The organism is Viridibacterium curvum (genome assembly GCF_039544165.1).
Classification (GTDB): domain Bacteria; phylum Pseudomonadota; class Gammaproteobacteria; order Burkholderiales; family Rhodocyclaceae; genus Viridibacterium; species Viridibacterium curvum.
In genome coordinates this window covers 1-230,686 of record NZ_BAABLD010000007.1, presented here as the reverse complement: position 1 = coordinate 230,686, position 230,686 = coordinate 1, and the positions used below count along the sequence as shown (strand labels likewise).

Sequence of the window (230,686 nt, the reverse complement as noted above, 5' to 3'; positions counted from 1 at the left end):
GTTAGCATGTCCGGGCAGTTTTCGCTGACCGAACGCAGACTGAATAAATCCAGGGAGAATCGCCATGAACCAGCAACCCAGCAATCCTTACGCACCACCCGTAGCGCATGTGGATGACGCCCATGCAGGCGGTGGCACACCCGGCGTCCTGATTCCCGGCGGACGCAGCGTACCGGCAGGCAACGCCACCAGCTGGCTCGGCGGCGGTTGGGAGATGTTCAAGCAGTCCCCGGGCGCCTGGATCGGCATCTTCCTGATTTTCACGGTCATCTACTTTGTCCTGTCGATGATCCCCCTGATCAATTTCTTCGTTCTGCTGATCTTCCCCCTGCTCGCGGGGGGCGTAATGATCGCCTGTGAGGGGCAGCGCCAGACTGGCAACCTGCAGGTTGGCGACCTCTTTGCGGGATTCCAGAAGAACGCTGGCCAACTGGTCCTGCTGGGTCTCATCACCCTCGGGTTCAGCATGGTGATGATGCTCATCGCCGTCGTCCTGGGCGGCTTCGGCTTGATCAGCGCCTTCATGGCCGGCCAGAATGCCGCCGCCGCCATGGCGGGTCTCGGCATCGGCGCCCTCGCCATGTTCGCCGTGGTTGTCCTGATCGGCTCTCTCCTGCTCTACGCCGCCTGCTGGTTTGCACCGGCCCTGATCGTGCACAACGGCCTGTCTGCCATCGACGCGATGAAGAACAGCTTCTCCGGCTGCATGCGCAACATTGGTGGTGGCTTCATCTACTTCATCCTGCTGTTCATCCTCGGCATCGTCGCCAGCATTCCGCTGCTGCTCGGCTGGCTGGTGCTGGGCCCGGTGCTGTGGGCTTCCGTTTTCACGGGCTACCGCGACATCTTCCTCGAGGACTGATTGGCCGTCCTCACCCGCAAGACCCCCGCTGCAGGCGCAGCACCGTCGGCACTCGACACGCTGCGCCCGGTCACGACGCCCGAACTCATCGAGCTGCAACTGCGCCCGGCAGGCCTCCTGCCGCGTGCGTTGGCTTTCCTGCTCGACTTCGGCCTGCGCACCGGCGTGCTCGTCTTCGCCAGCACAGCACTGACCTCACTGGAAGGCTTTGGCCAGGGCATCGCCCTGCTGCTCTGGTTCGTCCTCGAGTGGTTCTATCCCGTACTCTTCGAAGTACTCGGCAAAGGCGCCACTCCGGGCAAGCGCGCGCTGGGGCTCAAGGTGCTGCATGACGATGGGACACCTGTTGCCTGGGGCCCGTCACTGACGCGCAACCTTCTGCGGGCCGCGGACTTCCTGCCCTTCATGTACCTGTTCGGAGCCCTCAGCTGCCTGCTGCACAGCGAGTTCCGCCGCCTTGGCGACATCGTGGCCGGCACCGTCGTCGTGTATGCCGAAAAGAACACCGGCTTGCCGCGCATCCCCGAGGTCGAACCCATCGCGCCAGCCGCGCCACTCGATCGCGCCACACAGCGTGCCCTCATCGGCTTTGCCGAACGCGCGAACACACTCACCGAAGCACGCCGTGAAGAACTGGCCGAGCTGCTGCCCCACCTCGGCAATACCTACGGCACGCAGCCAGCGAATCGCCTCCTCGGCCTGGCCAACTACCTGATCGGGCGCCGCGCATGAAGCAGGAACAATTCGAGGCCCTGCACGCAGCCGACTGGCAGCTCTTCGAAGACTGGCTGGCCGACCGCCAGCTCAGCCGCAAGAACCGCAAAGAGCCACCATTCCCCCTGCACGAAGCCGCCCTGCGCTATCGCCGCATCTGCCAGCAACTCGCGCTGGCACGGGATCGCGACTACGCCCTGGCCACGCTGGACCGTCTGCACAACCTCGCCCGCCGCGGTCACGACGAGCTGTATGGCGCGCGTCGCAGCTTCGGTCGCCGCACCTGGGACTACGTCACCGCCGGTTTCGCCATCGACGTGCGCGCGCAATGGCGGTGGGTGCTGGCCTCGTTCCTGCTGCTGTTCGGACCGATGCTGATTGCATTCATCGTCGTGCAGATCTGGCCCGACGTCGCCTATCTCGTCATGAGTCCCCACGACGTAGCAGGCATGGAAGCCATGTACAGCGATGCGAACCAGCACCTCGGGCGCACGCGTGATGCCGGCACCGACTTCGGCATGTTCGGCCACTACATCTTCAACAACATCAGCATTGCCTTCCGTTGTTTTGCCGGAGGCATGACAGCCGGCATCCTCACGGTGTTCAGCCTGCTATTCAACGGTCTGTTCATCGGCATCGCACACAGTCGCGTCGTACTCGCCGGCTTCGGCGACAACTTCCACTCCTTCGTCGTCGGCCACGGCACCTTCGAGCTTGGCGCCATCGTGCTCGCCGGTGCGACCGGCATGCAGCTCGGTGCCGCCCTGCTGGCACCCGGCCTGCTGTCGCGCGCCGCCGCCTTGCGCACAACGGCTCGCCGGCTGATCGGTACCGTCTGCGGCATGGCAGTGATGCTGTTCATCGCGGCCCTGCTCGAAGCCTTCTGGTCTCCCCTGCGACTGCCTCTGCCCTGGAAGCTGGGCTTCGGCACCTGCATGCTGATCATCGTAATGACGTACTTCATTTTCGCTGGACGCCGCCGTGGATCTTGAGCGTCTGTCCATCACCCTGCGCCCACGCAACGGCTGGGAAGCCGCAGATCTCGGCATCCGCCTCGCCGTCCGCGAAGCGCGCAGCATCTATCCGGCATGGCTGCTGTTCATCACGGCGCTGTGCGTGCTGCTGTTCGGTGGCGCGTTCCTGCTCGACATCGAGATGTTCTGGGCCTTCCTGCTGCTGTGGTGGCTACGCCCCCTGTCTGACCGCGTAATCCTGCACCGTGTCAGCCATCTCATCTTTGGCGAAACCCCCAGCCTTCGCGACACCCTGCGTGCCCTGCCAGGCATGCTCTGGCGCAGCGCCCTGATCGGCGATCTGCTGTGGCGGCGCATCGACCTGCGCCGCAGCCTGCGCATGCCGGTCGCGGTGCTCGAAGGTCTGCGCGGCAAGCCCGCACGTCAACGTCGCGCACTGATTGCCCGCCGGGTCTCCGGCACCGGCATCTGGCTGACACTGGGGCTTTCATGGCTGGAGACCGTGATCTGCTTCGGTAGCCTGGCACTCCTTTTTCTGCTTCTGCCCGAGTCGCTCCGCAACGACCTCAATTTCCGTAGCCTGATGGTCGGCGAGTGGCGCTGGCTGGATATCGTCATCTCGGCGTTCTACATCGCGGCCCACGTCTTCATCGAACCGCTCTACGTCGCCGCCGGTTTCATGCTTTACATCAAGCGCCGCAACGACCTCGAAGCCTGGGACATCGAGTTACAGTTCCGCCGCCTGCAACAGGCGCATGAGGCACGTGCCTCAGGCCCCGTCAGCACTGGCATCAGCGCCGCCATTGGCGGCCTGCTGCTGTGCGCCGCACTCGCCTGCAGCGGCGGCCTGAATGAAGCGCATGCCGCACCCATCGTCACTGATGCCGCGCGCGAAGCGCGCATCGCTGAAGCCCCGGAGGCCGCAAGCCAGGTCATGGCCGACCCGGTGTTCGGCACCGAAGAAACGCGCCGCGAATGGAAGTGGAAGCCCTTCGAATTCAAGAACCCGGACATCAACTCGCCCAACTGGCTCAAGGAATGGGGCAAATCCTTTGCCCGCTTCGTCTCCGCCTTTGCCGAATTCCTCGCCACGGCTGGCCGCGGTCTCGGCTGGGCCGTACTGGCGATCATCATCGTGGCGTTGATCATCGTGCTGGCGCGCGAAATGCGCCGCCGCCAAGGCAAGGCGCGCAGCTTTACGCCACTGGCCGAACTGGCGGGCTTCGACATCCGCCCCGAGTCACTGCCCGATGACGTGGCTGCCGCAGCACGACAACTGATGCAGACCGGCAAGCCGCGCGAAGCGCTCAGTCTGCTGTTCCGCGGCGCCCTGTCCGCGCTGGCCTGGCGCGATCACGTACCGTTCGCACCCGGCGATACCGAGGGCGACTGTCTCGACCGCGTGCACCAGCACGCGCCAGCCTGCTTCTCGCCGCTGGCGCGCTTGCTGTCCAGCTGGCAGACCCTGGCCTGGGCGCATCGCGACCTCGACGCCGGCACACTGGAACAGCTCTGCCGCGAATGGCCGCAGCACTTCAGCCGTCACAAAGCGGCCAGGGGCGCGGCATGAAACAGCACCGTCTGGTCATCCTGCTCGTCACCCTGATCGTGGTTTGCGTCGCCGCCATCGTCCTGCCGCGACTCGAATGGGTAGAGACCAAGCATCGCGTCGGCATCAAACCGGAAGCGCGCGAGAACGACTTCCTCGCCGCACAGCGACTGATGGCAGCACAAGGCGACAAGACCGACACCGTGCGCGACGCCCTGACCCTGCGCGACCTGCCGGCCAACGCCACCCTGCTCGTCGGCAACGCCTGGGACGTGCAGGACGCCGAGCAACGCAAGCGCCTTGTCGCCTGGGTCCGTCGCGGCGGCCACCTCATGCTGGCCCTCACCGACGGCGCCAGTGGCGCCGACATCCTCGAAGAGCTGGGCATCGTGCCCGTTGGCTCGGTGCACGAAGATGTCACCCAACTGTTGCCCATCGATGTTGAAGGCCACACCGTCAAAGCCCAACTCGACTACGCCGTACTCTTCAAGCTGCGCCTGCCCGGTAACGCGCAAGAGGCATGGAATGCGCCCATCGAAATGGCCGTGAAACCCCCTTCGCCCGATGAAGAAAACGACGAAGAGACCAGCGAAGAAGAAGAGCAGAACAGCGACAGCGCAAGCGCGTCTTCAGCCAGCTCACCCCCCGTGCAGATGACGCCGATTCCGCAATCAGCGCCACACGCCTCCCCCTTGCTGACCGAGGACAACAGCCCGGCTGAGGGCGACGACACGTCCGGTCCGGCAGGCGCGTCAGAGCCCTCCGCGTCAACGATCAGCGAATGCGTCGCCCCCGATCTCTCCAATCGCAAGTTCGTCCTCCCTGCCAACGCAGGCCCTGACGCCGAAATCGAAACCCAGCCCGTGTTCGCACGCTGGCAACTCGGCAAAGGCTGGGTCACCGTGGGGAACCTGCATATCGGCGCCAACAACGGGCTGCTTATTGGCGAGCATGCAAAACTGTTCGTGCGTCTTGCGACGATCCCGGGCGAGCGTCGCAGCTTCCATGTGCTACTGGAAGCGCCTTACCCCAGTCTCGCCAGCTGGCTGTGGAAGAACGCCGCCTTCGCCATGCTGGCAATGTGCGTGCTGATCGCAGCCTTCCTGTGGCGTTACATGCCGCGCTTCGGTGCCCTTGTGCCAGAGCCGCTGCCAGCGCGGCCAGGTCTGCGCGAACACCTTGGTGCCATCGGCGACTTCCTGCTGCGCGAAAAGCAGTACGAAGCGCTCATCGCGCCGCTGCGCGAGGACGTGGTGAGCAGTCTGCAATCCCTGCGTGGTCGCCATCCCGAACTCGATGACCTTGCTGAACTCGGCGCCCGCGTCAGTGGCATGGACGTACGCGAAGTCCGCGCAGCCCTGACCCCGCTGCCCACCGATGCCCACGAGCTGCGCCTGCGCAGCCGCAGCCTCGCCCAGCTGCAACGCGCCTGTCGCGCGCTGCGTGCCACATCCACCTCGTCGTCTCCCGTCATTCCCCGTCCGGAAGGAACCTCGTCATGACCAACGCCCTGCCCAACACCCCCGCCGAGGCCTGCGCACTGGCGCGCCAGCTGCAGGACAGCGTGGCACGCGTCTTCGTCGGCCAGCACAACGTCGTCGAGTTCGCCCTGTGCGCCCTGCTTGCAGGCGGCCACGTGCTGCTCGAAGGCGTCCCCGGTCTCGGCAAGACCCTGCTCGTCAAGGCGCTCGCCCGCACCTTCAACGGCCAGTTCTCGCGCATCCAGTTCACGCCCGACCTGATGCCCGCCGACGTCACCGGCCACACGCTCTACGACACGCGCAGCGGCCAGTTCGTCATGCGCCGAGGCCCGGTGTTCACCAACCTGCTCCTGGCCGACGAAATCAACCGCGCACCTGCCAAGACACAAGCGGCCCTGCTCGAGGTCATGCAGGAAGGCCAGGTCTCCATCGAAGGCCAGACCCTGCCCCTGCCACCGCCCTTCCTTGTGTTGGCCACACAGAACCCCATCGAACAGGAAGGCACCTACTCGCTGCCCGAGGCCCAGCTCGACCGATTCCTCGTCAAGCTGCTCATCGACTACCCCGCGCTCGACGATGAACGCGCCCTGGTGCAAGCCTCCTGCGCCGGCCGCACGGGCGACAAGCTCGACGTGTCGACCATCGAAGCGATTGCCACACCCGAACAACTCGTGGCCATGCAAGGCATCGCCGCGGGGCTGGCCATCGACAACGCCGTGCTCGACTACGCCGTCCGCATCGCCCGCGCCACGCGCGACTGGCCCGGCATCGCCGTCGGCGCCGGCCCGCGTGGCGCCATCGCCCTGGTGCGTACGGCACGCGCACTCGCCCTGCTGGGCGGCCGCGATTTCGTCACGCCCACCGACATCAAACGCGTCGCCATTCCCTGCCTGCGTCACCGCATCAGCCTGATCCCTGAAGCCGAGATTGAAGGCCTCAGCATCGACGGCGTGCTCGACACCCTGCTCGCCCGCACCGAGGCCCCGCGCACATGATCCTGCCTGCGCGCGCGCAGCTCGTTGCCCTCAGCCTTTGGGCTGCGGGGGCGATTGCCATCGCTGTCGAGCCCGGCCTCACCACAGCCTGGTGGGGGCTGACTGCGGCGCTGCTGCTGTGGCTGGTGCTCGATGCCATCTGGGTGTGGGCCGATACCCTGCCCGAGGCCGACCGTCAGCTGCACAAGAGCCTCGCCCTGGGCGAATGGGCGCTGGTCGAGCTGCGCCTGCGCTGGGCACGTGCACGCCACCGTCGCGTCATCCTGCAGGACCATATGCCACCCGGCTTTGAATACCAGGGCCTGCCGGTGGCCATACGCTATCGCGACGGCGTGCTGGTCCAGACCTATCGCGTGCGCCCGCTGTCACGCGGCAATCATCTGTTCGATGGTCTCTCGCTGCGCCTGCGCTCACCGCTCGCCGCCTGGCACCGCCAGATCACCCTGCCACTGCAACGCGAGGTGCGCGTCTATCCCAACTTCGGCCCGCTGACCCGCCACGCGCTGCACGCCGTCGATGACCTGAATGCGCGCATGGGCCTGCAGGTGCGCCGTCGTCGCGGGCAGGGCATGGACTTCGCCCAGCTGCGCGAGTACCGCGAAGGCGATTCGTTGCGCCAGATCGACTGGAAGGCCAGCACACGCCTTGGCAAGATGATCTCGCGCGAGTACCAGGACGAACGCGACCAGCGCGTCATCCTGATGATCGACTGCGGGCGCCGCATGGGCGCACGCGACGACGCGCTATCGCACTTCGACCACGCCCTCGATGCCAGCCTCATGCTCGCCTGGGTCGCCCTGCGCCACGGCGACCGTGTCGGACTCATGACCCTCGGCGGGCCCGAACGCTTCATGCCCGTGCAGCATCACAGCGGCACGGTCAGCACCCTGCTCGACATGGTCTACGACCTGCAGCCGAGCATGCAGAGCAGCGACTTCGAGCGGGCCGCACAACAGCTTCTGGCGCGCGAGCGCAAGCGCGCACTGGTCATCCTGCTCACCAACCTGCGTGACGAAGACGACGCCAACCTGCTGGCCGCTACACGCCTGCTACGCAAGCGTCACCTCGTCATGGTCGCCAGCCTGCGCGAGTCCGCCCTCGACGACGTGCTCGACACCGCCGTCACCCACGTCGGCGAAGCCGCCCTGCTCGGCGCTGCCACCGATTATCGCCGCCACCGCAACGCAGCTTTTCGCCGCCTGCGTGCCGAGGGCGTGCTGAGCATCGACGTACCCCCCGAGAAGCTGGCCATCGAAACCATCAACCGCTACCTCGCGGTGAAGGCGGCACGGCAGCTGTAGGGCAGAACGCCGAAGGCGGTTCCGCCGCAACACAGCCCCCTCCGCAGCGACGGGAACAACCCCGCATTCCCTACACAAATCCGCGCCGGGCGTGCTGCCAAGCTGCGTTACACTCGCCCGGTTTCCGCAGCCCCCACCCGCCCGCCGATGTCCTCTCTCGAGCAACTCCACCACGACGACATGCAGCACACCCTGCGCGATGTGCAGGCTCTGCTCGCCCGTCAGAAGCTCGAAGAGGACCTGATCCACCGACAGGACCTGCACAGGCACGAAGACCGCCGCGAACTCGTCGAGAACCTCGCGCACAAACAGAACGTCGCGCGCATCACCGACAAGCTGACCGGCCTGCACCCGGCCGACATCGCCTTCATTCTCGAAGCGCTGCCGGTCGACGACCGTCTGTTCGTGTGGGACCTCGTGCGCAGCGCAGAGACCGACATCAACGACGGCGAGGTGCTGCTCGAAGTCTCCGACGCCGTCCGCGAATCGCTGATCGAAGCGATGGCGCCCGCCGAGCTGGTGGCGGCCGCAGAGAACCTCGACACCGACGAGCTCGCCGACCTTGCGCCCGACCTGCCCAAGCAGGTCATGGACGACATCTACCTGGGCCTCGACACCGAGGAGCGCGAGCGCCTGCGCGCCGCCATGTCCTACGAGGAAGACGCCGTCGGCGCGCTGATGGACTTCGAGATGGTGTCGGTGCGCGAAGACGTCACGCTGGAGGTTGTACTGCGCTACCTGCGCCTGTTCGACGAACTGCCCGACCACACCGACCAGCTCTTCGTTGTTGACCGCGAAGAACGCCTGCTCGGCGTGCTGCCCCTGCAGCGCCTGCTGGTCAACGATCCCGACAGTAACGTCGGCGAGCTCATGCTCACCGACACACTGACCCTGCACCCGGGCGACAAGGCCGATGACGCAGCCAAGGCCTTTGAACGTTACGACCTCGTCTCGGCGCCCGTCACCAGTCGCGACCGCAAGCTGATCGGCCGCATGACGGTTGCTGCGGTGGTCGACTTCATCCGCGACAAGTCTGAAGCCGAACTGCTCGGTCAGGCCGGCCTGAAGGAAGAGGAAGACATCTTCGCCCCGGTGTGGGACTCGGTGAAGAACCGCTGGTCCTGGCTGGCCGTCAATCTCGTCACGGCCTTCGTCGCCTCGCGCGTCATCGGCGCGTTTGAAGACAGCATCGAGAAGCTCGTCGCACTCGCCGCGCTGATGCCCATCGTCGCCGGCATCGGTGGCAACTCGGGCAATCAGACCATCACCATGATCGTGCGCGCGATTGCCACCGGCCAGATGCCACCCGACGTGCTGCGCCGCCTGCTGCACAAGGAAATGTCAGTGGCCCTGTTCAACGGCGTGTTCTGGGGCGGCCTGCTGGGCCTGCTCGCCTTTGCGCTCTACCGCAGCTGGTCGCTGGGACTGGTGATGACCCTGGCCATGACGCTCAACCTGCTGCTCGCCGCCTTCATGGGCGTGGTGATTCCGCTCACCATGCAACGCCTGGGGCGCGACCCGGCAGTCGGCTCGTCCGTGCTGATCACCGCCTGCACCGACTCGGGCGGTTTCTTCATCTTTCTCGGGCTGGCGACGCTGCTCCTGATCTGAGCCTCGATCGCGACAGCCTCGTAGGGTGCGCACTGCGCACCATTGCACGTGGCAAGCGGTGCGCGATGCGCACCCTGCTTTCTGCCCCCGAGCAATCTAATCGCCCATCGCCACGCCTTCGCGGCGCGGATCCGCCCCACCGAACCAGCCCTTGTCTGTCCGCTGTATCGCCTGCAAGCCACTCGTCTGCACGATGCTGCGCACCTCATGGCCGCGCGCCTGCAAAGCCGCGATCAACTCCGGCGACACCCGCCCCTGCTCCAGCTCGGTGGGCCCGTTGCGCGAGCCGAAGTTCGGCAGGGCCACAGCCTGCTGCGCATTGAGCCCCCAGTCCGTCATGCCGACGAGGGTCTTGGCGACGTAGTTGATGATGGCCGAGCCCCCTGGCGAACCCATGGTCATGGCGAGACGCCCGCTGTCACGCTCGAACACCAGCAGGGGTGACATTGACGAGCGCGGCCGCTTGCCGGCCTCCACGCGGTTCGCCACGGGCTTGCCGTTCTCGCTGGGTACGAACGAGAAGTCGGTGAGCTGGTTGTTGAGCAGGAAGCCTGCCGCCATGATCTGCGCACCGAAGGCATTCTCGATGGTCGTCGTCATCGACACGGCATGGCCCTGCGCATCCACCACCGAGATATGCGAAGTCGATGGCAGCTCGGGACTGCGGTCATCAGCCAAGGCGGCACGCGCAGCAAGCGGATCACCCGGCTCGGCGCGCCCCATGCTGCGTTCGCCAATGCGCGCGGCGCGTGCACGCAGGTAATCCGGCGCCAGCAAGGCCGCTGCGCTGCCACCGGGCAGCGGCACAAAGTCCGGGTCAGCCACGTAGCGCCCACGGTCGGCATAGGCGAGTCGCCCGGCCTCGCTGACGAGATGCACGGCCTCGGCTGAAGGCTCCAGCCCGAACTCGCGCGGCACGGGTGGATACGCAGCCAGATCGCGCTGCGCGAGCATACCCAGCATCTGCGCAATGGCAAGCGGGCCGGAAGATGGCGGCGGCATGCCACACACGCGCCAGCGCTTGTAGTCGAAGCACAGCGGCTCGCGCACTTTCGCCTGATAGCTCGCCATGTCGGCAAGGTTCAGGCCGCCCGCATTGGTGTGCCCGCGCACCCGCGCCACCACGGCCTCGGCAATCGGCCCCGTGTGCAGCGCCGCACTGCCACCCGCTGCAATCGCGCGCAGGCTGGCGGCATAGGCCGGGTTGCGCAGTCGCGTTCCCGCCGCGAGCGGCTTGCCCTCCGCATCGAAGAACAGCGCACGCGCCTGCGGATCTTCCAGCAAGCGTCGCGCATCGGGTGTCTGCAACAGGCTGGCCAGACGCGGGCTGACGAGGAAGCCCTCTTCCGCGAGGCGAATCGCCGGCGCGAACAGGCTGGCCCAGGGCAAGCGCCCGTGCTGGCGATGCGCCAGCTCCAGCATGCGCACCGCACCTGGTGTGCCGACCGAGCGACCGCCGACCACGCCCTCCATGAAAGGCATGGGCTTGCCGTCCTTCATGAACAGTTCCGGCGTCGCCGCCGCCGGCGCCGTTTCGCGCCCATCGAAGGCCTGCACGCGCTGGCCGTCGTAATGCATCAAAAATGCCCCGCCGCCTATGCCGGATGACTGCGGCTCCACCAGCCCCAGCACCATCTGCACCGCGATCGCTGCGTCCAGCGCCGAGCCGCCCGCCTTGAGCACCTGGTAGCCCGCATCGGTCGCCAGCGGATTAGCCGCCGCCACCATGAAACGGGAGGACTGCCACCCCGGCTTGACGACGAAACCACTGGCTGCCTCGGGTGCCTGCAGGCTTTCGGCAGGGGGGCGGTACTGGAAGCGGGTGCTGGTCGAACAGGCGACCAGCAGGAGGACAACGGTGAAACCTGCGAAACGATGGAACATCGCGAACTCCTTTAGCTGTCCTTCAAATCCGTCCACTCACGCGCATGCCTTCCAGGCGCAGCGCAATCGCCTGCTCCAGTTCAGACAACTTCTGCTGCAATACCTGACGCGCCTGCACATCCGTCTCGGCCTCGACCTGCGCACGCAAGGCAGCGCGCTTGTGGAACATCTCCACTTCAGGCGGCGGCATGCCCGCATTCTTGAGAATCCTGAACGGCAGGCGGAACTCCAGCGGCGTCTCGGCATAGCCCTCGGGCTCGACGAAGGGCTTGCCGAAACTCTCGGCCGTCTGCAGTTCGCCCGAGCGCAAGGACTGCGCCAGGTGTTCTGCGATCAGCTCGTCCTGCGTGCGCAACGCTGCGTCACGCTTGCGCCGAAACTCGGAGTCGGTGGCGTGCGACATGCCGGAGGACTCAGGGCAGTTTGACGAGCTCGACGCGACGGTTCTTGGCGCGGCCCTCTTCCGTCCGGTTGTCCGCCACCGGCCGCTCCTGCCCATAGCCCGCGCTCTTCAGGCGTGAGGCTTCGATGCCCGATTTCACGAGGGCCTCCATTACGGCACGTGCGCGATTTTCGGACAGCGTCTTGTTCGCGGCGGCGGCACCGGCATTGTCGGTGTGGCCCTCTACCGACAGGCGCAGGCGCGGCTGGCTGCGCAGCAATTCGGTGATCTCCTTGATGGTGGGCTGCGCATCGGGCTTGATGTCCCACTTGGCGGTGTCGAAGTTGATGTAGAGCGTGATGAACCCGTCCTTGTCGAGCGCTTCGAGCATCTTGCGCGCCGACACCACCTGTGCGCCGCTGTCGACCTGCACCGTGATCAGCTTGTAGCTGACCCAGTTGCCGCCCACCACCGCCTGCTCGCTGAACAGCCGCACCCAGACCTCCTTGCCATCGACATTGACGCGCGCCGTGAGCCGGTCGCCCAGCGTGGTCTTCGCCGGGTCTTCGAGCAGCACGCCGCCGATCTTCGTGATTGCATTGGCATAGTTGGCCGCAACGTACTTGGGTGTCGCGCCCTGCGCAGGCGCCGGTACGCGGTACACCACTTCGGAACGCAGCCCCATCACCTGCTGCTGCCCGCCCGGCCAGCGCAGCTGCTCGGTGTCGTTGCCGCGCTTGCACGAGGCGATGACGTAATTGGGAATGCGCGTCGGAAACATCGCCGGGTCACTGCAGTCCTTGGCGTCACTTTGAGCGTGGGCAAGCGTCATCGTAATGAGGCCGGTCAGCGCCACCAGCATGCGCACGAGGAGAGAGCGGGAGAGGCATGAAGCGTTACGGAAAGGCATTAAGCGAACTCCTGTCAGAACAAAGTATTCAGGGGCAGATCCGGCTGTGAGCGAGTGTGGCAAAAGAGTAATCCGACAGGCAGCTTTCGCGAAGTGCCGCAGATGTAAAGATGAGCCGCCTCACCACGGCGGCCACGCCCAGGCGGGCTTGTCGAGATTGCCCTGCCCGGCGATGCGCGTCTGGCCGAATTCCTTTTCGAGTTGCAGGGTGTTGCAGTCGCCGTCGTGCTCCAGCGCTGCAACGAGTCGGGCGGCGTGCGACACGACTACGGTCTGCGTGTGACGAGCGGCCTGCACGATGAGTCGCCCCAGCGCGGGCAGCAGGTCAGGATGCAGGCTGGTCTCAGGTTCGTTGAGCACCAGCAGGCCGGGCGGGCGCGGGCTCAGCAGTGCGGCGACAAGCAGCAGATAGCGCAGCGTGCCATCCGACAACTCGGCCGCGCGCAGCGGGCGCAGCAGACCGTGCTGGTGCATGGCGATCTCGAAGCGACCGTCACTGACCAGAATCTCGACACGCGAGCCGGGGAAGGCATCGTTGATCGCGGCATCAAGGCCGCGCGTGTCGCCGATCTCGCGGATAGTCTGCAGGGCCGCTGCGAGATCGGCGCCGTCGTGGCCCAGCACCGGCGTATGCGTGCCGATCTGCGGCCGGCGCGCGGGGGCATCGGCGTCAGAGCGGAAGTGGTCGTAGAAGCGCCAGGAGCGAATCTGCTCGCGCAGCGTCAGCACCTCGGGCGCCGCCTGCGGGTCGGCACAGCGCGCCAGCATGCTGTCGAAGGTCGGCACGCCTTGCGAAATGACGCGCCAGTCGCGCCCTTCGCGGGCGGAAACGATGGCGCCACGTCGCTCGAACAGAGCGGCGGCTGGGCGGTAGCGCGAACCTGTCCAGATGGCTTCGCGCTTGATGTGAGGGTCGAGCGAGAAGGCTGTGTTGCCATCGGAGGGCAACCCCAGCTCAACGGTATAGCTGAAATCTTCGCCGGCGAACCCCAGTTGGAGCGCCACCGGACCATTCCGCGAAGTGGGCTCGACCTCGTGCTCGCCCCGCAACACCGCGCGCGAAAAATTCTCCGGCCCCGCCCACAGCGTGGAGGGCAAACCACCCTCCCGCGCCAGCGATGCAATCAGTCCGCCCTGCCCGGCTTCGGCGAGCAAGCGCAGGGCACGGTAGACGCTGGATTTGCCACTGCCATTGGCGCCCACAATGAGGTTGAGCCCTTGCAGGGGCAGCACCAGATCGCGCAGCGAGCGGTAACCCGAAATGGCCAGTGTGTGCAGCATGGTCACAGGACTCAGCATGTAGAGCTGGCAGTATGCCGCAGGGCTGCGCCGCCATGATGACGCCTGCCCGTTCCGCGCCTGGCGGCTGTCCTGCAGAAGGGCCGTCCGCCTGCCGTAGACTCCTCTGCGCCCCCACCCAAGGACTCTCCATGCATCGTCGCGATTTCCTGAGCCTGCTCCCACTGCTCGCCGCCTGCGCCAGTGCCCCCACGGTCAAGACGACTGGCGGGGCGAAGCGTCGCGTGCCGCGCCTGCTGGCGACCGACGCCGACTTTCAGGCGCTGGCCACCCGCCGCAAGCTGGACGCCGACCTCGACCGTTTTGTGATGCTGCTGCTCGAACGCGCCAACAGCGACCTGCGCCTGTCGCTGCTGGAGCGCAAGCTGCAGGGCAAGCGCCTGCTGGATGTGTCACGCGAATTCATTCGCCGCAGCCTGCTATGGGCCTTTGCCTGGCGCGTGACGGGCAACGAGGTGTGGCTGGACCGCGCGCGCCGCGAGATGCTCAACGTGGCCAGCTTCAGCGACTGGAACCCGAGCCATTATCTCGACGTCGCAGAGATGACGGCCGGCCTCGCAATCAGCTATGACTGGCTCTACAGCGCACTCAGCGAAGAAGATCGCCGCACCGTTCGCCGCGCCATTGTCGACAAGGGCATCGCCCAGGCGCGTCACGGTCACAAGACATTCGACATGACGAACAACTGGGGGCAGGTGTGCATTGGCGGCATGGTGCTGGGCGCCCTGGCTGTCGAAGACGACGAGCCGGAGCTTGCCGCCGACCTGCTCGCCGCGGCACGCACGAAGGCCTTCCTCGCACTGGACGCTTACAGGCCTGATGGCGTCTATCCCGAAGGCCCCGGCTACTGGACCTATGGCACGAGCTACGAGGTGCTGCTGATCGCCGCCCTGCGTGGGCTGCGCAACACAGACTGGGGCCTGCTGCAGGCACCCGGACTGCTACGCAGCGCCGAGTTCTACGCGCATGCCGTCGGCCCCACGGGCAAGCATTTCAATTTCTCCGATAGCGGTGAAGGCCAGGAGCTGGCAACGCCCTTCTTCTACCTCGCCCGAGAGTTGAAGCAGCCGGGTCTGCTCGCGCCCAAACGCACGATGATTCGCAACAAGCAGGGACTCAGCGAGCGCTTTGCGCCCCTCGCAGCCCTGTGGTGGCCCACGGCGGGCAACGACGCCCCGCCCCCTCTTCACTTTGCTGGCCAGGGCCATCAACCGGTCGCCATCTGGCGCTCGTCGTGGACGGACCCGAATGCGCTTTACTTCGCGATCAAGGCCGGTGGGGCCGCACACAACCATGCGCACATGGACGCCGGCAGCTTTGTGCTCGACTTCGATGGGGTGCGCTGGGCACGGGACCTGGGCATGCAGGATTACAACAGCCTCGAAAGCCGTGGCGTAGATCTGTGGAACATGAAACAGGATTCGCCGCGCTGGAAAGTGTTTCGCCTCGGCAACGCGGCACACAGCACGCTGATGGTGGACCTTCAACTGCACAACGCCACCGGCATGGCCACGCTGGCCATGCCCGGCGAGAACGAAGCCCTCATCGACCTCACCCCAGTATTCCTGCCCGGTCAACTCAAACGCGCGACACGCCAGGCGCGCTTCGAATCGAATGCCGTCTCACTGCAGGACGAAATCGCCGGCGCCAAACCCGGCAGCAGCGTGCGCTGGGCGATGACCACCGAAGCCGCGATACGCATCGAGGGACAGACCGCCGTGCTGAGCATCGCCAACAAGAGCTTGCGCGTGCGCTTCACCGGCAGTGCCGCGCAGCTGAGCGTGCAGGACATTTCACGCCCGGCCAATCCGCTTGATGTGGCAAATCCGAATGTGCGTCAGCTGGTGGTCAGCGGGACGGCCGACGCGGCAGGGAACTGGCAGTTGGGGACGCGGTTTTCGCGGGAGTGATGTAAGGCGGAGGTCCGTCGTGTGTAGCCCGCAAGTCGGGTAGCGGCTATACCTCAACGAGCTATCGCGACAGCCAACGCGCAACGACTAGCCGAAGCGCTTGGCGAGCTTCGGGTAGAGATGATCCAGATCCTCTTCTACCCATTCCTCACCGTCTGGCCCATTCATCTGAGCAGCGGCCGGAATTGTTGGGAATACGGAGTACGGAAGCCCCGTCCTCCTGCACCAAACGTCTATACCAACCGACTGCCAGCCCTCCACCTGACAGTACAGGTCTTCGTCCCCTTCTTTGATAAACGCGCCCAATTTATCAGGGTCGGCGAGCGCTGTACTGAAGGCCTTCTCTCCCCGGGAAATCAGCCATCCACGAAAGTAATCGAATCCGTCATCCGAGCAACCCCCACCAATCACATATGCAGCCCCCCAAAGCGGCCACGTATATGACGAGCGGAAAAGTGAGTCAAAAATGTGCTGAAACTCGACGACGTCCTCTGTCGACAAATCATCAAGAAGAGCCTTCATCTCCTCGACCTGCTGCTCTGGATCGCCGTCCGAGGCACGACGTGATTTATCAATTAGTTTCCAGAACGACATGACGTCCATCAAACACCTCCAGCAAACAGTTAAGACAGCTCGCTTATGGCCAGCTAAATATCCACCGGCGGACGCAGCGCACCCTGATCCACAAAGCGCCAGCGCCCCACATAGATCGCGAACATCGCCGCGATGATGGTCCAGGGCAGCACGGCCTGCACCGGCGTCATCCAGTCTCCTTCAAAGGCACCGAACATGCTGGCCTTGAGCGCCTTGATGACCCAGGTCAGCGGCAGCCAGGGGCTGATGTCCATGAAAAGCCGACCCGACAACTCCACAGGCATGATGCCGCCCGAAGACGAGAGCTGAACTGCCAGCAACACCATTGCGATGCCCTTGCCTGCATCGCCGCCGGCACGCGCCAGCGCGAAGGTGATCAGCAGGAAGGTCATGGCACTAAGTATCAGGATGAGTGTGAATGCCAGGGGGTGCTGGATCTGGATGCGCAACACCCAGCTGACGAGGGCGAGAATGGCCAGCACCTGCAGGACGACGACGCCGGTTGGTATCGTCAGCTTGCCGAGCAGGCGTGCCACAGGTGGCATGAGGCGCGCCTGTTGCGGCAACACGCGAACGTGCAGCAGGAACACCGCGACACCCGCGCCCAGCCATAACGCGGCCGAGATGATGTTTGGGGCAAATCCGCTACCGCTGTTCTCGACCGGCGCTTCGACTTCAAGGTGAGGCTCGACTGAGTGTGCAAGGCCCTGCGGACTGCCGTCAGGCTTGGCCACCGAGACGGGCAAGGCCTGATGCAGCTGCGCAAGGCCCAGTGACAATTGCTTGGCACCACCAGCGACGTCGCGGGTTGCGCGCGTCACCTTGTCGGCGCCCTGCTCTACCTCTTCGGCGCCATGCGAGAGAGCGTCGTACTGCGACGCCGGCGGCAGCTTGGTATTGATCTCGTGGATCGCGTCGCCCAGCGTACGCACCCCTGTCAGCAGCCGGTTCGTACCCGTACGCACCTGGCGTGCGCCGTCGGATAGCTTGTTGTTCGCTTCGACCGCAGCTTGCGCGCCACCATCGAGCTTGGTTGAGCCCTCGAGCAGATCACGCGTTCCGTCGGTCAGCGCGGTGGGCGCCCACATCGACTGGCTGACCTCGTAATGCAGGGTCTCCAGACCGACGTGCAGTTGCTGGGTGCCATTGCGCAGCTCCACGAGTCCGTTACCGAGCGCCTCATGGCCACGCACCAGGGCATCGGTACCGTTGCGCAGGCGGTTGAGATCCTGCTGTGGCGGACGCTGTGCGTCGATGCTGGCCAGGGCGGCGCCGATTTGTTGCGCGCCGTCGATGAGCTTGCGCGTGTTGTCGGCCAGCTGGTGTGTGCCGGCCGCGAGTTTCTGCGAGCCCGCAGCGGTTTGCGATGCGCCGTCAGCGAGCGCGCGTCCGCCCTGGTCGAGCTCGGCCACACTCTTGCGCAGCACGTCGACACTACGCTGTGAGCCGAGTGCGTTTGAAAACACCACGCCCCAGCGCTGCTCGTTGAGGTTCTCGTTGATGTCCTGGTCCAGCCGCTGCGCAAAGCGGCGCGCGATGCCGGCACTCTCGATGTTATTGCCCTCTGACAGGACGACGATGGGCTTGCCGGCACCGGCCGAGTTGCCGGGAATGGCGTTGGCGCTGAAGTCGCGTGGCAGGATCAGGGCGAAGGCCAGGTCGCCCCGGCGGACCTGACGACGTGCCTCGTCTTCATCGATCAGCTCGCGGAAACCGAAACGTCCCTGTGCCTTGAGTGTGCGCTGGACATCCAAGCCGATATTGAAAACGTGATCACGATACTGCAGGCCCTCATCCAGATTGACGATGCCGACCGGCAACGCGGTGCTATGGGCCTCCGGGTCCCATACGCTGGACAGGTAGATCAGCGAGTACAGCGCTGGCACGAAGGCCACGATCACCACCGCGAGGGCTAGCTTGCGGTGCTGGAAAAAATACTGCATCTCCAGACCCGCGACGGTCAGGATATTGCGGATGAGTTTCATGGGCGAGGCAGCTCTGGACTCAAGTGCAGGTTGTAATTGTTGTCATGCTTGAAGCGTGAAGCGCCCATCATACGCAGCCAAGGCCCCCCATGGGAGGCAACGACAAACCTTGCGGAAACTTGACCGGCTACACCCGGTAACAAAGCCCTTTCCTGCAAAAGAAAAATCCCGGCATCCGCTTCAGGGCCCGAAGACCCACAACGGCGTAGCCGGGACAAACAGGCCCCGCGCTCAGCACGGGAACCTGGTCAGGATGACAAACAGCGGCCCCTCGCGGGGCTGCCTCACTGCATCACTGGCAAGCCACAGCGGTCACGCCCGTGGCAGACAGGTAGTCGATGTCAGCAAACTCGGACGAAGCACCGGCTTCGACGCGAATCTTGTTGGCCCCGGCGGCAAGCGTCACGGAGAAGCTCAGCGTGCTCCAGGTGGACTTGGAGGCCGTCTTGGGGAACAAAGTGCTGCTGTTCAGCACCGTAGCGCCATTAACCAGCAACTTGCCAGAGGTCGTCGCGCTGGAGCCGCCGTTCGAGTAACGGAAGCTGACGGTATAGGTGCCTGCTGTCGGAGCGTTGATCGACCAGGTCACTCCCGAGCCGGCGCTGTTGGCCAGGTTGGCATAGCCGGTCCCGGTGTAGCCACTGTTGCTGGTCGAGATGGCACCGTCGATGCTGCAGAAGCCGGTCGTGCTCTCCTGGATCGTGATGGCAGTAGCGGTCGACGAAGACGACGACGATGCAGCCGAAGACGAGCCGGAGCTGGCGACGCTGGACGAGGAGCTGGAGGCAACGCTCGACGAAGAGCTCGATGCAACGCTGGAGCTGGAGCTCGCTGCGCTGGACGACGAAGACGATGTCGTGCCACAGGCCGAAGCTACCAGCGTAGCGCCGTTCTTGCCGACACCGGCGTAACTGGGCAGCTTGTCCTTGACGCACTGGGCCGTCACCGGCTCATACGTATAGGTCAGCGTCTTCGGGAACGTCGCCGTGGTGGTCCAGGCCGAAGCGCTGGTGTCACCGCTGGCGGGCGTAGTCCAGGTGATGTTGTAGGTCGCGAAGTCAGCGGTGCTGGTGATGTTGTTATTGCGCAGATCCCAGAAGCCGCAGTTGCTGCCGCTGTCGTAGAAGCACACGACCGGGTTGACCGCGTTCTGGAAGAAGTTGCGTTCAATCAGCGCGTAGCCTGCCTGACGGGTGTTGATGCCCGAGCTGGTGATGCCGTCGTAGAGGTTGTTGTAGACATGGATCCAGCCACCGCGTTGTAGCGGCAGACGGGCATTCACGTTCTTGTAGTAGTTGTGGTGGTAAGTGATCTCGCGGCCACCATCGATGTCGCTCGACGACGAACCATCCAAGCCGACCTTCTTGCTGTCGTGGATGTAGTTGTACGAGACGGTGATGTTGTGCGAAGCCTTCTTGATGTCGATGGCCGACTCGAAGGTCAGGTCGCCGTCAGGCGAACCGTTGCACTCGTTATTCACGGCGAACAGCTCGTTGTGATCGATCCAGACATTCGAACCGCTGTCGATGCGGATCATGTCTGCATCGTTGTTGGCGCCGCCGAGCGCACCGATCTTCATGTTCTTGACGACGACGTTGCTCGAACCGCCGTTGATCACGATACCCCAGTTGGCGGAGGAGCCATTGGCACCTTCGATGGTCACGCCAGCGGTGTAGTTCTTGATCTCGATGTAGCGGTATGCGTCGTTCCAGTGGGCGACCGGGCAGTTGCCGGAAGAATCCTTGGTGTGATCCTTGACGATTTGCGCAATCAGCGCGTCTTCGTTGCCGGTGTACGTGATGTGCAGCGGGTAAGCGCCGGTCGACACCTTGGTGCCCGCGTCGTTGTAACGCGCGTTGGCGATGATGGTGTTGATTTCGGTGTAGGTGGCGGCGGTGAACTTGCGCGCCGTCGAGACGTTGCCGTCAGCGGTTGAAAAGCCGCCGGTAGAGCTGGCGGCGAAAGAAGCGCCGCTGGCAAGCAGCGCGGCAATCGCTGCGATAGGTTTGATACGCATGTCTTTGTGTCTCCATTTTTGGTTGCTATCAACTTCTACGACGCCTCTGCGGACGCGGCCCCCTCCCAGGCGAGCTACGTCACCCTCTTAGGCGCGCTGAGTATATTTGCATTTTTTACCAAAAATAACGGTTTTGTATTTATTTACATGCTGCAAAGCAGAATATTGTTGAATTTATCGAATGAATTGTTTTATTTGGTGCGCCTGTTTCGCGCCATGCGGCGCAGCATTCCCGATCGAGTCCACCAAACCACGCAAGGCGCGGGGGCAGATTGCTTGTAAGTCACTTCTCCCGGGTATGCCATATGGCAGCGGTAACATAGAAAGCGGACCACAGGTGCGCTCGAAAAGCATCAAGCGCGACAGAAGGCTGGCTGCTATCCGGCTTGCGACAGCACTTCAAAAATACTGCGGTCGGGTATTGCTGCGCTTTGCAAGCCCCCGTGGAAACTGCAATCCGGCGGAGATAGCAGACCTAAAAACAAACCGGGCGGTACATCTCGCAGCGCACTGCGAAACATACCGCCCGGTATTTATTCCGGCCCCTCCCCACTCAAGAGTAAGGAGGTTCCGTCATGCGTGTATCAGTTCTGGAACGAGCACTTGTTGGGTGCGCCGCCGGGGTCAGAACCGAAGGCAGCAACCGTACAAGCGATGCTCTTGCCCACGCCGACGTACTTGGTCACCCACTTGCCCTTGCGGCCGAACGCCACCCAGCCCGTGCCACGCGACGGGGTGCAGGTTGCACCTTCGTCAGAGCACTTGCTGAAGTTGTTCGGGTAATCACCCGTGCCGCTCAGCACCGGAGCGCTGCTGGCCGAGCTGCTCGACGAGCTGGCAACCGAAGACGACGAGCTGGACTTGCTCGACGACGAGCTCGACGCGACGCTCGACGAAGAGCTGGAGGCGACGCTGGAAGACGAGCTCGAAGCAACGCTCGACGAGGACGACGAAGTCGTCGTGCCGCAGGCAGCAGCCGTCAGTTGTGCGCCGTTCTTACCCACACCAGCATACTGAGCCAGCTTATCCTTGACGCACTGTGCCGACACCGCTTCATAGGTGTAGGTCAGGGTCTTCGGGAAAGCTGCCGTGGTCGTCCAGGTGTCGGCGTTGGCGCCGCCGCCCGAATCCGTCCAGCTGATGTTGTAAGTGGCGTTGTCAGCTGCCTTCGTGGCGTTGTTGTTGCGCAGATCCCATTTGCCGCAGTTGACCACGTCGTAACGGCAGGTCACCGGGTTGATGGCGTTCTGGAACCAGTTCTTTTCGATCAAGGAGTAACCGCCAGTGCGGACGTTGATGCCCGACTCGGTGATCTTGTCGTAGAAGTTGTTGTAGATGTGGGTCCAGCCACCACGTTGCAGCGGCAAACGGCCGTTCACGTTGTAGTAGTAGTTGTGGTGGAAGGTGATCTCGCGGCCACCGGCGATGTCGCTGGCGGAGGAACCATCCAGGCCGACCTTCTTGCTGTCGTGGATGTAGTTGTACGAGACGGTGATGTTGTGCGAGTCCTTCTTGATGTCGATGGCCGACTCGAAGGTCAGGTCGCCGTCCGGCGAGCCGTTACATTCGTTGTTCACAGCGAAGAGTTCGTTGTGGTCGATCCACACGTTGGACGAACCGTCGATGCGGATCATGTCGGCGTCGTTGTTGGCACCGCCAAGCGCGCCAATCTTCATGTTCTTGATGACGACGTTGTTCGAGCCGCTCTTGATCGTGATACCGAAGTTGGCCGACGAACCGTTAGCACCCTGAATGGTGATGCCCTTGGTGAATTCCTTGATCTCGACTTCACGATAGGTATCGTTCCAGTGGGGCTTCGGGCAGTTACCGGAAGCATCCTTGGTGTGATCCTTGACGATCTGGGCGATCAGCGCGTCTTCGTTACCGGTATAGGTAATGATGACGGGGTAAGCACCGCCAGTGACTTTTTTGCCATTTGCGTCAAGACGCGCCGCTGCGATCGCGTCGATGATGCCTTGCATGGTGCTGACCGTGACCGACTTGGAGCCGGTCTGATTGCCGCCGTCAGCCGTCGAAAAGCCTCCAGTATTAGCGGCGAATGCCGAGCCACCAAAAGCAAGCGCGGCAATGGCTGCCGTAGCCTTGAGAGTGAAACGCATATCTGTCTCCTGTGTTTTATGTACTGCTAGGAACCGCGATCTCTCAGCCTGACAACCTGCTCGGGGACCGTGGACGGGGCGGAGTATATTTGGTTTTTTGGGTAAACCAAAATTTTCCTGATCCACCCATTCAAAAAAGTTGCGTACCGCAATGCGGCAAAACCCTTAAGAATTTGTCTGACAAAACGCTCGGTCACTCACCTGACCTGTCGATCCCGTGTCCGGGCTCATCTTTGGCCCCAGCGTCCGGCGTAGAGAGCGCCGTCAAGCCCCCTCGACAAAGCCGCACAGCCTCGATGTTCGAGGCTTGTTGCCAACGCCAGAAATAAAAAATCCGTGCTCCCTGAACGGAAAACACGGATCGCAGCGTTCCGCGCAAAAAACACCGCGCAGACCGGGGAGACGGTGAATCGCGTCTGACTCACCTCCAGGACAGCCCTGTGAAAGATGCTTGGCTGCCTGGTACCCAGAACATCGTGCTCAGGACTTTCGCCCGAGCTTCCTCGCCCCGAAGGGCGAGGAGAATTAGAGCTCTTTCAAACGCCGGTACTTACTTCGTGGAGCACTTGTTCGGGTTGCCGGCAGGGTCGGAACCGAAGGCAGCCACGGTACAAGCGATGGTCTTGCCGGAACCAACGTACTTGGTCACCCAGTTGCCCTTGCGACCGAAGGCCACCCAGCCCGTTGAGCTGGCCGTGCAGGTACCGCCCAGATCAGCGCACTTGCTCCAGCCGCTCGGGTAGTCACCCGTGCCGCTCAGCACCGGGGCGGTGACCGAAGAACTCGACGCGCTGCTTGCTGCCGAGCTTGCTGCGCTGGAGGCAACGCTGGACGAAGCCGCACTGGAGCTGGCCTTGCTCGACGACGAGCTGGAGGCAACGCTTGAGCTGGCAGCGCTGGACGACGAAGTGGAGGTGCCGCAGGCTGCAGCCGTCAGGGTCGCCCCGTTCTTGCCCACACCTGCATACTGCGCCAGCTTGTCCTTCACGCACTGAGCTGAAACTGGCTCGTATGTGTAGGTCAGGGAAGGCTTGGCCGTGAGGGTCGATGTCCAGGTGTCCGCATTGATACCACCCGAACCAGCGTCATCCCAGGTGATGCCATATGTAGCGTTGCTGGCCGAACTGGTCGTGTTGTTGCTATCCAGATACCAGGTGCCACAACCCACAGTGTCGTAACGGCAGGTCAGCGGATTCAGGGAGTTCTCGAAGTAGTTGCGTTCGACAATCGCCTTGCCGCCAGCGCGCACGTTGATGCCGGAGCTGGTGATCTTGGAGTACAGATTGTTGTACGCATGCACCAAGCCACCGCGCTGCAGCGGCAAACGGGCGTTCACGTTGTAGTACACGTTGTGGTGGTAGGTGATGTTGCGCTGGTAATCGGTCGTACCGTTACTCTGCGTGTGACCGTCCAGACCGACCTTCTTGCTGTCATGGATGTAGTTGTAGGAGACCGTCACGTTGGTGGCGTTCTTCTTGATGTCGATGGCCGACTCGAAGGTCAGGTCGCCGTCCGGCGAGCCGTTACATTCGTTGTTCACCGCGAAGAGTTCGTTGTGGTCGATCCACACGTTCGGGGAATTGTCGATGCGGATCATGTCGGCATCATTGTTCGCGCCAGCCAGCGCACCGATCTTCATGTTCTTGATGACGACATTGCCGCCATTGACGATGGTGATGCCGAAGTTGGCAGACGAACCGTTTGCGCCCTGGATGGTGATGCCCTTGGTGAAGTCCTTCAGGGACACTTCGCGATAGGCGTCATTCCAGTGCGGATTCGGACAATTACCGCTCGCATCCTTGGTGTGATCCTTGACGATCTGGGCGATCTTGGCGTCTTCGTTGCCGGTGTAGGTAATCACCAGCGGGTAGGCACCCGAAGTCACCTTCGCGCCCGTGGTGGGATCAATGCGTGCCGCGGCCACAGCAGCAATGATGTCTTCCATGGTGGCCGCAGTCACGAACTTGGCCCCGGTGACGTTACCGCCGTCGGTAGTCGCGAAACCGCCCGTGTTGGCTGCAAAAGCGGAGGTGCCGCACGCGAGGGCAGCAAGCGCAGCGGTGGCTTTGAGTGTGAAACGCATACCTGTCTCCTGATCTAATTGGAATACTGCTTATCAACTACCAATCACCGGACCGATTCAGGAACGCGCCCGATTCGGTCTCGGATGAGCCAAGTATATTTGGCAGAAACAAAAACAAAAAACAAAATTAATGGATTCATCAAAAAAATCACACAAAGCAATGCAGAGATGTCCTTAAGGTTTTTTCTGACAGAACAACTCGTCTCCGCCTTATATCAAAATTCGCCAAAATTGCCACAAACAACGAATTTGAATCGCTTTCTTGCCGACTCTGACAAGGTGGCCTGGCAAAGATGTGTCTGTCTGCGTTCTGTGAAGGCGCCGTCCAAGGAATACGGTCGCGAAAAAAAGCCCACGGCAGGCCGTGGGCTTTTTCCCTACAAATCGCACTTCTATTCCTTGATCGCCTCGACCGCGATCACCAGGGTCACTTCATCCGACACATAGGGTGCGTACTTGCCCATGTTGAAGTCGGTGCGCTTCACCTTGGCCACCGCATTGGCGCCAATGGCGTCCTTCTTCAGCATCGGGTGCGGAGCGAAGGTGTAGTTGGTCACCGTCAAGGTCACCGGCTTGGTGACGCCCTTGATGGTCAGGTTGCCGTCGATGGAGACGGGCTTGTCGCCGTCGAACTTCACGCCGGTCGACTTGAAGGTAATGCTGCCGAACTTGGCGGTGTCGAAGAAATCCTCACCCTGCAGATGGCCGTTGAACACGTCATAGCCGGTGTTCACCGACTTGGCATCGATCACCACTTCAACCGAACCCGTCTTGGCCGCGCGGTCCAGCACGATCTTGCCGCTGGTCTTGTCGAAGCGGTGTTGCTGGTTGCTGTAACCGAAGTGGTTGTACTCGAATCGCGGCGCGGTATGCGTCGGGTCGATGGCGAAGGTTTCGGGTGCAGCAAAGCTGGCGGCGGCAAACGAGGACAGCAGGGCTGCCAGGGTGATCTTCTTCATTGATGGACTCCTGTTTGGGGTGGGATATTTGCTTGGGGTTTACTTGCCGGCAGCAGCCAGCAGACGGAACTTGATCTGGACTTCGTTGGCAACAGTGCCGAAGTCGGCCCACACGCCTTCGCCGATGCCATAGTCGGCGCGCTTCAGAACGAAAGTGCCTTCGAACACGCCGTTGGCGCCGTCCTGGCGGTAGGTGGCAGGGGTGGTCACATCCAGCGTGCGGCCCTTGATGCTCATTTTGCCGCTCACTTCGAAGCGGTTATTGCCCAGCGGCTTGATGGCACTCGACACGAACTTCGCAGTCGGGAAGGCCTTGGTGTTGAACCACAGCTTGCCCGCCACCTCTTCGTTGCCTTCAGGTGAGCCGGTGTCGATGCTGGCAACATCAATCTCGAACTGCGCGCTGCCTGCGGCGGGCTTGGCCGGGTCGAAAACAAGCTGACTCTTGAAGCGCTTGAAGCTGCCCTCCATGGGCACATTCATCTGCTTATAGACGAAGCCCAGCGTGCTCTTGTCGCTGAGTATCTGCTTGTACTCGACGGCTTGCGCCGCAACGAGGCTCAGCAGTGCGGCGGCGCCGACGAGTGCGCGGCGGAAGGTGATCTGCATGGTGATTTCTCCGAAGAAGATGGGTTGGGCTCAGCGCTGACGCAGCAGCGGCAGCATGCGCACGAGCACCGTGTCGCGTTCGATGAGATGGTGTTTGAGCGCAGCCCCGACATGGGCGAGCACCAGAGCAGCGAGCGTGTAGTTGAGCGCGGCATGCACGCTGGCAAGTTGCTTGCCCAGCTCCACATCGCGCACTAGCAAGTCGGGCAAGGGCAGTACGCCGAACCAGACGGTGGGCACGCCTTTGGCCGAGCTCATGAGCCAGCCACTGAAGGGGATCGCCAGCATCAACACGTACAGGAGGTTGTGCGTCACTTCGGCCACAGCGCGCTGCCAGCGTGGCATGTGATCCGGCGGCTCTGGCGGGCGATGCGTCAGGCGCCAGACAATGCGGATCAGGGCCAGCGCGAAGATGCTGACGCCGGCCCACTTGTGCCAGGAGTAGATCTGCAGCTTCTGCGGCGAGAACGGCAAATCGACCATATAAAGACCCACGCAGAATGCGCCGATGATGGCCAGCGCCATCAACCAGTGCAGGCTGATGGCAATACGGGTGTAAGACGCTACTGAACTGCTGCTCATGGAAATGCCCGAAGACAGATGATTCGTGCCGCGCACTCTATGCAGCACAGGGATTGAGAGAAAGGTGCCCACCGGCAAATGTTTGTTGCAACTTCTGCACGAATGAACGCCTCCGACTCGGCCTGCTGAAAATTGGTTCCAGCCCAGCCCTGCTTGCCCTGTTCTTGCTTGACGAACGGCGGACAAATTCCTTTCGTCGATTAGTATTCGAGCTGCAGCCTGTCGTCCCCTCACCCTTTTGCCCCGGAGCACCTGATGGCCCACCCCCTCGCTGGCAAACCCGTCCCTGCCGAACTTCTGATGAATGTCGACGCCCTGCTCGTCGCCTATCTGGAGCAGCCCGACGTCAGTATCGCCACGCAACGCGTGGCCTTCGGCACCAGCGGCCATCGCGGCAGCGCCTTCAACAAGAGCTTCAACGAGGCGCACATCCTCGCCATCACCCAGGCGGTGTGCGAGTACCGCGCGGCCCAAGGCATCAACGGCCCGCTGTTCATCGGCAAGGACACGCACGCGCTGTCGGCCCCCGCGCAGCGCAGCGCCATCGAGGTGCTGGCCGCCAACGGCGTGACCACGGTGCTGCAGTCGGACGACGGCTACACGCCCACGCCGGTGATCTCGCGCGCCATCCTCGTGCATAACGCGGGCAAGACCACAGGCCTTACCGATGGCCTGATCATCACCCCTTCGCACAACCCGCCGCAGGACGGCGGTTTCAAGTACAACCCGCCCCACGGCGGCCCAGCCGATACCGATGTCACCGGCTGGATAGAGAACCGCGCCAATGCCCTGCTCGCCTCCGGCAACACCGGCGTCAAGCGCCTGCCCTACGCACAGGCCATCGCCGCGCCCCAAGTCTCGCAATACGACTTCGCCGCCGACTACATCGCTGACCTCGGCGCGGTCATCGACATGGAGGCGATCCGCAAGTCAGGCCTCAGGATCGGCGTCGACCCCATGGGCGGCGCGGCGGTCGCCTACTGGGATCGCATCGCCAAACAGTACGGCCTCAACATCGAAGTCGTGAACCCCAAGGTCGATCCCACCTTCGGCTTCATGACCCTGGACCACGACGGCAAGATCCGCATGGACTGCTCCAGCCCCTACGCCATGGCCAGCCTCGTCGGCCTCAAGGATCGCTTCGACATCGCCTGGGGCAACGACGCCGACGTCGACCGCCACGGCATCGTCACGCCCTCGGTAGGCCTGATGAATCCCAACCACTATCTGGCCGTTGCCATCCAGTACCTGCTCGGCCACCGCCCGCATTGGACCAATGCCGCCGTCGGCAAGACCCTCGTGTCGAGCAGCATGATCGACCGCGTCGTCGCCGGCCTCGGCCGAACCATGCTCGAAGTGCCCGTCGGCTTCAAATGGTTCTCACCCGGCCTCGCCGATGGCAGCCTGTGCTTTGGCGGTGAAGAAAGCGCCGGCGCCAGCTTCCTGCGCCGCGACAGCAGCGTGTGGACCACCGACAAGGACGGCATCATCCTCGGCCTGCTCGCCGCCGAAATCACCGCCGTCACCGGCAAGGACCCCGGCCAGCACTACCAGGAACTCACCGCGCAGTACGGTACGCCTTACTACACCCGCATCGACGCTGCAGCGACGCCCGAGCAGAAGAAGGCCTTCAAGCAACTCACGCCCGAGAAGGTGCAGGCCGCCGAGCTCGCCGGCGAAGCCATCACCGCCAAGCTCACCAAAGCCCCCGGCAACGGCGCCGGCATAGGCGGCCTCAAGGTCACCACGGCCAACGGCTGGTTCGCCGCGCGACCTTCAGGCACCGAAGACATCTACAAGATCTACGCAGAGAGTTTTGTGTCGGCAGAACATCTGCAGCAGATCGTGCGGGAGGCGCAGGAGATAGTTACGGCAGCATTGGGATGACTTTGGTGTAGGGCGGTTTCGGAGCGAAGCGACAACCCACCGTCATCTGCCGCATGCAAATGGTGGGTCGCTGCGCGAACGCACCCTACGCGCTATCGTCATCTCCGCTTCTGCATTGAAGAAGAAAACTAATGTCGATACCAACTGATATCAAAGCACTCACAGAGCTGTTCCGGGAGCTTGGCGCACAAAGCCCGGAGAGCTGGGCTTCATCGCAAGTGAATGAAGGCTTCAATCAACTGCATCGCTTCTTGTTCCTCCGGCAAGCTTGGTCGCGCGTGATATCCGAGAACGATGACACGTGGATTGAGGACAACATAGCGACTGCAACGACACATCCGGATCAGCCATTCGCAGGGATAGGCCATGCCCTTGGCCGGATGCTGTCCGCGGGAGTCGCTCGCGAAGACATCGTCGATCTCGCCAGGGGCATGCAAGGACAACTCCTCTTTGATATTTGCTACCTGCTCGGAGATCCATCACTCCCGGATTCAAGCGTCGATGAAGTCGGCTGGACACTTGTTGAAACCGATGAAGACTATGCGCCCACGTTGAACGCAATTGAAGGCCTGCATGAGTCGGTACTCGATACAGATCCTACGGGACGAGAAATGCGCCCACGCACCGCTGCTGCCTGAGGCAGGTAGGGTGGGCACGGTGTGCCCACGCGGGAATGTCGAGCGATGAAACTCTGAACGCGTGAGCTAACCGAGCCCACCCTACGCCTCCGCATTCGGACGCCAAACGCCAGCTACCTGCCCAACCAATCAGGCTTTCCATGAATCGCAGAAAATTCCTTGTCGCCCCGTTAGCTGCGCTGCTTCTCCCCGGCTGCTCGCAGGAAGTCTCCCAGAACAGTCTTTTCGCGCAGTACCTCACTGACGTGGTCAAGGAAGATCCGCCGCCCAAGAAAGCGATCGTGGTCGTGCATCCAGGAACCAAGCCGCTGGACGCATTTTTTCGCTGGCGGGAGCCGGCGCAGCTTCAAGAGGATCTGCCGGAAATCCAGCTGTCCACGGCAGCCGCGTTGCTGAAAGCCGGTGCTGCCGATGCTCAACCCATCCTGCTTTCAAGAGCCCAATTGCCTGACCTGGTAGAGATTATTCACGCAACGGAAAGCCAGCTGAACAAGCTGGACAGTGAAGACTCCACGCCCGGTTTCTGGAACCTGTTCTATCGGACATTCCCGGATTCAACAGGCCTGATGGGTTTCTCGAACGTCGGCTTCAATGCATCAAAGGATCAGGCAGCCTTCGTTGTCAGTCACGCTTGTGGCGGCCTCTGCGGTTCGGGTCGTCTCGTACTCATGTCCCGTCGAGGATCGCTCTGGCATACAGAAAAAACAAAGCGCTTATGGAGTAGCTGAGCCTTCGGAATGGCTCGCTGACCGCACACTTCAAACGGAAGACCGGAATTCATGATCGACCTGCAAGCCGCAAACCACACCAATCGGGAACTCGAACTCATGCTGGCGGGCAAGAAGCCGCTGGCCATCTTTTGTGACGATCTGTCGGTTTTTCCAAACGATGTGATCTTCCCCGAGAGCCAGTTCCTGCCGCACGTCATCAGTGGTCGCTTCGTACAGGACTCGATTGTCATCGAGGGCGACTACATCGCCAGCCTGGGGCGCAAAGCTCAGTTGAAATGTCTGTTCTATGCGCTGGCCGGGCAGGCATGGCGCATTCCGGCGATGATCCAGCTGATCGAAATACGAAACCGTACGCCGGCCATGTGGCAATCGGAAGGTCTGGAGCGCTACGAGAGTACCTTGCTCGGTTACACGGACGAGGAAGTGGACGCCTGGTGTGATCACAGATTCCGCAAGCCGCCAGCTTCCGCGTGATCCCTCCCGGAAAGAACGTGACCCCGCCCCCATACCTTCGCTTTTGGAAAGGCTGACGACTGTGATGAAACTGACGGCTATCGCACTGCTGGCAACACTGCTCGCGAGCTGCGGCGTATTCGACACCATGAAAGAAGGGTTCAAGCACAGCGAAGATGTCGCCGCCGAGCTGGAAAAATCGGTGGGCTCGAAGCCGTTCGTAGGCTTCAACTGGAACAACGGCATCCTGACGAACATCAACATCAGCTTCGAGGGCATTCCCGCCGACAAGACGACCGCAGAAATTGCTGCGCTGGCCCGCACCTCGATCAGCCAGCATTTCAAGCAGACACCCAAGTCCCTGATCGTCAGCTTCTCGCTGCCGGGCACCGCGGACGAGGGTCGCAAGGCGGAGTAATAACGCCAGGCGTTGCACGCTCCTCGCCGTTCGCGCGCTTCACACCTCCTGCAGGCGCGCCTTGATTTGATCTGGATGAAAGCCCCCATCGACGCCTTGCTGCAGGATGCGCAAGGTGGCGGCGCTCCGCGCTGACCGCCTCTTCCTGCGGGCCCCGTGTGCCCGCCTTGCGCATCGAACAAGGAGTTTTCTGATGGCTGATCACGCCCGGGGCGCCGCGCCCTCTGCCAATCCCGCACCGCTGGGCCTGCTGGGTTTCGGCATGACGACCGTGCTGCTGAACCTGCACAACGCCGGTATTTTCGAGCTGAGTGCGATGGTGCTGGCGATGGGTCTGTTCTACGGCGGCATCGCCCAATTGATCGCAGGCCTGCTGGAATGGTGTGCCGGCAATACTTTCGGCACGGTGGCGTTCACGTCCTATGGCTGCTTCTGGCTGACGCTTGTGGCCCTGATCGTGTTGCCGAAGACGGGGCTTGCCGAAACGAGCTCGACGGGCGCGATGACGGCTTTTCTGCTGATGTGGGGTCTGCTCACGGCGATCCTGTTCGTAGGCACGCTGCGCATCAACCGCGCACTGCAGGTGGTGTTTGCCTCGCTGACCGTGCTGTTCGGGCTACTGGCACTGGCTGACGCGAGCGGCAGCCATGCGCTCAAGGTAGTGGCCGGTTGGGAAGGCCTGTTCTGCGGATTCGCCGCCATCTACGTGGCCGCTGCGCATGTGCTGAACGAGGTGTATGGCCGCATCGTGCTGCCGCTGGGTGCCTTGCGCGCGGCGGTGGTGCCGATGCTCGCACGCAAAGCGGCTTGACGTCGCTGGGTGCGTACGCAAATGCCGGCAATGGGCACCTGAACGCGTGGGCTCACCGAGCCTGCCTTACGCCTGACACCGGCTGACGTCAGCCGGTTACATTCATCAGCAAATAGCCCGGGTACAGCGGAGCGGAATCCGGGGCCACAGGCTCAACGGCAGGCAGATACCCCCGGACTCCCGGCCTGCGGCCTTCGCCCAGGCAACGTGACTGCTGTGAATCGGCAACCAATCCGCCACCTCCACCACTTCCGCGCCACTCGGCGCGGTCCCAGTGACCACAGCGTCCTGCGCGATGACCGTAGCATCCCGCGCCTCGATGCATAAGCCCTTCACCTCACTCTCACCCGCTGCGGACACGCGGTAGGCCAGACGCTCTGCGCCGAGCGCCTTGTGTCAGCCAAGCACCTGCAGCGGACCTCGATAGCAGCCCTGGGCCGATGGCAAACCGCGCGAAAAATCCGGTGGCCGGAAAGAATCCGGTAAGTCTTCTGGCCACACCATGCGGGCTCCTTATCTCTGGAGCCTCGCATGACACATCGACACACCCGGCGCCTGCTGCGTACAGGCCTCATCGCAACCGCCCTGCTGAGCCACGGCGCCAGCTACGCTCAGCAAGAAAGTGCCGGTGGCGGCCAGCCGCCGGAGGGCTGGGGCCTGGGCGTGGTGGCCTCGGCTTCGCAGAAGCCTTATCGCGACGTGGATGGCAAGGCCGAAGTCTGGCCGATGCTGACATATGAGAACCGCTGGATCCGCTTGTTCGGACCGGGGCTGGACGTAAAGCTGGGCAAGACCGGCCCGGTGTCTTACGCGCTGACGGCGGGCATGAGTCGGGAGGGCTACCGGGCCAGCGATTCGTCGTATCTGGATGGCATGGACGAGCGCAAGGGTGGCATCTGGCTGGGCGGCCGGGTGATGTGGGAGGCGGGCTTTGCCAAGCTGTCGGCCGCCTGGCAGGCGGATGCCTCCAGCCATAGCGATGGGCAGAAAGTAACGCTGGGCGTGGAGCGCCGATTTGCGGTCGACAATCTGGGCTTTACACCGCGCGTGAAGGCGATCTGGCTGGACCGCAAGTACGTCGATTACTACTACGGCGTGTCGGCATCGGAAGCACGAAGCAACCGGCCGCAGTATGCTGGCTCTTCCACCGTCAATTCGGAACTGGGTTTGCGCGTGGACTACCGGCTGACGCCGGCCCAGACGGTGTTTCTGGACGCAGGTGTGACCATGCTGGGTAGCGCCATCAAGGACAGCCCGCTGGTCGGACGCAGCACGGTGGGCGAAGCGCGCCTGGGTTATCTCTACCGGTTCTGATCCAGCAGGAGTGTGACCCCATGCAGCGTGTGCTGTTGCTCGAAGACCATCCGCGACTCGCCGCCCTTATCCGGCAGGCGATCAGCCAGGCGGGGATTGCCTGTGACTGGGTCGAGCGTGTCGAGCACGCCTGGACCGCGTTACAGGGGCAGGACTACTCGGCCGTGCTGATCGACCGGGGTCTGCCGGATGGCGACGGGCTGAGCCTGGTGACCCGCCTGCGCAAGGCGGGCCAGCATGTGCCCTGCCTGTTGCTGACCGCACGTGATGCGCTGCACGACCGGGTGGAGGGGCTGGAATCCGGGGCCGACGACTACCTGTGCAAGCCCTTTTCGATGGAAGAGCTGGTGGCGCGCACGCGCGCGCTGCTGCGCAGGCCGCCCGCGCAAGCAGCGCTGGTGCCGGAGTTCGGCGATGTGTCCCTGCATCCGGAGCAATCGCTGATGATATGTGCATCACGCTCGGCCACCCTGCCGCGCACCGAGCTGCAGATCATGCTGAGCCTGATCAAGGCCAAGGGCGCAGCGGTGCGGCGGCAAACGCTGGAAGCGGCCGCCTGGGGCCAGCAGGAGGCGGTAACACCCAATGCACTGGACGTGGCGGTGCATCGGCTGCGCCGGCGGCTGGAGGCGCTGGGCTCGGCCGTACGCATCGTCAACCAGAGGGCCGTGGGCTATGCCGTCACGTATTAGACGCTGGGGCTGCAGCCTGAGCGGGCGCCTGCTGCTCGCCTACATCGGCGCCTGGCTCATTACGGCCGTGCTACTGGGGACGCTTGGCAGCTGGCTGATGCGCAACGACAGCAACCTGGCGGCAAGAACCGCAGAGCGTGTGCTGCACTATCTGACGCAGCAACTGCATTTCGACGCCCAGGGTCGCCCGCAGATACCGCCGCTACGCGAAGAGGTGCAATGGATCTTCGACACGCTGCCGCTTGATGCAGGGTATCGCGTGATTGACGCGCAAGGCAGGACGCTGCTGTGGTCGACCGACGCAACGCGCAAGGTCTGGGAAGGCTCTCCGCTGACGCAGATGCCCCCAGCCTCGCCGCTGACTCTGTCTGTTCAGGGCGTAACGCTGCATCTGGCTACGCAAGCGGTCAGCGCGCCGGACGGTCGCCCACTTCACCTCCAGGTCGCCATCAGCGAGCGACTGACAGCGCTACGGCACGGCGATCTGGGCAACACCTTCGGCGCCAGCTTCCTGCTGGTGTCGCTGATTTCCATCGTGCTGCTCGGGCTGGTGCTGTGGGCGGTGCTGCGACGCGTGATGGCGCCCGTGCAACGCATCTCGCAGGAGGCGGAGCGCATCGAGCCGCGCGGCCCATGGCGCCGGCTTGGCGAAGACGGCCTGCCCAGCGAGATCGCGCCGCTCGTGCGCTCGTTCAACCAGGCGCTGAATCGGCTCGAAGAGGGCTTCGAGCGGCAGCAGCGCTTCCTTGCCGATGCAGCGCACGAACTCAAGACGCCACTGGCGCTGATCCGGGCCCATGTCGAATTGGGTGGTGGCGGCGAGGAGCGCGCGACCGCGCTGCAGGACATCGACCACATGTCGCGCCAGATCCAGCAGCTGTTGATGCTGGCCGAGGTCAGCGAACCGCGCAGCTACCAGCGCGACAGCATCGACGTAGCCGCCGTGATGCGTGAAGTCACGGCCTTTCTCGCGCCGCTGGCAACGCAGCACGGCGTGAAGCTGGATGTCCGTGCAGACCAGATCGGCACGGTGGATGGAGACCGCAGCGCGCTGTTCGTGCTGCTCAAGAATCTCGTCGAGAATGCCATTCACGTATCACCCGCCGGTGCATCGGTGCATCTCGCGCTCAGCGACAACACGCTCACGGTGCGCGACCGGGGACCCGGTATTGCCGAGGCGCACCTGCCACACCTGTTCGAGCGCTTCTGGCGCGTGCCCGGCAGCGCGGAGGGCGGCGCCGGTCTGGGGCTGGCCATCTGTCAGGCTGTGGCGCAGGCCCACGACTGGCGGCTGAGCGCGCACAACTCAAACCCGGGCGCCGAATTCCGGCTTGCCTTTACACCGCCCACCCTTGCCAAGGAGCCCGCCACGTCATGACACGCCGACTTGTTGCAATGACCCTGCTCGTATCCTTCATCGCCATGGCCAGCTCGGGCCTGCTGATGCTGGTGGTGGATCAGCCCTCGTTCAGCCTGCGCATGCACCCGGTGCACAAGCTGTTCGGCATCCTCATGGTCGTTGCCGCTTCGATCCACCTTGTGCTCAACCAGGCTGCCTTGCGCGCCCACCTGCGCCAACGCGCCGCCGCCCTGTGGGCAAGTGCCCTAGCGCTGATACTCGTCGGCGTCTATGCAATTGCCATCATGAACCCCGTCGATGCCGAGGTAGCCAGTCGTCTGGACGCCGCTGCGCGCGAGGCCGAAGCCCACGAGTAGCAACACCCCGCAGGCACATCACTTCGCGACACCGCCCCGCTCCAGCAAGGCATCGACGAGGTGACGCGCTGCCGGGCCGGGCACGCCCCTTTTGAGACGGATGACGAAGCTCGAAAAGCTGGGCATGCGGTCGCGGCCCTCCCAGCTCTCCATGTCGAGCAGGCACAGGCGGCCGGCCGCCAGATCCTCCTGCACCATGTGAGCGGGCATGCTGCCCCAACCGACGCCGGCGCGCAGCATTTGCAGCTTGGCGTTGAGATCGGTGATGTGCCAGGCGTCGAGTGCGTGCACGCCGAGATCGGCGCTGTCGGTCACGGTGGTATTACGCGTCCACACGATCTGCATTTGCCCACGCAACTGCCCCAGGCCGATGGGGCCGCGAATGGCGGCCAGTGGATGGCCAGGCGCGGCTACCGCCACTAGGGAGTGATCGACCAGCTGACGGGCTTCGAATTCGTTGCCCAGCGACGCAATGGCGGCCACCACGCCCAGTGTGGCCTGGCCGCTACGCACCATCTCAATGTCTTCACCGAAGGGCTTGAGGGCGATGCGTACGCGCACCGAGGGATAGGCTCGGCGAAGGCTGTCGAGGGCGCCGATGAGCGGCGCCTGGTCGACGAACTCATTGATCACGACAGAGATCGCCGCCTCAACACCGTGGGCAAAGCCCTCGGCATGGCGGTGAAAGTCGTCGAGATCCTCCACCAGCAGGCGCGCGCGCGGCAGCAGGGCGCGCCCCGCATCGGTCAGGCGGGGCCGGTAGTGCGCGCGATCGAACAGCACGAGGCCGGTCTGCTCTTCCAGCGCTCGGATGGCGTAGGTAATGGCCGACTGCGCACGCCCGAGCTTGCGGGCCGCTGCAGCGAAGCCGCCGCAATCGACAACAGCGATGAAGACCAGGAACTGGTCCAGGGAATAGGCGCCCACTCTATCTACCAATCCGATCAACTAGATCTGAATTGTAAGGTTTTCATTCGTCTTTGTAGATGAAAAGATGCACTCACCTCAACCTCTAAAGGAGTCACACCATGGCATCAAACATCCAACCCACCGCCTCCAAAGGCATGCGCTTCGGCCTCTGGTTTTCGCAGGTACTGCTGGCACTCGTCTATGTGCCCGCCGGCTTCATGAAGCTGCTCTCGCCGGTCGCGCAAGTGGCCACCCAGATACCCTGGGCTGCTGATGTGCCGGAGCTGTTCCTGCGCTTCATCGGTCTGGTCGACCTGTCTGCCGGCCTCGGCCTGCTGCTGCCCGCACTGACCCGCATTGCGCCGCGCCTGACGGTGTTCGCCGCCTATGGCTCGGTTGCGCTGCAGGTGTGCGCCTTCTTCTTCCACATCAGCCGTGGTGAGTACTTCGTTCTGCCGATGAACCTGGTGCTGATTGCCCTCGCCTTGTTCGTGGCCTGGGGTCGCACGAAGAAGGCGCCGATTGCCCCTCGCGGTGCCATGGCCGTTGCGGCCTCCTGAGTCTCGGCGGCACCTCCAATCCTGCAGCGGAGCCCATCATGCTCAACAACGTCATCCCTGTCCGGAGCAGTCATCGCGCCGACACGCGCATGCCGGTGTATTACCTCTCACATGGCGGCGGCCCCTGGCCCTTCATGGAAGGGCCATTCCGGGCGATGTTTGCGCAGCTTGAGCGCTCCCTGCAGGACATTCCCCGGCAACTGCCCGCCGAGCCGCGCGCACTGCTGGTCATCACCGGCCACTGGGAAGCGGCGCAATTCACGGTCTCGACCGGGCCACAGCCGGGCATGATCTACGACTACTTCGGTTTTCCGGAGTCGATGTACCAGATTCACTACCCGGCCCCCGGTTCGCCTGAACTGGCAGCACAGGTTGCAGCGCTGCTGGAGAAATCGGGCTGGCACGTCGGCACCGATCCGCAGCGCGGCTTCGATCATGGCACCTACAGCCTGCTCAAGCCCCTCTATCCCGAGGCCAACATCCCGGTCGTGCAGCTCTCGCTGCGTACGCCGCTCGATCCGGCCGAGCACATCAGCGTGGGGCGCGCGCTCGCGCCGCTGCGCGACCAGGGCGTGCTGATCCTCGGCAGCGGACAGAGTTTTCACAACATGCACATCCGCGGCACGCAGGCCCGGCATGCCTCGGAGACGTTCGACGCATGGCTAAGGCACAGCGTGCTGGCCGAGCCGGATGCCCGCGCGGCGGCGCTCATGGAGTGGGAGTACGCCCCGAATGCGCGCATCGCGCACCCGCATGCTGATCACCTGATCCCGTTGCATGTCGCGGCGGGCGCGGCAGAGGACGATCTGGCGAGCTGCGTGTTCGGTGATTACATCGCCGATCTGGCTACTTCGGCCTACCGGTTCGACGGCCGCTTCCGGGAATCCGCTTTCGACGCACTTCGCCTGCATGAAAGACATCTGCACCGCTAGTCGGCAGCAAGCCATCAACCGGAGGTTTCCTCATGAGCTCATGCAAACAGGCGCCTGGCGCATTCATCCCCGTCATTGATCGCAACCGTTGCGAAGGCAAGGGGCCCTGCATCGACGTGTGTCCCTACAACGTGTTCGAGATGTTCACGCTGCCGGCAGAGGAGCGGGCGGCACTGAGCCTGAAGGGCAAGATCAAGGGCTTCGTGCACCGCTGGCAGCAGGCCGACGTGGTGCTGCCCGAGCGCTGCATGGCCTGCGGGCTGTGCGTATCTGCCTGCCCCGAGCAAGCCATCACGCTGGCCCGCAATCCGGCCTACAGCGACTGATCCGCTATGCGCTGGCGATGACGCGCCAAAGAAAACGCCCGCAATTGCGGGCGTTTTCTTTCAGGCATTGTGCTGCGTACTGTAAATCACTTGAGTTCAAACGGGCCCAGATCCGGCGCGGAACCCTTGTATGCGATACCGACATCCACGCCCTTGTTGACCATCTTGCTGCTCGACGAAAGGCGGAACAGGTTGGTCGTGGGCAGTGTGCCATCCGCATTGCGCGCAGCCGTCGCCAGCGATAGGTCAAGGCTGGCGAAGTCTGAGCTGCTGGCTGCCAGGCCACTGTTCCACGTGTTGTTGGCCGAGTCGGCGTTCTTGATGCTGTCAGCCTGGGTGCCGGAGAGGGAGATGTTATTGCGGAACTTGTGCTTCTCGCCCGCCGTGACGTCCTGACCGAAACCGAAGTTGATCTTGTTCTTGTAGCCGATGTTGTTGTAGAGCGTGTTGCCACCGACATTGCTGTTCTGGTCGAAGCCCTTGAGCGTGTTGCCGAAGGCGACCGACTGCTTGACGATGTTGCGCTCCAGTGCGGGCTTGTCCGTGGCAGGGTCCAGGCCGCCGAGCTTGAAGCCGTTGCCGTTACCTGCAAACGCGCTGTCACTCCAGAGGTTCTTGCCGTTGTTGAAGGCCCAGCTCTGCTCGATGGTGATGGGTTCCTTGCTGCCGAAGGTGTCCCAACCGTCATCCGAGTTTTCCCAGGCACGGCAACCGTAGAAGACGTTGCCTGCACCTTGCTCCTGCTTGGACGCAAAGCCGTCAGCCATGCCACCGTGCTTCTTGGGGTCGTAGTTGCGATAGGAGTCGACGTTGAGCACGGTGGTGTAGGAGCCACCCTTGTTGATCTCGAGCCCGGTATTGCGGTTGTCGTAGAAAGCGCAGTTCTCGAAGGTGTTGTGCGCACCGGTCACGTAAGCGCCGTGGTAGCCCGCACGCGTGACCTCGACGCCCTTGAAGTACCAGTAGCTGCCGGTCAGGTAGAAGCCGAAGGAGTCCTGCACCCAGGTGCCGCTCGGGAACTGGAAATCAATCTTGGCCTTGCCGCAGTTGGCCGCCACCATGTAAATGTTGGCGCTGGAAGTGCCAGACTTGGACAGGTTGATGGTGTTCTTGGCGCCTGCCGTGTACTTGATGCTGTAGGTGCCCGGTTGCAGCAGGATCATCTGCCCTGCCGAGACCTTGGAGAGCGCTGCGCTGAAGCTCATCGGTGCGCTGAAGCTGGAGCCGGCACCGCTGTCGGAGCCGGTCGGCGTGACGTAATAGACCTTCGAAGCCGTCAGGTTGCTGGTTTCAGTGCCGCAGCCGGTCACTTTCGGCGCAGCCTGTGCGGCCGACACCAAGGTCAGGGCGATGAATCCGCCCAGAATGAGTTGCTGTTTCATTTTGTCTCCGTTCTTGTCTTCGTTGAGCGCCCATAACTTCGCGCCTCGTTTTCCATGCTTGCCCGCCTTGTCATGACGGCCAACGGTCCTCGACCGCCGAAAGTCTTATTAGTTAATAAGACTTACAAACTTTATTGTAGCCCCAGCTGCTCTTTCGAGAGGCGACGAATTGCACGATCTGACACTCACGGCGAAATCTTGATTCAGCCCCGGAACTCAGTCGTCTGTCGATTCTGAGATGCGGAAGCTGGAACGCGCGGAAATACGGAGGGAGCAGCGTCGCCCCCTCCTGCACACTTAGCTGACATCGACCATGACAACTTCGGCATCGCTGAGTGCGGTCAAGGTAACGATGGCCTCCTCAGCGATCACCGCGCCATCTCGCGCTTCGATACGCTGACCATTCACTTCCACATCGCCAACCGCCGGCACGAGGTAGGCCAGACGATCCGTGCCAAGCGGGTAACTGACCGTCTCGCCCTTCTTCAAGGTCACACCCAGTACGCGGCTCCTGGCGCGGATGCGCAACGCGCCCTCGTCTTCAGGCAAGCCGCTAGCGAGCACCGCAAACTGGCCGCTACGATCCCCCTTGGGGAAGGGCTGCGTACCCCACGTCGGCTCCCCGCCGTTCTTGTCGGGGAAGATCCAGATCTGGAAGATCTTTGTCGGCACAGGTTCGAGGTTGTACTCGGCGTGGCGGATGCCGGTGCCGGCGCTCATCACCTGCACGTCACCCGCAACGGTACGACCCTTGTTGCCGAGGCTGTCCTGGTGGGTGATGGCGCCTTCACGCACGTAGGTAATGATCTCCATGTTGGCGTGCGGGTGCGGCGGAAAACCCGTGTTGGGAGCTATCACGTCGTCATTCCAGACGCGCAGCGCGCCGACGTGGATGCGTTCCTCGTCATGGTATTCCGCGAACGAGAAGTGATGCTTCGCCTTGAGCCAGCCGTGGTCAGCGCCGCCAAGGGTGTCGAAGGGTCTGCGTTCGATCATGATGCTTCTCCGGTGTGCCGGAGCTTGCTGACCCTCGCCATCGTGGAAGGTTGCTGTCCGGCACTGCGATGGATGCAGTGTACGCAGGGACAGCACGCGGGATAAGACGGGGCGGATGCGACTGACTGTTGCAGCCGCGGAACAATTGTTTTTCAGGACTGAGGACTGGGTGTTGAGTGCTGAGTGACACTGGTCGCCCCTGCGCGGGGGTTCTACTCAATACTCAGTCCCCCGTCCTCAGCACTTCTCTCAAAACCCTACGCTCAACCCCACGTTAATGACCGGATACCAGCGATAGCGACGCAGCTCGTTCTCGACCTGCCCCTGCTCCGCTGCGGCATCGGCTCGCAGCTGATCGCACTGCGAGGCACTGAGCGCGGCACCACAGGTGATATCGAGCTTGGTCGTGGCCTTGCCCTGGTACATGGCGCCAATGTCGGCGTAAAAACCGATCCCGGCGTTGCTGACACGCCCCCAGCCGAGGCCGAGATACGGCGCGACGCCGTTGCCGAACTTGATGCGCCCCTTGAGGCTGGCCACGTCACTTGAGTTGTAGGTCGTGCCGTTGATGTTGTAGGTGTTGTTCGACGGCTTGCCGGTGAGGTCAACCTTGTTGTCGTGGAACACCACGCCACCCGAGACGCGGAAGCCGAGGCCGATGTTGAGATCGGCCAGTGCACGCACGCCGGCAATCTTGAGCTTGCCGTCGTAATCAACGCCAGACTCGCTGAAGCTGCGCTTGTAGGTGTAGGTGGCGAAGCCGAGGCGCGCATCGACACGCGGGATAAGGTTGTAAGCAATGTCGCCGCCATAGCCTTGGGTGCCGACCATGGCGCCAATGCCCACATCCGCCGAGGCCATGCCGGAAGCCAGCAAGAAGCCGGCGCAAATCAATATGCGGTTGCGCATCAAAATCCTTTCGTGCGCCGCTGGCGCGGCTGGGAGTCGCATGGTGGCACCGCCCGGCACCACCATCAATCAATCGACAGGATGGGCGTTGGTAAAAGTCGGTTAAGCGGCGGTCCGCATGTCGCCGTACATCTTCAGGTAGTCACGCGCAGCCACATCCCACGAGAACTCCTGCGCCATCGCACGGCGCTGCATCTGCTGCCAGAGCGCCGGCTGGGCATACAGCGAAAAGACGTGGTCCAGCGCCATCGAGAGGGATTGCGGCGTGGCGTCCTGAAACGAGAAGCCGGTCGCCGTATCGGCCTTGAGCGCCGCCTCGGTCGCATCGACGACGGTATCGGCGAGCCCGCCGACACGCCGCACGACCGGCAGGCTGCCGTAACGCAAGGCGTACAGCTGGGTCAGGCCACAGGGTTCGAATCGCGAGGGCACCAGCAAGGCATCGCACCCCGCAATGACGCGATGCGCCAGCGCCTCGTCATAGGCGGTACGCACGGCAACCTGGCCCGGGTAGGTTTTGGCAGCGGCGAGGAAAGCCTCCTGCAGTGCGTGATCGCCACTGCCCTGTACGACCAGCTGACCACCCAGCTGCAGCAGGTGCGGCAAGGCGCCGAGCACCAGGTCCAGCCCCTTCTGCGCCGTCAATCGGCTGACGACGCCGAAGACTAGCGCATCGGGCCGCACTTCCAGCGCAAACTCCTTCTGCAAGGCGATGCGGCATTCGCGCTTGCCGCCCAGTGACGTCGCACCATAGCGCGCGGCAATGCCGGCGTCCCTCTCCGGATTCCAGACGCTGTAGTCAACGCCGTTGAGAATGCCTGACACATCGGCACCGCGACTGCGGATGACGCCGTCGAGGCCGCAGCCGAACTCCGGCGTGGCGATCTCGCGCGCGTAGCTGCCGCTCACCGTCGTGACGCGATCGGCGAACTTGAGGCCCGCCTTCATGAAGGACATCTGGCCGTGAAATTCGAGTGCCGACGGCGCCGTGAAGCGCGCAGGCAGACCCAGCAGATGGAAGTCGTCTCGTGCGAACAGACCCTGATAGGCCAGGTTGTGCACGGTATAGACCGTCTTGGCCTGTGTCGGCGGATGCTGGGCCACGTAGGCGCAGGACATGGCGGCGTGCCAGTCGTGCGCATGCATCACCTCTGGCTGCCAGGCCAGGTCCAGCTCGCCTGCGGCGAGGTGGGCGGCGACCCAGCCGAGCAGGGCGAAACGCTGCGTGTTGTCGGGCCATTCGTTGCCGTCGCTGTCCTGGTAGGGGCTACCGCCACGACGATAAAGGTACGGCGCATCCACGACATACACCGGCACCTTGCTGTACGGCATCGTTGCCAGCACCAGGCGCACACGGGCTGCACCAAACGCCGCGCCGATCTCGCACACCACCTTGGGTGAAAGCACGGCATCGAGAATCGCCGGCAAGCCCGGCAACAACAGGCGCACGTCAGCGCCCTGTCCAATCAGTGCCTGCGGCAGGGCACCCACGACATCCGCCAGGCCGCCGGTCTTCACCAGGGGGAAGACCTCGGCCGCTACATGCAGGATTTTCATTCTTGTAATCAGGTCTGCAGGGCTGCGAGCATGTCTCGCGTCACAAGGGTGATGCCGTTCTCTGAACGGTAGAAGCGCTTGCTGTCGAGCTCGGCATCCTCGCCAATGACCATGCCGTCAGGGATGACGCAATCACGGTCGATCACTGCCCGATGCACGCGCGCACCGCGCCCGATCTGCACGCCGGGCAGCACCACCGACCAGCTGACATGGGAATGCGAATGCACACGCACATTGTTGAACAGCAGAGTGCGCTCGACGTGCCCCGAGACGATGCAACCGCCCGACACAACGGATTCGATTGCCATGCCGCGACGGTCAGCCTCGTTATGCACGAACTTGGCGGGCGGCAGCTGGGCCTGGTAAGTCCAGATCGGCCAGCGCGTGTCGTACAGATCGAGATGCGGCACGGTCGCCGTCAGGTCGATGTTGGCGTCCCAATAGGCATCGATGGTACCCACATCGCGCCAGTAGGGCTCTTCGCTGGAACGGTTGCGCACGCAGCTCAGCGAGAACGGGTGCGCCGCCGCCTGTGCGTTCTTGACCGCGCGCGGAATGATGTCCTTGCCGAAGTCATGACTGGAATTCGGATCGGCGAGATCGCGCTCCAGCTCCTTGTAGAGATAGCGGGCGTTGAACACGTAGATACCCATCGAGGCGAGCGACATGTCGGGGTTGTCCGGCATGGCGGGCGGGTCGGCGGGCTTCTCGACAAAGTCGGTGATGTTGTTCTTCTCATCCACTGCCATCACGCCGAAGGCGCTCGCCTCACTGCGCGGCACGGCAATGCAGCCCACCGTGCATTCGCGGCCCTTGGCCACATGGTCAGCAATCATCAGCGCGTAGTTCTGCTTGTAGATGTGGTCACCGGCCAGCACCAGCACGTAGTCGGCGCGGTAGCTCGCGATGATGTCCTGGTTCTGGTAGACGGCATCAGCCGTGCCGCGGTACCAGCTCTCCTCATCGGTACGCTGCTGCGCGGGCAGCAGGTCGATGAACTCGTTCATCTCCGGCTTGAGGATCGCCCAGCCGCGCTGGAGGTGGCGCAGCAGGCTGTGCGACTTGTACTGCGTGATGACGCCGATACGGCGGATGCCGGAGTTGAGGCAGTTGGACAGCGCGAAATCAATGATGCGGAATTTGCCGCCGAAATAGACAGCGGGTTTGGCTCGACGGTCCGTCAGGTTCTTGAGCCGGCTGCCGCGCCCGCCCGCGAGGACGAGAGCAACCGTACGCTTGGGAAGATCCAGGCTATTCGCCAGATCGATTTGAGCCATTTTTTGTCATCCTCTGGAATAAGAGTCGGAATTGCCTGCCCTCTTCAGCAGTTAGTGTGCCAGACAGGGATCGCTTACGCTCTATGGCAGTGCAGACGACCTGATTTTATGTGACAAGACGGCGCACGGCAGTGCGGAGATGCCCTCAAGCGGCACACGGCCCGCTCCTTGCATGTAGAAGGTCCGCTGTCACGGCACAATGCGCGCAGGATGCAGGAGTGCCGTAAGCGGATACAGCGCACAGCGTGCCCGGAATCTGCCGCAGCAGCGGAAGCACAAGAACTTGACGACAAGGAGCCCCAAAGGTGAGCCAGGAAACCTCGACACTTCCCAAGCTTGGTGCAGCAATCGACGAGCACCTGTTGAAAACCGTGGGCGTGCCTGCTAACGAAGCGAGCAGCACTGATCTGATGCAGGCGGTAGCCCTCGTGGCACGCGAGCAACTCGCCGAACGCTGGGTCGAAACCCAGAAAGCCAACCGGGCCGACAAGGCACGCCGCGTCTATTACCTGTCGATGGAGTTCCTCATCGGCCGCAGCATGTCCAACGCGCTGGCCGCGCTGGGCATCACCGATGCCGCGGCAGCGGGCGTCTCCGAACACGCACACAAGCTGGAGCAGATCACAGATCGCGAGCCCGATGCCGCGCTCGGCAACGGCGGTCTTGGCCGCCTCGCCGCCTGTTTCCTCGACTCCATGGCTACGCTGGGTCTGCCCTCGTTCGGCTACGGCATCCGCTACGAGTACGGCATGTTCGCGCAGGACATCATGGGCGGCTGTCAGATCGAATACCCCGACCCCTGGCTGGCCGACGGCACGCCTTGGGAGTTCCCGCGCCCCGACATCAGCACCTCGGTGCGCTTCGGTGGCTGGGTCGAGCATGTCGGCGAGAAAGCCGTGTGGCGCCCGGCCGGCGAAGTGGTCGCCAAGGCTTATGACATGGTGATCCCCGGCCACGGTACCAAGAAGGTCAGCACACTGCGGCTCTGGAAAGCCGTCGCACCGGCCCACCTCGACCTCGCCGCCTTCAACACCGGCGACTACGGTCGTGCAGCGGCTGTGAAGAACGAGTTCGAGAACATCAGCTGGGTGCTCTACCCCAATGACAGCACGCCGGCCGGTCGCGAGCTGCGCCTGCGCCAGGAGTACTTCTTCGTAGCCGCCTCGATCTACGACATCATCCAGCGCCACCTGGCCGAGCACGGCACGCTGGACAACCTGTCGGACAAGGTGGTCATTCACCTCAACGATACGCACCCTGCGATCTCGGTCGCCGAGCTCATGCGTGTGCTGTGCGACGAGCACGGCCTGCCCTGGGCCAAGGCCTGGGCGCTGTGCAAGCAGACTTTCTCCTACACCAACCACACGCTGATGCCCGAGGCGCTGGAAACCTGGCCCGTCGGCCTGATGCAGCATGTGCTGCCGCGCCACCTGGAGATCATCTTCCGCATCAATGCCGAGTTCCTCGCCGAAGCCGAGAAGTTCCGCCCGGGCGATCCCGGCTTCCTGTCGCGTCTCTCGCTCATCGACGAGGCCGGCGAGCGTCGCGTGCGCATGGCCAACCTGTCCATCGTCGGCAGCCACAAGGTCAATGGCGTCTCGGCCCTGCACTCCAACCTGCTGGTCGAAACCATCTTCTCGGACTTCGCCGCGCTGTGGCCCGACCGCTTCACCAACATGACCAATGGCGTGACGCCGCGCCGCTGGCTATCCACCGCCAACCCCGGCCTCGCAAACCTGCTCGACAAGCACATCGGCAGTGGCTGGCGCATCAATCTCGACGAGCTCAAGAAGATCGAACCGCTGCGTGAAGATGCCGCCTTCCGCGCGTCGTTCACCGCCGTAAAGCGCGAGAACAAGGCGCGCCTCGCCGCGCTCATCGAGAAGACCACGGGCGTCAAGGTCAACCCGGCGAGCCTGTTCGACGTGCAGGTCAAACGCATTCACGAATACAAGCGCCAGCTGCTCAACGTGCTGCAGGTCGTGCGCCGTTACCAGGCCATCCTCGCCAACCCGCATGCCGAATGGGTGCCGCGCGTCACCATCTTCGCCGGCAAGGCCGCATCGAGCTACGTCACGGCCAAGTCCATCATTCGCCTCATCCACGACATCGGCGCCGTCATCAACAACGACCCGCGCATCGGCGACAAGCTAAAGCTGGTCTTCATCCCCAACTACAGTGTCTCGGTGGCCGAAGTCATCATGCCCGGCGCCGACCTCTCCGAGCAGGTGTCGACCGCCGGCACCGAAGCCTCGGGCACCGGCAACATGAAGCTGGCCCTCAACGGCGCGCTGACCATCGGCACCGACGACGGCGCCAACATCGAGATCCGCGAGAACGTCGGCGACGACAACATCTTCATCTTTGGCCTGCGCACGCCCGAAGTGCAGGCACTCAAGCGCGGCGGCTATCAACCGATGCGCTACTACGAGAGCAACCCCAGCCTCAAGGCCGTGCTTGACGCGATCTCTGGCGGCCAGTTCTCGCCCAGCGAGCCGGGTCGTTACCGCCCCCTCATCGATTCCTTGCTGTGGGGCGGCGACCACTACATGCTGCTGGCCGACTACCAGTCCTACATCGAGGCGCACGACAAGGTGGACACCCTGTTCCTGCAGCCGGACGAGTGGGCCAAAAAGGCCATCACCAACGTCGCCAACATGGGCGTGTTCTCGTCTGACCGCACCATCGCGCAGTACGCCGATGAGATATGGGGGATTCCGGTCTCCCGCTGAGAGGCACCCCTGATACGTAGCATCTCACCTCTCCCGGCCTGACGGCCACCCGCTTCGCGGACCACGGCTGGCACTGCATTGCCAGCCGGCTGCGCAAGCGGGCGGCAAGCCGCCCGAAACCCCTCCTCGCCCCCTCAAGGGGAGGAAACTGCTACCGATACGCGATATGCATCTCCTCGACCACGACAGCCTGCCATTCCCTTTCCCCGGGGAGAGGGTGGCCCGTCAGGGCCGGGAGAGGGGAAATCGCACAACAGAGACGGCTCCCTCATGAGCAAGCCCAATGACTTCGCAACCGTATCTGAGTTACCGTGCGGCATGCTCTCCAATGACGAACTGAATCAGATTCTCGAAGCCCGCCACGGCGACCCCTTCCACGCCCTGGGCATGCACACTGCCGCAGATGGCGCTTTATGGGTGCGCTGCTTCCTGCCCGGTGCGCAAAGCGTCGAGGTCATCAACGGTACCGACAAGCGCCTGCGCGGCAAGCTCGGCAAGCGACACGAAGCCGGTTTCTTCGAAGGCCCGCTGAAGGCCACCGATCGCTTCCACTACCGCCTGCGCGTCACCTGGCACGATGGTCAGCAGGCCATCATCGAAGACCCCTACCGCTTCCCGCCCGTGCTGGGCGAGAAGGACGTCTGGTGGCTCGCAGAGGGCACTCACCTGCGGCCCTACGAAATCCTCGGTGCGCGTGTGCGCGAGCTCGACGGGGTGATCGGCACCAGCTTTGCCGTATGGGCGCCCAACGCTTCGCGCGTGGCGGTGCTCGGCGACTTCAATTTCTGGGACAACCGTCGTCACCCCATGCGACTGCGGCGCGAATGTGGCGTGTGGGAACTGTTCCTGCCCGAAGTGCCCGAAGGCGCGCGCTACAAGTTCGAAGTCCGCGCCGCCAATGGCCATGTGCTGCCGCTGAAGGCCGATCCGTACGCGCTGCAGAGCGAGTTGCGGCCTTCGACCGCGAGCGTGGTCTCGCACCTGCCCGATTACGTGCCCGCCACCGAAGAACGCCGCCGCGCCAATGCGCACGACGCACCGGTGAGTATCTACGAAGTCCACCTCGGCTCCTGGCGCCGCAAGAACGGCCACGAGTGGCTGAACTGGGACGAACTCGCTGAGAGCCTGATTCCCTACGCGCAGGACATGGGCTTCACCCACATCGAACTGCTGCCGGTCAGCGAGCATCCCTTTGACGGCTCCTGGGGCTACCAGACCATCGGTCTCTTCGCGCCCACCGCGCGCTTTGGCGACCCGGCCGGCTTCACGCGCTTTGTCGAACGCTGCCACATCGCCGGCCTGGGACTGATCCTCGACTGGGTGCCCGCACACTTCCCCACCGATGCGCACGGCCTCGCCAATTTCGACGGTACGCATCTCTACGAATACGCCGATCCGCGCGAAGGTTTCCACCAGGACTGGAACACGCTGATCTACAACTTCGGCCGCACCGAAGTGCGTAACTTCCTCGTCGGCAACGCGCTGTACTGGCTGGAGCGTTATGGCGTTGACGGCCTGCGCGTCGACGCCGTGGCTTCGATGCTCTACCGCGACTACTCGCGCAAGGACGGTGAATGGGTGCCGAACCAGTATGGCGGGCGTGAGAACCTCGAAGCGATTGCCTTCCTCAAGCGCATGAACGAAGTGGTCGGCGCGGAGCGCCCGCAAGCCATCACGGCAGCCGAAGAATCAACCTCCTACCCCGCCGTGTCGCGCCCCACCTTCGACGGGGGGCTCGGCTTCCACTACAAGTGGAACATGGGCTGGATGAACGACACGCTGCGCTACATGGCGCGCGACCCCATCCACCGCAAGTACCACCACAACGAATTGTCCTTCGGCCTCATGTACGCCTTCAGCGAACATTTCGTGCTGCCGATCTCGCACGACGAAGTGGTGCACGGCAAGGGCTCGATGCTCAAGAAGATGCCCGGCGACCGCTGGCAGCAATTTGCCAACCTGCGCGCCTACTACGGCTTCATGTGGGGCCACCCCGGCAAGAAGCTGCTGTTCATGGGCTGCGAGTTTGCGCAGAACGATGAATGGAATGCCGACCGCAGCCTCGACTGGCACCTGCTTGAACACGGGCCGGAAGCCGACATGCATCGTGGCGTTCAACGCCTCGTGCGTGACCTCAACCACTTCATGCGCCACCCGGCCCTGCACCAGCGCGATTTCGACGGCAATGGCTTCGAGTGGATCGAGCATTCGAATGCCGAGAACTCGATTGCCAGCTTCATCCGCCACGGCGCCGACGGCAGCATGGTCGTCGTGGTCTGCAACTTCACCCCCACCCCGCACAACGGCATGCGCATCGGCGTGCCACGTCTCGGTCGCTACGTCGAACGCATCAACACCGACTCGGCGTACTACGGCGGCAGCAACGTCGGCACGCCGTTTTCGGCGACCTATGCCGAGCACAATGGCGTGAGTGGCAAGGCGCACTCCATCGTGGTCAATGTGCCGCCGCTGGCGACGGTGATGTTTGAGTGGCAGGGGTGAGGTTACTAGAGCAAGGCCCCCTCTCCCGGCCCTTGCGGGCCACCCTCTCCCAAGCTTGGGAGAGGGGATCGCGTACCCCTCTCCCGCTTGCGGGAGAGGGTGGCCGTCAGGCCGGGAGAGGGCAAGACACCCGCAACAAGTAGCACCACACACAACAACAATGAACACCCGCAGCGCCACCCTCCTCCCCGGCCGCCCCTGGCCCCTCGGCAGCACGCCCGACGGCGGCGGCGTCAACTTCGCCGTCTACTCCGCCAACGCCACACGCATCGAGCTCTGTCTGTTCGACACCACCGGCACACAGGAAGTCTCGCGCCTTCCCCTCATCGGGCGCACTGACGACATCTTCCATGGCTACCTGCCCGAAGCCGTGCCCGGCACGGTCTACGGCTTCCGTGCCTATGGTCCCTGGGCGCCGCAGGACGGCCATTACTTCAACCCGCACAAGGTCCTGCTCGACCCCTACGCGCGCGACATCGTCGGCAAGTTCGAATGGCGCGACGAACAGTTCGCCTGCGACAAAGGCCAGGGCAACCGGCAGGATCTGCAACCTTCCACTCTCAACAACGCCGCCGTTGCGCTGAAAGCGCGTGTCACGCCCTGCGACGACTTTGACTGGGCGGGTGACGAACACCCATACACCCCGCTGGCCGACACCGTCATCTACGAAGTGCATGTCAAAGGCTTCTCGCAGCGCAACCCGGCAATTCCAGAGGCCTTGCGTGGCAGCTACGCCGGTCTCGCACACAAGGCCTCGGTGGCCCATCTCAAGCGTTTGGGGGTCACGGCACTGTCGGTGCTGCCGGTGCATTACCACGTCGACGAACAGCGTCTCGTGCAGATGGGCCTCGTCAATTACTGGGGTTACAACAGCATCAACTTCTTCAGCCCCGACCCGCGCTACGCATCGGGCTGCGACGGCATGTCGGTGCGCGACGAATTCCGATACATGGTGCGCCAGTTGCACGCCGCCGGCATCGAAGTGCTGCTGGACGTGGTCTACAACCACACCGGTGAAGGCGACGCCAGCGGCCCCTGCATCAGCTTCCGCGGCCTCGACAACGCCAGCTACTACCGCCTCGGCAGCGAGAACAAGCGTCACTTCATCAACGACACCGGCTGCGGCAACACCATGGACATCCGCCAGCCGGCGATGCTGCGCCTGGTGCTCGACAGCCTGCGCTATTGGGTCGAAGCGATGCACGTCGACGGCTTCCGCTTCGATCTCGCGCCCATCCTCGGCCGCACCGATACCGGCTTCGACAACCGCAGCGCCTTCTTCACCGCCATTGCGCAAGACCCCGTGCTGTCGCGCGTCAAGATGATTGCCGAGCCCTGGGACGTCGGCCCCGGCGGCTACCAGGTCGGCAACTTTCCGCGTGGCTGGTGCGAGTGGAACGACCACTTCCGCGACGCCATTCGCGGCTACTGGCTGCGTGAGCAAGGCACACGCGGCGACCTCGCCATGCGCCTGTGCGGCTCAAGCGATCTGTTCCAGTCACGTCGCCGCGAACCTGTTTCGTCGATCAATTACGTCATCTCGCACGACGGCTTCACCCTGCGCGACCTGGTGAGCTACAACGACCGCCATAACGAAGCCAACGGCGAGCACAACCGCGACGGCCACGGTCACAACCTCAGCAACAACTGCGGCATCGAAGGCCCTACGCAAGATCCCGCCATCCTGCGCCTGCGCGGCCGCCTGCAACGCGCCCTGCTGGCCACCACGCTGTTCTCGCAGGGCGTTCCCATGCTGGCCGCTGGCGACGAGCTGGGTCACAGCCAGCAAGGCAACAACAACCCCTATTGCCAGGACAACGCCATCACCTGGATCGACTGGTCGCGCGCCGACGAAGACCTTATCGCCTTCACCACGCGGGTGCTCGAACTGCGCCGTCAGGCCCTGCTCTTCGACAGCGAGTGGTACAGCGGGCTCACCGATCCGCTGGGCCTGCACGACCTCATCTGGCTCAACAGCAACGGCGACATCGTGCATGGGCAGGCCTGGCGCGACGGCAGCGAGCGCGTGCTGGGCTGCCTCATCGGCAAGCCCGGCCGTGCTGGCGCCCCGCTGCTGCTGCTCATCAACGGCAGTCACGAAGACCGCCCCTTCATGCTGCCCGCTGGCGTGTGGCAAGCCTGGCTCGACAGCAGCCACCCACGCGGCGAAGTGAGCTGGTACGAACAAGGCGAAGTCCCTTTCCCGCTCGCTGCGCACAGTGTCGTGTTGCTGGCCGCAGCGGGTGCGCAGATCAAGTTGTTCGCGCAATGAAACCGCCACGCGTTCACCACATCGGTAGGGTGCGCACCGCGCACCTGCATCCCCCCGAATGGTGCGCAGTGCGCACCCTACTTGCTCCCCCCCGGAACCAGCAATGAGACTCCCTCGCGCCAGCGGCATCCTGCTGCATCCCACCTCCCTGCCCGGCCCCTTCGGCTCCGGCGACTTCGGCCCTGACGCCTACCGCTTCGTTGACTGGCTCGCCGCCGCAGGGCAGAAGCTCTGGCAGATCCTCCCGCTCGGCGGCATCGGCCCCGGCAACTCGCCCTACATGAGCAGCTCGGCGTTTGCCGGCAACGTGCTGCTCATAGACCTCATCGACCTGCAGGCGCACGGCTGGCTGTCCGCCGACGACCTCGAACCGGACGCCGGCTTCGACGCCAGTTCGCTCAACTTTGCTGCCGTTCACCCCTGGCGCATGGAGCGCCTGCGCCGCGCGGCCGAGAACTTCCTCATCAGTGCCAGCGCAGAACAGCGGCAGGACTACATCAACTTCTGCATCAAGCAAGGCGGCTGGCTCAACGACTACGCGCTCTTCATGTCGCTGGCCGACCACCACGGCTGGCAGGACTGGTGCGACTGGCCATCAGGCCTCGCCCGCCGCCAGCAATCCGCACTCGAAACCGCCGCGCAGCAGCACGCACCGCGCGTCGCCTTCTGGAAGTTCTGCCAGTGGAACTTCTTCCGCCAGTGGAAGAAGCTGCGCACCTACGCCAACGAGCGCGGCATCCAGATCGTCGGCGACGCTCCCATCTTCATCGCCGCCCAGAGCGCCGAAGTGTGGGCACGACAAGACCTCTTCGAACTCGACAGCAACGGCCGCCCGCACGTGGTCGCAGGTGTGCCGCCCGACGCATTTTCGGAAACAGGCCAGCGCTGGGGCAACCCGCTCTATCGCTGGAGCGCACACGCCAAGGAGAACTACCACTGGTGGATCCAGCGTATCCGCCGCAGCTTCGAACTTGTCGACATCCTGCGCATCGACCACTTCCGTGGCTTCGCGGCGCACTGGGAGATTCCGGGGAGCGATGAGCACGCCATGAACGGCCGCTGGGTCACCGGCCCCGGCGCAGCGCTGTTCAAGGCCATCGCGCAGGCACTTGGCCCCATGCCCATCATTGCCGAAGACCTCGGCGTCATCACCCCCGACGTCGAGGCCCTGCGCGTGCAGTTCGAATTCCCCGGCATGCGCATCCTGCACTTCGCCTTCGGCAGTGGCGATGAGAGCCGAAATGCGAACGCCTACCTGCCGCACAACTACACGCAAGACGCCGTCGTCTACACCGGCACGCACGACAACGACACCACGCAAGGCTGGTGGGCCACGATCTCTGAAGCCGAACGTCAGCACGTGCGCGACTACCTCGCCTGCAGCGGCGACGACATCCACTGGACCCTCATCCGCGCCGCCTGCGCCAGCGTCGCCGACACGGCCATCCACCCCATGCAGGACATCCTCGGGCTCGGGTCAGAGGCGCGCATGAACTTCCCGGGCAAGGCTGAGGGCTATTGGCAGTGGCGCTTTGAGTGGGCGCAGCTGGAAGCGCGCCATGCGGAGCTGCTGGCGAGTCTGTGTCGGTTGTATCGGCGCTAACCCGCTGCCGCAAAACCCGAAACGGCTTCCGGAGGGCCGTAGGGCGCAATAACCGAAGGGCATTGCGCCGGATGTTGAATACGCGCCATACGGTGCAATGCGCTGCGCTTATTGCACCCAACCCGTCTACACATCTGACTCACCCAGCAGTGACCGCCCTTAGCGCTTCTTCGCACCCGGCTTGAAGTCCATCACCGCGGCAACCAGCTTGAGCTTGCCCATGAGGTTCAACTCAGGCGACATGGAACGCGCGGGCCAGGCCTTGCACATCTCGGTACGCTGCGCCTTGGTGGCGCGCTTGAGCTGTTGCAGCACATCGGTCTCGGCGAGACGCAATGTCGCGGTGAGGTTGTAGCGCTGCTCTTCGCTGAGCTCGGTCTGCAGGATGCTGCGCGCCTTGCCGATGAGCGCGGAGTGCTGTGCGCCCCACTTCTCACGCGCCTGCGACACGGCCTGCGCGACGTCGGGTTCCTCGCGCAGGCAGAACTGGTGGAAGGATTCGACGGTCTGGTCAATGGCGTGCACCATCACAGCGGCCTTGAGCGGATCGGACTCGTCGGTCAGCGGTGCGCCCTTGATGTTCATGGGCGTCACTTCCTTGGCGGCTTCTGGCGGCTTGTCGCTGTAGATCACCTTGCCGTCAGGGCCGATGCTTTTGTAGACCTGCGCCGACACCGCCGATGCCCACAGCATCGCCACCACCACGAACCACTTCGACATGCTCGCTCCCCCGGAATGTGTGAGCAGATTATCGGCGAAAAGCGACTCCCTGTTTGCCGCAAGAGCTGAGGTAAATCCGCCCTGATTCGCGTCAGGCCCCGGTCTGAGGCCGGCGCAGCATGACCACGTTGCCGAGCACGGCGCAGGCGATGCCCGCCACGGTCCAGCCGGTCCAGCGCAAGCCTTCGAAAAGGCCCGACATGATCAGCGCGAGGATGGGCACGGCCACGGCCATGTAGCCCGCACGCCCGGCGCCGATGCGTCCGATGAGGGTGAAGTAGGCAAGGAAGGCCAGCACCGAGCCAAACAACGAGAGATACAGCAGGGAAAGCACGTAAGGGGCGCGGAAATCGAAACCCAGCGGCTGCCCGGTCAGCAGGGCCAGGACAAGCGCACTGGCGCCGCCCAGCACCATTGCGCAGCCCGTGCCCGGCAGCAACGGTTGGGCGGCTTGCCGGTTGCGTTGCGCCACGAGGTTGCCGCACGAAGCGATCAACGCAGCAGCCAGCCCGTAGGCGACGCCACGCCAGCTGCCTGTTGCGTGGTCAGCCAGCACTTCGGGCCAGAACACCAGCGCAATACCGGCGGTCCCCAGGGCTGCTCCGATAGCGCTTTGCGCATCAATACGCTTGTCGAATGCGAGGCGCATGCCAATCAGGTTGAACAACAGCATGGACGAATTGAGCACGGCCATCAGGCCGGAGGCGATCCACCGCTCTGCTTCGTAAACGCAGACGTAACTGACGCCGAATAGCAGGATGCCCTGCCACAGGCACCACCCGTATTCACGCCACGGCAGGCGCAGCGATTCACCGCGCAAACGACTCCACGCCAGCAACACACAACCGGCCATCAGGAATCGCCAGCCCACCGACACAGCCGGCGGCACCTCGCCGAGCTGCCAGGTGATCGCCAGCCAGGTCGAACCCCATATGAGCGTGGCGATGAGGTAAAGCGCGGTATTTGGCAGGGCGGCGAACATGGGGCCGCAGTGTACGCCGCCCTGCCACGGACGCCGGCCCGGTGTGATTACCGGTACAGTCCGGTCATGGAAGACGTCTGGCAAATCTTCTGCGACGGCAGTGCCCTGCCCAATCCGGGTCGCATGGCGGCGGGGGTACTGATCCTCGCGCCGGATGGCCGCGAGACGCGTATTTCGCAATTGCTGCCCGGTCATGGCAGCAATAACGAAGCCGAGCTACGCGCCCTGCTGCTGGCGTTGCAAACGGCACTCTCCCTTGGTGCCGACTGCATTGCCCTGCACAGTGACAGCCGCGTTGTCATCGACGAGCTCAGCGGCACGGCAGCACGCCCCTACCCGGGCCTGCCCACTGTCTTCGCACTGGTCAATGAAACCCTCGCCCGCTTCGACAGCGCCACCTTGCGCTGGGTGCCGGCACACCGCAATCTGATCGCCGATAATCTCGCCCGCAGCGCACTGGGCCTGCCCGCACGTCCAGCGTGAAATCTGGCCGCCCCTGATCAACCGGCACTGTGGCAGCGTGCTATCTTGCATCGAGTCCTTAAGGAAGGCGACGAATGAACCGCTTGCGTGGAATCACCCTCCTCCTACTGCCCGCAGTGCTGGCCGCCTGTGCTGCACCGAAACGCCCAGTCATCGTTCCATACGTCGCGCCCGCCAGTGGCAAGGTCGCCAAGATCCAGCTGCGCTCTGCGGCACTGTTTGGCACGGGCGCCATTTTCTCATTTGCCGATTCGGCCAATTGCAGCACCCCGCGCCTGGTTACCTCCACTTCAAAACCGGGTGAGGCATTGCTAAGCGGCACGACGATACCGGCGGATGTCCCGCAAACGTTCCTTTTCACACACCGGATTCAAGCGGGAAAAGTGTGCGGCGTCCTGGTGACGTTCAAACCTGCCGCGGAGAAAAACTACGCGCTGTTCATGACAACGGCGACAGTGGATACGTGCAGCGTGAACATTCTCGACATAACGGATCCCGTTGCAGCCAAAACCGAGCAGCATTCCTTTCAGCGTCGCCCAAGTGCCAACGGGGTAGAAACCGGCAACTACTGTTTGTCAGCCGACATTGATGCCGAGCTCGCCAAAACGCGCAAACTGAACCGCAGTGGCATGCAGATGAGTGACCTGAAAAGTCTGCTGCCCCCCGCCCCAGCCGAAACGGGAGCCAAGCCGTGAAACTACCCGCATTGATGCTGTCGTGTTTGTTTCTGGCCGCACCCACGGCGAACGCCATGGAACCCGACCAGCTGTTCAAACAGATTGCCCCCAGCGTCTGGCTGGTGCGCACCTTTGACAGCGGCAGCGTTCCCACGGGCTCGGGGTCTGCCGTGGTTGTAGAGCCACGCCGCCTCATTACCAACTGCCACGTCCTGAGCAAGGCGGCCAGCTTCGTCCTGGTCAAGGACAAGCTCAGTTTCAAAGGCAAGCTTGAGTACGTCGACCTGGAACGCGATCTGTGCATGGTGTCGGTGACAGATGAAAAATTCGATGCCCCACCGGTCAAGCGCATCAATGCGCAATCGCTCGTTGTCGGGCAGCGCGTTGTCACGCTGGGCAATCCGCGCGCGCTGGAAATGACCCTTTCTGACGGGCTCATCTCGCGCCTGCAGTACGACGACGATCAGAAGATCGAGGCTATCCAGACCTCAGCCCCTTTCTCGCCAGGCTCCAGCGGCGGAGGTCTGTTTGATCTGGAGGGCCGGCTGCTGGGCATCACACAGCGCGTTGCAGTGGGCACCGGTATGCAGAACCTCAACTTCGCACTGCCGGCAGAATGGCTCGACGATCTGCCGGCACGGAGCAAAGAACAACTCGACGCCTGGTATGCGAGCCAGCGCAAACCGTCACGCTGAGAGGCCGACAGGCAAAGAAAAAGGGCCGCAGTTGCGGCCCTTTGTTTTTGCGCTGGCTTGTCAGGCCCCCAGTTCGGCGGCCGCGCGGAAGCTGCCCTGCGCGAGCTCGTGCTTGCCGAGCGACTCAGCAAGCTTTGCCAGTTCGAGGTGCGCCGCACGCGTCGGCGTGATCGATAGCGAGGCTTCGAGGTAACTCTGCGCCTTGCCCCACAGCTGGCCGCGCAGGCACAAGCGTGCGAGGGTCAGCAGCAAGCCGGCGTCGTCAGGATGCTGCTTGAGCCAGCCTTCGGCGGTGACCAGCTGGCGGTGCAGGTCGAGCGTGCGGCAGCGGCCGTAGAGCACGGCAAGCTCGGGCTCCCACTCCTGCTCCAGGGCGTCCTCGATGGCTTGCGGGCCGAGCACGAGGTCGCCTGAAGCGACGAGGTAGGGCACCACGCGCAGCAGCAGGCCGACATCGCGTTTCTCTTCGGTGGTGATGTTGTTCCAGATGCGTTGCATCTGCTCCAGCTCACCTTCGGCTTCGCGCATCTGTTCAATGTGGGCACGGCGCACCAGCGGTGCGGCTTGCTCGGCACTCAGCGCTTTGACCTTGCGCAGCTGCCGTGCGATGCGCGCTACCTCGTGCCAACGGCCGCGCGCCTGCTCGGCCTGCAGCGCGAGACGCAGCACGGCGATGTGGCGGTGACCGGCATTGCGCAGTTCGTCGAGGCGCGCGGCGGCATCATCGAAGCGGCGCTCGGCAATCGCGAATTCGGCTTCGAGCATGAGGCGCGACATGCGCACTTCCTTGTCATGGTCGCGCGCGATGGTCAACCAGTGGTCGCGGCGTTCCTGCTCGCGCATGGCGTGTGCGGCACGCGCGGCGATCAGGGCGCTGAGGCCTTGGGGTGCGCCGTTCTCGTAGGCGCTTTCGGCATGCTTGAAGGCCTGCCCGGCACGCCCTTCGAGATACAGACGCTGCGCATCGGTGAGGTAGCGATAGGCAGCCTCTGCCTGACGACGCTTGCGCCAGGCTTGCACTTCAACGGGCAGCGTCAGTGCCTGGGAAACGAGACGCGTGAGGAAGTACAGCAGCGCGAAACCGGCCAGGCTCAGCACGATGAGCAGGTTGGCCGAGATCTGTATGCGCCAGGGCGGCCACACCAGCAAGGCATAGGCCTGGTTGTAACGCGACAACAGGGTGATGGCGACAGCCGCCGTGAACAGGGCGACGAGCCAGAACAATGCGCGCACCATGTCAGCGCACCTGACGCAGACGACGCAGGGCCGCCTCGCTCTCACTGAGCGCCGGCAGGTCGACGATCAGTCGGGCCGATGCCATCTGGCGCAACTCTTCGGCCGTACCGGCGACGGCGGGGGCCTTGATGTCGAAATACTTCTCCAGCATGCCGCGCGCCTGGTTGAGGTCTTCGGCGAACATACGGCCATCACGCTGCAAGAGAGCCAGTCGCGCCGACAGCAGACGCAGGCGGATGTTCTCGCGCAGGTAGCTGGCCTGTTGCGGCGACAGCAGATTGACGTCGTCGGAGTCCAGGCGCTCGATGCGCAGCAGGCCCTTGAAGTCGCCCCACAGATCACCGGCCAACGTCACCCAGCCCGGCGCGCTGGTGTCTTCGGCCTGCGGCGCCGAGGGCGCGGCGGCAGGTGTGGCAGCCCCCTTGCGTGGCGCCGGTGCGGCAGGCTTGCGCGGGGCAGCCACAGGTGCGGCGGCCGGCTTTGCGGGCGGCATGCGCTCGAAGGCAAACGGCAGGGTATCGATGCGCGCGAGCAGGGCCTCCAGCTCCAGCGACATGCCGGTCACGTCAACCAGTGGCAAGGCACGCAGCCGTTCGATGTCTTGCGCGATGGCGCGGCGCAAGGGCAACAGCCGCGTCTGTGCGCTGCTGGCGAGGCGTGCATCGGCAAGCTGCAGTGCGGACAAAGCCACCGGCACATTGCCGGCGAGCTGCAGTTGCTGGCTGGCCAGCGACACGGCCTGTTCGGCTTCCTGCAGCAGACGGTCATCGCGGTTGCGCGACAGGTCCTGATAAATGCGCTCCAGCGCGGCCTGCTGCGTTTCGCTGTCGCCGACGCGATCTTCCAGCGTGCTCACGCGGCCCTGCAGGGCGGCTGCGCTCTCCTGACCATTGCGCGCCAGCTGGCGTGCATTGCTCAGTTCTGCAGACTCGGCGCCAGCGCGGCGTGCGATGTCCTCGCGCAGGCTGCGCAGTTCGTTGCGCGTGTCGAGCAGCTGCCAGCCGAGGAAGACCAGCACGACGACCGCGATCGTCATCTGGGCTCGCGGGGTCAGCAAGGTGCTGCCCGTGACAGGGTTGCCCGAGGTGCTGCGTGCGTTGCCGGCAGGGCTGGTGTCAGCCCGCGCCACGGGCGGCGCCTCGGGCGTTGTGGCTTGTTCGGTTTGCTGTTCGCTCATGACGGAATTCTACCCAAAGCTATGCAAAGTGTTCCTGCAGGGCGGCCACCAGGCCGACATCACCTGCTTCTGTCAGACGGATGGAGCGCGCGCCGAGTCCGCGCAGTTGCTGTGCGATGCGTTCGTGCGGCACGAAACAGGCGCAACTCGCCAGCAGGGCGGCAGCCTCTTCGCCCAGCAGGCTGGCGAAATTGCGTGCGCCCTCGCTGCTGGTGAAACTCAAGGCATCGATGCCGCCATGACGCCACGCTTCGCGCAGCGCTGTGGCATCGGTCTGCGCAGGCATGCGTCGATAGCAAGGCTGTACCTGCACGATGGCGCCGCGCTGCTGCAGCACTTCGGCCAACAGTTCGCGACCACCGTCACCGCGCAGGATCAGCACGCGCTTGCCGGCGATCTTCGCCGCCGAAAAAACTTCCAGTGCGAGCACGCCTTCGCTGTCGAACTGCGTGGCCGGTACCAGCACATCGGCGAAGCCCGCCGCGCGCAGATCTGCCGCACTGCCCGGGCCGACGGTAGAAATGGCAACGCTGTCAGGCCAGCGCTCGCGCGGCAGCACGGCCAGCGTCTGCGCAACGGCATTGCGGCTGACGAAGAAAGCCGCGTCGATCTGCGCGAGCTGATCAGCCAGCGCGGCGAGCGGCGCGGTGTCGGCCAGCGGCAGGATGTCGATGACAGGGAAGAAGATTGGCTCGGCCCCCACCGTCTGCAGCAGACGGATGAGCCCGTCGGCCTGCGGCGCGGGTCGCGTGATGACGACCCTGCGACCGGTGAGGCGGCGCGCTTCAGGCATGACCACCCAGACTGGCGAGGATGCGATCTGCACCGCCCGCGAGCAACTCATCGGCCAGACGCTCACCCAGCGCACGCGCGGCATCGGCCGACGCCATGCCTTCGGCACGCACGATTTGTTGACCATCGGCCGACGCCACCAGCGCACGCAGGTGCAGTTGCTGACCCACGGGCTCGCAGAAGGCGCCGATGGGCACCTCACAACTGCCGCCAAGACGGCGCGTCAGCGCGCGTTCAGCGGCGACGCAGGCCGTCGTCAGCGGGTCGACCAGCGGCGCGAGCCAGGCGGCCACATCGGCACGGTCAGCGCGCGCCTCGATGCCCAGCGCGCCCTGCCCTGCAGCCGGCAGGCAGACATCGGCAGGGAGCACGCTACGGATACGTTCCGACAAGCCCAGACGTTGCAGACCAGCGGCGGCAAGGATGATGGCGTCGTACTTGCCCTCGTCAAGCTTGCGCAGACGCGTGTCGAGGTTGCCACGCAGGGGCTCGACACCCAGAAAGGGGTATAGCGCGTGCAGCTGGGCTTCACGGCGCAGGCTGGAGGTGCCGATCACGGCCCCGGGCGGCATGTCATCGAGGCTTGCGTACCTGTTTGACACGAAAGCATCGAACGGACGTTCGCGCTCCAGTGTGGCAATCAGGGCGAAGCCCTCGGGCATCTCGGCCGGCACGTCCTTCATGGAATGCACGGCGAGGTCGGCGCGACCATCAAGCAACGCCTCTTCGAGCTCCTTGACGAACAGGCCCTTGCCGCCGACCTTCGACAGCGTGCGATCGAGGATCTGGTCGCCGCGCGTGGTCATGCCCAGCAAGGTGACTTCACAACCGGGCCAGGCTGCTTCAAGGCGAGCCTTGACGTGTTCTGCCTGCCACATTGCCAGGCGGCTTTCGCGCGTGGCGATGCGCAGTTTTTCGGGGGGATTGAACGACATGCGGGCTCTCGGTCAGCGTTCCGTCTGGACGGCACGCTTGTTGCGTCTTGAGTGATCGGCATCTTAGCACGCAGGTTTTGGCCTGATTCTGGTGCATACCCCGCCGACGCCTCGCTTGCTGCGATGCGCCGTAATGGGGCATCCGGCTGATAAACTTGCGGTTTTCCCCAACGTGGCCATCCAACGATGGCGTGCCGCCGAAGGCGGATACACGAACAAGACAGACACCCATGAGCAATCTGAACGAGCAAGGCAAGGACATCCCCCTGCGGGAAGACACGCGGCTGCTGGGCCGCATCCTCGGCGACACCGTGCGGTCCCAGGAGGGCGACTCTGTTTTCGAGCTGATCGAAAAGATCCGCCAGACGTCGATCCGCTTCCACCGCGACGAGGACTTCGCCGCCCGCAAGGAGCTCGAAGCCCTGCTCGACAGCCTGTCGCGCGAGGACACGATCCATGTCGTGCGCGCCTTCAGCTACTTCTCGCACCTCTCCAACATCGCTGAAGACCAGCACCACATCCGCCGCTCGCGCATGCACCTGCGCGCCGGCTCGCTGCCGCGTGAAGGCAGCGTGGCGCATGCGCTGGACCTCGCCGACCAGGCCAAGCTGCCGCGCGAGAAGGTCAGCGACTTCTTCAAGAACGCCCTCATCAGCCCCGTGCTGACGGCCCACCCGACCGAAGTGCAACGCAAGAGCATCCTGACCTGCCAGCTGCGCATTGCCGAACTGCTCGACCAGCGTGACCGTATCGAGATGACGCCGGACGAAGTGGCGCAGAACGACGCCGAGCTGCGCCGCTGCGTGCTGGTGCTGTGGGAGACGCGCATGCTGCGTCCCGCCAAGCTGTCGGTGCTCGACGAAGTCGCCAATGGTCTGTCGTTCTACGACTACACCTTCCTGCGCGAGGTGCCGCGCCTGTATGCCCGCCTCGAAGACACCCTGGCCAAGCATGACGAAGCCTGGGCAGGCACCGAGCTGCCCGGCATCCTGCGCATGGGCAGCTGGATCGGCGGCGACCGCGACGGCAACCCCTTCGTCACCGCCGACGTGCTGCGTGAAGCCCTGCGCATGCAGAGCGAAGTCGTACTCGGCTTCTACCTCGACGAGATCTATCGCCTCAGCGCCGGTCTGTCGCTCTCCAGCGCGCTGGTCACCGTGTCGCCGGAAGTCATCGCCATGGGCGACCGCGCGCCGACGCGCAACGGCCACGGCGAGGACGAGCCTTATCGCCGCGCCCTGCGCAGCGTGTATGCGCGCCTGCAAGCCACGGCAGTGGCCCTGCTCGGAAAGACGCTGGGCCGCCCTTCGCACAGCGAGCCGGCCTACGCCTCGGTGCAGGAATTGCTCGACGAGCTCGAAGTCATCCATCACTCGCTCAAGGAGCACGGCACCGGCGAACTGGCCCGTGGCCGCCTGCGCGGCCTGCGTCGCGCCGTGCGCACCTTCGGCTTCCACCTCGCTGCGCTGGACGTGCGCCAGAACTCCGACGTACATGAGCGCACCGTGGCCGAACTGCTGTCCTACAGCCGCCCGGGCACCGAGTACCTCAAACTCGACGAAGAAGGGCGCATCGCGCTGCTGCTCGAAGAACTCGCCACACCGCGCGTGCTCGCTTCGCCGGGCGTCAGCTACTCGGAAGAGACCCGCGGCGAAATGGCCATCTTCCAGGCCGTTGCCGACGCGCATCGCGTCTACGGCCCGAACTGCGTGCCCAACGCGATCATCTCGAAGACCGATGGCGTCTCCGACATGCTCGAACTTGCCGTGCTGCTGAAAGAAGTCGGCCTGCTCAAGCCGCACGCCAAGACACTGGACGTCAACATCATCCCGCTGTTCGAGACCATCGGCGACCTGCAGATTTCTGCTGGCGTGATGGATCGCCTGCTGTCCGTGCCGCTCTATCGCGAGCTCGTGAAGTCGCGTCTCGATACGCAAGAGGTCATGCTCGGCTACTCCGACTCCAACAAGGACGGCGGCTTCCTGACCTCGGGCTGGGAGCTCTACAAGGCCGAGATCCAGCTCATCGAATCGTTCAAGAAGCACGGCGTGCGCATGCGTCTGTTCCACGGCCGTGGCGGCTCGGTGGGCCGCGGCGGCGGTCCCAGCTACCAGGCCATCCTGGCGCAGCCGGGCGGTGCAGTGCAGGCGCAGATCCGTCTCACCGAGCAGGGTGAAGTCATCGCCTCGAAGTACTCGAACCCGGAAGTCGGCCGTCGCAATCTCGAAGTGCTGGTTGCCGCCACCATGGAAGCGACCCTGCTCGCCCACCCGGAAGCCGCGCCGCGCCCTGAATACCTGCAGGCCATGGACGAGCTGTCGGACCACGCCTTCAAGACCTACCGTGGCCTCGTCTACGAGACCGAAGGCTTCGAGCAGTATTTCTGGGAATCCACCGTGATCTCGGAGATCGCCAACCTCAACATCGGCTCGCGCCCGGCGTCGCGCAAGAAGAGCACGGCCATCGAAGACCTGCGCGCGATTCCCTGGGTGTTCTCGTGGGCACAGGCGCGCGTGATGCTGCCGGGCTGGTTCGGCTTCGGCTCGGCGGTCAATGACTACGTCAAGCGCCACGGTCCCAAGGGCCTGGAGCTGCTGCAAGCGATGTACAAGGAGTGGAGCTTCTTCGCTACACAACTCTCCAACATGGACATGGTGCTGGCCAAGAGCGACATGGCCATCGCCTCGCGCTACGCCGCGCTGGTCAAGGACGAAGCCCTGCGCAACAAGATCTTCCCGCGCATCAAGGGCGAGTGGGAGGACACGGTTTCTGCACTGCTGACCATATCGGGCAATGCCGAGCTGCTTGACGGCAACCCGCTGCTCAAGCGCTCGATCAAGAACCGCTTCCCCTACCTCGATCCGCTCAACCATGTGCAGGTCGAACTGCTGCATCGCTTCCGCGATGGCGAGGCCGATGACCGCGTTCGCCGTGGTGTGCTGCTCTCCATCAACGGCATTGCCGGCGGCCTGCGCAACAGCGGCTGATTTTTACGAAACAGCGAACCGGACGGGGTGCCTGCGGGCACCCCGTTCTCTTTTGGAGCGCCGCTGATCGAAATGTAGATTCCGGCGATATTCGGAAATATGTCAAATCCATTCTGCGGCCCGCGCAGCCCCAGGAAAAGAAAAGTGACGCGTGGTATTGGGCATGTCTTTGTGCTGATGGCACACTGCGCGGTCTCGCACACGCGCCATCCCCATCCGATTCCAGACAGGCTTTCTCATGAGTACCCGTCCGCTTCCCTCCGTTGACACCCTGCTTGCTCCCGTCTCCTCCGATCAGCCTTGTGGCGAGGACATGAGCTTCTCGGGCGAGTTCGACACCATCCAGGAAGCGCGGCGCGAGGATGATGCCTCGCTGGACCAGGGCGAATGGGTCGCCCAGATCAAGGAAGCCGACTGGCCACGCGTGCTCGATATCGCCGAGACGCTGTTCACCTCACGCACCAAGGATCTGCGTCTGGCGATCTGGTACACCGAAGCCGCCAGCAAACTGCACGGCGTGGCGGGCCTTGCTGATGGCTTCACGCTGATGGGCGGGCTGTTCGAGCGCTACTGGGATACGGTGCACCCGCTGCCCGAGGACAATGACTTCGAACAGCGCATCGGCAACCTCAGCCTGTTCATCAAGCGCGCACTGGAACTGATCCGCACACTACCGCTGGTGCGCGGCAAGGGACAGGCCTGGGGCCTGCTCGTGCTCGACGGCGCGCGCGCGCTGCAACCATTGCTCGACCGGGGTGACGAAGCAGCACAAGGCGCCAACCGCGTCTCCCTGCAGCAGTTTCGTGATGCCCAGCGTGCCACACCACGCAGCTTCTACCAGCAAGCCACGCCAGAGTGCGTGCGCTGCACCGACGCACTCGATGCCCTGTCTCGCGTCGCCGATGAACGCCTTGGCATGGATGGCCCGTCTTTCACCGCACTCAAGAGCGCACTTGAAGAATACGTCTCCACCATCGCTCGCCTGACGCGCGAGAACGGCGTCGTCGATAGCAGCGCGCTGGGCGACAACAGCACAGACAGCGACGAAGCCGGCACGCAGATCAGCCCCGACACCACCGACGCCGCCACACCGGCAGGCCCGCACGCCAGCGGCCCGATCCGCAACCGCGAGCAGGCCCTGCAGCAGCTGCGCATCGTTGCCGAATTCTTCCGCCGCACCGAACCGCACAGCCCTGTCGCCTACCTCGCCGACAAGGCTGCCCGCTGGGGCGAGATGCCCCTGCACGTATGGCTCAAAGCCGTGCTCAAGGAAGACGGCGCGCTCGCCCGCTTCGAAGACCTGCTGGGCATGGACGAACAGCCTGAACAAGACTGATCTCTCCACAGATCGGAACGCTCGCTGACTGAGGCTCCTGCGCCACTCGCCCGCGCGCCGCTAGTAAAGCGTTTTCGCTGCTGAGGCGCTCATGTGCACCAACGCGGCTGTGCAGATTGCGTACGCCTCACGCCGTAGCGTCACGTTCACACAGGCAGCACACTCTCAAACCACTCATCCTCATTGAGCGTCCGCTCAGCGCGATCAAGTCCGATGCACCGCAAGTTGCCCGGGCGTACGGTTGCCTCGCGAGCCCGCTGTCTGCACCATCCCGCGTTCGATCCGGAATGCGTCATGCGGCAAGCATTTCCGTAACACAAAAACAAAACCCCGGCGCCTCTGGAAGCGTTTTTGACACATCTGTCGAAATAGCCAGAAAGCCAGTAAATACGCCCGTCTGCGGCTGACGGGTGGCGGTCGAACGGAGTCTGAATGGCCGTTATACTTTTGACGCTATATGCTACTGCGATAATTCTTTTATGCGTATTTATTGTTTTTCCTGCATTTCGGCAAAAACAACTTTCCGCACTAACAAGAACAGCAAATAAAACAAATTCGTCGGTCGGGTTTTTCTGGAGAGTTATCCGTCAATGGGGTCGGTCAAGTACGGCGGAGTTGCGTGTGGGCGCAGAAACAGCCATGTCTACCACCCGGCGTTATCGCTGGTGGTTGCTGGCTGCATTCCTCATTGTCAGCCTGCCCGTCGTGCTGATCATCGCGCTACGCGACGAGATCTCGCTGCAGGGTTACTCGGAGACCGCGCGCCAGCAGGACAGCGTGGTCAGCACCTTGCTCGCCGGCGAACAACTGGTACCACCACCGACGCTTCCGCCCGAAGTCTTCAGCACACGCGAGGTATTGGCCGAGCGCCCTTCTTTGGCCAGCGCCAGCCGCGACTGGAAGCTGCTCGATCAGGATTTCGAGCAGCGTCTGCTAAGGGTGTTCCAGCGCATGCGTGAACAAGGTTATGAAATGGCGTTGCTCGAAGGCTACCGTAGCCCCGAACGCCAGAACCAGCTCGCCAGCCAGGGCTCGCACGTCACCAATGCGCGTGCCTTCCAGAGCTACCACCAGTTCGGCCTCGCGGCGGACTGCGCCTTCCTGCGCGACGGCAAGCTCGTCATTTCCGAGCGCGACCCGTGGGCCATGCGCGGCTACGAGCTGTATGGCCAGGCGGCCGAGGCCTTTGGTCTGACCTGGGGCGGACGCTGGAAGATGATGGACCTCGGTCACGTCGAACTGCGTCGCGCCAAAGGCATCACCGCTCCCACCAATTGATCAGCCGAGAATCCCCATGGCAAGACCCATCATCCTCGTTGGCGACAAAACCGATCACGGCGGAACCGTCATCGAAGGCGCGCCTGAAAGCGACATCAACGGCAAGCGCATCGCCCGCGTTGGCGACAAGGTGACCTGCCCGAAGAAGGGCTGCCATAGCCCTACCACCATCGTCACCGGCGACCCCACTTGCCTGATTGACGGCAAGCCCGTTGCTCGTCATGGCGACAAGACCGCATGCGGTGCGACGCTGATCTCGACGCAGAGCACGACGACCGATCTTTGAGCAGCCACATCGTTTCATCATGATCCGTCGTCTTCTCGGAATCCTCGCCCTGCCAGCACTCATCGTCGGCCTCGTCTGGCTGGCAGCCGTGATCTATTTCCAGCAGAGCAACCGGGAAATAGATGCCGATGGCATCGTTCTGTGGTTCGTAGTGCTGCCACTGGTCGCCGTGTCCCTTTTTCTCATCGTCAAATGGGGCTGGAAGCGACTGCGCCGACCCGCAGCTATCGCCGCCGCCCCTGCTGCAACCGCTACCGCACCCGTCGTTGCTGCCGAAGGCCCCGCCCTCAAGCTGCAACTGGCGATTCTCGCTGCAGAGCTGCATACGCCGGCTGGCGAAGCCGCCGATGCACTACTGCCCGACCTGCAGGCCGGCAAGTTGCAACCCGGGCTCAGCGACACCTTGATGGATCAGCATGGCCTGCCGGTGCGTGCATCGTGCTGCGCCGGGCTCGACACGGCCGAGGCGCTGGAGTGGGTCACGCGCCACCTCGCCAGCCATCCGGGGCAAGGAGAAGGGCAGAACCCGGCCGATGCCGCGCGCCTGCTGACCCTGCTCGCCGGCCCCCTGTCGCGCGCATTCGACGTATTGGCAGCCCTGCCACCACTACCCGCGCCTCAGACGCAACCTGGTGGTTCGCCACGCAATGAACCGCCACCACGACGGCCCTTGGTCACAAAGATCTTCGCCCCACCCCCCTGGGTCGAACTGGTGACATCCTGGGCACGCGAGCAAGCCGCCGCGCTGCCCGGTTTCGCTTTTGGCGTGGTGCGTGCCGACGCTGAACGCCCAGAGCTTCAACGCGACGCCCTGCGCGTCGCTGATGCTTTCTGCGCGGGCAGCAAGGGGGCACACGCACACGCCGTGCTGCTGGTCATTGCCTGCGATACCCATGTCTCCGAAGAGCATGTGGCCGCCATCGAAGCACGCGACCTGCTCTTCGCAGCCCACAACCAGCAAGGCCTGATGCCCGGCGAGGGTGCTGCGGTGATTGCCGCCATGCCGGCCGACCCCGCGCACGTCGAACCTGCTCCGCTGGCACGACTGCATCGTGTCGCAGCAGGCACCCGCCAGAAGCCGGTCAATGCCGCTGGCCGCATCGAAGCCGACACACTCGGCACGCTCACCGCACTCAGTCTGCAACACGCAGACAAGCAGGCCGCCGACATCTGCGCGCTCGTCTCCGATTGCGACCACCGTAGCCCCTGGGTTACCGAGAGCGCGATGCTCATCGGCAGCAGCCTGCCCGATCTCGACCCTGTCGAACACCACCTCGCCGTCGGCAAGGCACTGGGCCATCTCGGCCAGGCCCAGTCGGCCATCACCCTCGCACTGGCTGCCGCACACGTGCAAGCCGAAACCCGTCCTGTCCTGCTGGCCTGCCTGGCCGATGCGCAAGCGCGCAGCGTCGCCACGCTCAGCCCCTGGCAAGCCAGCGCAACCTGAACCCAATACAAGCCACTGTCATGCAACGCTTCATCGACTTCATCACCCGCCCACGCACACTGGCCGTCCTCGGCCTGTTGGCCTTCGCCATATTCGTGCTGATGGCCACAGCCCTGCTGGACATCAGCTTCCTGTGGGCATGGCTGCTCATCGGCTTGTTTGCTGTAGCCCTGCTGGGCCTGTGGTTCTGGCGTCGTCGTCAGGCCGAGGCTGCCGGCGAGGCGATCTCGAACATGATGCAGAGCGAATCGGGCCCGGCAGCCAAGGCAGCATCGACCGACAAGCGACCCGAAGTCGAAGCGCTGCGCACCCGCATGCAGGACGCGATCAAGACGATCAAGACCTCCAAGCTCGGCGAACTCAGCGGCAAGGCTGCGCTGTACGAGCTGCCCTGGTACCTCGTGATCGGCAACCCGGCGGCCGGCAAGAGCTCGGCCATCGTCAACTCGGGCCTGCAGTTCCCCTTCTCCGACAATGCCGGCAGCGTGATCCACGGACTGGGGGGGACGCGCAACTGCGACTGGTTCTTCACCTCCGAGGGCATCCTGCTCGACACGGCAGGCCGCTACTCCGCCTACGAGGCGGACCGCGGCGAGTGGCTATCCTTCCTCGGCCTGCTCAAGAAGTTCCGCAGCAAGGCGCCCATCAACGGCATCATCATCGCGATGAGCATTGCCGAGCTCAGCCAGAACCGGCCTGAGTACGCGATCAACACGGCCAAGATGCTGCGCCTGCGCGTGCAGGAACTGTCTGCAGAGCTGGGCGTGTTCGCGCCGGTGTACCTGATGTTCACCAAGGTCGACCTCATCGCCGGCTTTGCCGAGTTCTTCGAAGACTCCGATGCGCAAGAGCGCTCGCGCGTATGGGGCGCCACACTGCCCTATGACGGCGAAGGCAAGACGGATGCCGTCAGCGCGTTCGACAAGCACTACGAAGAACTGCTCGAAGGTCTGCACGAGCTGTCCGTCACGCGCATGGCCATGGCACGTGACGGACAGGTCGGTGCCGGCGTGCTCAGCTTCCCGCTGGAGTTCGAAGCCACGCGCGCCTCGCTGCGCGCTTTCATCGCCACGCTGTTCGAAGAGAACCCCTTCCAGTACAAACCGGTCTTCCGCGGCTTCTACTTCACCAGTGCAGTGCGTGAAGGCGCGCCCATCAACACCTCGGACCGCCGCCTCACCGAAGCCTTCGCGCTGCGTCCGATCGAGAACAGTCGCCCGCCAGTGGCCATCTACGAAGGCAAGGGCTTCTTCCTCTCCGACCTGTTCTCCAAGGTCATCTTTGCCGACAAGAACCTCGTCAAACAGTTCGCCTCGCGCAGCATGCAGCGCACGCGCCTCGTTGGCTTCATCGCCGCAGCAGTCGCGCTGTCTGTCGCGTTGTCGCTGTGGGCCTGGTCGTACGTATCGAACGAGAAGCTGCTCGCCAACGTGCGTGCCGACCTCGACCGCGTCGTCGCCCTGCAGCGCGAGCAACAGGACATCGGCAGCCGCATGGAGGCGCTGGAAATCCTGCAGGACAGGCTCAACCAGCTGCAGTCCTTCCGCGATGACAAACCCCTCTCGCTGGGCCTTGGCCTCTACCAGGGCAACAGCATCGAAGCACACCTGCGCAAGGAGTACTTCGAAGGCATGCGCGCACTGCTGCTGACACCTGTCACCGAAGGCATCGAGGCCTACCTCACCGACGTCAACGCGAATGCGGACAAGCTCGCACCGCAAACAGCGGCCGCGACGCCGGCTGCGCAGAGCGCCCCCGCTGCCGAGCCGGTACAAGCCAGCGCAATGACGCTGTACAAGGAGATCTCGCCCACCAATGTCGAAGACGCCTACAACGCGCTGAAGACCTACCTCATGCTCGCCAACCGCGAGCGTCTCGAGAACGGCCACCTCAACGACCAGCTCACGCGCTTCTGGCGTGTCTGGCTCGACGCCCATCGCGGCAACATGCCGCGCGAAAAGATGGTGCGCAGCGCCGAGCGCCTCATGGGCTTTTACCTTGCCCAGATCGGCACGCCCGACTTCCCGCTCATCGACAACAAGCTGGCCCTCGTCGACCAGGCGCGTGACAACCTGCGCCGCGTCGTCAAGGGCATGCCGGCGCGCGAACGCGTGTATGCCGAGATCAAGGCACGCGCCTCGACGCGCTTTGCGCCGCTCACCGTTGCACGCATCGTGGGTGACGAAGACAGCCGCCTTGTCGCCGGCAGCTACGCCATATCCGGCACCTTCACGCGCGACGCCTGGGAAAAGTACGTCGAGCCCGCCATCAAGGACGCCGCCAACAAGGAACTGCAGACCACCGACTGGGTGCTCAAGTCGACGACGCGCGACGACCTCACGCTGCAAGGCAGCCCCGAGCAGATCCAGAAAGCGCTCACCGAGATGTACAAGCGCGACTACATCGTCGAGTGGAAGAAGTTCCTGCAGGGCGTGTCAATCACCGGCTTCGCCAGCTTCGATGCTGCCGTCGGCGGCCTCAACCGCATGGGGGACCCCATCAGCTCGCCACTCAGGAAGCTCATGGAGTCGCTCTACCGCGAAACCTCGTGGGACAACCCCAGCCTTGCCGACAAGGAACTCGCCAACGCCAAACGCGGCATCGTGCAGTGGTTCAAGGAAGTGATCCTGCGCCGCACGCCGCAACCCGTGACTCTGCAGGTCAATACCGGCAACCTCACATCCGACCCCGGCCTCGGCCCCGTCGGGCGAGAGTTCGCCGGCATCGCCGCACTGATGATGCAGCGTGGCGACGCCAATGCCGCATTGTTTGACGGCTACCTCGCGCACCTCTCCAAACTGCGCACACGCTTCAACCAGATGAAGACCGCCGGTGACCCCGGCCCTGCCGCGCGCGGCCTGATGCAGCAAACCCTTGACGCTCAGGGCTCCGAACTGGCCGACGCTTTGCGTTACGTCGATGAATCCATGATGGTCGGCCTCACCGACACGGCGCGCGCCACGGTGCGCCCGCTGCTGGTACGCCCGCTGATGGAATCCTTCAGCGTCATCGTCCGCCCGGCCGAGGCCGAGCTCAACAAGATCTGGTCCGCCCAGGTATTCGAGCCCTTCAACCGCACGCTGGCCACCAAGTACCCGTTCGCAGCCGATTCACGCATCGAGGCAACCCCCGCTGAAATGGCACAGTACTTCGGCCCCGATGGGGCGATTGCCAAGTTCGTCGGCACCTCGCTGGGCAACCTCGTTGTGCGTCGTGGCGAAACTTTCAGCGCCCGCACCTGGGCCGACATCGGCATCACGCTCAACCCCGAGTTCGCCAACAACTTCCCCCGCTACGTCGCCCAGCCCGGCGGCCCCGTGGGCAGCAGCGGAGGCGGTGGTGCCGGTGGTGAGGCGCAAACGGTATTCCAGATCCTGCCGAGTCCCTCGCCCGGCCTGCTCGAATACAACATCGAGATCGACGGCCAGAACATGCGTTACCGCAACGCCGCCCCCGAGTGGAACCGCTTCCGCTGGCCCGGTGGTGGCACACCCGGCGCACGTGTGACGGCAGTCACCTACGACGGCCGCACCGTTGAGCTCGCCAACATCCCCGGCCGCTTCGGACTCGAAAAACTGCTCGGCGCCGCGCAACGCAAGCGTCGCGACAACGGCGACTTCGACCTGACCTGGAGCAACGGCGCACAGTCCGTCACCGTCACCCTGCGCATCATCAGTCAACAAGCCGCGGCAGAAGCCGAGGCCAACAACCCGGCCCCGGCGCAAAGCCTCAAGGGTCTGAAGCTGCCGGCCACGATCGCCGGCTCGCCAGAGCGGCTCGTGCCTGCGGGCAGCACCGGTACGCCGGTCGCTGTCCAGGTCACGCCACAAGTCGTTACCCCGGCACGCTGAAAAAGAGCGAGACATGAACAGCCCACACCACCCCACAACCGTGCAGGAAGCGCTGATCTACTTCGGCAAGCTGCCCTCGCGCGGCGACTTCGTGCGCAGCACCAGCGGCGCCGCCATCATCCAGCCGCTTGACCGCTGGATGACCGTCAGCCTCGAACAGCTCGCCACCGCGCCGGACTGGAAGCAGCAGTTCGACGCCATGGTGCCCGTCGAATTCGCCTTCGTCGGCAGCCGCTCGGCCAGCGTCCTGGCGGGTCGCATGGTCGGCAGTCGCGATTCGGTCGGCCGGCGCTTCCCCTTCCTCATCGCCGGCAACCTGGGCACCAGTGCGCCGCTCGACCTGCTGCGCGTGCTGCCGATGGCCCTGCTACCGGCCTGGACTGACTTCAGTGAGCTGGCCAACAATGCACTGGCGGCGACCGAGATCGAAACCGCGCTGGAACGCATCGATCTTGCCCACTTGCAAGCCGACACCGACCTCGACGGCCTGCGCGTGCGCCTCGCCAACTACCTGGAAACCGCCACCCTGTCCAACCTGCAACGCATGCTGGTCGGCTCTGGCAATCCTGTCGACGTGCGCCAGACCATCATCGCGCTCGGCCTGCTGCTGACACCCTTGCTCAGCCAGAACACCGGCGGCGCCACCAAGGGCCTGGCCCTGCCACTGCCCGGCAGCAACTCTGCCGCCGTTCACGTCGCCTCGTTCTGGCTATGCCTGCTCGCCCCCTTCCTGACGCGCGACAACTTCGACCTCAACCTCATGCGCACGCAGCTCGCCGGGCGACCGCAGCTGGTCATCAGCTTCAACGGCGCCAGCCCGCGTGCGCTCGAAGCCATCCTCAATCCGCAGCTCGCCTTCGATATCAACATCGACATGTGCCAGGCCGAATGGGTCGAAGACTACGTCGCCAGCGAGTACCCGCTGACCAAGCTGTCCAGCTACCTCGAGCACCCGGAGCTGTCGCTGGGGCAAGCACTCAACACCTTCAACGAAGTCTTTCTCGGCGCCTGATCATGTCCACGCTCCGCCTCTACGCCATTGCCTTCCTCGCACTGCTTGTCACTTCTGCTGCGCAAGCCCAGGGCACCATCGCCAACCCGACTGCCAAGCCCGTCATCGTCAGCGGCACCGTGCCCGACGAAGCCACGCGCCAGGCCATCCTCTCGAAGATGCGGTCGACATACGGCGGCGACCGCGTCATCGACCAGCTTGGCGTCGGCAACGTCGTCGCCCCGCCCAACTGGAGCGAGCACGTACAGAAGCTGCTGACGCCCGATCTCAAACAGATCACGGCTGGCGCGCTCAGCATCGACGGCAACAACGTCGCCGTGCGCGGCGAAGTCACCAACGAAGCCCTGCGCCAGCAGCTTGTCAGTGACTTTGCGTCACGCCTCAATCCCACCTGGGTCATCAAGAACGGGCTGCGTGTCGGCGCTGGCGAACAGCAGCTGCTCGACAAGGCACTCGCCGACCGCATCATCGAGTTCGAATCGGGCTCCACCAAGCTCACCGCACGCGGCGCCCAGATTCTCGACGAGATGGCCTCCGTGATGCAGAAGCTCGGCAACCAGAGCATCCAGATCCTTGGTCACACCGACAGCCAGGGCCACCCCGAAGCCAACCTCATCCTCTCGCAATCACGCGCCGACGCCGTACGCCGCTACCTCGTCTCGCGCAACGTCGCAGGCGACCGCCTGAGCGCCAGCGGCATGGGCGCGACTGAACCGGTTGCAAGCAACGCCACGCCCGAAGGCCGTGCGCGCAACCGCCGCATCGAATTCCGCATCGTCAGCACCACGCCCTGATACCCGAGCGAACGCCATGACAGACGAAACCAGCAAGCCCTCCGGCAACCGCCCCGGCGTCAAGGTGGTCACCGACCGCCCCAATCTCTTTGCGCCTGCTCCGCCCAGCGACAATCCGGCGACCGAGATGCGCATCGACGTACTGTCGGCCATGGCCCCCAACCAGCCCGGCAAGAAGAAGGCCCCACGCAAGCCCGGCAGCGGCCTCTTTGCGCGCAGCACCCTGGTCATGGCCGGCCTCAGCGCCCTCGCGCTGGCCCTCGTTGCAGTGATGGTGTGGCGTAGCCAGTCCGACGAAGAACACACCCTGATCGCCAACGCAACGAATCCCGCCGCAGCACCCGCGCCTGCCGCAGCGGAATCTGCCCCGCAAGCCGCCGCAGATGTCTCGCAACCCGTCGCCGAGCAATCCGCCCCAACCGGTGCCGCGCAGATAGAACACCTTGCTGAAGCGCCACCCGTCGCGGCACCAGCACCAGCCGCTTCAACTGCCGCGGCAGAACCCGCCACGGCCAGGGCCAGCGCCGCAACCAATCCCTTGTCTGCGCTCACCGCCCCCGCCGCAACCGACACCCGATCCGCCAAACCAGCGGCGGGCAAGACCGCCGCTGGTGACACGCCTGCCACAACCAGCAACGCGACCGCAAAGCCCGCTGCGACCAACAACACTGCCACCAAGGACGCCGCCAACGCCCGCCCGCAATCCACCATTCTCTCTGCCCTCACGGCACCGCAGAGTGGTGCGTCTGCGGCCAATGCCAATGGCAAGGGTGCCGGCAACGTGGACACCGATGTCGTACTGCTCGAGGCCCTCATCTCCTCACCCGCAGCCAAGGCAGCCGCCGCCCGCAAGACCGAGGCGCAAAAGACCGAAGCCCAGAAGAACGACCCGCGCACGGCCAGTCGCCCAGCAGGTGCGCCTGCCAACGCAGCCGCCAGCAGCAGCGCGACCAGCAGCAAGGGCACCTCGCGCCTGACGCCCGAAGCACAGTCCGCCGCCCAGGCCGCGCGCGAAGACGCGACCAGGAAAGCTACCGACGCCGGCACCGAAAAGGCCAAGGACGCCGCGTCCGAGGCTGGCAGCAAGCTGCTCGACAAATTCAAGGTGACGCCATGAACGACATCACCGCCCCTGCCGCGCTGTCACGCACCCTGCCGTCGGGCCTCGCCAACAGTCTCGGCGACAGCGCCGGCTCCCTCGCCGCCCGCCTGTCCAGCCAGCTCGAGTCCCTCTTCGGGCTCGACTCGACGACGCGCCTCTACACCGTCGACATCGAGGGTCTGGAGCAAGCCGGCAGCCTCAACCTCGAAGCCTTCGCGGGCGAAGAGACGCTGTCGTCGCTCTACGCCTGGGACATCCTGCTGCTGTCGCGCGAGGCCGGCATTCCTCTGGGTCAGTTCATCGGCCGCCAACTGCGGCTGACCACGCGCCTCTCCGATGGCTCGGACTTCGCGCGCACCGGTTACATCGCCCAGGCCGAACGCCTCGCCGCCGATGGTGCACTGGCGCGCTATCGCGTGCGCATCGTGCCCTGGCTGTGGCTCGCCACCCAGCGCAGCGACTGCCGCGTGTGGCAAGAGAAGTCCGTCCTCGACATCATCGAGTCCATCTTCGCCGCCTACGCGCCACGCGCCCACTGGCAGCTCGCCGAGGGCGTCGACACGTTCATGCGTGACGCCCCCGTGCGCAGCTACTGCGTGCAGTACCGCGAGACCGACTTCGACTTCGTGTCGCGCATCCTGGCCGAAGAAGGTCTGGGCTTCTGCTTCGTCGAGCGCAGCGACGATGAAGGCAAGTCGCTGGAACTCTCGTCGGAGACTGCGCACAGCCTGCTGATCTTCTCGACCAATGAGAGCCTGCCCGAAGACGTGGTCTCAGCGCACGCGCTCGGCGGCGCAGGGGTGAGGTTCCACCGCGCAGGCAGTCAGGAGTCGCAGGACGCGATCACCGCCTTCGGTGGCGTGCGCCAGCTTGCTGCTGCAGTCACCACCGCCCTGTCGTGGGACTACAAGGGCAAGGCGGCCATCAGCGCTTCACAACCTACCCGCCACGAATTCGGCTCGAAGCACGCGCCCCAACTCGAAACCTACGACGTGCCTGGCGCCTATGCCTTCGCCTCGGCGGCAGCGGCCGACCGCTACACGCGGCTGGCGCAGGAAGCACGGGAGGCGCGCTACAAGCGCTTCGCCGGCACCAGCTCGGTCCGCAGCTTCCGCGCGGGTCATCGCTTCATCCTCAGTGGCAGCCCCATCTTTATGAACGCCGAAGGCGCGAGTAGCTCCCCTCCCCTTGAGGGGAGGGGCGGGGGGAGAGGTGGGGAGGCGCAATCCGGCACCGTGCTATCCAACAGCGAGCGTCTCCACTTCCTCGTGCTGGGTGTGCAGGTCGTCGGCATCAACAACCTGCCCAAGACCCTGGCGTCCGCAGCAGGCGCGCTGGGCGATGTCGCCACTGCCCTGCCCGCCGCCCCGGCCAGTCTGATCGCGGGTGCCAAGGCACGCGGCTATGCCAACCAGTTCGACGCGCAACGCGTGGCCGTGCCCTGGCGCCCGGCGCTGGAGGATGAGACGGGCCTGCGCATCAATCCGCGACCGACTGCACCGGGCGTGCAAACGGCAATCGTCGTCGGCCCGGAAGGTGAGACAACACCGGGTGCTGCAGGTGAGATCCATACCGACGCGTTGCACCGCGTACGCGTCAAATTCCATTGGCAGCGCGGCGCAGCCGCTCAAAGTTCCCCTCTCCCTCGGGGAGAGGGGCCAGGGGTGAGGGAGGCGAACAGTGCCGATGGGGGTCCAGCCCCGCACACCACCTGGCTGCGCGTCGCCAGCCGCTACGCGGGCGCCGGTCTCGGCGCGCAGTTCGTGCCGCGCATCGGGCAGGAAGTCCTCGTCGGCTTCCTCGAAGGCGATATCGACCGCCCCATCGTGCTGGGCAGCCTCTACAACGGGCAGGGGGATGGCAGCGTAGCGCCAACGCCGGGGGGAGAGGGTCGTCATTCCCGCGAAGGCGGGAATCCAGCGACTTCAGATTCTGCGAACTCGCCTTTCAATCAAGCCGCCGACCACAAGCCCAGCGCACAGGGCAACCTCGCGGGCGGCAACAGCCCGGCCTGGCATGGCGAAGCCGCCGCTGCGGGCGCACATCGCAACGCAGCAGCCCTCTCGGGCTTCAAGTCCGCCGAATACAATCAGCCCCACGCCGGCTACAGCCAGCTCGTCTTCGACGACACCGACGGCCAGCTGCGCGTGCAGCTCGCCACCACGCAAGCGGCCACGCAACTCAACCTCGGCCACCTCGTGCATCAGGCCGACAACTACCGTGGCAGCCACCGTGGCGACGGCTTCGAGCTGCGCACCGATGGCTACGGGGCGCTGCGCGCCGCCCGTGGCGCACTCTTCACCACCTGGGGCATCCAGCATGCGCCCGACAAGGCGCAGAGCGAACCGGCAGGCGATGCGACGGCGGCGATTGCGCTCTTCAAACAAGCCAGCGAGCTGACCAGGAACACCAGTCAGATCGCGACCACGCACAAGACGGTGGCCGTCGCGTCCGCCCAGGGCAGCGCAGGCGGCAACCAGTCGGCACTCGACAAAGAGAAGGCGCCCCTGCCCGCTCAGCACCGCGCCACCAGCGGCGTGCTGGGCAACACCTTCGACGCAGCACTCTCCGATGCAGGCGACAAGTCCACGACTGCGAACAAGGAGAAGATTCCGCATTCCACCGACGCCCTGCTGACGCTCGCTGCCAAGGGCGGCCTCGGCATGGTCGCCGGCCAGAGCCTGCAGTGGGCCGCAGGCGAAACCCTCACCTGGGCCAGCGGGCAGGACAGCAACTATGCACTCGCCAGCCACCTGCGCATTCACACAGGTCAGGCACTGGGCGTGCTCTCTTCAGCCAAGGGTGAAGGCCACCTCAAAGCCATCGCCGCCAGCGGCCCTGTGCTCGCACAGGCACAAGCCGACACGATGACCCTCGCCGCCAAAGAGCAACTGAAGATGGTTTCCGTCTCCGGCAAGCTCGACATGGCCTCGCCGAAGAAGATTCACCTGGCAGTTGCGGGTGGATCAGCGATCACGATTGAGGGCGGGAACATTACGGTGCAGTGTCCGGGGGTGCTGACGGTGCATGCTTCGAACAAGAGCTTTGGGGGTGGTGGGAATGTCAGTGCCACGTTGCCGGTGATGCCGACAAGCTCGCTTCCCGACAGCAAACTGAAGTTCGCTATCAAATTGCAGGACGTGCCCGGCAGCAAAGGTCGGGCTCTCTCTAACCGCCCATGGAAGATCGTCTTGGTCAAAGCAGCGCCATCGGGAGAAACCGCCTCGCGGGCGCCCGTCAATCCAAAAAACTGGCGTGAAGTGCTGGCGGAAGGCCAAAGTACGGGCGACGGCGAGTGCAAGCTGAGCGAAGCCCAACAAAGAAAGGTTTGGGAAGTGGTTCAGCAAAACCCATCGCAGGTCTGGCTGGTATCTGGAGCTCGCGCGATACCCGTCGGCTTCTCTTCCATCTCCTCATCGGAGGGCGATAAGGCTCAGCGCCAGGTACTCGACGCGCTGAACTACGCTCCCAATGCGGACGACCATTCAGATAGTCAGAAACAATTCGCGCGACTATGGGCAGAAGAGGACTTCAAGTCCGCGCTGTCAGGAACACCGAAATCCCGCACAAAGGCTTGAGTCATGAACGCAAACCTCCCCGCACAAGCCAGGCTCGCCCTGCTGGACGACACGCTGTGCACAGCGACCGGGCAATACTTTTGCAACGAACGTCAGTTCGCCCTGCCCGTTTCCGGCAACAAGGTCGAGATAATGGAGTCCGGCCAAAAAGCTTTGGCAGAAGTCGCCCAAGCCATGCGCAAGGCAGAGAAGCTCATCTTTATCGCCGACTGGCAAATGGCCTTCGACGTGGAGATAGAAAAGCGCGGGGAGGAGGGAAATCCCGGCAGACTCTGGCGCGTCTTCGAAGACATCATCAAGACCAAAGCTGTACAAATCCGCGTACTACTCTATCGCAGTGTCGCAGACAGCAAGCCCGGCACTTACGACGGCCGCGTTGCCCGGGCGCTAAACGCCATCAACAAGAAGGAATATCCCGGCAAGCTGATTGTCATGCTGCAAGGACCAACTTCAGCTCAAAACGACTCATGGGATTACTCGCATCATCAGAAGTTTGTCGTGGTCGACGGTCGTGTCGCCTTTGTCGGCGGAATCGACCTGACTTACGGCAGGTACGAAACGCCCGAGTACGACGTCGTCGTAGACCCGAGCCGCTTCGTCTTGAACGAGATGTACAACCCCTGCGCGACCCGCGTGCGCGGTATGACACCTGACGAAAAAGCCTTGCTGGAGCAAGGGTTTGCCGAGCCCTATAGCACCACTTTGCTGGAAGAAGGCTGCCAACCCCGCATGCCTTGGCAAGACGTGCACATGAAGATGGAAGGGCCGGCAGCCTTCGACGTATTACGCAACTTCGCACGACGCTGGAACATGCTCGCAAAGTGGTCCGCCAGACCCGCCAATCTGAGCCGCGAGTCCGCCGCACAAATCGCGATGATCGACGACAAATGGCTGGCGCACCATCAAGCGACTGGTGTGCCAAGCAAGGCGCTGGCTGACGCCGGCGGGCAAGCCACGGTGCAGATCGTGCGGTCTGTCTCCTCAGCCCACCTGCGTGGGGAAAGCTACGACCAGAACGGTCGGTTCACTCCACCCGCCGACCTGGCTTATCTCAAGACTCCCTCTCAGCGCCCAGTGCTGGAGTCATGCCTTAAAGACTGGCAAAGCGCGCATCAGGACAACATCCAGAACGCCATGCTCAACTGCATCGCGAGCGCCGAGAACTACGTCTACATCGAAACGCAATTCTTCATCTCCGACTTCGGCAAGGCCGGGCCGCTTAAAGAGATGCGCACACGCGCCGGTACGTTTCACTACTACCCCGTCGATAGCAGCAAGATCGGCAACGAGAACGACGGAATCAAGAATCACATCCTCGATGCACTCGCCCGGCGCATTGACGAGCACATCCAGGCCGGCACGAACTTCCACGTCTACCTCGTCGTGCCAGTGCACCCGGAGGGCGCCATCTCCGACGGCTCGGTCTGGAAACAACACTGGCTGGCGCTCGCCAGCATCCATCACGGCAGCAACAGCCTCATCGGGCGCATCAAGCGCTCACTCAGCAAGGAAGGTCGCAAGCCCGAGGAGTGGTGCAAGTACCTTACCGTGCTCAACATGCGCAACTACGGCATCGCCGTACAGTACGCACGCGACCCAAAGAACTATCGCGAAGACTTTGCGCAAGAAATCGGCCGCTACCTCATCACCGAGCAGATCTACATCCACTCCAAGCTATTGATCGTCGATGACGCGGTGGCCATCATCGGCAGCGCCAACATCAACGACCGCAGCCTCACTGGCAATGGCGACACCGAGATCGCCGCTGTGGTGGTGGACAACGCCGGCATCGAGACCCGCGACCTGGGCAATCCTCAGTACCCGGCCATCACCCGCAAGTTCGCCCGCGAACTGCGCCGCAGCCTGTGGACGAAGCATTTCGGGTTTGCGATCAATGGCAACAACTACTTTAGATCGACGGCTCGTGCTGAGAAGAATGGTCACCCCCCCAAAGCCCCACTCCCGCATCCGCCGCGTGAGACCACCAGCGAAAGCAACCCTGTATTCGGTCGGCTACTGGGCAAAGCGCGCTGGTCAGATGTTCTTGACAAGCCTTGCTCTCCTGACACAGTCACCGCAATACAAGCAATTGCCAGCCACAACCAGAAGATTTACGGATCTGTATTCACGCATCTACCGCGTGATGGCATGAAGCAATTCACCGACATCCTCGACAAATTCAGCTGTCCCTACCCGGTCGCAGTCGATGCCGAAGCGCGAATTTATGTGCGTGAAGCAGAGTGGCAGTACGAGCAAGGCGTGTCGGGCTTGAAAGGAAATCCTTATCTCACGCCAGAACAGCGCGTCACGCAGCAAGCAGTGCTCGCGCAGAAGCGTGATGCGGCCATTGCGACCGTTCCCAAGAACCTGAGCAAAAGCTCGCTTGGCGTAGTGCCGCCTGCGTTGCAACCGGCGTTCATGACTACCCAGCTGCGGGATCATCAACGTGCTGCCCTGCAAGTGCCGATGCAGAACTACAAGGCACGCTATGTCACCTACGCGGGTAACGCCGTACATGATCTGGAGAAAGCGCAGAAGCATCTAAGCGACAACCTTATCGGCTTCTTCGTACAAGCGCCATTGCAGTGGGGCGAAGGGGTAGAGGTAGACGGCAGCGTCGATCACCATATGAGTGTCGACATCGCCAGTGTCGATGTGAAATTGCCCCCGAGTGTGAGCTGAACATGAAGTCTTTCCGTCATTCACTTGCACTTGCTGCACTTAGTCTGGCCAGCTCGATCACAACGGCTGCTTGCAACAATCCAGCCAACTGGTACGAATCGCCGAGCGAAGGCGTGAAGTTCGTCATTGGCTACGAGGCAGACACCTCGTCGCTCGGCAGTCAGACGATGAACGGCCTGACCATGCAGGCTTATCCAGACAAAGTTTCAGATGAAGTTCTGGCGCGTCATGGCAGCGGGTCGCTAAAGGCCCGTGAAGCGGATTACGTGTCCTACTTCGAGCCCAATCCGGCTGGAGGGTGGAGGCTTTGCCGCAAAGAACTGTGGGTGGCATACACCCAGAATAGTCCAGCCAGACCTGCCGAGATCGCATTCAGCAAAAAGGCCATACAGCGCAACAAGCGCCTCGACCAACTTCCTGCAACTCATATTCTTAGAGGCGCTATCGTTTATTTATTTGACGCTAAAGGACGAATTGATCAGAAGTTCTTTGCGACTACAAATGACGAGCTAAAACCAACTCTCGGCGAGTTTCACTGCTACCGTTACGACGACAAAGACCGCGTCTTGCTATGGGTCAAGGCGAACGTAACCGAACGCTGCCCCTCTGGTGAGCCCGATGTACGAGACAATTTTCACAGGTTCGAATTCGCCGAGATTGAGGGAAAGGTCTGGCACAAATGGATCGAGCAGCACTTTGGCAACAAGGACGGCGATTGGGCTAAAGATATCGACTTCTCAATCGTCCCCGCCGAGTACACGACCTCCACGATAGCCGTTGCTGGGGCCCACGAAATAGCGGGCGGGGCCCGTGTTACGCCAACCCAAGGCGTCACAAAGATTCAAGGTGGCACCCAGTTGCTCGGCGCCAAAGACAAAAGCCACAACTACAAGTGGCCCTACGCCTCCGGCGGACTCCCGCCCGTTGAATACTTTTTTACCAAGCCCCCGGTCCCCATTTCCCTGCTGCGTAATCCGGAAGACATCTACCAGTACGACCGCCGCCGCGAAACTGATGTGAGCCGCGTCATCAAGCTCGTCGAGCATTTCAAGTCAGGCGAGCATCAGGTACGCGATCGCTTCTACACCGCAATGGGCCGCACTGTGCGGCAAGAGCAATACGACGAACAGGGTCGCCTGAAGCGCGTGATCAACCTGCTCAATCTCGACCCGATGCAGGATGGCAAGTTCTACGGCGACGAAACTCAAGACCTCAAGCAAGCCAAGATCAGCCTGCGCCTTAAAACCAACCTGATCTACTACCGCGTGTGGGAATACAACGCCGCGGGCAAGCCCACCCTCGTCGCATTGGGTTGGAACAACCGGCTAGGCAGCACCGTCGGCAAGAAAGAAATGTTCGACTTCGCCGACATCCGCTACGGCACGCCGGACGGCAAAGAGAAGTGGAAGAGCAAAGAGGAGTTCTTCAAAGCCTTCGACTATGATCCTTATGCCAAGCGTGCGTATCCAAAAGGATCGGAAGATCGATGATGAATCGTCGCTGAGTAGCTTCCATGGGCGTCGCCGCAATTCCGTCCGCATTCAGCGGCCTCGCCGCCCCACTCAGCGACGACGCCAGGTCTTCCCTCGCCGCCCGCCTGTCCAGCCAGCTCGAATCCCTCTTCGGGCTCGACTCGACGACGCGCCTCTACACCGTCGACATCGAGGGTCTGGAGCAAGCCGGCAGCCTCAACCTCGAAGCCTTCGCGGGCGAAGAGACGCTGTCGTCGCTCTACGCCTGGGACATCCTGCTGCTGTCGCGCGAGGCCGGCATTCCGCTGGGTCAATTCGTCGGCCGCCAACTGCGCCTCACAACCCACCCGCCACGAATTCGGCTCGAAGCACGCACCCCAGCTCGAAAGCTACGACGTGCCCGGCGCCTATGCCTTCGCCTCGGCTGCAGCGGCCGACCGCTACACGCGGCTGGCGCAGGAAGCACGGGAGGCGCGCTACAAGCGCTTCGCCGGCGCCAGCTCGGTCCGCAGCTTCCGCGCGGGTCATCGCTTCATCCTCAGTGGCAGCCCGCTCGACGCGCAAGCCGTCCTGCGCGGCGAGAGTCAGGACGCCGAAGCGGCCAACCAGTCGCGCCACTTCGTCGTGCTGGGTGTGCAGGTCGTCGGCATCAACAACCTGCCCAAGACCCTGGCGTCCGCAGCAGGCGCGCTGGGCGATGTCGCCACTGCCCTGCCCGCCGCCCCGGCCAGTCTGATCGCGGGTGCCAAGGCACGCGGCTATGCCAACCAGTTCGACGCGCAACGCGTGGCCGTGCCCTGGCGCCCGGCGCTGGAGGATGAGACGGGCCTGCGCATCAATCCGCGACCGACTGCACCGGGCGTGCAAACGGCAATCGTCGTCGGCCCGGAAGGTGAGACAACACCGGGTGCTGCAGGTGAGATCCATACCGACGCGTTGCACCGCGTACGCGTCAAATTCCATTGGCAGCGCGGCGCAGCCGCTCAAAGTTCCCCTCTCCCTCGGGGAGAGGGGCCAGGGGTGAGGGAGGCGAACAGTGCCGATGGGGGTCCAGCCCCGCACACCACCTGGCTGCGCGTCGCCAGCCGCTACGCGGGCGCCGGTCTCGGCGCGCAGTTCGTGCCGCGCATCGGGCAGGAAGTCCTCGTCGGCTTCCTCGAAGGCGATATCGACCGCCCCATCGTGCTGGGCAGCCTCTACAACGGGCAGGGGGATGGCAGCGTAGCGCCAACGCCGGGGGGAGAGGGTCGTCATTCCCGCGAAGGCGGGAATCCAGCGACTTCAGATTCTGCGAACTCGCCTTTCAATCAAGCCGCCGACCACAAGCCCAGCGCACAGGGCAACCTCGCGGGCGGCAACAGCCCGGCCTGGCATGGCGAAGCCGCCGCTGCGGGCGCACATCGCAACGCAGCAGCCCTCTCGGGCTTCAAGTCCGCCGAATACAATCAGCCCCACGCCGGCTACAGCCAGCTCGTCTTCGACGACACCGACGGCCAGCTGCGCGTGCAGCTCGCCACCACGCAAGCGGCCACGCAACTCAACCTCGGCCACCTCGTGCATCAGGCCGACAACTACCGTGGCAGCCACCGTGGCGACGGCTTCGAGCTGCGCACCGATGGCTACGGGGCGCTGCGCGCCGCACGCGGCGCACTCTTCACCACCTGGGGCATCGCCCACGCGCCCGACAAGGCGCAGAGCGAACCGGCAGGCGATGCGACGGCGGCGATTGCGCTCTTCAAGCAGGCCAGCGAGCTGACCAGGAACACCAGCCAGATCGCGACCACGCACAAGACGGTGGCCGTGGCGTCGGCCCAGGGCAGCGCGGGCGGCAACCAGTCGGCACTCGACAAAGAGAAGGCGCCCCTGCCCGCTCAGCACCGCGCCGCCAGCGGCGTGCTGGCCAACACCTTCGACGCAGCACTCTCCGATGCAGGCGACAAGTCCACCGCTGCGAACAAGGACAAGATCCCGCATTCCACCGACGCCCTGCTGACGCTCGCGGCCAAGGGCGGCCTCGGCATGGTCGCCGGCCAGAGCCTGCAGTGGGCCGCAGGCGAAACCCTCACCTGGGCCAGCGGGCAGGACAGCAACTATGCACTCGCCAGCCACCTGCGCATCCACACAGGTCAGGCACTGGGCGTGCTCTCTTCAGCCAAGGGCGAAGGCCACCTCAAAGCCATCGCCGCCAGCGGCCCTGTGCTCGCACAGGCCCAAGCCGACGTCATGACCCTCGCCGCCAAAGAGCAACTGAAGATGGTTTCCGTCTCCGGCAAGCTCGACATGGCCTCGCCGAAGAAGATTCACCTCGCGGTCGCCGGTGGGTCGGCGATCACGATTGAGGGCGGGAACATTACGGTGCAGTGCCCGGGGGTGCTGACGGTGCATGCTTCGAGCAAGAGCTTTGGGGGTGGGGCGAACGTCGATGCGGTATTGCCCGCAATGCCAAGATCAGCGCTTCCAGAGGGAACGCCCTTCAAGTTCGATCTGCGCCTTGCTGACGGAGCAGGGCCGCTGGGGGCTGCGCAGGCGAATGTGCCTTGGCGCATCGTCATCGCCTCGACGCCCCGTGAGGCGTTGGAGACTACCGATTTCCTGCTGCAAGGCCGGACCGCTTCGGACGGTCGCATAGCACTGAGCGCTGACAACGAAAAAACGTTGATCGAGGCTTACAACAGACAGCCTTCCAGTATCTGGCTGGCCTATCGCGGCAAGGTGCGCTCGCTCACCCTAACGCAAGAGCGCGAAAGCTGGACTGATCAACAAAAGAAGGAACGCGCTCTGGATGCGATGGGCTACGTCGACTCGCTCGAACAGCCCGGCGAAACCAATTCCGACAAGAATCGAGAAGCCATCAGCAGGACGGAACATAAGTCCGCTGACGGCAAGTCACTCCTGAAGAAACTCAAAGGCTGAGAAGATCATGGCTACCGCTCGCCCTCCACAACCCACAGTCGAAGCCCAACGCACTGTCGCACAGATGTGCACACCGACGGGCGAGCCCTATCCTGGCTATGCCACACAGTTTGTCTGGGTCAGTGAAGCAGATCCTTATCCAAAGACCGATGGAAACCTGGTCAAGCCACTCTTCTCTGGTGAAGAGTATTTCGCTCAACTGGCCGATGCCATTGAGAAGGCCAATAAGACCATCTATATGCTCGGCTGGCAGATCAATTGGGACGTTCAGCTCAAGCCCGGTTTGCGTCTATACGATGCGTTCCGTAACGCCGCACTCACCAAGCCCGACTTGAAGATCTATGTCCTACCTTGGGACGACTCAGACAAAGCCGTCAACACATTGGACGAAGAAACCTGCAAGGTTCTGCAACTGATCAATCAGGAAATCAAGGGGCCAGCTCGCGTCTTCGCCCATATCGCTGTAGAGCTTCCAGACCCCAGTGCTGGGTGGGACATGTACTTCAGCCACCACCAAAAACAGGTCGTTATCGACGAGAAAATCGCCTTCATCGGCGGACTGGACGTGGCATACGGCCGTCGCGATGGACCGACCTATCCGCTGGATGGTGCAGGACGAGAGGGCAGCGACTTCTACAACAACGGCGTCCCTGCCCTGAAAACCGTGAAGGTGGGCAACGAGTTTGTGAATGGTGCCAAAGTCAAAACCCCCGCGGACTTGAACGCCCCCGTCCCGCTCAAGCCCAAGCATGAGCTGCCCATTCAAGGCACTGAGCGCGGCGTCATGCCCGCCAACCATCAACCCCGCATGCCCTGGCAAGACATCCACCTGCGCATCGAAGGTCCGGCCGTCAGCCATCTGGCAACAAACTTTGTCTTACGCTGGAACTGCGCGCGCAAAAAAACCGAGCTACGTCTGCCGCCACCACCAAGCCCCAACGCCACAGCCGGCACCTGCTCAGTGCAGATGCTGCGCAGTGCTTCGCACGTCATGGTGGCAACCGAAGCCAAGTATGCGCACAAAGACGATCAGGCACGACTGCATACCAAGTTCGGCCATAACCACATTCACCATGCCATGGTGCGCCTGATCGAGAACGCCGAACACTTCATCTATATCGAGAATCAGTTTTACGTTTCGGCGTTTGGGGCGGTGCAGTTTTACGATGACGGAAAGACAATCGCCCCCCCAAAGGAAGAGGCAATCACGTCTGTCAAAGACACCATCAACCGCTGGGCGGTGAATGCCCCACCCGGCACAGGAAGAACAGATCTCCCTCCGACGAATTTGATCAACGAAGCACTCGGCGCCAAGTTCCGCAGCATGATCATGGATGGCAGCAGCCCGCCTCCTGATGGCAAGCAATCACGCTTTCATGTCTACATCACCCTGCCCGTCAACCCGGAGGGCAGTCTGGGTTCCGAAACCATCATGACCCAGGTGCACTACACCATGCAGAGTCTGGTGTTCGGTCGCCAAAGCCTGCTCAACCGTATTCGCCGCGCCATCAAGGCGCGTCAACTCAAGGACAAGAAAGATGCCGGGTACGAACGCGCCTTCCGCGACGACAACACCGAGTACCGTGACGTGCCATATGACTATTGTTGGCCCTACGTCACCCTGCTGAACCTGCGCACCTGGGGCAAGTTCGGCACAGGCAAGGACGAGCACTACGTTACCGAGCAAATCTACATCCACAGCAAGCTCATGGTTGTTGACGATCGCTATGCCTTGGTCGGCAGCGCCAACATCAACGACCGCAGCCAGATCGGTGATCGCGACTCCGAGATCGCGGTGCTGATCATGGACAACGATTTCAGCTACACGGACATTGGCAGCCCGGACGGGCCGGACGTGACACGCAAGCTTGCGCGCGAGCTGCGCATGGGCGTCTGGAACAAGATATTTGGTAATATGGGAGGGGAGCGCCCTGCCGGATTGAAGGATGCGATTGAAAAGCCGGCGGCACAGAAAAGCTGGGAAGCCATCCGAGATCAGGCAGAAAAGAACACCGCTAACTATGAAAGTGCGTTCTCCTACATCCCAAGAAACAACGCCAGCATCTGGCCGTCCGTAACATGGAAATCAAAAACGCCTGAAGGAAAGCGCGATATCAAAGTTGGTTTGATGCCATTTGACCGCGCTTTCTGGGCCCAGCCTCGTCACAACCCAAAAGGAGTCGCGGGACTGTCATCCGTAAAGGGCTACATCACGCTACTGCCCTGGCTCTGGACGGCAGGGGAAAACAATAACGGAGGAATGCATAGCGCACTCTTTGTACAGAAAGACAACTCGAAATCTCCAATCCCTGGAGAGCCCTCCTTGACGCGAACCGCTGACGCGCGCCTGCCAAATGAGAAGGTAACCGGATGAAACTCCAATACGCCATCTTGATTTCATGCGCGCTCTCTCTTCAGATCGCTAGCGCGGCCAACCAATCTAGCAAAAGCAAGCCGAGCGAATGCATCAGCTACTACACCACTAATTTTGCAGAACCGATCGAGTTTCCAGGAGCGAGGGTTCAATACATGACCGCTTCGTGGCACGCGATGGCCTCTTTCGCTGACGAACACTATCGTAACGTCCTGAATGAGGTTTATATCTGGACACAACCAGATGTCACCTTCGATTCGCGCTCTGCAGATCGTGTCTTAATTTCCGAAGAGGCGACAGCGGACGATTTGAATGAAATCATTGCAAGGTTGAACAAGGAGATTAACCGCGAGAAAGGTCTAATACTCGACAATGCTGAGCGGCTTGAAGCTGACCCAAAACACGAGATTGATCCTGATGGTAGCTATCGGAAGGAACTTAGAGCGCGCGCAGCTGCCATCCCGCTATACCAGCCGATTCCTTCACTCCAAGCATTTGGACTACGTGACGAAAATTACCTGACTTTCTTTGTGCTTCACCACGGACACATCATCAATACGCGCCGGGTGCTAATGGGCACACCAACCGAGACGGTCAAAGCATTCATCGCCCACTTCAAGCCTCGCGCTGCGGGAGAAATTCCGGTAGGCCAAGGCGCATGCCTGCCTAACTTCTTAGTGCACGCCCCAGCCCTTATTACGCAAAGCTTTCGCTTAAAGGATCGGCCAGAGATTCTGGTTGAGTTTGAAGCCGCAAATGCATCAGGCGAAGAACCATCGAACGCAGAACGAGTCATCCGCTCCGCGCTACAAAGCACGTACCTGAAGCCATTCAATCGGATCAAGTATTTCAGCTCTATCAAAGTCGATAACCGCAAGGGTGAAGGCTTTTTCTATCGCGTGCTGCCTGACCGAGGGCTGCGGCAAGTGACCACCAAGGATGCCGATCTCAAAGACATGGGCTACGTTGCTCATATCCCCGGCAACAACAAGGCTTCCAGCGGTCAGTCTTTCGATCTGACCTTCAAAATCAACTATTACAGCCAACTCGCCAAGAAGCCCATGAGCGAATCCGATTTCAAGAAGCTCGCTCAGTCCATAGCCGAGAGCTTCAGGATGAGGCCAAATGCTTGGGTCGCCAGATAGCTTCGCAAAGACTTACAGAGCTATCGCACATGAGCACGGCCGATTCACTGACAACCAACCCGCAAGGACTCACTCGAATCATGCGCATCCGAAATTGGTTTGCCATCGCAGCACTAATGCCTGCTCTTCTGGCCTGCAAAAGCCGCGAAGAAGAGATCGCAGCCGAGCACGCCAAAGGCACTGCCCTCGTTGAGGACAAAGCCGCCCGAGTAAAAGGGATCGGCGAGGCGCTTCAGAACGACGGGCAGAAAGCGGCGGCCGAACTCACAACCGGTGTCGGCAAAGTCATCAGCGGCGTGACACAAGGGGTGGATCGCGCCAAGGAAGCCAGGATCACGGCCGACGAAGGCGCTGTAAAACTGGGCCTGAGCAGCGACCGCGCCGTGCTGGACGTGGCGGGCAAAGACGGGCAGAACATTCTCAAGGCCTACGTGAAATCGGCGCGCGAGTTCAAAGGCACATTGCATCTGCGGGGCTTTGACAGCAGCAATCGCGAAGTGGGCCGAAGTGCCAAAGAGGAACGCGGCCTGGGAGTCGATGACGCGGAGTACATCGCCTTCACATTCGATCCGGCCACGCCGATGAATCGCGTTGAGAAGTGGGTGCTCTTCGCTGCCGCAAAGTAGCGAGCGGCTCCGGGAGCATTGAAGCGATGCGTGACTCCAGGCTGCTTGCGGCCGCCTTCTGCACACTGTTCGCCTCAGTCAGCAGCGCCCAGGACTCCCCTCAGACAATCATCGCCCCTCCTTTTGCGGCGTACCCGGCCAAGGAAATGGGCGTCAGCGCCCCTCCTGCAAATCTGCGCTTCAACTCGGCTCAAGCGCGACGCTTCCGCACAGCAATTCGTGACGCGAGCAAGGAGAAGCCAAACTTTGCAGGTCATTTCCGCATCGCAACCTGGGGATGCGGCACGGACTGTCGAGGGTTCGCGATCATTGATCTCGTCTCCGGGAAGATCACGACACCCATGGGAATTGAGACGATCTCGGGTGCAATGGGTAACGACGACCCGCGACTGGACTTCAGAGCAGACAGTCAGCTGCTGGTTATTTCCGGGCAGATTAATGAAGACCCCGCAAGCGAAGCAAGACATTTGCTCCGCTGGAATGGCAACAAGCTCATACCCATCAGCAAAGAGCCGTTGCCCAAAACGCTGTTCTGACAGATCTGGGTTGTGAAGTTGGCTTGCCCGGGCGTCGCGAGTCAGTCGGGCGCAAGTTCGACGCAGACGATGCAATCTACGTCAGCGTCCAGTTCGAATCTGCCACCCCGGAGAGTCGAGTGACGCAGTGGGTACTGTTTTGCCCGCTGCAAGTAGGGGCCCGGCGAGTGCGGCTTTCTCGGGCTTGAGTGGATTACTCGCCGACGCGCCACGCCACCAGTGCAGACGCCTCGAGCGCCTGCGCAAACGCGAAGCCTTGAGCGTGGCTGCAACCCAGTTCCGCCAGGACGGGGATGGCGGCCGGGTCTTCGATGCCCTTGGCGACAACGCGTTTACCGAGGCGGTGACCCAGCTGCACCAGAGCAGTCGTTATCGCAGCGTCCGATTCGCTTTGTGCAACAGCGCTGGCGATACGTGGGGTGACTTTGATTTCGTGCGCCGGCAGGTCACGCAGCGCAGTCAGAGAGGCCGTGCCGTTGCCGAAGTCGTCTAGACAGATCCGCACACCCGCAGCGGCGAGGGCGAAGAGGTTGCGGGTGGCTGTGGGCGGCAGGTCGGCAAGGTGATCGTCTCGGATTTCGACGGTGAAGCTTTCGGGCGGCAGGCTCAGGGCGTGCAGGCGGCCGACGATGGCGTGTTCGAGCTTGTCGAGGGCCAGCGTCTGGACGTTGAGGTTGACCGAGACCGGCACGAGTCGCCCGGCGTCGCGCCAGCTGCGGAGTTGCAGGATGGCGGATTCGATGAGCTGCAGCGCAATGGCATCGGCCTGACCATCCTGCTCGATGAGGTGCAGGAATTCGGCCGGTGGCAGCAGGCCCAGCACGGGGTGTTGCCAGCGCAGCAGGGCTTCGGCCGCGTGCAGGGTGTTGGTTTGCAGATCGACGACGGGCTGGAAGCGCAGGACGAATTGCCCTTCGGAGAAGGCTTTGCCGATGTGCTGGCTGAGGTCGGCGGGGGTCTCCGCTGCGGGAGCTGCTTGTTCCTGCGCGACGGCGATGACGATGCCGCGACGATTGCGCCTTGCCTGATAGAGCGCGGCATCGGCGGCGCGCATGAGTTGTTCTCGGCTATGGCCGTGTTGTGGCGCGATGGCGATGCCGATGGCGATATCGGTTGTGTGCGCGGCGTCCAGTGCCAGCGCAGCCGCGAGTGATTCGACGATCTTGCCGGCGACGCGCTGTGCGCCGTCTTCGTTGCCGACACTGAGCAGTACGCCAAACTGCTGTGCGTGCAGGGTGGCAACCATGTCGCTATGACGCACGCTGCCGCGAATCGCCGCCAGCGTGGCCTCCGCGTCACCTGCAGGGGGCGAAATCAGCAGCAGTGCAAAGCCTGTGCGCTGACGTTCGTGCAAACGCAGTGCAGCGTCGAGCCGCTCCATGAAGGCATTGAGCCTCGGGGAGGCGACGACGTCCGGCTGCGTGTCGGTGGTCATGGTTGGCGCACTCAGACGCGGAAGCGTTTGATGGTGCTGTCGAGACGTTCGGCCACACCGACCAGCGAGCTGGAGAACTGCTGGGTGGTGGAGGCGGCGTCGTGGTTGTCCTGGCTCACCTCGGCGATGCGCTGGATGTGTGAAGCGATGGACTGGCTGGCGCGACTCTGTTCGGCAATCGCTTCAGAGATATCGGTGATGTGCTGCGCAGTGTTGCGGGCGAGCTGATCGATGTTGGCGAGCACCTCGGACACATCCTGCGTGCAGGCCACGCCGCGCTCGACCATCGTGGACGCAGCGGCCATGCCCTGCACCGCAGTGCCGGTATCGCGCTGCACGGCCTCGATCTTGTCGTTGATCTGCGTGGTCGCGAGCGTGGTGCGCTCGGCGAGCTTGCGTACTTCGTCAGCCACCACGGCGAAGCCACGGCCCTGCTCGCCCGCGCGTGCGGCTTCAATGGCGGCGTTGAGCGCCAGCAGGTTGGTCTGGTCGGCGATCTCCTTGATGACCATGACGATCTCGCCAATCTCGCCAGAGCGCTGGTCAAGCACGCGGATGACCTCGGCCGAGCTGCGGATGGCTTCGGCCACCTGCTGGATCTCGCCCGCAGCCTTGCGTGCCGTTTCGGCCCCCTCGCCCGCAGTGGCCGATGCGTTGGCCGTCTCCTGCTGCAAGGTGCGGGCACTGTCAGAGATCTGTTCAACGCTGTGCGTCATCTCCTGCACCGCAGCGGCTGACGATGCGGCGGAATCGGACTGGGTGGCCGAGGCGCGAGCGATCTGATCTGCCGCGCGCTTGAGTTCGCTGGCGGTACGCAAGAGGTCGGCCGAGTTGGTGGTGGCCGCACCGATCACTTCGGTCATGCCTTCGAGCAGGCGATTGACGGCGCGCGAGGTCTCGCCGACTTCGTCACTCGCGTCGACCGGCATGCGCTTGCTGATGTGGCCTGTGCTCGATATGTCGAGAATGGCTTTCTGCATCATGCTCAGCGGGCCACGAATGCCGTTGATGATGCTCCAGGCCGCTGCGGCGCCCAATGCGAGGCCGATCAGCATCAGCGTAATGGCCCAGGCCGAAGCCTGGTTGCGGATGCTGGCCAGTTGTTCGTCAATGGCCTTGACGCGGGCCTCGGCGGCCTTCGACAGCTCGGAGAGCGAGCGCAGCGCCTGCTGCATCAGCTTCTTCTCGGGCTCGAACGCATCATTCGCTGCGTGCGCCGTCGGCACGCCACCCTCACCAATCTTGCGGTACAGCGCATCCATCCCGTCGTAGTAGCCCTTGAGTTGGGCATCTACACCTTCCAGCTGACTGCGCTCTTCAGGGCTGGCCTTCTCGCGGATGGTGGCGACGATCTCGGTCACGCTGTCATACGATTTGCCCCACTTGCCACGATATTCCTTGAGCTTGTCCGCCACGCCGACCGACAGGAAGACGTCCTTCTCGTCACGACGCATCTTGGAGACGCGCAGCTGCGCTTCCAGCATGGTCAGGTGCAGGTCCAGATCGCGCGCCAGCAGTTGCTTCACTTCCGAATACTGGCGGTTCAGCCCGATCAACCCGGTGGCGCCTACCGCCAGCATCAAGGCGAGCATGAAGGTGAAACCGATGGCGACGCGCTTTGCCATGCTGAACTGTTTGAACATGTCTGCTCCGTGGAACGTTTGTGAGGCTGAACCTGCGGCGGGTGCCAAGGCCGGATAGAGGGGGTCAGGAGAGCTTTACGGCATTGGCAGGGCAGAACTGAAGGGGCACCACGGGGCTCCCGGGGTGCGCCTGGCGCTACGCCAAGGTCTGTCCTGAGCGATGTTTTCGTGGCTTTTACTGAGCAGGCTGCGCGGGTATAGTGTGCGGTTTTTCCAAATCGGCCGATCCGCCGCACCAAACGCCATGACCGCACGCAATATCGACGGCAACGCCCTCTCTGCCAAGCTGCGCGAAAACTTCGCGACCGAGGCCGCCACGCTCGCTCAGGCCGGCGTCACGCCCTGCCTCGTTGTCATGCTGGTGGGCGACAACCCGGCCTCGGCTGTGTATGTGCGCAACAAGGTCGCCGCTTGTGAGAAGGCCGGCATCAAGTCGCTGAAGTTCGAATACCCGGCCGACGCCACCGAGGCCGAAGTGCTGGCCAGGATTGCCGAGCTGAATGCCGACCCCTCGGTGCACGGCATCCTCGTGCAACTACCCCTGCCCAAGCAGATCGACGAGGACAAGGTGCTCGAAGCCATCTCGGCCGAGAAGGACGTTGATGGTTTCCACGCCGAGAACTTCGGCCTCTTGCTGCAGGGTCGCAAGAGCTTCTACCCCTGCACGCCGTGGGGCGTGATGAAGATGCTCGAATCAGAGAACGTGCCGATCAAGGGCGCTGAAGCCGTCGTCATCGGCCGCAGCAACATCGTCGGCAAACCCATGGCCGTGATGCTGCTGTCGCAGGGCGCGACGGTCACCGTGTGCCACTCGCAGACGAAGGACCTCGCTTTCCACACCAGGCGCGCTGACATTGTCGTCGCCGCCGTGGGCAAGCCAAAGTTCCTCACCGGCGACATGATCAAGCCGGGTGCCGTCGTCATTGACGTGGGTATCAATCGTTTGCTTGAGGGGCCAGATGCGGGCAAGCTCTGCGGCGACGTCGATTTCGACTCGGCGCGCGAAGTCGCTTCCCTCATCACTCCGGTGCCCGGTGGCGTCGGCCCCATGACCATCACCATGTTGCTTGGCAATACGCTGGAATCAGCGCGTCGCGCAGCAGGAAAGGCATAAGAAATGGCCGACCAGAATCCCGTCATCGGCATCGTCATGGGCTCCAACTCCGACTGGCCCACCATGCAGGCCGCCGCCAAGGTGCTCAAGGACTTCGGCGTGCCCTACGAAGCGCGCGTCGTCTCCGCCCACCGCACGCCCGATCTGATGTTCGAGTACGCCGAGAGCGCACGCGACCGTGGCCTCAAGGCCATCATCGCCGGAGCCGGCGGCGCTGCCCACCTGCCGGGCATGCTGGCCGCCAAGACCACGGTGCCCGTGCTGGGCGTGCCGGTGCAGAGCAAGGCGCTGTCTGGCGTCGACTCGCTGCACTCCATCGTGCAGATGCCCAAGGGCATTCCTGTGGCGACGTTTGCCATCGGTGAAGCCGGCGCCGCTAACGCCGGCCTGTTCGCTGTCGCCATGCTCGCCAACGAAGACAAGCGCATCGCACTGATGCTCGATGCTTTCCGCGCACGGCAGACGCAGACCGTGCTCGACATGAAACTGGACGATCCGCAGTAAGCACCTCTTCGAACCTATGAGCCAGATCCTCCCGCCCGCAACGCTGGGCATGCTCGGTGGCGGCCAGCTTGGCCGCTTTTTCGTTCTGGCCGCCCACGAGATGGGCTACAAGGTCTGGGTGCTCGACCCGGACAAGAACAGCCCGGCTGGCCTGGCAGCAGATCGTCACCTGTGCGCCGACTACGGCGACTTCGCCGCGCTCGACGAACTGGCCAACAGCTGCGCCGCCGTCACGACTGAGTTCGAGAACGTCCCGGCCGCCACGCTGGAATACCTCGCCAAGTTCCTGCCCGTGCGCCCCTCTGCCGATGCGGTCGGCATCTGCCAGAACCGCGTGGCAGAGAAGATGTTCCTGCGCAACAACGGTCTGCCGCACGCAGCGTTTGCCAGCATCAACAGCGAAGCGGATCTGCGCGACACGCCTGACGAGCTCTACCCCGGCATCCTCAAGGTGGCGCGCTTCGGTTACGACGGCAAGGGTCAGGCGCGTGTGAAGAGCCGCGAAGAGGCCATCGCAGCTTTCCAGGCCTTCCACCATGAACCCTGCGTGCTCGAGCAGATGCTAAAGCTCGACTACGAAGTCTCGGTGGTTCTCGCCCGCGACGAGCACGGCAAGACGAAGTGCTTCCCGGTGGCCGAGAATGCGCATGCGAAAGGCATTCTCGACATCTCCATCCTGCCTGCCCGCAGCGGCACCTGCCAGCAGGACAGCGCGCAGGAGCTCGCCGAACACCTCGCCGAACGCCTCGGCTACATCGGCACGCTGGCGGTCGAATTCTTCGTCTCGCATGGTCAGCTTTACGTGAACGAAATGGCGCCACGCCCGCACAACAGCGGCCATGCCACGGTCGATGCCTGCGTCACCAGCCAGTACGAACAGCAAGTGCGCGCCCTCTGCGGCCTGCCGCTGGGTGACGCGCGCGCGCACTCGGCCGCCGTGATGGTGAATCTGCTCGGCGACATCTGGTACGACGCAACCCAGCCCGGCCCCGACAGCCATGGCGCCTACCGTGAGCCGGACTGGAGCAAGCTGCTCACCGTGCCCAACCTCAAGCTGCACCTCTACGGCAAGCACCACGCCCGCCCCGGCCGCAAGATGGGCCACTTCACCGTGGTCGATGCGGATCCTGTGAAGGCGCATGCCGTAGCGATGGCCGCACGTGCAGCCATCGGCATCCAGGACGCGTGACACCATGATCCGCTGCGCTGCGCTGCTGCTCTGCCTGCTCTGTAGCCCTGCGCATGCCGCCACCGCCGAAGCCGTCAGCATCCCCGCCGCCGGGTTCTCATCATCGCCCACCGACCTGCGTGCACAGCTCTTCAAACCGGACACACCCGGCCCACACCCCGCCGTCGTCATGATCCACGGCTGCGGCGGCGCTTATGCCAAGGATGGCAGCCTCAACGCGCGCCACCAGATGTGGGGCGAATACCTCGCAGCCAATGGTTATGTGGCACTGATGCTCGACAGCTTCAGCTCGCGCGGCCTTGCCGAAATCTGCACGCAGAAGTTCAGCGATCGCACCATCAAGGAGAGCGACCGCGTCGGCGACACCTATGCCGCGCTGAGTTGGTTGCGCCAGCAGGCGGGCGTGAAGACTGACCGCATCGCGCTGCTCGGCTGGTCGCACGGCGCAGGCGTCACGCTGGATGCGATCCGCCGCCAGCCCAAGGCCATCGACAAGGGCTTCGCCGCGGCCGTGTCTTTCTACCCCGGCTGCACGAACCGCAACAAGAAGGCCGACAGCTTCAAGCCCTACGCACCGCTGCTGATCCTCATCGGCGAAGCCGACGACTGGACACCCGCGGCCCCCTGTGTCGAACTCACGAGTACCGCACGCGCGGCGGGCGCGCCGATGCAGATCCACACCTACCCCGGCGCGTACCACGACTTCGACAATCCCGGCGTCACCAGAGTGCGCTTGCGCAAGGACGTTCCCAACGGCGTCAATCCCGGTCAGGGCGTGCACACCGGTCCCGATCCCGAGGCGCGCGAAGATGCCAAGCGCCGCGTGCTCGCCTTCTTTGCCGGACAGCTGAAATGAACCGTGGTTGCTCGACGAAAGCGCACTCCGTGTCTTGTGCAGCAAGGCTTTTCCCTCACCCCAGCTCTCTCCCAGAGGGAGAGAGCGTTTTTACCCTTCTCCTTCCGGGAGAAGGGCCAGGGATGAGGGAGTACGGTCTGACACACACAAAGCAACCGAGTTTTTCAGGATTGAATGGTTTCACCACCGAGGCGCAGAGAAAAGCGCTCTCTGCACAAGCCTGCGTAGCGGGCTTACCGTCCAAGGCTTTCTCGGTGCCTCGGTACCTCTGTGCTGATTGCCGTTCATGATCTTCGCTCCCGACTCACTCACCATCACCCGCGCCGCCGCCCTGCTGCGTGCGGGTGAGCTCGTCGCGCTGCCGACCGAGACCGTCTACGGCCTCGGGGCGGATGCCAGCAACCCGACCGCCACCGCGAAGATCTTCGCCGCCAAGGACCGCCCCGCCGACCACCCGCTGATCGTGCATCTGGCCGACGCCGAACAGCTCCTAGACTGGGCAAGCGAGATTCCGAAGGAAGCCATCGCCCTCGCCCGCGCCTTCTGGCCCGGCCCGCTGACACTGATTCTGAAGAAGGAAGAAGACGTGCCCGACGTGGTCACCGGCGGGCAGGGCACCATCGGCCTGCGCGTGCCCGACCACCCTGTAGCGCTGGCCCTGCTGCGCGCCTTCGGCGGCGGCATCGCCGCGCCCTCGGCCAACCGCTTCGGCCGCATCAGCCCCACCACCGCGCAGCACGTGTTCGACGAGCTGGGCGAATCGGTTGCCATGATTCTCGATGGCGGCGCATGCGATGTGGGTATCGAGTCAACCATCCTCGACCTCTCGCGCGGCGAGCCCGTCATCCTGCGACCCGGCATGATTGGCGCGGATGCCATCGCCGCCGTCATCGGCCGCCGCCCGCGTCTGCCTGCTGTATCAGAGGATGCGCCACGCGTCTCCGGCGCACTGGCGGCGCACTACGCACCCCGCACGCCGATGCGCGCCGTCAGCAGCGCTTCCTTGCCAACGGCCAGCGCAGAGGCTGCCGTGCTGGCGCACTCAAGCGCCGCGAACGCTGGTCATCGCGCCGCCTGGATCCAGGCCAGCAGCGAACCGGTGCGCTACGCGCACGACCTCTACGCCAACCTGCGCGCACTCGACGCCAGTGGCGCAGCCGAGATCCTTCTCGAAGAGATTCCTGAAGCGAGCGAGTGGGATGCGATTCGGGATCGCTTGGGGCGCGCGCTGGTGGGTTCGGGCACGTAGCATTTCTGTAGGTTGGGCTGACGAAGGAAGCCCAACATGGCGGCCTCGATGTTGGGCTTCGCTACGCTCAGCCCAACCTACGCACCAGAACCGCAGGGTGGATAAGCGAAGCGCATCCACCCTGCAAAATCAGCGCCCCGCCGAACCTTCGCTGTAATAAGGCATCTTCCGAAGATTCCACAGTGAGCGCCAGTAGCCGTGCACGACGCGGTACGGATACTTGTCCGCCGTCGCGTGATAGATGATGGGCAAGTAGCGGTGTGACAGCCACGGGTACTTGTGGTGTACCTCGTGGTAGTTGATGTTGCTCCACAGCCAGGCGAGCCACCTGGGCGTCAGGATGATCCAGGCGTTGGCCTGCACGCGCGCGAGTCCGTTATCGGTCTGCTCGTCGGCATCCATGATTTCGGTGCGTGTGCGGTGCTTGGGCTCGACGGCGGGCAGGCCCCAGTGGTCGGACATGGCGCGGAAAGCAAACGCGAAGGGGAAGGCCAGGGTGATGTAGAGCAGCGTATGCCAGGCGGAAATACCCAGCGCCGGGAGCACGACGAGATAGAGCGTGAACACGCAGCCCATCGACACAACGTCGTACAGCGCACGCCTGGCACGCTTGGGGTCACGCGCATTGCGGATGTTCTCCCACACCAGGCGGTACTGGTCGTACATGCCAAAGATGGCCCCGAGGAACAGGGCCTGCCAGAACGGGCGGTCGTGCATGCGCGTCTCGGGGTCGAGGCCCTTCTGGTGCGTGTAGCTGTGATGCGTGAGGTGGTACTGGCGGTTGGCGTAGAACGGGATCAGCGTCAGCGCGGAGAGCCAGCAGCCGACGAAGTCGTTCCAGAAACTGTTGCGGAACAGCACACGGTGTTCGGCCTCGTGCGCGAGCACGGCCATGCCGGTGAAGACGGCTACGTCGAACAGCCCCAGCACGAACATCGCAGGCACACTGGCCCACAGCGGCAGCGTGCGCGCAGCGACTTCGGCGAGCACGAAGCCGGCGGCGAGCATGCAGAGCAGCACGATGGCCTTGATGATGCTCTCGCGCTCGGGCAGCACCTGCTCGGTGGGCGAGGGAATCGGGTAGGGAATCGGCAGTGCGGGATTGAATGTGGGATGCATGACGTCAGGACGGGAATGACTCAGACAAGTTTGCGGTGGCGCAGGGCGGGCAGATTGTCGCGCACTTCGGTGATGCGCTGCAGGTCCAGTTCGCCCACGATGAAACCGGCCCCCAGCTCCATGCTGGCGACGATTTCGCCCCATGGATCGATGAGCATGCTGTGGCCCCAGGTGTGGCGCCCATGCGGATGCTCGCCACCCTGCCCGCTGGCCAGCACGTAGCACTGGTTCTCGATGGCGCGGGCTCTCAATAAAACCTCCCAGTGCGCGCGCCCGGTCGTAGCCGTGAAGGCGGCCGGTACGACGATGAGGTTCATGGCGCCGAAATGACGGAACAGCTCGGGGAAGCGCAGGTCGTAGCAGATCGACAATCCCGTGCTGCCCCACGGTGCGTCGAACACGACCACATCGCTGCCGGCCTCGATGCTGCGCGCTTCGTCGTAGGACTCGCGACCGTTGTCGAAGTTGAACAAATGCAGCTTGTCGTAGCGCGCAACGCGATGCCCCTCGTCATCGAAGACCAGGCTGGCATTGCGCACCAGTTCGGGCGAATCCGACACCATCGGGATGGTGCCGCCGATCAGCCAAACTTTATGGCGACGTGCCGCGTCGGCCAGAAAAGTCTGTAGCGGCCCCCGCGCTTCGTTTTCGCGTATGCCGACCTTGGCCTTGTCGTCGGGTGACAGCAGGCAGAAGTATTCCGGCAGCACGACACCCGTGGCGCCTGCGGCGGCAGCGCCGGCAATCAGCCTCTCGGCTTCGCGCAGGTTCGCGGCCACGTCGGGGCCGGAGATCATCTGGACGGCGGCGAGTTTGAAGCGGGTACTCATGCGGGCTCCTTGTGCGCGTGCAGGGAAGTGGTCACTTGCCAGGCGCCTGAGGCTTGGCAGGCACAGGCTGGGCGCCGACCTTGTCGACCTTGGGGTCCGCCCAAGGCCCGGTGATGGTGTATTCGAAACTGAATAGTTTTTCGAAGGGATCGCTGAGCGCCTTCTGCGCAAGGTACACGCCAAGACCGATGATCGGGTTGAGCGAAGCCGCGCCGAGACCGATTGCGACGCTCTCTGACAGCGTGGGCTGCACGGTCACATGCAGATCGTGCACTTCGCGCCCGAGGTCGGTACTTCCCTTCATGAAAGCCTTGGCGGCTGGCCCGCGCAAGTCGAGATTGTTCGTACGCAGCACGCCTTTCTCGATCTTCATGTCGCCGATGATGGAATCGAAGGCAAAGCCGTCGCTGAAGACATCGCGGAAATCCAGCGTCAGGCGACGCGGCAGGGATTGCAGGCTGAGGATACCCAGCAGGCGCCCGGCTGCGCCCGGCTGCAGCTTGTTGAACTGACCGTTCTCGGCTTCGAGCCGCAGCTCTCCCGCGAGCGAACCGTAATCGATGGAAGTCGCCGGCCCGTTCCAGCTCAGGCGACCGAACAGTTTGGCTTCACCACGCTTAACGGCATCGGGCACGCCAATGCGCCCGAGGAAGCCTCCGACGTCGCTCGCCTCCAGCCGCAGCAGCACCTCGGTCAGCTTGCCGCCGCTGGCGAGCGTACGGCTAAGGCCCTCACCCGAGATCACTGCATCAGGGCTTTCGATGCGCAACTCCGGCAGACGCCACAGCGCCCCTTCGTTGCGCGCCTGCAGGGTCAGCGCGCCGAGCTTCATGTCGTTCATCTCGAACTGCGCCGCATGGATATCCAGCGCAGGCAAGTCTTCGTCATCCGGCGCTGCCTCGGCCGCAGGCACCGATTCACCCATCGGCGCCTTCTTCTCCGTCGCCGCCTTGAGTCGCAGCATCGACAGCTGCGCTTGCAGGCGCCCTTTGCCCTCGCCCAGCCAGGTCAGGTCGCCCGCGATGTCCGGGCCCTGCAGTCTCATGACCCAGCGCCCGTCCTGTTGCAGGGCGCGCCCCAGTACATTGGTGAAGCGCTGGCCTCCGGCGATGACTTCATCTGCCTGCAACACCGCCCCGGCAAGCAGGCTGCCAGACTGCGCCTTCGCATCACCCTTCGTGGCCTCATTGATGACGCTGGTGAGCACGGGACGCCAGGCGTCCAGCTCCAGCTTCGCGAAACGTCCTGACACACGCATGCCGCGCGTCGGCAGCGACAACTCATCGTTCAGCGCGGCCGCACCGCGCAGGAAGTCGCAACGCTCGCCCACGCAGCGATCCTGCCAGTGCGCGCCACCCAGCCCGTCCAGCGACAGCTGCCAGTCCTCGATGGCCGGTACCGGCGTCACGCGCACGCCGGGTTCGTCGTACGTCGCCCAGGTGAAACTGAGCGGCCAGCGTGCGTTGACGGCCTTGGACAAGGGCGGCGGCAGGCGCGAGGTGATGCCCACCAGATCACTGGTGACAACCACTTCGGCACGCTCGCGACTGACGCTGATGCGTGCGCCCACCTTTGTCTCGCCCGCAAGATGATTCCACAACGGGGTGCTCACGATCTCGCGCAACCCCTGTGCCGGGAACACACCGCTGGCGTCGAACAGGGCCGTGCCGTCAGGCATGCCTTTGCCGCTCATGCTGAAGTGCCCGCCGAGGAATTCACCGCTGGCCCGCGTCGGGGTCACGCCCAGTTCGTCGAAACCGACATGCCCCGTGACGTGCTGCATGGGTGGCAGCGCCGTTGCAAGGCGCACGCTGTTGTCATCAAGCTGAACGCCGCCCTGCACACGCGTGTTGTTGGCATCCATCAGGGGAATGGCGAGCTTGAGATCGAGACGCGCATCGCCGCCGACACGCAGGTTCTGGATGAAGCTGCCCAGATGCTTTGCCACCGGCGTGGCACGCAGATACTCGAGCATCTGCTCGCCGGGCCCCTCGGCCACGCCGACAACCTCCAGCGGCACGCTGCTCACCCGGTCGAAGTCGGCAAGGCTGGCCTGCACATCGCGCAGTCGCACCTTGGCGTACTGCCCGCTGGCGACCTTGATCTGCATGCCCGCGCGTTCAAACAGCAGGCTGCCCTGCAGGTTCTGCAGCGCTGGCCAATCCGGGGCGAAGGCCAGCGTCGCATCGCGGATGCGCCCTTCGACGCGGAAGACCCCTTGCCGCGCGGCGCCACTGCCGTTGAAGGGGAAATGCGCCAGCTCGCCGTTGAGGCGCACGCGCAGATCTTCGACACGCCCCGCCGTCAGCGCCACCTTCAGCCAGTCAACCGCATCCTGCGACACCACGGCGGGCATGTAGCGCCACACCGCTCGCGGGTCGGCAGAACGCGCGCGGCCTGTCATGTCCAGTACCCCGGCACTGCCGGGCTGACCACGCCAGGTCGCCGAGAAATCTCCACCCCTGAGGTCGTCGTTGTCGATCTGCAAACGACTCACGCGCACCGTCAGCTCACCGGCCCCGGCACGCTCCCACTGCCCCGTCGCCACACCTTGCGCCACGGCCAGCTGCTCGGCATGCATGATGCCCGGCAGTGACAACGTGCCATCCTTCATCGACAGGCTGAACTCACCGCTCTTCTCATTGCCCGTCACGCGCCCCGAGAAGCCGGACATGCCGGGCAAGCCATCGGCCGAACGGAAGGCGAGATTGCTGACACTGGCATCGAGGTCGAACTTCGGCGGCATGCCGACCTGTCCTTCCGGCGGGTCCTGCCAGTTCGCCTGCACGCGCGACACCATGCCATTCGGATCCATCGCATCGAGGCGCCTGCGCACTGCGGCGGGCAAGGGCAGGTAAGCCGCCAGTTGCGACAGCACACGCATGTCGAGCCGTTCGCCCGCCAGAGAGCCCCCCGCCGGGCGGCTGTCGGTCTTGCCGTTGTGCCGCAGCGACAGCTGGGTCGGCAACACCTCCAGCCCCTCCTGCGTACGCAGACGCAGACGCTCGGCCGAGAAAGCGTAGTCCTCGCCATTGAGCGAGACCCGCAAGCGACCGGTCAGCATCTTGAGCGACAGCTGCGGCAAGTCTTCCGCAAGGCGCGTCTCGACATCCGCCAGGGCGAGATCGGTGGTCAGGGCAGCGATGCGCGGCCCTTCGAAGTTGAGCCACGCGCGCAGGCTGCCCTTGCCACGCGTGACCGGCACCGGGTAGTCGACCCAGGCGCGCCACACGGCGAGGTCGGTCTCGCGCAGGTCAAGGAACAGTGCGCCACGCCATGTGTCGAGCGACTGCAGACTGAGGCCGCGCAGGTCGGCACGCAGATCCAGCGGCCCCGACAACTTGCCCGCCGGCTGGGCGCGCACGGCCAGACGGTGCACGTCGCCGTGGTTCTGCACGGTGAGGAAGACTTTCTCCAGCACCAGCTCCGGGGCGCCGCGCTGCTGGTCCAGCCAGCTCAGGCGCGCATCGCTGATTGTGATGTCGTGCTGATGCAGCAGGCGGTCCACCGAGTTGCCGTCGCCCCCGCCCTGCAGGGCGATGCCAGCTATGAAGATACGCCCGTCGGCTTCGCGCTTTGCCGCCAGCTCGGGACCGCGCAGGTGCAAGGAGGCCAGTTCAAGCCGCCAGTGGAGCAGGGAGCTCCAGGCCACGCGGGCCTCCACCTCGGGCAAGGACAAGGCCGCATGCCCGGCATCATCGAGCACCTGCACGCCACGCAATTGCAGCACGGGCCGCAGACCGGGCCAGTCGGCCTCCAGACTCTGGATGGATAGCTTGACCCCGAGCGCTTGCGACAACTCGGCCTGGATGCGTTCGCGCTGGTTCGCCACCTGCGGCAACGCCAGATGGCGAACACCGAGGAAGGCCACAGCCAGCACGATCCAGCTCCAGACGAAGATCTGCCCCGCAATGCGTGGCAGGTGCAGGGTCAGCCGCAACCAGTGCGCCAGCCAGCGCAAACGCCAGACGAGCGCAGCCCAAAGGCGACGCCGTGGCGTCGCTGGCGGGGACTCGGGTGCGGAGCGCGGATCGGTGTCGGACATGGCCGTCAGGGATTGCGAGTGCAGGCGCAGATGCGCCGGATCCGTCAGAATGGTCAGACTGCTTTGGGCCGCCGCAGAAGCGCACGGAAATACGCGCTGACCGAGGCGGCCGGATGACAAGCAATTCTACCCCGCCAGCCCCGGCCTGCGCCGCTCCGGGCGAACATTGAACGGGGATTTGCACACGCTTGCAACCGCCTTGCCTTCGCTTGCCGTCGCCCCATTACCATCCCGCTATCGCCTCATCCACTTGCCACATCCGCGACCACACCATGATCGATGCCGACCGCCTGCTCGAAGCCGCAGCCCAGCACAGCCGCTACTTCCAGAACCAGCTGCGCGCCCGCAACTGGCTCGCCCCTGCCCTTGGCCCGGTGCTCGAACGCCCGCTGGAGCGTAACGATCTGCAGGCTTTCCTTGCCCGCGAGCCCCTGACCGAGGCCAACCTTGGCACCCAGCTGCGTCGGTTACGCGCCTGGGTGTATGGCCATGCGATGGCACGCGACCTGGGGGGGCTCGCCCCGCTGCACGAGGTGACGGAGGCGATGAGCCTGCTCGCCGAAGTCGCCATCGAGACCGCGCTGAGCGTGATCCGGAACGACCTCACCGCCCGACACGGCACGCCGCGCAACGCTGCAGGCATGGAGCAAGCGCTGATCGTCATCGGCATGGGCAAGCTGGGGGGGCGCGAGCTCAATGTCTCGTCCGACATCGATCTGATCTTTGTCTTCCCCGAAGACGGTGACACGGACGGCAGCCGCCCGGTCAGCAATTTCGAGTTCTTCACGCGTCTGGGACGCTCACTGATCGGCACCATCGCCGAGGTCACCGGCGAAGGCTTCGTATTTCGCGTCGACATGCGTCTGCGCCCCAACGGCGACTCCGGCCCACTGGTCGCCAACTTCGAGATGCTGGAGCAGTACTTCATCCGCCAGGGGCGAGAGTGGGAACGCTACGCCTGGATCAAGGCGCGTCCGCTGACCGGCACGCGTCACGATGAACTCGACGCCATCGCGCGCCCCTTCGTGTTCCGCAAGTACCTCGACTTCGGCGCCATCAATGCCATGCGTGCCCTGCATGCGCAGATCCGCCGCGAAGTGGCGCGTCGTGAAATGGCCGACAACATCAAGCTGGGCCCCGGCGGTATCCGCGAGATCGAATTCATCGCTCAGGCTTTTCAACTCATCCGTGGCGGCCGCGATGCCGATCTGCGCGAGAAGCCCACCCTGCGCGTGCTCGACCTGCTGGCGCGACGCGGTCTGCTGCCCGACGACACGGTCACCGAACTGACCGCCGCCTACGACTTCCTGCGTCGGCTGGAACATCGCATCCAGTACCTCGACGATGCGCAGACCCACCTGCTGCCTGCCGCCGCCGAAGACCGCCTGCGTGTCGCGCAAGCGATGGGCTACGACACCACCGACGCCATGATGGCAGCGCTGGATGCACACCGCGCCATCGTCAGCAGCCACTTCGCCGGCGTGTTCAGCGACCCGGCCGCGGGCGAACACGCGCTGGACGAAACCTGGACGGCCTCGGCTGGCGACGAGGACGCACGCCAGAGCCTCGAACAGCTGGGCTTCCGTGATGCCGCCGCCATGGCCGAACGCCTGCACAACTTCCGCGAAGGGCCGCGCTACCGCGCGATGACTGATGAAACACGTGAGCGCCTCGACGCCCTGATGCCGCGCGTGCTGGCGCTGTGCGGAGCACGCCCCAATCCCGACGAGACGCTGTCGCGCATGATCGATTTGCTCGAAGCGATCTGCCGCCGCGCCGCTTATCTCGCCCTGCTGCAGCAATACCCGGTCACCCTGACCCGCGTTGTCGAGCTGGTCTCCAGCGCCAGCTGGGGCGCCCGCTACCTCACCCAGCACCCCTTGCTCCTCGACGAGTTGCTTGCCGCCCACAAGCTGGAGCCTGCCGTCGAAGCGCAACGCTTCCGCAGCGAACTGACTCAGGCACTCGACGCCCTCGGCGACGATACGGAGCGCCAGATGGACGTGATGCGCGAAGCTCACCACGCGCGCGTCTTCCGCCTGCTCGGACACGACCTTGCTGGCGCGCTGAGTGTCGAGACTCTGTCTGATCGCCTCTCCGAACTTGCCGACATCGTGCTCGGCGAGACCCTGAGGCAATGCTGGAACAAGATGCCCAAGCGCCATCGCGACGAGCCACGCTTCGCGGTCATCGCCTACGGCAAGCTGGGCGGCAAGGAGCTGGGCTACGCGTCCGATCTCGACATCGTCTTCCTGCATGACGATCCCGATCCTGACGCCCAGCTGCTCTATGCGCGCCTCACGCAGCGCATCAGCACCTGGCTATCGAGCCGCACCAGCGCCGGCCTGCTGTTCGAGACCGACCTGCGTCTGCGTCCCAATGGCGACGCCGGCCTGCTGGTCAGCTCTTTCGAAGCCTTCACGCAATACCAGCGCGAATCAGCCTGGATCTGGGAGCACCAGGCACTCACGCGGGCACGCTTCTGTGCCGGCGACGCGGCACTCGGCAAACGCTTCGAACAGTTCCGCCGCGAACTGCTGAGCCAACCGCGTGACACGGCAAAGCTGCGCGACGAAGTGCTGGCGATGCGCGAGAAGATGCGAGTCCAGCACGCCAACAAGGGCGAAGGCTTTGAACTCAAGCATGATGAAGGCGGCCTCATCGACGTCGAGTTCATGGTGCAGTACCTCGTCCTGGCCCACACGCATCGCTGGCCCGTGCTCGCCGACAACGCCGGCAACATTGCCCTGCTCGGTCGCGCTGCAGACTGCGGCCTGTTGCCGGCCGCACTCGCCACGGCGGCGGCTGACGCCTATCGCACACTGCGTCACGAACAGCACGCACTACGCCTCAACGAACAGAAGAGCCGCGTCTTCGACGACCATCTCGACCCCGAACGCGACGTCGTACGGCAGGCCTGGAAGCATGTCTTCGACAACGGGTGACAAAGACCTGCAAGGCATTCAAACACCCGCAGTGCCCAGACCACCTGCAACACTGCGCTGACAAGTGTTGCGCGCATGAAACATAGCGCAGCGCAACATGCGGCTACGCTTGCTTGGGCAAGCGAGCTGTGCGAAGGTTGCGGGCAGACAATCAAGGCGCCCATTCAACTGCCATCCACAGCAGTGCGGGCACCACCAACAGGGGCACTACTCGCGCGGCAATGAGACAAAGCCTTCGACAGAGACTGGTTGGCAAACTTTCGCCCGACAGTTTTTCGCGCCCCGCCTCTTCAAGACTTGCCCTCGCCCTGGCCGACCATCGCTGGTTCGTTGCAATCCGCAAGGGTTTCCTTCTCCTGCTCCCCGTCGTGATGATGGGCGTACTCTCGCTGATCGCCAGCGAGCTGCCGTTCCAGCCCTGGCAGGACTTCATGGAAACCCTGCTGGGCGAAACCTGGCGCGACCACATCGAGCTTGTCAGCCGCGCCAGCTTCGGATTCGTCTCGGTGTGCCTGGTCGCCAGCATCAGCCACACGCTGAACGGCCTCATCCCGCAACGCGACGAATTCGGCGAGAACAACCCCATCACCACCGTGCTGGTCGCCCTGGTCTGCTACCTGCTGATCGTGATGCCCGGCAACGGCCTGCTCGGGCCAGAACAAACCGGCGCGCGCGGCACCTTCCTCGCCGTGTTCTCGGCGATAGCCGCGACCGAATTATTCCTCTTCCTGCGACGACGACGACGCCTGCAGATCGCCTGGCTCAGCGACGCGGACCCCCAGTTGCCTGACACCCTGCGAGCCATCCTCCCCGCCTTCGTCACCGTCAGCGTGTTCCTCGTATTGCACGAGTTGCTGACGCATTTCAGCGGCACCGCCGACAGCCTGTTCGATGCTGCGCTCTTCAATCTCTTCGGCAGCATCGAGAACGATCTCATGCGAGCCCTGCTGTATTGCCTGCTGAGCCAGATCCTGTGGTTCTTCGGCATGCACGGCACCAACATGCTGACCTTCGTCGAACAGACCTGGTTCCAGGCTGCCACCGATGCCAACGCCCAGGCAATGCTGCTCGGCAATGCTCCTTACGAAATCGTCACCAAACCCTTCTTCGACACCTGCGTCGTACTCGGCGGCGCCGGCGCCACCACCGGCCTGCTGATTGCCCTGTTCCTCGGCAGCGCCCGCGGCAGCAACATGCGTAACGTCGGCAAGCTGGCCCTCTTGCCGGCCCTCTTCAACATCAACGAGGTCCTGCTGTTCGGTCTGCCCGTGGTGCTCAACCCGGTCTTTCTGCTGCCCTTCCTGTGCATTCCGCTGCTGCTGACGCTGCTGTCCTACTTTGTGCTCAGCGCAGGTTGGGTACCGTTGAGCACTCACGCTGTCTCCTGGATGACCCCACTGGGCATCAACGCCTGGCTGGCCACCGGCTCATGGACCGGGCTGGCCCTGCAGGCCTTCAACCTCGCCATCAGTGTGTTGCTTTACCTGCCCTTCGTGCGCCTCGCCGAAGCGCGTCAGCGTGCCGCCAGCAATGCCAGCCTGCGCCAGCTCATCGCCTCGCTGGAAGACACCCTGGGCAGCTACCGCCAGCGCATCGTCAACCGCCAGGACGCCATCGGCCGCCTCGCGCGCCAGTTGCTGGCCGACATCGACCGCGACATCGACACGGATCGCGTGCGCCTGGTCTATCAGCCCAAGCTGGACCGCGCAGGGCGTGTGACTGGCGTCGAAGCCCTGCTGCGCTGGCGCCACAACAGCTACGGCAGCATCCCGCCCAACGTGCTCATCGGCATTGCCGAAGACGCAGGGGGCGTGGGCGAGCTCGGTCGCTGGACCCTCGCCACGGCCTGCCAGCAGCTCGCCGAGTGGAAGGCCGCCGGCATCGAGGGCGTGTCGATGGCCGTCAATCTCTCGCCCCTGCAACTGGCCGACCCGGCCCTGCTGCAGCACGTGCAGCAAAGCCTGCGCGACTCCGGCATCCAACCCGCCGAGCTTGAGCTGGAAATCACCGAGAACCGCAACGTCGGCAACGACCCGCAATCGAATGCCAGCATCGCCGCCCTCAACGAAATGGGCGTGCATCTCGCCATGGACGACTTTGGCATGGGCTACAGCTCCCTGCTCTACATGCGTCGCTTCCGCATCAGCGCCATCAAGCTCGACGGGTCGCTGACACGCGAAGTCGAGCAGAACGCCTCCTGCCGCGACATCATTTCGCAGGTCTCCCAGCTCTGCCAGAACATGGGCGTACGCGTCGTGGCGGAATACGTCGAAACCGAATCACAGTCTCAATTGCTGCAACAGCTCGGCTGCACCGAGCTGCAGGGCTACCTTTACAGCCCGCCGCTGGAAGCTGCCGCCTGTCAGGAATTCATCCGCCAGCGCAATGCCAGCGCGCCTGCCCATCCGGTCAATGCGGAAATCTTTCACGCTACCGAGAACGTCTGACAGGTAAGCTTTGCCGACTTGCCTTGGTTTGACAGCCGGGAGCGCCCGACCTAGGATCAGACGCTTCCACCCGGCCCCACCCGCAGAGCGGCGCCAGCCGCCGGCCAATTCACCGTTCAACAGGGACTTCATGTCGCGCCTCGCCAGCCTGGCCCTTCTGCTATGCCTTCCCCTTCTCGCACAAGCGCAGACCGCGGGTCGGCTGACCTTCACCGAAGGCCAGGTACGCCTGCTGCGCGGCGACCAGGTCTTCGTCGCCCCCAAGGGCCTGCCGTTGAACGGCGAAGATATCCTCGATACACCGGACGCCGGCAGCCTCATCATCGAACAGGCTGACGGCACGCTGTTCTCGGCCGGTGGCAATTCCCGATTGATGGTGGGCAGCGGCGCCCTGCGCCTGATGCTGCGCAGCGGCTGGCTCAAGCTGCAAGCGGGCGACAAAAGCGAGCCCTGGGCTTTCTCCACCCCTCAGGGCGGCATCAGTGGCAAGGCCACGCTGATCCTGCGCAGCACCGAAAGCGACATCGAGCTGTTTGTCGAGAGCGGCGAGGTGACCTTCAATGCCACGCGCGGCGGCAAACTCCAGGTCAAAACCGGGCAGTTCCTCGCCCAGCGAGGCAGCAAGCCTGCCGCCGTGCAGCCGCGTCCCGATGCCGCGTTCGTTGAAGCCATGCCGCGCGGTTTCCGCGACCGGCTGCCCTCGCTGGCGGCCCGTTATGCCGACGCCCGTCCGACACCACGCCTGCTCGGTGAGGTGCGTTACGACGACGTCGCTGACTGGCTCAACGGCCCGGTCAGCTGGCGCACCAACTTCGTCAAACGCTATGAGTCGCGACTGGCCGACACGGCTTTCCGCAACAGCATCGAAGCCAATCTGAGTCGCCACCCGGAGTGGGCACGCCCGCTCTACCCCGAGAAGAATCAAGGCAACAACAAGCGCCCGAGTGGTGCAGCAAACAAAGAGGCTTCCCAACCATGAAACTGATCGTCAAGTTCAATCTCATCCTGATTCTGGTGTTCCTTGCCGGTCTGGGCGTAGCGGGTTACATCTCGCACGAGCTCCTGCAGCGCAATGCACGCGAAGAAATCCTGCAGAACGCCCGCATCATGATGCAGGGCGCGCTCGCCGTTCGGGGCTACACCAGCACCCAGATCAAGCCGCTGCTGGACACCCAGCTGAAGTACGAATTCCTGCCGCAATCGGTGTCGGCCTTCGCGGCCACCGAATACTTCAACGAGCTGCGCAAGAAGTACCCTGAGTACTCCTACAAGGAGGCCACGCTCAACCCCACCAATCCGCGTGACCGTGCGTCCGACTGGGAAGCCGACATCGTCAATCGCTTCCGCGACAACGAACAGGTCACCGAGCAGATCGGCGACCGCGACACGCCGTCGGGCAAGCAACTCTACCTCGCCCGCCCGATCCGCATCAGCGATGCGCGCTGCCTCGCCTGCCACAGCACCGTAGACGCCGCCCCGGCATCGATGATCGAGAAGTACGGCAATGCCAACGGCTTCGGCTGGAAGCTCAACGAAATCGTCGGCTCGCAGATCGTCTCCGTGCCGATGGATCTGCCGATCAAGCGAGCAGACACCACCTTCAAGGTCTTCATGACCCTGCTGGTCGCCCTCGTCGCCTTCATCTTCATCCTGCTCAACGTCCTGCTGTTCTTCCTCGTCGTCAAGCCCGTCAACAAGCTCGCCTCGATTGCTGACCGCGTCAGCCTTGGCGAAATGAACGTCGAAGAATTCAAGGCCGGAGGCCGCGACGAAATCGGCACCCTGTCCGACTCCTTCAGCCGCATGCGCAAGAGCCTTGTGCAAGCGCTGAAGATGCTCGAAGAGTAATAACCCGCAACAAGGCAACACCCCATGTCGTCCGATCCGCAGAAACTCGGCAAGTATGAAATCCAGGGCGTCCTCGGCCGAGGCGGCATGGGCACCGTCTACAAGGGTTACGACCCGTTGATCCAGCGCACGGTCGCGCTCAAGACCGTGCATTCACGCCTGCTGGAAAACGACGACCACAACATGCTCGAGCGCTTCCGCAACGAAGCGCGCGCAGCGGGGCGCCTCAACCACCCGGGCATCGTCGCGATCTACGACTACGGCGAAGAGGACGGCATCGCCTTCATCGCCATGGAATACGTCGACGGCTGCACGCTCGGCGACTTTCTGAAAGCGCACAAGCGCGTGCCCGTCGCCGACGTCGTGGCGATGATGCTGCAATTCCTCGAAGCGCTGCACTACGCGCACGAGCAAGGCATCGTCCACCGCGATATCAAGGCTGCCAACATCCTCATCACCGCGGCTGGCAAGCTGAAGATCATGGACTTCGGCATCGCACGGCTCGACAGCTCCAGCCTCACCCTGGTGGGCTCGGTCGTCGGCACGCCGGGCTCGATGGCGCCGGAGCAACTCATGGGCCTCGCCGTAGACCGCCGTGCCGACCTGTTCTCGGCCGGCGTCGTGCTCTACGAACTGCTGTGTGGCGTACGTCCCTTTACCGGCCCCAGCGAATCGCTGGTCTACAAGGTCTGCTACGAACATCCGCCTGTCCCGTCGGCGGTGGATTCAAGCATCCACCCGGCCATGGACATCGTGATCCACAAGGCGCTCGCCAAACAGGCAGACGAGCGCTTCGCCACGGCAGATATCTTCAAGCAGGCACTCGTGGATGCGCATGCCAAGGCCTTCAGTGCGCAACCGACGGCTACGCTGTCCGATGCCACGGTCATCCTGACCAGCGCGGCCATCCAGGAACGCATGGCCGCACTCGGCAAACCACCGGGTGCCGGCGGCCCGCGTACCGTGAGCGCCACCAATGCGCCACCGCCGACCTCGGCATCGCTGATCACCAGCATGCACGCCGACACGCTGCTGACCGTCGAGCGCCTGCTCGCCCAGCACATCGGCCCGCTCGCCAAGGTCATCGTCAAGAAAGCCGCTACCAGCACGGCGAGCATCGACGATTTCTACGCCATCCTCACCAGCAAGCTCGATACCGAAGCCGCGCGTCGTGACTTCATGGCCGCCATGCGCAAGCTGGGTGTTGGCGCACTGCCGAGCAGCAACACGCAGACGCCGCCAAAGTCCGCCACCAAACTTGCTTCTGGCGGCACCATGCTGGCCAACACGCTTGGTCCAGAAGTGATCAGTCTGGCCGCTACGCGGCTTGCGAAATACCTCGGCCCCATCGCGCCGGTCGTCACCCGCAAGGCAGCCGCGCAGGCCGTCGATGCACGCGCCCTCTACTGGGCGCTGGCTGGCAATCTCACCAATCCGGACGATCGCCGCGCCTTCCTCAACGAAGCCGGCTTCCCGGAATACTGATCCCGCCCGCCGCAAAGCGGCCGGTGGTGATCAAAGGCAAGCGTTCAGTAAGCGAGCTTCAAGCCGATGGTCAGCGTGCGCGGCCTTGTTGCCAGCATCTGCTGGGCGAACGAAGCGTCAACGAACAGGTGCTCGTCGATCAGCGCGTAGCGCGCCGCTACGCCAAGCCAGCCCGGTGCCTTGTCGTCACCATACGTTTCTACCGCGAGGTCGAGCTTGCCGATGACTTCGGTGCGCTCAGCCGCCAGTGCCCAGGTCGTCGCAGTCACGCGATCGAGTCGTGAACGCGTCCAGCCGACGTTGGCGTGGAACAGCCATTTGTCCCAGGGCACGGTCACCACGCCATTGATGGCGGCATTGTTGTAGCGATAGCCTTTCTTCTCGTCGCCGGGGGTACGCGTACGATCCACGCTCCAGGCAACGGCGATGCCGAAAGCATCGTCGGTGAGCGCCTTGAGCGCCGTCTTGCCGACCAGCGCTTGCGCGGTGCTGCTCTTGGTGGCCTCGTAGTCTTCGTTGTACTGACGTGAATAGTCGAAGCCGACACCGATCTGCGTGTTGAAGCCGATGCCAACGCCAGGCTGGATATGGAGGCCGCGATTGGGGCGCGTCTCGCGCACGGTCTCACGGTAGTAGTAGCTTTCGAGCTCGAAGCCACCCTTCTCGATGAAACCTGCGTCTTCCGTGGTGAGGGGACGACCTGCGAGGGCCGTACCGCTGGCGATGGCGAGAAGCGCGGCGATGCCGGCACGACTGATTGATTGTGTCTTCATGTTGTCCCGTCCCTGTGAAGCGCGGCATTGTTCCAGAGGACAGGCAGGCTCCAAAACAAGTTTTCCTGCTTTGTTTGTCTCAAAGCAACGAAAACCTCGAAGCCGTCAGCGCCTCTTGCTGCTGCCGCCGAGAATCGAACCCAGCACGCCACGGATGATCTGCCGGCCGACTTCGGACCCGATGGTGCGCACTACGGTCTTGGCGGCAATCTGTGCCAAACCATCGTGCTTGCCACCACGCGGGCCGGTGGTACCGAACAGGATTCCCCCCAGCGCGCCCCCCAGCAGACCACCTCCGCTGTCACCCCCCTGCCCGCTCGAAGCTTGCGGAGCGGGCGCGGAACCCGGCTGCTGACTGGTATTTGCGGCAGAGGCCGGGGCGGCCTTGAGCTTTTCGAAGGCGGATTCGCGATCTACCACTTCTTCATACACGCCATAGACCAGCGAACCATTGATGACCGCATTGCGCTCATCCGCTTGCAGCGGACCGATACGCGATGACGGCGGCAACACGAAGGCGCGCTCGACGATGCCGGGCGTGCCTTTGGCATCGAGGAATGACACCAGCGCTTCGCCGACACCCAGCTCGGTAATGGCGGTCTCGACATTGACCTTTGGATTGGCGCGCAGCGTCTCAGCGGCGACCTTGACGGCCTTCTGGTCCCGCGGCGTAAAGGCGCGCAGGGCGTGCTGCACACGGTTGCCCAGCTGGCCCAGCACGGCATCGGGGATGTCGAGCGGGTTTTGCGTCACGAAGTAGATGCCGACGCCCTTTGAGCGGATGAGGCGCACGACCTGCTCGATCTTTTCGAGCAGCGCAGGCGGCGCGTCGTTGAACAGCAGGTGGGCTTCGTCGAAGAAGAAGACGAGCTTCGGTTTGTCGAGGTCACCCGCCTCGGGCAGGTTCTCGAACAGCTCGGACACCAGCCACAGCAAGAAGCTGGCGTAGAGCTTGGGCGCGTTGTAGAGCTTGTCGGCAGCAAGGATGTTGATGACGCCACGTCCGGCCGTATCGGTCTGCATGAGGTCGGCGATGTTGAGCATGGGCTCGCCGAAGAACTTCTCGCCGCCCTGCTGTTCGAGCGCCAGCAGGCCGCGCTGGATGGCGCCCACGCTGGCGGCAGACACATTGCCGTATTCGGTGGTCAGTTCCTTGGCGTGCTCACCGACGAACTGCAGCATGGCGCGCAGATCCTTGAGGTCGAGCAGCAGCAGGCCGTTGTCATCGGCGACCTTGAAGACGATCTGCAGCACGCCGGCCTGCGTCTCGTTGAGGCCCAACAGGCGGCCGATGAGCAGCGGGCCCATGTCCGAAATCGTCGCGCGCACCGGGTGGCCGGCTTCGCCGAAGACATCCCACAGCGTGGTGGTGAACTTGTCCGCCTCCCAGTCGGTCACGCCGAGCTGCTTGAGGCGTGCTTCGAGCTTTTCACTCTGCTTGCCGGCGGCGGCAATACCGGAGAGGTCGCCCTTCACATCGGCCATGAACACCGGCACGCCGATGCGCGCGAAGGACTCGGCGAGGCGTTGCAGGCTCACCGTCTTGCCCGTACCCGTGGCGCCGGCAATCAGGCCGTGGCGGTTGGCAAACTGGGGCAGGATGCCGACGTCGGTATCGGTCGAACGGGCGAACAGAAGGGGCTCGGACATGATGTGCTCCAGTGCAAAAGAAATCGGGCTGAACCTGTATGGTCTCAGCCCGATTTATACCGCGAAAAACAGCCCGCCAAAGCGGGCGACACGCTTGCTTGCGATCTTGCTTACCTGGCGCCGCAGCTTGCGCTGCACTGCTCGAATGCGCTCTGGCAATTGGCGCCACGACCGCAGCTGAACAGCTTCGAGGCACAGCCCTGCTGGCAGGCATTCCACTTCTCGGTCGGCGCCGCGCCAGTATCCACCTTGAGCTGCCCCTGCTTGACGGGAACAGGCTTGCAGCTGCCCAACGCCAGCACGCGGCGTGGGCCGGGCAACAAGGCCCAGTCATCGGGCACCATGCTCAGGTCGTCCTCGATGGTTGCCAGCAAGGTCTTGTCCTTCAGCAGGCCGGAGCGTTGGAGCACATCGACCGCCCAACAGTCCGCCTGCCGCACCTGGGCCACCTGCAGATCGGCGTCCGGCGCGAAACCCAGCAACTGACGACCACATTCGTGCGCAAAGACGAACAACCGGCTCTCCGGCAGCAAGCGCGGCAGCATCTCCGGGTTATGGCGAATCACGCCCTTGCCATCGACGATGACTGCCTTGGCCACCGCGCGCAGCGTGGTATCCACAACGGTCGGCACGGGGGCGCCCAGTCGATCCTTGCAACCATCGAACTGGATGGTCTGCTGCGCCAGAACAGGCGCGGCCAGCGCGCCAAACAAGGCACAGAGCGCAACGCGAAGCAGGTTTTTCATGGTCGGGTAGCCCTTGGAATCTGATGCAGGACAATGTAGCAGCGCAAAGTCTCCCACGCGGGCTAGGCCTTGACCGGCGGCGCTATAATTCCGACCTTTGTTCAGATATCAAGGGTTTAAGCATGGCCGGACACTCCAAATGGGCCAATATCCAGCACCGCAAAGGTCGCCAGGACGCCAAGCGCGGCAAGATCTTCACCCGCCTCATCAAGGAAATCACGGTCGCCGCCCGCCTTGGTGGTGGTGATATCGCCACCAACCCGCGCCTGCGTCTCGCCATCGAGAAGGGCAAGGCCGAGTCCATGCCCAAGGACAACATGGAAAACGCCATCAAGCGCGGCACCGGCCAGCTCGACGGCGTCACCTATGAAGAAGCGCGTTACGAAGGCTATGGCATCGCCGGCGCCGCCGTGATCGTCGACTGCCTCACCGACAACAAGGTGCGCACCGTCGCCGACGTGCGCCACGCCTTCAGCAAGTACGGCGGCAACATGGGCACCGACGGCTGCGTGGCCTTCCAGTTCAAACACTGCGGCACCCTGCTCTTCGCGCCGGGCACCGATGAAGACAAACTGATGGAAGCCGCCCTCGAAGCCGGCGCCGAAGACGTGGTGAGCAACGACGACGGCTCCTTCGAAGTCATCACCGGCCCCTGGGAGTTCAGCGACGTGCAGGCCACGCTCGAAACCGCCGGCTTCAAGGCCGAGTTCGGCGAAGTGACCATGAAGGCGCAGAATGAGATCGAACTCTCCGGCGACGATGCCGTGCGCATGCAGAAGCTGCTCGACGCGATCGAGTCGCTGGATGATGTGCAGGATGTGTATACGTCGGCGGTGATGGGCGAATGAACTTCGCAGGAGTGAGCCGGACTGTTGCGGGATGCCTGGGGTGTGCGGCAATCATTTTGCTGTCCGGTTGTGCCTCTGCTCCCCGGCAGCCAATGCTGCCACTGGATCAAACGCTCGCGCCCTTGTCAGTGCCGGCCGGTTACGGTCTGGCTGTCATCCGGGTTGATGCCGCGCTATCTCGAAAAGTGCAAACCATCATGCGCTGGCAGCGGTTGTCGTTTATGGCCGCCAATGACGGCACCACTCCGGACCTTGGCGCCGAACACACGGGTTATTCGACCTTCATCAAGCCTTTGCCGCCCGGCACTCACCAATTGCAGTCGCTGTCGTCAGGCTTTATCAGAACCCAAGCCGGCAAACAGATCATCGGACAGTCGTTCATAAACTTTTTGGCGGCACCACGCGTGTTCACCATCAAGGCCGGCGAGATTTCCGATCTTGGCACTCTCGCAATCGCGGAAGAACCCGTTAGCCCACCAGCAGGGCTGTCTCCTGCAAACGCAGCCAAGATTCCCTCAAAGGCCTACGTCATGCAGCTCGACAGTCACGCAGCCGAGGCTGAGCAGATGCTGTCGATCATTCAAGCCAAAGCTCCTGCCCTCAAGATGCATCAAGGGTCAAGCTGGGTATCGCCCGTTGGCGAGAGTCGCTTGTCCCGCCCCGAGTTACGCCAAGGCCTGTCTGCTCAATTGCTGTCTGCAAAGGAGTCGGGAGGACAAACCTATGCTGGCGAGGCGTGGGGACAGGTACGCGTTCGTCAGGCCGGCAGATGGGCTTGGCTCGACACTGGCCTGTCGCACGACATCAGTGCGGTCGACGTACTTGAAGATGGACGTCTGTTGGCAGGGGGTAGTCTGGGCATCATTCGCGCGAAGAGCCCGGTCAGCAATGAATGGCAAACCTGGCGCCTGCCCTTTCCCGATGGCGTCGTCAAATCCATCGGACACAGTGCAGCACTCGGTATCGTAGTCGGCGTTCAGAACGGCGACCAACTTGTCGTGGTGCAAACCCCTTCGCTTGGAGAACCTTGGCGCGAGATGAAGCGGTTCAATGCCTTCGGTTCGGTCCAGACCGACCTGCTGACCAGCGTTGCGAGCAATGGCTTCACCGCCATCGTGGTCGAAACGAGTTTTACCACCACAGCTAAAATCCACCACTACAGCCTCGCGACACAACAATGGAGCGAGCAAGCGCTGCCGACCAACTTTGCGGGAATTCCCGGCGCCTATACGCTGAGTCGCGACGGCAGAGTTTTCACTACTTCAGGCTCCCCCATGTTCTCGCAAAACTTGCGGGTCTCTGATGATGGCGGCAAGACATGGACTGCCGGAAGCTCCCCACAGTGGATGACCTGGCTCACCATGGTTGGCGACAACCGCGGCTACGCCGTGAGACAGGACAGCAGCAGCTCCCCTACGCCCGCTTCGCTATGGAAAACCAGTGACGGCGCCAGAAGCTGGCTAAAGACAGGCCCCTTGCCGGGGAGCGTTTCCGCCCTGATAGCAGGTCGCGTCGTCATGGCACGAATCGTCGTCATGGGTGAGCGTGAACTGGCCCTGATCACGCCGGACAACAAACTCTACGTGTCCAGAGACGAAGGCGCGAGCTGGACTGCCGACACATTTGAATGATCCGCGTGCTGCACGAGTGGTTATGGGCAAATAACAGATCCTGATTGCCGGCCCGGCACCCGGCGCACTTAGACTTCAGGCACTCCAAAGGCGGCGCAATGCGTCGCTTTATTGTTTCTTACGTCCCATGACCGCCCTGCCCCTCAGCCTCGTCCTCATCGCAGCCCTTATCCACGCCAGCTGGAACCTCATCGCGAAGAAGAGTGGTGGCGATGCGCGCTTCGCCCTGTTCACCTGTGTGGTACTGGCCATCGTGTGGGCACCGGTGGGCATCTGGTTCGGCTGGCGAGACGCGGGCAGCTACGGTGCGCTGCAGTGGGGCTTGATCGTTCTGAGTGGCGCGATCCACATGGCGTATTACCTGATCCTGCTGCGTGGCTACCGCGTCGGCGATCTGTCCGTGGTCTATCCGCTCGCGCGTGGCAGCGCGCCGCTGCTCACTGCGCTGGTTGCGACGAGCTTCCTCGGTGAGGCCCTGCGTCTGCTGGGCTGGCTCGGCATCACCGGCATCGTGCTGGGCATCCTGCTGATCGCGGGCGGCCCGGCTCTGCTGCGCAGTCTGCGGGCGGGGCACGGCGGTGACGACGCCACGCAGCGACTGCGTCTTGGCATGCAATACGGTCTGCTGACCGGGCTGTTCATCGCCTTCTACAGCGTGGTCGATGGCTATGCAGTGAAACATGCGGGCGTATCGCCCATCCTGCTCGACTACCTCGGCAACCTGTGCCGCATGCCTTTCCTGCTGGCGGTGCTGTACTGGCTGCACCTGCGCAACCCGCTGGGTCTGCGCGACTACGTCAAACAGATGTGGCGCCCTGCATTGATCGTCGGCACGGTCTCGCCCGTGTCCTATGTGATGGTGCTGTACGCTGCGACGATGGCACCACTGTCACAGGTCGCACCCGCACGCGAAGTGTCGATGCTGTTCGCCACGTTGTTCGGCGGCCACCTGCTCGGCGAGCGCGATAAGGGTCGACGGCTATTTGGTGCGCTGTGCATTGCTGCCGGCGTGATTGCTCTCACCCAAAGCTGACTCATGCTCGACCGCGCCATCGCTCCCCTCTTCGTCTTCCTGTGGAGCACCGGTTTCATCGGTGCGCGGCTCGGTCTGCCTTATACCGAGCCACTGACTTACCTGGTTACGCGCTACGGCCTCGTCATCGCCCTGATGCTACTGGCGGCGCTCATCTTCCGCGCGCCCTGGCCGCAGTCGCGCCGCGCCGTACTGCACATCGCTGTGGCCGGGTTGTTGCTGCAGGCGAGCTACCTCGGTGGCGTCTTCATGTCGATCAAGATGGGATTGCCGACCGGGCTGACGGCGCTGATCGTGGGCCTGCAGCCCATCGTCACCGCGCTGGGGGCTGGCTGGCTGCTGGGCGAGGCAGTGAATCGCCGCCAGTGGCTGGGTCTGGCGCTGGGCTTTGCGGGTCTGGTGCTGGTGGTGGTCTACAGCCGCACGCCCGGCTTCGGCAACAGGTGGCCGTGGACGGCACTGCTGCCCTCTCTGGTTGCGCTGGTGGGCATCACGGCCGGTACGCTGTACCAGAAACGCTTTTGTCCCAAATTCGATCTGCGCAGCGGCGCAGTGATCCAGTTTTCGGCCAGCCTGCTGCTGAGCCTGCCGCTGGCACTGGGCACCGAGCGCATGGAGATCGACTGGACGGGCGAATTCATCTTCGCGCTGGCCTGGTCGGTGCTGATGCTCTCGCTGGGTGCCATCAGCCTGCTCAACATCCTGATCCGGCGTGGTTCGGCAGTGCAGGTGACGCGCCTGTTCTACCTGACACCGGGCGTCACGGCGCTGATGGGCTGGTTGATGTTCGACGAGCGACTGGCCCCGCTGGCGGTGGCAGGCATGGGGCTGGCCGCCTGGGGCGTGTGGCTGTCGCGGGCCCCGCAGACGCGGTAAGCGCCCTCTGCGCGCACGCCACTCTCGTCATTTCCGCGAAGGCGGAAATCCCGCGTCGTTCAACGTTTGCAGAAATTCACGGGGTTCCCGCCATGGCCTCTCCCCCAACCCCTCTCCCGCTCGCGGGCGAGGGGAGCGACTCGCGGCGCTGCCGTCCGTAAAGCTGGCGGGAACGACGGTCATGGGCGATTAGGCGAAACCGCGATTTGCCAACGCCCCAACCGATGTGAGGCAAGCTGAACAGAACAAAATCTGCCCTACAATCTGGCAAATTCATTAAGCCGTAATCACGCTCCGGGGAGGGGACATGATGGATCAGCCGCAAGCCTTGATCGACACGCTGCCAATGAGCGAGATCGCCGGTTACCCTGCGATGGGGACGCTGATCGAACAGATCCTCTACCTGCTCAATTCGACGGTGGTGTTCAGCGATCTGATCATCCACCAGAACAGCCCCATCCTTCTGCGCCAGCCCAAGCGTCTCGTCGCCGTGACCGACACGCCGATCACCGGCCAGGACCTCGAAGAGTTCTTCACCGTCATCGAACCCAACTGGCGTGATCGCATCGAAGACCGCGCCTTCGACCGCGCCAAGGATCTCTACAGCGCCCGCATCCGCGTCAACTGCTTCACCTTCCAGGGCAAGAAGCGCCTGGGCTGCGTGATCCGCCGCTTCCCCGCTGAACCGATTCCGCTCGAAGAACTGGGCGTACGCCCCTGCATCCAGGACATGGCCAAGCTCAGCAGCGGCCTGATCCTGTTCGTCGGCGATACCTGCCAAGGCAAGTCGACGACCATCGCCTCCATCATCGACGAGATCAACAAGACGCGCTCGGGCCACATCATCACGATTGAAGACCCGGTCGAAACCATCATCCCGCAACGGCGCTGCATCATCACGCAACGCGAAGTCGGCGCCGATGGTGACGTCGAGAGCTACTACCAGGGCGCACTCGATGCACTGCGCGAGCGGCCGGACGTGATCGTCATCGGCGAAATACGCGACGCACAGACGGCACAGGAAGCCCTCGCGCTGGCCGAAGCCGGCCCGCTGGTATTCGCCACATTGCATGCGCGCTCCACCGAGCTGGGCATCCAGAAGATGCTGCGCCTGCTCGGCAACACCGACACACAAGCGCAAACGCTGGCCAGCAGCCTGCGTGGCGTCATCTGCCAGGCCTTGCTGCCCTCGCGCAGCGGCGACTCGTACTACCTGACCACCGAATGCCTGACGGTCAACGACGAGGCGGCCAAGCTCATCGAAGCACGCAACCTCGGCGGCATCCGCGCCCTGCTCGAAAAGCTCACCAAGCAGCCTGATTCTGGCTCGCACACCATGAACGACGACCTGCGCGTGCTCGTCGCCGCCAAGCGCATCGAGCTCGCCGATGCGCGCCGCGTGACAACTGACCCGGTTAAATTCACCGAGATGTTCGGCTAACGCACGGCAGTGACCACGGCGCGCCCGCCGCGCCGTTCCAGTGTCATCGTCAGCGTCTCACCCGGCTTCTTGTCGACGACCCAGGTTTCCTTCAGGTCGATGAAGCGCGAGATATAGGAAGTGGTGCCACCGCCCACCACCTGTCCTGAGGCGTTGTAGCACCACACGGCGAGCATGCCGACCCTGTCGAACTGTGCCTTGAACGCCCCCGAGCATTCGTTGGGTGCGCGCGGCGTCAGTCTGTCGAGTTGCAAGCGCGCACCATCTTCTTGCCCCAATTGCCCGACATGTTGCTCGACGTCATAGGCGATGCGTGTCGCGGGATCGGTCATGACGTCAGGCGCGCAGGAGGACAACATCCAGACGGTCCCAGCCAGACAAAGTTGCTTCACGAACCACCTCCCTCCAACCCTTCAAGCCATCAACCACTCGATCACCCCCCCGCGTTGCAGCAGGCACGCCGATGTGATCGGCATAAACCTCAATGTAGCTGCTGCGCAGGTGAAATGGCATGCGATCGAAGATATAAGCCTGATCACGCGCCACGCTGTCACGCTCGCCAACCGCCATGCAGATCGGGACCGCACCTCTGACTGCTGCGGCACGGCTGCCCCGGCAGGATCGGGTCAGCAGTGAGAGATGCGCGGCATGGTGCCTGTCTCGACGACGTGGCCGACCTCGACCGCGATGAAGCTCGCCGTAGTTGCGCGGCAACAACCCAGCGGGGCTGACGGGTATCGCAGACGCCTCCCCTGTGTGTCGCCTGCCGGCACTCCCGCTGTTCACGGCGCAATGCCGATAAACTCGCCCCCATGCCTGCTTCTCTCGCCCTGCCCCCCGCCCGCATCCTGGGCATCGACCCCGGTCTGCGCGTCACCGGTTTTGGTGTCATCGAACGCGTCGGCACCAAGCTGGCCTATGTCGCCAGCGGCTGCATCCGCAGCCCGGCCGCGGGCAGCCTGCCGGAGCGGCTCAAAGTCATTCTGGCTGGCGTACAGGAAGTCGTCGATACGTATCGACCTACAGAATCCGCTGTGGAGATCGTGTTCGTGAACGTCAATCCGCAATCCACCCTGCTGCTGGGGCAGGCGCGCGGCGCCGCCATCTGCGGCCTGGTGTCGCGCGACCTTCCGGTGATGGAATACACCGCCCTGCAAGTGAAGCAGGCGGTCGTAGGCTACGGCAAGGCGAACAAGGAGCAGGTGCAGCACATGGTCAAGCGCCTGCTACAACTGCCCGGCGACCCGCAAGCCGACGCGGCCGACGCGCTGGCCTGCGCGATTGCACACGCCAACGGCGGGCAGGCGGGCGGTCTGCTGGGCAGCCTGGGCACGCGCGGCAAAAAGCGCGGCACACGCGTCATCGGCTGACCCCCTCCGGACAGACGAAAGCCGCACAGCCAATGAGTTGAAGCACTCAATACCGGCGACAGGCTGCCGTTATCTGTCAGACAAGACATACACACGGGACTGCGCACATGGGTTTCCTCTCGGCTATCGGAAAATTGCTGAGCCCACCACCGCCTTCGCCAGTCGTGGCACCCGCCACACCTCCAGCGTCGCCCCTCTCCCCGCGTCTGGCCGTACCGCTCACCCCACGCACGACATCAGAAGGCGCAGCCGACGCGCCCGCGCCGACTCCCCCAGCCACCGCCCTGGCGGCTTCTGAAGTCGTCGCGAAGGCCGAACCGGCCGATGACGTCTCTGAGCAGGACCCGATGCTGGTCCGTCGCGACGTGGTCAACGCGGCCATGGAAGTCGGCGCCTACGAGTTCTCGCTGCGCGGCGAGCTGCATGCCAACGTCCGCGCCAGGGGCCAGGGCGTTCGTGCCTTTCTGGACCGCTTGCTCATCGATCACATCCGCAGCGTCAACGCCGCCGTGCTGCGGGAACGCCGCGTGTTCATCCCCTTCACCGAAGACAGCGTGCGCAGCAGTGCGATGGCGTTGTTACCCGCACATGCCTGCATCCTGCTGCAGCCTGCCCAGCCGCGCCAGCCGGCCGACCCGACGCTGCTGATCCGCCTGAAAGAGCTGCGCGACGCCGGCCACGAGATCTGGGCCGACGATTGCGTGGGCAGCAGCTGGTTCAGCAGCGCAGCCGAACAGCTCGACGGCGCCACGGTCCGCGTCGCAATGCGCATGCCGCTGGAAATCTCGGAGGCAATGGACCAGCTCAAGCAGGACTACCCCCACCTGCATCGTGGCGCCTGGGACGTCGCAACCATGGACGAGTTCGAGACTCTGCGCGGACTGGGCTGCACGCAATTCTCGGGCGGCTTCGTCACCTGGCGCGGCAACTGGTCGGGCAATGCGCTGTCACCCCAGGTCATGTGTGTCGCCACCCTTGTGAACCAGGTGCGCGAAGACGCCGACATGCGCCAGATTGCCAGCGTCCTGCGGCAAGACATGGCCATGTCATACAAGCTCCTGCGCTATGCCAACTCGGCAGCACGCGGCCTCAATCACTCGCTGACGTCCATAGAGCAAGCCCTGCTCGTAATGGGCCAGGCCCAGCTCGACCGCTGGTTGACTCTGCTGCTGCTCGGGGGCGGCCTGGGTGGCAACGGCGCCGTACTTGAAGCCGCACTGGTGCGCGCCCGCTTCATGGAAATCCTCGGTCGCCATTATCGTCAGGGCGAACTGTGCGAAAAGCTCTTCGTGCTGGGCCTCTTCTCGATGCTGGACATCGCACTCAAGGTGCCACTCGAAGATGCCATCCGCCCACTCAACCTGCCCGCACCAATGCGTGACGCCTTGCTGGATCACAGTGGCGTGCTGGGCAGCTTCCTCGCACTGGCCGAAGGCAGCCAGGAAGGAGACACCGACCGCGTACTGCGTCATGCCGTCGCGTTGGGGCTCACCGTCCGCAAGGTCAACGCACGCCTCATCGAAGCCCTCACCTGGGTCACGGCGCCCGAGGTCACACAGGCCAACGCCGAAGCTTGAAACCGCAAGGCGGGGCGCCGCTGCGGTTTGATGCATTTGTAACTACCCTTACATTTGCTTGCACTCACTGGTCAGCAAATCCATCTCTCGCCCATTAATGTGCAGGCAAGGCATGCATTCGCATGCCGCCCACCAAGGAGTTGAAGATGAAACTAGCCATGAGCATTGCAGCCATCACGATCATGAGTCTGTCCAGCCTCGCACAGGCTGAAGCAGGTCCTGCAGTCACACCCGCTGAGCGCAAGGAGATTCGCCAGGACTCCCGTGAAATCCGCCAGGACCGCCGTGAAGTGCGCCGCGACAACCGCGAAGTGCTGCACGACCGCAAGGAGTTGCACGATGCACGTGTCGATGGCGACAAGGCTGCCGCCAAGGATGCACGCCACGAACTGCGCGAAGACAAGGCAGATCGTCGCCAGGACAAGCGCGACCTGCGTCAGGACCGCCGCGATCGTCGCCAGGACGTGCGCGACGCACACAAGTAAAACTATCCACCGGCTGGCACTGATCTCCGGGTGCCAGCCAACCCCTGACAGGAGATGAAACCATGAGCAAGAACTGGCAATCGACACTGGCCTGTCTGGCCATCATGAGCTTGCCCCTGAGCACCCAGGCAGCGGACGTCGGTGTTTCTGTGCGCATCGGCCAACCCGGCTTTTACGGCCGCATCGACATCGGAGGCGCCCCGCCCCCTGTTCTGATCATGCCGGAGCCTTTGATCATCCGCCGCCCGCCACCCAATGTACGTTACGCGCCGATCTACCTGCGCGTACCGCCGGGACACGAGAAACACTGGGACAAGCACTGCCGTCGCTACAACGCCTGCGGCAGGCCGGTCTACTTCGTGCGTGACGACTGGTATGAAGACACCTACGTACCCCACTACCGCGAGAGACACGGCCCAAGTGGGGCCGACAATGACCGCGGCCCCGGTAAGGGACACGGCAGAAGCCACGGCAAACACGGTCGCGATTGAATCCTGAAAATCGCAACAAAAAAGGCTGCCCGCAGGCAGCCTTTTTCATGCCGCATCATGCGTCAGCCTTCGAACATCACCCGGCCTTCTACCAGGGTGAAACGTGTGACACCGGGCAACGGGAGACCGAGGAAGGGCGTGTTCTTGCCCTGGCTCTTGAGGCTCTGGCGCGTCACCACACGCTCGGCTTCCGCATCGAAGATGCACACGTCGGCGCGTGCCCCGACACCAAGGTGTCCGCCCTTGGTAATGCCCATGATGCTGGCAGCGTCCGAGGTGACGCGGGCAATCGCTGCGCCCAGCGGCTGCTTGCTTTCGGCCGCCCACTTCAGCGTCAGTGGCAGCAGCAGCTCGAGCCCCGTTGCCCCGACCTCCGAATCGGCAAAGGGCATCTGCTTGGCATCGTCGTCGACCGGGGTGTGATCCGAACACACGGCGTTGATTGCGCCGCGCGCAAGGCCGTCTCGCAGCGCATCGCGATCTCGCTGGCTGCGTAGCGGCGGTTCAAGGTGACACAGCGGGTTGAAGTAACCGATGTCTACATCGCACAGATGCAGATGGTGAGCGGCTACGTCGCAGGTGACGTCCAGTCCGTCGCGACGTGCCTGTTCGATCAGCGCCAGCCCGGCGGCTGATGACAGACGCGTGACGTGCAGCTTGACGCCCGTGCTGCGCGCCAGCGCAAGATGTGTGGCGAGTGCGATGGTTTCGGCTTCCACCGGAATGCCGGTCAGACCCATGCGTGAAGCCACCTCGCCATCGTGCGCTGCGCCTCCCCTGCCGATGTAGGGGTCGCTGGGCTGCAGCCAGACGCGGAAGCCGAAGGTCGCCGCGTACTGCATCGCTCGCAGCAGCACCTGCGTATCCACCAGCGGCGTATTCGCCTGGCTGAAAGCCACGCACCCCGCCTCGACCAGCTCGGCCATCTCGGTGATGCACTGGCCCTTGAGGCCCACGGTCAGCGCGCCAACCGGATAGACGTGCGCGCAGTTGAGGTTCTTGGCGCGGAAGCACAGCATCTCGACCAGACCCGGCTCGTCGAGCACGGGGTCGGTGTCGGGTGGGCAGGCCAGGCTGGTGATGCCGCCGGCCATCGCCGCCTGCATTTCGGACTCCAGCGTGGCCTTGTATTCGAAACCGGGCTCACGCAGGCGCGCCGCCAGGTCAATGAGGCCGGGCACGACGACGAGACCACTGGCATCGATGATGCGGTCGGCCTTGAAGCCCGACGGCGCAGCACCGATGGCGGCCACCTTGTCATCGACGATGAAGAGGTCGGCGCGCTGATCGATCTTGTTGGCCGGATCGACGAGGCGGCCGTTGGCGATATGAATGTTCATGTTATTTGCCCCCCGCCAGCATGCTCATCACGGCCATGCGAACCGCAATGCCGAAGGTCACCTGCGGCAGGATCACGGCGTTCTGCCCGTCCGCGACGGCGGAGTCGATTTCGACGCCGCGATTCATCGGCCCAGGGTGCAGCACGATGGCATCGGGTTTGGCGAGTGCAAGCTTCTCGGGCGTAAGGCCCCAGACCTTGAAGTACTCCTGGCTCGACGGCAGCAGCGCGCCCTGCATGCGTTCGTTCTGCAAGCGCAGCATCATCACGACGTCGACGCCCTTGAGGCCCTCACGCATGTCGTGGAAGACGCGCACGCCCATGCGCTCTAAATCGGTCGGCAGCAGCGTCTTGGGGCCGATCACACGCACTTCGGGCACGCCCAGCGTGGTGAGTGCGGCAATCTCGGAGCGCGCCACGCGCGAGTGCAGCACGTCGCCCACAACCGCCACCGTCAGGTTGGTGAAGTCCTTCTTGTAGTGGCGGATGGTGTACATGTCGAGCAGCCCCTGGGTGGGGTGCGCGTGGCGACCATCACCGGCATTGACCACCGAGATGTGCTCACGCCCGGTGGCCTGCAGGTGCTCGGCGATGAGGTAGGGCGCGCCGCTCGATGCGTGGCGCACGACGAACATGTCGGCGCCCATCGCACAGAGGTTGTCGATAGTGTCGAGCAGGGTCTCGCCCTTGTTCGTGGAGCTGGTCGCCACGTTGAGATTGATGACGTCGGCCGACAGGCGCTTGGCAGCGATCTCGAAGGTAGTGCGGGTTCGCGTACTGTTCTCGAAGAACACATTGAACACGCTCTTGCCGCGCAGCAGCGGCAGCTTCTTGACCTCTCGCTCGGCCACTTCGGTGAAGGGCTCGGCGATGTCGAGGATCTGTTCGAGGATGGCGCGCGGCAGGCCGTCGAGAGTCAGCAGGTGCTGCAACTCGCCTTTCGCGTTGAGCTGGGGGTTATGCATCAAGAAGCCTCAGGGAAAGAACACCGGCATCGTCGCGCACGAGGCGCAGACGGCTGCCGGCGGGCAGGGGTTCAGTGAGGGTATGGGCGCAGTACGTCGGCGCGATCGGCAGCTGGCGCTCGCCACGGTCGACGAGCACGGCCAGCTCAACGCGGCCGGGGCGGCCATAGTCGAACAGCTCGTTGAGCGCCGCGCGCGTGGTGCGCCCGGTGTAGAGCACGTCATCGACGAGGATCACCGGCCTGTCGTCGATGTCGAAGGGGATCTCGCTCTTGCGCGGCCGCGCATGCAGACCGCGCGAGCTGTAGTCGTCGCGATAGAACGCCACGTCGAGTGTGCCCAGTGGCTCTGAAATGCCCAGCATGGCGTGCAGGCGTTCGGCCAGCCACACGCCGCCGGTATGCACACCGATGAGCACGGAATCTGCCGTCAGCTGCTCGGCAATCTTGGCTGCCAGCTGCTCGCAGAGCACTTCGGCATCAGGGATGAGGTTGGGCATGGTGGTCAAGGTAACTCTGGAGAATGCGTTGTGCGGCGACAGCATCGAGCAGGCGCTTGCGTTCGCGCCAGTCGCGCGCCAGCTTGCCGCCGGCGGATTTCAGCAATTCGTCAGCCTCGACCGAACTCAAGCCTTCATCGAACAACTCGACGGGCAGGCTGAAGCGGCCATTCAGCTGGTTGGCAAAGCGTCGGCAACGCGGCGCCATCTCGTGCTCGCTGCCATCCTCGCGAGAAGGTAAGCCCACCACCAGGCGCGCAGGTTGCCATTCGGCAATCAGTTTCGCGATTTCACCGAAGCGCTGCTCGTTGGCTTCGCCGTGAATGGTCTGCAGGGGCTGGGCCAGCCCGGTTTCCGTCTCCCCCACAGCAACGCCGATGCGCGCCGTGCCGAAGTCGAAGCCAAGCACAGTGCTCAAGCGTGTCCGGCCACGTCAGAGAGGTTGGCGAAATCGACACCCAGCAGCTGCATGGCCGCGCTCAGACGCTCTTCGGGCGGCATCTCGAAGATGATCTGCGTATCGGCCGCCACGGTCAGCCAGGCGTTCTGGGCAAGTTCGTCTTCGAGCTGGCCCGCGTTCCAGCCAGAGTAACCAAGGGTGATGATGACCTCGCCCGGCTCACCCGAGGTGCCCATGGCTTCGAGGATGTCCTTGGAACTGGTCAGGGCGATCTCGCCATTGACCTTGAGGCTGGACTGCCACTTGCCAGCTGGCCGGTGCAGCACGAAGCCGCGGTCGGTCTGCACCGGGCCACCGAAGTAGACCGGCTGCTCGGCCAGGTCCTTCACCTCCAGAGGGATCTCGACGCGCTCGAAGAGGCCTTCCAGCGTCAGATCAATGGGGCGATTGATGACCACACCCAGCGCGCCGTCGTCATTGTGCTCCGCAATGTAGACCAGCGAACGGGAGAAATCGGGATCCTCCATGGCCGGCATGGCGATGAGGAAATGGTGAGTAAGGTTTACGTTCTGCACGGCCACATTGTAGCCCCACTTGCATGACAATGCGCCCATGACGCCCACACCTCCCGCCCCCCCGGCCGGCGCTCTGGTCTGGTTCCGCCGCGACCTGCGCGACCACGATCACGCCGCCCTCTACCACGCTTTGCGCAGCCACCAGCGGGTGTTCTGCGCCTTCGTTTTCGACACCGCGATCCTCGACGCCCTGCCCTCGCGCAGCGATCGGCGGGTCGAGTTCATCCGCGAGAGTCTCGTCGCGCTGGACGAGGCCCTGCGCGGGCAAGGCGGCGCGCTGATCGTGCGCCACGGCGTGGCCGCCGACGAGATCCCGGCCCTGGCACAGACGCTCGGCGTTGCCACGGTGTTCACCAACCACGACTACGAGCCGGACGCCATTGCCCGCGATACCGCCGTGGCGCAACGCCTGCAGGGTATGGGCATCGGGTTCGAGACGTTCAAGGATCAGGTGATCTTCGAGCGCGATGAGGTGCTGACCCAGGCCGGCAAACCCTTTGGCGTCTTTACGCCCTACAAGAACGCCTGGCTGCGCAAGCTCAACGACTTCTATGTGCGCAGCTACCCGGTCGAACGCTACCGCCAGCATCTTGTCGCCTCGCCCCTGGCGCAAGGCGTGCCGACGCTGGAGGCGCTGGGCTTCGCGCCGACCAACCTCGCCAGCCTGCGCATGCCCCTCGGCATGGCCGGTGCGCAGTCCCTGTTCGACGATTTCCTCGAGCGTATCGAGGACTACAAGGTCGCTCGCGATTTCCCGGCCATCAAAGGCGTCTCCTACCTCTCCACCCACCTGCGCTTCGGCACCATCAGCATCCGCCAGCTGGCGCGCGCCGCCTTGCAGCGTGGCAACGCGGGGGCAGAGACCTGGCTGTCGGAACTGGTGTGGCGCGACTTCTACCAGCAGATCCTGTTTCACCACCCGCATGTCATCAGCCACGCATGGAAGGCCGAGTACGACGACATCGTGTGGGAGACCGGCCCCGCCGCCGATGCCCTGCTCCTTGCCTGGTGCGAAGCCCGCACCGGCTATCCCATCGTCGACGCCGCGATGCGCCAACTCAACCAGACCGGCTACATGCACAACCGCCTGCGCATGGTCACTGCGAGCTTCCTCACCAAGGACCTGGGCATCCACTGGCTGCGCGGAGAACGCTATTTCGCGCAACACCTCAACGACTACGACCTCGCCGCCAACAACGGCGGCTGGCAATGGGCGGCCTCGACGGGCTGCGACGCGCAACCCTACTTCCGCATCTTCAACCCGGTGTCGCAATCCGAACGATTCGACCCGCAGGGCAAGTTCATCCGGCGCTACCTGCCCGAACTGGCTCAGGTGCCGGACAAATACCTTCACGCCCCCTGGACGCTGGGCGCGCTGGAGCTGTCGCGTCTGGCGCCGGACTACCCGCCCCCCATCGTCGATCACGCCGAAGCGCGCGAAATGACGCTGGCGCGCTTCAAGCGCCCCAGCTGACACAGCACACCCTTTCGGGCAGGTCTGCCCTGCAGACCGGGGGCAAAACCGCGCGAGCATTTGGTTGGCGCACGAGTGGCCTGATAGCGCACAAGCGGCGCGACAAACTTCCGCCTGCTGACCCGGCACACCCTGCTAGCATCCATGCCTCACAAAAAATCAAACAGCGAGTGAGTCATGTGGCATGCGGTCAGCAAGGGTCTGGTCTTGTTCTTTAGCGTCCTTCTGGTCGCCTGCGGTGGAGGCGGCGGTGGAGGCAGCGGTGGAAGTGGTGGCGGCGGAAGCAGCACCGGTGGCGGCGACTTTACGCTGTCAACCTCGTCGCTGTCCCTGACGGCCCCCCAGAACTCGAAATCGGAAACCAAGACCGTTTCTCTGCTGTCCATCGGCCCCGATGCTTACTACGTTGCCGCTGGCGTGCCACCCGGTCATGCCTGGCCCGCCTGGCTCGGTCTGTCCTTCGACACCTACGGAGACAACGCCTTCATCAGCGCCAGCACGTACGGGCTCGCCACCGGGAAGTACACCGCGACGGTACGCTTTGTTACCAAAGGTGCGACTGGCAATGTGCTGGCTTACAGGGACTTGAGCATCACACTGACGGTAACCGCCTCCGGCAGTTCCTCTTCGAGCAGTTCGTCGTCGAGCATCCCCTACAGCAGCTCCAGCGCCTCAAGCAGCGCCGTGTCCAGCAGCGTGGCCGCCAGCCTGTCCGCCACGCCGAACAAGATCGATCTCGGGGGCAGCACCGGCCGGGCACATAGCTCTCAATCTGCTGTCTTCATCAACACCAACAAGAGCGGTGACTGGAACTGGAGCATTGAATCCAAGCCTGCATGGGTAAAACTGATTGGCCCGAGCTCTGGCGTCATGAACGGCGGCACTTACTTCTGGGTGGAGGCGGACCTGACCAAGCTGAGCCCGGGCACGCAATCTGGAATGATGTCCATCAAAGCCACCCAGGGCGCCGCCAGTGTATCGACCAACATTCCCGTCTCCGTCACGGTCGACACGCACAAGCTTGTTGCCTCTGAGGTCGGTATCGCTTTCGCACGCACCCCGGACTGGAGCCGCCTCAGCCGCACCATCACCCTGAGAGACAACCTGACCTGGGCCAACTGGACAGCGACGAGCAATCAGCCATGGCTCACCGTGACACCCAGCGGCTACTACAATGGTTACAGCGATAGCAGCCTGACATTGACCGCCAACGTTGCCGGCCTCGCAAGCGATCAGTTTCACAGGGCAACGGTCACGATCAGCGCTGCAAATGGCGCACTGCCTGAAACCATCGAAGTTGGTCTGTGGAATGGCAGCACAACCCCCGGCAGCCAGACCATCATCAATGGCAGCTTCGTGAATGTCGTTGCCGACCCTGTGCGCCCACGCATCTACACACATACGGGCGGCAACTCCATCAGTGCCTACAACACGTATCTGGGCACCATTGCGGGCAGCATCTCCCTGTCGGGCAATGCCGGTGCCATGGAAGTCAGCGCCGATGGCAAGCGCCTTTTCGCCGTGCAAGGGACGAACATCTCGGTGATTGATCTGGACTCGCTGGCTGTGATCGCGACCTGGGCCAACACGACCAGCAGTGACACGCTGCGCTACGCACGGCCGAATGGTGAGGGCCTGCTCATCGCCAGCGGTGGTCGCGTCTTCAAAGTCGGCACGGGCAGCGTTTTGTCGACCAATGCACCAGCGGGGCCGGCCCTTGCGGTCAGCCCGGACAGCTCCTATCTATTCTCACAAGACACGGGCATCTCACCCGGCAGCTTCTCACGCTACAGCATCGACTACAGCGATGCGTCCAGCAACGGCTTCATCATCAACAGCGCCGGTTCCGGCAGCGGCGGCAGCAACTGCAAGGACATCGCCGTGACACGCAACAGTCAGTACGTGTTGACTGCTTGTGGCGCACCCTACTCGTTCGCCCGCTTCAGCTACTCGAGCCTCGGCAGTGCTGGCACCCTCGCAGCCAACCCGTACCCCAACAACGTCAAGGCCGCCAGTGACGGACGGATCTTTGCGGCCTCGGCCAACTACTACGACTCCGCTGACTTCTGGGTTTATGGCGCAGACGGGACGCTTCAGAAGTCTTTCCTGGTAAGGGGATATGCCAAAGAGATCCGCGACAGGCAACTCGTCCCGAGCGGGGATGCACTGATGGCTGCCGCGATCACGCTTGAACCAGCGCTACACCTCATCCCTGTCGGCCCCGAACCGGCTGGAACGTCAAGTCTGACGACTGGCGCCTCCTCCGCCAGCAAGACCCTCAGTGCACCGGCCAGCACAGGTTCGACTCTGGAGGTCAAACGCCGCTGAATCAGCGCGTGACCGGCTAGAGGACTTCGCACCGCCGTGAACAGCCATCCAGTCCGGACTGATGACTGCATCAGTCCGGCTCCAATCTCCATGACCGTCCGGTAGCTTGCGGGTGCGCACCACATCCCCAGCATCGCGGCGACGCCTTCAGAGCAATTCCGCACTCAACCCGGCCGGCCATCGATGCGCGCACGCAGCAGGATAGGGGCATAGCGCCAGAGATAGAGCGCAAAGCACAGCGCCCACAGCACAGCCGAAGCACGCAGGCCAGCGGTATACCACTCCGCAGACAGTACGCCCGGCAGCACACGGCAAATGAGCGCAGCCTGCAGCAGCACGAACATGAACGTCTCCGCGCAGCCAGCGACGGGAGATCGCCCTGTATGACCCAGTGCGGTCCGCGTGATCATGCCCAGGATGAGACCGGACATCGCGCCGACCGTCAGCAGGTGCGGCACCGGAGCAGCCGCGGCGGGCCATACGGGCGTCACGGCGAGCAGCGCCAGCGCCAGAATCAGCCAGCCATGCGACAAATGGAGAATCCACAGCATGGGCAAGCGCCCAGTTCCCCATGGCTGCCAGCGGTGGCAGCGCCAGGTCTGGGCCGCTGTTGCGGCTACAGCGAGTGACGCGATCAGGCCAGCCGGGGCGCCCAGCGCCCAGGCGAACAGGCTGGCGGCCGTCAGGCCAATGGCAAGCTGGTCCAGCCTTGGTTGCTTGCGCGCTTCCAGTCTCAGGGCATTGGCAGTGAACATTGGCACGATGCGGCCGGCAATGACGGTTTCGAGCACGCTGACGATGGCTACTGCCAGGTGCAGTGGCTGCAGGGGTGAAAGGCCCAGCCACCCGGCCTGAGCTGCGTAAAAGGCCACGTTGCTGAGCCACAGCGCGGCCAGCACGCCAAGAACGAAATAGTTTCGACGGTTCTTCGCGCGGATGAGAACACGGCCTACAGCCAGCATCACGAGCGGCAACAAGGCAAGGTCAAGCAGGGCCATGAACCAGACTGGCGCCACGAAGAACGCCATGCGCGCCGCTAGCCAGAGCGTCGCTAGCGCCGCCAGAGGTCGACCCTCGGGTGTCGCCAGGCCGGTCCAGCTGCGCACAGCGGTGAACAGGAAGCCAATGATCACCGCACAGGCAAAACCGAACACCATCTCGTGTCCGTGCCAGAGCATGGTGGCCATTCCGGTAGGGAGATATACCGCGCCTTGCAGCAAGGCGATCCACAGCGGCACAAAGGCCAGCGCCTGGATTGCAGCCAGCAGGTAGAACGGGCGGAACCCGAGGGCGAACAACGCGGACGCAGGGGGCGGAGACGCCGCACGACGCGGCTCTTCAAGCACGATGACAGCCATATGGGACTCACGACAAAATAAAAGGTATTTTACATACCACTTTTGTCGTGCGCCTGACTCTCGTCAAACTTCGCTTTGACGTGGGTCGCAATCGATCACTGCAAAAGGAACAGTCCGGGCTCAGCCCGAGCGCGCAAGCACTTCACTGCCGATGCTGAAACCGGCCTCAACCTGACGCGTCAGTTCGGCAATGCTCTCGGGCAGCACCGTGAGGATGGGAGCGGCCTCCTGCAGATTGGACGCCTTGCCCAGCATCTCCAGCTGGTGCAGTTGCTCACCCAGTTTCAGGGCTCCGATCCAGCGTGCTGAAGACTTGATGCGGTGACCTGCCGCCGCCAGCGCAGCCGCATCACCTTCAACCATTGCGTTCTGCAGTTCTGGCAATCCCTGCAGTGCCGTCTCGATAAAGCGGCGTGCGAAGTGCTGCATTTTCTCTGGCTTGCCGCGCGCCAGCTTTTCAAGGGTCGGCACATCAAGCACAGGCAGATCTTCTGCTGCAGGCTGCTCCGGCATGACCGGCGCGGAATCGGCCGTCGTCGCGGCGGCAGTCACGACCGGCTGCAATTCATGCCGCACACGACGCAAGGCACCATACAGCGTCGGGGCCTGCACCGGCTTGGTAATGAAGTCATCCATACCGACAGCAAGGCAACGCTCGCGGTCTTCAGCAAAGGCATTGGCTGTCATGGCAATGACCTTGAGTCCCTGCAACTTGCTGTCGGCGCGGATGCGGCGTGTCGCTTCCAGACCATCCATGCCTGGCATCTGCACATCCATCAGCACGCAATCGAAACGTTCGCGATCAAGGAAGTCCAGCGCCTCCTGCCCACCATTCGCTACACGCACCGTGCAGCCGACATCGGCGAGCATTTCGCAAGCTACCTGTTGATTGAAGGCATTGTCTTCGGTCAGCAGGATGTGCATGCCCTGTAGCGCCGTCAGATCGGTGCCTGCCGACTCGGTCTGCACCTGTTCCAGCGCCAGGGCATTTCCGCGCGTGAGCGACAGCACGGCCCAGAAGGTGCTGCCCACACCGACCGTGCTCTCCACACCGATTTCGCCCCCCATCAGCTCAACCAGGCGGTGAGAGATGGCCAGCCCCAGGCCCGTGCCGCCGAAGCGCCGCGTGGTCGAGGCATCACCCTGCTCGAACTGGCGGAACAGGCGCGCGCGCTGCTCGTCGTTCATGCCGATGCCCGTGTCCTCGACCTCGAAACGCACGCGGAAGCTGCACTCGTCGGCACTGATCAGACGCGCCCGCAAGGTCACCTTGCCTTGCTCGGTGAACTTGATCGCATTGCCCGCGAAGTTAACGAGGATCTGGCTGAGACGCAGCACATCGCCGCGCATTGGTGCGCCAAGCGCGGGATCGAACTCGGTGACCCAGTTGAGTCCTTTTTCGCCCGCCTTGCCGCCCAACAGGGCGCTGACGTTGTCGAAGACGGACTGCAGCTCGAAATCCGTCGGGTCGAGCTCCAGCTTGCCGGCTTCAATCTTGGACATATCGAGGATGTCGTTGATCAGCCCCAGCAGATGCTGGCCCGAGATCTGGATCTTCTCTATGTAGTCACGCTGCTGCGGATCGAGCCTGGTGCGCAAGGCGAGATAAGCCATGCCCAGCACGCTGTTCATGGGCGTGCGGATTTCGTGACTCATATTGGCAAGGAAGTCACCCTTGGCGCGGCTCGCGGCCTCGGCTTGCTCCTTGGCGCGTGCCAACTCGGCGGTACGCTCGACAACCAGCTTTTCGAGGTGCTGCCGATAGTCGTCGAGCTCGCGCTGCACGCGCACGCGTTCCGAGATGTCGGCAAAAATCCAGATCTGAACCCGCGTCTGACCATCGACGCTGACCGCCAGACTCCCCGTCATCGCACCCCAAAACGCTGAACCATTCTTGCGCCGGAACTGCTGCTCGGTCGAATAGGACTGGCCGCGCGCAAAGACTTCGTCGATACGTGCCTCGGTGCTCTCGTAAGCGGAGTCACTGTGAGCAAAGATGCGCGTGGTCTGCCCCACCAGCTCGCTCGATGCGTAGCCGAATATCTCCTCGACACGGCGGTTGCAAGACGTGATGCGCCCATCCTTCGTCGTCAGAATGCCCACCAGTGCGTTGTCGAGCACGGCGTTCTTTTCTGCCAGCAACGACATCACTGCACCTTCGGCCTCGCGGCGACGCTCGATGGCCTTCTTGAAGCTGCGCAGGGCGACGGACATGCGGCCGATCTCGTCACGTCGGCGCAGGCCGGACAGCTGGATATCCGTCTCATCGTTGGCCAGCTTGCCCAGCGAGCGGATGATGTCGTTGAGGGGCAGAGCGGCCTGTCGCAGCATCACGTACGTCGCCGCAAGAATGGCGAGTGCCAGCAGGCCATCTGCCAGCAGGTTGCTGGAGAGGCGGTTACGCAACTCCTTCTCGACGCTGGCTTTCGAGAACACCATTTCGAGCCGGCCGACACGCGTGTTCTTGCGCGTACTGCTGGAGTAGCTGATGTCTTGCGCCACGCGCAGATAGTGGCTGTCGGTCACGGTCGGCTCGTTGCCGTGGCTGGCCACCACCTTGCCTTCCTGGTCCAGCACGCGCAAGGAGATGATGTCCGGATCCTGCTTGAGCGCCACCACCGCGCTGGTCACAGCCACCACGTTGAAATCGAACAACGGCACAGCGAGTGTTTCGGCCATGGTCTTGGCGAGACCTTCGGCACGATGCAGCAGCTCCGCCTCGCGGTTGCTGCGCTCCAGTGAATGGGTGTACGCGGTATAGGCTGCGGTAGCGAGCGCCACCGAGATGATGACGCCTACGAAGATGCGCGCCAGCAAGTGGTGGCTGACAAAGCGGACGAGGCGCAGCGGCAGCTCGATCAAGGTTTTCATCGCACTCCCTCGGCAAACACGACGCGCTCTCGCGCCTGGTACGCCGCCGACTCACGCACCTTCTCTATGTTGTCCCAGATGCGCCGCGCCAGATTCTCGTTGCGAGCGAGCAGACCATGCGACAGCATCAGGAAGTAAGGCTTCTCGACGAGGGGTTCGCGCAGCATTTCCAGTTGTCCTGCCAGCTCCGCACTACGCGCGAAAACAGCTTGCGCCTCGCCCACCAGCAAGGCTGCCGCGTCAACGCGCCCCACCAGAAGCTTGCGCAGCAGGTCTTCTGCCGTCTGAGCACCTTCGTCGACTTCGATCTGCATGCTCTTGAGCTGATCGACGATGGAATAACCCAGTTGAGCCCCGACCGCCCCCCGGAGATTGGAGAACCGCCTGCCGTCCCACGCCACCGGGCTACCCAGGCGACGCACCAGCACATAACGGTCGGTATGCAGCCGTTTGGCCGCATCTGGCTTGCCACCCAGCATGGGATAAGCACCCGCTTCCATGCGGTCCGGTTTGAAACTGCCGGCAAAGGCACCATCAACCTGGTTGCTTTTCAACAAGATCAGACAGCGCTTCCAGGGCACGATTTCGTACTCGAAGTTCACTCCTGAGGCTTTTGCAGCCTGGGCCAGCAACTCGTAGTTCAAGCCCTTGCCAGAACTCGTGGACCAGGGGTGGATGTCAGCAGGCTCGTGACAGATGCGCAGGGTGACCAGCTCGGCCGCCCGGGCGCCCGCGCTGACCAGCAAGCCAACGACGCACAGGAGCCGTAGCAAACCCATTCCTGCCCCCTTCATGTCAGCCTTGCCTCCTCTCGTGTTGACCGCTGCGGTGCCCCTGTCCGCCATGTGCCATGTCGGCCTCGCAACACCCCGGCAAGGCCGCAAAGCGAGCCATGCGGTGAACCCTCTTTATCGGCCCCCGCATTGGTTGCCTTGAATCTGGCGACAATCCGGGCCTGAATCTGGTCTGGATCTGACCCGAATCCAGCCCGGCATCCCGCCAGACTCAGGCCCGATAACCGCTCAAGCTTTTTTCGCCCAGGCCGCGCACCAGCCCTTGGCTGCCACCTCGCGGCCGCCAAAGGCCGCACAGGGGCCGCTGGCAGCACCAGCCTTGCCGGAATACAGGCCGCAGCCGGCGCAGACATTCCCGGCCTTCCAGCTCGGGAAGCTCTTCGCATCTACCTTGGTGGCATCCGCCTTGTAACCCAGGGCGGCAGCAGCCGGATCGGACTCGGGGACCGGTGCAGCGCTGGCGCCGCGACAGGCCAGCAGGCCCAGGCCGGCTACGGGAACGAGCGAAATGAAACGACGACGATTCAACATGGCGAACTCCTTGGCTGGGTGAATGAACCGGGTGCCCATGCGCTGGCAGCGCCCAGGCTGTCGGGGAAGACTATACGCCGCCACAAGGCCGGAGCGCCGCGAGGGCCTATAATCCGGCCTCGCATTCGTGGCTCCCGGGCCTGAGACCGAAAGCGCGTTGAAACCTGGATGAAATCTTCATGAATGTGCTGTTTGACGAGGATGGGTCTTTCAAGACCGGCAGCATCCTCACCGACAACGATAGCTCCCTGCAGGTAGAGACTCCGACCGGCAAGCGCGTCAAGCTCAAAGCCGCCAATGTGCTGCTGCGCTACACCGCGCCCTCGGCCAGCGAGTTGCTCGCCCGCGCCACAACGGAAAGTGCGGGTCTGGACGTGGCCTTCCTGTGGGAAATGTGCGGCGACAATGAATTCGGCTTCGTCGACTTCGCGGCCGAGTACTACGGCCACGCGCCCAACGCCGTCGAATCGACAGCCCTGCTGCTGTGCCTGCAGTCCTCGCCGATCCACTTCCATCGCAAGGGTCGCGGCCGTTTCCGCAAGGCACCACCCGAGATCCTGCAGGCCGCGCTGGCGGCTGCCGAGAAGAAGCGCCTGCAGCAGGAAGCCATCGCACGCATGAAGGACGAGCTGCTGGCCGGCAAGCTGCCCGCCGAGTTCGCCCCGATGTTGCAGCAACTGCTCTACCGGCCGGACCGCAACAAGCTCGAAACCAAGGCCCTCGAAGCCGCCTGCGAAGAGTCTGGCCTTTCGGTGCCGCGCCTCATGCTCAAGGCGGGCGTGCTGCCCAGCTCGCACGACTACCTGCTGGGCCGCTTCCTGTTCGAATACTTCCCGGGCGGCGCAGCGTTCCCTGCCCTGCCTGCGCCGGCTACGGTTGAAGACCTTCCACTGGCACAGGTCGAGGCCTTCTCGATTGACGACGCCACCACCACCGAAATCGACGACGCGCTGTCGGTGACGCCGCGCGACGGCGGCTGGACCATCGGCATCCACATTGCGGCGCCCGGCCTCGGCATCACGCCGGGCTCGCCGCACGACGAGCTGGCGCGCAAGCGCCTGTCCACGGTCTACATGCCGGGCAACAAGATCACCATGCTGCCCGACGAGCTGGTGCAGGTCTTCACGCTGGGCGCCGGCTCGGCGCGGCCTGCCGTGTCGCTCTATGTCGAGGTGAATGCCGACTACTCACTGGGCGCCATGCGTTCCTGCATCGAGCGCGTCCCCGTCACGGCCAACCTGCGCCACCACGATCTCGAACCGGTCTTCAACGAAGACACACTGGCGAACGGCGGACCCGACTTCCCGTTCAAACGCGAACTCACCACGCTGTGGGAATTCGCCGTCGTGCTCGAAGCCGGTCGCGGCAAGCCCTCGGCCAACCAGAACATGCTGGACTTCAACTACTACGTCGACTGGGCCGTGCAGACCCCGGACGGCCCCGGCGAAGTCCGCATCGAACAGCGCCGCCGTGGCTCGCCGCTCGACAAGCTGGTCGCCGAGCTGATGATTCTGGCCAACAGCAGCTGGGGCAAACTGCTGCACGAAGCCGGCATCCCCGCCATCTACCGGGCGCAAACCGGTGGCCGCGTGCGTATGACCACGGCCGCCGCGCCGCATGACGGCCTGGGCGTCGATTGCTACGCCTGGAGCACCAGCCCGCTGCGGCGCTACGTCGACCTCTGCAACCAGTGGCAACTGCTCTCACACCTGCGTGGCGAAGCGGCAGTCTTCCCTCCGGGTTCGGCCGCACTGGCCGCCGCGATGAACGACTTCGACCTCACTTACAACGCCTACGCCGAATTCCAGCGTGGCATGGAGCGCTACTGGTGCCTGCGCTGGCTGCGTCAGCAGCCCGGCAAGGAGACCACTGCCCGCGTCGTACGTGAAAACATCGTGCGCCTCGAAACCGTGCCCTACACCTTCAAGGTGCACTCGTTGCCGACCCTGAACCATGGCGACCGCGTGCAGCTGTCGCTGGAACAGTTCGACCTCATCGATGTCGAACTGCGCGCCAAGTACCTCGCCACCTTGCCGCCTCTCGACGACACTGCCGAACCGGCAGACGGCGAAGACGACACCGGGGCAGCCACGTAAAATCGCGCCCATGGCCCAGAAACGCCCGGCACTCACCCACGGCATCCCGAAAATCCGCAAGCCCAGCGGCCTGCACGCGCTGCTGCAGCAACACCCGGTAACGCTGGCTTTCGGAGTGAGCATTTCGGTTGTCGCCCACCTGTTGTTGCTGCTGACGCAGTTCGTGCATGACAGCGGCGGTGTTCGCAAGCAGCGCGACCTGCTGCCCATTGTGCTGGTGAACGCCAAGCACAGCCAGGCTCCCAGCAAGGCCCAGGCCATCGCCCAGACCAACCTCTCCGGCGGCGGCAACGTCGACAAGGCCGACATGCCGGGCTCGCCCCTGCGCCCCGAAGACCGCGACCAGAGCGGCGACTCGCTGCAGGAAGAACGGCGCCGCGTCGAAGCCCTCGAAGCGCGCGCGCGTGCCCTGCTGTCGCAGGTCAATGGCCAGACCGCCATCGAACAGGCAATCGGCCAGCGCCGCGACGCCCAGCCCACCGGCGAGACACCACAACGTGGCGAAGCCGACGAAGATCGCCGCAAAGCCATGTCGCGGCAGGAAGCACTGGTACAGCGCCAGCTGCAGGAATACGCCCAGCGCCCACGCAAGAACTTCATCAGCCCCAGCACGCGCGAGTCGCCATCCACGCTCTACTGGGTCGACTGGCGCCGCGCCGTCGAAGCACTGGGCACGCAGAAATTCCCGCGCGACGCGAATGGCAAGCCGCTCTATGGCAACGTGCTGCTGGCTATCGAGATCGACCGCAATGGCCGCCTCATCGACGTTCGTGTCGAACGTTCGTCGGGTAACAAACGCCTCGACGAAGCGGCCATGAACATCGTGCGCCTCGGCTCACCCTACAAGCCCCTGCCACCAAAAGTCACCAAGGACTATGACGTACTGGTGGTGGTGGACCGCTTCAACTTCCAGGACGTACTCGGCGGCGCAACGCTTGACATCACGGGCCGCACACCCTGAGCGGGGTGCCGCGTTACGGATCACACACGCGGCCGCCACCGCCGCGAACACCGTACCTCGCCCGACCGTTCAGGCTCGACTGATCAGTCGTTGGCTGCGCAAAACGCGGTGAGCAAGCGCAACACCGCCTCATCGGCCGGCACAGGCCGGCTCAGCACAAAGCCTTGCGCCAGCTCACAGCCCGCATCACGCAGGGCGTCCAGCGTGGCGACATCTTCGACACCCTCTGCCACGACCTGCAGGCCCAGGCTGTGTGCCAGGCCAATGGTTGAGCGCACGATGATCGCATCATGATCATCGGCGAGCATGTCGCTGACGAAGGAACGATCAATCTTCAGCGCACGCAGCGGCAGACGCTTGAGATAGGCCAGTGAGGAATAGCCCGTGCCGAAATCGTCGATCGAGAAACTCATGCCCAGCTCGACCAGCCGCTCGACCACAGACATGGCCCGATTAGGGTCGTTCATCAGCGCGGTCTCTGTGATCTCCAGCTCCAGCATGTGTGGTGGCACGGCGAACTCTTCGAGCAGCGCCGCCATCGAGTCCGGGAAGGTCACGTCGAGCAGGTTGCGTGTCGACAGGTTGATCGACACCGGCAGGCAGATGCCCCGATACTGCCAGTCGCGCATGCAGGTCAGAGCGCGACGCGCTACCCACAGTGTGAGGGGCCGGATCAGATCGGTCGTCTCAGCGAACTGGATGAAATCCCCGGGAGGAATCTGACCCAGCTGAGGATGCTGCCAGCGCACCAGTGCTTCACAGCCGGCCCAGGCTCCGGTCTTGAGATCCAGCTTGGGCTGGAAGTGCAGGGTCAGCTGATCGGCCGCAATCGCCGAGCCCAGCTCGGTCATGATGGCGAGTCGCTTGGGGCTGTGACGGTCGAGATCTGCGTCATAGACGCAGAGGTTGCCGACCGCACTCTTGGCGGAGTACATCGCCACGTCGGCACAACGCAACAAGGCGTTGCTGGTGTCGCCATGGTGCGGGTAGAACGAGATACCGATGCTACCGGCCAGATCAATGGCGATGCCTTGTACCTCGAAGGGCTCGCGCAAGGCTGTGCACAGCGATTCAGCGAGCGCACGCGCCTGCTCCTGCGTCTCGGCAGCGCGCATCAGGATTGCGAACTCATCACCGCCAAGACGTGCGATCAGTGCGTCATGCGCACGCAGCATGTCGCGCAATCGTTCGCCAACGAGCTTGATGATCTGGTCGCCCGCCTGGTGGCCGAGCGCGTCGTTGATTTCCTTGAAACCGTTGAGGTCCAGCAGCATCAAGGCCACCATCTGAGCACGCTCGCTGGCGGCACGGATCGCGCGGGCGGTTTCGCGATGCAAGTGGGTACGGTTAGGCAACAGGGTCAGGGAATCGTGCAGGGTCTGGTGTTCCAGCACCTGCATGTGGCGTGCATTGGCCATGGCCAGCGAGACGGTCTGGCCTATGGTGCCCAGCGTTTCCATCTCGACGTCACCAAAGCCGACATGCTGCTCGTGGAACAGCAGACCGATGCTGCCCAATGCCTCGTTGTGCAGCGTGAGCGGCACAACGATCAGAGACTGGAAGTTGCAGGCCAGCAGGCCGACCTTGCCCTCCGGGGAGATGCGGGCGTCATGCTCAATGTCGCCACTGACGAGGATGCGCCGCTCTTCGAGCGCACGCCCGGCCAGGCTGCCCCGCACGGGAATGCCTTCAAGGTCTTCCGTCGCCAGACTGGCACTGTCCTCGCCGTCCACGGCAACGCGCATGAACCGCTCCTTGTCGGGCATCAGTCGCAGAAAGGTGATACAGGGCACGTCTTGCAGCAGGCGCAGAACGCGCACCGTTTCTGCCGCGATGAGGTTGATGTCGGTCATGCCATGCAGATGGCTGGCAAGACGATTCACTACCTGCAAGGCACCATTGCGCCGCGCCAGCAAGGTTGCGGCCTGCTGCTTGTGGCGCTCGGCATTGCGGCGCTCGGTGACGTCGCGAATGATGGCCAATATGATCTGCTCGCTGCCCGTATGGATGGCAGACGCACTGATCTCGGCCTCCCACAGCTCGCCATCCGGTCGCCGGAACACCCATTCGAAATATGCCGGCTCACCCGCCAGCACTCGCTGCATCACGCCGTCGAGGCGCTCTTCGGAAAGACTGCCGTCCGGCTGGATGCCTGGAGACAGTTCGGCCAGGCTTGCGCCGTGCAGATGACCTTGTGTAGTGGAGAACAAGGACAGACCGCGCGGATTGCAATCGACGATGCCGCCGTCACGCAAGGTCAGGATGGCATCGCCCGCTGCGTTGAACAGTGTGCGATAACGGCGCTCACTGTCCTTGAGGCTGTGAAAGACCAGCAGTTGCGACGCGAGGTCAGCGGCCGAAGTGGCGAAGAACTGTTCCTCACGACTCCACAGGCGAGCGCTGCCGACCTGCTCGATGCACAGCACGCCCGAGACTGTGCCACCGTTGTGCAGGCTGCAGTCGAGCATGGCGCGAATGCCATTCGGTACGAGGTAGCTGTTTGCCAGTTCGGCGGTACGGTAGTCGTTACGTGCGTCAGCCGCATCGACGAGCCGACCGCTCAGCAGGTTGCGGAAGTAGGAGGGATATTCTTGCTCGCACAGCACGCCAGCTTCGGTGATGCTGCCCGAGCGCGAATCGAAACCGCAGAACGCGTGCAGGGACTTGCTGTCGTCGCTGAGTCGCCAGATCGAGGCGCGTGTCACATGCAGCGTGCGCGCAACACATTCGGTGAGCTGGACGAGTGCCGCCTGCAGATCGCTCTGCCACAGCATCTCGTCACGCATGAGCCGCAGGAAGGTGGCTTGCAGGCCGACACTACCGTTTTCCGGATTTTCCTGTGATTGAAGACTCATCTCTTGTTCTGAACAGTAAATCGCCTGCGGGCCACCACGCACAGCCCGTCACGCGTCCGGATGGACGTCGTGCTTCGTCCACTTACGGCCTCTGAACGCCGTTTCCACAGGGTACCGCCGGCTGCTTGGCTCGCCCGCCCAGAAACCCGCGCAGGCGCTGGCGAAGCACCGCAGCAAGACGCGCCACCAGATGCAAAAAGGGCGCTTTCGCGCCCTTTTTGTGACCGGGCCCGTGTGACCTTGATCACACACGCCACGCGATGCCCACGCAACACCTGCCGGGCTTACTGCACCTGCCTCACATCGCGCACGGCACCGGTGTCAGCACTGGTGGTCAGTGCTGCGTAGGCCTGCAGCGCGGCTGACACATAGCGCTCGCGATTGACCGGCTTCCAGGCCCTGGCGCCGCGCGCATCCATGGCCGTGCGACGCGCAGCCAGTTCGGCAGCGGGGATGGCCAGATTGATGCTCCGGTTCGGGATGTCGATCTCGATGGTGTCACCATTCTCGATCAAGCCGATAGCGCCGCCCATGGCCGCTTCGGGAGAAGCGTGGCCGATGGACAAGCCCGAGGTGCCGCCGGAGAAGCGACCATCGGTGAGCAGCGCACAGGCTTTACCGAGACCCTGCGATTTGAGGTACGAGGTCGGGTACAGCATCTCCTGCATGCCAGGGCCGCCCTTGGGGCCTTCGTAGCGGATGATCACGACGTGACCGGCTTCGACCTTGCCGTCGAGGATGCCGGCAACGGCGTCCTCCTGGCTCTCGAACACGATGGCCTTGCCGGTGAACTTCCAGATCGACTCATCGACGCCGGCGGTCTTCACGATGCAACCCTTCTCGGCGATGTTGCCGAACAGCACGGCGAGGCCACCATCCTTCGAGTAGGCATTCTGTACATCGCGGATACAGCCCTTGGTGCGGTCGCGATCGAGCTCGTTGTAGCGGCGATCCTGGCTGAAAGCGACCTGCGTCGGCACACCACCGGGCGACGCGCGGTAGAACTCGAAGACCCGCATATCGTGCGCGTGCATCACGTCCCAAGTGTGCAGGGCTTCGCCCAGCGTCTTGGTGTGCACGGTGTGGCAATCGCGGTGGATCAGCCCGGCACGATCCAGTTCAGCGAGGATGCCCATGATGCCGCCAGCGCGGTGGACGTCTTCGATGTGGTACTTGTCCGTCATCGGTGCAACCTTGCACAGGCAGGGCACCTTGCGCGAGATGCGGTCAATGTCGGCCATCTTGAAGTCGACACCGGCTTCCTGCGCAGCCGCCAGCAAGTGCAACACCGTGTTGGTTGAACCGCCCATGGACACATCGAGCGCCATGGCGTTTTCGAAGGCCTTGAAGGTGGCGATGTTGCGCGGCAGGACGGACTCATCTTCCTGCTCGTAGTAGCGCTTGCACAGCTCGACAACGAGACGGCCTGCGCGCAGGAAGAGCTGCTTGCGGTCGGCGTGCGTCGCGACGATGGTGCCGTTACCCGGCAGCGAGAGACCCAGCGCTTCGGTGAGACAGTTCATCGAGTTGGCGGTGAACATGCCCGAGCAGGAACCGCAGGTCGGGCAGGCCGAACGTTCGATCTCGGCGACGTCCGCATCGCTGACCGACTTGTCCGCCGCCTTGACCATGGCATCGACAAGGTCGAGCTTGATGACCGTCTCGGCACCCGGCGTCTTGGCGATGACCTTGCCGGCCTCCATCGGGCCGCCCGACACGAAGACAACGGGAATGTTGATGCGCAGGGCCGCCATCAGCATGCCCGGGGTGATCTTGTCGCAGTTGCTGATGCACACCATGGCATCAGCGCAGTGCGCGTTGACCATGTACTCGACGCTGTCGGCGATCAGCTCGCGCGAGGGCAGCGAATAGAGCATGCCGCCGTGACCCATGGCGATGCCGTCATCGACCGCGATGGTGTTGAACTCCTTGGCGACGCCGCCGGCGGCCTCGATCTCGCGGGCGACCATCTGGCCCAGATCCTTGAGGTGCACGTGGCCCGGCACGAATTGCGTGAAGCTATTGACCACCGCAATGATGGGTTTGCCGAAGTCGCCATCCTTCATGCCCGTAGCGCGCCACAGCGCGCGGGCGCCGGCCATGTTGCGACCGTGGGTGGAGGTACGGGAGCGGTAATGCGGCATGGTGTTCTCCTCTTGCGTCGCGGATGATGGTCACGTGGCGCAACCATGTGTGTGGTTAAATCAGCCCTCTATTTTAGCCCAAGGCAGCGGCCCGCCATGCTCGTCCACCCGCAGTTCGACCCGATTGCCGTCTCCCTCGGCCCGATCCACGTGCGCTGGTATGGCCTGATGTACCTCGTCGCCTTCCTGCTCTTCGTCTGGCTCGGCAAGTACCGCGCACGCACCCAGCCCACACTGGGGTGGCAGCCGCGCGAGCTGGACGACCTGCTGTTCTATGGTGCGCTGGGCGTGGTACTGGGCGGACGTCTGGGCTACGTGCTCTTCTACAAGCTGGGTTACTACGTCGAAAATCCGCTGGAAATCTTCATGATCTGGCAGGGCGGCATGAGCTTCCACGGCGGCTTCCTTGGCGTGATGGTGGCGCTGTGGCTGTATGGCCGCCGCACCAAGCGCCACTTCATCTCGGTGCTCGATTTCGTCGCCCCATTGGTCCCCACCGGTCTCGCTGCCGGCCGCATCGGCAATTTCATCAACGGCGAACTGTGGGGCCGTGTCACCGACCCCAGCGCCTGGTGGGCGATGGTGTTCCCGCAGGCCCATGCCGAAGACCTGTTGATGATGGAGCAGAACCCGGCCCTCAAGGAATCCATGGTGACGTACCTGGGCCCCGACAGCCTGATCGTCAGCGGCCTGGCGCGCCATCCATCGCAGCTCTACCAGATCGCCCTCGAAGGCCTCGCACTGTTCGTCATCCTGTGGCTGTTCACGCGCAAGCCACGTCCCATGGGTTGTGCCGCCGCAGTCTTCCTGATGGGTTACGGCATCTTCCGATTCATTGCTGAATTCGGCCGCGAACCCGACAGTTTCCTCGGCCTGCTTGCGGGAGGCTTGTCGATGGGACAATGGCTGAGCCTGCCGATGGTCCTGGCTGGCGTCATCATGTGGGTGTGGGCGCAGCGCCGGGCTGCCGGCAAGAACTGATACAGAGATTCACGCCTCGCTTGCCAGGTTCGCAGGTATGATTCGCCTCGTCATCGGGGAGTAGCCGCTTCCGCACGGAAGCCCTGTATCAACAGACTTGGAACGACGCAAAGTCGGGCCATGGTGCAGGGAACCTCACCGCAAGGTGGGCGCCTGGCGAGACCTTTGACTGCACGGCACCGACGGGTCGGCTGGCTGTTGCAGTCATTGGTTCGTTCACAGCCGGCCCCGGAGTTCTCATGGAATCCTTCTTCGTCTCGACCGGTCTTGTTGCGCTCGCCGAAATGGGCGACAAGACGCAGCTGCTGTCCCTCGTCCTCGCGGCGCGCTTCCGCAAGCCCTGGCCCATCGTCGCCGGCATCCTTGTCGCCACCCTGCTCAACCACGCTGCGGCTGCAGCCGTCGGCGCCTTTGTTAATGACTGGATTGGCCCGCAAGCCATGCGCTGGGTCCTCGCTGCCTCGTTCCTCGCGATGGCCGTATGGATCATGATTCCGGACAAGCTCGACGAGGACGAAACCCCCGCCACCAGCCGGTTCGGGGTGTTCGCAGCTACGGCGCTGGCCTTCTTCCTCGCGGAAATGGGAGACAAGACGCAGATCGCGACTGTCGCCCTCGCCGCGCGCTACGACGCGCTGGCAAGTGTCGTGGCCGGCACCACGCTGGGCATGATGCTGGCAAACGCCCCAGTGGTCTTTCTGGGTGACAAGCTCACACGCAAGCTGCCGATCCGCACCATCCATGCAGTGTGCGCAGCCATCTTCGTACTGCTGGGGATTGCCTGCGTGCTGGTGCCTTGAGACAGGCCGGGAGACTCAGGCGCTGACGCGTTCCTGATCGCGCACCAGTTTGTACTCTATCGAGTCAACGAGTGCGCGCCAGCTGGCGTCGATGATGTCGGTTGAAACGCCGATGGTGGTCCATTGCGCATCACCATCGGTGGTCTCGATGAGCACGCGCACCTTGGCGGCCGAGGCCTTGTCCGAGTCGAGCACGCGCACCTTGTAGTCGGTGAGCTTCATCTCGCGGATGGCCGGGTAGAAGCGCTCCAACGCCTTGCGCGCGGCGTTGTCGAGCGCGTTGATCGGGCCATCACCCTCTGCCGCGGTGATCTCTTCTTCACCACCGACCGCAACCTTGATCAATGCGTTCGAGTTGATGCCATTGACGGCCGGCTCATTGACCATGACCTTGAATTCGCGCAGCGTGAAGAAGGGTTTGTGCATGCCCAACAGCTTGCGTACGACGAGCTCGAACGAGCTCTCGGCACTTTCGAACTGGTAACCCTCGTGCTCCAGCTCCTTGAGCTTGTCGACGATCATCTGCGTTGTCGGCGAGTCCTTGGTCAGCGTCGGATCGAGCTTGTTGATGCGCGCCAGCAAGGTTGCGCGGCCAGCCACTTCACTCATGAGAATGCGGCGCGTGTTGCCGACGATCTCGGGGTTGATGTGCTCGTACGAGATCGGGTTCTTGTTGACCGCATCGATGTGCATGCCGCCCTTGTGCGCGAAGGCATCGTTGCCCACGTAGGCAGCCTTCTCGTTGTGCGGCATGTTTGCGACTTCGCTGACGAAACGCGCCGCATTGGTGAGATGTACGAGACTGCCTTCCGGCAAGCAGCGCTGACCCAGCTTGAGCTCGATGTTGGGGATGATCGCGCAGAGGTTGGCATTGCCGCAGCGCTCACCAATGCCGTTGATGGTGCCCTGCACCTGCGTCGCACCGGCCTGCACGGCCGCCACCGAATTGGCCACAGCCATCTCGCAATCGTTGTGGCAGTGGATGCCGATGGCCACGCCGGGGAAGCGTTCGACAACCAGCGCCGTGACAGCGCGGATCACATCGGGGAAAGTACCGCCATTGGTGTCGCACAGGCACAGGCAATCGGCGCCGGCCTTCGCCGCCGCTTCAAGCGCTTGCAGCGCATAGTCGGCATTGGACTTGTAGCCATCGAAGAAGTGCTCGGCATCAAACACCACTTCCTTGCCCTGTGCCTTGAGGTAGGCAATGGTGTCGCCGATCATGGCGAGGTTCTCGGCCAGCGTGGTGCGCAGGATGTCGGTGACCTGGTAGTCCCAGCTCTTGCCGAAGATGGCAACTGCATCGGTATTGGCTGACAGCAGTGAGCGCAGGTTGTTGTCCTCTTCAGGGCGGATGCCGATCTTGCGCGTCGCGCCGAAGGCAATGAGCTTGCTGTGCGTGAGCTTGAGTTCGCCGACACGACGGAAGAACTCCAGATCCTTGGGGTTGGAGCCGGGATTGCCCGCTTCGATGTAAGCCACGCCCAGCGCATCCAGCCGCTCGACGATCTTGATCTTGTCTTCGACCGAGTACGAAATGCCCTGCGCCTGCGCACCATCGCGCAAGGTGGAATCGTAGACATGGATCTGGGCGTAACCCGGGGCCGAACTCATTGCATTGCTCCCGCATGCCGCTTCCGCGGCCGGACGTATAGAAAAGCCGACTACTTTGACAGAAATCCGGGCGGGAATCGAGCCTCCGAACGCTTCTAGCGCCATGAAAAGCCTCGGGTTTCACACTCCATGACACGAATTGCCTTGCGTTTCGGGCCGGTTCGGGCACACTGCGTCCCGGTGGCCATGTTTTACCAGTCTCCTCGCCACTATCTGAAGTTCTTCCAGCTCACCCACCGGGCAAGTCCCGAGCGTGAGTCTGCCCCCGGCAAACGGGCGCAAGAACTCCAACCCAATCAGGCAACCCTGCTTCGTCAGCCCCGACTGGTGCCACCCTTTGTGGCAGGTCGACGCGGCCTCTCTCCCCACTGGAGTCTCATGTCTTTTGCTTCACTCGGGCTCAATGAGTCCATCGTCCGCGCCGTTTCCGAGCGCGGCTACACCACGCCCACGCCCATCCAGGCCCAAGCCATTCCTGCCGTTCTCTCTGGCGGCGACCTGCTCGCCGGCGCCCAGACCGGCACCGGCAAGACCGCCGGTTTCACCCTGCCCATCCTGCAGCGCTTGTCGACCAACGCACCCAAGCGCGAAGGCGCGATCCGCGCCCTTGTGCTGACACCAACACGCGAGCTCGCCGCCCAGGTCGAAGAAAGCGTGCGCAACTATGGCCAGCATCTCGACATCAAGTCGATGGTGATGTTCGGCGGCGTCAGCATCAATCCGCAGATTGCCCAGCTCAAGCGTCGCGTCGACATCCTCGTCGCCACGCCGGGCCGCCTGCTTGACCACGTGCAGCAGAAGACCGTCGATCTCTCGAACATCGAGATCCTCGTCCTCGACGAAGCCGACCGCATGCTGGACATGGGCTTCATCCACGACATCAAGAAGGTCCTCGCCCTGCTGCCCAGGCAGCGCCAGAACCTGCTCTTCTCGGCGACCTTCTCGGACGAAATCAAGGCACTTGCCGACCGCCTGCTCAACAACCCCGCGCTGATCGAAGTCGCACGCCGCAACCAGACCACAGAGCTGGTCGAGCAGAAGGTCATGCTGGTCGAGCAGAAGGCCAAGCGCCACGTGCTCGCACATCTCATCAAGACGCACAACTGGTTCCAGGTGCTGGTGTTCACGCGCACCAAGCACGGTGCAAACAGGCTTGCCGAGCAATTGACCAAGGGCGGCATCAGCGCACTGGCAATTCACGGCAACAAGAGCCAGAACGCCCGCACCCGGGCGCTCAGCGAGTTCAAGGCGGGCACGCTGCAGGTGCTGGTCGCAACCGACATCGCTGCGCGCGGCCTCGACATCTCGGAACTGCCCCACGTGGTGAACTTCGAGCTGCCCAACGTGCCCGAGGACTACGTGCACCGCATTGGCCGCACCGGTCGTGCCGGCGCTACGGGCGAAGCGCTGTCGCTGGTCGACCGCGAAGAGGCGAAGTACCTCGCCGACATCGAGAAGCTCATCAAGAAGTCGATCACACGCGAAGCACTACCCGCCGACTTCGTACTGCCGGCCCCTAGCGCCGATGACTCGACGGCCCGCGAACCGCGCCCTGCCCGCACGCCGCGCGCACAGCGCCAGAGCGCGCCGGAACGCCGCCCCCAGACCGCACGACAAGGCGCCGACAAGGCAGAACCGGGACAACAGCGTCGCCGCCAGCGTACGGATGGAAACCCGGCTGCCGCACGCGCCGAGCAACAGTCGCCACGCCGCGAAGGGAGCGAGAGTAATGCCAACGCTGGAAACACCCGGCGCAGCGAAGGTCAGGACAGCAATCGCCGCAATGAAGCCCGCAGGGATGAGGGTCGAGGCAATGCGCCGCGCGGTGACGGGACACAACGCCGCAACCGCAACGGCGGCCAGGGCAACGGCAATCGGAACAACCACGCCCCCTCAGGCAACGGCCCGCGCCAGCACGCGCATGGCAATAACAATCCAGCACAGGGTCGCGGCCGCAATGGCCCCAATTCACCGCGCTATCCGCGTGACGAGAACGGCGACGTGAATGGCAACGTAATCCTGCCCGAGCCGCCCGAGGTCGATGGCAACCGCGCCCCCAAGGGTTCAGGCGGCCTGCGCGGCGTGTTCAACCGCGGCATCCAGGCGTTGCGCAAGCTCGGATAAGGCGGCGCACACCACAAGAAAAAGCCCTGCAGGCTCACACCGGCAGGGCTTTTTTACGTAATGGAGATCAGAAGGAGGTCACGTCGCTGGTCTTGACCTTGCAGTAGCTGTCGTTCCACTTTTCCCCGATTTCAGTGGGCTCCGCACCGGTGTTGTTGCCCTTGTACTCGATACACACCTTGGGACTACCCGACTTGTAGCCCTTGATCTTCAGGTTGGTGATCGTCGCCGTATCACCGTAGTTGCTGTTGATGCCGGCAATCCCCACCTTGACCGTGCCATTGATGGTCACGTTGTTCATGATCACTTTGCGCGCACCGGACGAAGTGTTCGACGAACAGTTGCCGCAGGAGCGATAGAGTTTGCCGATAGTGCCCGAGGTCGAGAAGCCGCTGATGTTGATCGTCGAGCCCAGACCGTTGTGCTGGAAGACTTTATCGTCAGCGCTTGCTGCCGAACCACCACTCACCGTCATGGTTTTGCCAGAACCGCCCTTCATCGTCGCCGCATCTTCACAGACATCGGGCCAGCTCACATTCGACAGAGTGCAAGAGCCAGCGCAGTGCACGCCGTCCGCAGCCGCGCCAGACTTGATCACCACGTTCTTCAGCGTCGCGCCATCCTTAAGGTAGAAAACGGGCGCCTGGCTTTCCGATTGACCGTCACAGGAAGTACCAACCGTCTTGCCGCCCATGTCGACAGTTCCCGAGATCGTCGACGTTGCCTGCGCATTGAGCACAGTGGCGGAGAGGAAAAGGCCAAACAGAACTTTGTTGATCGTCATTGCAAGTCTCCTTGTTGTACTGCCCCAGTGTCAGCCGTCCGTGACGGCGTATTGAATTCTGGAATTCCTTCGGACACCGACTTGCTCTCGTTTGCCGCTGCTTTGATGCAGTCTGTGGCTTGACTTTAAATCCCGCGAAATCGTCATTCAACAAATCAATTGATGAATTTGTTGGGTTTATCACGGAAGCGTGTTCTCGGTAACAAGCCTTCATGGCAGGCGCCGGCTGCGAAGTCTGGCGCCATGCGGAGCAACGGGGAGTCCGGCCCGGAACGACGGCACCTGCGCCAGGATCTGGCACGCGGGAGAAAATCACACGCTGGCAAGGCTGGGCAATTCAGGACGAGGGACAATAAAAAAAACGGGCGCCGAAGCGCCCGTTTCAGTTCTGACTACTGCTTGAAGCAGGGATCAGTAGGCGGTCACGTCAGCCGTGGTGACCTTGCAGTTTGCGTCGTTCCACTTTTCGCCGATCGAGGAGGACGAACCGTCACCCTTCACGACGCCCTTGTAGGTCACACAAACCTTCGGGCTGCCCGACTTGTAACCCTTGATCTGGATGTTCTTCAGGGTTGCCACATCACCGTAGTTGCTGTTGATGCCGACCACAGCGCCGCCGGAGACCTTCTCCATCTTTGCGCCATTGACATTGATGTAACGCGGTCCGCCGTTGCCCGTGCAATCACCGCAAGAACGCGCCAGCTTGCCGATGGAGCCCGTCGAGGTGAAGTTGTTGATGTTGATCGTGCCCTTGATGGCGTTGTGCTGGAAAACCTTGTCGTCAGCGCTTGAAGCGTTGGAGCTGTTGATGGTCAGCGAGCCACCGGTAGCTTCAGCACGCAAGGTTGCCGCATCTTCGCAGACATCGGGCCACGAGACGTTGGTCAGGGTGCAGGAACCGGCGATACAGTGGATACCGTCAGCCGCTGCGCCAGCCTTGATCACGACGTTCTTCAAGTGAGCGCCGTTCTTCAGCGTGAACACCGGAGCCTGGCTCTCGCTACCGCCCGAGCAGGAAGTGCCGATGGTCGCGCCGCCGCAGTCAACCGTCACACCGTCATACGTAGCACCGGCCTTGCATGAACCGCTCGGGGTCGGCGTGGGAGTGGGTGTCGGAGTGGGTGTGGGCGTCGGGGTGGGGGTCGGCGTAGGTGTCGGGGTGGGGGTCGGGCTGGTCGAACCAGCGTACGAACACCATGCGGAAGAGGTGAAGCTGTTCGAGGGGTAGGCCGAGCTCGTGCAGGCGAAGCTGCCTGTCTTGGTGGCGTAAACGAACTCACCCGACTTGCCCAAGGCGGTCGAACGGGTGCCGCTCATGGAACAGGTGGCGCCAGTGTTCTGGACGCACTTCGTGTAGCCGGAGGGGTAGTCGGTTGCTGCGTGGGCACCACCGAAGAGCGATGCGGTAGCCAGAGCGATCAGCGATTTGCGAAACATTGTGAGTCTCCTGTGTTTGTGTCGATCGGATTCTGCGACCCGTCGATTCATGTAAGAAATCTTCCTACAACTTCACTAGCCACCTTCTGACGCTACCCGATGGCTTGAGCGGAATGTGGCCGAATCAAAAACAAAGATCAAGAGGCCTTATCGGCCCATAAATTTTGCATTGCGGCGGCATTCATCAAAAGCAACACATCAATCAACAAAATCAGCAACTGCGGTTTTTCCGGCAACCAGAGCAACTCCCTCAAAAACCTTCAAAACCTGTTGATTTTAATCGGTTTATTTATTTTACAGACAGGCAGAACACCCATAAACACAGGGTTCCCAAGATGGCGCGACGCAATATCAAAAGTTGACCACTTGTGTGGCTTTCCTCACGAAATTTGCGCAGTCAGGGGCTGAAGGTTTGACGCTGACGCCTCAGCTGCGCCACCATCCGGCCCTCTTTTCAAGCCGTATTCCGCCATGCCCGCCTCCACCGCCCTTGCGCCTGCCTGTCTTGACCTGCAAGTCCAGCGTGCGTTGAAGGCCAGCGGCCTGCCCAACCGCAAGCAGTTGCATAACTGGATCCGCGCACTAGGGTCTGGCGCGGGTGCCATCACCATCCGTTTCGTCGATGAGGCAGAAGGGCGCGAGCTCAACGAGGCATGGCGTGGCAAGGCCTACCCCACCAACGTGCTGTCGTTTCCCTATGAGACAGAGCCCGTGCTGATGGGTGACCTGGTTCTGTGCTGGCCCGTGGTGCTGCGTGAGGCCGCAGAACAAGGCAAAACGGTCGAAGCGCATTGCGCACACCTGGTTATCCATGGCGTTCTGCACCTGTGCGGGCACGACCACGAGCTTGGCGAGGCGGAAGCCGCCGAAATGGAAGCCATTGAACAAGATGCGATGGCAAAACTCGGCTATCCTGACCCTTACGCGTGAGGTGTCAGGTGTGGGGGTACTGCCCGACCCCCAGCCCTCACCCCTTATGCATCACCCAACATGGACCCCTCCAGTAGTCGCCCGACCTTTCTTGAACGTCTTTCAGCCCTGCTCACCCGTGAGCCGGAAGATCGCGAGGAGTTGATCGAGCTCCTCCACGCGGCGTACGAACGTAACCTGTTCGACGCCGACGCCCTCTCCATCATTGAAGGTGCGATCACCGTCGCCGACATCCAGGTGCGCGACGTCATGGTGCCGCGCGCCCAGATGGACGTCATTCACTGCAACAGCAGCATCGACGACCTCATCGCCTTCTCGCTGGAAACCGCCCACTCGCGCTTCCCCGTCGTCGGTGAAGGCAAGGATGACGTGATGGGCATCCTGTTGGCCAAGGATCTGCTGCGCGCCCGGGCCGACAGCTTCGACCTGCGCGACATGCTGCGCCCGGCCGTTTTCATCCCCGAATCAAAGCGTCTCAACGTGCTGCTGCGCGAGTTCCGCGTCAGCCGCAACCATATGGCGATCGTCGTGGACGAGTACGGCGGTGTCGCCGGCCTCGTCACCATTGAAGACGTGCTGGAGCAGATCGTTGGCGACATCGAGGACGAGTACGACTTCGACGAAGACGCCGACAACATCCTGCCCGACCAGAGCGGCCGTCATCGCGTGAAGGCGACAACTGCGGTCACGGATTTCAACGAAGCCTTCGGTACGAGCTATGACACCGAGCATGCCGACACCGTCGGCGGTCTCGTCATCCACCACCTGGGACGCCTGCCCAAACGCGGCGAAGTGATCCTCATGGACGGGCTGCGCTTCCAGGTGCTGCGCGCCGACTCACGCCGTGTACACACCTTGCTGGTGGATCGTCAGCCTCCGGCGAAGTGACGGCGTCATGAACGGGCGGTAATCGATCACGCTCTCTTGAACCGTTCGATCGAACGCAACAACCGTTCGTCTGGCGCGTTTTTGCACGGGGAGCGCCATCTTCAGGGCACGGCCAAGCGCAACACAAGGCCGGGTCAGCGTTCCCGTCACGACACAGTTTCTTGCAATTGTCGTCATTCGCAATTTTGATGATTTTATTGCGAAGATTGATCGGGTTTACCCTAGGTCGATGACAGCATTACATCCTTTCCGACGGCAAACAGCCGTGCGGACCAGAACGGAAAGGATCGAACATGTTTCGCAAACTACTGCTCGCCGCCCTGCTGACCGGGGCCCCCTTCGCCTCCCTCAGCACCCACGCCGCGGACCTCAAGACCTGGGTACTCGAAGGCGAGGACTACCCCAAGCACCAGGGGATGCGCTATTTCCTGGATCAACTCAAGATCCGCAGCAACGGACGCTACGGTGGCACGGTGCAGTGGAAGGAAACGCTGGGCGACCAGAAGAAGGTGCTCCCGCAGTTCCAGAAAGGTGAAGTGGACGTAGCCGTGTTGAGCAACACGCCGCTCTACCAGGCTGTGCCCGAGATGGAAGTCTTGTCCCTGCCCTTCATCTTCAAGAACACCGACCACATGCTGCGCACGCTGGATGGTGAAATCGGTCAAGGCCTCGAGAAATCGCTCGCCGCCAAGGGCTACATCGTTCTGGCCTGGTACGACGGTGGCGCGCGCAGCTTCTTCTCGCGCACCAAGCCACTGCGTTTCGCGTCCGATCTCAACACCATGAAGATTCGCGTTGCCAACAAACCCGAGCTCAAGCGCATGGCCAGTGCTCTCGGCGCCGAACCCATCGACATGGCGTATGACAAGGTGAAGACAGCACTGGAAACGGGCAGCATCGACGGTGCCGAGAATGACCTGCTGTCGTACCAGCTCTCCGAGCAGTACAAGTTCGCCAAGTACTACGTTGTGAGCAACCACAGCGTGCTGCCTGAAGCCATGGTGGTATCCACCCAGCTGTGGCAGAAGCTCTCGCCCGCTGACCGCGAACTGTTCAGGAACACCGCCCGCGAATCGGCGATCGAAGTGCGCAACGCCTGGGTAAAGAAGACGGCCCTGGTGCGCAAGAAACTCGAAAAGGAAGGCGTGAAGTTCTACGACATGGCCGACAACTCGGGCTTCGTCTCCCGCCTGCGCAGCGTCTACACGCCGGTGCTGAGCAATCCCAAGTCGGGTGAGCTGATGCTCAAGGTCATGACCGTCGGCCAGACCAACAGCTGATTGTCAGGACTCCGCCGAAAGCAGTTGGCCATACAAAGCCAGCTGCTTTTCCGCCATCACGGCCAGCGACAGATGGCTCACCGATTCGCGTGCCTGGGCGCGGATTTCCTCACCACGGTTTGAACAGGCGATGTCGAGCAGGCGCTTCAGGCCAGCTGCCACAGCAGGGGCGTCGAGCGCATCCGTCACCTCGCCACACTCCAGCGCGCGCACCAGCTCGGCCGTGCCACAACTCATCGAGGTCAGCGTTGGCAAGCCAGAGGCCAGCGCCTCCATCGCTGCGTTGGGCATCGGGTCATACAACGTCGGCAGCGCGAACACATCGGCCGCGCCGAGGTAGCGCACCACATCCTGCTGCGGCCCTTCGAAGCGAACACGCTCCCTCACGCCCAGCTTGTGCGCCAGCGCTTCAAACTTTTGCTGCGCCTTGTCCTTGCCCACCACCCACAGCTGCGCATCGGCCAGCTCAGGCCGCGCCAGCGCTTTCAGCAACACGCCGACACCCTTGCGCTCGTAACCGGAGCCGACGTAGAGGATCACACGCGTCGCGTCGCTCACACCCATCTGCTCACGCAAGGTCTGGCGGTGCCTTGCGCGCAGGCCAAGGTGAAACCGTTCAAGATCAACGCCGTTGTGCAGCACGTGCAGACGCGCAGCAAGTTTCGGGTAGCGCCGCGCCAGATCGTCACGCACCATGCCCGAGTTGCAGATCACCGCACGCAAACGCCTGTCGCGGAACATCGCGTCTTCTGCCGCCAGCGTGTAGTTGTGCCAGGGCGAGCGCGACTGCAGCCAGCGGCCGAAGCTGCTCAAGGTACGCGCACGCAAACTCAGCCAGGTGGCATGCACGCCATCGCCCGCACGGAAGATGTCGCAACCCGGAATGCGCTCGTGGCTCTGCACCAGATCGAATCGCTCGCTCGCCATCAGCTTCTGCACGCCACGTGCAAAGCTTCTGTCGCGCCACACGCGGCCGATGTGGAACGGGTCGCACTTGAGCAGGCGCCAGCCTGCCGCATTCTTCGCTGAGGTGTCACCGTCCCAGCGGCGCGCAATCAGCGTCACATTGATGGCATGTGATTCCAGCGCCGATAATGTGCGCTCGACGAATCGCTCGGCACCACCGAAAGGGTTGTAGCGGCTGCGGACGATGGCGAGACGGATGGGGTTAGCCACCAGCAAACTCCGTCATTCCCGCGAAGGCGGGAATCAAGCGACTTCCTGACGCCTCCAACGACACTGGATTCCCGCCTTCGCGGGAATGACGGCCAGGAATGATCACGCCTCGGCCCCTAGCACCCGGTCCACAGCAGCCAGCACCTGCTGCACGGGAATCGTCGTCAGGCACTCCGACACCTTGCCGCCGCCACAACCGTCCTGTCCGCAGGGCCGGCAGGGATGGCTGCTGGTCACGATCTCGTGCCGCACCATCCACGGCCCCCACTCGCGATCCCCGGACGGCCCGAACAACGCCACGCAGGGCGTGCCGACTGCTGCCGCGATATGCATGGGCGCCGAGTCCACGCCGACGAACAGCCTGGCGCGCTCCGCCACGGCCGCCAGTTCCTTCAGCGACAGCTCACCGGTCAGGTTGATCGCCTGCACACCCGCAGTCCTGAGGATGGCCTCGACCATGCTGCGCTCGCGCTCATCCGGCGCACCCGTCAGCACAACGGTTTCACCGCGCGTCACGAACTGCGACAGCAACTCCGCGCACTGCGCCACCGGCCAGCACTTGAAGAACCAGCGCGATGCCGGATGAAAATGAATGAAGGCACCAGCCTGCACGCCCAGCTCGGCAAGCCTCGCATCGACCCTGGCCTCTGCCGCCGTACCGGCAACCAGACGAAGCCTGCGTGCCTCCGCCTGCGGCTGAATGCCGATGCGGCGCAGCGCGTCGAGATGCGTATCCACCGTGTGGCGACGCCCGCCACCCACCGTCTTGTAGAGATGCGTAAAGGACTTCTTCCAGAACTTCGCTGCCTTGGCCCGCACCGGCGCCACGGCCCAGCGTGCGCCGAGAAAGCGCGCCAGCCAGGCGCCACGCGGATGATCGGTGAGATGGATGATGAGGTCGTAACGCCGCGCACGCAGGGCACTGAACACGCCCCACTCCGACTTCAACTGCGCCAGCACGCCACGCTTCTTCGCGTTGCGATCCAGCGCATGCAACTGCGCCAGCGCCGGATGGTCGGAGAGCATCGCCGCCGTATCGGCAAACACCAGCGCGTCGATCTCGCAATGCGGTGCAGCGGCCTTCAGCGACGACAACACGGGCGATGCCAGCAACACATCACCGTGATGACGCAGCTTGATGACCAGCGCACGGCGGACTTCACCGAGCGGAACGGCATCGGGCAGGTAACTGGCTGTGGATTCAGACATGGGCGGGATTGTCTACCAAAGCCGCCCGGCGTGCACAGCCCGGCTCAGCGCCGTGCCCCCTCCAGCACCGCACACACCGCCTCGGCCGCATCAAGGATGCGCGGCCCGTGGCGACTGATTTCGTCACCCGAGACCATCCACAGCTGGCGGTTCTTCACGGCCATCATGCCGGGGTAGGTCTGCCAGCTCGTCAGCCGGCTGTTGGCATCGGCACGCTTTGCGGCCGGGTCACCATCGCTCTTGCGCGCGGTGAAGATGACATCCGGGTCGGCAGCGATGACGCTCTCGGTGGAGAGCTGCGGCACGGTCATCGGCTCCTTGCCGAACACGTTGATGCCGCCGCACAGACGGATGACGTCGGAGATGATCTGTCTGTCGTTGATGGTCAGCAGTGGCTTGTCGCCGATCTGGTAGAAAACGCGCAGCGGCTTGCGGCCCGCGTAGGTGCTGCGTAGCTTGTCGTGCCGATGGCGGAAGCGCTGTGCCGCCTCGTCTGCACTCGGCCCCACGCCCAGCAGCACGCCCAGGCGCTGCATCACGCCGGGCAGGTCGGCAATGTCCTGCGCTTCGATGTAGAACATCGGGATGCCCAATGTGCGCAGCTTCTCCACCTCGCGCAGCGCGTTGCCGCGATGCCAGACGAGCACGAGATCGGGCTTGAGCGCCGCGATGCGTTCGAGGTCGAGGCGCTGGTTGCTGCCGATGCGTGGCACTTTCAACGCAGCTGCCGGGTAGTCGCTGTAGTCGATGGCGCCGACCAGCTTGTCACCTGCGCCGATGGCAAAGACGATTTCGGTGAGGCTGGGCGCGAGCGAGATGACGCGCTGCGCGGGTTTGTCGAGGGTGAGTGTCTGGTTGGTGTCGTCCTTGACGGTGATGCTGGCCGCAGACGCAATGCCTACCCCGCTCAGCGCCAATAGAACAACGACCGTCATTCCCGCGAAGGCGGGAAGCCAGCGCCTTTTCTTGTAACCGGCTTGCACGTCGCTGGATTCCCGCCTTCGCGGGAATGACGTGCGGTACAAACGCCCAAGCCTTGTCACACTGCCTCCCGCCCGAAATCAATCCTGAACCAGCGCGCAGCACCTTCATCCAGCACACTCACCCGCACCCCGTAAGCCTGCCCCAGCGCCTGTGCCGTCAGCACTTCATCGCGCACACCTGCCACCGCCCCGCCACTTCCATCCAGCAGCAGCGCATGCGTCGCCAGCGTCCAGGCAAGGTTGAGGTCATGCACGGCAGCGATCACCGTGCCCTGCTCTGCACTCCAGCGTTGCAGCAATCCTTGCAGCGCGGCCTGGTGCGCCCAATCGAGATGCGAGGTCGGCTCATCGAGCAGCAACAGCGGCGCGGCCTGCGCGCAGGCTGCAGCGAGCGCCACGCGTTGCCGCTCTCCGCCACTGAGTGTGCGCACATCCTTGTCGGCAAGATGGGCGGCGTCGAGCTGTTCGAGGCATTGCTGCGCGAGGGCGCGGCACTCCGCCATGCTGCGACCGGGCTGACTGACCAATGCAGCACCTGCAACAGTCTCCCACGCAGTCACCGGGAACGGATCCAGCCAGAACTGCGGGCACCAGGCTCGCTCACGCGCAAGTTCGCGTGGCGACCAGGCTGCGAGCGGCTGGTCGCCCAGCACGATGCGCCCCTGCGCGGGCTGGACAAGTCCGGCCAGCGCCGCCAGCAGGGTCGACTTGCCCGCCCCGTTCGGCCCCAGCAGCACCCAGCGCTCGCCGGGCTGCACGCGCAGGTCCAGCGCCGCGACGAGCACGCGGCCATCGTCGGCACCACCGGCGCGCAACTGCAGGGCATCACACTGCAAAGGCAAAGCGGCCTTCATTGCCCGGCCCGCCTGCGCAGCAACAGCACGAGGAACACCGGTACCCCCACGGCGGCGGACACCACACCCACCGGCAGTTGCGACGGCGCGATGACCGTTCGCGCCACCGCATCGGCCAGCACGAGAAACACGCCGCCCAGCAAGGCCGAGAACGGCAGCAGCCACTGCGCGCTGCGCAAACCCAGCAGGCGCACCATGTGCGGCGCCACCAGCCCGACGAAGCCAATGCTGCCGGCGGTGGCCACCGCGGCGCCCACACATACGCAGGATGCGAGCAGGGCGACACGCCGACGCTTCGCCACCGGCACACCCAGGGTCCAGGCCCAACCATCGCCGCGCGACATCAGATCCAGCTCGCGCGCATGCGGCCAGGCCATCAGGGATGCCATGCCGACACCCGCCCACACCGGCCACCAGTGCGTCACGCCATTGAGGTCACCAAGCAGCCAGAAGATGATGTTGCGCAACTGCTGGTCGTTGGCAATCGCCAGCATGAACGACACCGCCGCGCCGCAGGCCGCGCCGATCATCACACCCACCAGCAGCACGACCACCGTGCCCGTCTGCGCGCCGGGCAGGAGGCCGCGCCCCATGCCGCGCCAGGCCAGGGCGAAGACCAGACTGGTGCTGAGCAAGGCGCCGATGGTCGCTCCCAGCTCGGCCGCCAGGGCAAACGCGGGCAGCCACATCAGCGCAATGAGCGCACCGACCGAGGCGCCACTGGTGACGCCCAGCACGTGCGGATCGCTCAGGGGATTGCGCGTCACGATCTGGATCAATGCGCCACCCAGCGCCAGCGCTGCACCCGTGCCGAACGCGGCCATCACGCGCGGCACGCGGATCAGCCAGACGATGTCCGGCGAGGTCCAGCCCCAACCACTTGATCCCAGCATCAGCCCCAGCCAGATGGCACAGGGCACCGCGAGGAGCGCGATGACTGCAGCCGCGATGAGGGGCGGGGGCCTGAGCGTCATGCCGGCACCGCCACGCTTTGCGCGAGTATCGCCATCAGCTTGTCCGCATCCATATGCCCGCCAATCATGTCCGCAAGGCGCTTGATGCTGGCCTCGCGCTGTGCCGCGACATCGGGCGAACTGGGCGCGGTGAGGCCAGCCCAGGCCAACAGGGCGTCACACGCAGCCGGCGTATCGAAAATGCCGTGCACGTAGGTGCCGAGCACCTGCCCATCGTCCGACATCGCCCCCTCTGCGTAACCCGGATGCAGCGCAGCGGAATCCGGAGAGGCGTCGTCGTACGCCCCTGTATTCAGAGCTGTGGCCTGAATTAAGGCTACGGGTCGCTGCAAGGCAACGCCTTCACTCACGCCTGCGTGAATCTCATAGCCACTGAATTCGGCATCACACCAGGCCAGCTTGCCCTGCACGTTGCGCAGTTGCTTCTCTGCCATCAGCGTCGTGCGCATCGCGAGATAGCCAAGGCCTGCCGACTCGCCCGCAGCGCCTTCGATGCCCTGCGGATCGCTGACAAGCTCGCCCAGCATCTGGAAGCCACCACAGATACCCATCAGCTTGCCGCCATAGCGCAGGTGCCGCGCAATGGCCGCATCCCAGCCCTGCGCGCGCAGGAAGGTCAGGTCGGCGCGCACCGCCTTCGAGCCCGGCAGGATGATGAGGTCACAGGGCGGAATCGCCATGTCAGGCCCGACGAGGTAGAACTCGACTTGCGGGTGCGTGCGCAGCGCGTCGAAGTCGGTGTGGTTGGAGACGCGCGGATAGACGGGCACCGCCACACGCAAACGCGGCTCATCACCCTGCGCAGCGACAACATCACGCGGCAAGGCGTCCTCCGCCTCCAGCTGCAGTCCGGTCAGGTAGGGCAACACCCCCAGCACCGGTTTGCCGGTGCGCGCTTCCAGCCAGTCCAGCCCGTCCTGCAGCAGCGCGATGTCGCCCCGGAAGCGATTGATGACAAAACCCTTCACACGCGCCTGCTCCGATTCCGACAGCAAGGCCAGCGTGCCGACGAGGTGCGCGAACACACCGCCCTTGTCGATATCCGCCACGATGATCACCGGGCAATCGACGGCCTCGGCAAAGCCCATGTTGGCAATATCGTTGGCGCGCAGATTGATCTCGGCCGGCGAGCCGGCACCTTCGACAATCACCGCCTCGTACTGCGCACGCAGCCGCGCGAAAGATTCGAGCACGGCCGCCTTCGCGGTGGCCTTGTAGGCGTGGTAATCCAGCGCTGCCATGTTGCCGATGGCATGCCCCTGAATGATCACCTGTGCGCCCACATCGGTCGTCGGCTTGAGCAGCACGGGATTCATGTCGGTGTGCGGCGCGATGCGACAGGCCGCAGCCTGCACGGCCTGGGCACGACCGATTTCGCCACCATCACTGGTCACCGCAGAATTCAGCGCCATGTTCTGCGGCTTGAACGGCGCAACGCGCACGCCCTGCTGCTGTAGCCAGCGGCAGATCGCGGTCACCACCGTGCTCTTGCCGGCGTCCGAAGTGCAGCCTTGCACCATGAGCATGCGGGCCATTGACGAGCAGGTTTCAGGCGATGACATCCAGCACTTCCGCCAGGCTCGTCACGCGCGCCACATAACAGGGCTCGTACTGCGCCGGCCACTGACCATGCCGCTCCAGCCAGATCGCACGCAAGCCGGCTCGCGTCGCGCCCACGGCATCATTCACCGCACAGTCGCCAACGAACCAGGCCTGCTCCACCGGCACGCCCAGCTTCTTGAGCGCATGCAGATAGATCGCAGGCTCCGGCTTCTTGCTGCCGAACTCTTCGGAAATCACGGCCACATCCGCCCACTGTGACAGCGCCGTGCGGTTGATCTTGTCGCGCTGGGTGCGCGAACTCCCGTTGCTGACGATGCCGATCTTCCAGCCACGCGCTTCGAGCGTGTGCAAAGTGTCGAGCGCGTCCGGGAACAAGGTCGGCGCCACCCAGGCCTGCGAAAGGAAACGCTCCACCAGCGCAGCCACATCGGCATGCGGCATGTAGCGCGCGCTGAGTTGCTCAAAGAGTGCGCGACGCGATGTGGCACCGAGATTGTCGATCGCGAGGAAGTCCTGCACGAAGGCTTCTTCCACGACGCCCTGTGCCAGCCCCTCCTGCCAGATCTGTCGCGCAAAGCGCACGAGCCCCGCCCGACGATCAATGAGCGTCTCGTCGAGGTCGAACAATACGGCTCCACGCATGACACTCACCACTCAATGCCCGGCATGGCTTTGACACCCGCTGCGTAAGCGTGCTTTTCAAGCCGCATCTCGGTCACGGTGTCCGCTTCGGCAATGAGTCCGTCCGGCGCGGCGCGCCCGGTGATGATGAGGTGCTGCATCATCGGACGTTCATTGATGACCTGCATTACTTCATCCAGCGCGAGCCAGCCGTACTTGAGCGTGTAGGTGAATTCGTCGAGCACCAGCAGGTCGATCTTCTCGTCACGCAGGTAGACGCAGGCCTGCTCCCAGGCGGCGCGTGCCGTCTTGCGATCCTGCTCGTCGTTCTGCGTGTCCCACGTGAAGCCGTCGCCCATGACGTGCCATTGCACGCGCGGGTGGTCGCGGAAGAAGGCTTCCTCGCCCGTATCCGAACGACTCTTGATGAACTGGATGACAGCGCAGTTCATGCCGTGGCCCAGCGCACGTGCCAGCACACCAAAGGCCGCGCTGCTCTTGCCCTTGCCATTGCCGGTATTGACGAGCAGCAGACCGCGCTCTTCCTCTGCCGCCTGGATGTGGGCGTCGATCAGGGCCTTCTTGCGCTGCATGCGCGCCTTGTGACGCGCGGCGCGTTCTTCATCAAAGCCAGACATGCGAACTCCTTGAAAACAGGGCGGGCCAAACGAACCCGCCCACAGCACTTATTGCATTTGATAGCGCAGGGTCACAAACGCGCCGAAACCTGCCTGATTGTAGAGGTAGGCCGTCTCGTAACGCTTGTCGAAGAGGTTCTCGATGCGCAGTTGCAGCTTGAGCGACTTGTCGTAGCGGTACTCGGTGCGCAGATCCCAGAGGCTGTAACCACCCAGCTTGGTCGTATTGGCCGCATTGTCATAGCTGCGACCACGCGCGCTCCAGGTCAGGCCTACGCCGAAGTCGCCGATGTCCTGGTCAGCATCGACGCGCGCCATCTGGCGCGGACGACGCACCAGCAAGTTGCCTTCGTTGGCACCACCCGAATGATCCTTGGGGTTCTGGAAGGTGGCGCTGGCACCAAGGTTGGTCTTGCCGAACTTCGCTGCGCTCGTCAGCTCCAGGCCGTGGATGCGCGATCGCAGAACATTGTTTGGCGGGGAACCGGAAATCAGGTTCTTGATGCGGTTGTCGAAATACTGCACACCCCAGCGCGCTACGCCCAATTCGCCCTTGAATCCGATCTCCCTGTTGCGGGCCGACTCGGGTTGAAGGTTGGGGTTGTTGAAGCCGGGAAAGTAGAGCTGGTTGAACGTCGGCGCCTTGAAAGCCGTGCCGTACGCAGCGTTCACCTGCAACGCCTTCGCAAACGCGTAACCGAAGGCGACGCTGCCCGTGTTGTGGCGACCGTACTGCTCGTTGTTGTCGTGACGCAGGGCAAGCTCGGCGCTGGCACTGCCGATCTTGCCGAGGTACTGCCCAGCGAAGCCGGTGTTGCGACGGCTCTTCTGCGTGTACGCCGTCGTGCTGATGACCTCGTCACGCATCGTGTCCAGCCCCACCACCAGGGTGTGACCCTTGGCAAGCGTGAAGTCGTTGAGCCAGCTGGCGCTGTCGCGACGCGTCAGGAAGCGGCCGGTGAATGCGCCGTTCTTGTAGCTCTTGTTGTCGTCGTGCTGCTGCGCCACCGTGAGGCCAGAACGCCAGACATCGAGCGGCGTGAAATCGATCTTGCCGCTACCGAGCTGGGTGCGCGTATCCGACTCGTTCTGGAAGCCACCATCGTAGTTGTTGCTGCCGTCGTACTGCAGGTACTGCACCTCACCACGCACGACCTCACCCACACTGGCACCACCGCGCAGGTTGAACGAAACATTGCTGTAAGGATCGCGGTCCGGCTCGTTGGCAAAACAACCGCCCGATGCGCCGCCGCAAGCGTTAAAGCTGCGCGTCTTGCCACCGGTGACACCCGCCGAGGCCCACAGGCCCGCTGCATCGCCCACACCGGCGAAGGCGCTGCCGCTGTAGGTCCCGCGCGAACCGCCACCCAGACTGACGGCCGGCTTCGCTACGCCCTTGCGCGTAAAGATCTGCAGCACGCCGCCGATGGCTTCGGAACCATAGAGGCTGGCGCGCGGGCCGCGCACGATTTCGATGCGCTCGATCTGTTCCAGCGGAATGTCTTGCAGGCCGGCCGAGCCCGCAGTCGCCGAGCCGATCTTGACGCCATCGATCATGATCAGCACGTGGTCGGAGTTGGTGCCACGCAGGAACAGCGAAGTCAGCTTGCCGGGGCCGCCGGTGTTGGCCAGCGTCACGCCAGGCATTCCCGTCAGCACATCCAGCACCGACTGGGCTTGCTGGCGTTCGATGTCCTTGCGCGTGATGACCGTGACCGGCGCAAGGGTCTCATCGACCGTGCGCGCGACACGGTTGGGCGTCACGACAGTCAGAGGCAACTCCGCGTCCTCCTGTGCCGCCGCCGGCGCGCAAAAACCAATGGAAACAAGCGCCAGGGCTGGCGCAGACAATTTGTGAAAGTTCAAGATCGACTCCTGCCGTGCCGCCCGCACGGGTATATGTAGAAAGGGCAGAACGCAGGGTGAGAGAAGCGACGCGTGCCGTAGACGAGGTCGACGCAGCATGCCGACATCGCCCACCGCAATGCGCAAACAGAACGCTCCTGGCCGGTCTCCGGGCTTGCGAGGGGAGCAGATGGCTCCGGGCGCCGCGCCTTCCCGTGTCGAACACAGTGGCAGATTGCGACGCCTTGACTCGCTTACCGTTGCGGGGGCAGCGCCGGACTGGAAACGCGCAGAACGCGCATCGCACCGGCTTCCCGTTTCACCCCGGCCAGCGAACGCCAACCGGGACACCTGAAGCAGGGCGCATTTTAGCCCGGATAAGCCGTCATTCCAGCGTCTTTCTGCGGACAACACACGCGCCCTGACCCAAATCAGGCGCAGGCAACCGAACCGCAGGCTGGCCCAACCGTCACGCCGCAGACCGGCAGTACTGCCTTGACCCCGTTTGAGAGCCCGGCCTACCATTCTTCCCCATGGACTCCGAACTGAAACAGCTGGAAGAGAACGCCCATCGCCTGCTGGCCGAGTACCAGCAGTTGCGCGACGAGCATCGCACGCTGGTCGAGCGCAGCACTGCGCTTGAGGCAGACAACCGCCGACTGCGCGACAAGCTCAACCAGGCGATTGCCCGCGTCGAAGCCCTGATCGCCCGCTTGCCGGAGCAGGAAGAGTCATGAGCGACAGCGAAAAGCTCGACATCGATCTGATGGGTCGCCAGTACAGCGTGTCGGTGAAGCCCGAAGAGCGGGAAACCCTGCTCGCTGCGGTCAAGATGGTCGATGAACGCATGCGCAAGCTCGCAGAAAAATCATCGGCCGGTGGCGAAGCACTTGCGCTGATGACGGCGCTCGACATCGCCAACGAATTCATCACGATTCAGCATGGCGCAGCGGTGGACATGCCCGCTTACCGGCGTAGAATCAAAACAGTCGGTGAGCAGATGGAAAAGGCGCTCGCCAAGCAGGAACAGTTGTTCTGAACATGCACCTCTGACTTCAGTTCTGTCATGTTCAGGCCGTAGAATTGATCGGAATGTTTTACAGAATTCGGGCGCATGATCCACCGTGCCCAATTCGTGGGATGCGGTAGGCAGGACGCGAAGACGAAGCGCAGACAGTGCCGAAGCATGGCAAGCTGAAGTCGACAAAGTCATGCGTAGCGCATCCCACGAATGAAAGTTTTCCCCTGCGGTGTTTGTTAAGGCCATAACTCCTTGAACCAATGTCTTTTGACATGGTTGCCAGCCACAAAACCCGCTGTTGTGAGCGCCCCTTTGTTGGGTGCACCTGATGCGGACCGGTAAGCGACCCCCTGAACCCAGGTTCAGGAAATTGGTCTGACGGCACAGGCGGGGGATCCCCACAAAGACGCGGCCTCATCTTGCGATGAGGCCGCGTTTCTTTTTGTGTCATCCCGCTTTCACGACACATTCTGCCCGCTTGGCCGATTGACACTGCAGCACCGCAAAGCCAATCTGCCACCTGCTCCCAGCACTCCACTGCCTACAACGCATGCGCTACTGGCTGATGAAATCCGAACCGGCAGATTGCTCCATCGACGATCTCGCCACCATGCCCAACCAGACCGTGGCCTGGTACGGCGTGCGTAACTATCAGGCACGCAATTTCATGCGCGACCAGATGAAGATCGGCGACCTCGCATTCTTCTACCACTCATCCTGCCCGCGCCCCGGCATTGCCGGCATCGTGTGCATTGCAAGCGCGGCTTACCCCGACGATACGCAATTCGACCCCAAGAGCCGTTACTTCGACCCCAAGTCCTCGCAGGAAGAACCTCGTTGGCTCAACGTCGACGTCAAGCTCGTTGAAAAAACTCCTTTCGTGGATCTTTCCGTTCTGCGTGACACGGAAGCACTGGCATCGATGCGTATATTGCAGAAGGCCAACCGCCTCTCGATCACACCGGTCGACGCCGAAGAATGGCGCACCATCACGACGCGCCTGATGAAGCCAAAAACCTGAGCGCGCCGATGCGCTAAGCTGCGACTCCCTCACGCAGCAAACCTTGCCATGTCGTACATCAATCTCTGGCTCGTCGCGTACATCGCACTGGGCCTCGTATCCGGCTTTCTTGCCGGCCTGCTCGGCATCGGCGGCGGGCTTGTCATCGTCGCCGTCCTGACCTTCGCGTTCGACGCCCAAGGCATGACACACGCCATTGTCCTGCCGCTGGCACTGGGCACTTCGATGGCGACCATCGTCTTCACGTCCATCTCCAGCTTCCGCACCCACCAGTCGCATGGTGCCGTACGGTGGGACCTGGTGCGCGACATCACGCCCGGCGTCATCCTCGGCACGCTGGCGGGCACCATGCTCGCAGCGCGCGCCTCCACCGCGGCGCTGACCCTCTTTTTCGGCTGCTTCGTTCTGGTCATCGCCGCGCAGATGGCTTTCGGCCTGAAACCCAACCCCAGCCGCGAGCTACCCGGCATGACGGGGCGCCTTGTCGGCGGCACCATCATCGGCGTCGTGTCGGCGCTGGTAGCCATCGGTGGCGGCTCCCTGACCGTACCCTGGCTATCCTGGTGCAATGTCCGCGTCCAGCACGCCATCGGCACGTCAGCGGCCATGGGGCTGCCGATCGCCCTCAGCGGCACGGCGGGCTACCTCTGGAACGGCTGGTCGCAACCCGGCCTGCCTGCGGGGGCAGCCGGCTATGTCTACCTGCCCGCTCTGCTCTGCCTTCTGGCCAGCAGCATGCTCACCGCGCCCTCCGGTGCCCGGCTCGCCCACCGCCTGCCGGTCACTACGCTGAAACGCGCCTTCGCCCTTTTGCTGGCGTTACTGGCCGTCAAAATGTTCTGGCGCATCCTCGAATGAGGGTCAGATTGATGCGGCGCACCACCCCGTAGAACAAGCATTGGCGCCATATAGGTAGTTACCCTTACATGCAGTGCACCATCAAAAACTTTTAAGGAAAAAACCGCATTAATCTCCACATAAACTTTTGTGATGTGTGAGAATTCGCGTCCGGACTGAGCTCCGCGCAGGAATGCGCCAAGCACACCGGGAGGAAACTGGAGACAGACAAGGCCCTGCAATGACAGTGAGCCGATGAGTTGCGGCCGGGACCAACGCCCGGAAATCAGCAACCAAAGCGATGGCCAAGCAGTAGTCGCTGTAGCAAGCCGGGCCCCGCAGGCCCGGCTAGTAGCACCCCCTCGCAGCACCGCACCCCCAGCCTTCAACAAGAGACATCCGGCAAGCGCCCTGACCGACACGAAGTCGGCATGAAAGGTCACTCGCCCGATGCCTCATGCGGCACAGAAAGTTTAGGGGGAGGGAAGTCCGGTTTCGGATTTCCTGAATTGGGAACGGGAAGCCACCGCGGCTTCCCGTTTTTTTATGTCCCGATGAACTGCGGCGCGTGGGCTGCCCGTTACGGTTTTTTCGCTGAACTGGCTGAGGACTGGCGCGCCGCATGGGCTTTGCGCCGCTCGGCATAACGCGCAGCATCCTTCTGCGCCTGCTCGGCCCTTGCCTTGGCGGCCTCCGCCTCACTCGCGCGGCGGGCCGCTTTGTCAGCCTTGTCGGCCTCGGTCTCGCGCTTCAGCGGATGCGGCGCGGCTGGCGCACGCGGCGTCGCGCCTCGTGGCCCCGAAGCATCGCCACTGACCGGCGCACTCCCGGCGCGACCAGGCTCAATGACCCAGTCGCCCGCCTTGGGTACCCTGGGCTTGGGACGATTGCGTTCGCGCAACGCCAGTTCATGGGCACGGATCGAGCGCTCCAGCCCCACCGCCTCCATTTCCATCGCTCTCGCGGTATTGACCTGCTCCAGCCAGGTCTCACGCGCAGAGTCACGACAGGCGTTCTCGAAGAAGCTCTTGCGGCACTCGATGTCGTCCTGCTTGCGGCGCTCATCGGCCTTCTTCTGCAAGGCACCGGCATCCTTCCGCAACATCGCCGCCCGCTCGGCGCGGGCCTTCCAGACCTCGGGCCCTTCCTCCATGGGTTCGGACTGCTGCGCAAATGCCGCCGCAGACATCAGGAACAGTCCAGCGAGCAAAACCTTGTACAACACGCTCATGGCGCGAATTCTCCGGTCGTGGCGCTGACGCCACGTAAAATGCGAAGTCCGCATTCTCGCAACTCTGACTAAAGTGATCCAGTTCCGTTCGCTCGCGCTCGCGCGCGGCGCCCGCCGCCTTATAGAAAACCTCTCGTTGCAGATTCACCCAGGCTGGCGCATCGGCCTGGTCGGCGCCAACGGCACGGGCAAATCGACACTTTTCGCGCTGTTGCGTGGCGAGCTGCATCAAGAGCAAGGCGATCTCGACATGCCTGCGCACTGGGTGATCGCCAACGTGGCCCAGGAGACACCTGCGCTCGCCACACCTGCCATCGACTACGTGCTCGAAGGCGACGCCGAGTTGATGCGCATCGAACGCGAACTGTCCAGCGAACCCGATGCACATCATATCGGTGAGCTACATGCGCGCCTGGCCGAAATCGACGGCTACGGCGCCCGCGCACGCGCCAGCGCTCTGCTGGCTGGACTCGGCTTCGCGGATGCCGACTTCACGCGACCCGTGTCCGCCTTCTCGGGCGGCTGGCGCATGCGGCTGAATCTCGCGCAGGCACTGATGTGCCGCTCAGACCTGCTGCTGCTCGATGAACCGACCAACCACCTCGACCTCGACGCCGTCATCTGGCTCGAAAAATGGTTGCTCAGCTATCGCGGCACGCTGGTACTGATCTCGCACGATCGCGATTTCCTGAATGCCTGCGTGACCCACATCGCCCACCTCGACGCTCAGAAACTCACGCTCTACACCGGCAACTACGACAGCTTCGAAGACCAGCACGCCGCCCAACTCGCGCAGCAACAGGCCATGTTCGCCAAGCAGCAACGCGAAGTTGCGCACCTGCAGAAGTACATTGATCGCTTTCGCGCCCAGGCCACCAAGGCCCGCCAGGCACAGAGCCGCATCAAGGCGCTCGCGCGCATGGAACGTGTCACCGCTGCGCACGTCGACACACCCTTCTCGTTCAGCTTTCCCGAGCCTGATCGCGCGCCCGACCCCATGGTCACGCTCAAGGAAGTCAGCCTGGGCTACGGTGACAAGGTCATCATCGACAAGCTCAAGCTCGAACTGCGCCCCGGCGCGCGGCTGGGCCTCTTGGGTCCCAATGGCGCCGGCAAATCCACGCTGATCAAGCTGCTCGCTGGCGACCTTGCTGCGCAAAGCGGGACAGCGCTATTCGGCAAGGGTGTGCAGCTGGGCTACTTCGCCCAGCACCAACTCGAACAATTGCGCCCCGACGAGAGCCCGCTGCAGCACCTCATCCGTCAGGAGCCGATGACGCGCGAACAGGATCTGCGCGACTACCTTGGCGGCTTCGACTTCCGTGGCGCACAGGTCGATGCCAAGGTCGGTCCCTTCTCCGGCGGTGAGAAATCCCGCCTCGCCCTGGCCCTGCTGATCCGCCACAAACCCAATCTGCTGCTGCTTGACGAACCGACCAACCACCTCGACCTCGAAATGCGCCACGCACTGACGCTGGCGCTGTCGGAATACGAAGGCAGCATGGTCCTCGTCAGTCATGATCGCGCCTTGCTGCGCACCGTCTGCGACGACTTTCTGCTGGTCGCCGATGGCAAGGCCCAGCCCTTCGATGGCGACCTTGACGACTACCTGCAATGGCTGGACGCACGCCGCGCCTCACAGACCGCCGCCAGCATCGATCAGGACGCTGCTGCCGATAAGGCCAGCCGCCTGCAAGCACGCGCCGATGCAGCCGCCGACCGGCAAGCGAAGCTGCAACGCCGTCGCCCGCTGCTCAAGGAGCTCGAACAGCTCGAACGCAAACTGCAAGGCTGGCAGGGCGAGAAGAAGTTGCTCGACGAACGTCTTGCCGACCCTGCCTTGTATGCGAGCGGTGACAGCGCGCAACTGCAGGGCTTCCTAAAGCGCCAGGGCGAGCTCGCCGCCAGCATCGATCAGAGCGAAGAGCGCTGGCTGGAGATCCAGACCGAGCTCGAAGAGATCGGCGAAATCTGATTCGTCGATAGCGTCGGCGCATCCCCGGCGGCGCGGAATTGACCTCGGTCAAACCGGGCACCCCATCGCCATGGATTACTAGATATAGGCGTCACAACGACGCAAACAACTATATCTAGTAGGAGATAGCGATGCCCGGATTGACAGGAGTCATCAAGCGTGACGGCCGTCTGCTGACCTTTGATGCGGCCAAGATCGAGGCCGCCATCGCCAAGGCGGGCCAGGCCAGCGGGGAGTTCCAGCCTTCGGAAGCAGAGCGCATCACGCGCCTCGTGGTCGACCGGCTCAGCGCACAGGGCGAGCTGGTGCCCACCATCGAGCGCGTGCAGGACACGGTGGAGATCTCGCTGATGGCCGCCGGCTGGTATCGCACCTCACGCGCCTACATCGTCTATCGCGAACAGCGTGCCCGCCTGCGCACCGACCACAAGACCGTTGTCGACGTCGAGCACGCCATCAACGAATACCTCGACCGCCGCGACTGGCGTGTCAATGCCAACGCCAACCAGGGCTATTCGCTGGGCGGATTGATCCTCAACGTCTCCGGCAAAGTGATCGCCAACTACTGGCTCAACCATGTCTACGCCAGGGAGATCGGCGAAGCGCATCGCGAAGGTGACGTGCACATCCACGATCTGGACATGCTGTCCGGCTACTGCGCCGGCTGGTCGCTTCGCACCCTGCTCACCGAGGGCTTCAATGGCGTGCCCGGCAAGGTGGAGTCTGCACCGCCCAGGCACCTCGGCTCGGCGGTCGGCCAGATCGTGAACTTCCTCGGCACGCTGCAGAACGAATGGGCCGGCGCGCAGGCTTTCAGCTCTTTCGACACCTATCTCGCGCCCTTCATCCGCAAGGACAATCTGTCCTACGCGCAAGTACGCCAGTGCATCCAGGAGCTGATCTACAACCTCAATGTGCCGAGCCGCTGGGGCACGCAGACCCCCTTCACCAACCTGACCTTCGACTGGGTGTGCCCGGAAGATCTGCGCGAGCAGATTCCCTACATCGGCGGCGAAGAGATGCCTTTCAGCTACGGGGAGCTGCAGGCCGAAATGGACATGATCAACCGCGCCTACATCGACGTGATGACGGCGGGTGACAAGTTTGGTCGCGTGTTCACCTTCCCTATCCCGACCTACAACATCACGCCGGATTTCGACTGGGATAGCGACAACGCCAATCGCCTGTTCGAGATGACGGCCAAGTACGGCCTGCCCTACTTCCAGAATTTCCTCAATTCCGAGCTCACACCGAACATGGTGCGCAGCATGTGCTGCCGCCTGCAGCTTGATCTGCGCGAGCTCTTGAAGCGCGGCAATGGCCTGTTCGGCTCGGCCGAGCAAACCGGCTCGCTGGGTGTGGTGACAATCAACTGCGCACGCATCGGCTACCTGTGTCAGGGCGATGAAACCGCGCTCTTTGCACGCGTCGACCGCCTGCTCGAACTCGGCCGCGACAGCCTGGAGGTGAAGCGTCAGATCATCCAGCAACTCATCGATGCGGGTCTCTTCCCCTACACCAAGCGCTACCTCGGTACGCTGCGCAATCACTTCAGCACGCTGGGCGTGAATGGCATCAACGAGATGATCCGTAATTTCACGGCAGACCGCGAAGACATCACGACGCGCTGGGGGGAGGCTTTCGCGTTGCGCCTGCTCAACCACATCCGCGGTCGCATGACCGAGTTCCAGGAAGAAACGGGCCACCTCTACAACCTCGAAGCCACGCCTGCCGAAGGCACGACCTACCGCTTCGCCAAGGAGGACCGCAAGCGCTGGCCCGACATCCTGCAAGCCGGCAGCAAGGATCAGCCCTACTACACCAACTCCTCGCAGCTACCGGTGGGCTTCACCGACGACCCCTTCGAAGCCCTGCGCCGGCAAGAGCCGCTGCAGACGCGTTACACCGGCGGCACCGTGCTGCACCTGTACATGAACGAGCATGTGTCCAGCGTCACAGCCTGCAAGAAGCTCGTGCGCCGCTCACTCGAGAACTTCCGCCTGCCTTACATCACGGTTACCCCGACCTTCTCGATCTGCCCCAGGCACGGCTACCTCAAGGGCGAACACAAGTTCTGCCCGAAGTGCGACGAGGAGCTGATCGCGAAGAAACAGGCTTGCTGCAACTGATTTACATCAATGCGTTGCGACGGCTTGCAACGCATCGTCACCGCCCCTGCTAACAAGGAAATAGAGAATGAACGAATTGCATGACTGCACGCTTCCGGCCCACATCCTGCAGGCCAATACACCAATACTTCTGCGTGACGAGGAGCGCACGCGTTGCGAGGTCTGGACCCGCGTAATGGGCTACCACCGGCCGGTTGCCTCGTTCAACGTCGGCAAACAGGGAGAGCACAATGAACGTGCATTCTTTGCAGAGCCTGCCGGGAACTGAATCCAGCAGAGTATCGCTGCGCATCGGCGGCTTCGTTCCCTGCAGCACGCAGGACTGGCCCGACCAGCTTGCCGCCGTTGTGTTCATTGCCGGCTGCCCCTGGCGCTGCAACTACTGCCACAACCCGCATCTGCAAACCGGGCGCGGAGACGAGGCCTTGCATTGGGCGGACCTGTTGCCACAAATCGTCGCTCGCAAAACCTTGCTTGATGGCGTCGTGTTCTCCGGTGGGGAACCGACCATCGACAGCCACCTGCCCGATGCACTGCGCAGCTTGCGCGCCGTCGGCATGGCAACCGGTTTGCATACTGCGGGCTGCTACCCGCACCGGCTCGCGCATGCGCTGCCGCTGCTGGACTGGGTCGGGCTGGACATCAAGGCTCTGCCCGGCGGCTACGATGCCATCACCGGCGTGCCCGATAGCGGGCATCGTGCCTGGACATCGCTGGGGCTTGTGCAGGCTGCGGGTATTGACTACGAAGTACGTGTAACCGCCCACCCCGACTGGCTGCCCGAAGACATGCTGGATCAGCTGCTCGAACAGCTCGCCGCCGCAAACGTGCCGCGTATCGCACTGCAGGCTGGCCGTCTGCCGGGCCGGTCGGGCTATCCCGGCGAACGCGCAGCGTACCGCTTGCCGGCCCTCAGCCGTTGGGCGCGGAACATACCGGGGCTGATACTTCGGGGTTTCTGAACACAGCCGGGTTCATCGCTACAATGGCGGGCCTTTATCTGTCGAAAGTCCTGCCTTGCCGCCCCGCTCCGTTGCCCTGCAGTACGTCCTGCCCAAGCGCGCCATCACGGATTTCGGCCGCTTTGTTGCGTCCAGCCGCATGGGCTGGGTGACAACCCGCATCATCGAATGGTTCGTCGGCAAATATGGCGTCAACATGTCCGAAGCCGCCCAGCCGGATATCACTGCCTACAAGAGCTTCAACGACTTCTTCACGCGGGCCTTGCGCAAGGATGCGCGCCCCATCGCCGATGCGCCATGGGTCTGCCCGGTGGATGGCGCAATCAGCCAGTTCGGCGCGATCAAGAGCGACCAGATCTTCCAGGCCAAGGGGCACAGCTACTCCACCACCGCACTGCTTGGCGGTGACGCCGAGCTGGCCGCCAAGTTCGAGAACGGCAGCTTCGCCACGCTCTACCTCTCGCCGCGCGACTACCACCGCATCCATATGCCCTGCAGCGGTCGCCTGACGCGGATGATCCATGTGCCGGGCGAGCTGTTCTCGGTGAATCCGACCACGGCGCAAGGCGTGCCCGGTCTGTTCGCACGCAACGAGCGCGTGGTGTGCATGTTCGACACTTCGCACGGTCCGCTGGCGCTGGTGCTGGTTGGCGCCACCATCGTCGGCAGCATGTCCACGGTGTGGCACGGCGTGGTCAATCCGCCGCGCCCCGGCAAGATCCGCGAGTGGCATTACGACAAGCAGGACGTCGTACTGCACAAGGGTGAAGAGATGGGCCGCTTCCTGCTCGGCTCGACCGTTGTGTTGCTCATTCCGCAACACCAGATCGAGTTCAATGCGGGCTGGGATCCCGCTGGCGCGGTGCGCGTTGGCGAGGCCATGGGAATTCTGGCGACGTCATGAAAAAAGGGGCCAATGGCCCCTTTTCTTTTGTACCGACGGACAGCGCTTACTTCTTCGCCACCTTGTCGGTCGCCTCAGTGATCGAGCGCTCCAATTCAGCCGGTTGCACGTACCCGCCCAGACGGCTGCCATCGACAAGGAACATCGTTGGCGTGCCATTGATGCGGAAGCGCTTCTGCAGATCCATGTTCTTGGCAATCGGCGTGTCGCACGCCTTGGTACCGCCGACCGGCATCTTGTTATCGACCATCCAGTCATTCCAGGCCTTGGCACGATCCTGCGAGCACCAGATGGCCTCCGACTTCTTCTTCGAATCTTCGGCGAGGATGGGAATCAGGAAGGTGTAGACCGTCGTGTCCTTGATGTTGACCAGATCACGCGCCAGCTTCTTGCAGTACGAGCAGTTGGGGTCCTCGAAAGTCACCAGCACGCGCTTGCCATTGCCCTTGACCTGCTTGATCGCGTTGGCGAGCGGCAGATCGGCGAAATTGATCTGCGACAGCTCCTTGAGGCGATCCGCCGTCACGTTGCGCTTGGCCTTGATGTCGACGAGCGAGCCCGAAATGAGAAAGCCGCCGTTCGGTTCAACATAGAGAATGTCGCCATTGGTCAGCACGACTTCGTAAAAATTGCCGTAACTGGTCTTGGTAACAGAGTCGATGACGTCAGGATTGCTGACCACCTGCTCCACGGCCTTGCGGATTTCCTGTTCCTGCGGCGTCAGCGGCTTCTTCGTGTCCGCCATGGCAGCCGGCATGCTCACCGCTACGCTGATTGCTGCGAGCAGTGCCCGCCAAGTCTTGCTCTTCACTCTGTTCTCCAGTTCTTTTCCAAATCTGACTACAGAAGGCCCGCAGCGTATCGTGTCATCGCTGCACGCACAAACGGCAGTCTGCCCGTAAGGCTCATGCCCGCATTGCGCAACCAGGCCAGCGGCGCCGATTGCACACCAAACAGCTGATGCAGACCGTGTGTCACGCCCTGCAACATTGCCACCTCTTCCACTCTCGCCCGTTCGTACTGACGCAGCACGGACAGCTCACCACAATCCCGGAACGCCGGCAGTGCCAGCAATTTGCCCGCGAGCACCTGCGCGTCCTGGAAACCCAGATTGACGCCATGCCCCGACAAGGGGTGGATGGCGTGCGCCGCATCACCAATCAACGCAACACGCGGTGCCACCCACTCGGGCACGCGCATCAGTCGCAACGGGAATGCCGCTGCAGGCGCCAGCAACTCCAGCTTGCCAAGCACACCTTCCGATGCTTCCGACACTTTGTCCGCCAGAGCTTCAGCACTCAGCGCCAGCAAGGCTTCCGCATGCGCTTGGGGCGTTGACCAGACAATCGACACAAGGTTTCCGGGCAATGGCAAACAGGCCAGCACCCCATCAGCACGGAACCACTGGCTTGCCGTTGCGGCGTGAGGTCGTTCGCACGCAAAGTTGGCGACCAGCCCCATGTCGGCATAGGGCTGCAGGTCGGCAGTCAGGCCGGCCTGCTGACGCACCCAGGAGTTCACGCCGTCAGCGCCAACCACCAGCGAAGCGTGCAGTCGCTGTCCGTCGGCGAGCGCCAGAACAGCGCCCTCCGAGCCAAGCTCCAGCGATTGCGGATCGGCCGGCGTCACGACAGTGATGTTCGGCTGGCGCCTGGCGGTCTGCCACAACTCGTCACCCAACCGGCCACCTTCCACAATCCAGGCCAGCGCGTCCAGACCGGCCTCGTAGGCCGAAAATGCCAACCGGCCACGACTCGCGCCCTCTGCGTCGCCAAACACGGCCATGCGCTCGACGCGCTGCAAGCGTGCGGAGTCTATGTGCTGCCACACCCCGCATTGCTGCAGAAAGCCGACATTGGCGGGGCTGACCGCGTAGATGCGCGCGTCCCAACCGGCAGCGACGACCGGCGCTGCACGATCCAGCAAGGCAATGCGCAGTCGGCTACCACGCAAGGCACAGGCAAGGCTGGCTCCCGCCAGGCCACCACCGACAATCAGAAGGTCAAATTCCATGAAGTATTGCAGGGCGTATTGCAGGGAGAAACAGGCCTTACAGGGCAATGCCGCATCCCGAAGGCGAGCGATTGTGCAGTATGCCCGCCGCAACGTCATGTTGCGGTAGCAGAATGCCTGTCAACGATTCTTACAGTGGGTCTGTGGCGACGCACAAACGAGCGCATTTCGCGTAAACACATCAAGCACTTGCATCCGCCGGCCCGATGCTTGCTTGAAGCCACTCAACCCTTGTGCCCCCCGCGTGGGAGGCACCCCGAAGTTTGGAGATTTGTCTGATGAAATTCCGTTCCCTTATTGCGGCCGCGGTACTGGCCTGCAGCAGTGGCGCCGTGTTTGCCTCCAGTGCCTTTAACTTGGGCGTCGCTGACAACTTCAGTGCCTTCGTGTTCGGCAACATGACGGTGACCGGCTCGACCGACGCCGAGCACTCCGTCGCCGTGCAAGGCAACCTGACCGCCACCTCGGGCGCCTGGACAGCCGCTCAGGGCGGCGCCACCTACTCCAGCGGCGGCAAGGAATGGGCCCTGGTGGTTGGCGGCAACGTTAACTGGACCAGCGGCTCGGTGTCCGACAAGACTGAATCGGTCTACGTTGGCGGCACCATGACGACGGGCAGCGCCTACGACCCCACTCTCGGCCCCGTGCAGAAGGGCGGCACCTCGCCGGTCGACTTCGCCGCCGTCAAGGCTCAACTGGTTGCCGAAAACGCAGCCCTGCTCGGCAAGGCCGCCACTGGCACCACGCTGTATGGCAACAACACCGCCACCGGCGGCAAGGCTGGCGGTTCGGCCAGCACCCTGTACCTGCAAGGCAGCGGCGGCGCGGTCGAGTACTTCACCATCGATAGCAGCCGCCTGACCGCCAACATCTTCAACGAGTTCAACCTCACAGGTGTCGCGGCCGGTTCGACCATCGTCCTCAACATCACGGGTTCGGCCACCGACATCGCGCTGAGCAACATGAACAGCCTCCTCGGCTTCTCGGGCCACCAGACCCTGCTGAACTTCGCCAGCAACGTCAGCAAGCTGACGCTGGGCAGTCTCAACGCCGACGCCGCCGTGCTGGCCTACAACGCCGACGTAACAACGACTTGGGGCAACGAGAACGGCACCATCATCGCCAAGAACTACACCGGCGCCGCTCAGCTCAACGGCGGTCACTACGGCTCGTCGTCTTCGGCGGCGTCCTCCAGCTCGAGCAAGGTGCCGGAACCGGGCACGCTGGCACTGGCCGGTCTGGCCATGGCGCTCATCGCGCGCCGTCGTCGCGCCTGATACCAAGCCTCGTAATAAGCGGTATCGCAAGAAAGCCCCGATCCGGGGCTTTTTTTGTATCCGGCCGCCGGGCACACTCGCAGCATCCCTGTTGCGAAAGCCTGTCATGCCTCAAACCTCCCAAGTACGTATTGCCCTCGTTACCGGTGCCAGCTCCGGCTTCGGTGAAGCCATCGCCCGCCGCCTTGCACAGGCCGGCTGGAAAGTCATCGCCGCCGCACGCCGCGTCGATCGCCTCGAAGCCCTGCGCCAGACCTTCCCCGATCTGATCCATCCGCTGGCGCTCGACGTGCGCGACATCTCCGCCATCGCAGCTGCGGTGGCCTCGTTGCCGGCAGCCTTCCGTGAAATTGATCTGCTGGTGAATAACGCAGGCCTCGCATTGGGCCTTGAAGCCGCGCACGAGGCCAGCCTCGACGACTGGCTGCGCATGATCGAGACCAACTGCCTTGGCCTCGTCGCCGTGACGCGCGCGGTGCTGCCGGGCATGGTCGAACGTGACCGCGGCCAAGTCATCAACATCGGCTCCACCGCTGGTCAGTACCCCTACTTCGGCGGCAACGTCTATGGTGCCACCAAGGCCTTCGTCGATCAGTTCACGCTGAATCTGAAGACAGACCTGCTGGGCACGACCATCCGCGTCACCAACATCGCGCCGGGGCTATCGGGTGGCAGCGAATTCTCGCAGGTGCGCTTCCACGGCAACGAATCGAAAGCGGCCGACGTGTACGCCGACACGACGCCGCTGAATCCGGAAGACATTGCCGACACCGTGGAGTGGCTGGTCAATCGCCCGGCGCACGTCAACATCAACCACATCTCGATGATGCCGGTGTGCCAGGCGCCCGCGGGGCTCAAGGTCAACAAGACAACAAAGGCCTGAACAACGGGGCTCAGGCGTCGCTCTGGCGCCCCGAGTAATCACGCGCAAACTGCCAGGCTACGCGGCCACTGCGCGAGGCGCGCATCTGCGACCATTGCAGCGCCTCGCGACGAATGCTGTCATCCCAGGCTGCCAGCGATACGCCAAATACCGTGAGCCAGTGACGCACAATCTGCAAGTAGGCCTCCTGGTCAAAGCTGTAGAAGCTCACCCACAAGCCGAAGCGGTCGGATAGCGACACCTTTTCCTCGACGGCCTCGCCCGGATGCAGCTCGGCCTCGCCATGACGCGTCTGCAGGTTCTCCGAAAAATACTCGGGCATCAGGTGGCGACGATTGCTGGTCGCGTAGATAAGCACGTTGTCCGGCACCGCTGCGAAGCTGCCATCGAGCACGCTCTTCAGCGCTTTGTAACCCGGCTCACCATCCTCGAAACTGAGATCGTCGCAGAACAGGATGAAACGCTCGGTGCGCTTCCGCACGATATCCACGATGTGCGGCAAATCCACGAGATCGCCCTTGTCGACCTCAATGACTCGCAGCCCCTCTTCGGCGTACTCAGTCAGCACGGCACGCACCAGCGAGCTCTTGCCGGTGCCGCGCGCGCCGGTCAGCAAGACATTGTTGGCGCGGTGACCACGCACGAACTGACGCGTGTTGGCATCGACGCGCGCTTTCTGCTGATCGACGTCCTGCAGGTCCGCCAGATGGATGGCGTGCAGATCGTGCAGAGGCTCCAGCCAGCCGCGTCGCTGATACGTACGCCAGCGATGCGCATGCGCCGACCAGTCCGGCGTTGGCGGCGAGGGTGGCAGGATGGCCTCGAAGCGCGCCATCAGATGCTCAGCGCGCAGCAGCAGGCGCTCGAGGTCAGCGGGGTTCATCTTGCTTCTCCGGCTCAACTGGCGATTGCTCTGTGCGCTGGGGTTGGTCTCCGCGCGACCTGTTCCTCGGCCAGGTCGCCCAGACGATGATCACCAGCAGGCTCAAAGCCACGCCGGCTTCGACAAAAAGAATCCAGGAACCGCTCTCCAGCATGGCGCACTCGCTTCCAGCACAAAGGCGCGAGTATAGGCCCTGCCTCGATACTCGCGAATTTCCGGTCACAACGACAAACTCGCAAGAAATCACAACAAATGTCAGCGCAGTCGCCGTATGTCCCCGACCAATGTGCAACGGCATCGCGCGACACAGGATCTCTCACACCCCGCCAGCATGGGGCCCGTAGACCCGCACGGCATCTCGCTTTGCGCTCGTGCCATAAAGCCAACCACGCGGGCTGGCGCGGGCAAGCCCTGCGGCACTTGGCATAAACCATAACTGTTCAACCACAAACGCGAGTGCTAGGGTCTCGCGCGCTGCATTCCATAACCATAAATGCATCCACAGGTTCTGCCTGCTTCGCAAGACGTTCGACACCACACGAGCGTCACGAGACAGCTTCGCACGTTCCATTGAATGCCTACTCAAAAATCAAGGAGAAATCATGCGTTTCACGCTGGACAAAAAGGACAGGCGAGTCCTGAACTGGGGGGTCACGTGTCTGGGATTGCTGATACTGAGTCAGTCCGCTGCCGCCTTCAACGAGGCGCCCGAACTCGCCGCTGAAGTCAAAGCCGGCAAGCTGCCTCCCGTCGCCAAGCGCCTGCCTGCGCAGCCTGAAGTCATCAAGCCCGTGCAACACGTCGGCACCTACGGTGGCGTGCTGCGCTCGGCACTGCGCGGCAATGGTGACGGCAACGCCATCCTGCGCTTCATCAGCCCGCAAGGCCTGGTGCGCTGGGACAAAGACTTCTCTACCGTCGAGCCGAACCTCGCCGAAAGCTGGAGCGTCAATCCCGATGCCACCGAATTCACCTTCAAGCTGCGCAGTGGCATGAAGTGGTCGGACGGCACGCCCTTCTCGGTCGAAGACATCCTCTTCGCCGTCAACGATCTGGTCGGCAACCCGCAGTTCTTCCCGTCCGCACCGAGCCGCTACACCACAGAAGGCAAATTCGTGAAGGTCGAGAAAGTCGACGACAACACGGTGCGCTTCAAATTCACCAAGTCGTATCGCACCTTCACCGAAGAGCTTGCCACGCCGCTTGGTCAGCATCCGGTGATGTACCCGAAGCACTACTGCCAGAAGTTCCACCCCAAGTACAACACCAAGATCGATGAAGACATCAAGGCCGCACGTGTCGCCGACTGGCCCGCACTGATGCGCCTGAAGTGTGGCGATCTGGAAGTGGTGACGCGCTGGGGCAATCCGGACAAGCCCACAATGGATCCGTGGGTCATCGCAGAACCCTACAACGGTGGTGCCACACGCGTGCTGATGCGCCGCAACCCCTACTTCTGGCAGGTCGACACCGCTGGCAACCAGCTGCCCTACATCGACAAGCTTGAGTTCAAGGTGATCTCGGACATCGAGACCATCATCCTCGCGGTGATCAACGGCCAGATCGACATGCAGATCCGCCACATCTACAACACGCAGAACCTGCCCCTGCTGACCGACAACGCAGCCAAGGGCAAGTACAAGATGTTGCTGCTGCCGGACATCAACGCCACCGGCACCGCAGTGTTCATCAACCAGTCGACGAAGAACGAGAAGTTGCGCGCCCTGTTCCGCAACAAGGACTTCCGCATTGCTCTGTCGCTGGGCATGGACCGCAAGGAGATCAACGACATCGTCTTCCTGGGTCAAGGTGAGCCCTGGCAGATCGGACCGGCACGCGCCAACAAGTTCTACAACGAAAAACTGGCCAAGCAATACACGAACTACGATCCGAAGGCCGCCAACGAGATCCTCGACAAGATGGGCTTCACCCAGCGCGACAAGGATGGCTTCCGCCAGTACCCCGGCGGCGGCAAGATCAGCATGGGCGTCATTGTGAGCCTCGCTTCGCAATACCAGATCGACTTGCTCGAACTGCTGCGCAAGCAATACGCGAAGATCGGCCTCGACCTGCAGATCCAGTCGTCCGAGCGCACGCTGTACTACGACCGTGCCAACTCGAATGACTACGACCTCAGCGTAGACAGCCTTGCCGGTGGTTACGACCCCACGCAGAACCCGCGTGGCTTCCTCGCCATCCACCCGCAGGAATCGCGTCAGAGCCTGCTGTGGGTCAAGTGGTACGAAAGCGGCGGCAAGCAGGGTGAAGAGCCGCCGGCCAGCATGAAAAAGCGCCTGCAGCTCTACGATCAATGGAAGGACGCGAAGACCGAGAAGGAAGCCGACGCCCTGTTCCGCCAGATCCTCGCCATTGCTGCTGACGAGCTCGAAGTGCTGGGCACGGTCTCGCCGCCCAAGGCCAACGGTATCCGCAGTGCACGCCTGCAGAACGTGTATGAAAAGATGCCCTGGGGCTGGACCTACCCGACGCCGGGCCCGTCCCTGCTGCAGCAGTACTACTTCACCAAGTAAGCCGCCACACGACGACCGGCTGCGCCGGTCGTCGCCCTTGCCAGTCCCAGCCACTTTCCAAGGGGCTGGCAAGCCTCCACAATGCGGGCTCCTCAACGCTGTGGCAACGGCCTCCCCGGCCGCCCGAAGCCCGACATGACTCCTGCGTCACGCACCCGCCCGCTGCACCTTCCACTGCACCTCCCGCTCTCCCGCCTGCTGCTGTCTGTGCCAGCCCTGCTCCTGCTCGGCGCCTGCAGCACCACGCCGTCCGTCAACGTTCCCTCAGCACCAGCAACCACTGCAACGGCTACGGCATCCGCAACACCGCCGGTCACAGCCTCGGTCCCGGCAGCCGAGCCCACCACGGGCACGACCGCGCCGCTGAACTGTCCGCCCCCCGCAGCAGCCCCCGTCTGCCAGCCCGAACCGCAAAAACCACCACCTGCAGCCCCCTGGCGCGCTGCCGAATGGGAAGCACTGCCCGGCTGGCAGAGTGACGACCTATCGCAGATGTGGCCTGCGCTGCTCGCCAGCTGCCGCGTGCTCAAAGGCGATATGCAGAAGGCATGGGGCACAAGCTGTACAGCCGCAGCGCAACTGGGCCCCACAGCCAGCACGGCGAACATCCGCGAGTTCCTGCAGGCCAACCTTGCGCCATGGCAACTCATCAACGCCGACGCCAGCGAGACCGGCCTCATCACCGGCTACTACGAGCCCCTGATCCGCGGCAGCCGCACTGCCACCAGCAAGTACGCCACGCCCGTGCTCGGCGTACCGGACGACCTCATCGTCGTGGACCTCGGCGAGCTCTACCCCGAGCTGAAGAACATGCGCCTGCGCGGCCGCATCGAAGGCCGCAAGCTCGTGCCTTACTGGACCAGTGCCGAACTCGACGCCAAGACCGGCACCCTGCCAGCAAAAACCCTGCTGTGGACCGATGATCTTGTCGAGTACGTCTTCCTGCAGATCCAGGGCTCGGGCCAGGTGCAGCTCGAAGACGGCAGTCGCGTGCGCATCGCCTACGCCGACCAGAACGGGCACCCCTTCAAGTCCATCGCACGCTGGCTCATCAACCAGGGCGAGCTCACCGTCGACAAGGCCAGCATGCAGGGCATCCAGGCCTGGGCGCGCAACAATCCCAAGCGCATCCCCGAGCTGATCGCCGCCAACCCCAGCTACGTCTTCTTCCGTGAAGAAGCTGCCAATGGCGAGGGCCCCAAGGGCGCGCAGGGCCTGCCGCTGACAGCCGGCCGCTCCATCGCCGTCGACCCGCGCAGCATCGCCATGGGCACCCCGGTCTTCCTCGCCTTCAACACCCTGGATGGCAAGCCCGTGCAGCGCCTGATGCTGGCGCAGGACACGGGCGGTGCCATTCGTGGCCGCATACGTGCCGACTTCTACTGGGGCTTCGGCGCCGAAGCCGGCGCCATCGCCGGCCGCATGCGCCAGCAGGGCCGCATGTGGGTGCTGTGGCCACGTGGCAGCCAGCCGCCCGCCATCCCCTGATGATGCGGATTGCGATCAAATCAGCCACCAGCCGATCGTTAGCATGAAGTCATTTTTCTGACCGGAACAGACATGCGCGTCACCGTCGAATCCTTCGTCCGCCAGATGAACAGCGTGCGACGCGTGACCGACTACATCGGCCAGCACATCGACGAAGACTTCACGCTCGCCCGGCTCGCCGACGTTGCCTGCCTGTCGACGTCACAGACGGACCGCCTGTACCAGCGCAAGACCGGTGAGACCCCCTTCACCACCTTGCGACGTCTGCGTCTCAAGCGCGCCGTCGAGCAGATGCGCAACAGCAATCTGTCGCTGCAGGACATAGGTCTTGCTGCGGGTTACGGCTCGCAAGCGGCCTTCACCCACGCCTTCGTGCGTCAATTCGGCTGTTCCCCCACCATCGCCCGCCACCAGCCTGGGCGCGCAGCCATCGCAAGACCAACTACCCTGCGCCTCGTCGTGCTGGAAGACCAGCCCATCATGCGCATCCCCCACAGCGGCGTGCTGTCGCAAGCCTGGCCCGGCGTGCATCGCATGATGGGCGAGCTGTCGGTTGCCGGTGCCACACGCTGGCGCACCTGGCAGACGCTGGACCTGGACCGCCCGTTCAATGCGACCGCATTTGATCGCGTCGACATGCAGTTTTTCGTGCCTGCAAACGGTCAGCCCCACGGCGTGCGCAACGTCGATCACATCATCCTGCCCGGCGGCCTGTACGCCATGTACGACTGCCTGGAAATCGAGCGCCCGCGTTCGCTGCAATTCCTGCTCGAACGCATCGAACGCGAATTGCTGTGTGGCTACACCGGAAAGCATATCTTGCGCCGGGAAATCACCTGTAATGGCTACACCGCGCCACAGGAGCGCCGCATCGCTCTCTACGTGCCGGTCTACCCGCTGCACGATGCACGCCTGAAACGCTGATCGCAATCAAGCCGGCGTATCGCGCGTCGCGACAATGAGGTCTCATACCGGAGACGCGACGATGCCCCTGACCCGCCTTTTCTGCGGCTTGCTGATTGGCCTGCTGCCCCTCACGAACGCTTTCGCGCAGGAGACCCCTGCGCTGCAGACGCGCGTCGACAACGCTGGTTTGCGTCCCATCGCACAGCGCCTGCCTGCCAAACCGGAAGTCATCGTCACGCTTGCCGACGCGCAATACGGCGGCACGCTGCGTAGCGGCCTGCTCGCCGATGGCGACCAGAACGGCATTCTGCGCTTCGTCGCGCAGGGCTTGCTCCGCTGGGATGCAAAGTTCGAACGCGTCATCCCCAACATCGCCGAGTCCTGGCAGAGCAATGCCGACGCCACCCTCTTCACCTTCCGCCTGCGCGCCGGCATGCGCTGGTCCGACGGCACACCGTTCACGGCAGATGACATCGTCTTCGCAATCAACGATGTGCTGGGCAATCGCGACGTGTTCCGCACACTGCCCGATCGCTATCAAGCCGGTGGCGAACGCATGCGTGCCGAGAAGCTCGACGCACAGACCGTGCGCATCCACTTCGCGGCCGGCGCGCGCAGCTTCCCCGAAGAGCTCGCCGGGCCCTACGGCCACCACCCTGTGCTCTACCCGAAACACTACTGCGGCCAGTTCCACGCCGACATCAACCCGCAGGCTGCCGAACTCGCCACACAGGCTGGCCTCGCGAACTGGCCGGCCTTGCTGCGTCAGCGCTGCAGCGATTATGAGACACGCTGGTCCAACCCCGACAAGCCCACGCTCGACCCCTGGGTCATCACACAGCCCTACGTCTTTCCGCCCAACAAGGACAAGACTGCGCCCGTACTGCTGACACGCAATCCGTACTACTGGCAAGTCGACACAGCAGGCCGTCAGCTGCCCTACATCGACACGCTGCACTTCGACCTATTCAGCAGCCCGCAAGCCCTCATCGACGCCGCCGCGACAGGCCGCTTCGATCTGCAGATCCGCGGCATGACCGGCGTGCAGGCCACGCGTCAACTCACGCCCCTGATTGCCAGCGGCAGCCACGCCTGGCTGCGCCTGCCCGACGTCAATGCCTCCGCGGTCGGCCTCTACCTCAACCACAGCACGCTCAACCTGCCGTTGCGCCTGCGCTTCGCCAGCCGCCAGTTCAAGGCCGCGTTATCGCAGGCCATCAATCGTCAGGCGATTGCTGACAAGCTCTTCGACGGCAAGGTGCAGCCCTGGCAGGTCGGCCCACCCGAAGGTCACCGCCTCTACAACGCTACGCTGGCGCACCAGTTCAGCAACTACGACCCGGCCAGCGCCAATCGCCTGCTCGACGAGCTCGGTGGCACCTACCATGACGAAGCCGGTTACCGCCTGCTGCGCAACCAGCGCCTGCGCCTGCGTGCCATCGTCAATATGCAGCCCCCGGTGATGGTCGAAGCACTCAAGCTCATCCAGGCCGACTGGGCCGCCATCGGTGTCGAGCTGCAGATCGACGCGGTCGAGCGCACGCAGAACTTCGAGCGCGCCTTCCGCAACGACTACGACATCAGCGTCGACGTCGCCTCCGGCGGCATCGACCCCACACAGAACCCGCGCGCCTACCTCGCCATCCACCCAAGCGACTCACGCCAGAGCCTGCCCTGGACGCGCTGGTACAACTCGCAAGGCAAGCAAGGCGAAGAGCCTTCTACCGCGATGCAGGCTCGCTACGCACTGTGGGACCGCTGGAAGGCCGCGCCGGATGAAGCCACCGCCGATGCGCTGTTCCGCGACATCCTCGCCATCGCTGCAGAGGAGTTCGAAGTCATCGGCACCGTCACCTCACCGGCCCAGACCGGCATCCGTAGCGCACGTTTGCGCGGCGTTCCTGACAGCATGCCCGGCGCATGGATCTGGCCTACACCCGGCCCTTCCCTGCCGCAACAGTACTTCCTGAAACCCTGAGGGATCAGCGACTTGGTCGCGGCTCTTACAATCACTTACACCTTGCAGTCGGCGGCTTGCCGGGTCCTTCGTTAATGGAAGGGCTGCCGCAGTTCGGGCAGCGCCCACAACACCGCAAGGAGTTCAACCATGAAGTCAGTCCGCAGCATTGTCATCGCCGCCCTTGGCGCTGCGAGTCTGTTTGTCAGTCTGCCGGGTCAGGCCCGCGAGCACGTCGAGATATCCGTGCCGGGCGCCAGCATCCGGCTGCCCGCCCCCCCGCTTCTGCCAGGCGTGAGCGTCCGCCTGCCCGCGCCGCCCCTGCCGGGTGTCGTCATCGTCGATGACCGTCGCGACGGCGGTTATCGCGATGGAGGTTACCGCCATGAAGACTGGCGCCGCGAACGCGATCGCGATGACGAATGGCGTCGTGAGCGTGCCCGCGATGACTGGCGCTATGACCGTCGCCCGCCGCCTTACTACTACGGCCCGCCGCCGCGTCACTACCACCACCATCATCGTGACTACGACCGCTGGTAACCCAGCGGCAGGAGTGAGCCAGAAGGCCGGCGTGATGCCGGCCTTTTTCATGCCTTCTGCATCATCGTTTGCGGCTTCATAAAACTTTACGTTGGCGAAAACTCCCCGCAAGCCGGTCGCCCCAGCATGTGCTCCATGCCAATCCCGGCATGTGTCGATCAGCAAGGAGCCTGCCATGAGCGAACAATCCACCACCCCCACCAACACCCCCGAAACCCCTGAGCATCCGGGCCGCTGCGGTCGCTTCGGTCGCCATCATCACTGCTGCGCGCCTGCCAGCGGCGCCTATCGCTGGGTCCGCCTGTTCGTCATCGCCGGTCTCATCGGTGCGGCGATCTTCACGCACAACGGCCACTGCGGCGAACGCCTGTTCTCGCGCGCCGCTGAGCCCACCGTCGTGCAGGCGCGTGCCGAACGCATGGCCGACCACGTTGCGCGCCGTGTTGACGCCACCGACGCACAACGCGCTGCGCTACGTCTCGGCTCACGCGAACTGGCCAGCGAAGTGCAGCCGCTGATTGCTGCCCACCGGGCCGCGCGCGCCACGCTCTACGCCGCACTGAGCAGCGACAACATTGACGCAGCACGCGTCGAACAGGCGCGCAGCGCACTCGTGCAACAGCTCGACGCCAGCTCACGCCATATCGCCGACAGCATCATCTCCGCCGGCCAGACCCTGACGCCAGCGCAGCGCAAGGCCCTGCTCGAACGCTGGCAGACCGTGAGCCTGTGATGGAAGCGCCCGCCATGCTGATCTGCCCGCACTGCGGGCAGACACGTGCCCTGCACGCACCTGACGGACTGACCGGTGGGCTGACCCTCTACGTCGCCTGCCCGGCCTGCCCCGGCCACTACGACGCAGCCGCCATGCAACGCGCCGCCATGCGTGGCACCATGCACGCGACCCGCACCCACAATGGAAGCAACGCAACGTGGCTGAACGCCTGCTGATGATCGACGACGACGCCTCGCTGGCCACCATGGTCAGCGAGTACCTCGGTGCCCAGGGCCTGCTGCTGAGCGTCGCCGGCACGCTCGCCGAAGGCGAGCGCCTGCTGCGCGAGCAGGCCTTCGATGCACTGATACTCGACGGCATGCTGCCCGATGGTGACGGGCTCGACCTCTGCCGCAAGCTGCGCGCCACATCCACACTGCCCATCCTCATGCTCACCGCACGCGGCGACGAAGTGGACCGCGTCGTTGGCCTTGAGATCGGTGCTGACGACTACCTCGCCAAACCCTTCAGCCCGCGCGAGTTGCTGGCGCGCCTGCGCGCCCTGCTGCGTCGTTCGCAGGGCAACGTGGCGCGCACCGCCGACACCCTGCGCTTTGGCCGGCTGGAGGTGGATGTCGCTGCCATGGTGGCGCGCCTCGATGGAAAAGACCTCAGCCTCACCGCGCATCAGTTCGCTCTGTTGCTCGCACTCGCCCGCCACCCGGGCCGCGTGCTGTCCCGCGATGCGCTGCTGGAACTCGCACGCGGTGACGCACTCGAAGCCTTCGACCGCTCCATCGACGTGCACATCTCGCGCATTCGCGCCGCCATCGAAGACGACCCGAAGACGCCACGCCGCATCCTCACCATCCGCGGGGCGGGTTACGTCTTCACGCTGAAGCAGGACGACATCTGATGGGACTCCTCAGACACCTGCGGCGCCAGCAGAAACGCGAGCAGTGGCAGCAATGGCTGGCCGACAATCCGCAGGTCGCCGACGTGGCACGCTGGCGTCGCCCGCCGCGCTTCATGCGTCACCAATTGTGGCGACAGATCTATGTCGGCTTCATCGTCGTCGTGCTGTTGGTAGTCGCCTGCGGCGCGCTGCTGTTCTCGTCGATGAAGGAGAACGAGCACACTCGCTTCGAAACCCATCTCGTCCCCCTGCTCTCGCGATTGCTCCCCGCCGATGCGCCGCCAACCCTGCAACAGCAGACGCTAGCCGACCTGGCTGCCACCGTGCATGGCAGCGTGGCGCTGTATGCCGCCAGCGGCGAACAACTGGCCACCACGGACGCCAGCCTGCCCACCACGCTGGACGAGATCCGCAGCAAACATCGTCACTTCAACAACCTGCTGCCCCTGCCCGACGGACGCCTGCTGCTGCTGCGCTGGGGCGCGCCACGCACAGCGCTGCTGGGCTGGATCGTATGCGTCGTCCTCATCATCGCCATCGGCACCTGGCCTGTCGCACGGCGCCTCACACGCCGGCTGGAACGATTGCAGACACAGGCCGATGCCTGGGGACGCGGCAACCTGTCAGCACGCATGACGGTCGACGGCTGCGATGAAATATCGGAACTCGCGCGTCGCTTCAACGACGCGGCAACGCGCGTCGAAGCCCTCGTCAGCAGCCAGCGCGCCATGCTCGCTGCCGCATCGCACGAACTGCGCTCGCCGCTCGCGCGCATCCGCATGGCCGTCGACCTGCTGGGCGAACAATCACCGCGCCCCGACCTGCACCAGCAGATCGAACACGACATCGCCGAACTCGACTTGCTCATCGGCGACCTGTTGCTCGCCAGCCGCCTCGCGGATGACAAGCCGCAGATGGACCGACAGTCACTGGATCTGCTCGCCCTCGCGGCTGAGGAAGCGGCACGCACGGGCGCCGAAGTCAGCGGACAATCCGTCCGCATCGAAGCGGACCCACGCCTGCTGCGCCATCTGATTCGCAACCTGCTCGAAAACGCGCGTCGCCATGCGCCCGGCAGCGCTGTAGAGATCGAAGTCGCGACGATGGCTGGCGAGGTCGTGCTGCAAGTCCTCGACCGAGGCCCCGGCGTACCCGAAGCCGAAAGCGAGAAGATCTTCGAGCCCTTCTACCGCCTCGCCGGCAGTCGCGAGAAAGGCGAGGGCTCGGGCTACGGTCTCGCCCTCGTGCGCCGCATTGCCCAGCTGCATGGTGGTAAGGTGCGCTGTCTTGCGCGGGATGGTGGCGGTAGCTGCTTCGAACTGCGCCTGCGCGCTTGATCATGGAGATTCAAGGCATGAAACCTGCCTCTTCAGACTCACCTTCATCACGCAACAGACCACGCGTGGTCATCGTCGGCGCCGGTTTTGGCGGTCTTTCTGCCGCACGCGCCCTCGCCAACGCCCCCGTCGACGTACTGGTCATCGACCGCCGCAACCACCACCTGTTCCAGCCCCTGCTCTACCAGATCGCCACCGCCGGCCTGTCGCCCGCCGATATCGCAGCACCGATTCGCGGCGTGCTGTCCTCGCAGAAGAACGCCAGCGTCATCCTCGGTGAGGTCACGGGCATCGACCTCGCGACGCGCGAAGTGCTCGGCCACAACGCCGTGCGCGACGGCCGCGTCGGCTTCGACTACCTTATCCTCGCCACCGGCGCGCGCCACGCCTACTTCGGTCACGATGACTGGGAGGCTTACGCGCCGGGCCTCAAGACCGTCGAAGACGCCACCGCGATTCGCCACCGGCTGCTGGTCGCCTTCGAGCAAGCCGAGATGATTGACGACGAAACCGAGCGTCGTCGTCTGCTCACCATCGTCATCATCGGCGGCGGACCCACCGGTGTCGAAATGGCCGGCGCCGTCGCCGAACTCGCACGCGCTTCGCTCGCTACCGACTTCCGCCGCATCGACCCGCGTCAGGCGCGCATCATCCTCATCGAAGCCTCGCCACGCGTGCTTGCCACCTTCCCCGAATCGCTGTCCACCGCAGCCGCGCAATCGCTGCAGAAGCTGGGCGTCGAAGTGCGCCTCGGCCAAGCCGTCACCCAATGCGATGCGCAAGGCGTCGAGGTCGGTGGCGAACGCATTGATGCCGCCACCGTGGTATGGGCAGCCGGCGTGCAAGCCTCTGCGGCAGCAAGCTGGCTGGGCGCTGAGGCCGACCGCGCAGGCCGTGTGAAGGTGAATGCCGACTTCAGCCTGCCGGGGCAGCCGGATGTCTTCGTCATCGGCGACACCGCTACGCTCACCGACGCTGCGGGGAAGGTCGTGCCCGGCGTCGCACCCGCCGCCAAGCAGGCCGGCGTGCATGTGGCCAAGGTAATCCGTGCGCGCCTCAATGGCAGCCCAGCACCCGCACCCTTCCGCTACCTCAACTGGGGCAACCTCGCCACCATCGGCCGCCGCGCCGCCGTCGCCGACTTCGGCTGGCTGCGCCTGCACGGCACGATTGCCTGGTGGTTCTGGGGCTTCGTGCACATCTTCTTCCTCATCGACTTCCGCAATCGCCTCGCCGTGATGCTTAACTGGGCCTGGTCATTCGTGACCTTCAAGCGCGGTGCGCGACTGATCACCGGCAACCCGGACCGGCAGGGCTGAAGCGCATGAAGCTGGCCCTGCTGCCCGGCCTCGACGGCACGGGCTTGCTGTTCAAGCCACTGCTGCGCGCCCTGCCGCCGGAGATTGAGCCCATCGTCGTCACCTATCCCGTCGACAAGCCACTCGGTTACGACGCGCTGCTGCCCATTGCGTTGACCGCCCTGCCGGTCGACGAACCCTTCGTGCTGCTCGGCGAATCTTTCGGCGGACCACTCGCCTTGCGCGTCGCAGCGCTGAAGCCGACCGGCTTGCGTGCCGTGGTGCTGTGCGCGAGCTTCGTCACCGGCCCATACTGGTTCGTGCCGCGCATGGTCGCGCACATCATCCCCAGCGCACCGTTCCGGCTGATGCCGCTGATCTCGCGCATCCGCAGCCGCATCGGCGGCTACGACAACAGCGAAGTCGCGCAGCTGTCACAGCAGGCACTGCGCAGGGTCAGCCCTGCCGTGTGGGCACGACGCGTCAGCGAGCTGTTCGCCGTCGATGCACGCGAGCAGCTCCGCAGCTGCCATGTCCCACTGTTGTACCTGCGCGGCGAAAAGGACTTTGTGGTGCCCGCACGCAACCTGCATCGCATCCAGCAGCTGCGGCCGGATATCGAGGTGGCGTACGCGCCCTCACCTCACCTGCTGCTGCAATCCTGTCCTGCAGAGGCCGCAGCAGCGCTCACCGCATTCATTGCGCGACACCGACTGGCAGCCAAATGAAAAGGGCGCCTTACGGCGCCCTTTTTTGCGCTGTCTGTCGAGTGATTACAGCGCAGCCACCACCGCGTCGCCCATCTCGGTGCAGGACACGCGCTTCGTGCCCTCTTCGAAGATGTCGCCGGTACGCAGGCCCGAGGCCAGCACCTTCTTGACGGCGGTTTCGATGCGCGTTGCCGCAGCTTCGTTGGCGAAGGTGTAACGCATCATCATGGCGACCGACAGGATCATCGCCAGCGGGTTGGCGAGGTTCTTGCCGGCGATGTCGGGCGCCGAACCGTGGCAGGGTTCGTACATGCCCTTGTTGTTGGCGTCCAGCGATGCGGACGGCAGCATGCCGATGGAGCCGGTGAGCATCGAGGCCTCATCCGACAGGATGTCGCCGAACATGTTGCCGGTGACGACCACGTCGAACTGCTTCGGTGCGCGCACGAGCTGCATGGCGCAGTTGTCGACGAGCATGTGGGAGAGCTCGACATCCGGATATTCCTTCGAGATCTCGATGATGACGTCGCGCCACAGCTGCGTGGTTTCGAGCACGTTCATCTTGTCGACCGAGCACAACTTCTTGTTGCGCTTCTGCGCAGCCTTGAAGGCCACGTGACCGATGCGGCGGATTTCTTCCTCGTTGTAGATCATGGTGTTGCGACCCACGCGCAGACCACCTTCTTCGCTGATGCCACGCGGCTCGCCGAAGTAGATGTCACCGGTCAGTTCGCGCACGATCATGATGTCCAGACCCGAAACGATTTCGGGCTTGAGCGACGATGCGTTAGCCAGCTCGGGGTACAGCACGGCCGGGCGCAGATTGGCGAAGAGGTTCAGGTCCTTGCGGATGCCCAGCAGGCCGCGCTCGGGGCGCTGCGGGCGCGGCAGCACGTCCCACTTCGGGCCGCCGACCGCAGCGAGCAGCACGGCATCCGCAGCGCGGGCGGCCTTCTGCGTGGCGGGCGGATAGGGTTCGCCGGTCGCGTCGACCGCGGCACCACCGAGCAGCGCTTCTTCGAGCTCGATGTTCATGCCTTCCTTCTTGAAGACATCCAGCACGCGCAGGGCTTGCGCCATGATTTCCGGGCCGATGCCATCGCCGGGCAGATAACAGATTTTCATTCGTGATCCTTCAATGGGTAGGGTGCGCACTGCGCACCGGATTTTTGTTGTGGGCAGAATGGTGCGCGGTGCGCACCCTACTCTTTCTCGTGCGTCAGGTGCTTGACCAGCGCGTGCTCACAGGCCTTGAACAAGGCATAGAACGCAACGCTGAGGTAGGCGTTGAGCAACAGGCCGAGCAACTGATCGAGCGCGCCGTCCCGCACCACCCTCCAGCCATGCTCAACGAACAGGTTGAGGTTGGCGCGGAAGATGACGAACAGGTTGTAGGACGTCACGCCGAACAGGATGAAGAAAACACCCGTGAGCACGAAGGTGACCCACGGGCGATTGTTCAAGGTGTTCAGCCAGATGCTGCGCACGCGCTTCATGCCGGTGTTACTGCGCGAACAGCCAGGGTTGAGCGGCCTTGTGCCTGGCTTCGAACGCACGGATTTCGTCCGCGTGCTGCAGCGTCAGGCCGATCTCATCGAGGCCGTTGAGCAGGCAGTGCTTGCGGTGCGGCGTGATGTCGAAGCCGAACGAGAAGCCCGAGGGCGTCGTCACGGTTTGCGCTTCGAGGTTCACGTCGAGCTTGTAGCCCTCGGTCGCTTCGCACTCCTTGAACAGGCGATCCACGATCTCGGCAGATGCGACGATGGGCAGCAGGCCGTTCTTGTAGCTGTTCGAGAAGAAGATGTCGGCAAAGGACGGCGCGATCATCACGGAGAAACCGCAGTCTTCGATGGCCCATGGCGCGTGTTCGCGCGAGGAGCCGCAACCGAAGTTGTCGCGGGCGAGCAGCACTTGTGCGCCCTGGTAGCGCGGCTTGTTCAGCACGAAGTCCATGTTCTTCGGACGATTCGTGCAGTCCATGCCGGGCTCGCCGTGGTCGAGGTAGCGCCACTCGTCGAACAGGTAGGGGCCGAAGCCCGAGCGCTTGATGGATTTCAAGAACTGCTTCGGGATGATCGCGTCGGTATCGACGTTGGCGCGATCGAGCGGGCACACGAGGCCGTTGATCTGTTTGAAGGCTTTCATCGTATTTTCCTTGATGATGAGGCCCTCACCCCAACCCCTCTCCCGCAGGGAGAGGGGCTTTTGAAACCCTCGCCCTGTGGGAGAGGGTGGTGCGAAGCACCGGGTGAGGGCCAGATTTTCATGCTTGACGCACGTCGACGAAGTGACCGGCGATGGCGGCAGCGGCAGCCATGGCGGGGCTCACGAGGTGGGTGCGACCACCGGGGCCCTGACGGCCTTCGAAGTTGCGGTTGGAGGTCGAGGCACAACGCTCGCCCGGCGAGAGACGGTCTGCGTTCATTGCGAGACACATCGAGCAGCCCGGCTCACGCCATTCGAAACCGGCTTCGATGAAGATCTTGTCCAGACCTTCCTCTTCGGCCTGACGCTTGACGATGCCGGAGCCCGGCACAACCATCGCCAGCTTCACGTTGCCAGCGACCTTCTTGCCCTTGGCAACGACAGCCGCGGCGCGCAAGTCTTCGATACGCGAGTTGGTGCAGGAGCCGATGAAGACCTTGTCGATCTTGATGTCGGTGATTGGCATGTCAGCCGTGAGGCCCATGTACTTGAGTGCGTTCTCGATGCCGGTGCGCTTCGTAGCATCCTTCTCGTTGGCAGGGTTCGGCACCTTGCCGCCGACGGCCAGCACCTGCTCGGGAGAAGTGCCCCAGGTGACTTGCGGCTCGATGCTGGCGGCGTCGAGTTCGACGACGGCGTCGAACTTCGCATCCGCGTCCGAGTGCAGCGTGTTCCAGTAGGCGACGGCCTTGTCCCAGGCTTCGCCCGTGGGCATGTTGTTGCGACCCTTGAGGTAGGCGATGGTCTTGTCATCCACACCGATGATGCCGGCGCGCGCGCCCGCTTCGATGGCGAGGTTGCAGACCGTCATGCGGCCTTCCATGGAGAGCTCGCGGAACACGGAGCCCGCGAACTCGATGCAGTAGCCCGTGCCGCCGGCGGTGCCGATCTTGCCGATGATGGCGAGCGCCACATCCTTGGCGGTGACGCCCAGACCCAGCTTGCCTTCGACCTTGACGAGCATGGCCTTGGACTTTTTCTGAATGAGCGTCTGCGTCGCCAGCACGTGTTCGACTTCCGAGGTGCCGATGCCGTGCGCCAGCGCACCGAAAGCGCCGTGCGTCGCGGTGTGGCTGTCACCACAGACCACCGTCATGCCGGGCATGATCGCGCCGTTCTCGGGCGCGATGACGTGGATGATCCCCTGGTTCTTGTGCTTGAACGGGAAGTACATCAGCGAACCGAATTCCTTGATGTTCGCGTCCAGCGTGTCGACCTGGGTCTTCGAGATCGGGTCTTCGATGTCGCGATCCCAGTTGTTGGTCGGCGTGTTGTGGTCGGGCACAGCCACCACGGAGGTGTTGCGCCAGGCCTTGCGACCGGCCAGACGCAGGCCTTCGAAAGCTTGCGGGCTGGTCACTTCGTGCACGAGGTGACGGTCGATGTAGAGGAGGCAGGTGCCGTCCTGTTCCTGACGGACCACATGCGGGTCCCACAACTTGTCGTAAAGCGTCTTGCCTGCCATGGCAGCTCCTTGGCTAAAACAGGGGGAAAAACCGTGCGCCGGATCGAGCATTCACGATAGACCGCACAGTGCAGGCGCGCATGGTAGAACTGCGCCAGTACCAGAACAAGGCTATTGGTTATACTGGTATTGAGAGTACCAGTGAGGAGTGAGGAGTGAGGAGTGAGGAGTGAGGAGTGAGGAGTGAGGAGTGAGGAGTGAGGAGTGAGGAGTGAGGAGTGAGGAGTGAGGAGTGAGGAGTGAGGAGTGAGGAGTGAGGAGTGAGGAGTGAGGAGTGAGGAGTGAGGAGTGAGGAGTGAGGAGTGAGGAGTGAGGAGTGAGGAGTGAGGAGTGAGGAGTGAGGAGTGAGGAGTGAGGAGTGAGGAGTGAGGAGTGAGGAGTGAGGAGTGAGGAGTGAGGAGTGAGGAGTGAGGAGTGAGGAGTGAGGAGTGAGGAGTGAGGAGTGAGGAGTGAGGAGTGAGGAGTGAGGAGTGAGGAGTGAGGAGTGAGGAGTGACCAGTGAGGAGTGAGGAGTGAGGAGTGAGGAGTGAGGAGTGAGGAGTGAGGAGTGAGGAGTGAGGAGTGAGGAGTGAGGAGTGAGGAGTGAGGAGTGAGGTGACGGCCCGGCGCAAGGAGCTGGGGGAATTCCTGCAGGTGCTGAGAGCCCGCAGCGCGCCGGAGGCCTTCGGCTTTCCCGCCGGCAGCCGACGCCGCACGGTCGGGCTGCGGCGCGAAGAGGTCGCCCAGCTCGCCGGCATCAGCGCCACCTGGTACACCTGGCTGGAACAGGGCCGCGAGGTGAATGTGTCCGCCGAGGTGCTGGGGCGGCTTGCCCAGTCATTGCAGCTCACCCGCTCCGAACGCGCCTACCTGTTCGAGATGGCCGGCCGCCGCGACGCGCAGGAACACGCCTCGCACGAAGACACGGCCCCGGCCGCGCTCATTGCCGTGCTCGACGACATCGCCGCACCCGCCTACATCATGGGGCGCTACTGGGACCTGCTGGCCTGGAACAAAGCCGCAGCGCAGCTCTTCACGGGTTGGCTGGACCAGAAGCAGGAACGCACGCCCAACCTGCTGCGTTTTGTCTTCCTCGACCCCGCCGCGCGCAGCCTGCTGGTCGACTGGGACGTGCGCGCGCGCCGGAACACCGCCGAGTTCCGCGCCGACTGCCGCACGCGCCTCGACGAGCCCGCGCTGCAACAGCTCGTCGATGAACTCACACAAGGCAGTGAAGAATTCGCACGCTTCTGGAAGCAACATGATGTGCTCGAACGCCAAGGCGGCCAGCGTGACTTCCGCCACCCGAAACGCGGTCTCGTCAGCTACCTGCAGGTGACCCTGCGTCCGGTCGAACAGGAGCAGCTGAAGCTGGTGATGCTCACCTCCTTACGCTGATCACTTGGAAGACTGCGGGCAGGCAACCGGGCGGGCAGCGAAACGCTGTCGTCTCCAGGCCCGCATGACGCGGGAACCCGACGGCCTTCCAGCGTTCTGACCTATCGCAGGGCATGCACAGGCGGCACAATACGCGCCCAAAACCTCGGGGCGCCGCCGCGCACCCAGCCCTGCCAGACAACAGAAGGAGAGAAACCGATGCCATCCCGTCTCATCAAAGCTCGAACCCTGCTCAGCCTCGTTGCCGCCTTGGCCGGCCTTGCCACAACGGCTCATGCCGACCAGAACATCAGCTTGCGCACCTTGCAGTCGCTGCCTGAAGTGCAGGCCACGCTGGATCCCGCGATTCGCATGCTGTGGCTGGACGAAGCCCCTCCAGCCCTTGTCGAAAGCACGCCAGTCGCGAACTACAACGCCACCGGCATCAGCGTGATCCCGTTCAACGTCGACGAATCGCACTGCCACGAAGCCTTCGTTCGCGTCCTCAAGAACATGCTGGAGACCGCCCGCACGGCCGGCTACGACGTCATCTACGACATCCGCCCCGCGCTCAAGGATGGCCCTGCGAACAGCACTGCCGCCGTCTTCTGCAGCACCAGCCCGACGACGGCTCGCGTGTTCTTCACCGCAAGGATGGGCATGACCCAGAACGCGCGCACGCGCGCTGACAGCATCGATCGCGAAGCCGAGCGCCTCGCCATCAACGCCAATCGCCCAGCCGCCAAGGGCGCGCTTTACATCCCGTTTGCGCCCATTATCGAATCGCCTGAGATTCGCGATCTGCTCGGCAACGACGTGAGCCTCGTGCTCGGCAGCCAGAACCCGCCCGCCTACGCCCTGCGCTATGGTCCGATCACCTACTCGGAATCGGCCGACAGCAACGGCAAGACGCCGACCGAAACCTGCCAGGCGGCAGCCATCGCCACCCTGCGCAGCATGATCAAGGATGCCCGCGCCAACCGCTACAACGGACTGATCCGCGTGCGCAGCTATCTCAATAACCAGATTGCCCCCTCGCCCACAGATATCGAGTGCGAAGCCGGCAACCGCAGCGCCAAGGTCGTTCTGCGCACCATCCTGATCCAGAAGAAGTGAGCCCCTGCCCTGCAGCTGCCTGTGCAAGTGCCACCGGCAGCTGCAGGGCTTGAAATCGCCAGCCGCAGCGCCAACTGCATCGGTGAGCGGGAACCATCCTGATACGAGGCCACCATGCCAACCCGCAGCGAACGCGTCGCCGTCATCGGCGCCAGCAACAACCCCGAGCGCTACGCCAACAAGGCCATGAAGATGCTGGCCGACTACGGCCACGAGCCCGTGCCGGTAGCGCCCGCCGTGGCCACGGTCGAAGGGCGCCCGGCTTATGCCACGCCCGCTGCCGTGCCAGACAAGGTAGACACCGTGACGATGTACGTCGGCCCCGCGCGTCAGGGCGCTCTCATCGACGGCATCATCGCGCTCGCTCCGCGCCGGGTGATCTTCAACCCGGGCACCGAAAATCAGGCCTCGTACGACAAGCTCGACGCCGCCGGCATCGAACACTTCGAAGCCTGTACGCTGGTGCTGCTTCGCACCGGCCAGTTCTGACGCAAGCCCGGCCGGGCGCGAAGCTGCCCGGCCCGCGAGTGGCCTACAATGGCGCCTCTTTTCAGGAGCGCCCCCATGACCGACCGCTACGCCATCATCGGCAACCCCATCGCCCAGGCCAAATCTCCCGCATTGCAGATGGCCTTTGCCAAGGCGAACGGGCAGGACATGGAGTACGGCGCGATCCTCGGCGAGCCAGGCAAGTTTGCCGAAGCGATACGTGAATTCCAGCGGCAAGGCGGCAAGGGCATGAACATCACCATGCCGTTCAAGCTCGATGCCTTCGCGCTGGCTGACGAACTTACCGCCCGTGGCCGCGCGGCAGGCGCCATCAACATGTACACGCTGCGCGCCGACGGCACGATCCTTGGCGACAACACGGATGGTTTCGGCATCGTGCGCGACATCACCCACAACCTGGGCTGCGCGATCCATGGCCGCAAGGTGCTGCTGCTGGGCGCAGGCGGTGCCGTGCGCGGCACGCTGCTGCCCTTGTTCGCCGAAGCCCCCGCCGAAGTTTTCATCGCCAACCGCACGGCCAGCAAGGCCGTCGAGCTGGCCGACGAATTTGGCGCCGAAGCGGGCAGCACCAAGCTGGCCGGAGGTGGCTTTGCGGACATCCCCGGTGGCTTCGACATCATCATCAACGGCTCGGCGTCGAGCATGACGGGCGACGTGCCGCCGCTGGCACCTGCGGTCTGGCAGGCCGCACAGCTGGCCTACGACATGGCCTACAAGAAGGAGCCGACGGCCTTCGTGCTCGCCGCGCGTGAAGCGGGCGTGAAGCAGACGGCAGACGGCCTCGGCATGGTCGTCGAGCAGGGCGCCGAGTGCTTCTTCCTGTGGCGCGGCATCCGTCCCGACACGGCCCCGGTGATCGCTGCCCTGCGTGCCGCCTGATGGCCGGCCCGCAGAAACCCGGACCCAAGCGGTCGGCCCCGCCGCGTCAGCCCGGCTCAGCGCAAGCTGACCGTCCGCGCACCGAGCAAGGCGCGGCACGTCGCCTGGCCAACAAGGCGGCGCGCGATCAGCGCCAGACCGTTGCCCTGCCGCCGCTGCCCGCTGACTCACTGGCCCTCGCGCTCACCATCGCGGCCGAAGGCCTTGCCAAGGTGCGCGGCGGCCAGGCACTCAATGACGGCCTTGCCTCGCTGTGGGCACCCTACCCGGACCTGCCCGCCAGCACGCGTGGCGCTGCACAGGACATGCTCTACGGCACGCTGCGCGACTATGCCCGCAGCGAGGTCATGCTGCGCCAGCTGATGCAGCAGGCGCTCACCGAGCCGGTCATCGACGGCCTCCTGAGAGTCGCTCTGCATCGCCTGGAGGCGCGCCCGGATGCCGCCCACACCATCGTCGATCAAGCCGTCGAAGCCTCCGCACGCATTGCACGGGGCGGGCTCAAGGGCCTCACCAACGGCGTGCTGCGTAACGCCCTGCGCCAGTGGCCAACCCTGATCGCTGCCGCAGATCGCGACGACGAGGGCCGTTACCGTCATCCGCGTTGGTGGATCAATGCCACGCGCCGTAACCACCCGGAGCACTGGCAAGCCATCCTGCAGGCTGCCAACACGCATCCGCCGATGTGCCTGCGCATCAATCGGCGCGTCACCACGCTTGCGGCAGAACAGACCCTGCTGCGGGAAGCCGGCATCGCCACGCGCGCGCTGGGTGACTGGGCGCTCTTGCTTGAGAAACCCATACCCGTCGCCAGCCTGCCCGGCTATGCCGACGGCCGCCTCTCGGTGCAGGATTGGGGCGCCCAGCAAGCGGCCACCTTGCTCGACCTGCAAGCCGGCCAGCGCGTGCTCGATGCCTGTGCTGCCCCCGGCGGCAAGACCGCCCACATGCTGGAACTGGCCGACATCGAACTCACCGCGCTGGACGCAGACCCGCAGCGCGCCCGCCGCGTCAGCGACCAGCTGGCGCGCCTCAGCCTGAATGCCACGGTGCAGGCCGCCGACTGCCGCGACGCCAGCCTGTGGGACGGCCAGGCCTACGACCGCATCCTCGCCGACGTGCCCTGTTCAGCCTCAGGCGTTGTGCGCCGCCACCCGGACATCAAATGGTTGCGTCAAAGCGAGGATGTTGCGGGTTTTGCAACGCTGCAAGCCGAAATTCTGGATGCGCTGTGGGCAAGGCTGGCTCCGGGCGGGAAAATGCTTTATGTGACCTGTTCCATCTTTGCTGACGAGAACAGCCTGCAAGTTGCGCGTTTTGCAGCGCGTCATAACGATTGCCAGCGTCTGGCCTTCGATGACGGTCTGCCCGAGCGCCGCCTGCTGCCCGGTCCGGAACATGACGGTTTCTATTTCGCCCTGCTGCAGAAGCGCTAACCGGCGCCATCGCATCCTGCGCTGGCTGGGCATGCTGCTGTGCCTGCTGTTCGCGCAGGGGCTGCTGGCGGACACTCCCCGGCCGCTGGACTTCCACTACACGGAAGTCGTGCTCGTCGATAACGCCTACTTCCTCAACGCCTCGCTGTCGGGCGATGCGCCGCAACGCGTTGAAGAGCTGGTGCAGGCCGGCGTCGTGATCCCCTTTGTCGCCGAGTTCGTGCTGAGCCGACCGCGCTGGTACTGGTTCGACGAGGTCATCGTCGAGCGCGCGCTGGACATCAAGCTGTCGTACCACGCCCTGACGCGCCAGTACCGCCTCAGCACCGGCGGGCTTTACCGCAGCTTCAGCAGCTTTCCGCAGGCTTTTGCGGCCTTGCGCGCACTGCGCAACTGGCAGGTGGCCGAACGTACCCAGCTGACGCCGGGCGAGTCCTACAACGCGGCAGTGCGCTTGCGGCTGGATATCGGGCAGCTCCCCAAACCCTTCCAGGTCGCAGCCATCGGCAAGAAAGATCTCGCCGTGATGACGCCCTGGTCGCGCTGGACTTTCCTAGCCGGGCCGCGTTGATAGAGCGAGAGCGCCTGTGGAGATCGCCGCCTTCCCCCCCTCTCCCCCAACCCCTCCCCCTCATGGGGAGGGGAGCTTCGTGCGCCGCTTCGCGGCGACTATAAATACTGATGCGTAACCGCAACATCCGCCGCCTCGTCGTCCTCACTACCCTGCTCGGCGCGGTGCTGCTGCTGTTGCTGGCCTTTGCCGGCGCCAACACCACGGCCTTCGCCGAGAACTATCCGCTCCTGCTGGGTGCCAACGGCCTCGTCGCCCTGGCCCTGTTCATCCTCGTCAGCGTGCAGCTGCGCACGCTGTGGCAGGAATATCGCCAGCGGCAATTCGGCTCACGGCTCAAGCTCAAGCTGATCGGGATGTTCGTGCTGCTGTCGGTGTTGCCGGGCAGCATCATCTACTTCGTGTCGGTGCAATTCGCCGTGCAGTCGGTCGAGTCCTGGTACAACGTGAAGGTGGATACGGCGCTCGAAAACGGCCTGTCGCTGGGCCGCAGCGCGCTCGACGCGCTGCTTGACCAGCTCGCCGAACGCACGCGCAGCGCCGCCCTCGACCTCGGCGAGAGCGGTCAGACGCCCAGCCTGCCGGCCCTGACCCGTTTGCGCAGCAATCTCGACGTGGCCAACATCAGCGTGCTGTCCTCCAGCGGCCGCGTCATGGTGTCGGCTGGTGAGGAGATGCGCCTGCAGGTCGAGTCCCCCGAACCCGCACAGCTGCGCCAGGCACGGCAGACACAGGGCTGGCGCGCGGTGGAGTCAGACGGCCGCGAAGGGTTGATCCTGCGCGTCGTGGTGCCCATCCCGAGTCGCCACTACATTACCGACAGCCTGCTGCTGCAGGTCATGCAGCCGGTGCCAGAATCGCTGGCCAGCAGCGCCGAGGGCATCCAGACCCTGCACCAGGAATACCAGGAGCTGCTGCTCGCGCGGCAAGGCCTCAAGCAGATCTACATCATCACCCTGACCCTGGGGCTGCTGCTGGCCGTGTTCGCCGCCGTGGCCATTGCATTCGTATTCGCGCGCTCGCTGTCCGCCCCGCTATCCATCATTGCCGAGGGTACGCAAGCCGTCGCGTCCGGCGACTTCTCGCCACGCCAGGCTTTGCCTGCGCGCGACGAGCTGGGCGTACTGACGCAAAGCTTCAACCGCATGACGCGCCAGCTGCTGGAGGCGCGCGCGCTCGCCGAGAAGAACTCGGCTGCCGTCAGCGCGGCACGTGCCTACCTCGAAAGCGTGCTGACCAACCTCTCGGCCGGCGTGCTGGCCTTCTCGGCCGATGGTCGCCTGCGTGCCGCAAATCGCGGCGCCCTGACCAGCCTGCGCGACGACCTCGAAACCGTCGCCGACATTCCGCTCACCGACTGGCCAGTGCACACAACTTTCCGCGACGCCGTGCTGACCGGCTTCGCCGAGCGCGAGGGCGACTGGCAACAGCAGATCGACATCGACCACGGCGGTGGCGAAGTGCAAACCCTGCTGTTGCACGGCTCGCGCCTGCCTGCCGATGGCGGCTTCGTGGTGGTGTTCGACGACATCACGCAGCTCATCTCGGGCCAGCGCAATGCGGCCTGGGCCGAGGTCGCCCGGCGCCTCGCACACGAAATCAAGAATCCGCTCACGCCGATCCAGCTCGCTGCAGAACGATTGGAGATGCGCCTCGCTGAACAGCTCGACGACAAGGGCCGCGACATGCTGACGCGCGCCACGCACACCATCGTCAACCAGGTCGAGGCGATGAAGACGCTGGTGAACAGCTTCCGCGACTACGCCCGCCTGCCACCACCAACGCTGGCCAGCGTCGACCTGAATGAGCTGGTGCGTGACGTGCTGGTGCTCTACGAGAACACACCGCAACGCATCCGCATACAACTCGGTGACGGCCTGCCGCTGGTGCGCGCCGACGCCAGCCAGCTGCGCCAGGTCATCCACAACCTGTTGCAGAACGCCCAGCAGGCACTCGGCGACAAACCCGACGCAGCGATCCACCTGACGACCCGCCACGATGGGCGCCGCGTCGAACTGCAGCTGCGCGACAACGGCCCGGGCTTCCCGCAAGCCATGTTGTCGCGCGCCTTCGAACCCTATGTAACGACCAAGCCCAAGGGCACAGGCCTGGGCCTCGCCATCGTCAAAAAAATCATCGACGAGCACCGCGGCGAGATCAGCCTGGGCAACGCCACCGAAGGGGGCGCCGAGGTCTGCATCCGCCTCGCGCCGGCCTGAACCCCGCACCGCCAACTTGGTGCGGCCAGCACCGTCAAGGCGCAAATCGCTTCGGCGCGATCGCCCTCTCGCCCTTGTCCACCAATAATAATCAATGACTTGGCATCGCCGGTCTACATGGCACACGCGTTGCTTGCCTCAGATCAATCGCGACAATGCCCCAGGGCGCGTGGTTTCCTGCAACGGCGCTGGAAATTACGGATCAATGGCGATCTCTGTCAAAGCTGAATTCGATTCATCAGGGGCTCCTGCCCCGGCTTTCTAACAGAGGTATCACATGCGCAAGCTCAAGCTCGTCATGGTCGGCAACGGCATGGCCGGCGTCCGCACTCTTGAGGAACTCATCAAGATTGCGCCCGACATGTACGACATCACGGTATTCGGCGCCGAGCCCCACCCGAATTACAACCGTATCCTGCTCTCGCCCGTGCTCGCCGGCGAGATGACCATCAAGGACATCATCCTGAATGACCTTGACTGGTACAAGGACAACGGCATCACCCTGCACACCGGCAAGAAGATCACCACGATCGACCGCAAGGCACGCAAGGTCGTTGCCGATGACGGCACCGAAGCCGAGTACGACCGCCTGTTGCTGGCCACCGGATCCAACCCCTTCATCCTGCCCGTTCCGGGTAAGGACCTGCCGGGTGTCATTTCCTACCGCGACATTGCCGACACCGACGCGATGATTGCTGCGTCGTCCACGCACAAACATGCCGTCGTCATCGGCGCTGGCCTGTTGGGCCTGGAAGCCGCCAACGGCCTTGCGATCCGCGGCATGGATGTGACCGTGGTGCATATCGGCAACTGGATCATGGAGCGCCAGCTCGACAAGACGGCTGGTTTGCTGCTGCAGAAGGCGCTCGAAGCCAAGGGCATGAAGTTCAAGCTGCCTGCGCAGACGGCCGAGCTCGTCGCCGGCGCAAGTGGGCGTGTGGCCGCAGTGAAGTTCAAGGACGGCGAAGAGATCCCGGCCGACCTCGTCGTCATGGCTGCCGGCATCCGCCCCAATACCGAACTGGCCGAGAAAGCAGGCCTGCACTGCAACCGTGGCATCGTCGTCAATGACACGATGCAGACCTACGATCCACGCATTTACTCGGTTGGCGAATGCGCCAACCACCGCGGTATCGCCTACGGCCTCGTTGCGCCACTGTTCGAACAGGCCAAGGTGGCCGCGAACCATATCGCCATGTACGGCATAGGTCGATACCAAGGCTCGGTCACCAGCACCAAGCTCAAGGTCACCGGCATCGACGTGTTCTCGGCTGGCGACTTCATGGGCGGCGAAGGCACGGAAGACATCGTGCTGTCTGACCCCGGCGCGGGCGTCTACAAGCGCGTGGTGATCAAACAAGACAAGATCGTGGGTGCCGTCATGTATGGCGACACCGTGGATGGCTCCTGGTACTTCCAGATGATGAAGGACGGCCAGGACATCCACGAAATCCGCGACCACCTTCTGTTCGGCAAGTCCCACCTGGGCGACGTAGGTCACAAGGGGCAGAACTCGGCCGCTTCCCTCCCCGACACGGCTGAAGTCTGTGGCTGCAACGGTGTCTGCAAGGGCACCATCGTGAGAGCGATCAAGGAAAAGGGCATCTTTACGCTTGAGGACGTTCGCAAGCACACCAAGGCCTCCAGCTCCTGCGGATCCTGCACGGGGCTTGTCGAACAGATCCTCGCGTCAACCATCGGTGGTGCCTACACGCCAGCCGATTCGAACAACAAGGCGGTCTGCGCCTGCACCGATCACTCGCATGGCGAAGTACGCAAGGCCATCTACGACCAGAAGCTGCTGAGCATCCCTGCCGTGATGCACGCCATGAACTGGAAGACGCCCAACGGCTGCGCGACCTGCCGCCCTGCGCTGAACTACTACCTGATCTCGAGCTGGCCGCACGAGGCCCAGGACGATCCGCAGTCGCGCTTCATCAACGAGCGTGCGCACGCCAACATCCAGAAGGACGGCACCTATTCGGTGGTGCCGCGCATGTGGGGCGGCCTCACCACGCCCGATGAACTGCGTGCCATCGCCGACGCCGCCGAGAAGTACAAGGTGCCGACCATCAAGGTCACGGGCGGCCAGCGTATCGACTTGCTGGGCGTGAAGAAGGAAGATCTGCCGAAGATGTGGGGTGACTTCGCCAAGGCCGGCATGGTCTCGGGCCATGCGTATGGAAAAAGCCTGCGCACAGTGAAGACCTGCGTCGGCGCCGAGCACTGCCGCTTCGGCACGCAGCGTTCGATGGACATGGGCGTCAAGCTTGAGAAGATGTTGTTCGGCATGTGGTCGCCGCACAAGGTCAAGCTGGCCGTCTCCGGTTGCCCGCGCAACTGTGCCGAAGCCGGTATCAAGGACGTGGGCGTGATCGGTGTGGATTCCGGTTACGAGCTCTACGTCGCCGGTAACGGCGGCATCAAGACCGAAGTTGCCGAGTTCTTCTGCAAGGTCAAGACCGACGAAGAAGTCATGGAGTACTCGGGCGCCTTTCTGCAGCTCTATCGCGAAGAAGGCTACTACCTGGAGCGCACAGTGCACTACGTGCAGCGCGTGGGCCTCGATTACGTAAAGAGCAAGGTTGTCGAAGACGCCGAGAATCGCAAGGCTCTCTACGAACGCATGCTGTTCGCCTTCCAGAACTACAAGGATCCGTGGCTGGAGCGTAGCGACGTTGCTGGCGAAGCCGAGCTGAGGAAACCCTTCGAAGATTTCGCGGTGTGAGGCCTGCCATGAACGACTGGGAAAAGACCTTCACGCACGACGACGAAAACACACAGGGCTGAGCGCAACCTGCCGCCGCCTGACTCCACACCTCTGCACTGACACGCCATGACCGACTGGAAAAGAATCTGCCCCCTGACCGACATCCCCGTACTGGGGTCACGCGTCGTCAAAAGCGAGAAGCATGGCGATATCGCCATCTTTCGCACCTCGGACGATGAAGTCTTTGCGGTGCATGACAAGTGCCCGCACAAAGGCGGCCCGCTGTCGCAAGGCATCGTGCACGGCAAAATCGTAACATGCCCATTGCATAGCTGGAAGATCGAGCTCGACACCGGCAACGCGGTGGCGCCGGACGTCGGCTGCAGCAAGTCTTTCGCCGCCAGGGTTGAAGGCGGCGAGGTCTTCCTGTCGGTCTGACCCCCTGTAGCACGCACCGAATCCGCAACCGTTTCATATTTTCAGCAGCCGTTCATCATGTCATCGCACACTTCACGTCGTCGCTTCCTCCAGCTTGCCGGTTCTGCCACCCTTATCACCATGGGAGGCTCTGTCCTTGCAGCACCTGTCCAGGGAAGCATCTCCATGCTGGAAGCCATCAACCAGGCTGGGCGCCAGCGCATGCTGTCGCAGCGCATGGCCAAGCTGTACGGCCAGCAGCTTCGCAACGTACGCAACACGGACGCCACCAGGCTGATGACAACGTCGATCGCACTGTTCGACCAGCAACTCGCAACGCTGCGCGCCTTCACGCAAAAGCAGGGCGCCACAGAGATCACAAAAAGCTACGAGGAGCTCGGCATGCGCTGGCAGGACTATCGCGCCGTGGTGAGCGCACAACCAACGGGCGAGGGCTTGCGCCAGGTCGCCCAGCTCAACGAACAGGTGCTCGCGAACGCGCATCAGGCCACCCTGATGCTGGAGAAGCTGCACGGTGGCTCGCTGGGCAAGCTGGTGAACATCTCTGGGCGCCAGCGCATGCTGTCGCAGCGCATGTCGAAGTTCTACTTCTTCCGCAGCAACGGCCTCAACTCGGCAGACGTGGGCAAGGGACTGGAGACAGCGCGCGGTGAATTCCTTGCCGGTCTCAATACGCTCAAGAACGCACCGGAGAACTCCAGCGAGATCCGCAACTGGATCGAGCTGGCAGAGGCCCAGTGGCCGTTCTTCGACGACGCCGTGCGCGCACAGACGCCGAATCGTGGCGAGCAGGCCTATCACGACAGTAACGTTGCCACGACCTCGGAAAATATCCTGCAGGTCATGGACAAGCTCACGGGTCTCTACACCGCACTGAGCTGATCCGCATTCCAATTGGTGGCCGCCGTCAACGGCGACGGAGTGGCCCCACCCTCTTATGCAGCATTCCGGCAACGACGTTGGAGCGCGCTGCACGCCTTCAACGGAGACATCCATGGACAAGAAGTCCTTCTTGCATGCCGGCCATTTGCCGACCCTGATTGCAGCCTTCCTCTATTTCGACCTCGCCTTCATGGTGTGGGTGCTGCTCGGCCCGCTGGGCGTGCAGATCGCCAAAGACCTCGGCCTCACTGCCGCCCAGAAGGGTTTCATGGTCGCCACCCCCCTACTCGCGGGCGCCCTGTTGCGCCTCGTGATGGGTGTGCTGGTCGACCAGCTCAAGCCGAAGATGGCCGGCATCATCGGCCAGGTCATCATCCTCGCTGCACTGTTCTTCGCCTGGCACTTCGGCATCCACAGCTACAACGAAATCCTCACACTGGCGGTATTCCTCGGTGTCGCAGGCGCTTCGTTTGCCGTGGCCCTGCCGTTGGCCTCGCGCTGGTATCCGCCGGAGCATCAGGGCACCGCCATGGGCATTGCCGGCGCCGGCAATTCGGGCACCGTGCTGGCCGCGCTGTTCGCGCCAGGGCTCGCCATGGCAGTGGGCTGGAACAACGTCTTCGGCCTCGCGCTGATTCCGCTGGGCGTGGTCTTCCTGCTCTACCTGATCATGGCCAAGGATGCGCCCGATGCGCCGCCGCCCAAGCGCTTCGCTGACTACGCGAAGGTACTGGCCGACCGCGATTCGTGGTGGTTCATGTTCTTCTACTCGGTGACCTTCGGTGGCTTCTCGGGTCTGGCCAGCTCGCTGGTGATCTACTTCAACTCCGAATATGGCCTGGACCCCAAGACCGCCGGCTACTTCGCCGCTGCCTGCGTGTTCGCTGGCAGCGTGTCGCGCGCGCTGGGTGGCAACTTCGCTGACCGCATCGGCGGTATCAAGATGCTGACCGGCGTCTACGTCGTCGCTTCGATCTTCATCGCCATCGTCAGCTTCGGCATCAACAACGTATGGCTCGCCGCACTGGTGCTGAGCATTGCCATGCTGGCACTGGGTATGGGCAACGGCGCCGTATTCCAGCTGCTGCCGCAACGTTTCCGCAAGGACATCGGCGTCATGACTGGCCTCGTCGGCATGGCTGGTGGTATCGGCGGCTTCTACCTGGCCTCCAGCCTCGGTTACGCCAAGCAACAGACCGGCAGCTACCAGGTCGGCCTGCTGATCTTTGTCGGCCTCGCCGTGCTGGCCCTGCTGGGCCTCACTGGCGTGAAGACGCGCTGGCGCACCACCTGGGGTGCAGCGCACCTGACCACAGCAAAAATCTAGTGATGAGGAAGAAGTGAGGGGAGAGGAGTACACGTCGGGCGCGCAAGCACCATCTCTCACCGGCAACCGCTTGTAAACTCCTCACTCCTCACTCCTCACTCCTCACTCCTCACTCCTCACTCCATGCTCACCGTCTCCCTCGGCCATGCCTCGCTCAAAGGCCCGCGCGCCAACAACGAAGACTTCGTTGGCGCTGTCACACCCGAGGGGGCTGAGCTCGACAACAAGGGACTCATCGCCGTCGTGGCCGATGGCGTCGGCGGACACGCAAACGGACGCGAGGCCGCCGAGTTCACGGTGCGCAGCCTGCTTTGTGACTACTACGCGACGCCCGACACGTGGGCCATCCCGAAAGCGCTCGACAAGGTCATCAGCGCAGCCAACCGGTGGCTGGTCTCGCAGTCGGCCAAGCGCGCCGAAACGGCTGGAATGGCGACCACGCTGTCCACAGTCGTGCTGCGTGGCCGTCGCTGGGTCAGCGCACACGTCGGCGATTCGCGCACCTACCTGCTGCGCGATGGCGAACTCAAGCGCCTGACGCAAGACCACATCTGGGAGCACCCGGAACTCGACACGGTGCTGTCACGCGCTGTCGGTCTCGACCAGCGTCTGTCCCTGGATTTCAGTGAAGGCGAGCTGCAGGAAGACGACTGCTTCATTCTCCTCACCGATGGCGCCTGGGGCACGCTGCGCGATGCCCGCATCCAGGCCATTGTCGAAAAGTTCGAAGACCCGCAGGAGGCCGCCTTCGCCCTCGTCGAAGCAGCGGTCGACGGTGGCGCTCAGGACAACTGCACTGCACTGGTCCTGTACGTCAATGAACTGCCCCGCGACACTTTGCGCGATTCGCTGGCGCGCATCCGCGAACTGCCGATCCCGGCGCGTCTCAAACCGGGGCAGGAGATTGACGGCCTGACCGTGCTCGACGTGATGCACGACTCGCGCGTCACCTTGCTCTACCGGGTGCGCTTGCCCAATGGTGACGTGGCCGTGCTGAAGACTTTGCACGACAGCGCTGACCCCCAGGACGCCGCCGCGTTGGCACATGAAGAGTGGATCGCCCGGCGAGTCACCGACGCGGCGTTCCCGCAAGTGATTCCCTGGACCGCCCGCAGCCAGCTCTACTACCTCATGACCTGGCACGAGGGCGAATCGCTCCGCCAGCGTCTGAATCGCGGCCATCGCTTCAGCGCTGCAGAGCTGGCCGATCTGGGCGAAAAGATCCTCAAGGGCCTCTCGTCACTGCACCGTCTCGGCATCATCCATCGCGACATCAAGCCGGACAACCTGCACCTCGGCGCTGATGGCCGCCTGCGCATCCTGGACCTGGGCGTTGCGGCATCCGATGGCCAGACCGAAGGCGAACGCTTTGGCGAGATCAACAACCCCGGCACGCCCAGCTACATGGCGCCTGAACTCTTCGCGCAGGGTGACGAGCGCCCCCGCGCCAACGAATCGAGCGATCTGTATGCGTTTGGCGTGACGCTATACGAGCTCGCCACACGAAAGTATCCCTATGGCGAGATCGAACCTTTTCAGCGCCCGAAATTCGGTGACCCGGTCCCCGCAACGCGCTATCGGCCTGACATTCCGGAATGGCTGGAGTCCATCCTGCTCAAGGCTGTGGCGCGCGAGGCTGTGCGGCGCTTTGAAACGGCTGAAGAAGTCCTGCTCGCCTTGCAGCGCGGCGCGCATCGCCCCCTGCAGGTGGCGCGCAGACGTCCGCTGATGGAACGCGACCCGCAGTTGGCGCTCAAGCTGCTGTGCGCGCTGTCGCTGTTCGGCAACGTGGCGCTGGCGCTACTGCTGTTCATGCGTAACTGAGCTTCTGCAGCGTGCTGAGGATGGAAAGCAGAACGCCCGGCAAATGCCGGGCGTTCTGCTTTGGCCTTGATTGCCTGCTCAGCTGACCGCCACCTGCACCTGCCCGCCCTCAACACGCACAGCATGCGCGCGAACGGAGTGCTGGGCCTCTTCAATGCATTCACCCGTGCTGAGATCAAAGTGGTTCTTGTACAGCGGTGAGGCCACCACCACGCGCTCGCCGATGCTGCCGATGAGGCCGCGCGACAGCACGCTGGCATTGGACTTGGGGTCAATGTTGTCGATGGCGTGGAATACCTCTGCCCCCACGCGGAAAACCGCAACGTGGCGGCCGTCTACGAGGGCACAAACGCCCGTGTTGGGAACGATGTCGTCCACTGCGCAGATGCTCGTCCAGTTCAGTGCTTGCGTCATGTGACGTCTCCTCTCAGGCTGTGGCTTTGTCGTCAACGGTGACGGCGATTTCATCTTCGCGCGCGGGTCGGATCTGGCCGCGCTCCTGCACGAAGACGATGCGCTGGTCAGCCTTGTCACTATTGACGAAGGTGCGGAAGCGCTTGCGAACCTCGGGGTTCGTCACGGCGGTCTTCCACTCGCACTGGTAGGTGTCGACCACATGTTGCATCTGCGCCTCGAGTTCAGCGCCGAGACCGAGCGAGTCGTTGATGATCACGTCCTTGAGGTATTCCAGCCCGCCCTCCATGTTGTCGCGCCATGTGCTGGTGCGTTGCAGGCGATCCGCAGTCTTGACGTAGAACATCAGGAAGCGGTCGATCATGGCGATCAGTTGCGGTTTGGTGAGGTCAGACGCAATCAGCTCGGCATGGCGCGGCTTCATCCCGCCGTTGCCACACACGTAGAGATTCCAGCCGCGCTCGGTGGCGATGACGCCGACGTCCTTGCCTTGCGCTTCGGCACATTCACGCGTGCACCCCGAGACACCGAACTTGATCTTGTGCGGCGCGCGCAATCCCTTGTAACGGTTCTCCAGCTCGACGGCGAGGCCCACCGAGTCATCCACGCCGTAACGACACCAGGTCGAGCCGACGCAGCTCTTCACAGTGCGCAGGGACTTGCCATAGGCATGACCCGACTCGAAGCCGGCGGCGATCAGCTCTTCCCAGATCAGCGGCAGCTGTTCCAGGCGCGCACCGAACATGTCGACGCGCGCACCGCCTGTGACCTTGGTGTAGAGGCCGTATTTCTTGGCGACCTGGCCGACAGCGATGAGGCCGTCCGGCGTCACTTCACCACCAGGCATACGCGGCACGACCGAGTAGGTGCCATCCTTCTGGATGTTGCCGAGGAAGTAGTCGTTGGAATCCTGCAGGCTGGCCAACTCGCCTTGCAGCACGAAGTCGTTCCAGCACGAGGCGAGAACCGATGCGGCCACGGGCTTGCAGATGTCGCACCCCAGGCCCTTGCCGTGCTTGGCCAGCAACTCAGAGAAGCTCTTGATCTGGCCAACGCGCACGAGGTGATAGATCTCCTGTCGCGAGTAAGGAAAGTGTTCGCAGAGGTGGTTGTTCACCGCCATGCCGCGCTTGGCCATTTCGGCCTTCATGATCTGCGTCACCAGCGGCACGCAGCCGCCACAGGTGGCGCCAGCCTTGGTGCAGCTCTTCATCTGGGCAATCGTCGTGGCGCCATCGCCCACAGCGGCACAGATCTGCCCCTTGCTGACGTTGTTGCACGAGCAGATCTGGGCAGCGTCGGGCAGTGCATCCGGTCCGAGCCCCGGCTTGGCCTTGCCGTCGCTGGACGGCAGGATCAGGAATTCGGGGTCAGCCGGCAGCGTGATGCTGTTGAGTGCCATCTGCAGCAGGGTGCCGTATTCATCGGCATTGCCCACCAGCACAGCGCCCAGCAGGCGCTTGCCGTCTTCGCTGACGACGATCTTCTTGTAGATCTGTTTGATCTCGTCGGTGTAGCGATAGCTGCGGCAGCCGACGGTGCGGCCCTGTGCGTCACCAATGCTCGCAACATCGACGCCCATCAGCTTGAGTTTGGTACTCATATCAGCGCCACCGAAAGCTGCGTCGCTCTGACCGGCGAGCTGACGCGCCACGATGCGGGCCATGTCGTAGCCTGGGGCAACTAGGCCGAACAGCTGATCGCGCCAGGAGGCACATTCGCCGATGGCGTAGATGTTGTCGTCGGACGTGCGGCACTGGTCGTCAATGACGAAACCGCCGCGCGGGCCAACCGCAAAAGCGTTCTGGCGCGCCAGCTCGTCACGCGCACGGATGCCGGCCGAGAACACGATCATGTCGGTTTCAAGGTGTGTGCCATCGGCGAACACCATGCGATGACGCGCCGTCATGCCATCGGTGATTTCGGTGGTGTTGCGGCTGGTGTGCACATTCACGCCCAGTGCTTCGATCTTGGTGCGCAGCATGCGGCCACCTTCGTCGTCGACCTGCACGGTCATCAGGCGCGGCGCAAACTCGACAACGTGGGTGTCGAGACCCATATCACGCAGCGCCTTCGCGCATTCCAGGCCCAGCAGGCCGCCGCCCACCACGACACCGCTGCGCGAGACCTTGCCGCCGGCAGTCATGGCCTCAAGGTCTTCAATGGTGCGATAAACGTAGCAGAACTCCCGGTCGTTACCCTTCACACCGGGGACAAAGGGCGACGAACCCGTGGCCATCACCAGCTTGTCGTAGGGCAGGACTTCGCCGTCCTGCGTAGTGACAGTCTTGTCGAAACGGTTGATGCCGACTACGCGGCTGTTCAGACGCAGTTTGAATCCGCTCTCTTCAAAGAAGCCGGGCTGGACGAGCGACAGGTCTTCCGCCGACTTGCCGGAGAAGAACTCGGAGAGATGCACGCGGTCGTAGGCCGGACGAGGCTCCTCGCACAGCACGGTCACGTCGGCGCCCGGCTGCAGTTGATGGAGTTCTTCGAGGAATTTGTGGCCCACCATGCCGTGGCCAGCAAGAATGATCTTCATGGTCTGTATCACTTCACCGGCCATGACGAAAGCTTGCTACGGCACGCAGAAATCACGTGCAGAAGGCCCCCGCGGACGCGGCTAATTGTCGGTTAGGAATGACCGGATGACGGGGATAAGGCTGCCATCCGGATTCCGCCGTCGTTGGCGGAGGCTTCGCTTCCAGGCTGCATCGCCTGCAAGCAAGCCTTGTCAAGCAGCATCCATGCCATCGGCTCCACCTTGCCGCATCGGGGCGGAAAAGATGATTTACAGCAATGCCTTAGAGGGAATTCCGCAAGGAACGCACAGCGCGGCCAACGTTGTTCCAGCGCGCCCAAGGCCGCACCAAGGGCGGGCCAGTTCGCCAACTTGGTGCCGGCGGAAAAAGTGGAGTCATAGGCCCGGGCCAACGGCAGGGCTGCCGCCCGCAGGACCACATTGCAGTCGACCACTGTGGCTGGGTCTGGGACTCGCGCTCGGGGTTAGTGACCAGAGGCGGAATACGTTGCCCGGAAGCGTGGCGGAGATTGCGCAGGACGCGTGCCCCACGCGCGGCGCCTGACGGGCGTGCTCAGACCCTGAACTTGCCTATGCCGTCGCTCAGCTGACGCGATAGCCCTTGCAAGGCTGTAGCGGTTGTCTGACAGCGCTGCGCGGAGCCGGCGTTGTCACTGCCCATGCTGGCGATGTTTTCCATGTTTTGCGCGATGCTGTCGCTGGCGGCCGATTGCTCGCGCGCTGCAACGCTGAGTTCACGCATGCGCATCATTGCCTCGTTGGCTCCGATTTCGATGGCGTGCAGCGGGTCGCGCAGCTGCTCCATGAGCTGAGCCCCCGCATCCACGCGGCTACGCGCGGCGCCCATTTCGGTCGCAGCGCTGACTGACTGGGTCTGGATGCGCTCAATGACCTGCTTGATATCCTGTGTGGCGTTGCTGGTCTTCTCGGCAAGCTTGCGTACTTCGTCAGCCACCACAGCGAAGCCACGACCGCTTTCACCCGCACGCGCAGCCTCGATAGCCGCATTCAATGCCAACAGATTGGTCTGATCTGCGATCTCGCGGATGACATTGGCAATACCGCTGATCTGGTTGGCGCTCTCACGCAGGGCCTCCATAGAGGCAGCCGTGGCATCCACCGTAGTGGCGATACCGCGCACCTCATCGGTAACTTTCATGACAAGGCTTACCCCTTGCTCGGCCGTGCGGGAGGTCTGCTCGGCGACATCAGTCACGGCAGATGCGCTGTCCGACACATGCGCGATGCTGACTGTCAGTTCCTCCACAACAGCAGCTGCGCTGCTGAGTGCATCTGACTGTCGCCCCACATTGCCACTCACGACATCGGCAGCCTGCGCCATATCGCGGCTCGCCGATTCAAGCTCCAACGCCGAACGACTCGCACTCGAAATCATCTGGCGCAAACTGTCCTGCATGGAGGAAAGCGCGCCAACCAGCTGCCCCACCTCATCATTCGCACCAGGCGCCACTGGCTGTGTGAGATCGCCGCCGGCAATCCGCTTGGCCACCATGATGGCGCTGTGAACGGGTTTGGCAATCGCACCTGCCATATAGGTACTAAGCATCACCGCGGCAACGACCGCGACCACAAACAGCAAACCGCAAACCATGTAGGCGGTGTTACGCACGGACAGCGCCGACTGATAACCCTCACGCGCAGCCTCAACCTCCAGCTGCACCCTCGCCGCGACGGTTGCCGAGACCAGCTTGAATTTGTCGTCCGCAGTCTGCATGCCGGATCGGCCCATGTTGGCATCCATCGATGCCATATCGATGGCCGTATTCAACGCCTTCTGGTAAGCCACGACATGACGGGCCAGCTTCTCCAGCATGCCCAGACTGTCTTCCTGCGCGCCCGCATCCGGCGTCGGCAACTTCGCACGCACGGCATCAAGACGATCATTGAGCGCTCTCAGGCGTTCAGCCGCCTTCTTCTCGCTCAAACCATCAAGGGCCGTAAACATGGCGTAGGCAGCAGCATGCACCGACAGCAACTCCGTTTCTATAGCCGTTGCTTGCTGAACGCCGGTAAACTGGTTCTCGAAAAGATTCTCCAACGCATTGCTGGTGTTGCGGAGCGCATAACCCGTCGCGATGCCAACGGCAAAAATCATGGCAACACAGCACATCGGCGCAATCAGCATGCGGTGGACGATTTTCATGCCTGTCTCCTGCGTTCAGTTTGCAGCGAAGACGATCTAGCGCTTGTAGATGCCGGCACAGACGATGTCCGAGCCCTGCAGCTGGCAGTAGGCCTGCTTGGGCAACACCTTCTTGGTCACCGGATCTGTAAAGGCATAGTCTTGCCAGAACTTACCCTTGCTCCTGGCGAGATCCACCCGCTCTTTGACGAATAGCTTGCCGTCCGGATCCTTGAAATCAATCAGGTCCTTGTCGACCATCTTGGGGTTCTGGCCGTGTGCCAGCACTTTGCCAGTCATGTCATAAACGACCGGGTAGAGGTCACGATCGATCCATTTGGGATCTTTGTCCGTGATCTCCTTGAGCGCTTGGGCGCGGTTAGCCTTGATGGCCACAATCGCTTTGCCGACCATGGCTTCAGCCTCTTTGGCCGTCGCAAACTCTTCGGCACCGATAGCCGGGACGCCTGTCAGGGTGATGATCAATGCCAGCGCTGCGCGAATGACTGCAAATTGCCTCATGGTTCGCCTCCGGAAGATGTTGACACCTGCCGCGACGACAGGCTCCAGAATGCATAACGACGCCCCCTGTCAAAGCTTGAGGTGCTGCATTGCGATAAGCGCAAAAACTGTGCGTGACCTCCCTCACGACACAGTTAGTTTCGAAATTCACCAAATTCTACGACCTTAGTAAAATTGCTTCCCCGATAATCAAACAGGCACGCGGCAGCCCACGGCCGCGATAAGCCTGCATCACAACAAGGTCAGAGGGTCATGTCATTCGAAATCGAAACCACCTCGTTCTGCGAGAACGGCATCAGTCCGCGCTGGGTCTGGTGGGTACGCGGCATCGCCGGCACCGAACGCTTCGGGCTGGTCGGCACGGATGAGCATGGCAAAGGCTTGTTCCTCTACGAACACGAAGGCGATCGCCAACCGCGCCGTGAGACCCTAATGGCACCCGAGCACTTCGCCATGCCAAGCACATGCAGCAAGAGCGAGGCCAACGATACCTTGCTGAAACAGCTGGTTTCGCTCGGTTGGACCAAAGCCAACATGGGCTGAAGCCTCGAGTTCCAGACGCCGTTGGAACTTGCTCCTTGAAAGCGCATTGGTCGCCTTGGACTGAAGCTTTCAGGCAATAAAAAACCCGGGACGAGCCCGGGTTTTTTATTGCAGCATCGCTAGCTCAGCGGCTGGCCATGTTGTCAGCCATGATGCGCGGCGTCACGAAGATCATCAGCTCAGTCTTGGTGTCTGCCTTTTCGTTTTCACGGAACAGGTAACCGAGAACCGGTACGTCACCCAACAGCGGGATCTTGGTCGTGTTGTTGGTGGTCGTTTGCTGATAGATACCGCCCAGCACCACCGTACCGCCGTTGTCGACCAGAACCTGGGTGCTCACGTGTTTGGTATCGATTGCCAAGCCGTAGCTCAGGGACACTTGGCTGTTTACCGAGTCCTTGTTGACGTCGATGGTCATCGAGATACGGCCATCAGGCGTCACATGCGGCCGCACCTTCAGGGACAGAACGGCCTTCCGGTAAGAAATCGTCGTGGCGCCTGAGCTGGATGCCGTCAGATACGGCAGCTCGATACCCTGTTCGATGATTGCTTCGTTCTGATCAGAAGTCATCACACGAGGACGGGACACCACTTTACCGCGCCCATCCGCCTCAAGGGCAGACAGTTCAAGACTGATGAAACGACTGCCGGCGGCGTTATACAGAATAGTCGACAGCACACCAGGCGAACGGCCGTTGATGTTCGGCGCGGCCAGATTGACGTTCTGCGCGTTGCTCGTGTTCCACTTGGCCTTGTCTTCGGTAAGACCAGCCTGGTAACCCGTGCCTTCGATACCCGCACCGACAGTCACCTTGGGACGGCCGCTGTACGTGTTGCCCAGCAATCCCAGGAAACCCAGGCGAGCGCCAAGGTTGCGCGCAAAACTGTCCGAGGCTTCCACGATCTGCGCTTCGATCAATACCTGCTTAACCGGTACATCAATCTCAGTCAGCATGCGACGCACGTCGTCGAGGCGTGCCGGCACGTCAGAGATGATCAGCTTGTTTGAGCGCTCATCCATCACCACCACACCGCGTTTGGACAGGATGGTCTTTTCCTTATCCTTCAGGATGCCGTCAAAAATCGACTTGGCGCTGTGGTAATTGACCTGGAAGGTCTCCGTGCGCAAGGGCTCCAGATCCGCGATCTGCACCTTGGAGTCGAGCTCAAGCTTCTCACGAGCCGCCAGCTCGTCACGCGGCGCAATCCAGATCACGCTGCCATTCTTGCGCATGTCCAGACCCTTGGCCTGGAGGATGATTTCCAAGGCCTGATCCCATGGAATGTCCTTGAGGCGCAGGGTCAGCGTGCCGCTCACTGCGTCGCTGGTGATAATGTTGAAGTTCGTGAAGTCTGCGATGACTTGCAGCACCGAACGCACATCAATGTTCTGGAAGTTCAGCGACAGCTTCTCGCCCGCATATTTCTGGGTGCGCGAGCCCTGAACGAGCTTGCTCGGGTCTTCCTTGACCGACTTCACTTCGATGACGAACTGATTGTCGGTCTGGTAGGCGTTGTGCTCCCACAGTCCCTTGGGCGTGATGACCATACGCACCGTGTTGCCTTGGGTGCTCGTCGACACAGTGTTGATCGGCGTTGCAAAGTCCGTGACATCAAGGCGGCGGCGGAGATTGTCCGGCAGAGCGGTCTTGAGGAAGTCGACGATCAGGTCATTGCCTTGCTGACGGATATCAATACCGGTGTTGGCATCGGACAGGTCGACGATTACGCGCCCCTCACCATCCCGGCCACGACGGAAATTGATGTCGCGGACCTTGTGGCTCTCTGCACCACCGGGCTGTTCGGCAAAGCGGGCCGTCGTAACCGGCTCCTGCGTCTTGGCACCGAGCTGGCTCAAGGTGATGAGAATTTCCTTGCCTGACGCGGACGTGACATAGGTCAGGGGGCGCAGCAGGTTGATGACCAAACGCGTGCGATCGGCCACCTGGGCGACGTTAATGCTCCGCAGATCGCCGTCGTTGATCTGCCATGACGTCTGGCCCGTCGCATTCACTGTGCCGGGAAAGTCGATAGCAACACGCGCCGGACTGGAGACACTGAAGCTGCCAACCTGTGACGTGAGAGGCTCCTTCAAGGTCACCTTGACGATCAGGTTGCCGGCATTCTGGCTGGCCTGGACCGACTCGATAGCGTTCTTGCCTGCAGGCACCTCTGCAGCTGGCGCAGATTGCTGCGCGTAAGCCGGCACGAAGGACATGCAAAGCGTCAGGCACGTCATCAGGATGCCGAGTTTTCCTTGGCGTTTCATCGTTTTACCTCCTGCTCCTGCATTTGCATGGCGCTCATGCGCTCCACCCAGTCCCCGTTGGAGTCTTCGATCAACTCCTTGAGTGACAACTCAGTTTCTGAAATCTTGGTCACCAGACCAAAGTTCTGTCCGATGTAGTTACCTACCCGGATCTGATGCACGGTTCTGTCCGCCTGCACCAGCGCAATCGGACGACCATCCTTGGAAACCATCATGCCGACCAGCTTGAGCGATTCCAGCGGATAGGCTTCCAGTGGCTCCCGACGACGGTTGGTATCCGGCCGATTGCTCTGCCGCTTGTCCGGATCCAGCTTCGAAGCCTGGAACGGATCAGTCACTTGGGCGGCGTCAAAATCCACCACCGGGAATGTCTTCATCTGCGGCAGCGGCGGTACGCGTCCGCGCATGGTGGCTTGTTCGGAAGCCATCCAGTTCTTGATGTCCTGATGCTCATCCCCACCGCATCCGGCAAGAACGGCACACAAGCCACCAAGGCTCAAAATCATCAAAAGGCGCGCGCTCATTTCTTCGCTCCCGGAGCCTTCTCACGGCGCTTCTGGGCAATTTCCTCGTCGTCCAGATAGCGGTAAGTCACAGCCGAAGTGTCCAGCTGCAGGACTCCTGACTTGGACTCGATGACGATGTCACGCAACGACACGATCCGCGGCAGCTTCGCCACGTCAGCCGCAAAATTACCGAGGTCCGAGTAGCTGCCCGTCACACGCAGCGAGATTGGCAACTCAGCGTAGAAATCCTTGACGGCCTCTGCGCCCGGCTTCCAGAGATCGAACTGCAGGCCACGGCCACGGCCAGCCTGGTTAACGTCAACCAGGAGGGCTTCCATTTCCGAGCGGTTCGGCAACTGCTTGAGCAGAGCACCGAACTGCCGGTCAATATCAGCGAGCTGCTTCTGGTACTCCTCCAGATTGACAGCCTGGCGCTTCTTGCCCACCCACTCCTCACGCAGCTTGACCTCGCTCAGTTTGCGATCCTCAAGCGTCGTCAGCTGATCACTCCAGTCAAACCAGTAAGCACAACCAACCAGAACAATCAGCAATGCCACCAGGGTAAGCACGCGAGGTGCAATCGGCCACATGCCGGGGTCATTAGGATCCAGCTGCTTGAAATCATTGATGATCTGGTCCAGCTGGATGCCGCGCATACGCTGCGTCAGTGCAGGAGCTGCCATTATTTTTGCTCCTTATTCGTAGTACCACCCGCCGCTGGCGAATCGGCCGGCTCCACCGGCGCACGCTCAATGCTCACGTACAGGTTGAAGTCCCCTACACGGCGACGGTTGAGGTCGGCCGTCTTGATTTCGACGAGATCAGGTTTCTCGAAAATCGGCGAGGCGTCCAGATTACGCATCAACTGCGATACACGGGCATTGGACTGTGCGTAACCCATGAGCTGGATCCGGGCGCCATTTTGCTTGATCGAGCGAATGAACACGCCTTCCGGAACTTGCTTGCCAAGTTCATTCAACACATGCACGGTCTCGGCACGATTGCTCTGCAGAGACTCAATCACCTGCTTGCGCGACAGCAGCGACTGCGTCTGCTCCTGCAAGCGCTTGATTTCGGCAATTTCCTTGTCGAGCACAGCGATCTCGCGCTTCAGAAAGTCGTTCGTTGCTTCCTGCGTCGAAATCTGTTGACCGATGATGGTATGACCGACAAACCAGATCGCTCCTGCCAACAGGGCAACCAGCCCGAGCAGCGTGTAGAACTGTTGTCGTCTTTGCTTGCGTGCCTCTTCTCGGTGAGGCAGAAGGTTTATGCGAATCATGCGTCAAACCTCCGCATGGCAAGTCCGCAGGCAACAATCAGGGCCGGAGCTTCCATCGCCAGATTCTTCGGACGGATGCGGGACGATAGCGCCATGCCGACGAAGGGGTTGGCCACCAGGGTGGGCACCTGCGTGCGTCCCGCCACGATCTGATCCAGCCCCGGCACGACAGCACAGCCACCGGACAGGATGATCTGATCAACCTGGTTGAACTGGGTAGAGGTAAAGAAGAACTGCAGCGCACGCGACACTTCGAGGCCTACGCTATCCATGAACGGACGCAGCAGTTCGTGCTCGTAGTTTTCGGGAAGGCTGCCAGAGCGCTTGGCCGCCTCTGCCTCCTCGCTGCTCATGCCGTAATTCCGCATGATGTCCTGCGTCAGCTGGTAACCACCGAAAGCCTGCTCGCGGGAATAAAGGACGTTGTCGTCGCGGATCACCGAAACCTTCATGGTGTTGGCGCCGATGTCGACCGTCGCAATCACCTTGCCGGCCCCTTCATCCTTGTCGAGCTTGCGACGCACCAAGTCAAAGGCGGCCTGGGCGGCGAACGACTCGACATCCATGACCGATGCCTTGAGACCCGCGGACTCAGCCGCCGCGACACGATCTTCAACCTTTTCCTTGCGGGAGGCCGCGATCAGGACATCGACCTCCTCGTCACTGCCATGAGTCTGACCAATCACCTGGAAATCGAGGTTCACTTCCTCGATGGCAAACGGGATGTACTGGTTCGCCTCGGACTCGACCTGCACTTCCATGTCGAGCTCACGCAATCCGGCAGGAAGGGTGATCTTCTTGGTAATCACCGCAGCGGCGGGCAGCGCCAAAGCCACCTGCTTGGTGTTGGTCCCCAAGCGCTTCCAAGCCTTCTTGATGGCGTCCGCGACCTGCTCGAGGCTGGCGATATTGCCGTCGGTCACCGCATCGCGCGGCAAAGGCTCGATCGCATAGCGTTCCAGCCGGTACTGGTTGGACGCTTCGGAGAGCTCAACCATTTTCACTGCAGAAGACGAAATATCCAGCCCGATCAGGGGTCTGGCACGTCCTCCCAGCAAGGTAGAGAAGTCAATCACGCGGGCCGTCCTATCAAAAAACGTTTAAAATCCGGCAGTTACGAGCAAATTCACAAAATTACTTTAAATCCTAGCAGTTAGGTATCAGATATGTAAAGCAAACTGGCGCCGAACGGTCAATCATTTCCCCCCGAGGGCGTCGCGTACCCCCTGCCTCCCGGCTAAGATGCCGGCGGGCATCTGCCTACCCCGGCCTTGCGGCCCATCTGACCTCTCGCCTTCATGCGCAAATCCATTCTCTTCGGTGCAGCCATCCTTGTCGGTGTGCTGCTGCTCGTCTGCTCCACTGTCGGCATCGCTGTGGCTTTCGCCTGGCCGAAGCTGCCTGAGCTCTCCGCCCTGACCGACTACAAACCACGCATCCCGTTGCGCATCTACACCGCAGATGGCGAATTGATCGGGGAGTACGGCGAAGAGCGCCGCAGCTATGCCCCCATCAAAACCGTTCCGGACTCCCTCAAACACGCCATCCTTGCTGCTGAGGATGACCGCTTCTACGAGCACGGTGGTGTCGATTTTGCCGGACTCACCCGTGCGACCCTGCTGAACCTGCTGGGCGGCGCTCGTCGGCAAGGCGGCAGCACGATCACCATGCAGGTCGCGCGGAATTTTTACCTCAGCCGCGAAAAGACCATCACACGCAAACTCTACGAGATCCTGCTGTCGATCAAGATCGAAAAAAACCTGACAAAGGACCAGATTCTTGAGGTTTATCTCAACCAGATATACCTCGGACAGCGCGCCTACGGCTTCGCTGCGGCTGCGCAGATTTACTACGGCAAGGAGCTGTCCAACTTGACTGTGGGGGAATGTGCGATGCTCGCCGGCCTGCCCAAGGCCCCGTCGACGTACAACCCCGTCGTCAATCCGCCGCGCGCCAAACAGCGCCAGCAATACGTCCTGCGCCGCATGACCGAGCTGGGCTACATCGACGAAGCCGCCCACGACAAGGCTGTCGCGGAGCCGGTGAAGCTCGCCATCAGCAAGTCACACCCCTCAGTACAGCCGCTGATCTCGTTGCATGCCGAGTACGTGGCCGAAATGGCCCGACAGATGGCCTACGAGCAGTTCAAGGAGGATGCTTACACACGCGGCATCAAGGTCATCACCACCGTGATGAAGAACGATCAGCAGGCGGCCTACCGCTCGCTGCGCCGCGGTCTGCTCGACTACGAGCGCCGCCATGGGTATCGCGGCGCCGAAGCACAGTTTGACCTCGCAGGCGTGAAGAACGAGCAGGATGAGCAGCTGGAAGAACTGCTCGAAGACGTCCTGGATCAGGATGAAATCCGTGCCGCGCTGGTACTGGAGGCCTCCGCCAAGAAAGTCCGTGTATACCTGCGCGGCGGCGAAGTGGAAGACGTCACCGGCGACAGTCTGAAGTACGCCGCGGCCATGTTGGCCAGCAACGCTCCGCAGCAGAAGCAGGTGCGACGTGGTGCGCTGATCCGTGTCGTCAAGACAGCCAAGGGCTGGGCGATCACCCAACCGCCGGAAGTGGAGGCTGCTTTCGTCTCACTGGACCCCTCCAACGGCGCCATCCGTGCGCTGGTCGGTGGCTTCGACTTCAACCGCAACAAGTTCAACCACGTCACGCAGGCCTGGCGCCAGCCAGGCTCCAGCTTCAAGCCATTCATCTTCTCGGCGGCGCTGGAGAAAGGCTACACGCCGGGCAGCATCTTCGAAGACGGGCCACTGAGCTTCACTGCGGCGGAAACCGGTAGCCAGGCCTGGTCGCCGGGCAACTACGACGGCAAGTACGAAGGCCCGATGAGCCTGCGCACCGCGCTCGCCAAGTCGAAGAACTCGGTCGCCATTCGCCTGCTGCAAGCCATCGGCCCGGCATACGGGCAGGACTACGTCACCTCGCGCTTCGGTTTCGATGCCGACAAGAATCCGCCCTACCTCACACTGGCGCTGGGCTCCGGCGCTGTCACGCCCTGGCAGATGGCATCGGCATACGCCATCTTCGCCAACGGCGGCTATCGCATCCAGCCCTACATCGTCAGCGAGATACGTGACGAGAACAATCGCGTCGTCGCCCGTGTCACGCCGCCGGTAGCCGGCCAGCAAGCCGAAAAGGTGCTCGACTCGCGCAACGTCTATCTGATGCACACCATGATGCAGGATGTCGTGCGCCGCGGCACCGCGGGCAAGGCCATGTCGCTGGGTCGCAGCGACCTCGCTGGCAAGACCGGCACGACCAACGACTACGTGGATGCCTGGTTCAGCGGCTACAACCCCGGCCTCGTCGGCGTCGCCTGGGTCGGTCACGACCAGCCAAAGAAGCTGGGGTCAGGCGAGACAGGTGGCGTGCTCGCCCTGCCAATCTGGATCGGCTACATGGAGCAGGCGCTCAAGGGCGTGCCGGACACCCCGATGCCGGTGCCCGGCGGCCTGCTGCGCGTGAAAACCGACAAGGGCGAGGACGACCTCATCTACGAAGAGAACATGCCCAGCGAGCCCACTCCGGCGAGCGAGCCTGCCAAGGAATGATCAGATGGCGAGCGGCTGCCCGGCCTGCTCGCTCAGCAGACGGCTCAGCGCGGCGTGCAGCTCTTCGCCATCACGCGTGTTGAGCCACTGCCCGCCCTCGGGCCGGTAGTGGAAACCGCCGGATTTCGCAGCCACCCAGATCTCACGGGCGGCGGCATGCCGGTTGATGACCATCTTGCTGCCATTCGGGAATGACAGTTCGAGGATGCCACCCGGACGCGCCTCGATGTCGAGGTCGAGGTCAGCATCATCCGCCGCCTGCTCTATCACCTGCTCCAGCTTCGCCATCTGGGCGTCGGCCAGATCCAGAAAAGTCTTCTCGTCCATGGGGCCCTGACTCCTTGTTACCATTCACGCTTTGCACTGAGACGATCCGACATGCGCCTGATCACGGCCCCAGTCCTGCTATCCATTGTTCTGGCCGGCGCGCTGACCGCCTGCGGCATCAAGGGTGGGCTCTACCTGCCCCAACCCCTGCCGCAGCCTGAATCAGCAAAAGCCGCGCCCGATCATAGCAAGCCCTCGTCCAGCAGCCCCGCCAACGCCACCAATCAGTCCGCGCCCCGCGCGGCGCCTGCCTCGAAATGACTTTTCCCGTTCCCGGTCTGCACTACACCGACAAAGGCCTCGCGCTGGAGTCGGTCGCCCTTGTCGACATTGCGACACGCTTTGGTACGCCCACTTTCGTCTACTCGCGTGCCGCCCTGACGGCTGCCTGGCAAAACTGGAATGCCGCCCTCGCCGGCCGCAATGCCCTGGTTTGCTATGCCGTCAAGGCCAACAGCAACCTCGCCATCCTCAACCTGTTCGCGCGTCTCGGCGCGGGATTCGACATCGTATCGGGCGGTGAACTGTCGCGCGTGCTGGCCGCCGGAGGCACCGCTGACAAGGTCGTGTTCTCCGGTGTCGGCAAGAGCCGTGCGGAAATGGCGCAGGCATTGCGCGCCGGCATCCACTGCTTCAACCTCGAATCCACGCCCGAACTCGATCGCCTCGAATCCGTCGCCAGCGAGCTGGGCCTCGTCGCCCCTATCGCCGTACGCGTGAACCCGGCCGTCGACCCGAAGACTCACCCCTACATCTCCACAGGCCTGCGCGACAACAAGTTCGGGGTCGCTTTCGAAGACGCCCTCGCCCTCTATCGCAAGGCCGCGGCATCGAAGCACCTGCGGATCAGCGGCGTCGCCTGCCACATCGGCTCGCAGATGCTCGACCCTGCGCCGATGGCCGAAGCGGCTGGCAAGGTGCGCGAACTCGTTGAACAGCTCGAACGCGAAGGCATCTCTCTCGACCACATCGACCTCGGCGGCGGCCTCGGCATCCGCTACAAGGACGAAGTGCCGCCGACCGGCACCGAATACCTCGCCCCCCTGCTACGTGCCATGGAAGGCCGCAAGGAACAGCTGCACTTCGAACCCGGCCGCTCCCTGGTCGGCAACGCCGGCCTCTTGCTGACGAGCGTCGAGTACCTCAAGCCCGGTGCAACGAAGAACTTCGCCATTGTCGACGCCGCGATGAACGACCTTGCGCGCCCCGCGCTCTACGACGCCTTCCACGAGATGCTCGCCGTCACCCCGCGCAACGCGCCACCGGTACCCTACGAAATCGTCGGTCCCATCTGCGAGAGCGGCGACTTCCTCGGCCATGATCGCGCTCTATCGCTGGCCGAAGGCGACAGCATCGCCATCCTCTCGGCCGGCGCCTACGGCATGGCCATGAGCTCCAACTACAACACGCGCGGCCGCTGTGCCGAAGTGCTGGTCGATGGCGACGCTGTACACCTCGTGCGTCAGCGCGAGAGTATCGAGAGCCTTTACGCCCTCGAATCCATCCTGCCCGCCTGACGCACCATGTCCGACCACGAAGGCGTACGCATCGACAAGTGGCTGTGGGCCGCGCGCTTTTTCAAGACGCGCACCCTCGCCACCGACGCCATCGACGGCGGTCACGTCAAACTCAACAACCTGCCCGTCAAACCCTCACGCAACGTCAAACCCGGCGACCGTATCGAGTTGGTACTCGGCGAGCAGCGCTGGGAACTGATCGTCCTCGCTCTTGCCGAAAAACGCGGCCCCGCAACGGTGGCCCGCACGCTCTACGAAGAGACACCCGACAGCACCGCCGCCCGCGAAGCCAAACGCGAGCAACGCCGCCTGCAGCACGAACCCGCCGACGACCTGCGCGGCCGTGGCCGCCCCACCAAGCGCGACCGTCGCGACATGGGGCGCATTCGCTGGGAGTGATGTACCCCCGGTGACGGCACACTTCGGTAGCCGTCCCGCCCCAAGGGGGTTGCGGTTTTTCCTTGAGGCGGCTCTGCGGAAAAACCTAGATTAGCCCCCTGCC

Annotated in this window: 189 protein-coding genes, 1 other RNA gene, 1 pseudogene and 2 riboswitches; of the genes and pseudogenes, 117 read left to right on the top strand and 74 right to left on the bottom strand. The window is 63.4% G+C overall.

Features of this window, described 5'->3' with window-relative positions:
- Positions 1–64: 64 nt before the first annotated feature.
- The 8 genes from ABEA02_RS07325 (at position 65) to mgtE (ending at position 9,487) form a co-directional block, all read left to right on the top strand.
- The gene (locus ABEA02_RS07325) at positions 65–862 is read left to right on the top strand and encodes a BPSS1780 family membrane protein (RefSeq protein ID WP_345532228.1); all 798 of its coding nucleotides are present in this window, start codon (positions 65–67) and stop codon (positions 860–862) included.
- Positions 863–1,594 carry an RDD family protein gene (locus ABEA02_RS07320; RefSeq protein WP_345532227.1) on the top strand — a complete coding sequence of 244 codons (732 nt, stop codon included), beginning with the start codon at positions 863–865 and terminating at the stop codon, positions 1,592–1,594.
- Entirely contained in the window at positions 1,591–2,568 is a 978-nt protein-coding gene (locus ABEA02_RS07315) for a stage II sporulation protein M (RefSeq protein ID WP_345532226.1), read from the top strand. Before ABEA02_RS07320 ends, ABEA02_RS07315 begins: the two co-directional genes overlap by 4 nt.
- The gene (locus tag ABEA02_RS07310) at positions 2,558–4,120 is read left to right on the top strand and encodes a DUF4129 domain-containing protein (protein ID WP_345532225.1); all 1,563 of its coding nucleotides are present in this window, start codon (positions 2,558–2,560) and stop codon (positions 4,118–4,120) included. The genes ABEA02_RS07315 and ABEA02_RS07310 overlap by 11 nt, the downstream gene beginning before the upstream one ends.
- A complete protein-coding gene (locus tag ABEA02_RS07305; RefSeq protein ID WP_345532224.1) occupies positions 4,117–5,601 on the top strand; it encodes a DUF4350 domain-containing protein in 1,485 nt (494 codons plus the stop codon). Before ABEA02_RS07310 ends, ABEA02_RS07305 begins: the two co-directional genes overlap by 4 nt.
- A complete protein-coding gene (locus ABEA02_RS07300; protein WP_345532223.1) occupies positions 5,598–6,575 on the top strand; it encodes an AAA family ATPase in 978 nt (325 codons plus the stop codon). The genes ABEA02_RS07305 and ABEA02_RS07300 overlap by 4 nt, the downstream gene beginning before the upstream one ends.
- The gene (locus tag ABEA02_RS07295; protein WP_345532222.1) at positions 6,572–7,876 is read left to right on the top strand and encodes a DUF58 domain-containing protein; all 1,305 of its coding nucleotides are present in this window, start codon (positions 6,572–6,574) and stop codon (positions 7,874–7,876) included. The genes ABEA02_RS07300 and ABEA02_RS07295 overlap by 4 nt, the downstream gene beginning before the upstream one ends.
- A gap of 147 nt (positions 7,877–8,023) precedes the next feature.
- On the top strand, positions 8,024–9,487 hold the full coding sequence (gene mgtE / locus ABEA02_RS07290) for a magnesium transporter (RefSeq protein ID WP_345532221.1): 1,464 nt from the start codon (positions 8,024–8,026) through the stop codon (positions 9,485–9,487).
- Between the two features lie 96 nt (positions 9,488–9,583).
- Here mgtE and ggt read toward each other — a convergent pair whose 3' ends face one another.
- The 4 genes from ggt to ABEA02_RS07270 all read right to left on the bottom strand — a co-directional run bounded on the left by ggt (position 9,584) and on the right by ABEA02_RS07270 (position 13,944).
- Positions 9,584–11,371 carry a gamma-glutamyltransferase gene (gene ggt / locus ABEA02_RS07285; RefSeq protein ID WP_345532220.1) on the bottom strand — a complete coding sequence of 596 codons (1,788 nt, stop codon included), beginning with the start codon at positions 11,369–11,371 and terminating at the stop codon, positions 9,584–9,586.
- A 22-nt stretch (positions 11,372–11,393) separates the two neighbouring features.
- Positions 11,394–11,774: a DnaJ family domain-containing protein gene (locus ABEA02_RS07280; protein WP_345532219.1), complete on the bottom strand. Its 381-nt coding sequence runs from the start codon at positions 11,772–11,774 to the stop codon at positions 11,394–11,396.
- A 10-nt stretch (positions 11,775–11,784) separates the two neighbouring features.
- Positions 11,785–12,663 carry an OmpA family protein gene (locus tag ABEA02_RS07275; RefSeq protein ID WP_345532218.1) on the bottom strand — a complete coding sequence of 293 codons (879 nt, stop codon included), beginning with the start codon at positions 12,661–12,663 and terminating at the stop codon, positions 11,785–11,787.
- A 120-nt stretch (positions 12,664–12,783) separates the two neighbouring features.
- Positions 12,784–13,944, bottom strand: coding sequence for an AAA family ATPase (locus tag ABEA02_RS07270; protein WP_345532217.1), 1,161 nt, complete (start codon positions 13,942–13,944; stop codon positions 12,784–12,786).
- Positions 13,945–14,093: 149 nt separating this feature from the next.
- On the opposite strand from ABEA02_RS07270, the gene ABEA02_RS07265 reads away from it, so the two are divergent.
- A complete protein-coding gene (locus ABEA02_RS07265; RefSeq protein ID WP_345532216.1) occupies positions 14,094–15,872 on the top strand; it encodes a heparinase II/III domain-containing protein in 1,779 nt (592 codons plus the stop codon).
- A gap of 87 nt (positions 15,873–15,959) precedes the next feature.
- Here the strand turns inward: ABEA02_RS07265 and ABEA02_RS07260 are convergent, their stop codons facing one another.
- From ABEA02_RS07260 to ABEA02_RS07250, 3 genes are all read right to left on the bottom strand, one after another.
- The gene (locus ABEA02_RS07260; RefSeq protein WP_345532215.1) at positions 15,960–16,475 is read right to left on the bottom strand and encodes a DUF4240 domain-containing protein; all 516 of its coding nucleotides are present in this window, start codon (positions 16,473–16,475) and stop codon (positions 15,960–15,962) included.
- Positions 16,476–16,519: 44 nt separating this feature from the next.
- Positions 16,520–18,451, bottom strand: coding sequence for a YhgE/Pip family protein (locus ABEA02_RS07255; RefSeq protein ID WP_345532214.1), 1,932 nt, complete (start codon positions 18,449–18,451; stop codon positions 16,520–16,522).
- A 292-nt stretch (positions 18,452–18,743) separates the two neighbouring features.
- Positions 18,744–20,468, bottom strand: coding sequence for a pectate lyase family protein (locus ABEA02_RS07250; protein ID WP_345532213.1), 1,725 nt, complete (start codon positions 20,466–20,468; stop codon positions 18,744–18,746).
- Between the two features lie 6 nt (positions 20,469–20,474).
- On the opposite strand from ABEA02_RS07250, the gene ABEA02_RS07245 reads away from it, so the two are divergent.
- Positions 20,475–20,750 (top strand): hypothetical protein, encoded by a 276-nt coding sequence (locus ABEA02_RS07245; RefSeq protein ID WP_345532212.1) that lies wholly within the window; start codon positions 20,475–20,477, stop codon positions 20,748–20,750.
- A 302-nt stretch (positions 20,751–21,052) separates the two neighbouring features.
- On the opposite strand, the gene ABEA02_RS07240 is transcribed toward ABEA02_RS07245, so the two are convergent.
- The 5 genes from ABEA02_RS07240 to ABEA02_RS07220 form a co-directional block, all read right to left on the bottom strand.
- Positions 21,053–22,588, bottom strand: a complete 1,536-nt coding sequence (locus ABEA02_RS07240; RefSeq protein ID WP_345532211.1) for a pectate lyase family protein — start codon at positions 22,586–22,588, stop codon at positions 21,053–21,055.
- 550 nt (positions 22,589–23,138) lie between these two features.
- Entirely contained in the window at positions 23,139–24,671 is a 1,533-nt protein-coding gene (locus ABEA02_RS07235) for a pectate lyase family protein (protein WP_345532210.1), read from the bottom strand.
- Positions 24,672–25,063: 392 nt separating this feature from the next.
- Positions 25,064–25,630 (bottom strand): YceI family protein, encoded by a 567-nt coding sequence (locus ABEA02_RS07230; RefSeq protein WP_345532209.1) that lies wholly within the window; start codon positions 25,628–25,630, stop codon positions 25,064–25,066.
- A gap of 39 nt (positions 25,631–25,669) precedes the next feature.
- On the bottom strand, positions 25,670–26,239 hold the full coding sequence (locus ABEA02_RS07225) for a YceI family protein (RefSeq protein WP_345532208.1): 570 nt from the start codon (positions 26,237–26,239) through the stop codon (positions 25,670–25,672).
- 30 nt (positions 26,240–26,269) lie between these two features.
- Entirely contained in the window at positions 26,270–26,821 is a 552-nt protein-coding gene (locus tag ABEA02_RS07220) for a cytochrome b (RefSeq protein ID WP_345532207.1), read from the bottom strand.
- A 255-nt stretch (positions 26,822–27,076) separates the two neighbouring features.
- On the opposite strand from ABEA02_RS07220, the gene pgm reads away from it, so the two are divergent.
- The 10 genes from pgm (at position 27,077) to ABEA02_RS07170 (ending at position 35,481) form a co-directional block, all read left to right on the top strand.
- Complete coding sequence (pgm, locus tag ABEA02_RS07215; RefSeq protein ID WP_345532206.1) at positions 27,077–28,708, top strand: phosphoglucomutase (alpha-D-glucose-1,6-bisphosphate-dependent); 1,632 nt, start codon at positions 27,077–27,079, stop codon at positions 28,706–28,708.
- 131 nt (positions 28,709–28,839) lie between these two features.
- Positions 28,840–29,346 carry a hypothetical protein gene (locus tag ABEA02_RS07210; RefSeq protein ID WP_345532205.1) on the top strand — a complete coding sequence of 169 codons (507 nt, stop codon included), beginning with the start codon at positions 28,840–28,842 and terminating at the stop codon, positions 29,344–29,346.
- Between the two features lie 140 nt (positions 29,347–29,486).
- The gene (locus tag ABEA02_RS07205) at positions 29,487–30,074 is read left to right on the top strand and encodes a hypothetical protein (RefSeq protein WP_345532204.1); all 588 of its coding nucleotides are present in this window, start codon (positions 29,487–29,489) and stop codon (positions 30,072–30,074) included.
- Between the two features lie 51 nt (positions 30,075–30,125).
- Complete coding sequence (locus tag ABEA02_RS07200) at positions 30,126–30,551, top strand: hypothetical protein (RefSeq protein WP_345532203.1); 426 nt, start codon at positions 30,126–30,128, stop codon at positions 30,549–30,551.
- Between the two features lie 64 nt (positions 30,552–30,615).
- Positions 30,616–30,948 carry a hypothetical protein gene (locus tag ABEA02_RS07195; RefSeq protein WP_345532202.1) on the top strand — a complete coding sequence of 111 codons (333 nt, stop codon included), beginning with the start codon at positions 30,616–30,618 and terminating at the stop codon, positions 30,946–30,948.
- A 193-nt stretch (positions 30,949–31,141) separates the two neighbouring features.
- Entirely contained in the window at positions 31,142–31,759 is a 618-nt protein-coding gene (locus ABEA02_RS07190) for an acetate uptake transporter (protein ID WP_345532201.1), read from the top strand.
- Positions 31,760–32,290: 531 nt separating this feature from the next.
- Positions 32,291–33,073, top strand: coding sequence for a MipA/OmpV family protein (locus ABEA02_RS07185; protein WP_345532200.1), 783 nt, complete (start codon positions 32,291–32,293; stop codon positions 33,071–33,073).
- A gap of 20 nt (positions 33,074–33,093) precedes the next feature.
- Positions 33,094–33,765, top strand: a complete 672-nt coding sequence (locus ABEA02_RS07180; protein WP_345532199.1) for a response regulator transcription factor — start codon at positions 33,094–33,096, stop codon at positions 33,763–33,765.
- On the top strand, positions 33,749–35,143 hold the full coding sequence (locus ABEA02_RS07175; RefSeq protein ID WP_345532198.1) for a sensor histidine kinase: 1,395 nt from the start codon (positions 33,749–33,751) through the stop codon (positions 35,141–35,143). The genes ABEA02_RS07180 and ABEA02_RS07175 overlap by 17 nt, the downstream gene beginning before the upstream one ends.
- Entirely contained in the window at positions 35,140–35,481 is a 342-nt protein-coding gene (locus ABEA02_RS07170; RefSeq protein ID WP_345532197.1) for a DUF4405 domain-containing protein, read from the top strand. Before ABEA02_RS07175 ends, ABEA02_RS07170 begins: the two co-directional genes overlap by 4 nt.
- Positions 35,482–35,499: 18 nt before the next feature.
- Here the strand turns inward: ABEA02_RS07170 and ABEA02_RS07165 are convergent, their stop codons facing one another.
- Complete coding sequence (locus ABEA02_RS07165; RefSeq protein WP_345532196.1) at positions 35,500–36,408, bottom strand: LysR family transcriptional regulator; 909 nt, start codon at positions 36,406–36,408, stop codon at positions 35,500–35,502.
- Between the two features lie 101 nt (positions 36,409–36,509).
- On the opposite strand from ABEA02_RS07165, the gene ABEA02_RS07160 reads away from it, so the two are divergent.
- Genes ABEA02_RS07160 through ABEA02_RS07150 form a run of 3 tightly spaced genes read left to right on the top strand, consistent with a single transcriptional unit; the run spans position 36,510 to position 38,208 of the window.
- Positions 36,510–36,950, top strand: coding sequence for a DoxX family protein (locus ABEA02_RS07160; protein WP_345532195.1), 441 nt, complete (start codon positions 36,510–36,512; stop codon positions 36,948–36,950).
- 38 nt (positions 36,951–36,988) lie between these two features.
- The gene (locus tag ABEA02_RS07155) at positions 36,989–37,882 is read left to right on the top strand and encodes a DODA-type extradiol aromatic ring-opening family dioxygenase (RefSeq protein ID WP_345532194.1); all 894 of its coding nucleotides are present in this window, start codon (positions 36,989–36,991) and stop codon (positions 37,880–37,882) included.
- 32 nt (positions 37,883–37,914) lie between these two features.
- Positions 37,915–38,208 carry a 4Fe-4S dicluster domain-containing protein gene (locus tag ABEA02_RS07150; RefSeq protein ID WP_345532193.1) on the top strand — a complete coding sequence of 98 codons (294 nt, stop codon included), beginning with the start codon at positions 37,915–37,917 and terminating at the stop codon, positions 38,206–38,208.
- 86 nt (positions 38,209–38,294) lie between these two features.
- Here the strand turns inward: ABEA02_RS07150 and ABEA02_RS07145 are convergent, their stop codons facing one another.
- From ABEA02_RS07145 to glgC, 5 genes are all read right to left on the bottom strand, one after another.
- Complete coding sequence (locus tag ABEA02_RS07145; RefSeq protein ID WP_345532192.1) at positions 38,295–39,590, bottom strand: right-handed parallel beta-helix repeat-containing protein; 1,296 nt, start codon at positions 39,588–39,590, stop codon at positions 38,295–38,297.
- A gap of 297 nt (positions 39,591–39,887) precedes the next feature.
- Positions 39,888–40,586: a pirin family protein gene (locus tag ABEA02_RS07140; RefSeq protein WP_345532191.1), complete on the bottom strand. Its 699-nt coding sequence runs from the start codon at positions 40,584–40,586 to the stop codon at positions 39,888–39,890.
- Between the two features lie 249 nt (positions 40,587–40,835).
- Complete coding sequence (locus ABEA02_RS07135; RefSeq protein ID WP_345532190.1) at positions 40,836–41,495, bottom strand: hypothetical protein; 660 nt, start codon at positions 41,493–41,495, stop codon at positions 40,836–40,838.
- A 102-nt stretch (positions 41,496–41,597) separates the two neighbouring features.
- A complete protein-coding gene (gene glgA / locus ABEA02_RS07130; RefSeq protein WP_345532189.1) occupies positions 41,598–43,052 on the bottom strand; it encodes a glycogen synthase GlgA in 1,455 nt (484 codons plus the stop codon).
- Between the two features lie 8 nt (positions 43,053–43,060).
- Positions 43,061–44,329, bottom strand: coding sequence for a glucose-1-phosphate adenylyltransferase (gene glgC / locus ABEA02_RS07125; protein WP_345532188.1), 1,269 nt, complete (start codon positions 44,327–44,329; stop codon positions 43,061–43,063).
- Between the two features lie 305 nt (positions 44,330–44,634).
- Between glgC and ABEA02_RS07120 the strand changes: the two genes are divergently transcribed.
- The 4 genes from ABEA02_RS07120 to malQ all read left to right on the top strand — a co-directional run bounded on the left by ABEA02_RS07120 (position 44,635) and on the right by malQ (position 53,438).
- Entirely contained in the window at positions 44,635–47,061 is a 2,427-nt protein-coding gene (locus tag ABEA02_RS07120; protein WP_345532187.1) for a glycogen/starch/alpha-glucan phosphorylase, read from the top strand.
- 270 nt (positions 47,062–47,331) lie between these two features.
- Positions 47,332–49,563, top strand: coding sequence for a 1,4-alpha-glucan branching protein GlgB (gene glgB, locus ABEA02_RS07115; protein ID WP_345532186.1), 2,232 nt, complete (start codon positions 47,332–47,334; stop codon positions 49,561–49,563).
- Positions 49,564–49,723: 160 nt separating this feature from the next.
- Positions 49,724–51,835, top strand: coding sequence for a glycogen debranching protein GlgX (gene glgX / locus ABEA02_RS07110; protein WP_345532185.1), 2,112 nt, complete (start codon positions 49,724–49,726; stop codon positions 51,833–51,835).
- 58 nt (positions 51,836–51,893) lie between these two features.
- The gene (gene malQ / locus ABEA02_RS07105; protein WP_345532184.1) at positions 51,894–53,438 is read left to right on the top strand and encodes a 4-alpha-glucanotransferase; all 1,545 of its coding nucleotides are present in this window, start codon (positions 51,894–51,896) and stop codon (positions 53,436–53,438) included.
- A 159-nt stretch (positions 53,439–53,597) separates the two neighbouring features.
- Here malQ and ABEA02_RS07100 read toward each other — a convergent pair whose 3' ends face one another.
- Both ABEA02_RS07100 and ABEA02_RS07095 read right to left on the bottom strand, forming a co-directional pair.
- On the bottom strand, positions 53,598–54,158 hold the full coding sequence (locus ABEA02_RS07100) for a DUF4124 domain-containing protein (protein ID WP_345532183.1): 561 nt from the start codon (positions 54,156–54,158) through the stop codon (positions 53,598–53,600).
- A gap of 91 nt (positions 54,159–54,249) precedes the next feature.
- On the bottom strand, positions 54,250–55,140 hold the full coding sequence (locus tag ABEA02_RS07095; protein WP_345532182.1) for a DMT family transporter: 891 nt from the start codon (positions 55,138–55,140) through the stop codon (positions 54,250–54,252).
- Positions 55,141–55,206: 66 nt separating this feature from the next.
- Here ABEA02_RS07095 and ABEA02_RS07090 point away from each other — a divergent pair, with 66 nt between their 5' ends.
- The 3 genes from ABEA02_RS07090 to ABEA02_RS07080 all read left to right on the top strand — a co-directional run bounded on the left by ABEA02_RS07090 (position 55,207) and on the right by ABEA02_RS07080 (position 56,995).
- Entirely contained in the window at positions 55,207–55,623 is a 417-nt protein-coding gene (locus tag ABEA02_RS07090) for a reverse transcriptase-like protein (protein WP_345532181.1), read from the top strand.
- Positions 55,624–55,697: 74 nt separating this feature from the next.
- Positions 55,698–56,318 carry a hypothetical protein gene (locus ABEA02_RS07085; RefSeq protein ID WP_345532180.1) on the top strand — a complete coding sequence of 207 codons (621 nt, stop codon included), beginning with the start codon at positions 55,698–55,700 and terminating at the stop codon, positions 56,316–56,318.
- Complete coding sequence (locus ABEA02_RS07080; RefSeq protein WP_345532179.1) at positions 56,315–56,995, top strand: S1C family serine protease; 681 nt, start codon at positions 56,315–56,317, stop codon at positions 56,993–56,995. Before ABEA02_RS07085 ends, ABEA02_RS07080 begins: the two co-directional genes overlap by 4 nt.
- Before the next feature lie 60 nt (positions 56,996–57,055).
- Here ABEA02_RS07080 and ABEA02_RS07075 read toward each other — a convergent pair whose 3' ends face one another.
- The 4 genes from ABEA02_RS07075 to hemC are packed head-to-tail and all read right to left on the bottom strand — an operon-like array spanning position 57,056 to position 61,135.
- Entirely contained in the window at positions 57,056–58,231 is a 1,176-nt protein-coding gene (locus ABEA02_RS07075; RefSeq protein ID WP_345532178.1) for a heme biosynthesis HemY N-terminal domain-containing protein, read from the bottom strand.
- 1 nt (position 58,232) lies between these two features.
- Positions 58,233–59,408, bottom strand: a complete 1,176-nt coding sequence (locus ABEA02_RS07070; protein ID WP_345532177.1) for a uroporphyrinogen-III C-methyltransferase — start codon at positions 59,406–59,408, stop codon at positions 58,233–58,235.
- Between the two features lie 19 nt (positions 59,409–59,427).
- Positions 59,428–60,201 (bottom strand): uroporphyrinogen-III synthase, encoded by a 774-nt coding sequence (locus ABEA02_RS07065; RefSeq protein WP_345532176.1) that lies wholly within the window; start codon positions 60,199–60,201, stop codon positions 59,428–59,430.
- Entirely contained in the window at positions 60,194–61,135 is a 942-nt protein-coding gene (gene hemC, locus ABEA02_RS07060) for a hydroxymethylbilane synthase (protein WP_345532174.1), read from the bottom strand. The genes ABEA02_RS07065 and hemC overlap by 8 nt, the downstream gene beginning before the upstream one ends.
- A gap of 230 nt (positions 61,136–61,365) precedes the next feature.
- On the opposite strand from hemC, the gene ppc reads away from it, so the two are divergent.
- The 18 genes and pseudogenes from ppc (at position 61,366) to ABEA02_RS06970 (ending at position 90,554) form a co-directional block, all read left to right on the top strand.
- Positions 61,366–64,122 (top strand): phosphoenolpyruvate carboxylase, encoded by a 2,757-nt coding sequence (gene ppc, locus ABEA02_RS07055; RefSeq protein ID WP_345532173.1) that lies wholly within the window; start codon positions 61,366–61,368, stop codon positions 64,120–64,122.
- 238 nt (positions 64,123–64,360) lie between these two features.
- Entirely contained in the window at positions 64,361–65,458 is a 1,098-nt protein-coding gene (gene tssA / locus ABEA02_RS07050; RefSeq protein WP_345532172.1) for a type VI secretion system protein TssA, read from the top strand.
- A gap of 639 nt (positions 65,459–66,097) precedes the next feature.
- Positions 66,098–66,736 carry a M15 family metallopeptidase gene (locus ABEA02_RS07045; protein WP_345532171.1) on the top strand — a complete coding sequence of 213 codons (639 nt, stop codon included), beginning with the start codon at positions 66,098–66,100 and terminating at the stop codon, positions 66,734–66,736.
- Positions 66,737–66,752: 16 nt separating this feature from the next.
- Positions 66,753–67,022, top strand: coding sequence for a PAAR domain-containing protein (locus tag ABEA02_RS07040; protein WP_345532170.1), 270 nt, complete (start codon positions 66,753–66,755; stop codon positions 67,020–67,022).
- Between the two features lie 19 nt (positions 67,023–67,041).
- Positions 67,042–68,469, top strand: coding sequence for a hypothetical protein (locus ABEA02_RS07035; protein ID WP_345532169.1), 1,428 nt, complete (start codon positions 67,042–67,044; stop codon positions 68,467–68,469).
- A gap of 20 nt (positions 68,470–68,489) precedes the next feature.
- Entirely contained in the window at positions 68,490–72,320 is a 3,831-nt protein-coding gene (tssM, locus tag ABEA02_RS07030) for a type VI secretion system membrane subunit TssM (RefSeq protein WP_345532168.1), read from the top strand.
- Positions 72,321–72,333: 13 nt separating this feature from the next.
- The gene (gene tagF, locus ABEA02_RS07025; protein ID WP_345532167.1) at positions 72,334–73,332 is read left to right on the top strand and encodes a type VI secretion system-associated protein TagF; all 999 of its coding nucleotides are present in this window, start codon (positions 72,334–72,336) and stop codon (positions 73,330–73,332) included.
- A gap of 2 nt (positions 73,333–73,334) precedes the next feature.
- Positions 73,335–74,126: an OmpA family protein gene (locus ABEA02_RS07020; protein ID WP_345532166.1), complete on the top strand. Its 792-nt coding sequence runs from the start codon at positions 73,335–73,337 to the stop codon at positions 74,124–74,126.
- 16 nt (positions 74,127–74,142) lie between these two features.
- A complete protein-coding gene (locus ABEA02_RS07015; RefSeq protein ID WP_345532165.1) occupies positions 74,143–75,243 on the top strand; it encodes a hypothetical protein in 1,101 nt (366 codons plus the stop codon).
- Positions 75,240–78,806, top strand: a complete 3,567-nt coding sequence (locus ABEA02_RS07010; RefSeq protein ID WP_345532164.1) for a type VI secretion system Vgr family protein — start codon at positions 75,240–75,242, stop codon at positions 78,804–78,806. The genes ABEA02_RS07015 and ABEA02_RS07010 overlap by 4 nt, the downstream gene beginning before the upstream one ends.
- 3 nt (positions 78,807–78,809) lie before the next feature.
- A complete protein-coding gene (locus ABEA02_RS07005; RefSeq protein ID WP_345532163.1) occupies positions 78,810–81,488 on the top strand; it encodes a phospholipase D-like domain-containing protein in 2,679 nt (892 codons plus the stop codon).
- A gap of 2 nt (positions 81,489–81,490) precedes the next feature.
- The gene (locus ABEA02_RS07000) at positions 81,491–82,978 is read left to right on the top strand and encodes a hypothetical protein (RefSeq protein WP_345532162.1); all 1,488 of its coding nucleotides are present in this window, start codon (positions 81,491–81,493) and stop codon (positions 82,976–82,978) included.
- Positions 82,979–83,305: 327 nt separating this feature from the next.
- Positions 83,306–83,512, top strand: a pseudogene (locus tag ABEA02_RS06995) (contractile injection system protein, VgrG/Pvc8 family); the annotation flags it as partial.
- Positions 83,513–83,584: 72 nt separating this feature from the next.
- Positions 83,585–85,873, top strand: coding sequence for a type VI secretion system Vgr family protein (locus ABEA02_RS06990; protein WP_345532315.1), 2,289 nt, complete (start codon positions 83,585–83,587; stop codon positions 85,871–85,873).
- 7 nt (positions 85,874–85,880) lie between these two features.
- Positions 85,881–88,247 (top strand): phospholipase D-like domain-containing protein, encoded by a 2,367-nt coding sequence (locus ABEA02_RS06985; RefSeq protein ID WP_345532161.1) that lies wholly within the window; start codon positions 85,881–85,883, stop codon positions 88,245–88,247.
- Complete coding sequence (locus ABEA02_RS06980) at positions 88,244–89,392, top strand: T6SS immunity protein Tli4 family protein (RefSeq protein WP_345532160.1); 1,149 nt, start codon at positions 88,244–88,246, stop codon at positions 89,390–89,392. Before ABEA02_RS06985 ends, ABEA02_RS06980 begins: the two co-directional genes overlap by 4 nt.
- 29 nt (positions 89,393–89,421) lie before the next feature.
- Complete coding sequence (locus tag ABEA02_RS06975; RefSeq protein ID WP_345532159.1) at positions 89,422–90,018, top strand: hypothetical protein; 597 nt, start codon at positions 89,422–89,424, stop codon at positions 90,016–90,018.
- A gap of 26 nt (positions 90,019–90,044) precedes the next feature.
- Positions 90,045–90,554: a hypothetical protein gene (locus ABEA02_RS06970; RefSeq protein WP_345532158.1), complete on the top strand. Its 510-nt coding sequence runs from the start codon at positions 90,045–90,047 to the stop codon at positions 90,552–90,554.
- 193 nt (positions 90,555–90,747) lie between these two features.
- Here the strand turns inward: ABEA02_RS06970 and ABEA02_RS06965 are convergent, their stop codons facing one another.
- Both ABEA02_RS06965 and ABEA02_RS06960 read right to left on the bottom strand, forming a co-directional pair.
- Complete coding sequence (locus ABEA02_RS06965; RefSeq protein ID WP_345532157.1) at positions 90,748–91,989, bottom strand: EAL domain-containing protein; 1,242 nt, start codon at positions 91,987–91,989, stop codon at positions 90,748–90,750.
- Between the two features lie 11 nt (positions 91,990–92,000).
- Positions 92,001–93,632 (bottom strand): methyl-accepting chemotaxis protein, encoded by a 1,632-nt coding sequence (locus ABEA02_RS06960; RefSeq protein ID WP_345532156.1) that lies wholly within the window; start codon positions 93,630–93,632, stop codon positions 92,001–92,003.
- A 244-nt stretch (positions 93,633–93,876) separates the two neighbouring features.
- Between ABEA02_RS06960 and folD the strand changes: the two genes are divergently transcribed.
- From folD to ABEA02_RS06935, 5 genes are all read left to right on the top strand, one after another.
- The gene (gene folD, locus ABEA02_RS06955) at positions 93,877–94,746 is read left to right on the top strand and encodes a bifunctional methylenetetrahydrofolate dehydrogenase/methenyltetrahydrofolate cyclohydrolase FolD (RefSeq protein ID WP_345532155.1); all 870 of its coding nucleotides are present in this window, start codon (positions 93,877–93,879) and stop codon (positions 94,744–94,746) included.
- A gap of 3 nt (positions 94,747–94,749) precedes the next feature.
- Positions 94,750–95,250, top strand: a complete 501-nt coding sequence (gene purE / locus ABEA02_RS06950; RefSeq protein ID WP_345532154.1) for a 5-(carboxyamino)imidazole ribonucleotide mutase — start codon at positions 94,750–94,752, stop codon at positions 95,248–95,250.
- A 16-nt stretch (positions 95,251–95,266) separates the two neighbouring features.
- Positions 95,267–96,439, top strand: coding sequence for a 5-(carboxyamino)imidazole ribonucleotide synthase (locus tag ABEA02_RS06945; RefSeq protein ID WP_345532153.1), 1,173 nt, complete (start codon positions 95,267–95,269; stop codon positions 96,437–96,439).
- 4 nt (positions 96,440–96,443) lie between these two features.
- Positions 96,444–97,295, top strand: coding sequence for a dienelactone hydrolase family protein (locus ABEA02_RS06940; protein WP_345532152.1), 852 nt, complete (start codon positions 96,444–96,446; stop codon positions 97,293–97,295).
- A 286-nt stretch (positions 97,296–97,581) separates the two neighbouring features.
- Positions 97,582–98,544 (top strand): L-threonylcarbamoyladenylate synthase, encoded by a 963-nt coding sequence (locus ABEA02_RS06935; RefSeq protein WP_345532151.1) that lies wholly within the window; start codon positions 97,582–97,584, stop codon positions 98,542–98,544.
- Between the two features lie 129 nt (positions 98,545–98,673).
- On the opposite strand, the gene ABEA02_RS06930 is transcribed toward ABEA02_RS06935, so the two are convergent.
- The 3 genes from ABEA02_RS06930 to ABEA02_RS06920 are packed head-to-tail and all read right to left on the bottom strand — an operon-like array spanning position 98,674 to position 104,538.
- Positions 98,674–99,663 carry a fatty acid desaturase family protein gene (locus ABEA02_RS06930; RefSeq protein WP_345532150.1) on the bottom strand — a complete coding sequence of 330 codons (990 nt, stop codon included), beginning with the start codon at positions 99,661–99,663 and terminating at the stop codon, positions 98,674–98,676.
- A gap of 20 nt (positions 99,664–99,683) precedes the next feature.
- Positions 99,684–100,493, bottom strand: coding sequence for a carbon-nitrogen hydrolase family protein (locus ABEA02_RS06925; RefSeq protein WP_345532149.1), 810 nt, complete (start codon positions 100,491–100,493; stop codon positions 99,684–99,686).
- A 31-nt stretch (positions 100,494–100,524) separates the two neighbouring features.
- Positions 100,525–104,538 (bottom strand): YhdP family protein, encoded by a 4,014-nt coding sequence (locus ABEA02_RS06920; protein ID WP_345532148.1) that lies wholly within the window; start codon positions 104,536–104,538, stop codon positions 100,525–100,527.
- Positions 104,539–104,810: 272 nt separating this feature from the next.
- On the opposite strand from ABEA02_RS06920, the gene glnE reads away from it, so the two are divergent.
- The 5 genes from glnE to ABEA02_RS06895 all read left to right on the top strand — a co-directional run bounded on the left by glnE (position 104,811) and on the right by ABEA02_RS06895 (position 113,263).
- On the top strand, positions 104,811–107,483 hold the full coding sequence (gene glnE / locus ABEA02_RS06915) for a bifunctional [glutamate--ammonia ligase]-adenylyl-L-tyrosine phosphorylase/[glutamate--ammonia-ligase] adenylyltransferase (protein ID WP_345532147.1): 2,673 nt from the start codon (positions 104,811–104,813) through the stop codon (positions 107,481–107,483).
- Positions 107,484–107,704: 221 nt separating this feature from the next.
- Positions 107,705–109,930 (top strand): EAL domain-containing protein, encoded by a 2,226-nt coding sequence (locus ABEA02_RS06910; RefSeq protein WP_345532146.1) that lies wholly within the window; start codon positions 107,705–107,707, stop codon positions 109,928–109,930.
- Positions 109,931–110,060: 130 nt separating this feature from the next.
- Positions 110,061–110,909: a FecR family protein gene (locus ABEA02_RS06905; protein WP_345532145.1), complete on the top strand. Its 849-nt coding sequence runs from the start codon at positions 110,061–110,063 to the stop codon at positions 110,907–110,909.
- The gene (locus ABEA02_RS06900) at positions 110,906–111,778 is read left to right on the top strand and encodes a c-type heme family protein (RefSeq protein ID WP_345532144.1); all 873 of its coding nucleotides are present in this window, start codon (positions 110,906–110,908) and stop codon (positions 111,776–111,778) included. Before ABEA02_RS06905 ends, ABEA02_RS06900 begins: the two co-directional genes overlap by 4 nt.
- Positions 111,779–111,802: 24 nt before the next feature.
- The gene (locus tag ABEA02_RS06895) at positions 111,803–113,263 is read left to right on the top strand and encodes a serine/threonine-protein kinase (protein WP_345532143.1); all 1,461 of its coding nucleotides are present in this window, start codon (positions 111,803–111,805) and stop codon (positions 113,261–113,263) included.
- A 44-nt stretch (positions 113,264–113,307) separates the two neighbouring features.
- Here ABEA02_RS06895 and ABEA02_RS06890 read toward each other — a convergent pair whose 3' ends face one another.
- The 3 genes from ABEA02_RS06890 to ABEA02_RS06880 form a co-directional block, all read right to left on the bottom strand.
- Positions 113,308–114,036, bottom strand: coding sequence for a hypothetical protein (locus tag ABEA02_RS06890; RefSeq protein WP_345532142.1), 729 nt, complete (start codon positions 114,034–114,036; stop codon positions 113,308–113,310).
- Positions 114,037–114,141: 105 nt separating this feature from the next.
- Positions 114,142–115,686 (bottom strand): helicase HerA-like domain-containing protein, encoded by a 1,545-nt coding sequence (locus ABEA02_RS06885; RefSeq protein WP_345532141.1) that lies wholly within the window; start codon positions 115,684–115,686, stop codon positions 114,142–114,144.
- 110 nt (positions 115,687–115,796) lie between these two features.
- A complete protein-coding gene (locus ABEA02_RS06880) occupies positions 115,797–116,432 on the bottom strand; it encodes a hypothetical protein (protein ID WP_345532140.1) in 636 nt (211 codons plus the stop codon).
- 122 nt (positions 116,433–116,554) lie between these two features.
- Between ABEA02_RS06880 and ABEA02_RS06875 the strand changes: the two genes are divergently transcribed.
- The 5 genes from ABEA02_RS06875 (at position 116,555) to ABEA02_RS06855 (ending at position 122,261) form a co-directional block, all read left to right on the top strand.
- On the top strand, positions 116,555–117,280 hold the full coding sequence (locus ABEA02_RS06875) for a YebC/PmpR family DNA-binding transcriptional regulator (RefSeq protein ID WP_345532139.1): 726 nt from the start codon (positions 116,555–116,557) through the stop codon (positions 117,278–117,280).
- A complete protein-coding gene (locus ABEA02_RS06870) occupies positions 117,277–118,911 on the top strand; it encodes a WD40/YVTN/BNR-like repeat-containing protein (protein WP_345532138.1) in 1,635 nt (544 codons plus the stop codon). Before ABEA02_RS06875 ends, ABEA02_RS06870 begins: the two co-directional genes overlap by 4 nt.
- A gap of 127 nt (positions 118,912–119,038) precedes the next feature.
- Entirely contained in the window at positions 119,039–119,944 is a 906-nt protein-coding gene (locus tag ABEA02_RS06865) for a DMT family transporter (protein ID WP_345532137.1), read from the top strand.
- 3 nt (positions 119,945–119,947) lie between these two features.
- On the top strand, positions 119,948–120,820 hold the full coding sequence (locus tag ABEA02_RS06860; protein ID WP_345532136.1) for a DMT family transporter: 873 nt from the start codon (positions 119,948–119,950) through the stop codon (positions 120,818–120,820).
- A gap of 307 nt (positions 120,821–121,127) precedes the next feature.
- On the top strand, positions 121,128–122,261 hold the full coding sequence (locus ABEA02_RS06855; RefSeq protein ID WP_345532135.1) for a type IV pilus twitching motility protein PilT: 1,134 nt from the start codon (positions 121,128–121,130) through the stop codon (positions 122,259–122,261).
- On the opposite strand, the gene ABEA02_RS06850 is transcribed toward ABEA02_RS06855, so the two are convergent.
- Positions 122,258–122,653 (bottom strand): hypothetical protein, encoded by a 396-nt coding sequence (locus tag ABEA02_RS06850; RefSeq protein WP_345532134.1) that lies wholly within the window; start codon positions 122,651–122,653, stop codon positions 122,258–122,260. The two genes, ABEA02_RS06855 and ABEA02_RS06850, sit on opposite strands and share 4 nt — an antisense overlap.
- A 420-nt stretch (positions 122,654–123,073) precedes the next feature.
- On the opposite strand from ABEA02_RS06850, the gene ruvC reads away from it, so the two are divergent.
- The 4 genes from ruvC to ABEA02_RS06830 all read left to right on the top strand — a co-directional run bounded on the left by ruvC (position 123,074) and on the right by ABEA02_RS06830 (position 126,184).
- Positions 123,074–123,631 carry a crossover junction endodeoxyribonuclease RuvC gene (gene ruvC / locus ABEA02_RS06845; protein WP_345532133.1) on the top strand — a complete coding sequence of 186 codons (558 nt, stop codon included), beginning with the start codon at positions 123,074–123,076 and terminating at the stop codon, positions 123,629–123,631.
- Positions 123,632–123,738: 107 nt separating this feature from the next.
- Positions 123,739–125,208, top strand: a complete 1,470-nt coding sequence (locus ABEA02_RS06840; protein WP_345532132.1) for an EAL and HDOD domain-containing protein — start codon at positions 123,739–123,741, stop codon at positions 125,206–125,208.
- A 146-nt stretch (positions 125,209–125,354) separates the two neighbouring features.
- Complete coding sequence (locus ABEA02_RS06835; protein ID WP_345532131.1) at positions 125,355–125,693, top strand: hypothetical protein; 339 nt, start codon at positions 125,355–125,357, stop codon at positions 125,691–125,693.
- 62 nt (positions 125,694–125,755) lie between these two features.
- Complete coding sequence (locus ABEA02_RS06830; RefSeq protein ID WP_345532130.1) at positions 125,756–126,184, top strand: hypothetical protein; 429 nt, start codon at positions 125,756–125,758, stop codon at positions 126,182–126,184.
- A 62-nt stretch (positions 126,185–126,246) separates the two neighbouring features.
- Here ABEA02_RS06830 and ABEA02_RS06825 read toward each other — a convergent pair whose 3' ends face one another.
- The 5 genes from ABEA02_RS06825 to ABEA02_RS06805 are packed head-to-tail and all read right to left on the bottom strand — an operon-like array spanning position 126,247 to position 130,001.
- Complete coding sequence (locus ABEA02_RS06825; protein ID WP_345532129.1) at positions 126,247–127,524, bottom strand: dihydroorotase; 1,278 nt, start codon at positions 127,522–127,524, stop codon at positions 126,247–126,249.
- A gap of 1 nt (position 127,525) precedes the next feature.
- The gene (locus ABEA02_RS06820) at positions 127,526–128,488 is read right to left on the bottom strand and encodes an aspartate carbamoyltransferase catalytic subunit (RefSeq protein WP_345532128.1); all 963 of its coding nucleotides are present in this window, start codon (positions 128,486–128,488) and stop codon (positions 127,526–127,528) included.
- Entirely contained in the window at positions 128,481–128,987 is a 507-nt protein-coding gene (gene pyrR, locus ABEA02_RS06815; protein ID WP_345532314.1) for a bifunctional pyr operon transcriptional regulator/uracil phosphoribosyltransferase PyrR, read from the bottom strand. The genes ABEA02_RS06820 and pyrR overlap by 8 nt, the downstream gene beginning before the upstream one ends.
- Positions 128,968–129,405, bottom strand: a complete 438-nt coding sequence (gene ruvX, locus ABEA02_RS06810) for a Holliday junction resolvase RuvX (protein WP_345532127.1) — start codon at positions 129,403–129,405, stop codon at positions 128,968–128,970. The genes pyrR and ruvX overlap by 20 nt, the downstream gene beginning before the upstream one ends.
- Entirely contained in the window at positions 129,402–130,001 is a 600-nt protein-coding gene (locus ABEA02_RS06805) for a YqgE/AlgH family protein (RefSeq protein ID WP_345532126.1), read from the bottom strand. The genes ruvX and ABEA02_RS06805 overlap by 4 nt, the downstream gene beginning before the upstream one ends.
- On the opposite strand from ABEA02_RS06805, the gene ABEA02_RS06800 reads away from it, so the two are divergent.
- Together ABEA02_RS06800 and ABEA02_RS06795 are read left to right on the top strand one after the other, a co-directional pair.
- A complete protein-coding gene (locus ABEA02_RS06800; protein ID WP_345532125.1) occupies positions 130,000–131,436 on the top strand; it encodes a cryptochrome/photolyase family protein in 1,437 nt (478 codons plus the stop codon). The two genes, ABEA02_RS06805 and ABEA02_RS06800, sit on opposite strands and share 2 nt — an antisense overlap.
- 177 nt (positions 131,437–131,613) lie before the next feature.
- A complete protein-coding gene (locus ABEA02_RS06795) occupies positions 131,614–133,764 on the top strand; it encodes a YncE family protein (protein WP_345532124.1) in 2,151 nt (716 codons plus the stop codon).
- 164 nt (positions 133,765–133,928) lie between these two features.
- Here ABEA02_RS06795 and ABEA02_RS06790 read toward each other — a convergent pair whose 3' ends face one another.
- The 4 genes from ABEA02_RS06790 to ABEA02_RS06775 all read right to left on the bottom strand — a co-directional run bounded on the left by ABEA02_RS06790 (position 133,929) and on the right by ABEA02_RS06775 (position 139,318).
- Positions 133,929–135,122 carry an NnrS family protein gene (locus tag ABEA02_RS06790; protein ID WP_345532123.1) on the bottom strand — a complete coding sequence of 398 codons (1,194 nt, stop codon included), beginning with the start codon at positions 135,120–135,122 and terminating at the stop codon, positions 133,929–133,931.
- Between the two features lie 120 nt (positions 135,123–135,242).
- Complete coding sequence (locus ABEA02_RS06785; protein WP_345532122.1) at positions 135,243–137,993, bottom strand: PAS domain-containing hybrid sensor histidine kinase/response regulator; 2,751 nt, start codon at positions 137,991–137,993, stop codon at positions 135,243–135,245.
- Positions 137,990–138,787 (bottom strand): substrate-binding periplasmic protein, encoded by a 798-nt coding sequence (locus ABEA02_RS06780; RefSeq protein ID WP_345532121.1) that lies wholly within the window; start codon positions 138,785–138,787, stop codon positions 137,990–137,992. The genes ABEA02_RS06785 and ABEA02_RS06780 overlap by 4 nt, the downstream gene beginning before the upstream one ends.
- Before the next feature lie 228 nt (positions 138,788–139,015).
- A complete protein-coding gene (locus ABEA02_RS06775; RefSeq protein WP_345532120.1) occupies positions 139,016–139,318 on the bottom strand; it encodes a high-potential iron-sulfur protein in 303 nt (100 codons plus the stop codon).
- Between the two features lie 179 nt (positions 139,319–139,497).
- Here ABEA02_RS06775 and ABEA02_RS06770 point away from each other — a divergent pair, with 179 nt between their 5' ends.
- Positions 139,498–141,414, top strand: coding sequence for a ribonuclease catalytic domain-containing protein (locus tag ABEA02_RS06770; RefSeq protein WP_345532119.1), 1,917 nt, complete (start codon positions 139,498–139,500; stop codon positions 141,412–141,414).
- A gap of 10 nt (positions 141,415–141,424) precedes the next feature.
- A complete protein-coding gene (locus tag ABEA02_RS06765; protein ID WP_345532118.1) occupies positions 141,425–142,375 on the top strand; it encodes an energy transducer TonB in 951 nt (316 codons plus the stop codon).
- An 83-nt stretch (positions 142,376–142,458) separates the two neighbouring features.
- Here ABEA02_RS06765 and ABEA02_RS06760 read toward each other — a convergent pair whose 3' ends face one another.
- Together ABEA02_RS06760 and ilvD are read right to left on the bottom strand one after the other, a co-directional pair.
- Positions 142,459–145,230 (bottom strand): EAL domain-containing protein, encoded by a 2,772-nt coding sequence (locus tag ABEA02_RS06760; RefSeq protein WP_345532117.1) that lies wholly within the window; start codon positions 145,228–145,230, stop codon positions 142,459–142,461.
- Positions 145,231–145,514: 284 nt separating this feature from the next.
- Positions 145,515–147,374, bottom strand: coding sequence for a dihydroxy-acid dehydratase (gene ilvD / locus ABEA02_RS06755; protein WP_345532116.1), 1,860 nt, complete (start codon positions 147,372–147,374; stop codon positions 145,515–145,517).
- Between the two features lie 96 nt (positions 147,375–147,470).
- Between ilvD and lgt the strand changes: the two genes are divergently transcribed.
- Entirely contained in the window at positions 147,471–148,355 is an 885-nt protein-coding gene (lgt, locus tag ABEA02_RS06750) for a prolipoprotein diacylglyceryl transferase (protein WP_345532115.1), read from the top strand.
- Between the two features lie 43 nt (positions 148,356–148,398).
- Positions 148,399–148,544, top strand: a riboswitch (yybP-ykoY riboswitch).
- Between the two features lie 50 nt (positions 148,545–148,594).
- Positions 148,595–149,155 carry a TMEM165/GDT1 family protein gene (locus tag ABEA02_RS06745; protein ID WP_345532114.1) on the top strand — a complete coding sequence of 187 codons (561 nt, stop codon included), beginning with the start codon at positions 148,595–148,597 and terminating at the stop codon, positions 149,153–149,155.
- Positions 149,156–149,170: 15 nt separating this feature from the next.
- Here the strand turns inward: ABEA02_RS06745 and cimA are convergent, their stop codons facing one another.
- The gene (gene cimA / locus ABEA02_RS06740) at positions 149,171–150,769 is read right to left on the bottom strand and encodes a citramalate synthase (RefSeq protein WP_345532113.1); all 1,599 of its coding nucleotides are present in this window, start codon (positions 150,767–150,769) and stop codon (positions 149,171–149,173) included.
- A gap of 378 nt (positions 150,770–151,147) precedes the next feature.
- On the opposite strand from cimA, the gene ABEA02_RS06735 reads away from it, so the two are divergent.
- Entirely contained in the window at positions 151,148–152,893 is a 1,746-nt protein-coding gene (locus tag ABEA02_RS06735) for a DEAD/DEAH box helicase (protein ID WP_345532112.1), read from the top strand.
- Positions 152,894–152,960: 67 nt separating this feature from the next.
- Here the strand turns inward: ABEA02_RS06735 and ABEA02_RS06730 are convergent, their stop codons facing one another.
- Positions 152,961–153,677: a pectate lyase gene (locus ABEA02_RS06730; protein ID WP_345532111.1), complete on the bottom strand. Its 717-nt coding sequence runs from the start codon at positions 153,675–153,677 to the stop codon at positions 152,961–152,963.
- 411 nt (positions 153,678–154,088) lie between these two features.
- Positions 154,089–155,114 (bottom strand): pectate lyase, encoded by a 1,026-nt coding sequence (locus ABEA02_RS06725; RefSeq protein ID WP_345532110.1) that lies wholly within the window; start codon positions 155,112–155,114, stop codon positions 154,089–154,091.
- A gap of 471 nt (positions 155,115–155,585) precedes the next feature.
- Between ABEA02_RS06725 and ybeY the strand changes: the two genes are divergently transcribed.
- The 3 genes from ybeY to dctP all read left to right on the top strand — a co-directional run bounded on the left by ybeY (position 155,586) and on the right by dctP (position 158,212).
- The gene (gene ybeY, locus ABEA02_RS06720) at positions 155,586–156,044 is read left to right on the top strand and encodes an rRNA maturation RNase YbeY (protein ID WP_345532109.1); all 459 of its coding nucleotides are present in this window, start codon (positions 155,586–155,588) and stop codon (positions 156,042–156,044) included.
- 60 nt (positions 156,045–156,104) lie between these two features.
- The gene (locus ABEA02_RS06715) at positions 156,105–156,932 is read left to right on the top strand and encodes a CorC family transporter (protein WP_345532108.1); all 828 of its coding nucleotides are present in this window, start codon (positions 156,105–156,107) and stop codon (positions 156,930–156,932) included.
- A gap of 293 nt (positions 156,933–157,225) precedes the next feature.
- Positions 157,226–158,212, top strand: coding sequence for a TRAP transporter substrate-binding protein DctP (gene dctP, locus ABEA02_RS06710; RefSeq protein WP_345532107.1), 987 nt, complete (start codon positions 157,226–157,228; stop codon positions 158,210–158,212).
- Positions 158,213–158,215: 3 nt separating this feature from the next.
- Here the strand turns inward: dctP and ABEA02_RS06705 are convergent, their stop codons facing one another.
- The 9 genes from ABEA02_RS06705 to btuB all read right to left on the bottom strand — a co-directional run bounded on the left by ABEA02_RS06705 (position 158,216) and on the right by btuB (position 168,096).
- Positions 158,216–159,388: a glycosyltransferase family 4 protein gene (locus ABEA02_RS06705; RefSeq protein WP_345532106.1), complete on the bottom strand. Its 1,173-nt coding sequence runs from the start codon at positions 159,386–159,388 to the stop codon at positions 158,216–158,218.
- Between the two features lie 102 nt (positions 159,389–159,490).
- Positions 159,491–160,597 carry a putative lipopolysaccharide heptosyltransferase III gene (rfaQ, locus tag ABEA02_RS06700; RefSeq protein ID WP_345532105.1) on the bottom strand — a complete coding sequence of 369 codons (1,107 nt, stop codon included), beginning with the start codon at positions 160,595–160,597 and terminating at the stop codon, positions 159,491–159,493.
- 44 nt (positions 160,598–160,641) lie between these two features.
- Positions 160,642–161,532 (bottom strand): cobalamin-binding protein, encoded by an 891-nt coding sequence (locus ABEA02_RS06695; RefSeq protein WP_345532104.1) that lies wholly within the window; start codon positions 161,530–161,532, stop codon positions 160,642–160,644.
- Positions 161,533–161,636: 104 nt separating this feature from the next.
- Entirely contained in the window at positions 161,637–162,434 is a 798-nt protein-coding gene (locus tag ABEA02_RS06690) for an ABC transporter ATP-binding protein (RefSeq protein ID WP_345532103.1), read from the bottom strand.
- The gene (locus ABEA02_RS06685; protein ID WP_345532102.1) at positions 162,431–163,408 is read right to left on the bottom strand and encodes a FecCD family ABC transporter permease; all 978 of its coding nucleotides are present in this window, start codon (positions 163,406–163,408) and stop codon (positions 162,431–162,433) included. Before ABEA02_RS06685 ends, ABEA02_RS06690 begins: the two co-directional genes overlap by 4 nt.
- Positions 163,405–164,970, bottom strand: coding sequence for a cobyric acid synthase (locus ABEA02_RS06680; RefSeq protein WP_345532101.1), 1,566 nt, complete (start codon positions 164,968–164,970; stop codon positions 163,405–163,407). Before ABEA02_RS06680 ends, ABEA02_RS06685 begins: the two co-directional genes overlap by 4 nt.
- Positions 164,957–165,613 carry an HAD family hydrolase gene (locus tag ABEA02_RS06675; RefSeq protein WP_345532100.1) on the bottom strand — a complete coding sequence of 219 codons (657 nt, stop codon included), beginning with the start codon at positions 165,611–165,613 and terminating at the stop codon, positions 164,957–164,959. Before ABEA02_RS06675 ends, ABEA02_RS06680 begins: the two co-directional genes overlap by 14 nt.
- Positions 165,614–165,618: 5 nt before the next feature.
- A complete protein-coding gene (cobO, locus tag ABEA02_RS06670) occupies positions 165,619–166,230 on the bottom strand; it encodes a cob(I)yrinic acid a,c-diamide adenosyltransferase (RefSeq protein WP_345532099.1) in 612 nt (203 codons plus the stop codon).
- Positions 166,231–166,278: 48 nt separating this feature from the next.
- Entirely contained in the window at positions 166,279–168,096 is a 1,818-nt protein-coding gene (gene btuB / locus ABEA02_RS06665) for a TonB-dependent vitamin B12 receptor (protein ID WP_345532098.1), read from the bottom strand.
- A gap of 122 nt (positions 168,097–168,218) precedes the next feature.
- A riboswitch (cobalamin riboswitch) is annotated at positions 168,219–168,445 on the bottom strand.
- 163 nt (positions 168,446–168,608) lie between these two features.
- Here btuB and ABEA02_RS06660 point away from each other — a divergent pair.
- From ABEA02_RS06660 to ABEA02_RS06645, 5 genes are all read left to right on the top strand, one after another.
- On the top strand, positions 168,609–168,812 hold the full coding sequence (locus ABEA02_RS06660) for a hypothetical protein (RefSeq protein ID WP_345532097.1): 204 nt from the start codon (positions 168,609–168,611) through the stop codon (positions 168,810–168,812).
- A complete protein-coding gene (locus ABEA02_RS06655) occupies positions 168,809–169,114 on the top strand; it encodes a cell division protein ZapA (protein WP_345532096.1) in 306 nt (101 codons plus the stop codon). The genes ABEA02_RS06660 and ABEA02_RS06655 overlap by 4 nt, the downstream gene beginning before the upstream one ends.
- Before the next feature lie 200 nt (positions 169,115–169,314).
- Positions 169,315–169,494, top strand: a non-coding RNA gene (gene ssrS / locus ABEA02_RS20165) — 6S RNA.
- A gap of 167 nt (positions 169,495–169,661) precedes the next feature.
- The gene (locus ABEA02_RS06650) at positions 169,662–170,117 is read left to right on the top strand and encodes an EVE domain-containing protein (RefSeq protein ID WP_345532095.1); all 456 of its coding nucleotides are present in this window, start codon (positions 169,662–169,664) and stop codon (positions 170,115–170,117) included.
- A gap of 48 nt (positions 170,118–170,165) precedes the next feature.
- On the top strand, positions 170,166–170,975 hold the full coding sequence (locus ABEA02_RS06645) for a sulfite exporter TauE/SafE family protein (protein WP_345532094.1): 810 nt from the start codon (positions 170,166–170,168) through the stop codon (positions 170,973–170,975).
- Between the two features lie 559 nt (positions 170,976–171,534).
- Here ABEA02_RS06645 and ABEA02_RS06640 read toward each other — a convergent pair.
- Positions 171,535–172,185 (bottom strand): hypothetical protein, encoded by a 651-nt coding sequence (locus ABEA02_RS06640; protein ID WP_345532093.1) that lies wholly within the window; start codon positions 172,183–172,185, stop codon positions 171,535–171,537.
- Positions 172,186–172,258: 73 nt separating this feature from the next.
- Here ABEA02_RS06640 and ABEA02_RS06635 point away from each other — a divergent pair, with 73 nt between their 5' ends.
- From ABEA02_RS06635 to asd, 5 genes are all read left to right on the top strand, one after another.
- A complete protein-coding gene (locus ABEA02_RS06635) occupies positions 172,259–174,160 on the top strand; it encodes an ATP-binding cassette domain-containing protein (protein WP_345532092.1) in 1,902 nt (633 codons plus the stop codon).
- A gap of 131 nt (positions 174,161–174,291) precedes the next feature.
- Positions 174,292–176,289 carry a ribonucleoside triphosphate reductase gene (locus ABEA02_RS06630; protein WP_345532091.1) on the top strand — a complete coding sequence of 666 codons (1,998 nt, stop codon included), beginning with the start codon at positions 174,292–174,294 and terminating at the stop codon, positions 176,287–176,289.
- A 67-nt stretch (positions 176,290–176,356) separates the two neighbouring features.
- Positions 176,357–176,557, top strand: coding sequence for an anaerobic ribonucleoside-triphosphate reductase (gene nrdD / locus ABEA02_RS06625; RefSeq protein ID WP_345532090.1), 201 nt, complete (start codon positions 176,357–176,359; stop codon positions 176,555–176,557).
- Positions 176,520–177,251 carry an anaerobic ribonucleoside-triphosphate reductase activating protein gene (locus ABEA02_RS06620; RefSeq protein ID WP_345532089.1) on the top strand — a complete coding sequence of 244 codons (732 nt, stop codon included), beginning with the start codon at positions 176,520–176,522 and terminating at the stop codon, positions 177,249–177,251. Before nrdD ends, ABEA02_RS06620 begins: the two co-directional genes overlap by 38 nt.
- A gap of 55 nt (positions 177,252–177,306) precedes the next feature.
- Positions 177,307–178,155 carry an archaetidylserine decarboxylase gene (gene asd, locus ABEA02_RS06615; RefSeq protein ID WP_345532088.1) on the top strand — a complete coding sequence of 283 codons (849 nt, stop codon included), beginning with the start codon at positions 177,307–177,309 and terminating at the stop codon, positions 178,153–178,155.
- A 46-nt stretch (positions 178,156–178,201) separates the two neighbouring features.
- Here the strand turns inward: asd and ABEA02_RS06610 are convergent, their stop codons facing one another.
- Both ABEA02_RS06610 and ABEA02_RS06605 read right to left on the bottom strand, forming a co-directional pair.
- The gene (locus ABEA02_RS06610) at positions 178,202–178,966 is read right to left on the bottom strand and encodes a DsbC family protein (protein WP_345532087.1); all 765 of its coding nucleotides are present in this window, start codon (positions 178,964–178,966) and stop codon (positions 178,202–178,204) included.
- A gap of 29 nt (positions 178,967–178,995) precedes the next feature.
- On the bottom strand, positions 178,996–180,168 hold the full coding sequence (locus ABEA02_RS06605) for a UbiH/UbiF family hydroxylase (protein WP_345532086.1): 1,173 nt from the start codon (positions 180,166–180,168) through the stop codon (positions 178,996–178,998).
- A 278-nt stretch (positions 180,169–180,446) separates the two neighbouring features.
- On the opposite strand from ABEA02_RS06605, the gene ABEA02_RS06600 reads away from it, so the two are divergent.
- Both ABEA02_RS06600 and ABEA02_RS06595 read left to right on the top strand, forming a co-directional pair.
- Positions 180,447–181,445 carry a collagen-binding domain-containing protein gene (locus ABEA02_RS06600; RefSeq protein ID WP_345532085.1) on the top strand — a complete coding sequence of 333 codons (999 nt, stop codon included), beginning with the start codon at positions 180,447–180,449 and terminating at the stop codon, positions 181,443–181,445.
- 106 nt (positions 181,446–181,551) lie between these two features.
- The gene (locus tag ABEA02_RS06595; RefSeq protein WP_345532084.1) at positions 181,552–182,328 is read left to right on the top strand and encodes an SDR family NAD(P)-dependent oxidoreductase; all 777 of its coding nucleotides are present in this window, start codon (positions 181,552–181,554) and stop codon (positions 182,326–182,328) included.
- A 10-nt stretch (positions 182,329–182,338) separates the two neighbouring features.
- Here the strand turns inward: ABEA02_RS06595 and ABEA02_RS06590 are convergent, their stop codons facing one another.
- The gene (locus ABEA02_RS06590; RefSeq protein ID WP_345532083.1) at positions 182,339–183,211 is read right to left on the bottom strand and encodes an ATP-binding protein; all 873 of its coding nucleotides are present in this window, start codon (positions 183,209–183,211) and stop codon (positions 182,339–182,341) included.
- Positions 183,212–183,813: 602 nt separating this feature from the next.
- On the opposite strand from ABEA02_RS06590, the gene ABEA02_RS06585 reads away from it, so the two are divergent.
- The 11 genes from ABEA02_RS06585 (at position 183,814) to ABEA02_RS06535 (ending at position 195,627) form a co-directional block, all read left to right on the top strand.
- Positions 183,814–185,742: an ABC transporter substrate-binding protein gene (locus ABEA02_RS06585; protein WP_345532082.1), complete on the top strand. Its 1,929-nt coding sequence runs from the start codon at positions 183,814–183,816 to the stop codon at positions 185,740–185,742.
- Between the two features lie 135 nt (positions 185,743–185,877).
- Positions 185,878–187,230, top strand: coding sequence for a murein transglycosylase A (mltA, locus tag ABEA02_RS06580; RefSeq protein ID WP_345532081.1), 1,353 nt, complete (start codon positions 185,878–185,880; stop codon positions 187,228–187,230).
- Between the two features lie 72 nt (positions 187,231–187,302).
- Positions 187,303–188,154: a helix-turn-helix domain-containing protein gene (locus tag ABEA02_RS06575; protein ID WP_345532080.1), complete on the top strand. Its 852-nt coding sequence runs from the start codon at positions 187,303–187,305 to the stop codon at positions 188,152–188,154.
- Between the two features lie 61 nt (positions 188,155–188,215).
- Positions 188,216–190,114, top strand: a complete 1,899-nt coding sequence (locus ABEA02_RS06570) for an ABC transporter substrate-binding protein (RefSeq protein ID WP_345532079.1) — start codon at positions 188,216–188,218, stop codon at positions 190,112–190,114.
- A 129-nt stretch (positions 190,115–190,243) separates the two neighbouring features.
- Positions 190,244–190,633 (top strand): hypothetical protein, encoded by a 390-nt coding sequence (locus ABEA02_RS06565; protein WP_345532078.1) that lies wholly within the window; start codon positions 190,244–190,246, stop codon positions 190,631–190,633.
- Between the two features lie 175 nt (positions 190,634–190,808).
- Positions 190,809–191,366: a Spy/CpxP family protein refolding chaperone gene (locus tag ABEA02_RS06560; protein WP_345532077.1), complete on the top strand. Its 558-nt coding sequence runs from the start codon at positions 190,809–190,811 to the stop codon at positions 191,364–191,366.
- Positions 191,366–191,584 carry a hypothetical protein gene (locus ABEA02_RS06555; protein WP_345532076.1) on the top strand — a complete coding sequence of 73 codons (219 nt, stop codon included), beginning with the start codon at positions 191,366–191,368 and terminating at the stop codon, positions 191,582–191,584. Before ABEA02_RS06560 ends, ABEA02_RS06555 begins: the two co-directional genes overlap by 1 nt.
- The gene (locus tag ABEA02_RS06550) at positions 191,566–192,264 is read left to right on the top strand and encodes a response regulator (protein ID WP_345532075.1); all 699 of its coding nucleotides are present in this window, start codon (positions 191,566–191,568) and stop codon (positions 192,262–192,264) included. Before ABEA02_RS06555 ends, ABEA02_RS06550 begins: the two co-directional genes overlap by 19 nt.
- Complete coding sequence (locus ABEA02_RS06545; protein ID WP_345532074.1) at positions 192,264–193,601, top strand: sensor histidine kinase; 1,338 nt, start codon at positions 192,264–192,266, stop codon at positions 193,599–193,601. The genes ABEA02_RS06550 and ABEA02_RS06545 overlap by 1 nt, the downstream gene beginning before the upstream one ends.
- 17 nt (positions 193,602–193,618) lie before the next feature.
- On the top strand, positions 193,619–194,920 hold the full coding sequence (locus ABEA02_RS06540) for an NAD(P)/FAD-dependent oxidoreductase (RefSeq protein ID WP_345532073.1): 1,302 nt from the start codon (positions 193,619–193,621) through the stop codon (positions 194,918–194,920).
- Positions 194,921–194,925: 5 nt separating this feature from the next.
- A complete protein-coding gene (locus ABEA02_RS06535; RefSeq protein ID WP_345532072.1) occupies positions 194,926–195,627 on the top strand; it encodes an alpha/beta fold hydrolase in 702 nt (233 codons plus the stop codon).
- Positions 195,628–195,672: 45 nt separating this feature from the next.
- Here the strand turns inward: ABEA02_RS06535 and leuB are convergent, their stop codons facing one another.
- The 4 genes from leuB to leuC all read right to left on the bottom strand — a co-directional run bounded on the left by leuB (position 195,673) and on the right by leuC (position 199,279).
- The gene (gene leuB, locus ABEA02_RS06530; protein ID WP_345532071.1) at positions 195,673–196,734 is read right to left on the bottom strand and encodes a 3-isopropylmalate dehydrogenase; all 1,062 of its coding nucleotides are present in this window, start codon (positions 196,732–196,734) and stop codon (positions 195,673–195,675) included.
- 77 nt (positions 196,735–196,811) lie between these two features.
- Positions 196,812–197,105 carry a hypothetical protein gene (locus ABEA02_RS06525; protein WP_345532070.1) on the bottom strand — a complete coding sequence of 98 codons (294 nt, stop codon included), beginning with the start codon at positions 197,103–197,105 and terminating at the stop codon, positions 196,812–196,814.
- 7 nt (positions 197,106–197,112) lie between these two features.
- Positions 197,113–197,754, bottom strand: coding sequence for a 3-isopropylmalate dehydratase small subunit (gene leuD / locus ABEA02_RS06520; RefSeq protein ID WP_345532069.1), 642 nt, complete (start codon positions 197,752–197,754; stop codon positions 197,113–197,115).
- Between the two features lie 118 nt (positions 197,755–197,872).
- A complete protein-coding gene (leuC, locus tag ABEA02_RS06515; protein WP_345532068.1) occupies positions 197,873–199,279 on the bottom strand; it encodes a 3-isopropylmalate dehydratase large subunit in 1,407 nt (468 codons plus the stop codon).
- 582 nt (positions 199,280–199,861) lie between these two features.
- Here leuC and ABEA02_RS06510 point away from each other — a divergent pair.
- From ABEA02_RS06510 to ABEA02_RS06455, 12 genes are all read left to right on the top strand, one after another.
- On the top strand, positions 199,862–200,656 hold the full coding sequence (locus tag ABEA02_RS06510; protein WP_345532067.1) for a helix-turn-helix transcriptional regulator: 795 nt from the start codon (positions 199,862–199,864) through the stop codon (positions 200,654–200,656).
- Between the two features lie 198 nt (positions 200,657–200,854).
- Positions 200,855–201,751: a hypothetical protein gene (locus tag ABEA02_RS06505; protein ID WP_345532066.1), complete on the top strand. Its 897-nt coding sequence runs from the start codon at positions 200,855–200,857 to the stop codon at positions 201,749–201,751.
- A 114-nt stretch (positions 201,752–201,865) separates the two neighbouring features.
- Positions 201,866–202,240, top strand: coding sequence for a CoA-binding protein (locus ABEA02_RS06500; RefSeq protein WP_345532065.1), 375 nt, complete (start codon positions 201,866–201,868; stop codon positions 202,238–202,240).
- A 75-nt stretch (positions 202,241–202,315) separates the two neighbouring features.
- Positions 202,316–203,140, top strand: coding sequence for a shikimate dehydrogenase (aroE, locus tag ABEA02_RS06495; RefSeq protein WP_345532064.1), 825 nt, complete (start codon positions 202,316–202,318; stop codon positions 203,138–203,140).
- Positions 203,140–204,576: a 16S rRNA (cytosine(967)-C(5))-methyltransferase RsmB gene (gene rsmB / locus ABEA02_RS06490; RefSeq protein WP_345532063.1), complete on the top strand. Its 1,437-nt coding sequence runs from the start codon at positions 203,140–203,142 to the stop codon at positions 204,574–204,576. The genes aroE and rsmB overlap by 1 nt, the downstream gene beginning before the upstream one ends.
- Complete coding sequence (locus tag ABEA02_RS06485; RefSeq protein ID WP_345532062.1) at positions 204,539–205,147, top strand: DUF4390 domain-containing protein; 609 nt, start codon at positions 204,539–204,541, stop codon at positions 205,145–205,147. The genes rsmB and ABEA02_RS06485 overlap by 38 nt, the downstream gene beginning before the upstream one ends.
- A gap of 110 nt (positions 205,148–205,257) precedes the next feature.
- Entirely contained in the window at positions 205,258–207,366 is a 2,109-nt protein-coding gene (locus tag ABEA02_RS06480; RefSeq protein ID WP_345532061.1) for a sensor histidine kinase, read from the top strand.
- 277 nt (positions 207,367–207,643) lie between these two features.
- Entirely contained in the window at positions 207,644–210,094 is a 2,451-nt protein-coding gene (gene nirB, locus ABEA02_RS06475) for a nitrite reductase large subunit NirB (RefSeq protein ID WP_345532060.1), read from the top strand.
- A gap of 108 nt (positions 210,095–210,202) precedes the next feature.
- A complete protein-coding gene (gene nirD, locus ABEA02_RS06470) occupies positions 210,203–210,514 on the top strand; it encodes a nitrite reductase small subunit NirD (RefSeq protein ID WP_345532059.1) in 312 nt (103 codons plus the stop codon).
- 57 nt (positions 210,515–210,571) lie between these two features.
- A complete protein-coding gene (locus ABEA02_RS06465; RefSeq protein WP_345532058.1) occupies positions 210,572–211,396 on the top strand; it encodes a type IV pili methyl-accepting chemotaxis transducer N-terminal domain-containing protein in 825 nt (274 codons plus the stop codon).
- 112 nt (positions 211,397–211,508) lie between these two features.
- On the top strand, positions 211,509–212,723 hold the full coding sequence (locus ABEA02_RS06460; protein ID WP_345532057.1) for a nitrate/nitrite transporter: 1,215 nt from the start codon (positions 211,509–211,511) through the stop codon (positions 212,721–212,723).
- Between the two features lie 123 nt (positions 212,724–212,846).
- On the top strand, positions 212,847–214,547 hold the full coding sequence (locus ABEA02_RS06455) for a bifunctional protein-serine/threonine kinase/phosphatase (RefSeq protein ID WP_345532056.1): 1,701 nt from the start codon (positions 212,847–212,849) through the stop codon (positions 214,545–214,547).
- 78 nt (positions 214,548–214,625) lie between these two features.
- Here ABEA02_RS06455 and nirD (ABEA02_RS06450) read toward each other — a convergent pair whose 3' ends face one another.
- From nirD (ABEA02_RS06450) to ABEA02_RS06435, 4 genes are all read right to left on the bottom strand, one after another.
- Complete coding sequence (gene nirD / locus ABEA02_RS06450; RefSeq protein WP_345532055.1) at positions 214,626–214,961, bottom strand: nitrite reductase small subunit NirD; 336 nt, start codon at positions 214,959–214,961, stop codon at positions 214,626–214,628.
- Between the two features lie 13 nt (positions 214,962–214,974).
- Positions 214,975–217,503, bottom strand: a complete 2,529-nt coding sequence (gene nirB / locus ABEA02_RS06445; RefSeq protein ID WP_345532054.1) for a nitrite reductase large subunit NirB — start codon at positions 217,501–217,503, stop codon at positions 214,975–214,977.
- A 553-nt stretch (positions 217,504–218,056) separates the two neighbouring features.
- Positions 218,057–219,667 (bottom strand): methyl-accepting chemotaxis protein, encoded by a 1,611-nt coding sequence (locus ABEA02_RS06440; RefSeq protein WP_345532053.1) that lies wholly within the window; start codon positions 219,665–219,667, stop codon positions 218,057–218,059.
- Positions 219,668–219,703: 36 nt separating this feature from the next.
- Positions 219,704–220,168 carry a cache domain-containing protein gene (locus ABEA02_RS06435; RefSeq protein ID WP_345532052.1) on the bottom strand — a complete coding sequence of 155 codons (465 nt, stop codon included), beginning with the start codon at positions 220,166–220,168 and terminating at the stop codon, positions 219,704–219,706.
- Between the two features lie 252 nt (positions 220,169–220,420).
- On the opposite strand from ABEA02_RS06435, the gene ABEA02_RS06430 reads away from it, so the two are divergent.
- Entirely contained in the window at positions 220,421–220,711 is a 291-nt protein-coding gene (locus tag ABEA02_RS06430; RefSeq protein WP_345532051.1) for a hypothetical protein, read from the top strand.
- A gap of 124 nt (positions 220,712–220,835) precedes the next feature.
- Here ABEA02_RS06430 and ABEA02_RS06425 read toward each other — a convergent pair whose 3' ends face one another.
- From ABEA02_RS06425 to ABEA02_RS06405, 5 genes are read right to left on the bottom strand one after another with little or no spacing between them, the layout of a single operon-like run.
- Complete coding sequence (locus ABEA02_RS06425) at positions 220,836–222,980, bottom strand: type IV pilus secretin PilQ (RefSeq protein WP_345532050.1); 2,145 nt, start codon at positions 222,978–222,980, stop codon at positions 220,836–220,838.
- On the bottom strand, positions 222,977–223,504 hold the full coding sequence (locus ABEA02_RS06420; RefSeq protein ID WP_345532048.1) for a pilus assembly protein PilP: 528 nt from the start codon (positions 223,502–223,504) through the stop codon (positions 222,977–222,979). Before ABEA02_RS06420 ends, ABEA02_RS06425 begins: the two co-directional genes overlap by 4 nt.
- Positions 223,501–224,169 carry a type IV pilus inner membrane component PilO gene (locus ABEA02_RS06415; protein WP_345532047.1) on the bottom strand — a complete coding sequence of 223 codons (669 nt, stop codon included), beginning with the start codon at positions 224,167–224,169 and terminating at the stop codon, positions 223,501–223,503. Before ABEA02_RS06415 ends, ABEA02_RS06420 begins: the two co-directional genes overlap by 4 nt.
- Entirely contained in the window at positions 224,169–224,768 is a 600-nt protein-coding gene (locus tag ABEA02_RS06410) for a PilN domain-containing protein (RefSeq protein WP_345532046.1), read from the bottom strand. Before ABEA02_RS06410 ends, ABEA02_RS06415 begins: the two co-directional genes overlap by 1 nt.
- Positions 224,765–225,844, bottom strand: a complete 1,080-nt coding sequence (locus tag ABEA02_RS06405) for a pilus assembly protein PilM (protein WP_345532045.1) — start codon at positions 225,842–225,844, stop codon at positions 224,765–224,767. The genes ABEA02_RS06410 and ABEA02_RS06405 overlap by 4 nt, the downstream gene beginning before the upstream one ends.
- Before the next feature lie 222 nt (positions 225,845–226,066).
- On the opposite strand from ABEA02_RS06405, the gene ABEA02_RS06400 reads away from it, so the two are divergent.
- Positions 226,067–228,340: a penicillin-binding protein 1A gene (locus ABEA02_RS06400; protein WP_345532044.1), complete on the top strand. Its 2,274-nt coding sequence runs from the start codon at positions 226,067–226,069 to the stop codon at positions 228,338–228,340.
- On the opposite strand, the gene cyaY is transcribed toward ABEA02_RS06400, so the two are convergent.
- Positions 228,341–228,667, bottom strand: coding sequence for an iron donor protein CyaY (gene cyaY, locus ABEA02_RS06395; protein ID WP_345532043.1), 327 nt, complete (start codon positions 228,665–228,667; stop codon positions 228,341–228,343). It abuts the gene before it with no gap.
- A gap of 51 nt (positions 228,668–228,718) precedes the next feature.
- On the opposite strand from cyaY, the gene lptM reads away from it, so the two are divergent.
- The 3 genes from lptM to ABEA02_RS06380 are packed head-to-tail and all read left to right on the top strand — an operon-like array spanning position 228,719 to position 230,583.
- Positions 228,719–228,928: an LPS translocon maturation chaperone LptM gene (gene lptM / locus ABEA02_RS06390; protein ID WP_345532042.1), complete on the top strand. Its 210-nt coding sequence runs from the start codon at positions 228,719–228,721 to the stop codon at positions 228,926–228,928.
- The gene (gene lysA, locus ABEA02_RS06385) at positions 228,925–230,184 is read left to right on the top strand and encodes a diaminopimelate decarboxylase (protein WP_345532041.1); all 1,260 of its coding nucleotides are present in this window, start codon (positions 228,925–228,927) and stop codon (positions 230,182–230,184) included. The genes lptM and lysA overlap by 4 nt, the downstream gene beginning before the upstream one ends.
- 6 nt (positions 230,185–230,190) lie before the next feature.
- Entirely contained in the window at positions 230,191–230,583 is a 393-nt protein-coding gene (locus ABEA02_RS06380; protein WP_345532040.1) for an RNA-binding S4 domain-containing protein, read from the top strand.
- The last annotated feature ends 103 nt before the right edge of the window (positions 230,584–230,686 follow it).

Bases quoted from the DNA above. Each gene is read 5' to 3' on its own strand.
- ABEA02_RS07325 (WP_345532228.1), top strand. From the start codon at position 65: ATGAACCAGCAACCCAGCAATCCTTACGCACCACCCGTAGCGCATGTG.
- ABEA02_RS07315 (WP_345532226.1), top strand. From the start codon at position 1,591: ATGAAGCAGGAACAATTCGAGGCCCTGCACGCAGCCGACTGGCAGCTC.
- ABEA02_RS07305 (WP_345532224.1), top strand. From the start codon at position 4,117: ATGAAACAGCACCGTCTGGTCATCCTGCTCGTCACCCTGATCGTGGTT.
- ABEA02_RS07300 (WP_345532223.1), top strand. From the start codon at position 5,598: ATGACCAACGCCCTGCCCAACACCCCCGCCGAGGCCTGCGCACTGGCG.
- ABEA02_RS07295 (WP_345532222.1), top strand. From the start codon at position 6,572: ATGATCCTGCCTGCGCGCGCGCAGCTCGTTGCCCTCAGCCTTTGGGCT.
- mgtE (WP_345532221.1), top strand. From the start codon at position 8,024: ATGTCCTCTCTCGAGCAACTCCACCACGACGACATGCAGCACACCCTG.
- ggt (WP_345532220.1), bottom strand. From the start codon at position 11,371: ATGTTCCATCGTTTCGCAGGTTTCACCGTTGTCCTCCTGCTGGTCGCC.
- ABEA02_RS07280 (WP_345532219.1), bottom strand. From the start codon at position 11,774: ATGTCGCACGCCACCGACTCCGAGTTTCGGCGCAAGCGTGACGCAGCG.
- ABEA02_RS07275 (WP_345532218.1), bottom strand. From the start codon at position 12,663: ATGCCTTTCCGTAACGCTTCATGCCTCTCCCGCTCTCTCCTCGTGCGC.
- ABEA02_RS07270 (WP_345532217.1), bottom strand. From the start codon at position 13,944: ATGCTGCACACACTGGCCATTTCGGGTTACCGCTCGCTGCGCGATCTG.
- ABEA02_RS07265 (WP_345532216.1), top strand. From the start codon at position 14,094: ATGCATCGTCGCGATTTCCTGAGCCTGCTCCCACTGCTCGCCGCCTGC.
- ABEA02_RS07260 (WP_345532215.1), bottom strand. From the start codon at position 16,475: ATGGACGTCATGTCGTTCTGGAAACTAATTGATAAATCACGTCGTGCC.
- ABEA02_RS07255 (WP_345532214.1), bottom strand. From the start codon at position 18,451: ATGAAACTCATCCGCAATATCCTGACCGTCGCGGGTCTGGAGATGCAG.
- ABEA02_RS07250 (WP_345532213.1), bottom strand. From the start codon at position 20,468: ATGCGTATCAAACCTATCGCAGCGATTGCCGCGCTGCTTGCCAGCGGC.
- ABEA02_RS07240 (WP_345532211.1), bottom strand. From the start codon at position 22,588: ATGCGTTTCACTCTCAAGGCTACGGCAGCCATTGCCGCGCTTGCTTTT.
- ABEA02_RS07235 (WP_345532210.1), bottom strand. From the start codon at position 24,671: ATGCGTTTCACACTCAAAGCCACCGCTGCGCTTGCTGCCCTCGCGTGC.
- ABEA02_RS07230 (WP_345532209.1), bottom strand. From the start codon at position 25,630: ATGAAGAAGATCACCCTGGCAGCCCTGCTGTCCTCGTTTGCCGCCGCC.
- ABEA02_RS07225 (WP_345532208.1), bottom strand. From the start codon at position 26,239: ATGCAGATCACCTTCCGCCGCGCACTCGTCGGCGCCGCCGCACTGCTG.
- ABEA02_RS07220 (WP_345532207.1), bottom strand. From the start codon at position 26,821: ATGAGCAGCAGTTCAGTAGCGTCTTACACCCGTATTGCCATCAGCCTG.
- pgm (WP_345532206.1), top strand. From the start codon at position 27,077: ATGGCCCACCCCCTCGCTGGCAAACCCGTCCCTGCCGAACTTCTGATG.
- ABEA02_RS07210 (WP_345532205.1), top strand. From the start codon at position 28,840: ATGTCGATACCAACTGATATCAAAGCACTCACAGAGCTGTTCCGGGAG.
- ABEA02_RS07205 (WP_345532204.1), top strand. From the start codon at position 29,487: ATGAATCGCAGAAAATTCCTTGTCGCCCCGTTAGCTGCGCTGCTTCTC.
- ABEA02_RS07200 (WP_345532203.1), top strand. From the start codon at position 30,126: ATGATCGACCTGCAAGCCGCAAACCACACCAATCGGGAACTCGAACTC.
- ABEA02_RS07195 (WP_345532202.1), top strand. From the start codon at position 30,616: ATGAAACTGACGGCTATCGCACTGCTGGCAACACTGCTCGCGAGCTGC.
- ABEA02_RS07190 (WP_345532201.1), top strand. From the start codon at position 31,142: ATGGCTGATCACGCCCGGGGCGCCGCGCCCTCTGCCAATCCCGCACCG.
- ABEA02_RS07185 (WP_345532200.1), top strand. From the start codon at position 32,291: ATGACACATCGACACACCCGGCGCCTGCTGCGTACAGGCCTCATCGCA.
- ABEA02_RS07180 (WP_345532199.1), top strand. From the start codon at position 33,094: ATGCAGCGTGTGCTGTTGCTCGAAGACCATCCGCGACTCGCCGCCCTT.
- ABEA02_RS07175 (WP_345532198.1), top strand. From the start codon at position 33,749: ATGCCGTCACGTATTAGACGCTGGGGCTGCAGCCTGAGCGGGCGCCTG.
- ABEA02_RS07170 (WP_345532197.1), top strand. From the start codon at position 35,140: ATGACACGCCGACTTGTTGCAATGACCCTGCTCGTATCCTTCATCGCC.
- ABEA02_RS07160 (WP_345532195.1), top strand. From the start codon at position 36,510: ATGGCATCAAACATCCAACCCACCGCCTCCAAAGGCATGCGCTTCGGC.
- ABEA02_RS07155 (WP_345532194.1), top strand. From the start codon at position 36,989: ATGCTCAACAACGTCATCCCTGTCCGGAGCAGTCATCGCGCCGACACG.
- ABEA02_RS07150 (WP_345532193.1), top strand. From the start codon at position 37,915: ATGAGCTCATGCAAACAGGCGCCTGGCGCATTCATCCCCGTCATTGAT.
- ABEA02_RS07145 (WP_345532192.1), bottom strand. From the start codon at position 39,590: ATGAAACAGCAACTCATTCTGGGCGGATTCATCGCCCTGACCTTGGTG.
- ABEA02_RS07140 (WP_345532191.1), bottom strand. From the start codon at position 40,586: ATGATCGAACGCAGACCCTTCGACACCCTTGGCGGCGCTGACCACGGC.
- ABEA02_RS07135 (WP_345532190.1), bottom strand. From the start codon at position 41,495: ATGCGCAACCGCATATTGATTTGCGCCGGCTTCTTGCTGGCTTCCGGC.
- glgA (WP_345532189.1), bottom strand. From the start codon at position 43,052: ATGAAAATCCTGCATGTAGCGGCCGAGGTCTTCCCCCTGGTGAAGACC.
- glgC (WP_345532188.1), bottom strand. From the start codon at position 44,329: ATGGCTCAAATCGATCTGGCGAATAGCCTGGATCTTCCCAAGCGTACG.
- glgB (WP_345532186.1), top strand. From the start codon at position 47,332: ATGAGCAAGCCCAATGACTTCGCAACCGTATCTGAGTTACCGTGCGGC.
- glgX (WP_345532185.1), top strand. From the start codon at position 49,724: ATGAACACCCGCAGCGCCACCCTCCTCCCCGGCCGCCCCTGGCCCCTC.
- malQ (WP_345532184.1), top strand. From the start codon at position 51,894: ATGGTGCGCAGTGCGCACCCTACTTGCTCCCCCCCGGAACCAGCAATG.
- ABEA02_RS07100 (WP_345532183.1), bottom strand. From the start codon at position 54,158: ATGTCGAAGTGGTTCGTGGTGGTGGCGATGCTGTGGGCATCGGCGGTG.
- ABEA02_RS07095 (WP_345532182.1), bottom strand. From the start codon at position 55,140: ATGTTCGCCGCCCTGCCAAATACCGCGCTTTACCTCATCGCCACGCTC.
- ABEA02_RS07090 (WP_345532181.1), top strand. From the start codon at position 55,207: ATGGAAGACGTCTGGCAAATCTTCTGCGACGGCAGTGCCCTGCCCAAT.
- ABEA02_RS07085 (WP_345532180.1), top strand. From the start codon at position 55,698: ATGAACCGCTTGCGTGGAATCACCCTCCTCCTACTGCCCGCAGTGCTG.
- ABEA02_RS07075 (WP_345532178.1), bottom strand. From the start codon at position 58,231: ATGGTGCGCGCATTGTTCTGGCTCGTCGCCCTGTTCACGGCGGCTGTC.
- ABEA02_RS07070 (WP_345532177.1), bottom strand. From the start codon at position 59,408: ATGAGCGAACAGCAAACCGAACAAGCCACAACGCCCGAGGCGCCGCCC.
- ABEA02_RS07065 (WP_345532176.1), bottom strand. From the start codon at position 60,201: ATGCCTGAAGCGCGCCGCCTCACCGGTCGCAGGGTCGTCATCACGCGA.
- hemC (WP_345532174.1), bottom strand. From the start codon at position 61,135: ATGTCGTTCAATCCCCCCGAAAAACTGCGCATCGCCACGCGCGAAAGC.
- ppc (WP_345532173.1), top strand. From the start codon at position 61,366: ATGAGCAATCTGAACGAGCAAGGCAAGGACATCCCCCTGCGGGAAGAC.
- tssA (WP_345532172.1), top strand. From the start codon at position 64,361: ATGAGTACCCGTCCGCTTCCCTCCGTTGACACCCTGCTTGCTCCCGTC.
- ABEA02_RS07045 (WP_345532171.1), top strand. From the start codon at position 66,098: ATGTCTACCACCCGGCGTTATCGCTGGTGGTTGCTGGCTGCATTCCTC.
- ABEA02_RS07040 (WP_345532170.1), top strand. From the start codon at position 66,753: ATGGCAAGACCCATCATCCTCGTTGGCGACAAAACCGATCACGGCGGA.
- ABEA02_RS07035 (WP_345532169.1), top strand. From the start codon at position 67,042: ATGATCCGTCGTCTTCTCGGAATCCTCGCCCTGCCAGCACTCATCGTC.
- tssM (WP_345532168.1), top strand. From the start codon at position 68,490: ATGCAACGCTTCATCGACTTCATCACCCGCCCACGCACACTGGCCGTC.
- tagF (WP_345532167.1), top strand. From the start codon at position 72,334: ATGAACAGCCCACACCACCCCACAACCGTGCAGGAAGCGCTGATCTAC.
- ABEA02_RS07020 (WP_345532166.1), top strand. From the start codon at position 73,335: ATGTCCACGCTCCGCCTCTACGCCATTGCCTTCCTCGCACTGCTTGTC.
- ABEA02_RS07015 (WP_345532165.1), top strand. From the start codon at position 74,143: ATGACAGACGAAACCAGCAAGCCCTCCGGCAACCGCCCCGGCGTCAAG.
- ABEA02_RS07010 (WP_345532164.1), top strand. From the start codon at position 75,240: ATGAACGACATCACCGCCCCTGCCGCGCTGTCACGCACCCTGCCGTCG.
- ABEA02_RS07005 (WP_345532163.1), top strand. From the start codon at position 78,810: ATGAACGCAAACCTCCCCGCACAAGCCAGGCTCGCCCTGCTGGACGAC.
- ABEA02_RS07000 (WP_345532162.1), top strand. From the start codon at position 81,491: ATGAAGTCTTTCCGTCATTCACTTGCACTTGCTGCACTTAGTCTGGCC.
- ABEA02_RS06985 (WP_345532161.1), top strand. From the start codon at position 85,881: ATGGCTACCGCTCGCCCTCCACAACCCACAGTCGAAGCCCAACGCACT.
- ABEA02_RS06980 (WP_345532160.1), top strand. From the start codon at position 88,244: ATGAAACTCCAATACGCCATCTTGATTTCATGCGCGCTCTCTCTTCAG.
- ABEA02_RS06975 (WP_345532159.1), top strand. From the start codon at position 89,422: ATGAGCACGGCCGATTCACTGACAACCAACCCGCAAGGACTCACTCGA.
- ABEA02_RS06970 (WP_345532158.1), top strand. From the start codon at position 90,045: ATGCGTGACTCCAGGCTGCTTGCGGCCGCCTTCTGCACACTGTTCGCC.
- ABEA02_RS06965 (WP_345532157.1), bottom strand. From the start codon at position 91,989: ATGACCACCGACACGCAGCCGGACGTCGTCGCCTCCCCGAGGCTCAAT.
- ABEA02_RS06960 (WP_345532156.1), bottom strand. From the start codon at position 93,632: ATGTTCAAACAGTTCAGCATGGCAAAGCGCGTCGCCATCGGTTTCACC.
- folD (WP_345532155.1), top strand. From the start codon at position 93,877: ATGACCGCACGCAATATCGACGGCAACGCCCTCTCTGCCAAGCTGCGC.
- purE (WP_345532154.1), top strand. From the start codon at position 94,750: ATGGCCGACCAGAATCCCGTCATCGGCATCGTCATGGGCTCCAACTCC.
- ABEA02_RS06945 (WP_345532153.1), top strand. From the start codon at position 95,267: ATGAGCCAGATCCTCCCGCCCGCAACGCTGGGCATGCTCGGTGGCGGC.
- ABEA02_RS06940 (WP_345532152.1), top strand. From the start codon at position 96,444: ATGATCCGCTGCGCTGCGCTGCTGCTCTGCCTGCTCTGTAGCCCTGCG.
- ABEA02_RS06935 (WP_345532151.1), top strand. From the start codon at position 97,582: ATGATCTTCGCTCCCGACTCACTCACCATCACCCGCGCCGCCGCCCTG.
- ABEA02_RS06930 (WP_345532150.1), bottom strand. From the start codon at position 99,663: ATGCATCCCACATTCAATCCCGCACTGCCGATTCCCTACCCGATTCCC.
- ABEA02_RS06925 (WP_345532149.1), bottom strand. From the start codon at position 100,493: ATGAGTACCCGCTTCAAACTCGCCGCCGTCCAGATGATCTCCGGCCCC.
- ABEA02_RS06920 (WP_345532148.1), bottom strand. From the start codon at position 104,538: ATGTCCGACACCGATCCGCGCTCCGCACCCGAGTCCCCGCCAGCGACG.
- glnE (WP_345532147.1), top strand. From the start codon at position 104,811: ATGATCGATGCCGACCGCCTGCTCGAAGCCGCAGCCCAGCACAGCCGC.
- ABEA02_RS06910 (WP_345532146.1), top strand. From the start codon at position 107,705: ATGAGACAAAGCCTTCGACAGAGACTGGTTGGCAAACTTTCGCCCGAC.
- ABEA02_RS06905 (WP_345532145.1), top strand. From the start codon at position 110,061: ATGTCGCGCCTCGCCAGCCTGGCCCTTCTGCTATGCCTTCCCCTTCTC.
- ABEA02_RS06900 (WP_345532144.1), top strand. From the start codon at position 110,906: ATGAAACTGATCGTCAAGTTCAATCTCATCCTGATTCTGGTGTTCCTT.
- ABEA02_RS06895 (WP_345532143.1), top strand. From the start codon at position 111,803: ATGTCGTCCGATCCGCAGAAACTCGGCAAGTATGAAATCCAGGGCGTC.
- ABEA02_RS06890 (WP_345532142.1), bottom strand. From the start codon at position 114,036: ATGAAGACACAATCAATCAGTCGTGCCGGCATCGCCGCGCTTCTCGCC.
- ABEA02_RS06885 (WP_345532141.1), bottom strand. From the start codon at position 115,686: ATGTCCGAGCCCCTTCTGTTCGCCCGTTCGACCGATACCGACGTCGGC.
- ABEA02_RS06880 (WP_345532140.1), bottom strand. From the start codon at position 116,432: ATGAAAAACCTGCTTCGCGTTGCGCTCTGTGCCTTGTTTGGCGCGCTG.
- ABEA02_RS06875 (WP_345532139.1), top strand. From the start codon at position 116,555: ATGGCCGGACACTCCAAATGGGCCAATATCCAGCACCGCAAAGGTCGC.
- ABEA02_RS06870 (WP_345532138.1), top strand. From the start codon at position 117,277: ATGAACTTCGCAGGAGTGAGCCGGACTGTTGCGGGATGCCTGGGGTGT.
- ABEA02_RS06865 (WP_345532137.1), top strand. From the start codon at position 119,039: ATGACCGCCCTGCCCCTCAGCCTCGTCCTCATCGCAGCCCTTATCCAC.
- ABEA02_RS06860 (WP_345532136.1), top strand. From the start codon at position 119,948: ATGCTCGACCGCGCCATCGCTCCCCTCTTCGTCTTCCTGTGGAGCACC.
- ABEA02_RS06855 (WP_345532135.1), top strand. From the start codon at position 121,128: ATGATGGATCAGCCGCAAGCCTTGATCGACACGCTGCCAATGAGCGAG.
- ruvC (WP_345532133.1), top strand. From the start codon at position 123,074: ATGCCTGCTTCTCTCGCCCTGCCCCCCGCCCGCATCCTGGGCATCGAC.
- ABEA02_RS06840 (WP_345532132.1), top strand. From the start codon at position 123,739: ATGGGTTTCCTCTCGGCTATCGGAAAATTGCTGAGCCCACCACCGCCT.
- ABEA02_RS06835 (WP_345532131.1), top strand. From the start codon at position 125,355: ATGAAACTAGCCATGAGCATTGCAGCCATCACGATCATGAGTCTGTCC.
- ABEA02_RS06830 (WP_345532130.1), top strand. From the start codon at position 125,756: ATGAGCAAGAACTGGCAATCGACACTGGCCTGTCTGGCCATCATGAGC.
- ABEA02_RS06825 (WP_345532129.1), bottom strand. From the start codon at position 127,524: ATGAACATTCATATCGCCAACGGCCGCCTCGTCGATCCGGCCAACAAG.
- ABEA02_RS06820 (WP_345532128.1), bottom strand. From the start codon at position 128,488: ATGCATAACCCCCAGCTCAACGCGAAAGGCGAGTTGCAGCACCTGCTG.
- pyrR (WP_345532314.1), bottom strand. From the start codon at position 128,987: ATGCCCAACCTCATCCCTGATGCCGAAGTGCTCTGCGAGCAGCTGGCA.
- ABEA02_RS06800 (WP_345532125.1), top strand. From the start codon at position 130,000: ATGACGCCCACACCTCCCGCCCCCCCGGCCGGCGCTCTGGTCTGGTTC.
- ABEA02_RS06805 (WP_345532126.1), bottom strand. From the start codon at position 130,001: ATGGGCGCATTGTCATGCAAGTGGGGCTACAATGTGGCCGTGCAGAAC.
- ABEA02_RS06795 (WP_345532124.1), top strand. From the start codon at position 131,614: ATGTGGCATGCGGTCAGCAAGGGTCTGGTCTTGTTCTTTAGCGTCCTT.
- ABEA02_RS06790 (WP_345532123.1), bottom strand. From the start codon at position 135,122: ATGGCTGTCATCGTGCTTGAAGAGCCGCGTCGTGCGGCGTCTCCGCCC.
- ABEA02_RS06785 (WP_345532122.1), bottom strand. From the start codon at position 137,993: ATGAAAACCTTGATCGAGCTGCCGCTGCGCCTCGTCCGCTTTGTCAGC.
- ABEA02_RS06780 (WP_345532121.1), bottom strand. From the start codon at position 138,787: ATGAAGGGGGCAGGAATGGGTTTGCTACGGCTCCTGTGCGTCGTTGGC.
- ABEA02_RS06775 (WP_345532120.1), bottom strand. From the start codon at position 139,318: ATGTTGAATCGTCGTCGTTTCATTTCGCTCGTTCCCGTAGCCGGCCTG.
- ABEA02_RS06770 (WP_345532119.1), top strand. From the start codon at position 139,498: ATGAATGTGCTGTTTGACGAGGATGGGTCTTTCAAGACCGGCAGCATC.
- ABEA02_RS06765 (WP_345532118.1), top strand. From the start codon at position 141,425: ATGGCCCAGAAACGCCCGGCACTCACCCACGGCATCCCGAAAATCCGC.
- ABEA02_RS06760 (WP_345532117.1), bottom strand. From the start codon at position 145,230: ATGAGTCTTCAATCACAGGAAAATCCGGAAAACGGTAGTGTCGGCCTG.
- ilvD (WP_345532116.1), bottom strand. From the start codon at position 147,374: ATGCCGCATTACCGCTCCCGTACCTCCACCCACGGTCGCAACATGGCC.
- lgt (WP_345532115.1), top strand. From the start codon at position 147,471: ATGCTCGTCCACCCGCAGTTCGACCCGATTGCCGTCTCCCTCGGCCCG.
- ABEA02_RS06745 (WP_345532114.1), top strand. From the start codon at position 148,595: ATGGAATCCTTCTTCGTCTCGACCGGTCTTGTTGCGCTCGCCGAAATG.
- cimA (WP_345532113.1), bottom strand. From the start codon at position 150,769: ATGAGTTCGGCCCCGGGTTACGCCCAGATCCATGTCTACGATTCCACC.
- ABEA02_RS06735 (WP_345532112.1), top strand. From the start codon at position 151,148: ATGTCTTTTGCTTCACTCGGGCTCAATGAGTCCATCGTCCGCGCCGTT.
- ABEA02_RS06730 (WP_345532111.1), bottom strand. From the start codon at position 153,677: ATGACGATCAACAAAGTTCTGTTTGGCCTTTTCCTCTCCGCCACTGTG.
- ABEA02_RS06725 (WP_345532110.1), bottom strand. From the start codon at position 155,114: ATGTTTCGCAAATCGCTGATCGCTCTGGCTACCGCATCGCTCTTCGGT.
- ybeY (WP_345532109.1), top strand. From the start codon at position 155,586: ATGCCCGCCTCCACCGCCCTTGCGCCTGCCTGTCTTGACCTGCAAGTC.
- ABEA02_RS06715 (WP_345532108.1), top strand. From the start codon at position 156,105: ATGGACCCCTCCAGTAGTCGCCCGACCTTTCTTGAACGTCTTTCAGCC.
- dctP (WP_345532107.1), top strand. From the start codon at position 157,226: ATGTTTCGCAAACTACTGCTCGCCGCCCTGCTGACCGGGGCCCCCTTC.
- rfaQ (WP_345532105.1), bottom strand. From the start codon at position 160,597: ATGTCTGAATCCACAGCCAGTTACCTGCCCGATGCCGTTCCGCTCGGT.
- ABEA02_RS06695 (WP_345532104.1), bottom strand. From the start codon at position 161,532: ATGACGGTCGTTGTTCTATTGGCGCTGAGCGGGGTAGGCATTGCGTCT.
- ABEA02_RS06690 (WP_345532103.1), bottom strand. From the start codon at position 162,434: ATGAAGGCCGCTTTGCCTTTGCAGTGTGATGCCCTGCAGTTGCGCGCC.
- ABEA02_RS06685 (WP_345532102.1), bottom strand. From the start codon at position 163,408: ATGACGCTCAGGCCCCCGCCCCTCATCGCGGCTGCAGTCATCGCGCTC.
- ABEA02_RS06680 (WP_345532101.1), bottom strand. From the start codon at position 164,970: ATGTCATCGCCTGAAACCTGCTCGTCAATGGCCCGCATGCTCATGGTG.
- ABEA02_RS06675 (WP_345532100.1), bottom strand. From the start codon at position 165,613: ATGCGTGGAGCCGTATTGTTCGACCTCGACGAGACGCTCATTGATCGT.
- cobO (WP_345532099.1), bottom strand. From the start codon at position 166,230: ATGTCTGGCTTTGATGAAGAACGCGCCGCGCGTCACAAGGCGCGCATG.
- ABEA02_RS06660 (WP_345532097.1), top strand. From the start codon at position 168,609: ATGGACTCCGAACTGAAACAGCTGGAAGAGAACGCCCATCGCCTGCTG.
- ABEA02_RS06655 (WP_345532096.1), top strand. From the start codon at position 168,809: ATGAGCGACAGCGAAAAGCTCGACATCGATCTGATGGGTCGCCAGTAC.
- ABEA02_RS06650 (WP_345532095.1), top strand. From the start codon at position 169,662: ATGAAATCCGAACCGGCAGATTGCTCCATCGACGATCTCGCCACCATG.
- ABEA02_RS06645 (WP_345532094.1), top strand. From the start codon at position 170,166: ATGTCGTACATCAATCTCTGGCTCGTCGCGTACATCGCACTGGGCCTC.
- ABEA02_RS06640 (WP_345532093.1), bottom strand. From the start codon at position 172,185: ATGAGCGTGTTGTACAAGGTTTTGCTCGCTGGACTGTTCCTGATGTCT.
- ABEA02_RS06630 (WP_345532091.1), top strand. From the start codon at position 174,292: ATGCCCGGATTGACAGGAGTCATCAAGCGTGACGGCCGTCTGCTGACC.
- nrdD (WP_345532090.1), top strand. From the start codon at position 176,357: ATGAACGAATTGCATGACTGCACGCTTCCGGCCCACATCCTGCAGGCC.
- ABEA02_RS06620 (WP_345532089.1), top strand. From the start codon at position 176,520: ATGAACGTGCATTCTTTGCAGAGCCTGCCGGGAACTGAATCCAGCAGA.
- ABEA02_RS06605 (WP_345532086.1), bottom strand. From the start codon at position 180,168: ATGGAATTTGACCTTCTGATTGTCGGTGGTGGCCTGGCGGGAGCCAGC.
- ABEA02_RS06600 (WP_345532085.1), top strand. From the start codon at position 180,447: ATGAAATTCCGTTCCCTTATTGCGGCCGCGGTACTGGCCTGCAGCAGT.
- ABEA02_RS06595 (WP_345532084.1), top strand. From the start codon at position 181,552: ATGCCTCAAACCTCCCAAGTACGTATTGCCCTCGTTACCGGTGCCAGC.
- ABEA02_RS06590 (WP_345532083.1), bottom strand. From the start codon at position 183,211: ATGAACCCCGCTGACCTCGAGCGCCTGCTGCTGCGCGCTGAGCATCTG.
- ABEA02_RS06585 (WP_345532082.1), top strand. From the start codon at position 183,814: ATGCGTTTCACGCTGGACAAAAAGGACAGGCGAGTCCTGAACTGGGGG.
- mltA (WP_345532081.1), top strand. From the start codon at position 185,878: ATGACTCCTGCGTCACGCACCCGCCCGCTGCACCTTCCACTGCACCTC.
- ABEA02_RS06575 (WP_345532080.1), top strand. From the start codon at position 187,303: ATGCGCGTCACCGTCGAATCCTTCGTCCGCCAGATGAACAGCGTGCGA.
- ABEA02_RS06570 (WP_345532079.1), top strand. From the start codon at position 188,216: ATGCCCCTGACCCGCCTTTTCTGCGGCTTGCTGATTGGCCTGCTGCCC.
- ABEA02_RS06565 (WP_345532078.1), top strand. From the start codon at position 190,244: ATGAAGTCAGTCCGCAGCATTGTCATCGCCGCCCTTGGCGCTGCGAGT.
- ABEA02_RS06560 (WP_345532077.1), top strand. From the start codon at position 190,809: ATGAGCGAACAATCCACCACCCCCACCAACACCCCCGAAACCCCTGAG.
- ABEA02_RS06555 (WP_345532076.1), top strand. From the start codon at position 191,366: ATGGAAGCGCCCGCCATGCTGATCTGCCCGCACTGCGGGCAGACACGT.
- ABEA02_RS06545 (WP_345532074.1), top strand. From the start codon at position 192,264: ATGGGACTCCTCAGACACCTGCGGCGCCAGCAGAAACGCGAGCAGTGG.
- ABEA02_RS06540 (WP_345532073.1), top strand. From the start codon at position 193,619: ATGAAACCTGCCTCTTCAGACTCACCTTCATCACGCAACAGACCACGC.
- ABEA02_RS06535 (WP_345532072.1), top strand. From the start codon at position 194,926: ATGAAGCTGGCCCTGCTGCCCGGCCTCGACGGCACGGGCTTGCTGTTC.
- leuB (WP_345532071.1), bottom strand. From the start codon at position 196,734: ATGAAAATCTGTTATCTGCCCGGCGATGGCATCGGCCCGGAAATCATG.
- ABEA02_RS06525 (WP_345532070.1), bottom strand. From the start codon at position 197,105: ATGAAGCGCGTGCGCAGCATCTGGCTGAACACCTTGAACAATCGCCCG.
- leuD (WP_345532069.1), bottom strand. From the start codon at position 197,754: ATGAAAGCCTTCAAACAGATCAACGGCCTCGTGTGCCCGCTCGATCGC.
- leuC (WP_345532068.1), bottom strand. From the start codon at position 199,279: ATGGCAGGCAAGACGCTTTACGACAAGTTGTGGGACCCGCATGTGGTC.
- ABEA02_RS06505 (WP_345532066.1), top strand. From the start codon at position 200,855: ATGCCATCCCGTCTCATCAAAGCTCGAACCCTGCTCAGCCTCGTTGCC.
- ABEA02_RS06500 (WP_345532065.1), top strand. From the start codon at position 201,866: ATGCCAACCCGCAGCGAACGCGTCGCCGTCATCGGCGCCAGCAACAAC.
- aroE (WP_345532064.1), top strand. From the start codon at position 202,316: ATGACCGACCGCTACGCCATCATCGGCAACCCCATCGCCCAGGCCAAA.
- rsmB (WP_345532063.1), top strand. From the start codon at position 203,140: ATGGCCGGCCCGCAGAAACCCGGACCCAAGCGGTCGGCCCCGCCGCGT.
- ABEA02_RS06485 (WP_345532062.1), top strand. From the start codon at position 204,539: ATGACGGTTTCTATTTCGCCCTGCTGCAGAAGCGCTAACCGGCGCCAT.
- ABEA02_RS06480 (WP_345532061.1), top strand. From the start codon at position 205,258: ATGCGTAACCGCAACATCCGCCGCCTCGTCGTCCTCACTACCCTGCTC.
- nirB (WP_345532060.1), top strand. From the start codon at position 207,644: ATGCGCAAGCTCAAGCTCGTCATGGTCGGCAACGGCATGGCCGGCGTC.
- nirD (WP_345532059.1), top strand. From the start codon at position 210,203: ATGACCGACTGGAAAAGAATCTGCCCCCTGACCGACATCCCCGTACTG.
- ABEA02_RS06465 (WP_345532058.1), top strand. From the start codon at position 210,572: ATGTCATCGCACACTTCACGTCGTCGCTTCCTCCAGCTTGCCGGTTCT.
- ABEA02_RS06460 (WP_345532057.1), top strand. From the start codon at position 211,509: ATGGACAAGAAGTCCTTCTTGCATGCCGGCCATTTGCCGACCCTGATT.
- ABEA02_RS06455 (WP_345532056.1), top strand. From the start codon at position 212,847: ATGCTCACCGTCTCCCTCGGCCATGCCTCGCTCAAAGGCCCGCGCGCC.
- nirD (WP_345532055.1), bottom strand. From the start codon at position 214,961: ATGACGCAAGCACTGAACTGGACGAGCATCTGCGCAGTGGACGACATC.
- nirB (WP_345532054.1), bottom strand. From the start codon at position 217,503: ATGAAGATCATTCTTGCTGGCCACGGCATGGTGGGCCACAAATTCCTC.
- ABEA02_RS06440 (WP_345532053.1), bottom strand. From the start codon at position 219,667: ATGAAAATCGTCCACCGCATGCTGATTGCGCCGATGTGCTGTGTTGCC.
- ABEA02_RS06435 (WP_345532052.1), bottom strand. From the start codon at position 220,168: ATGAGGCAATTTGCAGTCATTCGCGCAGCGCTGGCATTGATCATCACC.
- ABEA02_RS06430 (WP_345532051.1), top strand. From the start codon at position 220,421: ATGTCATTCGAAATCGAAACCACCTCGTTCTGCGAGAACGGCATCAGT.
- ABEA02_RS06425 (WP_345532050.1), bottom strand. From the start codon at position 222,980: ATGAAACGCCAAGGAAAACTCGGCATCCTGATGACGTGCCTGACGCTT.
- ABEA02_RS06420 (WP_345532048.1), bottom strand. From the start codon at position 223,504: ATGAGCGCGCGCCTTTTGATGATTTTGAGCCTTGGTGGCTTGTGTGCC.
- ABEA02_RS06415 (WP_345532047.1), bottom strand. From the start codon at position 224,169: ATGGCAGCTCCTGCACTGACGCAGCGTATGCGCGGCATCCAGCTGGAC.
- ABEA02_RS06410 (WP_345532046.1), bottom strand. From the start codon at position 224,768: ATGATTCGCATAAACCTTCTGCCTCACCGAGAAGAGGCACGCAAGCAA.
- ABEA02_RS06400 (WP_345532044.1), top strand. From the start codon at position 226,067: ATGCGCAAATCCATTCTCTTCGGTGCAGCCATCCTTGTCGGTGTGCTG.
- cyaY (WP_345532043.1), bottom strand. From the start codon at position 228,667: ATGGACGAGAAGACTTTTCTGGATCTGGCCGACGCCCAGATGGCGAAG.
- lptM (WP_345532042.1), top strand. From the start codon at position 228,719: ATGCGCCTGATCACGGCCCCAGTCCTGCTATCCATTGTTCTGGCCGGC.
- lysA (WP_345532041.1), top strand. From the start codon at position 228,925: ATGACTTTTCCCGTTCCCGGTCTGCACTACACCGACAAAGGCCTCGCG.
- ABEA02_RS06380 (WP_345532040.1), top strand. From the start codon at position 230,191: ATGTCCGACCACGAAGGCGTACGCATCGACAAGTGGCTGTGGGCCGCG.